General features: G+C 70.5%; 208 protein-coding genes, 7 tRNA genes and 4 pseudogenes (1 of these 219 running past the window's edge). 67 read left to right on the top strand and 152 right to left on the bottom strand.

Features of this window, described 5'->3' with window-relative positions; genetic code table 11:
- The 3 genes in view from AC068D_RS23520 to AC068D_RS23510 are tightly spaced (at most 5 nt apart) and all read right to left on the bottom strand, a layout consistent with a single transcriptional unit that may run on beyond the window.
- On the bottom strand, window positions 1-47 hold the beginning of the coding sequence (locus AC068D_RS23520; protein ID WP_478824995.1) for a DUF742 domain-containing protein. The gene continues 322 nt to the left of window position 1, outside the view; only the first 47 of its 369 coding nucleotides appear in the window; the start codon lies at window positions 45-47; its stop codon lies off the left edge, out of view.
- A 5-nt stretch (window positions 48-52) separates the two neighbouring features.
- Window positions 53-517, bottom strand: coding sequence for a roadblock/LC7 domain-containing protein (locus tag AC068D_RS23515; protein WP_478825069.1), 465 nt, complete (start codon window positions 515-517; stop codon window positions 53-55).
- On the bottom strand, window positions 510-3,479 hold the full coding sequence (locus AC068D_RS23510) for a sensor histidine kinase (RefSeq protein ID WP_478824994.1): 2,970 nt from the start codon (window positions 3,477-3,479) through the stop codon (window positions 510-512). Before AC068D_RS23510 ends, AC068D_RS23515 begins: the two co-directional genes overlap by 8 nt.
- 392 nt (window positions 3,480-3,871) lie before the next feature.
- Between AC068D_RS23510 and AC068D_RS23505 the strand changes: the two genes are divergently transcribed.
- Window positions 3,872-4,909 carry a GDSL-type esterase/lipase family protein gene (locus tag AC068D_RS23505; RefSeq protein ID WP_478824993.1) on the top strand — a complete coding sequence of 346 codons (1,038 nt, stop codon included), beginning with the start codon at window positions 3,872-3,874 and terminating at the stop codon, window positions 4,907-4,909.
- Here AC068D_RS23505 and AC068D_RS23500 read toward each other — a convergent pair.
- From AC068D_RS23500 to AC068D_RS23485, 4 genes are all read right to left on the bottom strand, one after another.
- Window positions 4,893-5,390, bottom strand: a complete 498-nt coding sequence (locus AC068D_RS23500; RefSeq protein ID WP_478824992.1) for a GNAT family N-acetyltransferase — start codon at window positions 5,388-5,390, stop codon at window positions 4,893-4,895. The two genes, AC068D_RS23505 and AC068D_RS23500, sit on opposite strands and share 17 nt — an antisense overlap.
- Before the next feature lie 103 nt (window positions 5,391-5,493).
- Window positions 5,494-6,960 (bottom strand): GuaB1 family IMP dehydrogenase-related protein, encoded by a 1,467-nt coding sequence (locus tag AC068D_RS23495; RefSeq protein ID WP_478824991.1) that lies wholly within the window; start codon window positions 6,958-6,960, stop codon window positions 5,494-5,496.
- Window positions 6,961-7,325: 365 nt separating this feature from the next.
- A complete protein-coding gene (locus AC068D_RS23490) occupies window positions 7,326-7,667 on the bottom strand; it encodes a barstar family protein (RefSeq protein WP_478824990.1) in 342 nt (113 codons plus the stop codon).
- Window positions 7,664-8,071 (bottom strand): guanyl-specific ribonuclease, encoded by a 408-nt coding sequence (locus AC068D_RS23485; protein WP_478824989.1) that lies wholly within the window; start codon window positions 8,069-8,071, stop codon window positions 7,664-7,666. The genes AC068D_RS23490 and AC068D_RS23485 overlap by 4 nt, the downstream gene beginning before the upstream one ends.
- A 156-nt stretch (window positions 8,072-8,227) precedes the next feature.
- Here AC068D_RS23485 and AC068D_RS23480 point away from each other — a divergent pair, with 156 nt between their 5' ends.
- Together AC068D_RS23480 and AC068D_RS23475 are read left to right on the top strand one after the other, a co-directional pair.
- Entirely contained in the window at window positions 8,228-9,532 is a 1,305-nt protein-coding gene (locus AC068D_RS23480; RefSeq protein WP_478825068.1) for a type I glutamate--ammonia ligase, read from the top strand.
- Entirely contained in the window at window positions 9,533-10,729 is a 1,197-nt protein-coding gene (locus tag AC068D_RS23475) for an amidohydrolase family protein (protein WP_478824988.1), read from the top strand. It begins immediately after the preceding gene.
- Here the strand turns inward: AC068D_RS23475 and AC068D_RS23470 are convergent.
- From AC068D_RS23470 to fmt, 4 genes are all read right to left on the bottom strand, one after another.
- Window positions 10,671-11,717 (bottom strand): sugar-binding transcriptional regulator, encoded by a 1,047-nt coding sequence (locus AC068D_RS23470; protein WP_478824987.1) that lies wholly within the window; start codon window positions 11,715-11,717, stop codon window positions 10,671-10,673. The genes AC068D_RS23475 and AC068D_RS23470 overlap by 59 nt on opposite strands.
- A gap of 75 nt (window positions 11,718-11,792) precedes the next feature.
- The gene (gene rpe / locus AC068D_RS23465) at window positions 11,793-12,476 is read right to left on the bottom strand and encodes a ribulose-phosphate 3-epimerase (protein WP_478824986.1); all 684 of its coding nucleotides are present in this window, start codon (window positions 12,474-12,476) and stop codon (window positions 11,793-11,795) included.
- Window positions 12,477-12,726: 250 nt separating this feature from the next.
- On the bottom strand, window positions 12,727-14,160 hold the full coding sequence (locus AC068D_RS23460; RefSeq protein ID WP_478824985.1) for an RsmB/NOP family class I SAM-dependent RNA methyltransferase: 1,434 nt from the start codon (window positions 14,158-14,160) through the stop codon (window positions 12,727-12,729).
- 34 nt (window positions 14,161-14,194) lie between these two features.
- Window positions 14,195-15,139 carry a methionyl-tRNA formyltransferase gene (gene fmt / locus AC068D_RS23455; protein ID WP_478824984.1) on the bottom strand — a complete coding sequence of 315 codons (945 nt, stop codon included), beginning with the start codon at window positions 15,137-15,139 and terminating at the stop codon, window positions 14,195-14,197.
- A gap of 222 nt (window positions 15,140-15,361) precedes the next feature.
- On the opposite strand from fmt, the gene AC068D_RS23450 reads away from it, so the two are divergent.
- The gene (locus AC068D_RS23450; RefSeq protein ID WP_478824983.1) at window positions 15,362-15,928 is read left to right on the top strand and encodes a hypothetical protein; all 567 of its coding nucleotides are present in this window, start codon (window positions 15,362-15,364) and stop codon (window positions 15,926-15,928) included.
- A 579-nt stretch (window positions 15,929-16,507) separates the two neighbouring features.
- Here AC068D_RS23450 and AC068D_RS23445 read toward each other — a convergent pair.
- The 14 genes from AC068D_RS23445 to pyrR form a co-directional block, all read right to left on the bottom strand.
- Complete coding sequence (locus AC068D_RS23445) at window positions 16,508-18,652, bottom strand: primosomal protein N' (RefSeq protein WP_478824982.1); 2,145 nt, start codon at window positions 18,650-18,652, stop codon at window positions 16,508-16,510.
- Window positions 18,653-18,819: 167 nt separating this feature from the next.
- On the bottom strand, window positions 18,820-20,028 hold the full coding sequence (gene metK / locus AC068D_RS23440) for a methionine adenosyltransferase (protein WP_478824981.1): 1,209 nt from the start codon (window positions 20,026-20,028) through the stop codon (window positions 18,820-18,822).
- A gap of 344 nt (window positions 20,029-20,372) precedes the next feature.
- The gene (coaBC, locus tag AC068D_RS23435; RefSeq protein ID WP_478824980.1) at window positions 20,373-21,587 is read right to left on the bottom strand and encodes a bifunctional phosphopantothenoylcysteine decarboxylase/phosphopantothenate--cysteine ligase CoaBC; all 1,215 of its coding nucleotides are present in this window, start codon (window positions 21,585-21,587) and stop codon (window positions 20,373-20,375) included.
- A 109-nt stretch (window positions 21,588-21,696) separates the two neighbouring features.
- Window positions 21,697-21,969 (bottom strand): DNA-directed RNA polymerase subunit omega, encoded by a 273-nt coding sequence (gene rpoZ, locus AC068D_RS23430; RefSeq protein ID WP_005319902.1) that lies wholly within the window; start codon window positions 21,967-21,969, stop codon window positions 21,697-21,699.
- A gap of 42 nt (window positions 21,970-22,011) precedes the next feature.
- Entirely contained in the window at window positions 22,012-22,575 is a 564-nt protein-coding gene (gmk, locus tag AC068D_RS23425; RefSeq protein ID WP_478824979.1) for a guanylate kinase, read from the bottom strand.
- A gap of 38 nt (window positions 22,576-22,613) precedes the next feature.
- Window positions 22,614-22,937 (bottom strand): integration host factor, encoded by a 324-nt coding sequence (locus AC068D_RS23420; protein ID WP_005319887.1) that lies wholly within the window; start codon window positions 22,935-22,937, stop codon window positions 22,614-22,616.
- Between the two features lie 265 nt (window positions 22,938-23,202).
- On the bottom strand, window positions 23,203-24,045 hold the full coding sequence (gene pyrF / locus AC068D_RS23415; RefSeq protein WP_478824978.1) for an orotidine-5'-phosphate decarboxylase: 843 nt from the start codon (window positions 24,043-24,045) through the stop codon (window positions 23,203-23,205).
- Window positions 24,042-25,154 (bottom strand): quinone-dependent dihydroorotate dehydrogenase, encoded by a 1,113-nt coding sequence (locus AC068D_RS23410; RefSeq protein ID WP_478824977.1) that lies wholly within the window; start codon window positions 25,152-25,154, stop codon window positions 24,042-24,044. The genes pyrF and AC068D_RS23410 overlap by 4 nt, the downstream gene beginning before the upstream one ends.
- A gap of 84 nt (window positions 25,155-25,238) precedes the next feature.
- Entirely contained in the window at window positions 25,239-28,550 is a 3,312-nt protein-coding gene (carB, locus tag AC068D_RS23405; protein ID WP_478824976.1) for a carbamoyl-phosphate synthase large subunit, read from the bottom strand.
- Entirely contained in the window at window positions 28,543-29,682 is a 1,140-nt protein-coding gene (carA, locus tag AC068D_RS23400) for a glutamine-hydrolyzing carbamoyl-phosphate synthase small subunit (protein ID WP_478824975.1), read from the bottom strand. Before carA ends, carB begins: the two co-directional genes overlap by 8 nt.
- Complete coding sequence (locus AC068D_RS23395) at window positions 29,679-30,260, bottom strand: PH-like domain-containing protein (RefSeq protein WP_478824974.1); 582 nt, start codon at window positions 30,258-30,260, stop codon at window positions 29,679-29,681. The genes carA and AC068D_RS23395 overlap by 4 nt, the downstream gene beginning before the upstream one ends.
- The gene (locus AC068D_RS23390; RefSeq protein WP_478824973.1) at window positions 30,257-31,543 is read right to left on the bottom strand and encodes a dihydroorotase; all 1,287 of its coding nucleotides are present in this window, start codon (window positions 31,541-31,543) and stop codon (window positions 30,257-30,259) included. The genes AC068D_RS23395 and AC068D_RS23390 overlap by 4 nt, the downstream gene beginning before the upstream one ends.
- 2 nt (window positions 31,544-31,545) lie before the next feature.
- On the bottom strand, window positions 31,546-32,532 hold the full coding sequence (locus tag AC068D_RS23385) for an aspartate carbamoyltransferase catalytic subunit (RefSeq protein WP_478824972.1): 987 nt from the start codon (window positions 32,530-32,532) through the stop codon (window positions 31,546-31,548).
- A gap of 87 nt (window positions 32,533-32,619) precedes the next feature.
- Window positions 32,620-33,234 (bottom strand): bifunctional pyr operon transcriptional regulator/uracil phosphoribosyltransferase PyrR, encoded by a 615-nt coding sequence (gene pyrR, locus AC068D_RS23380; protein ID WP_478824971.1) that lies wholly within the window; start codon window positions 33,232-33,234, stop codon window positions 32,620-32,622.
- Window positions 33,235-33,453: 219 nt separating this feature from the next.
- Between pyrR and bldD the strand changes: the two genes are divergently transcribed.
- Window positions 33,454-33,954, top strand: a complete 501-nt coding sequence (gene bldD / locus AC068D_RS23375; RefSeq protein WP_006379429.1) for a transcriptional regulator BldD — start codon at window positions 33,454-33,456, stop codon at window positions 33,952-33,954.
- 500 nt (window positions 33,955-34,454) lie between these two features.
- On the opposite strand, the gene nusB is transcribed toward bldD, so the two are convergent.
- The 8 genes from nusB to aroC all read right to left on the bottom strand — a co-directional run bounded on the left by nusB (window position 34,455) and on the right by aroC (window position 41,487).
- Entirely contained in the window at window positions 34,455-34,886 is a 432-nt protein-coding gene (gene nusB, locus AC068D_RS23370; protein WP_478824970.1) for a transcription antitermination factor NusB, read from the bottom strand.
- A 2-nt stretch (window positions 34,887-34,888) separates the two neighbouring features.
- Window positions 34,889-35,455, bottom strand: coding sequence for an elongation factor P (efp, locus tag AC068D_RS23365; RefSeq protein ID WP_478824969.1), 567 nt, complete (start codon window positions 35,453-35,455; stop codon window positions 34,889-34,891).
- A 71-nt stretch (window positions 35,456-35,526) separates the two neighbouring features.
- Window positions 35,527-36,642, bottom strand: a complete 1,116-nt coding sequence (locus AC068D_RS23360) for a M24 family metallopeptidase (RefSeq protein WP_478824968.1) — start codon at window positions 36,640-36,642, stop codon at window positions 35,527-35,529.
- Between the two features lie 519 nt (window positions 36,643-37,161).
- Window positions 37,162-37,977: a Pro-rich N-terminal domain-containing protein gene (locus AC068D_RS23355; RefSeq protein ID WP_478824967.1), complete on the bottom strand. Its 816-nt coding sequence runs from the start codon at window positions 37,975-37,977 to the stop codon at window positions 37,162-37,164.
- 132 nt (window positions 37,978-38,109) lie between these two features.
- Window positions 38,110-38,550, bottom strand: coding sequence for a type II 3-dehydroquinate dehydratase (gene aroQ, locus AC068D_RS23350; RefSeq protein WP_478824966.1), 441 nt, complete (start codon window positions 38,548-38,550; stop codon window positions 38,110-38,112).
- Window positions 38,547-39,665, bottom strand: coding sequence for a 3-dehydroquinate synthase (gene aroB / locus AC068D_RS23345; RefSeq protein WP_478824965.1), 1,119 nt, complete (start codon window positions 39,663-39,665; stop codon window positions 38,547-38,549). Before aroB ends, aroQ begins: the two co-directional genes overlap by 4 nt.
- The gene (locus AC068D_RS23340; RefSeq protein ID WP_478824964.1) at window positions 39,662-40,144 is read right to left on the bottom strand and encodes a shikimate kinase; all 483 of its coding nucleotides are present in this window, start codon (window positions 40,142-40,144) and stop codon (window positions 39,662-39,664) included. The genes aroB and AC068D_RS23340 overlap by 4 nt, the downstream gene beginning before the upstream one ends.
- A 158-nt stretch (window positions 40,145-40,302) precedes the next feature.
- Complete coding sequence (gene aroC, locus AC068D_RS23335) at window positions 40,303-41,487, bottom strand: chorismate synthase (RefSeq protein ID WP_478824963.1); 1,185 nt, start codon at window positions 41,485-41,487, stop codon at window positions 40,303-40,305.
- Between the two features lie 259 nt (window positions 41,488-41,746).
- Here aroC and AC068D_RS23330 point away from each other — a divergent pair, with 259 nt between their 5' ends.
- Window positions 41,747-42,193, top strand: coding sequence for a spore-associated protein A (locus AC068D_RS23330; RefSeq protein ID WP_478824962.1), 447 nt, complete (start codon window positions 41,747-41,749; stop codon window positions 42,191-42,193).
- 100 nt (window positions 42,194-42,293) lie between these two features.
- On the opposite strand, the gene AC068D_RS23325 is transcribed toward AC068D_RS23330, so the two are convergent.
- The 7 genes from AC068D_RS23325 to rpsD all read right to left on the bottom strand — a co-directional run bounded on the left by AC068D_RS23325 (window position 42,294) and on the right by rpsD (window position 49,816).
- Window positions 42,294-43,115: a shikimate dehydrogenase gene (locus tag AC068D_RS23325; protein WP_478824961.1), complete on the bottom strand. Its 822-nt coding sequence runs from the start codon at window positions 43,113-43,115 to the stop codon at window positions 42,294-42,296.
- Window positions 43,112-44,920, bottom strand: coding sequence for an endolytic transglycosylase MltG (mltG, locus tag AC068D_RS23320; protein WP_478824960.1), 1,809 nt, complete (start codon window positions 44,918-44,920; stop codon window positions 43,112-43,114). The genes AC068D_RS23325 and mltG overlap by 4 nt, the downstream gene beginning before the upstream one ends.
- 101 nt (window positions 44,921-45,021) lie before the next feature.
- A complete protein-coding gene (ruvX, locus tag AC068D_RS23315; RefSeq protein WP_478824959.1) occupies window positions 45,022-45,486 on the bottom strand; it encodes a Holliday junction resolvase RuvX in 465 nt (154 codons plus the stop codon).
- Window positions 45,487-45,494: 8 nt separating this feature from the next.
- Complete coding sequence (gene alaS / locus AC068D_RS23310) at window positions 45,495-48,164, bottom strand: alanine--tRNA ligase (RefSeq protein WP_478824958.1); 2,670 nt, start codon at window positions 48,162-48,164, stop codon at window positions 45,495-45,497.
- On the bottom strand, window positions 48,164-48,511 hold the full coding sequence (locus tag AC068D_RS23305) for a DUF6167 family protein (protein ID WP_478824957.1): 348 nt from the start codon (window positions 48,509-48,511) through the stop codon (window positions 48,164-48,166). Before AC068D_RS23305 ends, alaS begins: the two co-directional genes overlap by 1 nt.
- Window positions 48,512-48,516: 5 nt before the next feature.
- Window positions 48,517-48,948 carry a DUF948 domain-containing protein gene (locus AC068D_RS23300; protein ID WP_478824956.1) on the bottom strand — a complete coding sequence of 144 codons (432 nt, stop codon included), beginning with the start codon at window positions 48,946-48,948 and terminating at the stop codon, window positions 48,517-48,519.
- 256 nt (window positions 48,949-49,204) lie between these two features.
- Complete coding sequence (rpsD, locus tag AC068D_RS23295) at window positions 49,205-49,816, bottom strand: 30S ribosomal protein S4 (protein WP_453666812.1); 612 nt, start codon at window positions 49,814-49,816, stop codon at window positions 49,205-49,207.
- Between the two features lie 56 nt (window positions 49,817-49,872).
- Here rpsD and AC068D_RS23290 point away from each other — a divergent pair, with 56 nt between their 5' ends.
- Window positions 49,873-50,763: a DUF2470 domain-containing protein gene (locus AC068D_RS23290; RefSeq protein WP_478824955.1), complete on the top strand. Its 891-nt coding sequence runs from the start codon at window positions 49,873-49,875 to the stop codon at window positions 50,761-50,763.
- Window positions 50,764-51,015: 252 nt separating this feature from the next.
- Here the strand turns inward: AC068D_RS23290 and AC068D_RS23285 are convergent, their stop codons facing one another.
- Entirely contained in the window at window positions 51,016-52,365 is a 1,350-nt protein-coding gene (locus tag AC068D_RS23285; RefSeq protein WP_478824954.1) for a replication-associated recombination protein A, read from the bottom strand.
- A 45-nt stretch (window positions 52,366-52,410) separates the two neighbouring features.
- Window positions 52,411-53,058 carry a vitamin K epoxide reductase family protein gene (locus AC068D_RS23280; RefSeq protein ID WP_478824953.1) on the bottom strand — a complete coding sequence of 216 codons (648 nt, stop codon included), beginning with the start codon at window positions 53,056-53,058 and terminating at the stop codon, window positions 52,411-52,413.
- A 136-nt stretch (window positions 53,059-53,194) separates the two neighbouring features.
- On the opposite strand from AC068D_RS23280, the pseudogene AC068D_RS23275 reads away from it, so the two are divergent.
- The 4 genes and pseudogenes from AC068D_RS23275 to AC068D_RS23260 all read left to right on the top strand — a co-directional run.
- A pseudogene (locus AC068D_RS23275) lies at window positions 53,195-53,851 on the top strand (ABC transporter ATP-binding protein); the annotation flags it as partial.
- Between the two features lie 3 nt (window positions 53,852-53,854).
- Window positions 53,855-54,538 (top strand): annotated as a pseudogene (locus AC068D_RS23270) (ABC transporter permease); the annotation flags it as partial.
- On the top strand, window positions 54,496-55,737 hold the full coding sequence (locus AC068D_RS23265; RefSeq protein WP_478824952.1) for a sensor histidine kinase: 1,242 nt from the start codon (window positions 54,496-54,498) through the stop codon (window positions 55,735-55,737). The pseudogene AC068D_RS23270 and the gene AC068D_RS23265, both read left to right, overlap by 43 nt.
- The gene (locus tag AC068D_RS23260) at window positions 55,734-56,354 is read left to right on the top strand and encodes a response regulator (RefSeq protein WP_478824951.1); all 621 of its coding nucleotides are present in this window, start codon (window positions 55,734-55,736) and stop codon (window positions 56,352-56,354) included. The genes AC068D_RS23265 and AC068D_RS23260 overlap by 4 nt, the downstream gene beginning before the upstream one ends.
- Before the next feature lie 190 nt (window positions 56,355-56,544).
- Here the strand turns inward: AC068D_RS23260 and hisS are convergent, their stop codons facing one another.
- A complete protein-coding gene (gene hisS, locus AC068D_RS23255) occupies window positions 56,545-57,807 on the bottom strand; it encodes a histidine--tRNA ligase (protein ID WP_478824950.1) in 1,263 nt (420 codons plus the stop codon).
- A gap of 11 nt (window positions 57,808-57,818) precedes the next feature.
- Window positions 57,819-58,532 (bottom strand): MBL fold metallo-hydrolase, encoded by a 714-nt coding sequence (locus AC068D_RS23250; protein WP_478824949.1) that lies wholly within the window; start codon window positions 58,530-58,532, stop codon window positions 57,819-57,821.
- Window positions 58,533-58,681: 149 nt separating this feature from the next.
- Between AC068D_RS23250 and AC068D_RS23245 the strand changes: the two genes are divergently transcribed.
- Both AC068D_RS23245 and AC068D_RS23240 read left to right on the top strand, forming a co-directional pair.
- Complete coding sequence (locus AC068D_RS23245) at window positions 58,682-59,470, top strand: peptidylprolyl isomerase (RefSeq protein WP_478824948.1); 789 nt, start codon at window positions 58,682-58,684, stop codon at window positions 59,468-59,470.
- A 174-nt stretch (window positions 59,471-59,644) separates the two neighbouring features.
- On the top strand, window positions 59,645-60,874 hold the full coding sequence (locus AC068D_RS23240; RefSeq protein ID WP_478824947.1) for a DUF349 domain-containing protein: 1,230 nt from the start codon (window positions 59,645-59,647) through the stop codon (window positions 60,872-60,874).
- Window positions 60,875-61,043: 169 nt separating this feature from the next.
- Here AC068D_RS23240 and AC068D_RS23235 read toward each other — a convergent pair whose 3' ends face one another.
- The 15 genes from AC068D_RS23235 to pgsA form a co-directional block, all read right to left on the bottom strand.
- Window positions 61,044-63,596 (bottom strand): RelA/SpoT family protein, encoded by a 2,553-nt coding sequence (locus tag AC068D_RS23235; RefSeq protein ID WP_478824946.1) that lies wholly within the window; start codon window positions 63,594-63,596, stop codon window positions 61,044-61,046.
- 167 nt (window positions 63,597-63,763) lie between these two features.
- Window positions 63,764-64,306 carry an adenine phosphoribosyltransferase gene (locus tag AC068D_RS23230; protein WP_478824945.1) on the bottom strand — a complete coding sequence of 181 codons (543 nt, stop codon included), beginning with the start codon at window positions 64,304-64,306 and terminating at the stop codon, window positions 63,764-63,766.
- A complete protein-coding gene (gene secF / locus AC068D_RS23225; RefSeq protein ID WP_478824944.1) occupies window positions 64,303-65,421 on the bottom strand; it encodes a protein translocase subunit SecF in 1,119 nt (372 codons plus the stop codon). The genes AC068D_RS23230 and secF overlap by 4 nt, the downstream gene beginning before the upstream one ends.
- 1 nt (window position 65,422) lies before the next feature.
- Window positions 65,423-67,171: a protein translocase subunit SecD gene (secD, locus tag AC068D_RS23220; RefSeq protein WP_478824943.1), complete on the bottom strand. Its 1,749-nt coding sequence runs from the start codon at window positions 67,169-67,171 to the stop codon at window positions 65,423-65,425.
- A 147-nt stretch (window positions 67,172-67,318) separates the two neighbouring features.
- Window positions 67,319-67,792 carry a preprotein translocase subunit YajC gene (gene yajC / locus AC068D_RS23215; protein WP_478825067.1) on the bottom strand — a complete coding sequence of 158 codons (474 nt, stop codon included), beginning with the start codon at window positions 67,790-67,792 and terminating at the stop codon, window positions 67,319-67,321.
- Between the two features lie 181 nt (window positions 67,793-67,973).
- On the bottom strand, window positions 67,974-69,053 hold the full coding sequence (ruvB, locus tag AC068D_RS23210) for a Holliday junction branch migration DNA helicase RuvB (protein WP_478824942.1): 1,080 nt from the start codon (window positions 69,051-69,053) through the stop codon (window positions 67,974-67,976).
- 19 nt (window positions 69,054-69,072) lie between these two features.
- Window positions 69,073-69,684 carry a Holliday junction branch migration protein RuvA gene (gene ruvA / locus AC068D_RS23205; RefSeq protein ID WP_478824941.1) on the bottom strand — a complete coding sequence of 204 codons (612 nt, stop codon included), beginning with the start codon at window positions 69,682-69,684 and terminating at the stop codon, window positions 69,073-69,075.
- Window positions 69,681-70,214, bottom strand: coding sequence for a crossover junction endodeoxyribonuclease RuvC (gene ruvC / locus AC068D_RS23200; RefSeq protein ID WP_478824940.1), 534 nt, complete (start codon window positions 70,212-70,214; stop codon window positions 69,681-69,683). The genes ruvA and ruvC overlap by 4 nt, the downstream gene beginning before the upstream one ends.
- 152 nt (window positions 70,215-70,366) lie before the next feature.
- The gene (locus tag AC068D_RS23195) at window positions 70,367-71,119 is read right to left on the bottom strand and encodes a YebC/PmpR family DNA-binding transcriptional regulator (protein ID WP_478824939.1); all 753 of its coding nucleotides are present in this window, start codon (window positions 71,117-71,119) and stop codon (window positions 70,367-70,369) included.
- Window positions 71,120-71,182: 63 nt separating this feature from the next.
- Window positions 71,183-71,773 (bottom strand): pyridoxal 5'-phosphate synthase glutaminase subunit PdxT, encoded by a 591-nt coding sequence (gene pdxT, locus AC068D_RS23190; RefSeq protein ID WP_478824938.1) that lies wholly within the window; start codon window positions 71,771-71,773, stop codon window positions 71,183-71,185.
- 6 nt (window positions 71,774-71,779) lie between these two features.
- Window positions 71,780-72,706: a pyridoxal 5'-phosphate synthase lyase subunit PdxS gene (gene pdxS, locus AC068D_RS23185; RefSeq protein WP_478824937.1), complete on the bottom strand. Its 927-nt coding sequence runs from the start codon at window positions 72,704-72,706 to the stop codon at window positions 71,780-71,782.
- A gap of 105 nt (window positions 72,707-72,811) precedes the next feature.
- Window positions 72,812-73,354 carry a hypothetical protein gene (locus AC068D_RS23180; protein ID WP_478824936.1) on the bottom strand — a complete coding sequence of 181 codons (543 nt, stop codon included), beginning with the start codon at window positions 73,352-73,354 and terminating at the stop codon, window positions 72,812-72,814.
- A gap of 379 nt (window positions 73,355-73,733) precedes the next feature.
- On the bottom strand, window positions 73,734-74,894 hold the full coding sequence (locus tag AC068D_RS23175; RefSeq protein WP_478824935.1) for a glycosyltransferase family 4 protein: 1,161 nt from the start codon (window positions 74,892-74,894) through the stop codon (window positions 73,734-73,736).
- Entirely contained in the window at window positions 74,891-75,787 is an 897-nt protein-coding gene (locus tag AC068D_RS23170; protein ID WP_478824934.1) for a phosphatidylinositol mannoside acyltransferase, read from the bottom strand. The genes AC068D_RS23175 and AC068D_RS23170 overlap by 4 nt, the downstream gene beginning before the upstream one ends.
- On the bottom strand, window positions 75,784-76,449 hold the full coding sequence (gene pgsA, locus AC068D_RS23165; protein ID WP_478824933.1) for a phosphatidylinositol phosphate synthase: 666 nt from the start codon (window positions 76,447-76,449) through the stop codon (window positions 75,784-75,786). The genes AC068D_RS23170 and pgsA overlap by 4 nt, the downstream gene beginning before the upstream one ends.
- Before the next feature lie 256 nt (window positions 76,450-76,705).
- Between pgsA and AC068D_RS23160 the strand changes: the two genes are divergently transcribed.
- Together AC068D_RS23160 and AC068D_RS23155 are read left to right on the top strand one after the other, a co-directional pair.
- Complete coding sequence (locus tag AC068D_RS23160; protein ID WP_478824932.1) at window positions 76,706-78,910, top strand: elongation factor G-like protein EF-G2; 2,205 nt, start codon at window positions 76,706-76,708, stop codon at window positions 78,908-78,910.
- 171 nt (window positions 78,911-79,081) lie between these two features.
- The gene (locus tag AC068D_RS23155; protein ID WP_478824931.1) at window positions 79,082-80,740 is read left to right on the top strand and encodes a hypothetical protein; all 1,659 of its coding nucleotides are present in this window, start codon (window positions 79,082-79,084) and stop codon (window positions 80,738-80,740) included.
- 15 nt (window positions 80,741-80,755) lie between these two features.
- Here AC068D_RS23155 and AC068D_RS23150 read toward each other — a convergent pair whose 3' ends face one another.
- The gene (locus AC068D_RS23150; RefSeq protein WP_478824930.1) at window positions 80,756-81,316 is read right to left on the bottom strand and encodes an HIT family protein; all 561 of its coding nucleotides are present in this window, start codon (window positions 81,314-81,316) and stop codon (window positions 80,756-80,758) included.
- Window positions 81,317-81,383: 67 nt separating this feature from the next.
- On the opposite strand from AC068D_RS23150, the gene AC068D_RS23145 reads away from it, so the two are divergent.
- Complete coding sequence (locus AC068D_RS23145) at window positions 81,384-82,052, top strand: potassium channel family protein (protein WP_478824929.1); 669 nt, start codon at window positions 81,384-81,386, stop codon at window positions 82,050-82,052.
- A gap of 77 nt (window positions 82,053-82,129) precedes the next feature.
- On the opposite strand, the gene thrS is transcribed toward AC068D_RS23145, so the two are convergent.
- From thrS to AC068D_RS23130, 3 genes are all read right to left on the bottom strand, one after another.
- Window positions 82,130-84,106: a threonine--tRNA ligase gene (gene thrS / locus AC068D_RS23140; protein WP_478824928.1), complete on the bottom strand. Its 1,977-nt coding sequence runs from the start codon at window positions 84,104-84,106 to the stop codon at window positions 82,130-82,132.
- A 245-nt stretch (window positions 84,107-84,351) separates the two neighbouring features.
- A complete protein-coding gene (locus tag AC068D_RS23135) occupies window positions 84,352-85,620 on the bottom strand; it encodes a hypothetical protein (protein WP_478824927.1) in 1,269 nt (422 codons plus the stop codon).
- Window positions 85,620-86,183, bottom strand: a complete 564-nt coding sequence (locus tag AC068D_RS23130) for a DUF4365 domain-containing protein (protein WP_478824926.1) — start codon at window positions 86,181-86,183, stop codon at window positions 85,620-85,622. Before AC068D_RS23130 ends, AC068D_RS23135 begins: the two co-directional genes overlap by 1 nt.
- A 170-nt stretch (window positions 86,184-86,353) precedes the next feature.
- Here AC068D_RS23130 and AC068D_RS23125 point away from each other — a divergent pair, with 170 nt between their 5' ends.
- Window positions 86,354-87,082, top strand: a complete 729-nt coding sequence (locus AC068D_RS23125; RefSeq protein ID WP_478824925.1) for an exonuclease domain-containing protein — start codon at window positions 86,354-86,356, stop codon at window positions 87,080-87,082.
- 71 nt (window positions 87,083-87,153) lie between these two features.
- Here AC068D_RS23125 and AC068D_RS23120 read toward each other — a convergent pair.
- Window positions 87,154-87,225, bottom strand: a tRNA-Val gene (locus AC068D_RS23120).
- A gap of 39 nt (window positions 87,226-87,264) precedes the next feature.
- A complete protein-coding gene (locus tag AC068D_RS23115) occupies window positions 87,265-87,726 on the bottom strand; it encodes an SRPBCC family protein (protein ID WP_478824924.1) in 462 nt (153 codons plus the stop codon).
- A gap of 92 nt (window positions 87,727-87,818) precedes the next feature.
- Between AC068D_RS23115 and AC068D_RS23110 the strand changes: the two genes are divergently transcribed.
- Complete coding sequence (locus tag AC068D_RS23110; protein WP_478824923.1) at window positions 87,819-90,347, top strand: SCO7613 C-terminal domain-containing membrane protein; 2,529 nt, start codon at window positions 87,819-87,821, stop codon at window positions 90,345-90,347.
- A gap of 100 nt (window positions 90,348-90,447) precedes the next feature.
- Here AC068D_RS23110 and AC068D_RS23105 read toward each other — a convergent pair.
- Together AC068D_RS23105 and AC068D_RS23100 are read right to left on the bottom strand one after the other, a co-directional pair.
- Window positions 90,448-90,522 (bottom strand) — tRNA-Val (locus tag AC068D_RS23105).
- Between the two features lie 65 nt (window positions 90,523-90,587).
- Window positions 90,588-91,067, bottom strand: coding sequence for a TIGR02611 family protein (locus AC068D_RS23100; protein ID WP_478824922.1), 480 nt, complete (start codon window positions 91,065-91,067; stop codon window positions 90,588-90,590).
- A 189-nt stretch (window positions 91,068-91,256) separates the two neighbouring features.
- Here AC068D_RS23100 and AC068D_RS23095 point away from each other — a divergent pair, with 189 nt between their 5' ends.
- Window positions 91,257-91,670 carry an SsgA family sporulation/cell division regulator gene (locus tag AC068D_RS23095; RefSeq protein ID WP_003959770.1) on the top strand — a complete coding sequence of 138 codons (414 nt, stop codon included), beginning with the start codon at window positions 91,257-91,259 and terminating at the stop codon, window positions 91,668-91,670.
- Between the two features lie 196 nt (window positions 91,671-91,866).
- Entirely contained in the window at window positions 91,867-92,424 is a 558-nt protein-coding gene (locus AC068D_RS23090; protein WP_478824921.1) for a CGNR zinc finger domain-containing protein, read from the top strand.
- A gap of 12 nt (window positions 92,425-92,436) precedes the next feature.
- On the opposite strand, the gene AC068D_RS23085 is transcribed toward AC068D_RS23090, so the two are convergent.
- Window positions 92,437-92,613, bottom strand: a complete 177-nt coding sequence (locus AC068D_RS23085; protein ID WP_478825075.1) for a hypothetical protein — start codon at window positions 92,611-92,613, stop codon at window positions 92,437-92,439.
- Window positions 92,614-92,825: 212 nt separating this feature from the next.
- A complete protein-coding gene (locus AC068D_RS23080) occupies window positions 92,826-93,266 on the bottom strand; it encodes a hypothetical protein (RefSeq protein WP_478824920.1) in 441 nt (146 codons plus the stop codon).
- A gap of 200 nt (window positions 93,267-93,466) precedes the next feature.
- On the opposite strand from AC068D_RS23080, the gene AC068D_RS23075 reads away from it, so the two are divergent.
- Complete coding sequence (locus tag AC068D_RS23075; protein WP_478824919.1) at window positions 93,467-93,988, top strand: DsbA family protein; 522 nt, start codon at window positions 93,467-93,469, stop codon at window positions 93,986-93,988.
- Window positions 93,989-94,579: 591 nt separating this feature from the next.
- Here AC068D_RS23075 and AC068D_RS23070 read toward each other — a convergent pair.
- The 3 genes from AC068D_RS23070 to AC068D_RS23060 are packed head-to-tail and all read right to left on the bottom strand — an operon-like array spanning window position 94,580 to window position 97,361.
- Window positions 94,580-95,425: a GNAT family N-acetyltransferase gene (locus tag AC068D_RS23070; protein ID WP_478824918.1), complete on the bottom strand. Its 846-nt coding sequence runs from the start codon at window positions 95,423-95,425 to the stop codon at window positions 94,580-94,582.
- A 59-nt stretch (window positions 95,426-95,484) separates the two neighbouring features.
- Complete coding sequence (locus AC068D_RS23065) at window positions 95,485-96,315, bottom strand: aminotransferase class IV (RefSeq protein ID WP_478824917.1); 831 nt, start codon at window positions 96,313-96,315, stop codon at window positions 95,485-95,487.
- Window positions 96,315-97,361, bottom strand: a complete 1,047-nt coding sequence (locus AC068D_RS23060; protein WP_478824916.1) for a chorismate-binding protein — start codon at window positions 97,359-97,361, stop codon at window positions 96,315-96,317. Before AC068D_RS23060 ends, AC068D_RS23065 begins: the two co-directional genes overlap by 1 nt.
- 179 nt (window positions 97,362-97,540) lie before the next feature.
- Here AC068D_RS23060 and AC068D_RS23055 point away from each other — a divergent pair.
- The 5 genes from AC068D_RS23055 to AC068D_RS23035 all read left to right on the top strand — a co-directional run bounded on the left by AC068D_RS23055 (window position 97,541) and on the right by AC068D_RS23035 (window position 97,994).
- Window positions 97,541-97,613 (top strand) — tRNA-Gly (locus tag AC068D_RS23055).
- A gap of 35 nt (window positions 97,614-97,648) precedes the next feature.
- Window positions 97,649-97,722: transfer RNA gene (locus tag AC068D_RS23050), tRNA-Cys, on the top strand.
- Between the two features lies 1 nt (window position 97,723).
- Window positions 97,724-97,795 (top strand) — tRNA-Val (locus tag AC068D_RS23045).
- Window positions 97,796-97,816: 21 nt separating this feature from the next.
- Window positions 97,817-97,888: transfer RNA gene (locus tag AC068D_RS23040), tRNA-Val, on the top strand.
- 34 nt (window positions 97,889-97,922) lie between these two features.
- Window positions 97,923-97,994 (top strand) — tRNA-Val (locus AC068D_RS23035).
- Between the two features lie 55 nt (window positions 97,995-98,049).
- Here the strand turns inward: AC068D_RS23035 and AC068D_RS23030 are convergent.
- From AC068D_RS23030 to AC068D_RS23020, 3 genes are all read right to left on the bottom strand, one after another.
- Window positions 98,050-98,313: a TFIIB-type zinc ribbon-containing protein gene (locus AC068D_RS23030; RefSeq protein ID WP_478824915.1), complete on the bottom strand. Its 264-nt coding sequence runs from the start codon at window positions 98,311-98,313 to the stop codon at window positions 98,050-98,052.
- Between the two features lie 50 nt (window positions 98,314-98,363).
- Entirely contained in the window at window positions 98,364-99,317 is a 954-nt protein-coding gene (locus tag AC068D_RS23025) for a phosphotransferase family protein (protein ID WP_478824914.1), read from the bottom strand.
- 246 nt (window positions 99,318-99,563) lie between these two features.
- Window positions 99,564-99,770, bottom strand: coding sequence for a hypothetical protein (locus AC068D_RS23020; protein WP_478824913.1), 207 nt, complete (start codon window positions 99,768-99,770; stop codon window positions 99,564-99,566).
- Between the two features lie 629 nt (window positions 99,771-100,399).
- On the opposite strand from AC068D_RS23020, the gene AC068D_RS23015 reads away from it, so the two are divergent.
- Window positions 100,400-101,578 carry a serine/threonine-protein kinase gene (locus AC068D_RS23015; RefSeq protein WP_478825066.1) on the top strand — a complete coding sequence of 393 codons (1,179 nt, stop codon included), beginning with the start codon at window positions 100,400-100,402 and terminating at the stop codon, window positions 101,576-101,578.
- Window positions 101,579-101,673: 95 nt separating this feature from the next.
- Here the strand turns inward: AC068D_RS23015 and AC068D_RS23010 are convergent, their stop codons facing one another.
- Window positions 101,674-102,495 (bottom strand): TrmH family RNA methyltransferase, encoded by an 822-nt coding sequence (locus AC068D_RS23010; RefSeq protein ID WP_478824912.1) that lies wholly within the window; start codon window positions 102,493-102,495, stop codon window positions 101,674-101,676.
- Window positions 102,496-102,598: 103 nt separating this feature from the next.
- Window positions 102,599-103,831: a uroporphyrinogen-III C-methyltransferase gene (gene cobA / locus AC068D_RS23005; protein ID WP_478824911.1), complete on the bottom strand. Its 1,233-nt coding sequence runs from the start codon at window positions 103,829-103,831 to the stop codon at window positions 102,599-102,601.
- 415 nt (window positions 103,832-104,246) lie between these two features.
- Here cobA and AC068D_RS23000 point away from each other — a divergent pair, with 415 nt between their 5' ends.
- On the top strand, window positions 104,247-104,783 hold the full coding sequence (locus AC068D_RS23000; RefSeq protein WP_478824910.1) for a hypothetical protein: 537 nt from the start codon (window positions 104,247-104,249) through the stop codon (window positions 104,781-104,783).
- Between the two features lie 521 nt (window positions 104,784-105,304).
- Here the strand turns inward: AC068D_RS23000 and cobT are convergent.
- From cobT to AC068D_RS22970, 6 genes are all read right to left on the bottom strand, one after another.
- Complete coding sequence (gene cobT / locus AC068D_RS22995; protein ID WP_478824909.1) at window positions 105,305-108,802, bottom strand: nicotinate-nucleotide--dimethylbenzimidazole phosphoribosyltransferase; 3,498 nt, start codon at window positions 108,800-108,802, stop codon at window positions 105,305-105,307.
- Between the two features lie 552 nt (window positions 108,803-109,354).
- Window positions 109,355-110,590, bottom strand: a complete 1,236-nt coding sequence (gene cbiE / locus AC068D_RS22990; protein WP_478824908.1) for a precorrin-6y C5,15-methyltransferase (decarboxylating) subunit CbiE — start codon at window positions 110,588-110,590, stop codon at window positions 109,355-109,357.
- A gap of 74 nt (window positions 110,591-110,664) precedes the next feature.
- Window positions 110,665-111,309, bottom strand: coding sequence for a GNAT family N-acetyltransferase (locus AC068D_RS22985; protein WP_478824907.1), 645 nt, complete (start codon window positions 111,307-111,309; stop codon window positions 110,665-110,667).
- Window positions 111,310-111,476: 167 nt separating this feature from the next.
- Window positions 111,477-112,352, bottom strand: coding sequence for a MetQ/NlpA family ABC transporter substrate-binding protein (locus tag AC068D_RS22980; protein WP_478824906.1), 876 nt, complete (start codon window positions 112,350-112,352; stop codon window positions 111,477-111,479).
- An 87-nt stretch (window positions 112,353-112,439) separates the two neighbouring features.
- Window positions 112,440-113,108, bottom strand: a complete 669-nt coding sequence (locus AC068D_RS22975) for a methionine ABC transporter permease (RefSeq protein WP_478824905.1) — start codon at window positions 113,106-113,108, stop codon at window positions 112,440-112,442.
- On the bottom strand, window positions 113,105-114,163 hold the full coding sequence (locus AC068D_RS22970; protein ID WP_478824904.1) for a methionine ABC transporter ATP-binding protein: 1,059 nt from the start codon (window positions 114,161-114,163) through the stop codon (window positions 113,105-113,107). The genes AC068D_RS22975 and AC068D_RS22970 overlap by 4 nt, the downstream gene beginning before the upstream one ends.
- Window positions 114,164-114,814: 651 nt before the next feature.
- Here AC068D_RS22970 and AC068D_RS22965 point away from each other — a divergent pair.
- Together AC068D_RS22965 and AC068D_RS22960 are read left to right on the top strand one after the other, a co-directional pair.
- A complete protein-coding gene (locus tag AC068D_RS22965) occupies window positions 114,815-115,174 on the top strand; it encodes a hypothetical protein (RefSeq protein WP_478824903.1) in 360 nt (119 codons plus the stop codon).
- A gap of 2 nt (window positions 115,175-115,176) precedes the next feature.
- Window positions 115,177-115,620, top strand: a complete 444-nt coding sequence (locus AC068D_RS22960; RefSeq protein ID WP_478824902.1) for a hypothetical protein — start codon at window positions 115,177-115,179, stop codon at window positions 115,618-115,620.
- Between the two features lie 82 nt (window positions 115,621-115,702).
- On the opposite strand, the gene AC068D_RS22955 is transcribed toward AC068D_RS22960, so the two are convergent.
- From AC068D_RS22955 to AC068D_RS22945, 3 genes are all read right to left on the bottom strand, one after another.
- The gene (locus AC068D_RS22955) at window positions 115,703-116,242 is read right to left on the bottom strand and encodes a GNAT family N-acetyltransferase (protein ID WP_478824901.1); all 540 of its coding nucleotides are present in this window, start codon (window positions 116,240-116,242) and stop codon (window positions 115,703-115,705) included.
- A 35-nt stretch (window positions 116,243-116,277) separates the two neighbouring features.
- Window positions 116,278-116,862 carry a sigma-70 family RNA polymerase sigma factor gene (locus AC068D_RS22950; RefSeq protein ID WP_478824900.1) on the bottom strand — a complete coding sequence of 195 codons (585 nt, stop codon included), beginning with the start codon at window positions 116,860-116,862 and terminating at the stop codon, window positions 116,278-116,280.
- Between the two features lie 102 nt (window positions 116,863-116,964).
- On the bottom strand, window positions 116,965-118,122 hold the full coding sequence (locus AC068D_RS22945) for a glycerophosphodiester phosphodiesterase (RefSeq protein ID WP_478824899.1): 1,158 nt from the start codon (window positions 118,120-118,122) through the stop codon (window positions 116,965-116,967).
- 234 nt (window positions 118,123-118,356) lie between these two features.
- On the opposite strand from AC068D_RS22945, the gene AC068D_RS22940 reads away from it, so the two are divergent.
- A complete protein-coding gene (locus AC068D_RS22940; RefSeq protein ID WP_478824898.1) occupies window positions 118,357-119,046 on the top strand; it encodes a lysophospholipid acyltransferase family protein in 690 nt (229 codons plus the stop codon).
- 91 nt (window positions 119,047-119,137) lie between these two features.
- On the opposite strand, the gene AC068D_RS22935 is transcribed toward AC068D_RS22940, so the two are convergent.
- Together AC068D_RS22935 and AC068D_RS22930 are read right to left on the bottom strand one after the other, a co-directional pair.
- Window positions 119,138-120,685: an MFS transporter gene (locus AC068D_RS22935; protein ID WP_478824897.1), complete on the bottom strand. Its 1,548-nt coding sequence runs from the start codon at window positions 120,683-120,685 to the stop codon at window positions 119,138-119,140.
- On the bottom strand, window positions 120,682-121,233 hold the full coding sequence (locus AC068D_RS22930; protein WP_478824896.1) for a TetR/AcrR family transcriptional regulator: 552 nt from the start codon (window positions 121,231-121,233) through the stop codon (window positions 120,682-120,684). The genes AC068D_RS22935 and AC068D_RS22930 overlap by 4 nt, the downstream gene beginning before the upstream one ends.
- Before the next feature lie 84 nt (window positions 121,234-121,317).
- Between AC068D_RS22930 and AC068D_RS22925 the strand changes: the two genes are divergently transcribed.
- Complete coding sequence (locus AC068D_RS22925; RefSeq protein WP_478824895.1) at window positions 121,318-121,827, top strand: HAD domain-containing protein; 510 nt, start codon at window positions 121,318-121,320, stop codon at window positions 121,825-121,827.
- 93 nt (window positions 121,828-121,920) lie between these two features.
- On the opposite strand, the gene AC068D_RS22920 is transcribed toward AC068D_RS22925, so the two are convergent.
- The 3 genes from AC068D_RS22920 to AC068D_RS22910 form a co-directional block, all read right to left on the bottom strand.
- The gene (locus tag AC068D_RS22920; RefSeq protein WP_478824894.1) at window positions 121,921-124,140 is read right to left on the bottom strand and encodes an NADP-dependent isocitrate dehydrogenase; all 2,220 of its coding nucleotides are present in this window, start codon (window positions 124,138-124,140) and stop codon (window positions 121,921-121,923) included.
- A 205-nt stretch (window positions 124,141-124,345) separates the two neighbouring features.
- Window positions 124,346-125,773: an argininosuccinate lyase gene (gene argH / locus AC068D_RS22915; RefSeq protein ID WP_478824893.1), complete on the bottom strand. Its 1,428-nt coding sequence runs from the start codon at window positions 125,771-125,773 to the stop codon at window positions 124,346-124,348.
- A 132-nt stretch (window positions 125,774-125,905) separates the two neighbouring features.
- Complete coding sequence (locus AC068D_RS22910) at window positions 125,906-127,102, bottom strand: argininosuccinate synthase (RefSeq protein WP_478824892.1); 1,197 nt, start codon at window positions 127,100-127,102, stop codon at window positions 125,906-125,908.
- A gap of 116 nt (window positions 127,103-127,218) precedes the next feature.
- On the opposite strand from AC068D_RS22910, the gene AC068D_RS22905 reads away from it, so the two are divergent.
- From AC068D_RS22905 to AC068D_RS22885, 5 genes are all read left to right on the top strand, one after another.
- Window positions 127,219-128,490: a hypothetical protein gene (locus AC068D_RS22905; RefSeq protein WP_478824891.1), complete on the top strand. Its 1,272-nt coding sequence runs from the start codon at window positions 127,219-127,221 to the stop codon at window positions 128,488-128,490.
- Window positions 128,491-128,535: 45 nt separating this feature from the next.
- Entirely contained in the window at window positions 128,536-129,156 is a 621-nt protein-coding gene (locus AC068D_RS22900; protein WP_478824890.1) for a pyridoxamine 5'-phosphate oxidase family protein, read from the top strand.
- Window positions 129,157-129,518: 362 nt separating this feature from the next.
- Window positions 129,519-130,886, top strand: coding sequence for a ferredoxin reductase family protein (locus AC068D_RS22895; protein ID WP_478825065.1), 1,368 nt, complete (start codon window positions 129,519-129,521; stop codon window positions 130,884-130,886).
- Window positions 130,887-130,924: 38 nt separating this feature from the next.
- Complete coding sequence (locus AC068D_RS22890) at window positions 130,925-131,764, top strand: FMN-binding protein (RefSeq protein ID WP_478825064.1); 840 nt, start codon at window positions 130,925-130,927, stop codon at window positions 131,762-131,764.
- A gap of 38 nt (window positions 131,765-131,802) precedes the next feature.
- The gene (locus AC068D_RS22885) at window positions 131,803-132,570 is read left to right on the top strand and encodes an FAD:protein FMN transferase (protein ID WP_478825063.1); all 768 of its coding nucleotides are present in this window, start codon (window positions 131,803-131,805) and stop codon (window positions 132,568-132,570) included.
- An 82-nt stretch (window positions 132,571-132,652) separates the two neighbouring features.
- Here AC068D_RS22885 and AC068D_RS22880 read toward each other — a convergent pair whose 3' ends face one another.
- The 5 genes from AC068D_RS22880 to argC are packed head-to-tail and all read right to left on the bottom strand — an operon-like array spanning window position 132,653 to window position 137,517.
- The gene (locus tag AC068D_RS22880; protein WP_478824889.1) at window positions 132,653-133,192 is read right to left on the bottom strand and encodes an arginine repressor; all 540 of its coding nucleotides are present in this window, start codon (window positions 133,190-133,192) and stop codon (window positions 132,653-132,655) included.
- 7 nt (window positions 133,193-133,199) lie between these two features.
- Window positions 133,200-134,402: an acetylornithine transaminase gene (locus tag AC068D_RS22875; protein WP_478825062.1), complete on the bottom strand. Its 1,203-nt coding sequence runs from the start codon at window positions 134,400-134,402 to the stop codon at window positions 133,200-133,202.
- A gap of 8 nt (window positions 134,403-134,410) precedes the next feature.
- On the bottom strand, window positions 134,411-135,316 hold the full coding sequence (argB, locus tag AC068D_RS22870) for an acetylglutamate kinase (protein WP_478824888.1): 906 nt from the start codon (window positions 135,314-135,316) through the stop codon (window positions 134,411-134,413).
- Window positions 135,317-135,337: 21 nt separating this feature from the next.
- Complete coding sequence (gene argJ / locus AC068D_RS22865; protein WP_478824887.1) at window positions 135,338-136,492, bottom strand: bifunctional glutamate N-acetyltransferase/amino-acid acetyltransferase ArgJ; 1,155 nt, start codon at window positions 136,490-136,492, stop codon at window positions 135,338-135,340.
- Entirely contained in the window at window positions 136,489-137,517 is a 1,029-nt protein-coding gene (gene argC / locus AC068D_RS22860; RefSeq protein ID WP_478825061.1) for an N-acetyl-gamma-glutamyl-phosphate reductase, read from the bottom strand. Before argC ends, argJ begins: the two co-directional genes overlap by 4 nt.
- A gap of 261 nt (window positions 137,518-137,778) precedes the next feature.
- Between argC and AC068D_RS22855 the strand changes: the two genes are divergently transcribed.
- A complete protein-coding gene (locus tag AC068D_RS22855) occupies window positions 137,779-138,051 on the top strand; it encodes a hypothetical protein (protein WP_478824886.1) in 273 nt (90 codons plus the stop codon).
- A 51-nt stretch (window positions 138,052-138,102) separates the two neighbouring features.
- Window positions 138,103-138,471, top strand: a complete 369-nt coding sequence (locus AC068D_RS22850; RefSeq protein WP_478824885.1) for an ArsR/SmtB family transcription factor — start codon at window positions 138,103-138,105, stop codon at window positions 138,469-138,471.
- 219 nt (window positions 138,472-138,690) lie between these two features.
- On the opposite strand, the gene AC068D_RS22845 is transcribed toward AC068D_RS22850, so the two are convergent.
- The gene (locus AC068D_RS22845; RefSeq protein WP_478825074.1) at window positions 138,691-138,957 is read right to left on the bottom strand and encodes a hypothetical protein; all 267 of its coding nucleotides are present in this window, start codon (window positions 138,955-138,957) and stop codon (window positions 138,691-138,693) included.
- A gap of 103 nt (window positions 138,958-139,060) precedes the next feature.
- Window positions 139,061-139,255: pseudogene (locus tag AC068D_RS22840) on the bottom strand (ArsR/SmtB family transcription factor); the annotation flags it as partial.
- Window positions 139,256-139,347: 92 nt separating this feature from the next.
- Here AC068D_RS22840 and AC068D_RS22835 point away from each other — a divergent pair.
- Window positions 139,348-139,764 carry an arsenate reductase ArsC gene (locus tag AC068D_RS22835; protein ID WP_478824884.1) on the top strand — a complete coding sequence of 139 codons (417 nt, stop codon included), beginning with the start codon at window positions 139,348-139,350 and terminating at the stop codon, window positions 139,762-139,764.
- 187 nt (window positions 139,765-139,951) lie between these two features.
- Window positions 139,952-140,227, top strand: coding sequence for a hypothetical protein (locus tag AC068D_RS22830; RefSeq protein WP_478824883.1), 276 nt, complete (start codon window positions 139,952-139,954; stop codon window positions 140,225-140,227).
- Window positions 140,228-140,250: 23 nt separating this feature from the next.
- Here the strand turns inward: AC068D_RS22830 and AC068D_RS22825 are convergent, their stop codons facing one another.
- The 4 genes and pseudogenes from AC068D_RS22825 to AC068D_RS22810 all read right to left on the bottom strand — a co-directional run bounded on the left by AC068D_RS22825 (window position 140,251) and on the right by AC068D_RS22810 (window position 144,095).
- A complete protein-coding gene (locus AC068D_RS22825) occupies window positions 140,251-141,999 on the bottom strand; it encodes an MFS transporter (RefSeq protein ID WP_478824882.1) in 1,749 nt (582 codons plus the stop codon).
- A 221-nt stretch (window positions 142,000-142,220) separates the two neighbouring features.
- On the bottom strand, window positions 142,221-142,526 hold the full coding sequence (locus AC068D_RS22820) for an AraC family ligand binding domain-containing protein (protein WP_478824881.1): 306 nt from the start codon (window positions 142,524-142,526) through the stop codon (window positions 142,221-142,223).
- A 407-nt stretch (window positions 142,527-142,933) separates the two neighbouring features.
- Window positions 142,934-143,308, bottom strand: a pseudogene (locus AC068D_RS22815) (GntR family transcriptional regulator); the annotation flags it as partial.
- Window positions 143,301-144,095, bottom strand: a complete 795-nt coding sequence (locus AC068D_RS22810; RefSeq protein WP_478824880.1) for a hypothetical protein — start codon at window positions 144,093-144,095, stop codon at window positions 143,301-143,303. The gene AC068D_RS22810 and the pseudogene AC068D_RS22815, both read right to left, overlap by 8 nt.
- 729 nt (window positions 144,096-144,824) lie before the next feature.
- On the opposite strand from AC068D_RS22810, the gene AC068D_RS22805 reads away from it, so the two are divergent.
- Complete coding sequence (locus AC068D_RS22805) at window positions 144,825-145,454, top strand: hypothetical protein (RefSeq protein WP_478824879.1); 630 nt, start codon at window positions 144,825-144,827, stop codon at window positions 145,452-145,454.
- A gap of 271 nt (window positions 145,455-145,725) precedes the next feature.
- On the opposite strand, the gene AC068D_RS22800 is transcribed toward AC068D_RS22805, so the two are convergent.
- Entirely contained in the window at window positions 145,726-146,622 is an 897-nt protein-coding gene (locus AC068D_RS22800; protein ID WP_478825060.1) for an aminoglycoside phosphotransferase family protein, read from the bottom strand.
- Between the two features lie 144 nt (window positions 146,623-146,766).
- On the opposite strand from AC068D_RS22800, the gene AC068D_RS22795 reads away from it, so the two are divergent.
- The 6 genes from AC068D_RS22795 to AC068D_RS22770 all read left to right on the top strand — a co-directional run bounded on the left by AC068D_RS22795 (window position 146,767) and on the right by AC068D_RS22770 (window position 154,534).
- On the top strand, window positions 146,767-147,438 hold the full coding sequence (locus AC068D_RS22795; RefSeq protein WP_478824878.1) for a HEAT repeat domain-containing protein: 672 nt from the start codon (window positions 146,767-146,769) through the stop codon (window positions 147,436-147,438).
- Between the two features lie 5 nt (window positions 147,439-147,443).
- A complete protein-coding gene (locus AC068D_RS22790) occupies window positions 147,444-148,448 on the top strand; it encodes a MerR family transcriptional regulator (protein ID WP_478824877.1) in 1,005 nt (334 codons plus the stop codon).
- Window positions 148,449-148,591: 143 nt separating this feature from the next.
- The gene (locus tag AC068D_RS22785) at window positions 148,592-149,299 is read left to right on the top strand and encodes a DUF6215 domain-containing protein (protein ID WP_478824876.1); all 708 of its coding nucleotides are present in this window, start codon (window positions 148,592-148,594) and stop codon (window positions 149,297-149,299) included.
- A gap of 635 nt (window positions 149,300-149,934) precedes the next feature.
- Window positions 149,935-151,317, top strand: a complete 1,383-nt coding sequence (locus AC068D_RS22780; protein WP_478824875.1) for an SMI1/KNR4 family protein — start codon at window positions 149,935-149,937, stop codon at window positions 151,315-151,317.
- A 427-nt stretch (window positions 151,318-151,744) separates the two neighbouring features.
- The gene (locus tag AC068D_RS22775) at window positions 151,745-153,112 is read left to right on the top strand and encodes a pyridoxal phosphate-dependent decarboxylase family protein (protein WP_478824874.1); all 1,368 of its coding nucleotides are present in this window, start codon (window positions 151,745-151,747) and stop codon (window positions 153,110-153,112) included.
- A 426-nt stretch (window positions 153,113-153,538) separates the two neighbouring features.
- Window positions 153,539-154,534, top strand: coding sequence for a pyridoxal-phosphate dependent enzyme (locus AC068D_RS22770; RefSeq protein ID WP_478824873.1), 996 nt, complete (start codon window positions 153,539-153,541; stop codon window positions 154,532-154,534).
- Here AC068D_RS22770 and AC068D_RS22765 read toward each other — a convergent pair.
- The 3 genes from AC068D_RS22765 to AC068D_RS22755 form a co-directional block, all read right to left on the bottom strand.
- Window positions 154,511-155,086: a histidine phosphatase family protein gene (locus tag AC068D_RS22765; protein ID WP_478824872.1), complete on the bottom strand. Its 576-nt coding sequence runs from the start codon at window positions 155,084-155,086 to the stop codon at window positions 154,511-154,513. The genes AC068D_RS22770 and AC068D_RS22765 overlap by 24 nt on opposite strands.
- 62 nt (window positions 155,087-155,148) lie before the next feature.
- Window positions 155,149-155,589 (bottom strand): GNAT family N-acetyltransferase, encoded by a 441-nt coding sequence (locus AC068D_RS22760; protein ID WP_478824871.1) that lies wholly within the window; start codon window positions 155,587-155,589, stop codon window positions 155,149-155,151.
- Between the two features lie 56 nt (window positions 155,590-155,645).
- The gene (locus tag AC068D_RS22755; RefSeq protein WP_478824870.1) at window positions 155,646-157,079 is read right to left on the bottom strand and encodes an aminotransferase-like domain-containing protein; all 1,434 of its coding nucleotides are present in this window, start codon (window positions 157,077-157,079) and stop codon (window positions 155,646-155,648) included.
- Between AC068D_RS22755 and AC068D_RS22750 the strand changes: the two genes are divergently transcribed.
- Complete coding sequence (locus tag AC068D_RS22750) at window positions 157,078-158,070, top strand: DMT family transporter (RefSeq protein ID WP_478824869.1); 993 nt, start codon at window positions 157,078-157,080, stop codon at window positions 158,068-158,070. The two genes, AC068D_RS22755 and AC068D_RS22750, sit on opposite strands and share 2 nt — an antisense overlap.
- Window positions 158,071-158,200: 130 nt before the next feature.
- A complete protein-coding gene (locus tag AC068D_RS22745; RefSeq protein ID WP_478824868.1) occupies window positions 158,201-158,395 on the top strand; it encodes a DUF1918 domain-containing protein in 195 nt (64 codons plus the stop codon).
- Here the strand turns inward: AC068D_RS22745 and AC068D_RS22740 are convergent.
- Window positions 158,374-159,693, bottom strand: coding sequence for a glycoside hydrolase family 10-like protein (locus AC068D_RS22740; protein ID WP_478824867.1), 1,320 nt, complete (start codon window positions 159,691-159,693; stop codon window positions 158,374-158,376). The two genes, AC068D_RS22745 and AC068D_RS22740, sit on opposite strands and share 22 nt — an antisense overlap.
- Before the next feature lie 191 nt (window positions 159,694-159,884).
- On the opposite strand from AC068D_RS22740, the gene AC068D_RS22735 reads away from it, so the two are divergent.
- On the top strand, window positions 159,885-160,745 hold the full coding sequence (locus tag AC068D_RS22735; protein WP_478825059.1) for a 3-hydroxybutyryl-CoA dehydrogenase: 861 nt from the start codon (window positions 159,885-159,887) through the stop codon (window positions 160,743-160,745).
- A 149-nt stretch (window positions 160,746-160,894) separates the two neighbouring features.
- On the top strand, window positions 160,895-161,152 hold the full coding sequence (locus AC068D_RS22730) for a hypothetical protein (protein ID WP_478824866.1): 258 nt from the start codon (window positions 160,895-160,897) through the stop codon (window positions 161,150-161,152).
- 5 nt (window positions 161,153-161,157) lie between these two features.
- On the opposite strand, the gene AC068D_RS22725 is transcribed toward AC068D_RS22730, so the two are convergent.
- The 11 genes from AC068D_RS22725 to AC068D_RS22675 form a co-directional block, all read right to left on the bottom strand.
- Window positions 161,158-161,688 (bottom strand): NUDIX hydrolase, encoded by a 531-nt coding sequence (locus AC068D_RS22725; protein WP_478824865.1) that lies wholly within the window; start codon window positions 161,686-161,688, stop codon window positions 161,158-161,160.
- 51 nt (window positions 161,689-161,739) lie between these two features.
- A complete protein-coding gene (locus tag AC068D_RS22720) occupies window positions 161,740-163,080 on the bottom strand; it encodes a transcriptional regulator (RefSeq protein ID WP_478824864.1) in 1,341 nt (446 codons plus the stop codon).
- Between the two features lie 670 nt (window positions 163,081-163,750).
- Window positions 163,751-166,282, bottom strand: a complete 2,532-nt coding sequence (gene pheT / locus AC068D_RS22715; RefSeq protein ID WP_478824863.1) for a phenylalanine--tRNA ligase subunit beta — start codon at window positions 166,280-166,282, stop codon at window positions 163,751-163,753.
- Window positions 166,282-167,406 (bottom strand): phenylalanine--tRNA ligase subunit alpha, encoded by a 1,125-nt coding sequence (pheS, locus tag AC068D_RS22710; protein ID WP_478824862.1) that lies wholly within the window; start codon window positions 167,404-167,406, stop codon window positions 166,282-166,284. The genes pheT and pheS overlap by 1 nt, the downstream gene beginning before the upstream one ends.
- A gap of 134 nt (window positions 167,407-167,540) precedes the next feature.
- Window positions 167,541-168,686, bottom strand: a complete 1,146-nt coding sequence (locus tag AC068D_RS22705; RefSeq protein ID WP_478824861.1) for a sensor histidine kinase — start codon at window positions 168,684-168,686, stop codon at window positions 167,541-167,543.
- 103 nt (window positions 168,687-168,789) lie between these two features.
- Window positions 168,790-169,638 (bottom strand): TrmH family RNA methyltransferase, encoded by an 849-nt coding sequence (locus tag AC068D_RS22700; RefSeq protein ID WP_478824860.1) that lies wholly within the window; start codon window positions 169,636-169,638, stop codon window positions 168,790-168,792.
- A gap of 793 nt (window positions 169,639-170,431) precedes the next feature.
- Window positions 170,432-170,824, bottom strand: coding sequence for a 50S ribosomal protein L20 (rplT, locus tag AC068D_RS22695; RefSeq protein ID WP_478824859.1), 393 nt, complete (start codon window positions 170,822-170,824; stop codon window positions 170,432-170,434).
- Between the two features lie 113 nt (window positions 170,825-170,937).
- Window positions 170,938-171,132: a 50S ribosomal protein L35 gene (gene rpmI / locus AC068D_RS22690; RefSeq protein WP_019884943.1), complete on the bottom strand. Its 195-nt coding sequence runs from the start codon at window positions 171,130-171,132 to the stop codon at window positions 170,938-170,940.
- Between the two features lie 104 nt (window positions 171,133-171,236).
- Window positions 171,237-171,902 carry a translation initiation factor IF-3 gene (gene infC, locus AC068D_RS22685; protein ID WP_478824858.1) on the bottom strand — a complete coding sequence of 222 codons (666 nt, stop codon included), beginning with the start codon at window positions 171,900-171,902 and terminating at the stop codon, window positions 171,237-171,239.
- 408 nt (window positions 171,903-172,310) lie between these two features.
- Entirely contained in the window at window positions 172,311-172,688 is a 378-nt protein-coding gene (locus tag AC068D_RS22680; RefSeq protein ID WP_478824857.1) for a DUF1844 domain-containing protein, read from the bottom strand.
- A gap of 24 nt (window positions 172,689-172,712) precedes the next feature.
- Window positions 172,713-173,444 carry an SseB family protein gene (locus tag AC068D_RS22675; RefSeq protein WP_478824856.1) on the bottom strand — a complete coding sequence of 244 codons (732 nt, stop codon included), beginning with the start codon at window positions 173,442-173,444 and terminating at the stop codon, window positions 172,713-172,715.
- A gap of 316 nt (window positions 173,445-173,760) precedes the next feature.
- Here AC068D_RS22675 and AC068D_RS22670 point away from each other — a divergent pair, with 316 nt between their 5' ends.
- Entirely contained in the window at window positions 173,761-174,330 is a 570-nt protein-coding gene (locus AC068D_RS22670) for an ATP-binding protein (protein ID WP_478824855.1), read from the top strand.
- A gap of 611 nt (window positions 174,331-174,941) precedes the next feature.
- Here AC068D_RS22670 and mycP read toward each other — a convergent pair.
- Window positions 174,942-176,204, bottom strand: coding sequence for a type VII secretion-associated serine protease mycosin (gene mycP / locus AC068D_RS22665; RefSeq protein ID WP_478824854.1), 1,263 nt, complete (start codon window positions 176,202-176,204; stop codon window positions 174,942-174,944).
- Window positions 176,201-177,031 carry a hypothetical protein gene (locus tag AC068D_RS22660; RefSeq protein WP_478825058.1) on the bottom strand — a complete coding sequence of 277 codons (831 nt, stop codon included), beginning with the start codon at window positions 177,029-177,031 and terminating at the stop codon, window positions 176,201-176,203. The genes mycP and AC068D_RS22660 overlap by 4 nt, the downstream gene beginning before the upstream one ends.
- 693 nt (window positions 177,032-177,724) lie before the next feature.
- Between AC068D_RS22660 and AC068D_RS22655 the strand changes: the two genes are divergently transcribed.
- Entirely contained in the window at window positions 177,725-178,927 is a 1,203-nt protein-coding gene (locus tag AC068D_RS22655; RefSeq protein WP_478824853.1) for an amino acid deaminase/aldolase, read from the top strand.
- A gap of 102 nt (window positions 178,928-179,029) precedes the next feature.
- On the opposite strand, the gene AC068D_RS22650 is transcribed toward AC068D_RS22655, so the two are convergent.
- The 3 genes from AC068D_RS22650 to AC068D_RS22640 are packed head-to-tail and all read right to left on the bottom strand — an operon-like array spanning window position 179,030 to window position 182,573.
- On the bottom strand, window positions 179,030-179,815 hold the full coding sequence (locus AC068D_RS22650; RefSeq protein ID WP_478824852.1) for a 3-oxoacyl-ACP reductase: 786 nt from the start codon (window positions 179,813-179,815) through the stop codon (window positions 179,030-179,032).
- Window positions 179,816-179,820: 5 nt separating this feature from the next.
- The gene (locus AC068D_RS22645) at window positions 179,821-181,191 is read right to left on the bottom strand and encodes an aldehyde dehydrogenase family protein (protein WP_478824851.1); all 1,371 of its coding nucleotides are present in this window, start codon (window positions 181,189-181,191) and stop codon (window positions 179,821-179,823) included.
- An 8-nt stretch (window positions 181,192-181,199) separates the two neighbouring features.
- Window positions 181,200-182,573 carry a glutamine synthetase family protein gene (locus AC068D_RS22640; protein WP_478824850.1) on the bottom strand — a complete coding sequence of 458 codons (1,374 nt, stop codon included), beginning with the start codon at window positions 182,571-182,573 and terminating at the stop codon, window positions 181,200-181,202.
- A gap of 56 nt (window positions 182,574-182,629) precedes the next feature.
- Here AC068D_RS22640 and AC068D_RS22635 point away from each other — a divergent pair, with 56 nt between their 5' ends.
- From AC068D_RS22635 to AC068D_RS22625, 3 genes are all read left to right on the top strand, one after another.
- The gene (locus tag AC068D_RS22635; protein ID WP_478824849.1) at window positions 182,630-183,379 is read left to right on the top strand and encodes a FadR/GntR family transcriptional regulator; all 750 of its coding nucleotides are present in this window, start codon (window positions 182,630-182,632) and stop codon (window positions 183,377-183,379) included.
- Between the two features lie 293 nt (window positions 183,380-183,672).
- The gene (eat, locus tag AC068D_RS22630) at window positions 183,673-185,112 is read left to right on the top strand and encodes an ethanolamine permease (RefSeq protein ID WP_478824848.1); all 1,440 of its coding nucleotides are present in this window, start codon (window positions 183,673-183,675) and stop codon (window positions 185,110-185,112) included.
- Between the two features lie 14 nt (window positions 185,113-185,126).
- Window positions 185,127-185,804 (top strand): gamma-glutamyl-gamma-aminobutyrate hydrolase family protein, encoded by a 678-nt coding sequence (locus tag AC068D_RS22625; RefSeq protein ID WP_478824847.1) that lies wholly within the window; start codon window positions 185,127-185,129, stop codon window positions 185,802-185,804.
- 234 nt (window positions 185,805-186,038) lie between these two features.
- On the opposite strand, the gene AC068D_RS22620 is transcribed toward AC068D_RS22625, so the two are convergent.
- Together AC068D_RS22620 and AC068D_RS22615 are read right to left on the bottom strand one after the other, a co-directional pair.
- Window positions 186,039-186,740: a maltokinase N-terminal cap-like domain-containing protein gene (locus AC068D_RS22620; RefSeq protein WP_478824846.1), complete on the bottom strand. Its 702-nt coding sequence runs from the start codon at window positions 186,738-186,740 to the stop codon at window positions 186,039-186,041.
- A gap of 190 nt (window positions 186,741-186,930) precedes the next feature.
- A complete protein-coding gene (locus AC068D_RS22615) occupies window positions 186,931-187,857 on the bottom strand; it encodes a LysR family transcriptional regulator (RefSeq protein WP_478824845.1) in 927 nt (308 codons plus the stop codon).
- A gap of 70 nt (window positions 187,858-187,927) precedes the next feature.
- Here AC068D_RS22615 and AC068D_RS22610 point away from each other — a divergent pair, with 70 nt between their 5' ends.
- Window positions 187,928-189,028: a TDT family transporter gene (locus tag AC068D_RS22610; RefSeq protein ID WP_478824844.1), complete on the top strand. Its 1,101-nt coding sequence runs from the start codon at window positions 187,928-187,930 to the stop codon at window positions 189,026-189,028.
- On the opposite strand, the gene AC068D_RS22605 is transcribed toward AC068D_RS22610, so the two are convergent.
- The 4 genes from AC068D_RS22605 to AC068D_RS22590 all read right to left on the bottom strand — a co-directional run bounded on the left by AC068D_RS22605 (window position 188,967) and on the right by AC068D_RS22590 (window position 193,304).
- Window positions 188,967-189,671 (bottom strand): helical backbone metal receptor, encoded by a 705-nt coding sequence (locus AC068D_RS22605; RefSeq protein ID WP_478824843.1) that lies wholly within the window; start codon window positions 189,669-189,671, stop codon window positions 188,967-188,969. The genes AC068D_RS22610 and AC068D_RS22605 overlap by 62 nt on opposite strands.
- Before the next feature lie 28 nt (window positions 189,672-189,699).
- Entirely contained in the window at window positions 189,700-190,242 is a 543-nt protein-coding gene (locus tag AC068D_RS22600) for a helix-turn-helix domain-containing protein (protein ID WP_478824842.1), read from the bottom strand.
- A gap of 136 nt (window positions 190,243-190,378) precedes the next feature.
- Window positions 190,379-192,175 (bottom strand): ABC transporter permease/substrate binding protein, encoded by a 1,797-nt coding sequence (locus AC068D_RS22595; protein WP_478824841.1) that lies wholly within the window; start codon window positions 192,173-192,175, stop codon window positions 190,379-190,381.
- Window positions 192,168-193,304, bottom strand: a complete 1,137-nt coding sequence (locus AC068D_RS22590; RefSeq protein WP_478824840.1) for a quaternary amine ABC transporter ATP-binding protein — start codon at window positions 193,302-193,304, stop codon at window positions 192,168-192,170. Before AC068D_RS22590 ends, AC068D_RS22595 begins: the two co-directional genes overlap by 8 nt.
- A 329-nt stretch (window positions 193,305-193,633) precedes the next feature.
- Between AC068D_RS22590 and AC068D_RS22585 the strand changes: the two genes are divergently transcribed.
- The 5 genes from AC068D_RS22585 to AC068D_RS22565 all read left to right on the top strand — a co-directional run bounded on the left by AC068D_RS22585 (window position 193,634) and on the right by AC068D_RS22565 (window position 198,826).
- The gene (locus tag AC068D_RS22585; protein ID WP_478825057.1) at window positions 193,634-194,539 is read left to right on the top strand and encodes a 5'-3' exonuclease; all 906 of its coding nucleotides are present in this window, start codon (window positions 193,634-193,636) and stop codon (window positions 194,537-194,539) included.
- Window positions 194,540-194,651: 112 nt separating this feature from the next.
- On the top strand, window positions 194,652-195,500 hold the full coding sequence (locus AC068D_RS22580; protein ID WP_478824839.1) for a siderophore-interacting protein: 849 nt from the start codon (window positions 194,652-194,654) through the stop codon (window positions 195,498-195,500).
- Window positions 195,501-196,182: 682 nt separating this feature from the next.
- Entirely contained in the window at window positions 196,183-196,767 is a 585-nt protein-coding gene (locus AC068D_RS22575; protein WP_478824838.1) for a sigma-70 family RNA polymerase sigma factor, read from the top strand.
- Complete coding sequence (locus AC068D_RS22570) at window positions 196,764-197,585, top strand: anti-sigma factor (RefSeq protein ID WP_478824837.1); 822 nt, start codon at window positions 196,764-196,766, stop codon at window positions 197,583-197,585. Before AC068D_RS22575 ends, AC068D_RS22570 begins: the two co-directional genes overlap by 4 nt.
- Before the next feature lie 314 nt (window positions 197,586-197,899).
- A complete protein-coding gene (locus AC068D_RS22565) occupies window positions 197,900-198,826 on the top strand; it encodes an ADP-ribosylglycohydrolase family protein (RefSeq protein WP_478824836.1) in 927 nt (308 codons plus the stop codon).
- A 307-nt stretch (window positions 198,827-199,133) separates the two neighbouring features.
- On the opposite strand, the gene AC068D_RS22560 is transcribed toward AC068D_RS22565, so the two are convergent.
- From AC068D_RS22560 to AC068D_RS22510, 11 genes are all read right to left on the bottom strand, one after another.
- Entirely contained in the window at window positions 199,134-201,965 is a 2,832-nt protein-coding gene (locus tag AC068D_RS22560) for a DEAD/DEAH box helicase (protein WP_478824835.1), read from the bottom strand.
- Between the two features lie 143 nt (window positions 201,966-202,108).
- On the bottom strand, window positions 202,109-203,071 hold the full coding sequence (gene tatC, locus AC068D_RS22555; RefSeq protein WP_478824834.1) for a twin-arginine translocase subunit TatC: 963 nt from the start codon (window positions 203,069-203,071) through the stop codon (window positions 202,109-202,111).
- A gap of 42 nt (window positions 203,072-203,113) precedes the next feature.
- Window positions 203,114-203,392: a Sec-independent protein translocase subunit TatA gene (gene tatA, locus AC068D_RS22550; RefSeq protein WP_478824833.1), complete on the bottom strand. Its 279-nt coding sequence runs from the start codon at window positions 203,390-203,392 to the stop codon at window positions 203,114-203,116.
- A gap of 483 nt (window positions 203,393-203,875) precedes the next feature.
- On the bottom strand, window positions 203,876-204,073 hold the full coding sequence (locus AC068D_RS22545; protein WP_478824832.1) for a hypothetical protein: 198 nt from the start codon (window positions 204,071-204,073) through the stop codon (window positions 203,876-203,878).
- Window positions 204,074-204,283: 210 nt separating this feature from the next.
- A complete protein-coding gene (locus tag AC068D_RS22540; protein WP_478824831.1) occupies window positions 204,284-204,547 on the bottom strand; it encodes a hypothetical protein in 264 nt (87 codons plus the stop codon).
- A 21-nt stretch (window positions 204,548-204,568) separates the two neighbouring features.
- Complete coding sequence (locus AC068D_RS22535) at window positions 204,569-205,525, bottom strand: helix-turn-helix transcriptional regulator (protein WP_478824830.1); 957 nt, start codon at window positions 205,523-205,525, stop codon at window positions 204,569-204,571.
- Window positions 205,526-205,543: 18 nt separating this feature from the next.
- Complete coding sequence (locus tag AC068D_RS22530; RefSeq protein WP_478824829.1) at window positions 205,544-206,503, bottom strand: helix-turn-helix transcriptional regulator; 960 nt, start codon at window positions 206,501-206,503, stop codon at window positions 205,544-205,546.
- A gap of 153 nt (window positions 206,504-206,656) precedes the next feature.
- Complete coding sequence (locus tag AC068D_RS22525; RefSeq protein WP_478824828.1) at window positions 206,657-207,028, bottom strand: FKBP-type peptidyl-prolyl cis-trans isomerase; 372 nt, start codon at window positions 207,026-207,028, stop codon at window positions 206,657-206,659.
- A gap of 43 nt (window positions 207,029-207,071) precedes the next feature.
- Complete coding sequence (locus AC068D_RS22520) at window positions 207,072-208,001, bottom strand: FKBP-type peptidyl-prolyl cis-trans isomerase (protein WP_478824827.1); 930 nt, start codon at window positions 207,999-208,001, stop codon at window positions 207,072-207,074.
- A 114-nt stretch (window positions 208,002-208,115) separates the two neighbouring features.
- On the bottom strand, window positions 208,116-209,477 hold the full coding sequence (gene pafA, locus AC068D_RS22515) for a Pup--protein ligase (protein WP_478824826.1): 1,362 nt from the start codon (window positions 209,475-209,477) through the stop codon (window positions 208,116-208,118).
- 9 nt (window positions 209,478-209,486) lie between these two features.
- The gene (locus AC068D_RS22510) at window positions 209,487-210,758 is read right to left on the bottom strand and encodes an MFS transporter (protein WP_478824825.1); all 1,272 of its coding nucleotides are present in this window, start codon (window positions 210,756-210,758) and stop codon (window positions 209,487-209,489) included.
- Between the two features lie 128 nt (window positions 210,759-210,886).
- On the opposite strand from AC068D_RS22510, the gene AC068D_RS22505 reads away from it, so the two are divergent.
- Window positions 210,887-211,912 (top strand): LacI family DNA-binding transcriptional regulator, encoded by a 1,026-nt coding sequence (locus AC068D_RS22505; RefSeq protein ID WP_478824824.1) that lies wholly within the window; start codon window positions 210,887-210,889, stop codon window positions 211,910-211,912.
- 178 nt (window positions 211,913-212,090) lie between these two features.
- On the opposite strand, the gene prcA is transcribed toward AC068D_RS22505, so the two are convergent.
- The 5 genes from prcA to arc all read right to left on the bottom strand — a co-directional run bounded on the left by prcA (window position 212,091) and on the right by arc (window position 217,808).
- Window positions 212,091-212,852 (bottom strand): proteasome subunit alpha, encoded by a 762-nt coding sequence (gene prcA, locus AC068D_RS22500; protein ID WP_478824823.1) that lies wholly within the window; start codon window positions 212,850-212,852, stop codon window positions 212,091-212,093.
- A gap of 62 nt (window positions 212,853-212,914) precedes the next feature.
- On the bottom strand, window positions 212,915-213,760 hold the full coding sequence (gene prcB, locus AC068D_RS22495; protein WP_478824822.1) for a proteasome subunit beta: 846 nt from the start codon (window positions 213,758-213,760) through the stop codon (window positions 212,915-212,917).
- A gap of 168 nt (window positions 213,761-213,928) precedes the next feature.
- On the bottom strand, window positions 213,929-214,147 hold the full coding sequence (locus AC068D_RS22490) for a ubiquitin-like protein Pup (protein WP_093657191.1): 219 nt from the start codon (window positions 214,145-214,147) through the stop codon (window positions 213,929-213,931).
- A 135-nt stretch (window positions 214,148-214,282) separates the two neighbouring features.
- Window positions 214,283-215,794 carry a depupylase/deamidase Dop gene (gene dop / locus AC068D_RS22485; protein ID WP_478824821.1) on the bottom strand — a complete coding sequence of 504 codons (1,512 nt, stop codon included), beginning with the start codon at window positions 215,792-215,794 and terminating at the stop codon, window positions 214,283-214,285.
- Window positions 215,795-216,041: 247 nt separating this feature from the next.
- A complete protein-coding gene (gene arc, locus AC068D_RS22480; RefSeq protein ID WP_478824820.1) occupies window positions 216,042-217,808 on the bottom strand; it encodes a proteasome ATPase in 1,767 nt (588 codons plus the stop codon).
- A 242-nt stretch (window positions 217,809-218,050) separates the two neighbouring features.
- Here arc and AC068D_RS22475 point away from each other — a divergent pair, with 242 nt between their 5' ends.
- Window positions 218,051-218,326, top strand: coding sequence for a ferredoxin (locus tag AC068D_RS22475; RefSeq protein ID WP_478824819.1), 276 nt, complete (start codon window positions 218,051-218,053; stop codon window positions 218,324-218,326).
- A gap of 15 nt (window positions 218,327-218,341) precedes the next feature.
- On the opposite strand, the gene AC068D_RS22470 is transcribed toward AC068D_RS22475, so the two are convergent.
- The 3 genes from AC068D_RS22470 to AC068D_RS22460 all read right to left on the bottom strand — a co-directional run bounded on the left by AC068D_RS22470 (window position 218,342) and on the right by AC068D_RS22460 (window position 221,277).
- Window positions 218,342-218,917, bottom strand: a complete 576-nt coding sequence (locus AC068D_RS22470; RefSeq protein WP_478824818.1) for a hypothetical protein — start codon at window positions 218,915-218,917, stop codon at window positions 218,342-218,344.
- 206 nt (window positions 218,918-219,123) lie between these two features.
- On the bottom strand, window positions 219,124-220,011 hold the full coding sequence (locus AC068D_RS22465; protein WP_453667338.1) for a tRNA (adenine-N1)-methyltransferase: 888 nt from the start codon (window positions 220,009-220,011) through the stop codon (window positions 219,124-219,126).
- A gap of 18 nt (window positions 220,012-220,029) precedes the next feature.
- On the bottom strand, window positions 220,030-221,277 hold the full coding sequence (locus AC068D_RS22460; protein WP_478824817.1) for a site-2 protease family protein: 1,248 nt from the start codon (window positions 221,275-221,277) through the stop codon (window positions 220,030-220,032).
- A 107-nt stretch (window positions 221,278-221,384) separates the two neighbouring features.
- Between AC068D_RS22460 and AC068D_RS22455 the strand changes: the two genes are divergently transcribed.
- Both AC068D_RS22455 and AC068D_RS22450 read left to right on the top strand, forming a co-directional pair.
- Complete coding sequence (locus AC068D_RS22455; RefSeq protein WP_478824816.1) at window positions 221,385-222,401, top strand: RecB family exonuclease; 1,017 nt, start codon at window positions 221,385-221,387, stop codon at window positions 222,399-222,401.
- 13 nt (window positions 222,402-222,414) lie between these two features.
- Window positions 222,415-223,086 (top strand): response regulator, encoded by a 672-nt coding sequence (locus AC068D_RS22450; RefSeq protein ID WP_478824815.1) that lies wholly within the window; start codon window positions 222,415-222,417, stop codon window positions 223,084-223,086.
- Between the two features lie 81 nt (window positions 223,087-223,167).
- Here AC068D_RS22450 and AC068D_RS22445 read toward each other — a convergent pair whose 3' ends face one another.
- From AC068D_RS22445 to AC068D_RS22430, 4 genes are all read right to left on the bottom strand, one after another.
- The gene (locus AC068D_RS22445; protein ID WP_478824814.1) at window positions 223,168-224,757 is read right to left on the bottom strand and encodes an ABC transporter substrate-binding protein; all 1,590 of its coding nucleotides are present in this window, start codon (window positions 224,755-224,757) and stop codon (window positions 223,168-223,170) included.
- Window positions 224,758-224,821: 64 nt separating this feature from the next.
- Entirely contained in the window at window positions 224,822-226,423 is a 1,602-nt protein-coding gene (locus AC068D_RS22440; RefSeq protein WP_478824813.1) for an ABC transporter substrate-binding protein, read from the bottom strand.
- A gap of 473 nt (window positions 226,424-226,896) precedes the next feature.
- Window positions 226,897-227,628, bottom strand: a complete 732-nt coding sequence (locus AC068D_RS22435; RefSeq protein WP_478824812.1) for an HAD family hydrolase — start codon at window positions 227,626-227,628, stop codon at window positions 226,897-226,899.
- Between the two features lie 182 nt (window positions 227,629-227,810).
- Window positions 227,811-228,779: vitamin B12 dependent-methionine synthase activation domain-containing protein (locus tag AC068D_RS22430; RefSeq protein ID WP_478824811.1), on the bottom strand; the 969-nt coding region annotated here is incomplete at its 5' end.

Raw genomic sequence — 228,779 nt, 5'->3', positions numbered from 1 at the left:
GGCCGCACCATCGAGCCGGTCTCGTCCTCGTACCAGTGGTCACTCACGGGGATCAGGCGTCTGTGGCCTCGGGGGTGCGCGCCGGCACGGCCATATGCCGGCCGACCCGCCTGACCAGCAGCGTCATCTCGTGGGCGAGCTGTCCGACGTCGGTCTCGATGTCGGAGAGCACGGCGAGGCGGCTGCCGTCGCCCGCAGGCGTGATGAACAGGTAGGCGCCGTCGAGCATGACCATGGTCTGCCGCACCTTCCCGGCCTCGAAACGGGCTCCGGCCTCCTTGGCGAGGCTGTGGAAGCCTGCGCACACGGCGGACAGATGCTCGATGTCGCGTGCCGGCATCCCGCGGGAGGCACAGGTCACGAGTCCGTCCGCGGTCAGCAGCACTGCCTGGCGGACATGGTCGGTCCTGGCCACCAGCTCGTCGAGCAGCCAGCCGAGGTCGCCGGCAGCGGTCCGGCCTGCCGGCCCGGTCTGCTCCGTCTGCTCCGTCTGCTCGCGATCGCCCCGGTCATCCATCGCGGTCCGTCCCTTCATCGCTCATGCTCTCCCGCACCGACGGATCGCTCTTGCGCCCCCGGTCGACACCCCGCTGAAACGCCCCGAAGATGGCGCGCATCTCCTCCGCGCTGACCTCCCGGGTGGGCTCCGCCTCCCCGGTGCTCGCCCCCTGCGCGTCCCGCAGGGGAGCCGCCAGCGACGCCTGCCGCACGCGCCTGGGCAGCGTATGCGCACCGGCCCCGCCTTCGGGAGCCCGCGCAAGGGCCGCGTCCGTATCCCCGTCGACGACCACGCCGTCCGGCTCGCCGGTCCCGCGCCCCCGCGGATCCAAGGGCGCGCCGGGGCGGCCCTCGGCGGGACCCGTCCGCGCGGAGGAGTCCCAGGCGTGCGGAGCGGGCTCGGCGATGCCCACCGGGGAGGAGCCCGTCGGCAGCGACCGGGCACCGTCGGCGGGCCATGGGCCTCCGTCGGCGGGATGGCCGGCCGGCCGGGACTCCACCGAGCCGCCCCGTGGCTGCGCCTCAGGCAATGGGGGCCGCACACGTGTCGGCAGTGCCCGGGACGCGGGCCCGCTGTCGTCGGCCGCGTCCGCCGGGCTCCCTGGATCCACGACCGGCAAGGTGTGCTCCCTGCGGGCCCCGTCCTCGTTCCCGGTACCCGGGACGGGCTCGCCGCCCTCATGGCCGGGTCGTGCGGACGTCGGGGCTGTCGCGCCGTGCACACCGGGCCGCTGCCCGGATGCGCTCTCCCGCACGCCGGTGGGCGACGGGCGCCGCAGCCGCCGAGGCAGTACGCGCGGGTCGCGTACCCCATCGGCAGGTGGTGCCGACTCGTCCGCGTCCGCTCCGGCCGTGTGCGCCTCCTCCGCACCTGCCTCGACGGACCGAAGGGCCGAAGGGCCGGTACCGGCAGGGGCGGTGCCCGTCGCCTCGCCGTCGCCCTGCGGCAGCGCCTCGAGCGCCGACCGGTGGGCCCGTGTGGGCAGCGTGCGGACGACGGCCCCCGTGGGGGCCTCCGGTACGGGCTCCACCGACCGGGGCGCGGCGCCCTTCGGGGCCACCGGGGAGGTGATCGAGTTCGGGAGCAGGACGACCGCGGTGGTGCCCCCGTACGGGGACCTGGTGAGGGTGACCGTGATGCCGTGGCGGGCGGCGAGCGTCCCGACGATGTAGAGCCCCAGGCGCTCGTCCTGGACCGGGTCGAAGTCGCCGGGGCGGGCCAGGGTGTGGTGGGCCTGGGCGAGTTCGTCGCGGTCCATGCCGAGGCCGCGGTCGTCGATCTCGAGGACGAACCCGTTGCGGGCGGCGCCCGTACGCATCGTCACCTGGGTGTGCGGCGGCGAGAAGGCCGTCGCGTTCTCCACCAGCTCGGCGACGAGGTGCACCACGTCGGCGACGGCCTCAGCCCCCACGCCGATCGCCGGCATCGGCGGGACGACGACCCGCGTGTAGTCCTCGATCTCACCGACGGCCGCCGCCACGACGTCGACGAGCGGCACCGGCCTGCGCCATCTGCGCCCCGGTGCTGCGCCCGAGAGAATGATCAGACCCTCCGCATGACGCCGCATCCGGGTCGTCAGATGGTCGATGCGGAAGAGGTCCTCCAGTGTGTCCGGGTCGGTCGTACGGCGTTCCAGCGTGTCCACCAGCTTCGACTGGCGGTGCACCAGGGCCTGGTTGCGCCGTGCGATGTTCAGCAGCACCGCGAACACGCCGCGTCTGAGCATCGCCTGCTTGACGGCCGCCTCGACGGCCGCCCGCCGCGCCGCGTTGAGCGCACGCCCGACCTGGGCGATCTCGTCCGGCCCGCGCTGGTCGTCACCGAAGTCGAGTGGCGGGGCCACGGCGGCCGCGTCCACGTCCTCGCCCGCGGCGAGCCGTTCCATCACATCCGGCAGCTGACGTGCCGCCAGCAGGTCGGCCGCGTCCCGCAGTTCCTCGAGTCGCCGCGCGATGCGACGCCCTGCCGAGACCGAGAGCAGCACCGACACCACGACGGCGACGAGTCCCACGGCACCGACCACGGCGGCGCTGACCATCTCCCGGTAGGCGAAGGCACGTCCGCGGTCCGCCGCGTTGAGCGCGGACTCGGTGCACAGCAGCATGTAGCGCTTGACCGCCCGGTCGGTCGTCGTCCGCCAGGAGTCGGCGGCTATCGCCTCGCCCGCGCCGGACGCACCGGCCCGCAACAGCCTGTCCTCCCCCGCGGTCAGCGCCCGGTACTCCGCGCTCCGCTGGAAGTCCGTGAACAGCTTGCGGGAGTCGGCCGGGAGATCGGCGACGTAGGTACGGTGGAAGACCCGCCGGTCCTCGATCGTGGCGATGAGCATGTCGTACTGGCCGTCGCTGAGGCTGCCGGCGGCCCGGGCACCCGCGACCAGCGCGTCCTCGCGGGAGACGAACTCCCGCACCCGCACCATCTCGACCACGACCTGTGCCTCACGCGCAAGCTGTCCTGCCTGCAGTGCCGTGAGCGTGGACTGCACATCGAAGGTCGGCTCGACGATCGCGGTGTATGCGTCGACGGCCTGGTTCCAGGTGACCGACCTGTCGACGACCTGCTCCCGCAGGGTGTCGAGCCGTGTCGCGGCCCGGGCCATCTCGTCCAGCGATTCGCGCTGACGCGCGGCCAGATCACCGCGCCGCTCCTCGTCGCCGATCGCCTCGCGCATCGCCTGTACGGCACGATCCGTCCTGCGCTGCTGGGCCAGGAGCGCTGCGGTGTCGGCCGAACCGCCCTCCCGCTCGCCCGCGCCCAGATACGTGGCTGCCAGCCTGCGCTCGATCTGGATCTGCCCGACCGCCGTGTCGACCGGAGTGCCGAAGTTCTCGTAGACGCCCTGGAGCCTGATCAGCGCCCGCAGATCTCCCGTCACGGACACCATCGCGAAGCTCCAGAGCGCCAGCAGCGCGATGATCGGCAACACGGTGAGGGCCACGATCCGGCCGCGGATCGTGGGACGGCGCAGTCGCCGGCGCATGGACTCCCCAGAGCGGTAGGGACGGCTGACCAGCGGTGGTTACCGCTCGGTAGGGGCAGTCAACCTACGGTATCCGGCGAGTGCGGCGCAACGCTCCCCGCGGTAACAGCGGCCGGCCGTTCCGGTGCCCTCCATTGACACCGGGTCCGGCCTGCTGCACCGTGCCGCGAAACGACCCTCACCATGCGGGATCGGGCACTACCGGGCGCGATCGGGAGAAACCCGCATGGATACCGACGTGGTACGCGGGAACGATGTCCGGGTGCACAACCGGACCACGGCGCGCCGGACCGGCACCCCGTCCCCGGGGCCTCGTATCGGCGGCGCCGGTCGTCCGTCGCGGACCGCGGGGTAGGAGTCAGGTCTTCCCACCCGACGATCGGAGGCCCCACATGACGCCGGACACGACACGAGGCACGACCTGGCTCGACCCGGAACCGTTCCTTCGTGGCGTCGCCTGGCGGGACGGCGAGCGCGTGGTACGGGCCGATCCCACGGATCTGGCACGGCTGCCGTGGGACACCCGTGAGCGGGCCGCGCTGCCCATCGGCGTACGGCTGGAGTTCACCGTGCCCGGCGGGGCCCGCGCAGTCGAGGTGCGCTACCGGGCGCATGTACCCGGACCGACGGACGCACTGCGCGACCTCGCGCACTGCTTCTCGCTCTGGCGGGACGAGCGCTGTGTGCACGAGTCGTTCACCGAGCCCGCCGAAGAGGCGACGGTCACGATCGGACTCCCGCCCGGCGAGGGCCCGTTCACCATCCATCCGCCCGAGTCCCAGTCGCCCGTCGTCCTCGGGCTGCGCGGCGTGGGAGGGACGGTGGCGCCTGCTCCCGCCCGGCCCCGCTGGCTCGTCCACGGCGACTCCATCACGGAGGGCTGGTGGTCGACCCGCCCCGCGCGCTCCTGGCCCGCCACCGCCGGCCGTGCCCTCGGTGTGGACACCGTCAATCTCGGCTACGCGGGCGCGGCCTGTGGTGAGCTCCCCACGGCGCAGCAGCTCGCCACCCTGCCCGCCGGACTGCTGACCCTGGCCTTCGGCACGAACTGCTGGTCCCGGATCCCCTGCACCGCGCCCCTGCTGTACGAGACGGTCCGTACCTTCGTCACCCTGGTGCGCCAGGGCCATCCGCACACACCGCTGCTGCTGCTCTCCCCCGTGCTGCGCCCCGATGCGGAATCCACCGGCAACGCCGTCGGTGCCACCCTCGCCGAACTGCGTACGGCGATGGAGTCCGCGGCCCGGGACCTCGCCGCCGAGGGCGACGGCCGGTTGACGCTGCTGCCCGGCCTCGGACTGCTGGCGCCGGAGCACCTGGCGGACGGACTGCATCCGAACGACGCGGGCCACGCCCTGATCGCGGCGGCGGTCGCCGACACGTTGCGGAGCGCCGGCTTCGCCGGTCCCGCTCTCAGCCCAGCCGCTTGACGAGGAAGGTGCAGGGGTCTGCGCACTCGTGCCGGGTCCCGTCCTCGTCGAGGTACGCCCAGCGGTCGGTGTACGACACGGTGGGCTCGTATCCGAGACGTGCGTACAGCGCCGCCGCACGGGCGTTGTCGTGGTCGACGCCGAGGCCGAGCAGTTTTCTTCCGCGCCCGTGTGCGAGGGCCTCGGCGGCACGGATCAGGGCGGTGCCGATGCCCTGTCCCTGGAGTTCCTCGGGCCATACGGCAAGTCCGTTGAGCTCCGGACAGTCGCCGTGCGCAGCCTGCACCTCGGGCGCCGCGCAGCCCGTCCAGCGCAACTCTCCGCGGCCGACCGGCACTCCGTACCGCCAGGCGACCAGATAGGTGCTCGCGCCCGTCTCCTGGCGCAGAAACCGGGCGGTGTGGTGGGAATCCGCGCTGCTGGAGGGCATGTGCAGATCGAGCAGCGGCAGGTCTGCGTCTCGGCAGGGTGCGATCTCCATGCGCCGACGGTACGGGAACGACGGCGGCCCCCGGGGAAGATCCCGGGGGCCGCTGTCGGTGTGCGACCGGTGCGCGGGCGGGTCCGCTCCGGTCGGTCGTCGCTCAGTTCCAGCTGGCGTGCAGCGGCTTGCCCTCGGCGTAGCCTGCGGCGCTCTGGATGCCGACGACCGCCTTCTCCGCGAACTCGTCGAGCGAGCCGGCGCCCGCGTAGGTGCAGGAGGAGCGGACGCCCGCGATGATCGAGTCGATCAGGTCCTCGACGCCCGGACGGGCCGGGTCGAGGAACATCCGCGAGGTGGAGATGCCCTCCTCGAAGAGCGCCTTGCGGGCGCGGTCGTACGACGACTCGTCGCTCGTACGGTTACGCACGGCACGCGCGGACGCCATGCCGAACGACTCCTTGTACAGCCGACCGTCGGCGGTCTGCTGCAGATCGCCCGGGGACTCGTACGTGCCCGCGAACCAGGAGCCGACCATCACATTGGACGCACCGGCGGCGAGCGCCATGGCGACGTCGCGCGGGTGACGGACACCGCCGTCGGCCCAGACGTGCTTGCCGTACTTCCTGGCCTCCGCGGCGCACTCCAGCACGGCAGAGAACTGGGGTCGGCCCACTCCGGTCATCATGCGGGTGGTGCACATGGCGCCGGGGCCCACACCGACCTTGATGATGTCCGCGCCCGCCTCGATGAGGTCCTTGACGCCCTCGGCGGCCACGATGTTGCCCGCGACGATCGGGACATGGGGGTCGAGTCCGCGGACGGCCTTGATCGCCGAGATCATCGACTCCTGGTGGCCGTGCGCGGTGTCGACGACGAGCGTGTCGACGCCCGCGTCCAGAAGCTGCTTGGCCTTGCCCGCGACGTCGCCGTTGATGCCGACGGCGGCAGCGATCCGCAGCCTGCCCTTGTCGTCCGTGGCCGGCGTGTAGAGCGTGGCCCTCAGGGCCCCCTTGCGGGTGAGGACGCCCGCGAGCCTGCCGTCCTTGCCGACGGCGGGCGCAATCTTGCGGTTGGCGCTGTCGAGGGTCATGAACGCCTCGCGCGGATCGATGTCCGCATCGATCAGCAGCAGGTCCGTGGACATGACCTCGGACAGCTGCGTGAAGCGGTCCACACCGGACAGGTCGTGCTCGGTGACGACGCCGACGGGGCGGCTCTCCTCGTCGACGACGACGCCCGCGCCGTGCGCCCGCTTCGGAAGGAGGGACAGCGCATCGGCGACGGTCTGGTGCGGGGTGAGCACGATGGGTGTGTCGAGCACCAGGTGGCGCGTCTTCACCCAGGAGATGACCTCGGTGACGACCTCGATCGGGATGTCCTGCGGGATGACGACCAGGCCACCGCGGCGGGCCACGGTCTCTGCCATCCGGCGGCCGGCGATCGCGGTCATATTCGCGACGACCAGCGGAATCGTGGTTCCGGTGCCGTCGGGGGAGGCGAGGTCGACGCCCTGGCGAGAGCCCACGGCCGAGCGGCTCGGCACCATGAACACATCGTCGTACGTCAGGTCGTAGGGGACCGGAGACGATGTCACGGGCCGTCCGGTGCCAGGCTCAAGGAAACGCATAAGTCTCACATTTTCACGCGAAACGGCGCAGGTCACTCCCCCAAGGACACAGCAAAACGCCCCCGCGTTCATATGTTCCTCCAACGAGGTACGGGGGCTCACTGCGTCGGGCAGAAGTAGGGAACCTGCCTTACATCGAGAGATTACCCGAACATGAAACAGCCGGGCGAGCCGCGCCCGTCATGCGGAAGGATGGGAAGCCCGGAACGCGCCCGGAGCGGGCGCCGCGGTCGTTCCGTTCGGCCCGTGCGGGACACCGCGGCCGCCTGCGGGTACGGATCTCGTCGGCTTCCGCCGCAACCGCAGGCGCCCGCTCCCGTCACCCCAGGGACGCTCCCCTGGGGGCGCCGGGATCGCCGCAGTCCTCACCGCCACGACCCGCCCAGGGCGACCAGCACGGCGAGCTGCCCCGGCATGGTGTCGACCGCCTGGGCGAAGACCTCCTGGGCCGTCGCCCATTCGCGCGGGCGGGCCTCGGCGTACTCCTGCCAGCGGCAGACGAGGACGAGCGTGCCCTCGTCCCCGGGGAGGTCGGTGAGACAGTCGGCGAGGGCGTCCCAGTTGCGGCCGAACCAGGCCGGCAGTTCCAGATCGCTCGCGCAGCGCTCCATGAAGGCGGCCTTGTCCGTGACCCCGTGGAGGTCGAGCACGGTGATGTTCCGGCCCGCGGTGGCGCCGAACAGTGCCGCGAGGGGGCCGTTTCTCATGGGAGCACCTCCCTGAACGTCTCGTAGTGATCGTCGGTGTAGTAGATCTCGTCGCCCTGGCCGGTGACGATGCGGCGGGCTCCCCGGTCGCCCTCGCCAGGGGTGCGGACGGTGTACTCGTGGTAGTAGCCGCGGCGCCGCTCGGGCAGGATCCCCTCGAAATTGCCGAAGGTGGCTCCGTCCTTGGCATACGGGAAGGGCCCGCCCCGGTCGATCAGTCGCAGCGTCTCACGGGCTTCCTCGGGCAGGTCGGCGACGCGGACGGAGCGCAGCGAGGTCACGGCCGGTGCCGCTCCCGGCGTGTCGGAGACGGTGGAGCAACCGCTCAGCAGGAGCCCGACCAACAGCGTGCCGAGGAAGGTCGACAGCGCCACGGCAAGGCGGAAGTACGGCCGGTGCAGCATGCCGCCGATGCTGCCACGATCACATGGAGAACGCGGTGAAGCAGCGGCCGGGCGGGTAGGGAATGTCCCGTGCAGCACAGCGACCAGACACAGCAGGACCGCGAGCGTGCCCGCCGTCACGCCCGCCAGGCAGCTCGGCAGGAAGCCGCCCGGCTGATGGCCGAGAGCGTCCACGGTGTGGCCCTGACCTGGGTGGACAACGCCGGCCTCACCCGGGTCAAGGCCGTGCCCGTGGGCCGGCTCGCCCAGGCCGCGGCACGCGGCGTCGGCATGTCCCCCGTCTTCGACGTCTATCTGGTGGACGACTCGATCACGACGAGCCGCTGGATCGGGGGCCCTGACGGCGATCTGAGACTCGTACCGGACCTCGAACGGCTCACCGTGCTCGCCGGGCAGCCCGGCTGGGCCTGGGCTCCTGTCGACCGCTACGACCAGCAGGGGCGGCCCCATGCCGCATGCCAGCGGTTGTTCGCCCGGAGGATGGCCGAGCTGGCCGCGGAGCACGGCATCGAGCTGCGGATGGGCTTCGAGACCGAGTGGATCGTTCAACGGGACGGCGCGTATCCGTGCACCGGACCCGCGTACGGCATGGCCCGGGTGGTCGAACTCTCCGACTATCTGGAGGAGGTGCTCCGCGCACTGGTCTCCCAGGGTGTCGACGTCCTGCAGATCCATCCCGAGTACGCGGCAGGGCAGTTCGAGGTGTCGGTGGGTCCGTCCGATCCGGTGGGCGCCGCTGATCTGGCGGTGCTGGTGCGCGAGACGGTCAGGGCGGTGTCCCTGCGGCACGGGCTCACACCGTTGTTCGGCCCGGCGGTCGAAGCGGACGGCGTCGGCAACGGCGGCCATCTCCATCTGAGCCTGTGGAGGGACGGGCGGAACCTGTGCCGGGACGACCGGGGGCCGTTCGGCATGAGTGCCGACAGCGAGGCGTTCCTGGCCGGGGTCCTGGACGCCCTTCCGGCCCTTCTCGCGATCGGCGCCCCCTCCCCCGCGAGCTATCTCCGCCTCCAACCGTCCCGCTGGGCAGGCGTCTTCCAGTGCTGGGGGCTGGAGAACCGCGAAGCCGCTCTCCGCTTCATCACGGGTGCGCCGGACGATCCCGACGGGGCGAACGCCGAGGTGAAGTGCTTCGACCCGGCGGCCAATCCCTATCTGGTCGTGGGCGCGGTCATTGCCGCGGGTGTGGCGGGCCTGCAGGCCAAGTCCGCCCTTCCGCCTCCCCTGCAGGGCGATCCCGCGACCGGCCCGGACGTCGGCGCCGCAACCCCCGACGTACCGGAACGGCTGCCCCGGTCGCTGCCCGAGGCCCTGGAGCACTTCGGCCGCTCGGAGGTGCTGCGGGAGGCGCTCGGCGAGGCGCTGTTCGAGGCGATCGTCGCCGTGCGCCGGGCGGAGACCGAACTCTTCGACGGCAGGAGCCCGCAGCAGATCGCCGACGCCACGCGCGGGCGGTACTGAATGGCGCTCGCGCTGCCACCGCTCGTCGACCACCACTGCCACGGGGTTCTGCGCCAGGACCAGGACGCGGCCGGGTTCGCCTCGTACCTGACCGAGTCGGACGCTCCGGCCGCGCCCGGCACGAGCTTCTTCGACACCCAGCTGGGATTCGCGGTACGCCGTTGGTGTCCGCCGCTGCTCGGTCTCGAGGCGCACTGTCCGCCCGAGCGCTATCTGGAGCGCCGTCGCGAACTCGGCGCCGTGGAGGTGACGCGGCGGCTGCTGCGGGCGAGCGGAACGGGCACGTATCTGGTCGACACAGGGCTGCCCGGAAACCTCACCGGCCCCACCGAGCTGGCGGAGCTCGGCGGGGCCGAGGCGGGCACGATCGTGCGCCTGGAGTCACTGGCCGAGCGCACGGCGGACACGAGCAGCAACGCACACGCGTTCGCCGAGGTGTTCGAACATGCCGTTGTGGCGTCCGCGCGCTCCGCCGCCGGGTTCAAGTCGGTCGCCGCCTACCGCTACGGACTCGGTCTCGACCCCGACCCACCGGCCCCGGGAGAGGTGCACGAGGCCGCCTCGCGCTGGCTGGCGGACCGGCGTCCGGGCGGACGGCTCACCGACCCGGTGCTGCTGCGCCATCTGCTCTGGTCGGCGGTCCGCACCGGACTGCCGATCCAGCTCCACACCGGGTTCGGCGATCCGGATCTGCGTCTCGACCGCTGCGATCCGCTGCTGCTCACGGACTTCATCCGGGCCGTCGCCCCGTACGGCTGCCCGCTCGTGCTGCTCCACGGCTACCCGTACCACCGGCACGCGGCCTATCTCGCCCATGTGTTCCCCCATGTGTACGCGGATGTCGGCCTGGCCCTCTCCCACACAGGTGCCCGCGCCGGCGCCGTTCTCGCCGAGGCGCTGGAGCTCACCCCGTTCGGCAAGCTCCTCTACTCGAGCGACGCCTTCGGGCTCCCCGAGCTGTACGTGGTCGGCTCACGCGTCTTCGCGGAGGCCCTGGAGTGCCTCCTCGACACCTGGACGTCCTCCGGCGCATGGTCGGACGAGGACGCGGGGCGCGTGGCCGAACTGCTGGCCGCGGGGAACGCCCGCCGCCTCTACGGCCTGGGCCCTTCGCCGGTCCCGGACCGGGACCCGGGCATCAGTCGTCCGGGTCCGCCCGCTCCAGCGCCGGGCGCGGGCCCGGGAGGGACTCCGTGAGGAGGAAGTCCGCAGCGGCCGTGTCCGTCACCAGGCTCGTGACGAGACCCGATCTGAGCACCGCACCGATCGCCGCCGCCTTGCGCTGGCCACCGGCGATCGCGACGACCTCCGGAATGCGGCGCAGTCGGTCCGCCTCGACCGTGATGCAGCGCTCGCCGAGATCACGGCCGACCCGCCGGCCGTCCGCGTCGAAGAGATGCGCGGACATCTCCGCGGCGACACCGAGCGAGGCGTAATGTGCCCGCTCCTCGTCCGTGAGCATGTCGTGGACCGTCGAGATGCCCGGTTCCCAGGAGCCGATCGAGACACAGGCGACGGTCACCTTGTCGAAGTACTCGAAGGCACGCGCGATGCCCGTCTGGTTGCGCAGGGCGGCCGCCGTGGCCGAGTCCGGCAGCAGCATCGGTGCATAGATCGGGTGCGCCTCGCCACCGGAGACCTGTGCGGCGCGCCGTACCGCCTCCACCGACCCGCGCTCGGCGGTGCCTGCGTCGTACACACCGGTCAGCTGGACGACCGTGCACGGCGGCAGCCGGTCCAGCGCCGCCGCCATGTGGATCGTCGACCGCCCCCACGCCAGGCCCAGCACATCGCCCTCGGCCACGAGCTCCCCGAGCAGGTCCGCTGCGACCTCACCGAGGTTCTCGGGGTCGGGGGACTCGTCCTCGCCCTCCGCAGGGGACTCGACGACCACGGCGTGCCGCAGGCCGTAGCGGGCACGCAGCGCGTCCGAGCGCTCCGCGTCCAGCTCGGCAGGGACGCGGATCTCGATCCGCACGAGGTCGCGTTCGAGAGCGGTCTCCAGGACCCGGGCCACCTTGAAGCGGCTGACGCCGAATTCCTCCGCGATCTGGATCTTGGACTTGCCCTCGAGGTAGAAGCGGCGGGCCATGGCCGCCGCCTGCACCAGCTCCGCGGGTCCCATCCGCAGGGCTGGTCGTCCCGCCGACATTGCAGACACCGCGATCTCCTCACTGCTGTTCACTCTCCGGAACCGTCATCCTGTCAGATCCGGGGGTTGTCGATCAGCCCGGTCGGGCCCCGTTCATGCAAGCGTGGCTCAGTGGTCGCATGCCCAGGGTGCCGATGCGATCGTCCGGGCCGCCATGTCGCGCAGTGACCGCACCGCCGCGGCCGGGTCCTCGGCGCCGTACACCGCCGAACCGGCCACGAAGACGTCCGCACCCGCCTCCGCGCACTGCTCGATCGTCGCCTCCGAGACACCTCCGTCGACCTGGAGCCACAGCTCGAGTCCGTGCTTGCTGATCAGCTCCCGGGTGCGGCGGATCTTCGGGAGCATGATGTCCAGGAACGCCTGACCGCCGAAGCCCGGCTCCACGGTCATGATCAGCAGCATGTCGAGCTCGGGAAGCAGGTCCTCGAACGGCTCGATGGGCGTTGCGGGCTTGAGCGCCATCGAAGCGCGCGCGCCCTTGGCACGGATCTCACGGGCCAGCCGTACGGGTGCTGCCGCAGCCTCCACATGGAAGGTGACGGAACCGGCGCCTGCCTCGACGAACTGCGGGGCCCAGCGGTCCGGGTCCTCGATCATCAGATGGCAGTCCAGCGGGGTGTCGGCGGCGCGGCTGAGCGACTCGACCACCGGAACGCCCAGCGTCAGATTGGGCACGAAGTGGTTGTCCATGACATCGACGTGGAGCCAGTCGGCCCCCTCGACGGCCTTCGCCTCCTCGGCGAGGCGGGCGAAGTCGGCGGACAGGATGCTGGGGTTGATCTGGGCCATGTGCCAAGACTGCCATGTTCCCGGACGCTTCCCCTCCCCGGTACCTCACGAAAGCAATTCCGGTACCCACCGAAAGCCTCCGGCAGGAGAACTCGCCGGGGCGGCACGCCACGCCTGCGGTGCCCCGACCCGGACCACCGGACCGCCGTCCGCCCGACAGGCGCCTTTCCCGGCGGGGTGCGGGTGCCGATCCGGTAGCCCGGAGGGCACGCCCCGGGCGGCCCGTCGCCGCCGGCCGCCGAGGGCGACGTCACGCCGTGCGCCGCAGCAACGCCAGATACATCGCGTCGGTGCCGTGCAGGTGCGGCCACAGCTGTACGTCGGGCCCGTCGCCCAGCGCCGGGACTCCCGGCATCAGAGGGCGGGCGTCGATCCACTCCGCCTCCACGGGCGCCCCGCCACGGCCCTTGAGGACGTCCTCGACGACCACCCGGGTCTCGGCGAGATGCGGCGAGCACGTCGCGTACCCGACGACCCCGCCCACCCGCACCGCTCGCAGGGCTTCGCGGAGCAGTGCCCGCTGGAGCGGGGCGAATCCGTCGAAGTCCTCGGGGCGGCGGCGCCAGCGGGCCTCGGGACGCCGGCGCAGGGCCCCGAGGCCCGAGCAGGGGACGTCGACCAGGACACGGTCGAAGGAGGCGGACCGCCATGGCGGACGGGTGCCGTCGGCAGCGATGACCTGGTACGGACCGGGGTTGCCAGCGAGCGCCCGCTCGACGAGCCGGGCGCGGTGCGGCTGCTTCTCGGAGGCGAGCAGCGAGGCACCCCGCCCGGCGGCGAGCGCTCCCAGCAGGGCCGCCTTGCCGCCTGGGCCCGCGCAGCCGTCGAGCCAGCGCTCGTCCGGGCCGTCTAGCGGCGCGTCGGCCAGGGCGATCGCGACGAGCTGACTGCCCTCGTCCTGCACTCCGGCACGGCCTTCACGCACGGCGTCGAGCGCACCCGGCTCACCGCCCTCGGCGAGCCTCACGGCGTACGGCGACCAGCGGCCCGGCAGACCGGCCTCGTCGCCGAGCACGTCGAGCAGCTCTTCCGTGGTGGCCCGCCCGGGCCGGGCCACCAGCGTGACCTCGGGCCGCTCGTTGTCGGCCTGCAGCAGATCCTCGATCCCCGCGCGGCCACCGCCCAGCGCGTCCCACAGGGCCGAGACGACCCATCGCGGATGCGAGTGAACGACCGACAGATGATCCTCGGCGTCCTCGTCGTACGGCGGAGCCACCCGGTCCAGCCATCCGTCGAGATCGTGCTGCGAGATCTTCCGGAGCACGGCGTTGACGAACTTCGCCCGCCCGTCGCCGAGCACCACCCGCGCCAGCTCGACCGTCGCCGAGACCGCCGCGTGCGTCGGGATGCGTGTCCCCAGCAGCTGATGGGCACCGAGCGACAGCACATCGAGCACGGGCGGGTCGACCTCGCGGAGCGGCCGGTCGACGCAGGCGGCGATGATCGCGTCGTAGGTGCCCTGACGACGCAGCGTCCCGTACACCAGCTCCGTCGCGAGCGCCGCGTCCCTGCCGTCGAAATCCCCGTCCTCGCGGGCCTTCCGCAGCAGCGCAGGCAGTACGAGGTTGGCGTAGGCGTCCCGTTCGTCGACAGCCCTCACCACGTCGAAGGCGAGGATCCGCACGGGGTCCTTCTTCGGGCGACGGTACGGCTTGTGGGGACGGCGACGGCTCTGCTCGCTCAAAAGGTGCTCCGCATGGTGAAAGGGTCCAACCCACTCAGCCTACGTCGGCGGAGTCCAGTCGCTCACCGGGGGCGATCCGCACACCACGGGCCCAGTCGGCGGCACGCATCGGCTTCTTGCCCTGGGGCTGCACCCAGTGCAGCTCCACGGCATGCGAACCGGTGCCTGCGTACACATTGTTCTTCCCGGCCGCGAGCTCCCCCGGAGCGAGGTCGGTACGGTCCGGCAGGAGCTGGAGGTTGACCAGCTTCAGCCGCTCGCCGCGGAAGACGGTCCACGCGCCGGGCGCGGGAGTGCAGCCACGCACCACCCGGTCGACGCGGAGCGCGGGCGCGTGCCAGTCCACATGTGCGTCCTCCACGGTGATCTTCGGGGCGAGAGTGACGCCGTCGGCGGGCTGCCGGACCGCGTTGAGGGTGCCGTCCTCGATGCCGTCCATCGTCGCGGCGAGCAGCCCGGCGCCCGCGAAGGCGAGCCTGGTGAGCAGGTCGCCACTGGTGTCGGTCGAGCGCACGTTCTCGGTGATCACACCGTAGACGGGCCCGGAGTCGAGACCCTCCTCGATCTGGAACGTCGACGCGCCGGTCATCTCGTCCCCGGCCAGGATCGCGTGCTGTACGGGTGCGGCACCGCGCCACGCGGGCAGCAGCGAGAAGTGCAGATTGACCCAGCCGTTCGCGGGGACGTCGAGCGCCGCCTTGGGGAGGAGCGCACCGTACGCGACGACCGGGCAGCAGTCCGGCGCGATCTCGCGCAGCCGCGCGAGGAAGTCCTCGTCGCGCGGCTTCACGGGCTTGAGGACCTCGATCCCGGCCTCCTCGGCCCGCTGGGCGACGGGGCTCGCGACAAGTCTGCGGCCGCGGCCGGCGGGGGCGTCCGGGCGGGTGACGACCGCCGCCACCTCGTGACGGCCTGAGGCGATCAGAGCGTCCAGTGCGGGTACGGCGACCTCGGGGGTGCCTGCGAAGACTAGTTTCACTGGGATTACCTCGCTCTGTGTGCCGGATGGACGCGCGACGTACCAGTCTATTTGGCCTCGGCGGCAGGGGGCGCACGGAAGCCCACGCGCCCCGCGCATATGCCCTCACTCTCCCGCACCGTGACCACAACGCCCGGTGGCGCGTTGGTCAAGAGAGATTGACCGAAACGGGCCGCCCGGTGCGGCCCGGACCTTTTCAACGCCGGTTCGAGAGGCTTGTTCATGGCCGACCACGCAACCCACGACGCCCAAGCCCGGGCCAGCCTGCATCTGTTGGTGCGGGACATCGAGCGGGTCCGCCGGCAGGTGGACGCACTGCGCACGCTCACGGCCCAGTTGGGCAATGTCTACCGTCCGCGGCGCTCCGGCCCGTCCACGGGCTTCGTCGTCTACGGAAGGGCCCCGGCCCCGACCGTCCGCCTTGCGCAGGAACTTCGGGACAGTGTCGAGACCTTGGTGACCGCGGCGGTGGACTTCGACCGTTCGCTGGGCTTCTCGTGGGACGCGGTGGGCTCGGCGCTGGGCGTCACGAAGCAGGCCGTGCACCGTCGTTACGGCTCACGACGGTCGACGCCACAGCCCGCGGCGGCCGAGGCGGTCGCGGCGCCTGCGGTGCCCGCGGTACCGGCTGCGCGTGCGATGCCCCCGCAGCCGACCGTTGCCGCGCACTCACTGCCCCCGCACCCGACGGCTGCCGCGCACTCACTGCCGCCGCAGCCCACGGCTGCCACGCATTCGCTCCGCGAAGAGGTCCGCCCGAGCGCCTTTCCCGGCCCGCGCAACGGCTGACCCTCGCCTCCGGCGGGTCGTGGCCACCGGGTCGGCCGTCCGGAGTGTTCGCCCTCAGTCCTCCCGGACTTCGTCCGAAGGGATCCGAACGGGCTGAGCAGGGCGCAGGCCGCACTCGACTCCCCGGGAGCGGCGGACGTCCGATCTCCTGTGTTGTGAAGCCGGGACGTTCCGCCACGCACGCCCTGGGGGCCCCGTCCCGGGGGGCCCAAGCGGGGCGGGCCCGGCACGGTCCCGTCCGGTGCGCTGCCGTCCGCGGCCCGTGCCGGGAACGCGCCAGGGGACCTCGTCGCTGCCGGACCGTGCCGTCCCGGATGCGAGCCCCGGGGCGGCCCCGTGCGGCCGACCCGCCAACCCAATGCCGTCGGGGTTCCCGGACACCGCCAGGGGGCCGACGAGGGACAACCCGCCGCCCTGCCGGCACCCGCAACCGGCCGAAGGTGCCACGCCGTTCGAGGTGCCGGCTCGTCGCCCGCTCAGCCGGTCAGGCGCTCGAGGACGGACACCTCCCACCCCGCGAACACCGCACCGGGCGACACCGCACCCCTCACCGCAGGAGGACCTGCGCCGGGCAACCCGTCACCCGATGTCCGGCGGATCCACACGGACCCGTACCGGGTCGCCACCACCCCTGGCCAACCTCGCGGCCTGGGCCGCCTTCAGCGCGGCCGCCAGCGCGGCACCGCTTCCCGGAGGCACCCGCAGCAGCGCCCGCTCCCACCGTTCCCCCGGCGGAGGGTCACCGGGCCTTCTCGGCCGCCCCGGCGCCGCCGACGCCACCGGTACCGGCCCCAGCACCTCCGCACCGGCGGGGAGCTCCGCCGTCGCCAGGAACGCGGTCACCGCCTCGTCCCGCCCCGTCACCGACGCCATCCGGGACACCGGGGGGAAGCCCAGCTCGGCCCGCTCCGCCAGTTCGCGCTGGGCATGACCCACGGGATCCCAGCGCACCAGGGCCTGAACCGGCCGGAGCGTGGGTTCGGCGACCACCACGACCGTGCCGCCCTCGTCCTGGCCGCGCACCAGTGAGGCCGCGTCCATCCAGCGTCGCAACGCTTCCTCGCCCGACCTCAGATCGGGCCGTCCGAGCATCGCCCAGCCGTCCAGGAGCAGTGCCGCCGCATATCCGCCCTCGGCGACCGGCTCCGCTCCCGGCGTACTGACGACCAGCGCGGGCCGCCCGGGCACGGTGTCCAGAATGTGGTCCCGCCCCGACGTGCGTACCGGCACCGCCGGGAACGCCCGTCCCAGTTCCTCGGCGGTGCGTCTGGCGCCCACCACCTGGGCCCGCAGCCGGGTACTGCCGCAATGCCCGCAGTGCCACCCCGTGGCGTCCCGTCCGCACCACCCGCAGAGCAGGTCCCGCTCGCGCGGCGCCTCGAGCGGTCCGGAACAGTGGCCACAGCGCGCAGGCGTGCGGCAGCGTTCGCAGGCCAGCCTCGGCACATACCCGCGGCGGGGCACCTGGACCAGCACAGGGCCGGTCCTCAGCCCGTCCCGGACCGTCTGCCACGCCAGCGAGGGCAGCCTAGCGGCCCGCGCGGCCTCGTCCCGGGCGAGTTCGCCGTCCCCGACGGTACGCACCAGCGGTGCGGACCGCCGCACCTGTCCCCGGTCCCCGGCGAGCGGCAGCGCCCAGCCGGTCTCGACCAGCTGGGCCGCCTCGACCGTGCAGCTCACCGAGCCCAGGAGAAAGCCGCACTTGTCGTGCGCGGCTCGCAGCAGGAGCACCTCCCGCGCATGCGGCAGCGGCGCATGCGGCTCGCTGTGGCTGGCGTCGCCGTCGTCCCATATCGCGACGAGCCCGACGTCCTTCACGGGGGCGAACATGGCCGCCCGTGTGCCGACGACGGCCCGTACCGAGCCACGGCGCACCGCGAGCCACTGCCGGTATCGCTTCTCGGGTCCGGCCTCGGCCGTCAGCACGGCATGCCGTCCCTCGCCCAGGAGCCCGGTCAGCGCCGCGTCGACCCGTGACACGGCCCGTCCGTCGGGTACCACCACGAGCGCGCCCCGCCCGGACGCCAGGGTCGCCGTGACGGCCCTGGCCAGCTCATCCGCCCAGCGGGGGCCCGGAAGGGCGGTCCACACGGCCCGGGGCGCACCGCCGCCGGCCAGGGCATCCAGAAACGCGGGCCCTCGTGCGTACCGCTCCCACGTTCCCGCGTCGGGCGCCCGCGGCGGGGGCAGCGGCTCGGGCGAGGGCTTCCCCTCGGCCCGTGCGCTGCGCGGCGGCACGGCCAGCTGCAGCACATCGGCGAGGCTCCCCGCGTATCTGTCGGCAACCGATCGGGCCAGTGCGAGCAGCTCGGGGCTGAGCACCGGCTCGGGCGAGACGACGTCGGCGAGCGCCGCCAGCGGCCCCGAGTAGTCCGATTCGGCGCGCCGCTCGACGATGAACCCGTCGATCAGCCGGCCGCCCTCGCGCCGCCCGTCCCGCACCTGGTGCGCCCCGGCTCCGAACCGGACCCGGACCCGCACACCCGGCTGCGCCGTCGCGTCCAGTTCCTCGGGGACGGCGTAGTCGAAGTACTGGTCGAGATGGAGCACGCCCTTGTTCACCACGACCCGCGCGACCGGCAGCCGCTCGGCCAGCGAGGCTCCTCGCCACGTCCGTGGCTTGGCCCGGGGCACCTTCGCCTTCCGTACCGTCTCCCGGATGAGCGCAAGCTGCTCCGGCGGCCCCTCCCCGGGACGCTCGGAACCTTGGTCGTCGCTGCTCACACCCCATTTCCTATCAGACGCCGGTGACACCGGGCCTGCCGTCCGCAGCCATCCGCCCCGAGGTCGGGCGGACCGCACCCCGGTGGTTCCGGGGCCGTCCTCTGCGGATGCACGACGACGGCCCCGGACCTGTCGGTCCGGGGCCGTCGAGGAAAAGCTGTGCGGGACTACAGACCCGCCGCCGCGCGCAGCCCGTCCACCCGGTCGGTGCGCTCCCAGGTGAAGTCCGGCAGCTCACGGCCGAAGTGGCCGTACGCGGCCGTCTGCGCGTAGATCGGGCGGAGCAGGTCGAGGTCGCGGATGATCGCGGCCGGGCGCAGGTCGAAGACCTCGCCGATGGCGTGCTCGATCTTCTCGGTGTCGACCGCGGCGGTGCCGAAGGTCTCGACGAAGAGACCGACCGGCTCGGCCTTGCCGATCGCGTAGGCGACCTGGACCTCGCAGCGGGAGGCGAGGCCCGCCGCCACGACGTTCTTGGCGACCCAGCGCATCGCGTACGCGGCCGAGCGGTCGACCTTGGACGGGTCCTTGCCGGAGAAGGCGCCGCCGCCGTGGCGGGCCATGCCGCCGTACGTGTCGATGATGATCTTGCGGCCGGTCAGACCGGCGTCGCCCATCGGGCCGCCGATCTCGAAGCGGCCGGTCGGGTTGACCAGCAGCCGGTAGCCCTCGGTGTCCAGCTTGATGCCGTCCTCGATGAGCTGCTTCAGCACGTGCTCGACGACGAACTCACGGATGTCGGGCGCGAGCAGCGAGTCCAGGTCGATGTCGGACGCGTGCTGCGAGGACACGACGACCGTGTCGAGGCGGACGGCCTTGTCGCCGTCGTACTCGATGGTGACCTGGGTCTTGCCGTCGGGGCGCAGGTACGGGATGGTCCCGTTCTTGCGGACCTCGGAGAGGCGGCGGGAGAGCCGGTGCGCGAGGTAGATCGGTAGCGGCATCAGCTCGGGTGTCTCGTCGCAGGCGTAGCCGAACATCAGGCCCTGGTCGCCGGCACCCTGCTTGTCCAGCTCGTCGTCATCGCCTTCCACCCGCGACTCGTACGCCGTGTCGACACCCTGCGCGATGTCCGGCGACTGGGCGCCGATCGACACCGACACACCACAGGAGGCGCCGTCGAAACCCTTCTTCGAGGAGTCGTAACCGATCTCGAGGATCTTGTTGCGCACCAGAGTGGGGATGTCGGCGTAGGCCTTCGTCGTCACCTCACCGGCCACGTGCACCAGGCCGGTCGTGATGAGCGTCTCGACGGCGACCCGGGAGGTGGGGTCCTCCTGGAGCAGCGCGTCGAGGATGGTGTCGCTGATCTGGTCAGCGATCTTGTCGGGGTGGCCCTCGGTCACGGACTCCGAGGTGAACAGGCGACGGGACACAACGCTCCCTGGGGTTGCAGCGGCTGCTGGCTGATCATTGGTGGACCGGCCGGGGGGCTGCGCCCCGCGTCGTTCCGAGGACAGTTTATCGGGCGCCTTCGACCATTGGGCCACGTGTCTCGCTGAGTGGGAGTGGTACAGCCGCCGAATCCGCCGGTGACGGGCGGCACGGCCGACGCCCGTGAACGACCGTAACGCCCGCTTCTCCCCGCTTCCGGCGGCACCTCTGAGGCGAATGGGGGATTCATCCCGGATTCCCCGGGTGCCGTCCCGCACCGCCATGTGCGGCGTGCGTCACAGCGCGGCAGCTCATGCCTCGGGCGTGTCCCGGCGCCCGCCCCCGGTCACCGTGCGTGTCGGGCCAGGCGTGGAACGACGAGATCCCAGACGGTGTCCGCGAGCGACTCCTTGGGCCCGTACGGCACGGGCGTCTCGACGCCGTCCGTGGCCAGGACCACGGCCTCGTTCTCCTCCGAGCCGAAGGTCTTGCGCTCCCCCACCTCATTGACGACGAGCAGGTCGCACCCCTTGCGGCGGAGCTTGTCACGCCCATTGGCCAGTACGTCGTCGGTTTCGGCGGCAAAGCCGACGATCACCTGGCCCGCCCGAGCCCGGCCGGCGGAGATCTCGGCGAGGATGTCGGGGTTCCGCACCAGGGCGATCGGCGCCGGCTCCCGGCCCTCCTTCTTCTTGATCTTGCCCTCGGCATAGGCGGCCGGCCGGAAGTCGGCGACGGCCGCGGCCATCACCACCGCATCGGCGTCCGGAACCGCCTTGAGCACCGCCTCACGGAGCTGCACGGCGGTGCCGACATGGACGACGTCCACTCCTGCCGGGTCCGCGAAGCCCGTGTTGGCCTCGATCAGTGTCACCCGGGCACCGCGGGCCGCTGCCGTGCGCGCCAGGGCGTAGCCCTGCTTGCCGGAGGACCGGTTGCCCAGATACCTGACGGGATCGAGCGGTTCGCGGGTGCCGCCGGCGCTGATCACGACATGGCGTCCGGCGAGGTCCGGCACGGCCACGCCACGCGCCAGCACCCGGCGGCAGACCTCGAAGAGCTCACCGGGGTCCGGCAGCCGTCCCTTGCCGGTGTCGACGCCGGTGAGGCGGCCCACGGCGGGCTCGATGACGACCGCGCCGCGGCGGCGCAGCGTCGCCACGTTCTCCTGGGTGGCGGGGTGCTCCCACATCTCGGTGTGCATCGCGGGCGCGTAGACCACGGGACAGCGTGCCGTGAGCAGGGTGTTGGTCAGGAGGTCGTCGGCGAGGCCGTGGGCGGCCTTGGCGAGCATGTCGGCGGTGGCGGGGGCGACGACGACGAGATCGGCGGCCTGCCCGATTCGGACGTGCGGGACCTCGTGGACGTCCGACCAGACCTCGGTGGAGACCGGGTGCCCGGAGAGGGCCGACCAGGTCGCGGCGCCGACGAACTGCAGCGCCGACGAGGTCGGTACGACCCTGACGTCATGACCGGACTCGGTCAGTCGGCGCAGCAGCTCGCACGCCTTGTAGGCGGCGATCCCACCGCTGACTCCCAGGACGACCTTCGGCTTGTCCACTGCGTTCCCGCTCCCCACTCATGGCGACAGGTGTCGCCTCCAATGACACACCACAGGCCCGGCGGACGCGCCGCCGGGCCTGTGGTGAGGAGAATTGTGCGCCGTGCGCCTACTGAGCCGGGCCCTCGATGGCCTCGGAGGTCAGCAGACCCGCGTTGATCTCGCGAAGGGCGATCGAGAGCGGCTTCTCGTGGACGTGAGTGTCCACCAGCGGACCGACGTACTCGAGCAGACCCTCACCGAGCTGTGAGTAGTACGCGTTGATCTGACGCGCGCGCTTGGCCGCGTAGATCACGAGGCTGTACTTCGAGTCGGTGGCCTCGAGGAGCTCGTCGATCGGCGGGTTGATGATGCCCTCGGGCGCGGTGATGGAAGAGGACACGCTCTAGCCTTCCGAAGAAACTGCTGGGAAATCAAACAAAGATCAAACAACTGCCATCAAGGCTAGCAGCTCGCGCGCCACGTCCTCGACGGAGGTGTTGACCAGGGTGGTGTCGAACTCCGCCTCGGCGGCGAGTTCGATCTTCGCGGCTTGCAGGCGGCGCTCGATGACGTCGGGGGCCTCGGTTCCCCGGCCGGTGAGCCGGCGGACCAGCTCGTCCCAGCTCGGAGGAGCCAGGAACACCAGCTGGGAGTCGGCCATGGACTCCTTGACCTGCCGGGCGCCCTGGAGGTCGATCTCCAGCAGCACCGGCTCGCCGGCCTCGAGGCGTTCGAGAACCGCCTGGCGCGGTGTGCCGTAGCGATTGCCCGCGAATTCTGCCCATTCCAGGAGCTCACCGTTGGCGACCAGCTTGTCGAATTCGTCGTCGGTGACGAAGAAATACTGGACGCCGTGGCGCTCGCCGGGGCGCGGCTTTCGGGTGGTGGCCGACACCGAGAGCCAGACCTCGGGGTGGACCTTGCGCATATGGGCGACGACCGTGCTCTTGCCGACCCCGGAGGGGCCGGAGAGCACGGTCAGTCGCGGACGTACCTCTGCTGCCATGCAGCGATTATCCAGGTTCTCGGGAGTGCCCGGGAACGTCAGGCGGCGCCGCCGCCGAACTCGCGCTCGAGAGAGGCGATCTGGTTGGAGCCGAGTCCCCGCACACGGCGACTCTCGGAGATGCCCAGTCGCTCCATGATCTGCTTGGCGCGGACCTTGCCCACGCCGGGGAGGGACTCGAGCAGGGCGGAGACCTTCATCTTGCCGATGACGTCGTTCTCCTGGCCCTGCTTGATGACCTCATGGAGAGAGGCGCCGGAGTGCTTGAGTCGATTCTTGACCTCGGCCCGCTCCCGGCGAGCCGCGGCGGCCTTTTCGAGCGCGGCTGCGCGCTGTTCAGGGGTAAGGGGCGGAAGAGCCACGCCTACGTCACCTCGGATGTCGAACTGTCGGATACGGACCGGTGAGGAACCCAAATGGCCCCGCACCAGGCGAGCAACGCACACGCTGTGCACGTGGCTCTCGACGGAGACTAGCGGCCGAGACCGCTCCAGTCAGCGAGAACAGCGGAAAAGTCCTGGTCAGCATCGGCCGACCAGGACATTCCAGACATACCGACCGGGTTTCTGTCAAGAAAACGACGCTGAGAGATGCAGGTGGCGTCGCTGCGAACGGGCCGGGCCGCGCCTACGCGCCCCCGACCGCCGCCCGTACCTCGTCGGCGAACCGTGTCGCCGCTGCCCGCAGCGCCTCGATATCCGGACCGTGCCGCAGCACCCCGCGGCTCACGCTCGGTACGACGTTCCGGGCCGCCGCACCGAATACACCGGGAAGATCCGCCGGGGTCGCTCCCTGGGCGCCGATGCCGGGGGCGAGCAGCGGTCCGTTGATGTCGAGGTCGACGCCCGCGTCGCCGAGGGTGGCGCCCACGACCGCGCCGACCGAGCCCAGCGGCTCCGCGCCCGCGTTCTCGTCGGCCATGTGGTTCAGCATGAGCTGGGCGAGCGAGACCCCCCCGGCCGCGGTCGCCCGCTGGACCTCGGCGCCCTCCGGGTTGGAGGTCAGGGCCAGCACGAACACGCCCGCTCCGCTCTCACGGGCCAGATCCAGGGCCGGCCGCAGCGAGCCGAAACCGAGGTAGGGCGAAACCGTGACCGCGTCCGAGAACAGCGGCGAGTCCTTGCGCAGGTAGGTCTCGGCGTAGGCCCCCATCGTCGAGCCGATGTCGCCGCGCTTGGCGTCCATCAGCACCAGGGCCCCGGCTGCCCGGGCCTCCTCGACCGCCTTCTCCAGGACCGCGATGCCGCGGGAGCCGAAACGTTCGAAGAACGCCGACTGCGGCTTGAGGACGGCGACCCGGTCGGCGAGCGCCTCGACGACCGTGTGCGTGAACCGCTCCAGGCCCGTGACGTCGTCGTTCAGTCCCCAGCCGGTCAGCAGGGAGGAATGCGGGTCGATGCCGACGCAGAGCGGCCCGCGGGTGTCCATGGCATGGCGCAGACGGGCACCGAAGGGCTCCAGGGGGCTCATGCGGTCGCTGCCTTTCGGTTCTCGGCGCCGACGGCCTCGGCGAGGGTGGCGTACGGGCTGGCGGCCAGGCGCGCGGCGAGGCCCTTGTGGATGGCACGGGCGTAGAACGGACCCTCGTAGATGAAGGCGCTGTAGCCCTGGACGAGGGTGGCACCGGCGAGGATGCGCTGCCAGGCGTCCTCGGCGTTCTCGATGCCTCCCACCCCGACGAGGGTGATGCGGTCGCCGACGCGGGCGTACAGGCGGCGCAGCACCTCCAGCGAGCGCTGCTTGACGGGAGCTCCGGACAGACCGCCGGTCTGCCCGGTCAGCTCCGGTCCCGAGGTCAGACCGAGGCCGTCCCTGGCGATCGTGGTGTTGGTGGCGATTATCCCGTCGAGGCCGAGTTCGACGGCGAGGTCGGCGACGGCGTCGACGTCCTCGTCGGCCAGATCGGGGGCGATCTTGACGAGGAGGGGGACGCGCCGGCCGGAGACGCTGCGGTCGGCTGCCTCGCGCACGGCGCTGAGCAGCGGGCGCAGCGACTCGGTCGCCTGGAGGTTGCGCAGCCCCGGGGTGTTCGGGGAGCTGACGTTGACCACGAGGTAGTCGGCGTGCGCGGCCAGCCGCTCGGTCGATGTCACGTAGTCGCCGACGGCCTCCGCCTCCGGGACGACCTTGGTCTTGCCGATGTTGACGCCGACGGTGGTCCGGAAGATCTCCTTGCGGGCGGCGAGCCGCGCGGCCACCGCAGCGGAGCCCTCGTTGTTGAAACCCATGCGGTTGATCAGCGCACGGTCCGGCACCAGCCGGAAGAGGCGCTTCTTGGGATTACCGGGCTGCGCCTGCGCAGTGACCGTACCGATCTCGACGTGGTCGAAACCGAGCATGCTCATGCCGTCGATGGCGACGGCGTTCTTGTCGAAGCCGGCGGCCAGGCCGAAAGGGCCGTGCATGCGCAGGCCGAGCGCCTCGGTGCGCAGTTCCTTGTAGCGGGGGGCCAGGGCCGCGGCGACGAAGGTACGCAGCACCGGGATGCGGACCGCGAGCCGGATCCAGCGGAAGGCCAGGTGGTGGGCCTCTTCCGGGTCCATCCGCGCGAAGAACAGGTTGAAGAAGAAGGTGTACATCTCAGTCGTGTCCTGTGTGTCCTCATGAGGAGGGTGTCCTCATGAAGAGGGGGACACCGGATCCGGTGTCCCCCTCCTGGGCTGCTAGTCCTCGCGGGCCGCGATCAGGTGTTCCGCGTGTTCCTGGAGCGAACTGACGCCCACGTCGCCGTGGTTGAGCGCGTCGATGCCCTGGACGGCGGCGGCGAGCGCCTGGACCGTGGTCAGGCACGGTACGGAGCGGGCCACGGCCGCCGTGCGGATGTCGTAGCCGTCGAGGCGGCCTCCGGTGCCGTAAGGGGTGTTGACGATGAGGTCGACCTGGCCGTCGTGGATCAGCTGGACGATGGTCTTCTCACCGTTCGGGCCCTCGCCCTCGGACTGCTTGCGCACGACGGTGGCATGGATGCCGTTGCGCTTGAGCACCTCGGCCGTGCCGGAGGTGGCGAGCAGCTCGAAGCCGTGGGCGACCAGTTCACGCGCCGGGAAGATCATCGAGCGCTTGTCGCGGTTGGCGACGGAGATGAACGCCCGTCCCTTGGTGGGCAGCGGGCCGTAGGCGCCCGCCTGGGACTTGGCGTACGCCGTACCGAAGACGGAGTCGATACCCATGACCTCGCCGGTGGAGCGCATCTCGGGCCCGAGGATGGTGTCGACGCCGCGCCCGTGGATGTCGCGGAAACGGCTCCACGGCATCACGGCCTCCTTGACGGAGATCGGCGCGTCCATCGGCAGCGTGCCGCCGTCGCCGTTCCTGGGCAGCAGGCCCTCCTCGCGCAGTTGCGCGATGGTGGCGCCGAGCGAGATGCGTGCGGCGGCCTTGGCGAGCGGAACGGCGGTCGCCTTCGAGGTGAAGGGCACGGTCCGGGACGCGCGCGGATTGGCCTCGAGGACGTACAGGATGTCGCCGGCCATCGCGAACTGGATGTTGATCAGGCCACGTACGCCGACGCCCTTGGCGATGGCCTCCGTCGAGGCCCGCAGGCGCTTGATGTCGAAGCCGCCGAGGGTGATGGGGGGCAGGGCGCACGCGGAGTCACCGGAGTGGATGCCCGCCTCCTCGATGTGCTCCATGACCCCGCCGAGGTAGAGCTCGGTGCCGTCGTAGAGCGCGTCGACGTCGATCTCGATCGCGTCGTCGAGGAAGCGGTCGACCAGGACCGGCCGGTCGGGGCCGATCTCGGTGGACTCGGCGATGTACGACCCGAGGCGGGTCTCGTCGTAGACGATCTCCATGCCGCGGCCGCCGAGCACGTACGACGGACGGACGAGGACGGGGTAGCCGATCTCGTCCGCGATGCTCTTGGCCTCGGCGAACGTGGTCGCGGTGCCGTGCTTGGGTGCCGGGAGCCCGGCCTCGGCGAGGACGCGGCCGAACGCGCCGCGGTCCTCGGCGGCGTGGATCGCCTCGGGGGACGTGCCCACGACCGGGACGCCGTTGTCCTTCAGTGCCTGCGACAGGCCCAGCGGGGTCTGGCCGCCGAGCTGGACGACGACACCGGCGATCGGGCCCGCCTGCGATTCGGCGTGGACGATCTCGAGTACGTCCTCCAGGGTGAGCGGCTCGAAGTACAGCCGGTCGGAGGTGTCGTAGTCGGTGGAGACGGTCTCCGGGTTGCAGTTGACCATCACGGTCTCGTAGCCCGCGTCGCTCAGCGCGAAGGAGGCGTGGACACAGGAGTAGTCGAACTCGATGCCCTGACCGATCCGGTTGGGGCCGGAGCCGAGGATGATCACGGCGGGCTTCTCGCGCGGCGCGACCTCGCTCTCCTCGTCGTAGGACGAGTAGAAGTACGGTGTCCTGGCGGCGAACTCGGCGGCACAGGTGTCGACCGTCTTGTAGACGGGGCGGACGCCGAGGGCGTGCCTCACCTCCCGGACGACGTCCTCGCGCAGGCCTCGGATCGCGGCGATCTGCGCGTCCGAGAAACCGTGGCGCTTGGCCTCGGCGAGCAACCCGGGTTCGAGCTTCTCGGCTTCGGCCAGCTCGTCGGCGATCTCCTTGATGAGGAAGAGCTGGTCCACGAACCAGGGGTCGATCTTCGTTGCCTCGAAGACCTCCTCCTGCGTCGCTCCGGCGCGGATCGCCTGCATGACGGTGTTGATCCGGCCGTCGGTCGGACGGACGGCGAGTTCCAGCAGCTCGGCCTTGTCGCCGGTGGGGGCGGTGAAGTCGAACTGGGAGCCCTTCTTCTCCAGGGAGCGCAGGGCCTTCTGCAGCGCCTCGGTGAAGTTGCGGCCGATGGCCATCGCCTCGCCGACCGACTTCATGGTGGTGGTGAGGGTGGAGTCCGCGGACGGGAACTTCTCGAAGGCGAAGCGCGGTGCCTTGACGACCACGTAGTCGAGCGTCGGCTCGAAGGAGGCCGGAGTCTGCTCGGTGATGTCGTTGGGGATCTCGTCCAGCGTGTAGCCGACGGCGAGCCGGGCCGCGATCTTCGCGATCGGGAAGCCTGTGGCCTTGGACGCGAGCGCGGAGGAGCGCGAGACACGCGGGTTCATCTCGATGACGATGACCCGGCCGTCCTCCGGGTTCACCGCGAACTGGATGTTGCAGCCGCCCGTGTCCACGCCGACCTCGCGGATGACGGCGATGCCGACGTCCCGCAGGATCTGGTACTCGCGGTCGGTCAGGGTCATCGCCGGGGCGACGGTGATGGAGTCTCCGGTGTGCACGCCCATCGGGTCGAAGTTCTCGATGGAGCAGACGACCACGACGTTGTCGTTCTTGTCGCGCATCAGCTCCAGCTCGTACTCCTTCCAGCCGAGGATGGACTCCTCCAGGAGCACCTCGGTGGTCGGAGACAGGGTCAGGCCCTGGCCGGCGATGCGGCGCAGCTCGTCCTCGTCGTGCGCGAAGCCGGAGCCCGCGCCGCCCATGGTGAAGGAGGGACGGACGACGACCGGGTAGCCGCCGAGCGTCTCGACGCCCTCCAGGACGTCGTCCATGGAGTGGCAGATGACCGAGCTCGCGGACTCGCCGTGGCCGATCTTGCGGTTGACCTCCTCGACGACCTCCTTGAAGAGGTCGCGGTCCTCGCCCTTGTTGATGGCCTCGACATTGGCGCCGATGAGCTCGACGCCGTACTTCTCCAGCGTCCCGCCCTCGTGCAGGGAGATCGCCGTGTTGAGCGCGGTCTGGCCGCCGAGGGTGGGCAGGAGGGCGTCGGGACGCTCCTTGGCGATGATCTTCTCGACGAACTCGGGGGTGATCGGCTCGACGTACGTGGCGTCGGCGATCTCCGGGTCGGTCATGATCGTCGCGGGGTTGGAGTTCACCAGGATGACGCGCAGGCCCTCGGACTTGAGGACCCGGCAGGCCTGGGTGCCGGAGTAGTCGAACTCGGCGGCCTGGCCGATGACGATCGGGCCGGAGCCGATGACCAGGACGGACTGGATATCGGTGCGCTTAGGCACGCTGGCCCTCCATCAGGGAAACGAAGCGGTCGAACAGGTACGCGGCGTCGTGCGGGCCCGCGGCCGCTTCGGGGTGGTACTGGACGCTGAAGGCCGGCTGGTCGAGGAGCTGGAGGCCCTCCACCACGTTGTCGTTCAGACAGACGTGGGAGACCTCGGCGCGGCCGTAGGGGGTCTCGGAGACCTTGTCGAGCGGGGCGTCGACGGCGAAGCCGTGGTTGTGCGCGGTGACCTCGACCTTTCCGGTCGTACGGTCCTGCACGGGCTGGTTGATGCCGCGGTGGCCGTACTTGAGCTTGTACGTACCGAATCCGAGCGCCCGGCCCAGGATCTGGTTGCCGAAGCAGATGCCGAACAGCGGGGTGCCGCGCTCGAGGACGGCCCGCATCAGGGCGACGGGGCCGTCGGCGGTGGCGGGGTCTCCCGGACCGTTGGAGAAGAACACACCGTCGGGGGCCACGGCGTAGACGTCCTCGGCGGTCGCGGTGGCGGGCAGGACGTGCACCTCGATGCCCCGCTCGGCCATGCGGTGCGGGGTCATGCCCTTGATGCCGAGGTCGACTGCGGCGACGGTGAACCTCTTCTCGCCGATCGCGGGGACGACGTACGTCTCCGTGGTCGCGACCTCGGCCGACAGATCGGCGCCCTTCATCTCGGGTGCCTGGCGCACCTCGGCGAGCATCGTGCCCTCGTCGGGGAGCGCGTTGCCGGAGAAGATGCCGACGCGCATCGCGCCGCGCTCGCGGAGGTGGCGGGTGAGGGCACGGGTGTCGATGCCGCTGATGCCCACGACGCCCTGTTCGGCCAGTTCCTCGTCCAGGGAACGCTTGGCGCGCCAGTTGGAGGGGACCCGCGCGGGGTCGCGGACGACGTATCCGGACACCCAGATGCGTGAGGACTCCGGGTCCTCGTCGTTGACGCCGGTGTTGCCGACGTGCGGGGCCGTCATCACGACGACCTGGCGGTGGTACGACGGGTCGGTGAGCGTCTCCTGGTAGCCGGTCATCCCGGTGGAGAACACGGCCTCCCCGAAGGTCACCCCCACGGCCCCGTAGGCACGCCCGCGGAAGGTACGGCCGTCCTCCAGGACGAGTACGGCGGGAACCCTGGTTCCCCTGGTGGAGGTCGTCATCGTGCGGCGCCTTCCGTCGTTTCTGTCGTGTGCAGGGAGTTGATGGCCTCGACCCAGGTGGTGTGCTCGGCCGCGTGGTCGGAGCGGAAGCCGGAGTCGATCTGCTTGTCGCCGTGTTCCCAGGTGACGATCAGCAGCCCGCCCTCGGCGAGGACCTTTCCGGCGATGCCCTTGTCGAGACGGGCTCCGCGCAGAGCTGCCGCCGGGACGAAGAAGTCGGCGGCCCCGGGGCGTACGACGTCGATTCCGTCATCGGTGAGTGTCATCTCGACGCGGCTGCGGGTGCCCAGGCCGCGGGCGACGATCCGGTCGAGCCACTGCCCGGCGGTCGTCGAGCCGTGGTAGCGGCCGCTCAGCGTCAGCTTCGCCGGGCCGGGTTCCTCCGGCGCGACGGGCAGCTCGGGCAGTCCGGACTGGAGCTCGGCCCGCCACTTCCAGCCCTGGCGCATCAGCCAGTAGACGAGTGCGATGAAGAGCAGCAGCCCCGCCACCCAGCCGAGGCGGGCGGCCCAGTCGGTGACCTCTGCCGACTGCTTGTCGGCGGCTTCGGCGGCCAGATCGATCAGTGCAGGTGTCACGCCAGCTTCCCGTCCATGAGCGTCGCCCGGCCCCGCAGGAAGGTGTGGGTGACGCGCCCCGGCAGCTCGCGGCCCTCGTAGGGAGTGTTGCGGCTGCGGGAGGCGAAGCCCGCGGGGTCCACGGTTCCACGGTATGCCGGATCGACCAGGGTGAGGTTGGCGGGCTCACCAGCCGAGACGGGGCGGCCGTGGCCGTCGGCACGGCCGATCCGCGCGGGCGCGAAGGACATCCGGTCGGCGACACCCTCCCAGGTCAGCAGCCCGGTCTCGACCATCGTCCGCTGGACGACGGACAGGGCGGTCTCCAGGCCGACCATGCCCATGGCCGCCGCGGCCCACTCGCAGTCCTTGTCCTCGTGCGGGTGCGGGGCGTGGTCGGTGGCGACGATGTCGATCGTGCCGTCGGCGAGAGCCTCGCGCAGCGCCATGACGTCGCGCTCGGTGCGCAGCGGGGGATTCACCTTGTAGACCGGGTTGTACGTGCGCACCAGCTCGTCGGTGAGGAGCAGGTGGTGCGGGGTGACCTCGGCGGTGACGTCGATCCCGCGGGACTTGGCCCAGCGGACGATCTCGACGGAGCCGGCGGTCGAGAGGTGGCAGATGTGGACGCGGGAGCCCACGTGCTCGGCGAGCAGGACGTCGCGGGCGATGATCGACTCCTCCGCGACGGCCGGCCAGCCGCCCAGACCGAGCTCGGCGGAGACGATGCCCTCGTTCATCTGGGCGCCCTCGGTGAGACGCGGCTCCTGCGCGTGCTGGGCGACGACACCGCCGAAGGCCTTCACGTACTCCAGGGCACGGCGCATGATCACGGCGTCGTCCACGCACTTGCCGTCGTCGGAGAAGACCGTGACGCCGGCGGCGGACTCGTGCATGGCTCCCAGCTCGGCGAGCTTCTTGCCGTCGAGACCGACGGTGACGGCGCCGATCGGCTGGACGTCGCAGTAGCCGTGCTCCTTGCCGAGCCGCCAGACCTGCTCGACGACGCCGGCTGTGTCCGCGACGGGGAACGTGTTGGCCATGGCGAAGACGGCCGTGTAGCCGCCGGTGGCGGCCGCGCGGGTTCCGGTGAGTACCGTCTCGGAGTCCTCGCGCCCCGGCTCGCGCAGATGGGTGTGCAGATCGACGAGGCCGGGCAGCAGGATCCTGCCCTCCGCCTCGACCACGGTGGCGTCACCGGGCTCGACCGCGGCATCCACGCGAGTGATGGTCTCGCCTTCGATCAGGACGTCCTGCGCCTCGCCGCCCAGCACCTTCGCTCCGCGGATAAGGATCTTGCTCATGGTTACTTCGTCTCCTCGGTGCGGGCTGTGGCGACAGGGGTGGCGGGCTCGGAGCCGCCGAGCAGCAGATAGAGAACGGCCATACGGATCGACACCCCGTTGGCGACCTGCTCGACGGCGGTGCACCGGTCGGAGTCGGCGACTTCCGCGGTGATCTCCATTCCGCGGTTCATCGGGCCCGGGTGCATGACCACGGCGTGCTCGGGCATCCGGGCCATGCGATCGCCGTCCAGGCCGTAACGGCGCGAATACTCGCGCTCGGTCGGGAAGAAGGCGGCATTCATCCGTTCGCGCTGCACACGCAGCATCATCACGGCGTCCGACTTCGGCAGCACGTCGTCGAGGTTGTACGAGATCTCGCAGGGCCAGGTCTCGACGCCGACCGGCACCAGGGTGGGCGGGGCCACGAGGGTGACGTGGGCGCCGAGCGTGGTGAGCAGGTGGACGTTCGAGCGTGCGACCCGGCTGTGCAGGACGTCGCCGACGATCGTGATCCGGCGGCCCTCCAGGTCGCGCCCCATTCCGGCGTCCCGGCCGACGAGCCGGCGTCGCATGGTGAAGGCGTCGAGCAGAGCCTGGGTGGGGTGTTCGTGGGTGCCGTCGCCCGCGTTGACGACGGCCCCGTCGATCCAGCCCGAGTTCGCGAGGCGATAGGGAGCGCCGGAGGCGTGGTGGCGGATGACGACGGCATCCGCTCCCATGGCCTCCAGGGTCAGCGCGGTGTCCTTCAGGGACTCGCCCTTGGAGACCGAGGAACCCTTGGCGGAGAAGTTGATGACGTCGGCGGAGAGGCGCTTGGCCGCCGCCTCGAAGGAGATCCGGGTCCGCGTGGAGTCCTCGAAGAAGAGGTTGACGACGGTCCGTCCGCGCAGGGTGGGAAGTTTCTTGATCGGCCGGTCGGCGACCCGTGCCATCTCCTCGGCGGTGTCGAGGATGAGGACGGCGTCGTCACGAGTGAGGTCGGCGGCCGAGATGAGGTGATGCTTCATCTGGGTGTGCTCCGGTATGTGGAGGTTTGCGGGCATGCAGGCGCGCGGGCGCACGCCCGTAGGGCAGGCAGGAGCCCTACAGGGGCGCTACTGCTCGCCGGCCGGGGCGGTCTCGCTCCCCCGGCCCTCGGCCGGGGGGACCCCCATCTCGCTTCGCGAGCCGAGCAGCACGGTGTCGCGACCGTCCTCCTCGGCGAGTTGGACCTTGACCGTCTCCCGCAGCGACGTCGGGAGGTTCTTGCCGACGTAGTCGGCACGAATGGGCAGTTCGCGGTGGCCGCGGTCGACGAGGACCGCCAGCTGGACGGCGCGCGGGCGGCCGATGTCGTTCAGCGCGTCGAGAGCGGCGCGGATGGTGCGGCCGGAGAAGAGCACGTCGTCGACCAGGACGACCAGACGGCCGTCGATGCCGTCGGCGGGAATGTCCGTGCGTGCGAGTGCGCGCGCGGGACGGAGCCGCAGGTCGTCGCGGTACATCGTGATGTCCAGGGAGCCGACCGGGATCGTGCGGCCGGTGATCTCGGCGAGCTTGTCGGCGAGTCGGCGGGCAAGATGGGTCCCGCGCGTCGGGATGCCGAGGAGCACCACGTCTTCGGCGCCCTTGGCGCGTTCGACGATCTCGTGGGCGATGCGGGTCAGTACCCGCGCGATGTCGGGGCCCTCAAGCACGGGGCGCGCGACATCGGGGTTGTGCGTGTCCATACGAAACGGACCTCCTTCTCCGCCTCACGGGACGGACCTTAAAGGACGTCGGAATTTGCGCCGTCCACGCTACCAGGGACCGGCCCGGCCCTGGTCACACCCCCTCGGGAGGGTCGTACGGACCTTTCGGCTTGACGCAGCCAAGTAACGCTGCGTAACCTCACAGTGAGTGACCAGCCGCGCGGCGGAGCCGCGTCGTTACAGTGTCCGGGGAGCTATATGTCCAGCGAATACGCAAAACAGCTCGGGGCCAAGCTCCGCGCCATCCGCACCCAGCAGGGGCTCTCGCTCCACGGGGTGGAGGAGAAGTCCCAGGGCCGCTGGAAGGCCGTCGTCGTCGGGTCCTACGAGCGCGGGGACCGTGCCGTGACGGTGCAGCGTCTCGCCGAGCTGGCCGATTTCTACGGTGTCCCGGTGCAGGAGCTCCTTCCGGGCACCACGCCCGGCGGCGCGGCCGAGCCGCCGCCGAAGCTCGTCCTGGACCTGGAGCGCCTTGCCCACGTCCCCGCGGAGAAGGCCGGCCCGTTGCAGCGTTACGCCGCGACGATCCAGAGCCAGCGCGGCGACTACAACGGCAAGGTGCTGTCGATCCGCCAGGACGATCTGCGCACGCTCGCCGTCATCTACGACCAGTCGCCGTCGGTCCTCACCGAGCAGCTGATCAGCTGGGGTGTGCTGGACGCGGATGCGCGTCGGGCCGTCTCACACGAAGAGGGCTGACGCCGCAACAGCAGAAACGTGCCGCCGGGCCGGGGGAAGCAGGGCTTCCAACCCGGCCCGGCGCGTTTTTCGGTGCGCTGCGGCTCAGGCTCACGGCGCGGACCGCCGGGCCCTCTGTGCACGCCGCCCGCAGCGGTCCCCCCTGCACTGTGGTGCCCGCGCGCACCGGAGGGTCCGCCCCCCGCATGCCGGGCGCACCGGCCTTCCTCTCCGTGCCCACGCGCACCGGAGAGCTCCCGACCCCGCATGCCGCGGTTTCCGTCCCTGAGGACGGGCGCACCGGGCCGTCCGGCCCCGCCCACCGCCACGCGGCGGACCTTCGTTTGAGTGCCCTCACCCCGCGCCGTCCCGGGCACGGCGTGCACGCCCGGCGTGGCCGGCTCCGTTCGTCTCCGCGAAGGCCGAGGCGGTGTTTCCGCACGGTCCGGTGGGCGTGGACGCGCCGAAGGCCCGCAGCGCATCGCTGCGGGCCTTCGTGGCCGGGTGCGTGCCGGTGGGGCTCAGGCGTCCCGGCGAAGACTCGGCTTCAGGTCCTTGAAGCGGCCGAGGAGGCCGTTCACGAAGGACGGGGAGTCGTCCGTGGAGAACTCCTTGGCGAGCTGCACCGCCTCGTCGATCACCACCGCGTCCGGAGTGTCGTCCACCCACACCAGCTCGTACGTACCGAGCCGCAGGATGTTGCGGTCGACGACGGGCATGCGGTCGAGCGTCCAGCCGACCGCATAGGTGGCGATCAGCTCGTCGATCCGGGCCGCGTGCTCCGCGTACCCCTCGACCAGCTCCATCGTGTACTCCGTGACCGGCGGCTGACGGTCGTCGGTCCGCGCGTGCCGGATCCAGTCGGCGAGGACGGTCTGCACGGAGACTCCGCGCTGGTCGGCCTCGAAAAGGATCTGGAAGGCGCGCTTGCGGGCCTTGTTGCGAGCAGCCACGGTTAGCTGTTCACCCGGCCGAGGTAGTCGCCGGAACGGGTGTCGACCTTGATCTTCTCACCGGTGGTGATGAAGAGCGGGACCTGGATGGTGTAGCCGGTCTCCAGGGTGGCGGGCTTGGTGCCACCGGTGGAGCGGTCACCCTGGACGCCGGGCTCGGTCTCCTGGATCACCAGCTCGACGGCGGCCGGGAGCTCGACGTAGAGCACCTCGCCCTCGTGCGTGGCGACGGTGGCGGTGAAGCCCTCGATCAGGAAGTTGGCGGCGTCGCCGACAGCGGGGCGCGAGACATGCAGCTGGTCGTACGTCTGCATGTCCATGAAGACGAAGTAGTCGCCATCCATGTACGAGAACTGCATGTCGCGGCGGTCGACGGTGGCCGTCTCGACCTTGACGCCGGCGTTGAACGTCTTGTCGACGATCTTGCCGGACAGCACGTTCTTGAGCTTGGTGCGCACGAAGGCCGGGCCCTTGCCGGGCTTGACGTGCTGGAACTCGACGACGGACCAGAGCTGGTCGTTGTCGAGCTTGAGCACCATGCCGTTCTTGAGGTCGTTCGTGGTGGCCACGGTTGCGGAATCTCCTGGACTGACGCTGGTGGACGACCGCGGAACGCGAAGGTGCACGCTGCCGCTGCGCGCTAGAGCGCGAGCAGCTCCTTGGTCGTGATGGTGAGTAGCTCGGGTCCGCCGTCCGCCTCCTGGCGTACGACGAGCGTGTCATCGATCCGGACCCCGCCCCGGCCCGGGAGGTGGACTCCCGGTTCGACGGTGACCGGCACACAAGCGTCCAGTTTACCCATGGCCGCAGGTGCCAGCTGCGGGTCTTCGTCGATTTCGAGCCCGACGCCGTGGCCGGTCCAGGCCGTGAGGCTGTCGCCGTGGCCCGCGGCGTTGAGCACTTGGCGGGCCGCCCGGTCCACGTCGCGGTACTCCGCGCCGGGGGCCAGGGCCTCGCGACCTGCGCGCTGAGCGGCGAAGACGAGGTCGTACAGCTCGATCTGCCAGTCGGCGGGGGTGGTGCCGATGACGAACGTACGGCCGATCTCGCAACGGTAGCCGCGGTAGTTGGCGCCGAGGCAGACGGAGAGGAAATCTCCTTCTTCGACCCGGCGGTCGGAGGGGCGGTGACCGCCGAGCCCGGCGTTGGGGCCCGTGGACACGGAAGTGGGGAAGGCCGGGCCGTCGGCCCCGTGGTCCACCAGACGCCGCTCGAGCTCAAGGGCGAGATGGCGCTCGGTGCGGCCGACGAGGATGGATTCCAGCAGCTCGCCGAGGGCCTGGTCGGTGATCTCGGCGGCAATGCGGATACAGGCGATCTCGTCCTCGTCCTTGACCATCCGCTGCTGTTCGACACAGCCCCCGAGATCGGACAGACGCAGATGTGGGGCCACGGAGCAGAGGGCCCGATGGCGGGCGACGGTGAGGTGGTGCTCCTCGACGGCGAGGGAGTCGGCGCCCGCCGCGCCCGCATCCTGTGCGGCAGCGACGGCCGGGTCGCCTCCGTTGCCGGCCAGCACGGTCTGGCGCAGCTCCTCGTCGAGCCTGCCCTCCGCCGGGTCGCCGCTGGGGTTGCCCGGGCAGACCAGAACGTCCCCGGCGGGCCCGTCGGGGCCGAGCAACAGCACGGCACCGGGCGGCGCACCCCCGGCCAGGTACCGGACGTTGGCGGGCCGCGACACCAGGGCCGCGGCGCTCCCTGCGGCTGCGAATCTGTCCCGCAACCGTCCGCGGCGGGCAGCGAAGACCTCGGACATGACACGAGCCTAAGAGCGGCGGGACGATTCGGCCGGTCGAGCGCGTCCGTGCGGGGTGTGCGCCTCCTTCACCCGGGGTTGTTCCCCCTCCCCCGTGCACCGCAGAGGTGTACTGGTCCGAAGCCCCGCGGGCGGCCCCTTCACCCGTCCGGCCCATGCGCGGTGCCGGTGCCCGTCGGTCCCGCCCTTGCCGGACCGTCCGGCCCATGCGCGGTGCCGGTGCGGCCGTCGGCCCCGCCCGTGCCGGACCGTCCCGCCCATGCGGTGCCGGTGCCCGTCCGTCCCGCCCGTGCCGGTGCACCTGCTGTCGGGGCGTATGCGGTACGGGTTCCTCCGCCTCCGGGTGGTCGCCGGCAGGTCCGCCCCGGTCGGTCCCGGGCCCCACGAGGCTGCGGGTGCTCAGCCGACCCGTGCCGGAGCGGTTGCTTTCGGGTCCGCCGGCCCGGGTGTGGGGGCCGGCGCCACCGTCCGGGGAGGAGCGGCACTCACCGGCCGCGGCCTGCGGCGCGCGCCCGGGCGCTACCAGGCGGGAGGGCTCGCGATGGACCGTGCCAGAACGTCGTCGAGGATGCGGGCCGTGGTTTCGACGTCGCAGTGGGAGTTGTCGATGATCGGGAGACCGGAGCCGTACCAGCCGGCCATACGGCCGTGGATGCTCGCCACTTCCTCGTCGGAGAGCCTGCGGTTGCCGCTGCGCTCCGCGTTCCGCTCCAGGACGACCTCGAGGCCGGGGAGCATGACGACGGGGAGCAGACCGGGGCCCACATGGCGCTTCCACCCACCGAGGCCGACGACGGGACGGTCGGGGAAGACCGCGTCGTCGAGGATGCAGGAGATGCCGTTGGCCAGGAAGTTGCGTGCGGCGAAGCCGCAGGTGCGACGGGCGAGACGGTACTGCGCCTCGGACTGGTCGTTCCATCCGGACTGGGGGTCGGCGAAGCCGGAACACACCCATTCGCGGACGTCGTCGAGGCTGATGTGGGCCGTGGGGACACGGCGCCGGGAGGCCCAGTGGCGGGCCACGGTCGTCTTTCCCGCGCCGGCCGGGCCTATGAGGAGCACGGCGAGTGTGGCGGAGCCGGTGCCGTTGTCGGCGGGGGCCGCGGGCACGGGGACCGGTCCGCCCGGAGGCAGCTGCACGTGTCCCGTGGTCTCAGGGGACGGACGCATCCCGGCGGCGTGCGGAGCGGGGCCGTTCCAGCCCGGAGCGGGCGCGCTCTGGGGCGGCAGGGGCGGGCCGGGGTGCTGGGCCTGGTGTCCCCACCCGGCCGCCGGCCCGTGACCGGGCCGACCGGGACCATTGGGCGGCAGCGGAGCTCCCACTGCGTGCTGCATCCGGTGCCACTCCGTCTCGTACGACTTCACGCTGGTCGGGCGGCAGTTGACCGCCCGCCCCGAACGGTACCTTCCCCGGTCGGCACTGTGGGAACGGCCGGGGCCGGTACGAAGTGCCCCGACCGGCCGCGTTCAGTCGCCGAGTTCGTCGGCCAGCGCGCGCAGAGCCAGCCGGTACGAGCCGATCCCGAAACCCGCGACCGTGCCGGAGGCGACGGCCGCGACCACCGAAGTGTGGCGGAATTCCTCCCGTGCGTAGGGGTTCGAGATGTGGACCTCGATGAGCGGAGCGGTCCGCTGGGCCGCCGCGTCACGCATCCCGTAGGAGTAATGCGTGAACGCACCGGGGTTGAGAACGACCGGAATTGATCCGTCCGCCGCCTCGTGCAGCCAACGGATCATCTCGCCCTCGTCGTTCGTCTCGCGTACGTCGACCTCGAGGCCGAGCTCCTTGCCGAGTGCCCGGCAGGCGTCGACGAGGCCCGCGTACGACGTGGCGCCGTACACATCGGGCTCGCGGGAGCCGAGCCGCCCGAGGTTCGGCCCGTTGAGGACGAGAACGCGACGGCTCATGCGGAGACCTCGCCGAAAGCGGCCAGCAGGACCGCCGGGTCCGGGCCCTCCAGCACGGTCGGCTTGGCGAGACCGTCGAGCACGATGAAGCGCAGCAGGTCCCCGCGCGACTTCTTGTCGACCTTCATGGTCTCCAGCAGCTTGGGCCACTGGTCGCCGCGGTAGGTGAGGGGAAGCCCGACGGACTGCAGGACGGTGCGGTGCCGCTCGGCGGTCGCGTCGTCGAGCCGTCCGGCCAGCCGCCCGAGTTCGGCGGCGAAGACCATGCCGACGGAGACGGCGGCGCCGTGCCGCCACTTGTATCGCTCGTTCTTCTCGATCGCATGCGCCAGCGTGTGACCGTAGTTGAGGATCTCGCGGAGGCCCGACTCCTTGAGGTCGCTGGAGACGACCTCGGCCTTGACCCGGATGGAACGTTCGATGAGCTCCGCGGTGTGCGGGCCCGCCGGGGTGCGCGCACCCTCCGGGTCCGCCTCGACGAGGTCCAGGATGGCCGGGTCGGCGATGAAGCCGGCCTTGATGATCTCGGCCATGCCACTGACGTAGTCGTGGACGGGCAGCGAGTCGAGCGCGCCGAGGTCGCACAGCACTCCGGCCGGCGGGTGGAACGCACCGACGAGGTTCTTGCCCTCGGCGGTGTTGATGCCGGTCTTGCCGCCGACGGCAGCGTCGACCATCGCGAGCACCGTCGTCGGTACGGCGACCCAGCGCACTCCGCGCAGCCAGGTCGCCGCGACGAACCCGGCCAGGTCGGTGGTGGCGCCGCCCCCGACGCCGACGATGACGTCGGTGCGGGTGAATCCGGTCTGGCCGAGGGCTTTCCAGCAGTACGCCGCGACCTCGACGGTCTTGGCCTCCTCGGCGTTCGGCACCTGGATGGCGACGACCTCGTACCCCTGGTCGGCGAGGTCCTGCCGGACCGCGTCGCCGGTCTCGGCGAGCGCCTCCGGGTGGATGACGGCGACGCGCTTGGCCTTGGGGCCGATCAGCCCGGGAAGTTCGCCGAGCAGCTGTCGGCCGACGAGCACCTCGTACGGGTCGCTGCCCGCTCCGCCAGCCACCGCTGGGAGGTCCGAGCCGCCTACCTGGATGCGGGTCACAGCCTGGTCCGTCATACGTCCTTCAATTCGAGTGCGTCGAGGACCGCCTGGGCGACCTCTTCGGGGGTGCGGCCGTCGGTGGCGACGACGACACGCGCGACTTCCGTGTACAGATGACGGCGAGCCTCCATCAGCTCGCGCCACTGGCGGCGCGGGTTGACGGCGAGCAGCGGGCGGGCCGTGTTCAGACCGACACGGCGCACGGCTTCCTCGACGTCCATGGAGAGATAGACGACCGGCAGTCCGGCCAGCAGCTCCCGGGTTCCCTCGTCGAGGATGGCACCACCGCCGAGGGCGAGGACACCGGTGTGCTCGGCGACGGCGGTGCGTACGGCGGCGCGCTCCAGCTCCCGGAAGTGCGGCTCGCCCTCCTCGATGAAGATGTCCGAGATCTCCCGGCCCTCGGCGACGACGATGTCGGCGTCGGTGTCCCGGTAGCCGGTGCCGAGGTGCCCGGCCAGCAGGCTGCCGACCGTGGACTTGCCGACGCCCATCGGTCCGATCAGAACGACCCGCGGTCCGCGCTCCCCCGGAGCTGACGCCCGGGGCGGGGCACTCCCGGCGGAGTCAGGGGACGCGCCCCCGGATCCGCCCGTCCGGCGCCCGTGCGGCTCCTCGTTCGACCGCAGCCCGGAGGTCTCGCGTTCGTCGCTCACCGGATGGCCAGGTTCTCGAGGTAGGACTGCACATTGCGGCGGGTCTCGGGAACGCTGTCACCGCCGAACTTCTCGGCGACCGCATCTGCGAGGACCAGCGCGACCATGGCCTCGGCGACGATGCCGGCGGCCGGCACCGCGCAGACGTCGGAGCGCTGGTGGTGGGCGGCCGCCGCCTCGCCGGTGGAGACGTCGATGGTCTTCAGCGCGCGGGGCACGGTGGCGATCGGCTTCATCGCGGCACGGACGCGCAGCAGCTCACCGGTGGTGAGTCCGCCCTCGGTGCCGCCGGAGCGGCCGGTGGTGCGCCTGATTCCGTCCTCGGTGGCGACGATCTCGTCGTGCGCCTTGGAGCCGGGCACGCGGGCGAGCTCGAAGCCGTCGCCGACCTCGACGCCCTTGATGGCCTGGATACCCATGAGGGCGGCAGCCAGCCGGGCGTCCAGGCGCCGGTCCCAGTGGACGTGCGAGCCCAGGCCGACCGGTACCCCGTAGGCGAGGACCTCGACGACGCCTCCGAGTGTGTCACCGTCCTTGTGGGCCTGGTCGATCTCGGCGACCATCGCCTTCGACGCATCGGCGTCCAGGCAGCGGACGGGGTCGGCGTCGAGCCGCTCGACATCGGCGGGCGTCGGGTACACGCCGTACGGAGCCTTGGCAGCGGCCAACTCCACGACGTGCGAGACGATCTCGATGCCCGCGGCCTCCTTGAGGTACGACCGGGCGACCGCCCCGAGAGCGACGCGTGCGGCGGTCTCGCGGGCGCTGGCGCGCTCCAGAACCGGCCGGGCCTCGTCGAAGCCGTACTTCTGCATACCGGCGAGATCGGCATGGCCGGGCCGGGGCCGGGTCAGCGGGGCGTTCCGGGCCAGCTCGGCCAGTTCGGCCGGGTCGACCGGGTCGGCGGCCATGACCTTGTCCCACTTGGGCCACTCGGTGTTGCCCACCATGATCGCGACCGGCGAGCCCATGGTGAGGCCGTGGCGCACGCCGCCCAGGAAAGTGATCTCATCGCGCTCGAACTTCATCCGCGCACCGCGTCCATAGCCGAGGCGCCGCCGGGCCAGGTGGTCCGCCACCATCTCCGTGGTGATCGGGACACCGGCGGGAAGACCCTCCAGCGTCGCCACCAGTGCGGGGCCGTGCGACTCCCCCGCGGTCAGCCAGCGCAACCTGCTCAACGGTGCTCCTCCTGCTCACGCCCATCATGCGTACGGCGACGGCACGACCGCGTGCGCGGCCTGTCCGGCCACTTCCGATCCTCCCACGCCGGGAGGGCTCCCGGTTCCACTGTCCGCGTTGCGGACGCTGGGGTCCACGAGTTCAACCAATGACAAGAATCAGCCATTTCTTGATCATCGATTTCTCGAAGAGTTCTTCCATGACAGAAGAGTTGATCATTACTGTCCCAGACTCCCACCTCTTCTCCCTATTTGGACAGTGACGCGAAGACTCGCCCGTGGCCTGGCCACCGTGACCGCCGCCCTCGGCCTGACCCTGGGCCTGGCCACGTCCGCCCAGGCAGCCGGCAACCCCGTTTCGGTCTGCGGCTCGGGCTACTACGTCCAGTCGTCCCACAAGCTCGGGGCGTACATCGACGGTGGCGGCCCTCAGGCCGTCGTCCACCTGCTCTACAACGCCTCCAGCGGCTACAACTGCGTGGTGACCGTGGTCACCGGCGAGAAGAGCGGTCTTCCCGTCTCCGCCTCGGTCAGGGCGGAGGGCGGCGCCTGGGTGACGGACAGCGGGAAATACAACTCCTACGCCGGGCCGGTGCGGGTGAAGGCATCGGGCAAGTGTGTCCAGTACCAGGGGACGACCCGGTGGTGGACCGCTCACACGCCCAAGACGGACACGTACACGAGCCCCTTCGGCTGGTGCGGCTGAGCCGCGCACAGCGGCCCGGGCACTGATGTCCGTACGCCGCAGGGAAGGGGCCACCGGACGGAATCCGGTGGCCCCTTCCTTCATCCTGTGGCTCCGTCCGTCACGCCAGGGCCGCGCGCCCTGCCGCTCGCATCGCCGCCAGCGGAGACCGGATCTCGCCCGTGAACTGCGCGAACTGCAGGACCGCCTGGTGGACCAGCAGATCGAGGCCGCCGACGACGGTCCCTCCCTGCTCGGCCCAGGCAGCCGCGAGCGGGGTGGGCCAGGGGTCGTAGAGCACGTCGAAGAGGGTGCCGGGGCGGTCCGGGACATAGGGGACGAGGGCGTCCGCGGCACCGGCGGGGGTGGTGGCGATGACCAGCGGGGCATCGAAGGCGTGTCCCGCCTCCGCCCAGTCGGCGGTGTGGACCTCGACGCCGAGCCGCTCGCCCCAACGGCGCATCTCGTCGGCGCGGGCGTGGGTGCGCACATACGCGGTCACGGGGCCGGTGCAAACCCCCGCGAGCGCGGCGAGCGCGGAGGACGCGGTCGCGCCGGCGCCGAGCACGGCGGCGTACTCCACCTTTTCCACTCCGTGCTCACGCAGCGCCGAGACCATGCCGGGGACATCCGTGTTGTCTCCCTTACGGCGGCCGTCCTCGGTGAACACGACGGTGTTGACGGCCTCGACCGAGGCCGCGGTGTCGCTGATCTCGTCGAGCAGCGGGATGATCGCCCGCTTGAGCGGCATGGTCAGGGACAGCCCGGCCCAGGAGGCGTCGAGCCCCTCGACGAAGCCCGGCAGCTCCCCCTCGTTGACCTCGAAGCTGTCGTACGACCAGTCGGTGAGGCCGAGCTCCGCGTAGGCGGCGCGGTGCAGCACCGGTGAGAGGGAGTGGGCGATCGGCGATCCGAGCACCGCCGCCCGGCGTGGGCTACTCACTGTCCGGACTTCTTCCGTTCCTCGTTGTACCTCTGACGGTTGCGCTCGTGCTCCGCGTTGGTCTCGGCGAACAGCGTCTCGTCCTCGGTGACCGACACGAAGTAGTACCAGGGGCCCGGGGTCGGCTTGATGGCCGAATTGAGCGCGGACACTCCCGGATTCCCGATCGGCCCGGGCGGAAGGCCCTTGACGTAGTACGTGTTGTACGGGTCCTTGAACGTGCGGACCTTGTTCACCCCGCCGATGTCCAGGGTGCTCTTGCCCGTCGCATAGTTGACCGTGGAGTCGAAGTCGAGGAGGCCGAAGGTCTCCTTGTTGTCCGGCTTGAGCCGGTTGTAGACGACCCGCGAGACCTTGTCGAAGTCGTGCTTGTACTTTCCTTCGGCCTGGACGAGGCTCGCCACGGTGATCAGTTCGAGCGGCGACTTCAGCCCGAGTTTCGCGGCTTCGGCCTCGAGGTTCCTCTTGCCGTATTCCTCGTTCGCCCTAGCGACCATCTTCTTCAGGATGTCCTCGGGCTTGGCCCCATTCGAGATCGGATAGCTCGCAGGGAAGAGGAAACCTTCCAGCGGATCCTTGACATCGGGGCCGCCCTTCGCCCATTCCGGCAGGCCGAGGGTCTCCGCCTGCTTCTCGGCGACGGACTCCGTGGTTCCGGCCTTGATGCCGAGCCGCGTGTCGATCTGCTTGTAGACGTACGAGTTGCGCTTGCCCTCCGGAATGATCAAGGCATTGAGGCTGTCGAGTTTCAGCATGGCCTCGACGGCACTCGCTGCGGACATCTCCTTCTTGAGGAGGTACACGCCCGCCTGGATCTTGTTTCCGTCGGGGTTCTCGCCCTGCGCCGCGACGAAGGCATCGACGCTCTTCACGACGCCGGCGTCCTTCAGGGCATTGCCGATCGCAGCGCCGGTCGCCCCCTGCGGGATCTCGACCTCGACGCTGCCGGTACCGGTGCCCACGTAGTCGGGCGCCACGCCGAACTTGTTCTGCCAGAACTGGTAGCCGGCGTAGCCGAGGCCGCCGACACCGCCCACGAGCACCACTGCGACGACCAGGCAGGCGATGCCGCTGCGGCCCTTCTTCTGCTTCTTGGTCTTGCCACGGCGGTCGCTCCCGCCACCACGGCTCGACCCGCCGGGCTCGTCGCCGTCGTCGTCATCGCCCCCACCGGTGAAGAAGGGATGAGTCTCCTCCTCCGGCTCTTCCTGCCACTCCTGGTCCCGCTCGGCCTCCGGCCCGGGTTCGGGAGCCGTCGGGGTCCGGTGGCCCGGGGGCTGGGGCGGCGGATAGGCGTCGGGGGTGCTGTAGAGGTCGGGGCGTTCACCGCCGTAGGAGGCGCCCGCAGCCGGGTCGTACGGCATCGCGGTCTGCTGCCCGGTGTCCCAGGTTCCCGTGCCGTACTGCCGGCCCGAATAGTTCTGGTCCCCGTACTGACCGGGACTGCCGTACTGCTGCTGGGGATCGGCGTACTGCTGGGGCGGACCCGCGTACTGCTGCTGATCGCCGTAGCGCTGCTGGTACTGCTGTTGGTCGCCGTACTGCTGGGGTGGGCCCCCGTAGTACTGCCCGTCGCCGTACTGCTGCTGATCCCCGTACTGCTGCTGGTAGGCGTCCTGGTACCCGCCGCCGTACTCCTGCTGCGGCTGCTGCTGGTGGTGCTCCGGCCGGTACGGCTGCTGCGGGCCGTCGTACGGCGCGGCATGGCCGTCAGGACCCTGCTGACCTCTCCACCCCTGGTCCCCGTACAGCGGGTCCTCGGGGTGCCACGGTTCGGGGCCGGAGCCCCGTCCATATTCAGTCATCGATCCCCAAACAGCCGCGAGGGGTCCGGACGGTCCGCCTCTACGTAGTGCGGCAGCTGTTCGAACGCCGCCGCGTCGCGCGGAACGTTACCGTATCGCGATCAGATGACCACTTCGACGCTCTCTCCGGGAGGATTACCCGATACCCGTTCGGACTCAAGAGCGTTCTGAAGGATGATCACAGCGGCCGCCTGATCGATGACAGAACGGCCCTTTTTGGACGTGACGCCGGAAGCTCGAAGCCCCTGGCTGGCCGACACTGTGGTCATCCTCTCGTCCACGAGCCGCACGGGCACCGGTGCGATGCCGCGCGCGAGCTCCTGGGCGAAGCCACGGACCTTAACCGCCGCCGGACCTTCGCCGCCGCTGAGCGAGCGGGGCAGCCCGACGACGACCTCAAGGGGTTCGTACTCCTCGACGAGCTGCCGAAGGCGCCGGTGCGCGGCCGGGACATCACGTCCCGGAACGGTCTCCACCGGGGTGGCGAGGACCCCGTCGGGGTCGCACGAGGCGACCCCGATCCGGGCGTCCCCGACGTCGATCGCAAGCCGACGTCCTCTGCGCATGGCCGAGGTCACGCCGTCTCGGCGACGAGGCGCTCGACGGCGCCGATCGCATCGCCGATCGCGTCCGGGTTCTGCCCGCCGCCCTGGGCGACGTCCGGCTTGCCGCCACCGCCGCCGCCGAGGGTCTTGGCGGCCGCGCGGACCAGCTCGCCGGCCTTGAGGCCGCGCTCGCGGGCGGCCTCGTTGGTGGCGATGACGGTCAGCGGACGGCCGCCCGCCGTGGTGAACAGCGCCACGACGGCCGGGCGGTCACCGGGAATGCGGCCGCGCACGTCGAGGACCAGCTTGCGCAGATCGTCGGCGGACGTGCCGTCAGGGACCTGACCGGTGACCAGAGCGGTGCCGCGGACGTCCTTGGCGCCCTCGGCGAGCCCGGCAGCGGCCTGGAGCACCTTCTCCGCGCGGAACTTCTCGATCTCCTTCTCGGCGTCCTTCAGCTTGCCGAGCATGGCGGCGATCTTCTCGGGCAGCTCCTCCGAGCGGCCCTTGACGAGCTCCTGGAGCTGGGCGACGACCGTGTGCTCCTTGGCGAGGAAGTTGTACGCGTCGACGCCGACGAGGGCCTCGATACGGCGTACGCCCGAGCCGATGGACGATTCGCCGAGCAGCTTCACCAGACCCAGCTGGGCGGTGTTGTGCACATGGGTACCGCCGCAGAGCTCCTTGGAGAAGTCACCGATGGTGACGACACGGACCCGCTCACCGTACTTCTCGCCGAACTCGGCGATGGCGCCCTGCTTCTTGGCCTCGTCGATGCTCATGACCTCGGCCTGGACGTCGAGCTCCCGGGCGAGCACCTCGTTGATCTTCTGCTCGACATCGGTCAGGACCGTGCCGGGTACGGCGGCGGGCGAGCCGAAGTCGAAGCGGAAGCGTCCCGGGGAGTTCTCGGAGCCGGCCTGGGCGGCCGTCGGGCCGAGGGCGTCACGCAGCGCCTGGTGGGTGAGGTGCGTGGCGCTGTGGGCACGGGCGATCGCGCGGCGGCGCCTGACGTCGATGGCGGCGTAGGCGGAGGCGCCCACGGTCACCTCGCCGACCTGCACCGATCCCTTGTGCACGGAGACACCCGGGACCGGCTGCTGCACATCGCGGATCTCGATGACGGCACCGCTGCCGAGCTTGATCCGGCCCTGGTCGGCGAGCTGACCGCCGCCCTCGGCATAGAACGGGGTGCGGTCGAGGACGACCTCGACCTCGTCGCCCTCGGAGGCGGCGGGTGAGGGCACACCGTCGACGAGCAGACCGACGATGGTCGTCTCGCCCTCGGTGGAGCCGTAACCCGTGAACTCGGTGGACCCTGAGGTGTCGGCGACCTCGCGGTAGGCGGAGAGGTCGGCGTGGCCGGTCTTCTTGGCCTTGGCGTCGGCCTTGGCCTTGTCCCGCTGTTCCTTCATCAGACGGCGGAAGCCGTCCTCGTCCACGGACAGCCCCTGCTCGGCGGCCATCTCCAGGGTGAGGTCGATCGGGAAGCCCCAGGTGTCGTGGAGCAGGAACGCCTTGTCGCCGGAGAGGACCGTGCCACCGACGGCCTTGGTCTCGGTGACGGCGGTGTCGAGGATGTTGGTGCCGCTCTTGAGGGCCTTGAGGAAGGCGGCCTCCTCGGCGACAGCCACGGTCTCGATGCGCTTGCGGTCGGTCTCCAGCTCCGGGTACTGCTCGCCCATGGTCTTGATGACCACGTCGACGAGAGCGGCGGCGACCGGCTCGGTGGCGCCGAGCAGGCGCATGTTGCGGATGGCGCGGCGCATGATGCGGCGCAGCACATAGCCCCGGCCCTCGTTGCCCGGCGTGACACCGTCGCCGATGAGCATCACGGACGTACGGAGGTGATCGGCGACCACCCGAAGGGACACATCGCTGGCGGCGTCGGCACCGTAGCGGACACCGGTGAGCTCGGTGGCCTTGTCCATGACGACACGCAGGGTGTCGGTCTCGTACATGTTCTGCACGCCCTGCAGGATCATGGCGAGACGCTCGAGACCGAGACCTGTGTCGATGTTCTTGCTCGGAAGGTCACCGAGGATGTCGAAGTCCTCCTTGCCGGTGCCCTCCCCGCGTTCGTACTGCATGAAGACCAGATTCCAGATCTCCACGTAGCGCTCGTCGTTGACGGCCGGGCCGCCCTCGGGGCCGAACTCGGGACCCCGGTCGTAGTTGATCTCCGAGCAGGGACCACAGGGACCGGGGACGCCCATGGACCAGAAGTTGTCCTTCTTGCCGAGGCGCTGGATGCGCTCGGCGGGAACGCCGACGACATCGCGCCAGATGCGCTCGGCCTCGTCGTCGTCGAGGTAGACGGTGATCCAGAGCTTCTCCGGCTCCAGGCCGTAACCGCCGTCCGCCACGGAGCCGGTGAGCAGCTCCCAGGCGAGCTTGATGGCGCCTTCCTTGAAGTAGTCGCCGAAGGAGAAGTTGCCGCACATCTGGAAGAACGTGCCGTGGCGCGTGGTCTTGCCGACCTCTTCGATGTCGGGCGTGCGCACGCACTTCTGCACGCTGGTGGCGCGCGGGAACGGCGGCTTGACCTCGCCCAGGAAGTACGGCTTGAAGGGGACCATGCCCGCGGGGACCAGAAGCAGAGTCGGGTCGTCCGCGATGAGCGACGCCGAAGGCACGACGGTGTGCCCGCGCTCCTCGAAGAAGCTCAGCCAGCGGCGGCGGATTTCAGCCGACTCCATCAGTGGTCCTCATTCCGGTTGTACGAGCGCTTCTCGTCAAGCATCTCGTAGTGCTTCTTGTCCTGCTTCTGGTTTTCGAGGGCCGCGAGGCGGCGCTGCGCGGGCAGCGCCGCGTCGACAGGCGCCTCCAGCCCCAGGGCCTCGCCGAGCTCGGCCTCGCGCTGGACCATCCCGGCCCGTACGTCGAGGGCGAAGTCCTTGAGGCGGTGCCCGGTCCGGATCGCCTTGTTCGCGGCCTGTGCGGCCAGGCTCTCCGGAGTCAGCTGCCTGAGCTTGCGGTTGACCTTGGTGGTGGCCCACACGCCGGCGGCGGCGCCCGCGGTGAACCAGAACGCACGACGGAACATCGCGCTCAGCCCTTCTGCTTGCGGCGCCTCGCGGCCGGTACGGTGCGGCCGACGACGACCGTGCGACGGGTCTGCGCGGGCGGCGCTTCGGTCTTGTTGCGGCTCATCGCCCGGCGCACGCCGTAGCCGAACGCCGCGACCTTCACCAGCGGGCCGCCGAAGGTCGAGGCGACGGTGGTGGAGAGCGCCGACGCATTGGAGGTGACCTCCTGGACGTCGGAGGCGATGGCGTCGACCCGGTCCAGCTGGGTCTGCGCGGAGCGGACGGTCGCGGATGCGTCGGCCAGCAGCGGCACCGCCTGTTCCGTCACGTCCGCCACCAGCTTGGTGGTCGCCCTGAGCGTCTGGGCCAGCCTCACCAGCACCACGGCGAGGAAGGAGACCAGGATCGCCCAGAAGACGGCCACCAGGATCCCGGCAACCTCTCCACCGGTCACGCTGCACCGCTCTCTGCTTCTCGAGGGTCACTTCGAAAGTCGTGTCCGACCCTATCGCGCCGGAGGTCGCGCTCCGTACCGGATCAGTGGCCGCGGAACGGGAGTTGCGCGGGCCGATTTTACGGAATGCTCATCGCTGCGCACGCTCCGCCCACCGGGCGGAACGGCCGGACAACGCGAGAGCCCGCCGCTCCCCACCGGTGAGGGCGGGAGGCGGCGGGCTCGGGCGTGAAGCCGTGGTGCTACGTCCGCTGGATCAACGGGCGTAGTACTCGACGACGAGCTGCTCGTCGCAGATCACCGGGATCTCCTTGCGGTTCGGCTCCCGGTCCATGCGGAAGGCGAGCGCCTTGAGGTTGACCTGCAGGTAGCGCGGGGTCTCACCATCGGGCGCGTAGCCACCCTCACGGGCGACCTGGAACGGGTGCTTCTCGCGGGAGCGCTCGCGGACCGTGACGACGTCATCGGGGCGGACACGGAAGGAAGGCTTGTCGACCTTGCCGCCGTTCACCTCGATGTGGCCGTGGACGACCATCTGACGGGCCTGGTAGATCGTGCGGGCGATACCGGAGCGGAGCACCAGGGCGTCGAGACGGCGCTCGAGCTCGATGATCAGGGCCTCACCGGTCTTGCCCTGGACCTTGCTGGCGCGCTCGTAGGCGCGGACCAGCTGACGCTCGGAGACGTCGTACTGGGCGCGAAGACGCTGCTTCTCGAGCAGACGGACCTTGTAGTCCGAGTTCTGCTTGCGGCCACGGCCGTGCTCACCCGGCGGGTAGGGGCGAGCCTCGAAGTACTTGACGGCCTTCGGCGTCAGGGCGATGCCGAGTGCACGCGACTTCTTGACCTTGGGTCGCGACTGGTTCACGGGGAACCTACCTCCATGTAAGTTAGGTGAGCCTTACCTTATTCGAGGAGGACGTAATGTCTCGACCACATGGGATCTCCCTGCCCAGTGCGCATCGCAGTTCAGACGACTCGAGTGAATCGGTGTCTGCTTACGACGACGATGAACAAGGTCAGCCGCGTCCCAGGGAAGGCGCTCGGCAGCCCACCAAAGCCGAGCGCGTACGAACCCTCGTTGAGTACAACGCCTCAGTATCCCTCACGCTGCCGAGTGCTCGCGACCACGGGCCCGGATTCTGGGAACCCGCGGCGCGCACCGTCACACCTGAGGGAGACGTCGTTCTCCTTGTGCCCTGGGATTCTCCCACGGCCAGGGCCGCGGCCTACGCCCAGGACGACGACCTGCCCTGCGTGATGGAGATCACGGACGTCGCCCCCGTCGCAGTCCGCCAGCGGATCCGTGGCCGCGCCTGGGTGGCCGGTTGGCTCACCGCCGTCCGCAACGAGGACCGCGCCCGGTGCATCGAGCTCCTCGCCGAGCGGCACCCCGTGGGTGCGGTGCTGGAGAGCGACGGCGAGCGGCCCGCCTGGATGCCGGTGCGGCTGGAGGTCGGCGAGATCTCGGTCGACGACCTGTGGGGCGCGGGCTGTGTCGAGCCCGAGGACCTGGCCCGTGCGGAGGCGGATCCGATCGCGCGGCACGAGGCGGATCTGCTCCAGCATCTCCACTCGGCGCACGGCGACCAGGTGCGCGGGCTTGCCACGCTGCTCGGCGACCGGGTGGACGAGGTCCTGGTGGCGGTCCGGGACGTGACCCCGATGGCTCTGGACCGGTTCGGGCTGCGGGTGCGCTTCAGCGGGACGGACGACCGGATCTTCGACGCGCGCTTCGACTTCCCCGAGCCGGTCCGGGACACCGGCGATCTGCGGCAGGCGATGCACACCCTGTTCGCCGCGGCCATGGGGTGAGGCGGCCGGGCGGCCGCACCGCCGCTGCTGAGGGCTGTCCCGTAATCCCCGGTGGATCAGCGCGCGGCGTCGGATGCATGGGGTCTGCCCGGGCCCGCCAGGGCCGAGGGGAAGCATCGCAAGGCGGAGTCGCGTCCTCGTACTGGGCGTGTTCGAGCACTCCGACAACGCGGCCTGGGGGTGCCTCCCAGCGGTATCCGATGGAGCGCCGTGGCTGTCGTCGTGCGCCCTCCGGGGATCACGGGACAGCCCTCAATCGCCCCTGAGGCGCTCGCGGACCTTCTCCACCACGTCCGCGTAGCGCGCCTCCGCGCCGTACCGCGTCGGTTCGTAGTAGCGCTTGCCGTGGATCGCATCCGGGGCGTACTGCTGCGTGGCGATGGCGCCCGGGACGTCGTGCGGATACACATAGCCCTGGGCATGTCCGAGCTTGGCCGCGCCCTTGTAGTGGCCGTCGCGCAGATGGGCCGGGACGGCGCCCGCGAGTCCGTTCCGCACGTCCGCCAGGGCGGCCCCTATCGCGGTCGTCGCCGCATTGGACTTCGGCGCGAGGGCCAGGGCGATGGTGGCATGGCTGAGGGTGAGGGCCGCCTCGGGGAACCCGATCATGGCGACGGCCTGGGCAGCGGCCACGGCCGTGGGCAGGGCGGTCGGGTCGGCGAGGCCGATGTCCTCGCTGGCCGAGATCATCAGACGGCGGGCGATGAACCGGGGGTCCTCCCCCGCCTCGATCATCCGGGCCAGATAGTGCAGTGCCGCGTCCACGTCGGAGCCGCGGATGGACTTGATGAGCGCGCTGGCCACGTCGTAGTGCTGGTCGCCGTCGCGGTCGTACTTCACCGCGGCGCGGTCGACCGTCTCCTCGACGGTCCGCAGGAGGATCTCCTGCTCGCCGACCGCGAGCGCCGCACCCGCAGCGGCCTCCAGCGCCGTCAGTGCACGCCTGGCATCGCCCCCGGCGATGCGCAGCAGATGGGCCTCCGAGTCCTCCGCCAGCGTCACGGCGCCGTCGAGCCCGCGCTTCTCGGTCAGCGCCCGGCGCAGCAGCCCGCGCACATCGTCCTCGGCGAGCGGCTCCAGCGTGAGCAGCAGGGAGCGGGAGAGCAGCGGGGAGATCACCGAGAAATACGGATTCTCGGTGGTCGCCGCGATCAGCGTCACCCAGCGGTTCTCCACGGCCGGCAGCAGGGAGTCCTGCTGGGCCTTGCTGAAGCGGTGGATCTCGTCGAGGAAGAGGACGGTCTCCTTGCCGAAGCCGCCGGCAGCGCGGCGGGCGCCGTCGATGACCGCCCGCACCTCCTTGACGCCCGAGGTGATCGCGGAGAGCTCGACGAAGCGCTTGTTGGTGGCCTTCGAGACCACATAGGCGAGAGTCGTCTTGCCTGTTCCCGGCGGTCCCCAGAGAATCACCGACGAGGCGCCTGCCGGCCCTCCGCCGCCTTCGCCGACGAGCCGCCGCAGCGGAGACCCCGGCTTCAGCAGATGCTGCTGGCCGACGACCTCGTCCAGGGTGCGCGGGCGCATCCGGACGGCGAGGGGACTCGCGGTCGGGTCCTTCTCCTGGCGCTCCTCGGCGGCTGCGGTAAAGAGATCGGGCTCCACGGCATGAAGCCTAGGCGAGGGCACTGACAATGCCGTAGGGACCCGTCAGCCGGTCCAGAAGTCCCACCAGCGGGTCAGCACCAGCATGCCGATGATTCCGGTGTGCAGCACGGGCAGCACCCAGGTGAACTCGGCGAGGAAGTTCTTCGCCCAGGCCGGAGCCGGCAGCAGGCCCCTGCGGACGTTGTGCGAGGTCACGTACCAGAACATGACGATCGTGGCGACCCAGGCCAGGCAGCACCAGAGGCACAGCGCGTTGATGCTGTACAGCGACTGGTACTGCAGCCAGGTGCAGAACCCGATGCCGAAGAGCGTGCCGGCGTTGAGCGTCAGCCAGTACCAGCGGCGGAAGCGGGCCCCGGCGAAGAGACTCATGCCGACGCCGATCACGATCGCGTAGGCGGCGAGTCCGAGCATCGGGTTGGGGAAGCCGAAGGCGGACGCCTGTTCGCTCTCCATGACGCTGCCGCAGGAGACGATCGGGTTGAGGCTGCAGCCGGGGGTGAACGTCTTCCCCGCGATCTTGGCCTCGAGGATCTTGAACTTGTCGATCGTGATGACCCATGAGGCCAGCAGACCGGCAGCACCGGTGATCACGAGCAGCCACGCGAGGGCGCGGCTCCCTCCGACGGCGCCGCGCACGCCCTCCTCGTCCTGGCCGGAGGACACGCCGTCAACCGCTGCTGTCGTCATATCGCCGTTCCATCACTCGGGTCACTGCTGGGCATCGTCATTCTGCCGCACGCCTGCCCTTGTCCACCGTTCGATGGACATAAGGACCTACGCACGGGGGGACCGGCCGCCGGGATTCCGCCGGAGCCTGTGGAACATGACGACAACAGCGGTGGAGGTACGCGGGCTTCGCAAGCAGTACGGCGAGGTGACGGCGGTGGACGGGCTGGACCTGACGATCCGGCGGGGGGAGGTCTTCGGCCTCCTGGGGCCCAACGGGGCCGGCAAGAGCACGACGGTGGAGATCCTCCAGGGGCACCGTGACCGGGACGGCGGCGAGGTCTCCGTACTCGGAGCGGACCCGGCCAAGGGCGGGCGGGTCTGGCGCTCCAAGGTGGGGATCGTCTGGCAGGACGAGTCGGCGCCTGCGGAGCTGACCGTCCGCGAAAGCGTCGAGCACTTCGCCCGCTACTGTCCGGCGCCGCGCGATCCGGGCGAGGTCATCCGTCTCGTGGGTCTGGAGCAGAAGGCGGATCTGCGGGTGAAGGGCCTCTCGGGCGGCCAGCGGCGGCGGCTCGACGTGGCACTCGGTGTGATCGGCGGTCCGGAACTGCTGCTGCTCGACGAGCCGACGACCGGCTTCGACCCGGCGGCCCGCCGCCAGTTCTGGGACCTGATCCGGCTGCTCGCGGGCGAGGGCACCACCATCGTGCTCACGACGCACTACCTGGAGGAGGCCGAGGCGCTCGTCGATCGCCTCGCCGTCGTCGCACGCGGAAGGGTCGTCGCCGAGGGCGAGCCTGCCGAACTGCGCGGCCTCTTCGCCTCGATCTTCGACGACGACGTGGAGGGCTCCGGGGTCACCGCGGCCCAGCTCTACGCGGCCGGCATGGTGGCCGCGGGCATCATGTCCACCAGCTTCCAGTCGCTGGGCATCGCCATCGCGGTCGAACGGGACGAAAAGGTGCTGCGCCGGCTGCGCGGCACACCGATGCCGCCCGCCGCGTACTTCCTCGGCAAGGTCTGGATGGTGCTCGTGACCGGGCTGGCCGAGACCGCCGTCCTCCTGGTCGTGGGCTCGGCACTGTTCGGCCTGGACCTGCCGTCCACCGCGGCGAAGTGGCTCACCTTCGGCTGGGTCTTCGCACTCGGCATCACCGGTTGCGCGCTGCTGGGCATCGCCATCAGCAGCCTGCCGAAATCCGGCAGGAACGCGAGCTCCGTCGTCGTCCTGCCCTTCCTGATCCTCCAGTTCACCTCCGGGGTGTTCATCCCTGTCGGCACCCTCCCCTCCTGGCTCCTGGACATCAGCTCCTTCTTCCCCCTCAAGTGGATGTGCCAGGGCTTCCGCGGCATCTTCCTGCCGGAGTCGGCCGCCGTCCTCGAACCCGCAGGCAGCTGGGAGTTCGGCACGATCGCCCTGGTCCTCGGGGCCTGGTGCATCGGAGGATTGGTCCTGTGTCTGCTGACCTTCAGGTGGAAGAGCCGCCACGACGGCTGACGGAGTCCGCGAAGGCGGGCGGGATGCGCGACTCCCATGTCTGGGACCGCTCGTCCCGCCCGTGGGACATCTACTACTCCGTGGTGTGGCTGGCGACCGCGGCCTTCGTCCTGGGGGCCGATCACCCCGCACCGGGCTACCGGTTCACCGCCGTCGCACTGCTCACCCTGCTCATCCCCTGGTACGTCCTGGTCGGCCGGCCCCGGATGCTCGACGCCGGCGCCGACGACGCGCGGGCCTCCCTGGCGTACGTGGCCGGGGCGGTCCTGCTCTTCCTCCCGCCCGCGTTCCTGGTGGGCGAGACCCGGCTGATGACCTTTGCCCTCGCACCGCACTGCTTCATGCTGCTGCCCATGCGGCGGGCGCTGGTGTCGCTGGCCGTCGTGAGCCTCGTGCCGGTGGCCGGCTGGGCACTGGTCTGGCAACCGGAGGCCCATCAGGTCTTCTTCAACGCGGCGTCCTCGGCGATCACCCTTGCCTTCTCCGCCTTCTTCGGTGTCTGGATCGACCGGATCATCGAGCAGAGCAGGGACCGGGCCGTGCTCATCGCCGATCTGGAGGCCAGTCGCGAGGAGGTGGCCCGGCTCTCGGCGGAGCGCGGCGCCCTCACCGAACGGGAGCGGATGTCCCGGGAGATCCACGACACGCTGGCCCAGGGCTTCACCAGTCTGCTGATGCTCGTGCAGGCGGTGCAGTCGGAACTCGACACGGATCCCTCGCAGGCTCGGCGCCATCTCGACCTCATGGCAGTGACGGCACGTCAGAATCTGGCCGAGGCACGGGCGTTGGTCACCGGAGGTGCGCCGGCCGATCTCGACGGCGGCTCACTTCGGGAAGCCGTGTCCCGGCTGGCAGCCCGACACGATCCGCCGGCGACGGTCTCGGTGACCGGCCGGGCCGCGCCGCTGCCGGCCGCCCTGGAGGTGGTCGCCCTGCGCAGCTGCCAGGAAGCCCTGGCGAACGCCGCGAAGCACGCGGGCCCCGGGGCGGAGGTGGCACTGTCCCTGGCCTACGGTGATCATGAACTGACCGTGTCGGTCAGGGACACCGGCCGGGGTTTCGACCCGGCCGCGCCCAGCCGGGGCTACGGACTGCGCGGCCTGCGGGCACGCGCGGCCGAGGTCGGCGGCACCGCAGACGTCATCAGCACGCCCGGCGAGGGCACCACGGTCACCGTCGCCCTGAGGAGTCGTCCATGATCCGCGTCCTGCTCGCCGACGACCATCCCGTGGTACGGGAGGGGCTGCGCGGGATGCTCAGCGCCGAGTCCGATCTGGAGGTCGTCGGTGAGGCCGCGAACGGGCCGCAGGCCGAGGCCCTGGCCGTCGAACTGCGGCCGGACATCGTGCTGATGGATCTGCGGATGCCCGGCGGCGACGGCGTCGACTCGATCACCCGCATGACGGCTGCGGGGCTGTCCTGCCGCATCGTGGTCCTGACCACGTACGAGACGGACCGGGACATCCTGCGCGCGGTGGAGGCCGGTGCTGCGGGATACCTGCTGAAGGACATGGCTCGAGCGGAGCTCGCCGACGCCGTCCGTGCCGCCGTCCGCGGTGAGACGGTCCTGGCCCCCTCCGTGGCGGCCCGACTGGTCGACCAGCTCCGCACCAGGCCGGAGCGTCCGCGACTCTCGGACCGCGAGGTGGCGGTTCTGCGTCTCGTCGCGGACGGGGCGACGAACGCGGAGATCGGGCGGCGGCTGTATGTGGCCGAGTCCACGGTGAAGACTCATATGCTGCGCATCTTCAACAAGCTGGACGTCACCGACCGCACCGCGGCCGTGACGAGCGCGATGCGCCACGGGCTGCTGTAGTTCCCCGCCGGGCACCTCCCGGCCGGAACCCGTGCCCTGACCGGGGGTTCCGTGCCGGTCCCGCACCTCGCACGCCGGTCCGGGCCGACGGGGCCGGTCCCGGACCGGCCCCTGGGGCACGGCTCCGGGGCCGGAGCCTCCCGGTCGGGAAGGACGGGCGGTGCGAGCCCCGCAGGGCTCGCACCGCACATCACGACAGGCGCGAGCGGATCTCCGCCACGAGGCCGTCCAGTGGGACTGCGATCTGCTCACCGGACTCCATGTCCTTGAGCTGGACCGCGCCTTCGGCCAGATCGCGCTCACCGGCGACGATCGCGTACCGCGCACCACTGCGGTTGGCGTTCTTCATCGCGCCCTTGAGGCCCTTGCCGCCGTACGAGAAGTCGGCGGCGATTCCCGTCCTGCGCAGCTGGGTCACCACGCCGAAGAGGACGCGCCGCGCCTCTTCGCCGAGCGGGACCGCGAACACACTGGTGGTGGCGGGGAGCTCGAGCTCGATCCCCTCGGCCTCCAGTGCCAGGACCGTGCGGTCGACGCCGAGCGCCCAGCCCACCGACGGGAGCGCCGGGCCGCCGATCATCTCGGACAGACCGTCGTAGCGGCCGCCGCCGCCCACCGCGGACTGGGAGCCGAGACCGTCGTGGACGAACTCGAAGGTCGTGCGCGTGTAGTAGTCCAGGCCGCGCACCAGCTTCTCGTCGTCCTCGAACGCCACGCCGGCCGCAGTCAGCAGCTCGCGCACCTCTTCGTGGTACGCCTTGCACGCATCGCACAGATAGTCGCGCAGCAGCGGCACTCCCACGAGCTGCTTCTGCACCGCGTCCCGCTTGTCGTCGAGGACCCGCAGCGGGTTGATGTCGACGCGGCGCCGGGTGTCCTCGTCCAGGTCGAGGCCGCGCAGGAAGCCCTGGAGCGCATCGCGGTAGACGGGACGGCACTCCTTGTCACCCAGCGAGTTCAGCAGGATACGGAAGTTGCTGAGGCCCAGGGAGCGGTACGACTGGTCGGCCAGAATGATCAGCTCGGCGTCGAGCGCCGGGTCCTCGGCACCGATCGCCTCGGCACCGACCTGGGAGAAGTGCCTGTACCGGCCCTTCTGCGGGCGCTCGTAGCGGTAGTACGAACCCGAGTACCAGAGCTTGACCGGGAGGTTGCCCGTCTTGTGGAGGTTGGCCTCGAGTGCCGCGCGGAGCACGGACGCGGTGCCCTCGGGGCGCAGGGCGAGCCTGTCGCCGCCCTTGGTCTCGAAGGCGTACATCTCCTTGGTGACGATGTCGGTGGACTCGCCGACACCGCGCGCGAACAGCTCGACGTTCTCGAAACCGGGCGTCTCGATGTAGCCGTAGCCGGAGTTCCTCAGGGGCGTGGCGATCGCCTCGCGCACGGCCAGGTACTTCGCGGAGTCCGGCGGAATCAGGTCGTAGGTGCCCTTGGGGGCCTGGAAGGTACTCACGAAAGGTCTCGTCACATTCCTCGTCGGGGGGCGGCGGTCGGACCGTCTCCCCGGCCGGAGGCCACTTCCCTCAGATAGGGGTTGGCGGAACGCTCGCGGCCGATGGTCGTCTGGGGGCCGTGGCCGGACAGCACCACGGTCGAGTCGTCGAGCGGCAGGCACACACGCGCAAGCGAGTCGAGCATCTCGGCCATGTCACCGCCGGGCAGGTCGGTGCGTCCGATGGAGCCGGCGAAGAGCAGATCGCCCGAGAAGAAGACCGGCGGGATGTCCGCCGCCTCGGGCAGGCTGAAGGTCACCGACCCCTTGGTATGGCCGGGCGCGTGCGACACGGTCAGCTCCAGACCCGCCAGCTTCAGCGCGGCGCCGTCCGTCAGCTCGTGGACGTCGTCGGGCTCCCCCACGGTCAGCTCGCCCATGAGCGGCATCCCGATGGAGCGGCCGAGGGCCTTCTCCGGGTCGCTCATCATGTACCGGTCGGAAGGATGGATCCAGGCCGGTACGTCATGGGCACCGCACACCGGGACGACCGAGGCGACGTGGTCGATGTGGCCATGGGTGAGCACGACCGCCACGGGCTTGAGCCGATGCTTCTTCAGCGTCTCCTCGACTCCCTGGGCGGCCTGGTGGCCCGGGTCGATGATCACGCACTCCTCGCCTGCGGCGGGGGCGACCAGATAGCAATTGGTCCCCCAGGCCCCGGCGGGGAACCCGGCAATAAGCACGATCGTCCTCAGTGTGTTGTCCGACGGGATCGCTGTCGCGAAATGCAGCAGATCAGAGCCTACCGGCGCTGCTCGCCACACAGCCAACCCGTATACGGTACGGGCACACCCGGCCGGACGAGACCAGACGACTTTCAAGGAGTGGACCGGTGGTCAGCAACGATCAGCGGCGGCGCCAGCTCGCCAGGGAGAAGTTCGAGCGACAGCAGCGCCGTCGGCACGAGGCCCGGAAGAAGGCCAGACGCCGCAACACGATCATCGCATCGGTGCTCGCCGTGGTGCTCGCTGCGGGGGCGGCGGCCTATGCCTCGGTGGGTCTGACCGACGGCGGCTCCGGCAGCGACTCCGTGGCCGACTCCTCTCCTTCGCCGACGCCCGAGGAGAGCGAGAGCAGCGTTCCCGAGCCCGCGATGGCCATCGACAAGAACGCCACGTACAGGATGGCGCTGAAGACCAGCCAGGGCGACATCACCGTGACAACGGACGCCAAGAAGACCCCGCGCACGGTGAACTCGTTCAAGCACCTCGCGGACAAGGGCTTCTTCGACAACACGAAGTGCCACCGGCTCACCACGGGAGGCATCTTCGTGCTGCAGTGCGGCGACCCGAAGGGCGACGGCACCGGCGGCCCCGGCTACACGATCCCGGACGAGAACCTCGCGGGGCTCGGCAAGGCGGGCCAGGACGGCACCGTGACGTACAAGGCCGGCACGGTGGCGATGGCGAACACGGGGCAGCCGAACAGCGGCGGGAGCCAGTTCTTCCTCGTCTACAAGGACAGCAAACTGCCGCCCGGCTACACGGCGTTCGGCACCATGGACGAGACCGGCCTCAAGGCGGTCGAGGCCGTGGCTGCGGCAGGCGTCGCGGGCGGCGCAACCGACGGGGCACCGAAGAAGGCCGTCACCATCGAAAAGATGACGGTCAGCAAGGGGTGACCCGCCGAATTCGGCGGCGCCGAGTGCGGACAGCCGGGCGGCCGGTCGCCTAGATTGGCGTTGTGCAGCGCGGGCTGGGTCCGCGTTGTGGGAGGGCGGGCGAGGCCCGTCCAGGAAACTGTGGACGATGCCCGGGGGCCCGAGCCCTCGCAGGCATCATGTGGAGGAGGCGCTGTGAGCAGCGACCCGTGGGGCCGCGTCGACGAGACGGGCACCGTGTACGTGCGGACTTCCGAGGGCGAGCAGGTCGTCGGATCGTGGCAGGCCGGAACTCCCGAGGAGGCACTGGCCTACTTCGAGCGCAAGTACGAGGGCTTGGTTGTCGAGATCGGCCTCCTCGAGAAGCGGGTGAAGACCACCGATCTGTCGGCGAAGGACGCGACGGCGGCGATCGACCACATCCGTCAGCAGGTCGACGAGCATCACGCCGTCGGTGACCTCGACGCACTGCGCAAGCGGCTCGACGCGCTTGTCACGACGGTCGAGGCGCGCCGCGAGGAGCGCAAGGCACAGAAGGCGAAGCAGACCGACGAGGCCAGGCACTCCAAGGAGGCGCTGGTCACGGAGGCGGAGGAGCTTGCGCAGAGCGAGCAGTGGCGGGCCGCCGGTGAGCGGCTGCGCGCACTGGTCGACACCTGGAAGGGCCTCCCCCGGCTCGACCGGAAGTCCGACGACGAGCTGTGGCACAGGTTCTCGCACGCGCGCTCGGCGTTCTCCAAGCGCCGGAAGGCGCACTTCGCCTCGCTGGACGCGCAGCGCGAGGTGGCCCGGCAGACCAAGGAGCGACTGGTCGCGGAGGCCGAGTCGCTGTCCGGTTCGACCGACTGGGGCGTCACGGCCGCCCGCTACCGCGAACTGATGGCGGAGTGGAAGGCCGCGGGCCGCGCCCAGCGCGAGCACGAGGACGATCTGTGGAACCGTTTCCGCGGCGCCCAGGACATCTTCTTCGCGGCCCGCAGCGGGGTCTTCGCCGAGCGTGATGCGGAGCAGACCGAGAACCTCAAGCTGAAGGAAGAGCTTGCGGCCGAGGCCGAGAAGCTCATGCCCGTGACGGATCTGAAGGCCGCCCGTGGCGCCTTCCGGTCCATCAACGAGCGCTGGGAGGCCATCGGTCACGTCCCGCGTGACGCCCGCCCGAAGGTCGAGGGCCGGATGCACGCGGTGGAGCGGGCGATCCAGGAGGCCGAGGAGGCCGAGTGGCGCCGCACCAACCCCGAGGCACGGGCGCGTGCCGCAGGTCTGACGGGCCAGCTGCAGGCCGCGGTCGACAAGCTGCGTGAGCAGATCGACGCCGCGCGTGCCGCGGGCAACAACGCCAAGGCCGACAAGCTCGCGAAGGAGCTCGAGGGGCGGCAGGCGCTGCTGGACCAGGCTCTGAAGGGGCTGGAGGAGTTCGGCGGCTGACGGCCACCGGCCCACCGCACGGCGAAGGGCCCGGCAGCATGTGCTGCCGGGCCCTTCGCCGTGCGGTGGGCCGGGTGTCCGGTCACGGCCGACGGCCGGTCACGGGCGGGCGGCCGTGTCCCGCCCCGGCCCTTCGAGGGGCGGGGGGCGGGCGACGGAGCACCGTCGGCTACGGGCGCCGTGCCGAGGTCACCCGGTAGACGTCGTACACGCCCTCCACACCCCTGACTGCCTTCAGGACATGGCCCAGATGCTTGGGGTCGCCCATCTCGAAGGTGAAGCGGGAGGTGGCGACGCGGTCGCGGGAGGTCTGGACGGCCGCCGACAGGATGTTGACGTGCTGGTCGGACAGCACGCGGGTGACGTCGGACAGCAGTCTCGAACGGTCCAGGGCCTCGACCTGGATCGCGACCAGGAAGACCGAGGACTGGGTGGGCGCCCATTCGACCTCGAGGATCCGCTCGGGCTGCTGGGACAACGAGTCGACGTTGACACAGTCGGCACGGTGGACGGACACCCCGCTGCCCCGCGTGACGAAGCCGATGATGGGGTCGCCCGGCACGGGCGTGCAGCACCGGGCGAGCTTCACCCAGACGTCCTCGACGCCCTTGACGACGACACCCGGGTCGGCATTGGCCCGGCGCTTGCGGCCGCGGGTACGGGACGGCGGTACGGACTCGGCGATGTCCTCGGTGGCCGCCTCCTCGCCGCCTAGGGCCTGGACGAGCTTCTGGACGACACCCTGGGCGGCGACGTGACCCTCGCCGATCGCCGCGTAGAGCGAGGAGATGTCGGGGTAGCGCATCTCGTGCGCCAGCGTCACCAGAGAGTCGCCCGTGAGGATCCGCTGGATCGGCAGGTTCTGCTTGCGCATGGCGCGCGCGATCGCGTCCTTGCCCTGCTCGATCGCTTCGTCCCGGCGTTCCTTGGAGAACCAGCCGCGGATCTTGTTCCGGGCCCGCGGTGACTTGACGAAGCCGAGCCAGTCGCGGGAGGGACCCGCTCCCGTCGCCTTGGAGGTGAAGACCTCCACCAGGTCGCCGTTGTCGAGTGTGGACTCGAGCGGTACCAGACGTCCGTTCACCCGGGCGCCTATGGTCCGGTGACCGACCTCGGTGTGGACCGCGTAGGCGAAGTCGACGGGGGTGGCGCCGGCGGGAAGCGCTATGACATCGCCCTTGGGGGTGAAGACGAAGACCTCGTTGCGCGAGAGGTCGAAGCGCAGCGACTCCAGGAACTCGCCCGGGTCCTCGGTCTCCTTCTGCCAGTCCAGGAGCTGCCGCAGCCACGCCATGTCATTGATGGCGTCCTTGTCCTTGCCGGTGGCCTTGGGGACGTCCGTGCGGACCTTGGAGGCACCGGCGACGGCCTCCTGCTTGTACTTCCAGTGCGCGGCGATGCCGTACTCGGCACGGCGGTGCATGTCGAACGTACGGATCTGGAGTTCGACGGGCTTGCCGTTGGGTCCGATGACCGTCGTGTGCAGCGACTGGTACATGTTGAACTTCGGCATCGCGATGTAGTCCTTGAACCGCCCCGGAACCGGGTTCCAGCGGGCGTGAACGGTGCCGAGTGCCGCATAGCAGTCGCGGACGGTGTCGACGAGGACGCGGATGCCGACCAGGTCGTAGATCTCCGCGAAGTCACGGCCGCGGACGATCATCTTCTGGTACACGCTGTAGTAGTGCTTCGGCCTGCCGGTGACGGTGGCCTTGATACGGGCGGCACGCAGATCGGACTGGACCTCGTCCGTCACTATGGCGAGGTACTCGTCCCGCTTGGGCGCACGCTCGGCGACGAGCCGCACGATCTCGTCGTACATCTTCGGGTAGAGGATCGCGAACGCGAGGTCCTCCAGCTCCCACTTGATGGTGTTCATGCCCAGCCGGTGCGCCAGTGGGGCATAGATCTCGAGCGTTTCGCGGGCCTTCTTCTCCTGCTTCTCACGCTTGAGGTAGCGCATCGTGCGCATGTTGTGCAGACGGTCGGCGAGCTTGATGACCAGGACACGCGGGTCCTTGGCCATGGCGACGACCATCTTGCGCACGGTCTCGGCCTGGGCGGCCTCCCCGAACTTCACCTTGTCGAGCTTGGTGACGCCGTCGACGAGCAGCGCGACCTGGTCGCCGAAGTCGCGGCGCAGAGTGTCCAGCCCGTACTCGGTGTCCTCGACGGTGTCGTGCAGCAGACCCGCCATCAGCGTCGCGGGGTCCATGCCGAGCTCGGCGAGGATCGTGGTGACGGCGAGCGGATGCGTGATGTACGGGTCGCCGCTCTTGCGCTTCTGGCCGCGGTGCCAGCGCTCGGCGACCTGGTAGGCGCGCTCGACCTGGCGCAGGGTCGAGGTCTCGATCTTCGGGTCGTTGCTCCGCACGATCCGCAGCAGCGGTTCGAGGACCGGGTTGTACGGGCTGGAGCGCTGCACGCCGAGGCGGGCGAGCCGGGCGCGGACCCGGTTGGAGGAACCGCCGCCCGAGCGCACCGGGGGCGCGGGAGTGGGCTTGGGCGCGGACACCGGCGTGGGAGCCGGTGCGGGACCGGAGGCCGAGCCGTTCGCACTCCCCCTGCCCTCTGCCGCGGCGGCCCCCGTGGCACTCCGCTCCGGCGCCGCGGCGGCCTCCGGCCGCTCGGCGGACTTCTTCTCGGGCGTGCCTGGCACCGCGGCACCCTTTCGGGCCTGCTGGTCGGGCTGCGCGGTGGCGGGACGGGCCTCGTCTGGCAAGAGCGCTCCTCAGGCGGATCCGGGTCCCCCGGTCAGGCCCGGAAAGGCCATGGTATCGACCCTGGGCGTTCACCTCGCCCCGGGACCGGAACCGTCCACAACGCGAAACGGGCACCCGGTGTTCCCGAGTGCCCGTTCCATGGCCCAGTTGCGCGCTCCTGGTCCGCTCAGAGCGTGAGCAGAGCCTCCAGCGGAGCACCGTTCAGAGCGGGCTCCAGACGGGCACGCCCGCCCAGGAAGCTCAGCTCCATGAGGATCCCGATACACGCGATCTCGGCACCGGCCCGGCGGATCAGCTCCAGGGAGGCCTCCGCGGTGCCACCGGTGGCGAGGACATCGTCGATGACCATGACGCGGTCGTCCGCGCCGAGGTCCTCGGCGTGCACCTCGATCTCGGCGCTGCCGTACTCCAGCTCGTACGCCTGGGACAGGGTTGCTCCGGGGAGCTTGCCCGCCTTGCGTACGGGAATGAAGCCGACCCCTGCCTTGACGGCGACGGGCGCGGCCAGGATGAAGCCGCGTGCCTCCAGGCCGACGACCTTCGTCGCACCCTGGCGGACACAGAGCTCGGCGAGCGTCTCCGTGAGCGCCGTGAACGCGGCCGGGTCCGCTAGCAGCGGGGTGATGTCCTTGAACATCACACCCGGCTTGGGATAGTCCGGCACGTCACGGATGCGGCTCAGGAGCAGTTCCCGCGTGCTCGCGGTCATCGGCGCTTCCCCGACGAGGGGCGGCCCCGGCCGCGGCCCCGCTGGCCGACGACGGTGCCCGCGGCCGTGGCCGCGCCGGGAACCTCGTCGTACGGTGCGGCGCCCGGGCCCTCCCCATCGGCGTCCTCGGCCTGCTCACCCTTCGCCGCGGCGGCCGCGCGCTTGGCGAGCACCCGCTTCTTCAGGGCCTTCATCTGCGGCTCGCGCTCCTTCAGGTCGGCGACCAGCGGAGTGGCGATGAAGATCGACGAGTAGGCACCGGCGGCAAGACCGACGAACAGCGACAGCGAGATGTCGTTGAGCATGCCCGCGCCGAGGAAGCCGCCGCCGATGAAGAGCAGACCGGCGACCGGCAGCAGCGCCACGACCGTGGTGTTGATCGAGCGGACGAGGGTGCTGTTGATCGAGCGGTTGGCGACCTCGCTGTACGTCCAGCGGGTCTGCTTGGTGATGTCCTTCGACCCTTCCTTGAGGGAGTCGAAGACGACCACCGTGTCGTAGAGCGAGTAACCGAGGATGGTCAGCAGACCGATCACGGTGCCCGGGGTGACCTCGAAGCCGACCAGTGCGTACACACCGACGGTGATGGTGAGGTCGTGGATCAGGGCCACCAGGGCGGCGAGCGCCATTCTCCATTCGAAGGCGATCGCCAGATAGATCACCACGAGGATCATGAAGATCCCGAGGCCGGTCCATGCCTTGTTGGCGATCTGCTCACCCCAGCTGGGACCGACCAGCTCGGCGTTGATCTTGGATTCCGGGATGTTCAGCTCGCTGGAGAGCTGCTTGCTCACCTTGTCGGACTGAGCGGTGTCCAGCTCGCTGACCTGGATCCGCATGTCGCCGTTGCCCAGCTTCTGGACGATCGCGGGGTGTCCGGAGGCCTCCTGTGCCGCGTTCTGCGCCTGGGTGACGGAGACGGTCACCTTCTCCATGGTGAAGACGGCACCGCCCTTGAACTCGATGCCCATGTTCAGACCACGCACCGCCAGGGCGACGATGGCCGTGATGGTGATCAGGATCGAGATGCCGTACCAGATCTTCCGCTTGCCGACGAAGTCGTAACCGACCTCGCCGCGGTAGAGCCGGGCGCCGAGATTTCCGAGTCGGGACATCTCACGCCTCCTTGGGGTCGACGGGGGCGGAGACACGACGGGAGCGGCGCAGCGGGGGCTTGGCTCCGAGGCGCTTCGGGTCCAGTCCGGACCACGGGTGGCCGCTCGCGAAGAACTTCTTGCGGGCGAGGATCGTCATGATCGGCTTCGTGAAGAGGAACACCACGACCACGTCGAGCAGGGTCGTCAGGCCGAGGGTGAACGCGAAGCCCTGGACCTTGCCGACGGTGACGATGAAGAGCACCGCGGCGGCCAGGAACGACACGAAGTCGGAGACCAGGATCGTGCGCCGGGCACGCGGCCAGGCCCGCTCGACGGCCGGGCGGAGCGTACGGCCCTCGCGGATCTCGTCGCGGATGCGTTCGAAGTACACGATGAACGAGTCGGCGGTGATACCGATCGCGACGATCGCACCACAGACCGCCGGCAGATTCAGCGCGAAGCCGATGGCCGGGCCCAGGAGTGTCATCAGGGTGTACGTCAGGATCGCCGACACCAGCAGGCTGAGCAGGGCGACGACCGACAGACCGCGGTAGTAGACCACCAGGTAGATCACGACCAGCGCCAGACCGATGGCTCCCGCGATGAGGCCGGCCTTGAGCTGCTCGCCGCCGAGGGCGGCGGTGACGGTGGTGGTGCTCTGCTCCTTGAAGGTCAGCGGGAGGGCACCGTAGCTGAGGATGTTGCCCAGGTCCTGGGCGGACTGCTGGGTGAAGCTGCCGGAGATCTCGGCGCTGGCGCTCAGCGTCGTGCGGACCGACGGGGCCGAGACGACGTCGCCGTCGAGCACGATGGCGAACTGGTTCATCGGCGGCTGCTGCTGCGACAGCTTGCTGGTGATCTTGGAGAACTTCTTCGAGCCGGCGTCGGTGAAGTCCATCGTGACGATCCAGATGCCACGCTGCGGGTCGAGGACGCCCTTGGCGTCATCGACGTCCTTGCCGTCGACCTCGGCCGGGCCCAGCAGGTACTTCTCCCAGACGCCCCCGCTGTTCTTGCCACAGGCGACGATGGGGTCCTCGGGCTTGCTGCCCCTGGAGGCGGCGACGCGCTGCTTCTTGTCCAGGCAGTTCAGCTCGGTGAACTTCTTCTGGAGCGCGGCCTCGGCCGGGGTGGGCGGGGGCGGGGTGGGGCTCTTCGCAGCCTCCGGCTTGCCCGAAGCGGCACCGCTGGGCGTGGGCGAGGGCGCCTTGAGCGCATCGGTGACGGCGCGGCCCTGAGTGGTCGGGCTCGCGGAAGGCGCACCGGAAGGCGCGGTCGCCTCGTCCTTCCCGTCGCCCTTGCCCGAGGGCGAGGCGCTCGGGGCCGGGCTCTTGCCGGGCTCAGGGGTCACTGGGCCGGCGGCCGCCACGGCGAGGACCGGGCGGAAGTACAGCTGGGCCGTGGTGCCCACCTGGTCGCGCGCCTGCTGCGAGTTCGTGCCCTTGGGGATGTTGACGATGATGTTCTTCTCGCCCTGGGTCTGGACCTCGGACTCGGAGACACCCAGACCATTGACCCGGCGCTCGATGATGCCGACCGCGGTGTCCATGTTGGTCTTGTTGATCGCGCTTTCCTTGCCGGGATCAGCCACGGCCTCGAGCGTGATCGACGTGCCGCCCGCCAGGTCGATGCCCAGGCGGGGCGAGGTCTCCCCGGTCCAGAACATCCCGCCGAACAGCGCCGCCATGACGATCAGCATCAGGACCAGGGTGCGCCCTGGCCTGCCCTGACCCGCGGGCGCCCTTCGGCCCTTCTTCGGTGCTGCCACCTTCTCGATTCTCCCTGTCCAACCGCTCCGCGCCGGGTGTGCGACGGAGTGGCCACGAAGTGTTGTGGGGACCTGCCCCCGCAGTGGTCGGCACGAACGGGGGACCGCGGTCCTCGCCCCTGGGCGGTCCGCGGTCCCCGGTCGCTGTTACTTCGCGTCGGTGTCGCCGTCGGCCTTCTCGTCGCCCTTGGCCTTCTTGGCCTCGGGCGCGGCGCCGGCGTCGTCCGCCTTGTCGTTCTTGCCCAGGTCGATCTTGGCGTCCTCGGCCTCGGCGGTGTCGCCGGCGGTCTCGGTCAGCGAGGAGGCATCGTCCGGAACGATGGGGGTGTCGTTCTTGAGATCACCCTCACCGTCGCCGTGCACGATGCGGTTGTACTCCTCGTCGTCGAGGACGGCACCGATGGCGTTCTTGGCGAACGCGAGGTGGACGCCCGGCGCGGCCTCAAGGAGGACGGTGTCGTCGTTGACCTCCTTGACGGTGGCGTACAGGCCCCCGATGGTCCGCACCCCGGAGCCGGGCTGCATCTGATTGCGCATCGCGACCGCCTGCTGCTGCTTCTTCTTGGCAGAGCGGGTCATCAGGAACATGGCCCCGATGAGCACGATGAACGGGAGGAGCATGCCGATGTTATTCACGGGACGGAATTCCTTCGCACGACCGCGCTGCAGAGGCCGGCCGATCTTCGGGGGTGGGCACACCGACCGTGACAGGTCGGCACCGGCGGAGTCTAAGCGAGTCCGCATCGATGGAACAACGCCCAGCATGTCACCGTGGTTCCCGCCCGGGCGACCGTCCGCGCCGTCACGTCCCGAAGAGACCCTGTTGTCCGGCCGCCCCGGACACCTGCTGGGGCGGTACGAGGCCGAGATGCGCCCATGCCGCGGGGGTCGCGACTCGCCCGCGCGGGGTACGGGCGAGCAGGCCCTCCCTCACCAGGAACGGCTCGGCGACCTCCTCGACCGTCTCCCGCTCCTCACCCACGGCCACGGCCAGGGTGGACAGACCGACCGGACCACCGCCGAACAGCTTGAGGAGCGCCTGGAGCACGGCACGGTCGAGCCGGTCGAGACCACGCCCGTCGACCTCGTACACCGCGAGTGCCGCACCGGCGATCTCACGCGTGATCCGGCCGTCGGCCTTGACCTGGGCGTAGTCACGGACGCGGCGCAGCAGCCGGTTGGCGATACGGGGCGTGCCGCGGGACCGGCCCGCGATCTCGGCGGCGCCCTCGGTGTCGATCGCGACGTCGAGGAGCTGGGCGGAGCGGTGGACGACCCGCTCCAGCTCGGCGGGCTCGTAGAACTCCATGTGGGCGGTGAAGCCGAACCGGTCACGCAGTGGCGGGGGCAGCAGTCCGGCCCGTGTCGTGGCGCCGACCAGGGTGAACGGCGGCAGCTCGAGGGGGATGGCGGTGGCGCCGGGGCCTTTGCCGACGATGACGTCGACGCGGAAGTCCTCCATCGCCATGTAGAGCATCTCCTCGGCCGGCCGCGACATCCGGTGGATCTCGTCGAGGAAGAGGACCTCGCCCTCCTGGAGGGACGAGAGGATCGCGGCCAGGTCGCCGGCGTGCTGGATCGCCGGGCCGGAGGTGATGCGGATCGGGGCGCCCATCTCCGCGGCGATGATCATGGAGAGGGTCGTCTTGCCGAGACCGGGCGCACCGGAGAGCAGCACATGGTCGGCGGTGGCGCCGCGCGCGAGGGCAGCCTTCAGGACAAGGTCGAGCTGCTCCCGCACCCGCTCCTGGCCGACGAACTCGTCCAGCGACTTGGGCCGCAGGGCCGCCTCGACGGCCTGGTCCTCGCCGTCGGCTGATGCGCCGACGAGGCGGCCGTCGGCGGTGTCGTCGGTCGGGGGTGCGGTGTCGTCCCAGTTCACGGTGGATTGCCTCGCGGGGTCAGCGGGTGCGGTTCAGGGTCTGGAGAGCGGCCTTGAGCAGCCGGCCGATCTGCGGCTCGCCGGTCGCCGCCTCGGCCACGGGCGTCACGGCGGTGACTGCCTCGTCGGCCTCGCGGGTGGCATAGCCGAGGCCGATCAGCGCGGCGTGCAGCTGGTCGCGCCAGGACTGGGTGACGGGGGCTCCGACGGCCCCTCCCCCGGAGCCGATCGGCTCACCGAGGCGGTCCCTCAGCTCGAGGAGCAGCTTCTGGGCACCCTTCTTGCCGATGCCCGGGACGGCGGTCAAAGCCTTTTCGTCCTCCGTGGCCACAGCGCGGCGCAGTGCGTCCGGAGTGTGCACCGCGAGCATCGCCTGGGCGAGGCGCGGACCGACCCCGCTCGCGGTCTGGAGCAGCTCGAAGACCTGGCGCTCGTCGTCGTCGGCGAAACCGTACAACGTCAGCGAATCCTCGCGGACGACCAAGGACGTGGCGAGCCTGGCCTCCTGACCGATCCTCAGCTCCGACAGGGTGTTCGGCGTGCACTGCACGGCCATGCCGACGCCGCCGACCTCGATCACTGCGGTCGTCGGGGCGAGAGCGGCGACCGGGCCGCTCACGAAGGCGATCATGTGGTCCGGCCTTTCATCGCGTGGTGTGCGGCGACCGCCTGCTGGAGGCGGTTCTGCGCGGGGGCGCGCCAGATGTGGCAGATGGCGAGGGCGAGGGCGTCGGCGGCGTCGGCCGGCTTCGGCGGGGCGTCGAGCCGCAGCAGGCGGGTCACCATCGCACCGACCTGGGCCTTGTCGGCGCGGCCCGTACCGGTGACGGCGGCCTTGACCTCGCTCGGGGTGTGCAGTGCGACGGGCAGGCCGCGGCGGGCGGCGCACAGCATCGCGATTGCGCTGGCCTGCGCCGTGCCCATGACCGTGCGGACGTTGTGCTGACTGAACACCCGCTCCACCGCGACCACTTCGGGACTGTGCAGATCGAGCCATTCCTCGATGCCCCGCTCGATGGCGGCCAGCCGGTGGCCGATGTCCGCATCGGCGGGCGTCCGTACGACGCCGACGCCGACCATCGTCAGCGGACGGCCGGCGACACCCTCGACCACGCCGACGCCGCAACGGGTGAGTCCCGGGTCCACCCCCAGCACGCGCACGCCCGCCCCTCCTTCTGCTCTCACCCGGCTGTCGCCGGGTGGCACCCCCTGTTTGTGCAGGCTATCGGCTCCCACTGACAACGGCCCACAACGCGACGGGCCGACGGGGTGTGTCCCCGTCGGCCCGTCGTACCCAGCCCGATCCGGCCGGATCAGGCGTCGACCTTCTCCATGACCTCGTCCGAGACATCGAAGTTGGCGAAGACGTTCTGCACGTCGTCGCTGTCCTCCAGCGCGTCGATCAGCTTGAAGATCTTGCGCGCGCCCTCCTCGTCCAGTTCGACCTGCATGGTCGGGACGAAGTTGGCCTCGGCCGAGTCGTAGTCGATTCCGGCCTCCTGCAGCGCGGTGCGCACCGCGACCAGGTCGGTGGCCTCGCTGATGACCTCGAAGTTCTCGCCGAGGTCGTTGACCTCCTCGGCGCCGGCGTCGAGCACCGCACCGAGCACGTCGTCCTCGCTCAGCTCGCCCTTCGGCAGGACGACGACGCCCTTGCGGTTGAAGAGGTACGACACCGAGCCGGGGTCGGCCATGGAACCGCCGTTGCGGGTCATGGCGACACGGACGTCGGAGGCGGCGCGGTTGCGGTTGTCGGTGAGGCACTCGATGAGCACCGCGACACCGTTCGGGCCGTAACCCTCGTACATGATCGTCTCGTAGTCGGCGCCACCGGCCTCGAGGCCGGCGCCGCGCTTGACCGCGGAGTCGATGTTCTTGTTCGGTACCGAGCTCTTCTTGGCCTTCTGGATGGCGTCGAAGAGGGTGGGGTTGCCGTCGACGTCGGCGCCGCCCGTGCGGGCTGCGACCTCGATGTTCTTGATCAGCTTCGCGAAGAGCTTGCCGCGCTTGGCGTCGATCACGGCCTTCTTGTGCTTCGTCGTGGCCCATTTAGAGTGGCCGGACATCTGCCTGTCTCCTTCGCGTAACCGATCCCTGCTGCGTTCGCCTGTGATCCTACCGGGATCGGATCAGTGCAGGGCGCGCACCATGTCGACGAACAGGGCGTGCACGCGGTGGTCGCCGGTCAGTTCCGGGTGGAACGACGTGGCGAGTGCGTTGCCCTGGCGTACGGCGACGATGTGGCCCTCGTGCTCGGCGAGCACCTCGGCCTCGGCACCCACGGACTCGACCCACGGGGCACGGATGAAGACGCCCTCGACGGGATCGCCGTCGATGCCCGTGACCGCGACGGCGGACTCGAAGGACTCGTTCTGCCGCCCGAAGGCATTGCGGCGGACGATCATGTCGATGCCACCGATGGTCTCCTGCCCCGAGCGGGGGTCGAGGATCTTCTCGGCGAGCATGATCAGACCGGCGCAGGTGCCGTAGACCGGCATGCCCGCGCGGACGCGCTCACGCAGCGGCTCCATCATGCCGAAGAGATGGGCCAGCTTGGAGATGGTGGTGGACTCGCCGCCCGGTATGACGAGGCCGTCGACCTCGGCGAGCTCCTCGGGGCGCCGGATCGGCCTGGCCACGGCGTCGGCCGCGGCCAGGGCGATCAGGTGCTCCCGTACGTCGCCCTGGAGCGCCAGGACACCGATGACGGGTGTGCTCATGAGTGACTACCAGCCGCGGTTCGCGTAGCGCTCGCCCTCGGGGAGGGTGTCGCAGTTGATGCCCACCATGGCCTCGCCCAGGTTGCGGGAGGCGTCCGCGATGATCTTCGGGTCGTCGTAGAAGGTGGTGGCCTTCACGATGGCCGCGGCACGCTTGGCCGGGTCGCCGGACTTGAAGATGCCGGAACCGACGAAGACGCCCTCGGCACCGAGCTGGCGCATCAGCGCGGCGTCGGCGGGGGTGGCGACACCACCGGCGGAGAACAGCACGACCGGCAGCTTGCCGAGCCGGGCGACCTCCTGCACGAGCTCGTACGGGGCGCGCAGTTCCTTGGCGGCGGCGTACAGCTCGTTGTTGTCGAAGCCGCGCAGCTTGGCGATCTCGTTCTTGATCTGGCGCAGGTGGCGGACGGCCTCGACGACGTTGCCGGTGCCGGCCTCGCCCTTCGAGCGGATCATGGCCGCGCCCTCGGCGATACGGCGCAGGGCCTCGCCCAGGTTGGTGGCGCCGCACACGAACGGGGTCGTGAACGCCCACTTGTCCGAGTGGTTGACCTCGTCGGCCGGGGTCAGGACCTCGGACTCGTCGATGTAGTCGACACCGAGCGACTGCAGCACCTGGGCCTCGACGAAGTGGCCGATCCGGGACTTGGCCATGACCGGGATGGAGACCGCGTCGATGATCTCCTCGATCATGTTCGGGTCGGACATCCGGGCCACGCCGCCGTCCTTGCGGATGTCGGCGGGAACGCGCTCCAGGGCCATGACGGCGACGGCGCCCGCGTCCTCGGCGATCTTGGCCTGCTCGGCGTTGACCACGTCCATGATCACGCCGCCCTTGAGCTGCTCGGCCATACCGCGCTTGACGCGCGCGGTGCCGGTCTCGGGGGTCTCGGGAGTGGTGGGAAGCGTGGTGGACACGATCGACCTCATTCGGTGACGACTGTTTCGATGCTCCGTCGAGGAAACAGGGCCGCACCAGGCCACTGCAAGGGCCAATGATGAGGCAGTGGCTCGTTTTGCGGTCCCGGTGACGAGTCAGGCGGGCCGGTCCGCCAGCGCCGTCGGCGGCTCGTCGTCCATCTCGAACGCCAGGGGGAACGGAGCGTGTCCTGCCAGTCTGAACCAGCGGACCTTGCGGTGCCTGCGCAGCGCCCGCGCGGCACGTACGGCATCGTTGTGGAAGCGCCGGGCCATGGGTACCCGCCGCACCGCCGCCGCAAGCTCGTCGGCGGCGTCGTCGCCGCCGGGTGCGTCCCGTACGGCCTCGACCTGCTCCGGTTCCCCGAAGACGGCCCGCAGCGCCTGGCTCAGCTCGCTCTCGGCGACCTCGCGATGCTCCTCGTCCGCCTGGCGGGCGGCGTGCGCGGCCTCGTACAGCACGATCGATGCAGCAGGATCGAGCACCCCCGAGGTGGCGAGCTCCTGGGTGACCGAGGCCCTGCGCAGCAGCTGTGCGTCCAGCGCGGCACGGGCGGCGTCGATCCGGGCGTGCAGGCGGTCGAGACGGCCGGCCGTCCAGCTCAGATAGAGGCCGGTCAGGACCAGCGCGACGAGGATCCAGATCAAGGTTGCGGTCACGGGCGGCAAGGCTACCGGTGCGCCTGCCGGGTCCTGCGCGGCGCGGTTCCGCTGGGCGGTGCGAGGCGGCGCCGTGTGCGGTAGGGGGTGGTCCGGTACCGGGTGGGGCTGCCGGGCTGACCGTCCTCAATCGCCGGACGGGCTCGGGGTGGTGGGGCGGGGCCCCGGGCTCGACTCCTCGGTGACCGGGGCCCTGTACCGCCTGGTGGGCGGCTCTGATTGCGCCGAAGTCCTGCGGGGTCGACCCTGCACGGCCCCGCCCCGGTGCGTGTCCGTACGCGGGCCGGTGGGTGTGATGCCCACAGGCGTCCGGCCCCCACCCCCGACTCGGGAGGGGGCGCGGAGCCGCGCATCGGACCCCGGACCGCCGCGCGACGGGTCAGTCGCGGGCCAGGCCGAAGCGTGCCATCAGGCCCGGCCTCTCCTCCGCCGCCACCGACGCCGCGCCGTCCGTCACCGTCTCGTACACGGCGAGAATGTCCGCGCCCACCGTCGACCAGTCGAAGCGCCGCACATGGGCGCTGCCCTTCGTCCGCAGCTCCTCGCGGCGCGCCGGGTCGCCCAGCAGCCGGATGGCCGCGTCGGACAGCGCGTCGGCGTCCTCGTTGGCGAAGAGTTCGCCGGCCGTGCCCTGGTCCAGCACCTGGGCGAATGCGTCCAGGTCGGAGGCCAGCACCGGTGCGCCCGCCGACAGTGCCTCGACCAGGATGATCCCGAAGCTCTCGCCACCGGTGTTGGGAGCGACGTAGACATCGACGCTGCGCAGCAGCCGTGCCTTGTCCTCGTCGCTCACCATGCCGAGGAACTCCACGCGCGACCGGAGCTCCGCGGGGAGCGAGGCAACGGCCTCCTCCTCGTCACCGCGGCCCGCGACCAGCAGGCGCGTGCCGGGCCGCTCCGCGAAGATCTTCGGCAGCGCCTTCATCAGCACCGGCAGGCCCTTGCGTGGCTCGTCGATGCGTCCGATGAACCCGATCGTCCCGTTCTGCCACTCGGGGCGCGGCTCGGCATCGGCGAAGAAGTCCACGTCGACGCCGTTCGGGATGACGACAGCGTCGCCTCCCAGGTGCTCGACGAGGGTCCGGCGTGCGTACTCGCTGACCGCGATGCGCGCGCTGATCTTCTCCAGTGCCGGCTGGAGGATCGGATACGCGGCGATCATGGCCCGCGACCGCGGATTGGACGTGTGGAAAGTGGCCACGATCGGCCCCTGGGCCGCCCAGCAGGACAGCAGTCCGAGGGAGGGCGATGTGGGTTCGTGGATGTGGATGACGTCGAACGTGCCGTCGTGCAGCCAGCGCCGTACCCGCGCCGCGGACAGAAAGCCGAAATTGAGCCGGGCGACCGAGCCGTTGTAGGGCACGGGCACGGCACGGCCGGCAGAGACGACGTACGGCGGCAGCGGTGTGTCGTCGTCCGCGGGGGCCAGCACCGACACCTGGTGGCCCAGCCGGATCAGATGCTCGGCCAGGTCCCTGATGTGGAACTGGACGCCGCCGGGGACGTCCCAGGAGTACGGGCAGACGATGCCGATCCTCACGTCTGCCGCTCCTCGAGGTCTGCGAGCCACAACCGCTGCAGCATGTGCCAGTCCTCCGGGTGGTCGGCGATTCCTGTGGCGAAGGCGTCCGCCAGCGTCTGTGTCATCACGGACGTCTTCTCTGCCCGGGTACCCGTTTCGGGTATGTCCACGGGCGGGTGGATGCGGCCCTTCATCACGGCGGTCTCGTCGTACCACAGCGTCACCGGGAACAGCAGCGCGCCGGTCTGCTGGGCGAGCAGTGCCGGGCCCGGGGGCATCCGGGCCGTCTCACCGAAGAACTTCACCTCGACGCCCGACTCGGACAGGTCACGGTCGGCGACCAGGCAGACCAGACCGCCGTCACGCAGCCGTCTGGCCAGCGTGCCGAACGCGGAACCACCGCTGTGCGGAAGTACCTCCATGCCGAGTGACTCGCGGTAGGCGACGAAGCGGTCGAACAGGGTCTCCGGCTTGAGGCGTTCGGCGACCGTGGTGAAGGGGATGCCCAGCGCGCGGGTGACCCAGACACCGGCGAGGTCGTAGTTGGCGAGGTGGGGCAGTGCGACTACGACTCCCCTGCCCGCGGCGACGCCCTCGGTGAGGCGGTGGACGTCCTCGATGACGACGCTCCGCCTCGCGCGCTCCTGGTCCCAGGCCGGCAGTCTGAAGGACTCCATCCAGTACCGCATGTACGAGCGCATACCGGCCCTGGACAGCTCGGCGAGGCGCTCGGGCCCGGCGTCGGGGACCACCCGGGCAAGATTGGACTCGAGGCGCAGCACACCCTTGCCGCGCCGCCTCCAGGCCGCGTCGGCAATGGTCCGGCCCAGCCGGGCCGCGACCGGCTCGGGGAGCTTCTTGACCGTGGACCAGCCGAGTCCGAACAGCGCGTCCGTCAGCCGTTCCTTCATGACGCCGCCCCGCTCCCGCCCGAGGACGCCGCGGCGTCCGCCTCGGCCGCCTCACGGCGTACCGTCACCACTCGCTGTCCCAGGGTCACCATGGACCCGACCGCCACGATCCAGAGCGCGATCGGCAGCAGGACCTGGACGCCGGGAACACCGAAGGTGTGGAGCCCGGCGAGGCCCGCGGCGACCAGGGAGATGACGAGCCGCTCGGCCCGTTCCACCAGCCCGTTCACCGCGACCGGCAGTCCGATCGACTCACCGCGCGCCTTCGTGTACGAAACGACCTGGCCGCTGGCCAGGCAGAAGATGGCCACGGCGCAGAGCACATTGTCGTCGCCCTTGCCCGCGTACCAGAGGGCGAACCCGCCGAAGATCGCCCCGTCCGCGACCCGGTCCAGCGTCGAGTCGAGGAAGGCTCCCCACCGGCTGGAGCTCCCCGCCTGCCGCGCCATGTTCCCGTCGACGAGGTCCGAGAAGACGAACAGCGTGATGACGATGGTCCCCCAAAAGAACTCTCCGCGGGGGAAGAAGACCAGTGCGCCGACCATGACTCCGGCCGTGCCCACGAGCGTGACCGCGTCGGGGCTCACCCCGCGGCGAAGCAGAAACGCGGCGAACGGTGTGAGGACACGCGTGAAAAACGCACGCGCGTACTTGTTCAGCATGGCCTTCCCGAGGGTTCGGTGGGCCGCGTGGCCCCTACGGCCACCGGCTGGCCCATCGTAGCCACGCCGGTCCTGCACCAGCGGACTCCCCCGGTCGCGTACGACGTATGGACGCACCATGACGGGAGTGGAAAGCTCGAAAGACCACCGCGGGCATTCGCCGGAGCAACCTCAGCCTCCGGCCGGGGGTCTCCCCATCACGGCCCCCGGGTCCGCGCCCTCACCTCACCGTGCAATCAGTCGGGAGGAACGAATCATGGGCGACAAGGCGAACGCACACCCCGGAGCCGCCGGCAGGGCTACGACGGCCGACCGGCCGACATCCGTACGGAATGTGGTGCTGGTCGGCCACAGTGGATCGGGCAAGACGACGTTGGTCGAGGCTCTCGCACTGGCCTCCGGAGCGGTCAACAGGGCCGGCCGGGTCGAGGACGGCGGCACGGTCTCTGACTACGACGAGATCGAGCACCGCCAGCAACGCTCCGTACAGCTCAGCCTCGTCCCGGTCGAATGGGGCGGCTACAAGATCAATCTGCTGGACACCCCCGGATACGCCGACTTCGTCGGGGAACTCAGGGCCGGTCTGCGAGCCGCGGACGCGGCCCTTTTCGTTGTCTCCGCGGCCCAGGAGGCCGACGCCGTCGCGGCGTCGACACGCACGGTGTGGGAGGAATGCGCCGCCGTCGGAATGCCCCGGGCGATCGTGGTCACACATCTGGAGACGGCACGTACGGGCTACGAGGAGCTGACCCGGGTCTGCGGGCAGATCTTCGGCGGCGACGACCCGGACGCCGTCCTGCCGCTCTATCTGCCGTTGCACGGCCCCGAGGCCGCCGACGGGCATGCGCCGGTGACCGGTCTGATGGGGCTGCTGTCGCAGAAGCTGTTCGACTACTCCGACGGCGAGCGCACGGAACAGGCCCCTGGCCCGGACCAGCTGCCGCTGATCGAGGAGGCACGGAACCGGCTCATCGAGGGGATCATCGCCGAGAGCGAGGACGAGACCCTCATGGACCGCTATCTGGGCGGCGAGGAGATCGACCTCAAGACGCTGATCGACGACCTGGAGAAGGCCGTCGCCCGCGGGGCCTTCCACCCCGTGCTGGCCGCGGCGCCCCCGACGAACGGTGGGAAGCAGGGGCTCGGCACCGTCGAGCTGCTGGAGCTGATCACCGGCGGGTTCCCGACCCCGCTGGAGCGGGAGGCACCCGCGGTGACCACACCCGACGGCAGGGCCCGTCCCGCGATCAGCTGCGACCCGGGCGGCCCGCTGGTGGCCGAGGTGGTGAGGACCGCGTCCGACCCCTACGTCGGACGCCTGTCGCTGGTCCGGGTGTTCTCGGGGACGCTGCGCCCCGACGAGACGGTGCATGTGTCCGGGCACGGTCTGGCGGACCGGGGTCACGAGGACCATGACGTCGACGAGCGCATCGGTGCGGTGACGTCCCCCTTCGGCAAGCAGCAGCGTACGGTCGCGGAGTGCATCGCGGGCGATCTCGCCTGTGTCGCAAAGCTGGCACGCGCCGAGACCGGGGACACGCTGTCCTCGAAGGACGATCCCCTGCTGATGGAGCCGTGGGCGATGCCGGACCCGCTGCTTCCGCTGGCCATCCAGGCGCACAGCAAGGCGGACGAGGACCGGCTCTCGCAAGGCCTCGCGCGGCTGGTCGCCGAGGACCCGACCATGCGTCTCGAGCAGAACCAGGACACCCATCAGGTGGTCCTGTGGTGCCTGGGCGAGGCCCATATGGACGTGGCGCTGGAGCGACTGCGCAGCCGGTACGGCGTCCAGGTCGACGTGGTCCCGCACAAGGTGTCGCTGCGGGAGACGTTCGGTGAGCGCTCGGCGGGCCGCGGGCGCCATGTGAAGCAGTCCGGCGGCCACGGCCAGTACGCGATCTGCGAGATCGAGGTCGAGCCGCTGCCGCCCGGCTCCGGTGTCGAGTTCGTCGACAAGGTCGTCGGAGGTGCGGTGCCGCGGCAGTTCATCCCGTCCGTCGAGAAGGGGATCAGGGCGCAGGCGGCGAAGGGCGTCGCGGCGGGCCACCCCCTGGTCGACATCCGGGTGACGCTGCTGGACGGCAAGGCGCACTCGGTGGACTCGTCCGACGCCGCGTTCCAGACAGCGGGTGCACTGGCGCTGCGCGAGGCGGCGGCCGACGTCCGGATCCATCTGCTGGAGCCGGTGGCAGAGGTACAGGTGATGGTGCCCGACGAGTACGTGGGACCGGTCATGAGCGATCTGTCCGGACGGCGCGGCCGGGTGATCGGAACCGAACAGGCGGGCCCCGGAAGGACGTTGGTGCGGGCCGAGGTACCGGAGATCGAGATCGGGCGGTACGCGGTCGATCTGCGGTCGATCTCCCACGGCACGGGCCGGTTCGACCGCTCCTACGCCCGTCATGAGGCGATGCCTCCACAGCTGGCCGACAAGATCCGCGAACAGGCGGAAGCCGGCTAGGAGTTGTGCGTGCCGCCCGCCGTACCCCCTTGCGGCGGGCGGCATTTCATGGTGATGAGGCGGACACGGCGCGTCCTCGATACGCTGGGGTGCCCAGCTCAGAAGGTGTGCGGGGCGCGGCAGTCGGGAACAGGTCGCAGAGCGGACGATTGCGGCGATGGGGGCGGTGCGGTGGCGGACCAGGCATTCGATTTCTCACCCGGGGCACAGATCCCGCTGCAGGGGGCGGCCGGTCAGACGGCGGCCACGCATGCGCTCGCCTCGGCCGCGTACCGGGACGGCAAGCTGGAGGACATCCTCAAGGCCAACAGCGAGTGGCACGAGTCCAAGGTGACCAAGCCCAAGATTTCGCTGTTCGAGCCGAATCTGGGTGAGGCGTTCTCGCGGGCGGTCCAGGTGCGCATGCTCGGCGGCGGCCGCAAGCCGCTGATCCAGTCGTTCGGCACCGAGCCGCAGGCCGTAGTCGAGCACGCGCTCGCGGCGACCCGGATCCGCAAGGAGCGGGACGCGAAGCTCACCGCGATCATGGCGGTGTTCGGGCTGCTCTTCCTGCCCGGGATGCTGCTCTGGATCGGTGTGTTCCAGCTGCGCCGGATGATCGCAGGGGCGAAAGACAAGAGGGTGGGCGCGCTCGGCGGGGCGCTGATGGCGGCGGTGGGCCTGCTGGCGGTGATCTTCCTGCTGAAGCTGCCGTTCAGCGGCTTCTGGGGGTACTACCTGCGCGGCATGATCGTCGCGCCGGTCATCGGGTGGCTGCTCGCCAAGCGGATCTGCGAGTCCACGGCCAAGGACATGCGCGAGCGCTGGGACAGCCTGCTGTCCGGTGGCGGCATCGGCGCGAAGGTTCCGGAGGCCGTGCCCGGCAATCCGAACGAGACCGCTGCGGAGCAGCTGCGCCAGGGGCTGGAACTGCTCACCGCGGAGCAGCACGCCAATTCGGTCTTCTACGCGGGCCCCAAGGGGATACTCGGCATGGGCACCCGCTGGGGAAGCTGGCAGCTCGCCGAGGAGCTGGTGGCGAAGGCACCCCACAAGGAGTTCCACCAGTTCCGCAGCTGGGACGTCATCAAGGTCATCCACGACCAGCTGACGCTGCTGCAGCGCGGGCCGCTGCACACGGGAGGTTTTCCGCCGCCCTCCGTGAAGCACTGGGTCGTGGTGCCGGTCGGTGAGAACGCGGCGGAGGTGGCCAGGCCGGAGGGCCAGGACGTGGACAACAAGTTCCAGGTCAGGCGCCATGAGATACAGCGCATCTGCGACCACCAGCAGTTCGGCAGCGGAAACCGCCACTATCTGGGCGTTCAGTTCACTCTGTGGGACGGCCAGCTGGTGATCACCATGATGATCACGGTCACGGTGCTCTTCGAGACGCTGCGCATCGAGGTGACCGGGCATGCGCTCGGCCCGGTCCACTCCCTCTTCACCACCAAGCCCGCGCCCAAGACGGTCGAGGTCGCCAAGACCGTCAGGTTCTGGGAGACCACCACCAGGCAACTGCCGCTGGTGGAGACTCCCGAGGTGGTGCGGCTGATGGTCCGGGCGCCGTTCACCTGGTATCCGCCGCTGCTGGACTTCCTGGGCGGAAAGCTGGTCCTGCCGGAGCCCTTCGGGCTGCGGCACGCGTGGGCGGACAAGCCCTGGCGGCATCGCTTCATGGCGGACGACGCCATGCGCGCGGCGACTCCCGTGCTGCGGGTGACGCATGCGGCCGCGATGAGGGTGCTTGAGGAGAACGGCGTGGACACCGAGCGCTTCAGCAACCGCTCCATGATCGTCAGCGGGTTGGTGCAGGACCCGTCGCCGCGCAAGGCCGATGTGTACGACGCGTGACCGCGCCGGCCGCACCTACGCGGCCGGCCAGGCGTCCGCGAGCATCTTCCGTGTGTCGGCGAGGAGTTGGGGCAGCACCTTGGTGTGGCCGACGACCGGCATGAAGTTGGTGTCGCCACCCCAGCGCGGCACGAGGTGCTGGTGCAGATGGGCGGCGATACCGGCCCCCGCGACCGAGCCCTGGTTCATTCCGATGTTGAAGCCGTGCGCACCGGAAGCCGTGCGCAGAGCCGTCATCGCCCGCTTGGTGAACGCGGCGAGCTCCGCCGTCTCAGCCTCGTCGAGGTCCGTGTAGTCGGCGACGTGCCGGTACGGCACCACCATCAGGTGCCCGCCGTTGTACGGATACAGATTGAGCACCGCGTAGACGCTCTCGCCACGCGCGATGACGAGTCCGTCCTCGTCGGACTTCGAGGGAATGGCGCAGAACGGGCAGCCGTCCTCGGCTCCCGGCCCGGTCGGCTTGTTCTCGCCCTGGATGTAGGCCATCCGGTGGGGCGTCCACAGACGCTGGAAGGCGTCCTGGATACCGACTCCGATCTGCTGCTCCGGCTCACTCGTCATGTGGTGCAGCATATGACTTCGCCCGTACGAAGCGTGTCGCCGGGGGCGGACCCGCCCGCCCCACGGCGATGCTGGGCCGATGGACGTCGACGACGCGGAAACCCCGCTCCAGCGCTGGGAGCAGCGCGTCGAGCTGCCCCTGTTCTGGGCCTCGCTGATCTTCCTGGCCGCGTATTCGGTACGAGTTCTGGCCGAGGACGTGGACCTGATCTGGCGGAATCTCGCGGCTGTGCTGCTGCTGGCGATGTGGCTGGTCTTCGCGGCCGACTACTGGGTGCGGCTGCGGTTGAGCGGTCAGCGGTTGCACCGGTTCCTGCGGACGCACTGGCTGGACACCGTGGTGCTGATCCTTCCTCTGCTGCGCCCGCTGCGGTTGCTCAAGGTCTACACGGCGGTGCAACGACGGCGGGCCCACCCACGGCTGAGCCTCTACACGCGGGTGATCGCGTACGCGGGCATGACGGCGGTTCTGCTGGGCTACTCCGGGGCTCTCACCGTCTACCAGGCGGAGCACTCGGCGCCGGGGGCGTCGATCCGTACCTTCGGCGACGCCGTGTGGTGGGCATGCGAGACGCTGACCACCGTCGGCTACGGGGACGTGACACCGGTGACCAGGCTGGGGCGGTTCATCGCGGTGGGGATGATGATGTGCGGGCTCGCCCTGCTGGGCGCGGTGACGGGGTCGTTCTCGTCCTGGCTGCTGCAGGTCTTCAGGCGCGAGGACGAGAAAGGGCCCCCGGGAGGATGATCCTCCCGGGGGCCCGGTACCCGGCGGGGACCACGGACCGTGTGTCCATGGGCCCGCCCGCGTCTGCGGGGACCGCGTCACACCTGTACGCGGCGCTCCACCACGTCGACGAGCTTGGCCAGCGCCTGGTCCCGCGGAACGCCGTTCTCCTGCGCACCGTCGCGGTACCGGAACGACACCGTGCCCGCGGCCATGTCCTCGTCACCGACGATGATCATGAATGGCACCTTCAGCTTCTGGTGGTTCCTGATCTTCTTCTGCATACGGTCGGACGAGGCGTCCACCTCGACCCGCAGCCCCTTCTTCTTCGCCTCGTCGGCGAACTCCTGCAGGTACGGCACATGGGCCTCGCCGACCGGGATGCCGACCGCCTGCACCGGGGCGAGCCACGCCGGGAACGCGCCCGCGTAGTGCTCGAGCAGCACCGCGAAGAACCGCTCGATGGAGCCGAACAGTGCGCGGTGGATCATGACCGGACGCTGCTTGGTGCCGTCGGGCGCGGTGTACTCGAGATCGAAGCGCTCCGGGAGGTTGAAGTCGACCTGGATGGTCGACATCTGCCAGGTGCGGCCGATGGCGTCCTTCGCCTGGACGGAGATCTTCGGGCCGTAGAACGCCGCACCGCCCGGGTCGGGGGTCAGCGGCAGCCCCTGCTTCTCGGCGGCCTTCCGCAGCACCTCGGTGGCTTCTTCCCAGACCTCGTCCGAGCCGACGAACTTCTCCGGGTCCTTGGTGGACAGCTCCAGATAGAAGTCGGTCAGACCGTAGTCACGCAGCAGGTCCAGCACGAAGGTCAGCAGCGAGTCGAGCTCGTCCGCCATCTGCTCCTTCGTGCAGTAGATGTGCGCGTCGTCCTGGGTGAAGCCGCGGGCCCGGGTGAGGCCGTGCACGACGCCGGACTTCTCGTACCGGTACACGGTCCCGAACTCGAAGAGTCGCAGCGGCAGTTCACGGTAGGAACGCCCGCGCGCATCGAAGATCAGGTTGTGCATCGGGCAGTTCATGGGCTTGAGGTAGTAGTCCACGCCCTCGTCGAGCTGCATGGGGGGGTACATGCCCTCGGCGTACCAGTCCAGGTGGCCGCTCTTCTCGAAGAGCTTCCCCTTGGTGGCGTGCGGGGTGTAGACGAACTCGTAGCCCGCCTCCTCGTGTCGGCGCCGGGAGTAGTCCTCCATGGCCCGGCGGATGATTCCACCCCTGGGGTGGAAGACGGCGAGGCCGGAGCCGATCTCGTCCGGGATGGAGAACAGGTCCAGTTCGGAGCCGAGCTTGCGGTGGTCACGCTTCTCGGCCTCGGCCAGGAAGTCGAGATGCGCCTTGAGCTCGTCCTTGGACGGCCAGGCGGTGCCGTAGATCCGCTGCAGCATCGGGTTCTTCTCACTGCCGCGCCAGTAGGCGGCGGCGTTGCGCATGAGCTTGAACGCAGGGATGTTGCGGGTGGTGGGCAGGTGGGGACCCCGGCAGAGGTCCTTCCAGCAGAGCTCGCCGGTCTTCGCGTCGAGGTTGTCGTAGATGGTCAGCTCGCCGCCGCCGACCTCGACGTTCGCGCCGTCGTCGGTCGACGCCGACCCCTTGATGCCGATGAGCTCCAGCTTGTACGGCTCGGCGGCGAGCTCCTCGCGGGCGGCCTCGTCGGTGACGACGCGCCGGGAGAAGCGCTGACCGCGCTTCTGGATCTCCTGCATCTTCTTCTCGATGGTCTTGAGATCCTCGGGGGTGAACGGCTTCTCGACGTCGAAGTCGTAGTAGAAGCCGTCCTTGACCGGCGGGCCGATGCCGAGCTTGGCCTCCGGGAACAGTTCCTGCACTGCCTGCGCCATGACGTGCGCGGTGGAGTGCCGCAGGATGTTGAGACCGTCCTGGGAGGAGATCTCGACCGGCTCGACCTCCTCGCCGTCCTTCACCTCGTGGGCGAGGTCCCTGAGCTCCCCGGCGACGCGCGCTGCGATGACGGTGCGCTCTCCGGCGAAGAGCTCCGCCGCCGTAGTGCCCGTGGTCACCACGCGCTCTTCCCGCTCGGAATCGCGTTGGATGATCACACGGACGTCTGACACCGGTCTCTCCTGCCTGATGGGGAAACGCACGCCGACAAGGTGCGCACGCAATAGGCCATGCTACCGAGCCGGAGAGCCCGGCTGCGAAACGGTTTGCACGCACTCCCCGGGTCACGCGCACCGGATCGGCCCTTCCGGCGGACGAGGCCGCCCGGGCCGGATCGCCGCCCGGCCGGACAGCCCGGCGTGAACGCCGTGCGCGTGCCCCGGCGGTGGCGGCAGCAGCACCGTGCGGACGGGCCCCGTCAGTCCTCCCCGCCCCAGGCGTCCTCGAAGAAGTCGAGGTTCTCGTGCAGCGCCTTCATCAGCCGGTCGCGTTCCGTGTCGTCGACCTGGACCGGCACCACACCCGTCGCGTCGCTGAGGCGGCGGAAGCCGCCGCGGCTCTCCAGGCGGCCTATCACGCGGATGGGGAGACCGACCAGGTGGGCATGGCCGGCGGTGCGGTAGGACTCCTCGTCGAGGACCGCGCGGACATGGGGTACCTCCGCCCCCGCCAGGACGCGCAGCCGTACGGTGCCCTGACCCCGCGTACCCGAACGCCGCATCCGCACCACCGCGCCGGTGATACGGACAGGGACCGAGGGTTCCTCGCGCAGATAGCGGGCGCCCGCCTCGCGAAGGGCCGGCAGATCGCCCGGGGAGAACTCGACGGGCTCCGGTCGGGCTGCACAGCCTTCGGGAACCCCGGCCGACGGTGACCAGGCCAGGGCGACACGGGCACCCTCGGTACCACGCACCAGCGCCACGACCGCCTCGGTCAGCTCACGGCTCACCCCTGCCCCGACGGCCGTGTCGAAGGCCTCCATCCCTCCGGTGGTCCGCTGGTAGTCGACCGCCTCGCGGGTGGCGTGCAGTGCGTGGTGCAGTCTGACCGCGACGGACCTGCCCGTCTCCACCGGCACGAATGCGGTGAGCCCGCGCCCGCCCGGTGCCGGACCGACCAGAATGCCGTCGAGGGCCGCGAGCGCCTGCCGCCGGTGCCGGGCCCCGTAGTAGCCGGCGCGACCGCGCGCCGCGAGGGCGCCGGCGAGCAGCAGCTGCCGGGCCGCCGACCGCAGCTGTTCCTGCACGGTCCAGGCGGCCGCGCCCGACGGCCCCTGCGGCACGTCCCGCCACCAGCGGATCTCGTCGCTGGGGACGGCGAGCCCGACCAGCACCTCGCGGGCCGAGGGCACGGCCGACCGGGCGAGTGCCGTGAGTGCCTCGCCGAGCAGGTCCTCGCAGTCCGGGAACGCCCGGCTCTCGGGTACGAGCAGACTCGTGCCCCCGGCGGCCGGCCCCGGCGGGGTCCAGCGTGTGTATCTCCCCGCCGCGCCGCCGCGCCTGCGCCATCCGTGCCGGTCGAGGAGTGCGCCCAGCACGACGGGATCGACGTGCGCCGGGTCCGGCCCCTCGTTTCCGTGCCAGGGCGCCGGCGCATCGGCCGGGAAGGGCAGGGGGACCGGCTGCGGGTGCACAGGCGGGTGCGAACCGGCGCCCGGCTGCAGGGGTTCGTCGATGGGGCGGTGCATCACGGTCTCCCTCCCACCCCGACCCGGGTCATGATCTCGCAGAGCGCCCGGTCGTCGAAGATGCGCGAGGTCGGGATGCGAACGGTGGTCCTGCGCCGGCCCGTCACCGGGTGGCCCGCCAGGTTGGTCCAGTAGCAGCAGTGCCGCAGGTCCAGTCGGTCGTGGCCGGCCCGCAGCCACTCCTCCCTCGTCCTCGGCACGATCATCACGACGAGGATCTTGTGCACCGACACCGGTGTCCGGGCCAGCTTCACCAGATGCTCGTTGTCGAGCGTGAAGGAGAACGCGGGCCCCGGCGGGTGCGGCGGGATCTGATAGGTCGCCTTCAGCTGCACCTTGATGGTGACTTCGTCGTCGACGGTGTGTCCGGGTGCGCTGTGGCTGACGTGCCAGTCGATCCCGTTGTCCGGGAACGGCTGGGACAGCGAGCAGCCCGCGGCGGCCGCGACCGCGTGCAGATACCCCACCTGGAGTGTCTCCATGCAGGCGGTGGTGGCGAGTGCTCCGCGCAGCGGTACGGTCCGCTCGGGCAGCGCACCCGGTTCGGGCTGCGCGAGCGCCATGGCTCCGTCTGCCTTCCGGGCTATGCCGATGATTTCCCGTGACGAGCCGTCAATCCCGCGCCCCGTCATCTCTGTTGTCACCCGGTTGCGTACCGCGCAAACAGGGCGGGTATCACCGATTCGGGCAGGGGGATCACACCATCTGCCAGGCATGGGCGAGGAGTTCGGGGATGACGCACTGGTATGAGGGGCCCCTGGCCGCATTTGACACCGAGACAACGGGAGTGGACGTCGAGGAGGACCGGATCGTCTCCGCGGCGCTGGTCGTCCAGGATTCGGCGGGAGGCCGTGCACGTGTCACCGCCTGGCTGGTCAATCCGGGCATCCCGGTGCCCGCCGAGGCCACGGCCGTGCACGGACTGACGGATGAGCATCTGCAGCACAACGGTCGCTGGCCCGCCCCGGTGATGGAGGAGATAGGCCGGGCGCTCGCCGAGCAGTGCGCCGCGGGCAGGCCGCTCGTGGTGATGAACGCGCCGTTCGACCTGACGCTGCTCGACCGCGAACTGCGCCGCCACCGGGCCTCGTCGCTGGCGCACTATCTGGAGAACGTGCCGATCTGCGTCCTGGACCCGCGGGTTCTCGACAAGCATCTGGACCGCTACCGCAAGGGCAGGCGCACGCTCACGGACCTCTGCGCGCAGTACGGGGTCACCTTGGACGGGGCTCATGACGCGGCGTCCGATGCGCAGGCGGCGCTCGAGGTGGTACGTGCGGTGGGGAGGCGTTTCACCTCTCGGCTCGAGCGGCTCTCACCACCGGAGCTGCACACCCTTCAGGCGGTGTGGCACGCAGCGCAGGCCCGGGGCCTGCAGGCGTGGTTCGCGCGCAACGGCTCAGACGAGTCGGTGGACCCGGCGTGGCCGCTGCGACCGGAACTCCCCGCCCAGGCGGCCTGATCGGCTGTCTCATCGACGACGCCAGGGAACAAGCAAGGCCGGTCCGTCGATGACGGACCGGCCTCTCCCGGTGGGCGATACTGGGTTCGAACCAGTGACCTCTTCGGTGTGAACGAAGCGCTCTCCCACTGAGCTAATCGCCCGGGAACGCACTGAACCATACAGGTACCGCCGGGTTTCCTTCAAACTCCCTTCGGGCCCCCCGCCAGATAGGCCCCGAGCCCGCGTCGCCCCGCCCGCATCATCAGGGCGTGGTTCGCGAGGAAGACGGGACGCCCGGGCAGGGCCAGCCGCCGCATCAGCGGGCGGAGCACCTCCACTTCCTGGTCGTAGCGGACCCGGGTACCGCCGCCTGCCGTCGGGGTCACGGTCCAGCGTGCCCAGCCGGCGAGATCACCCGCCAGCTCCACCTCCAGCACCCGGGATTCGGGGTCCCTGAAGCGTTCCCGCGCGCTGACGACGAGGTCGTACGGGAGGATCGAGCGGAAGCGGGCGACTCCGCTGCCGTCGGGGAGGACGGTCACCTGGCGGACCTGGGGCCACCAGCGCGGGTAGAGCTCGGGGCGTTCCAGCACGGCGAACACGACGGAGGGCGGGGAGGGCAGTTCCCAGACGCTCCGGAAGCGGTAGTGGTGCCAGTCCATGCTCCGAGTCTGGGCCCGCCGGGGAGTACTCATGCAGGATCTGAGTACGTGCGCGCATATCGAACCGATGTGTCGCGCACCACACTGCTCGCATGGACAACGTACTGCCGCCCGGCGAGGAACTGCGGATCCTCGACGGTGAGCTGGCTCAACTCGATGCACGGCGAGCCCAGTTGATGGCCCGCAGGGCCTGGCTGGTGCAGACGCTGGGAGCTCTGCATGCGCAGGCCGCGGGAGTCACGGGCCCCATGGGTCCCGGCCGTGCCCCGGGCGTCGCATGGCCTTCCCGTCCCGCCCCCGAGACCTCGCCGCCGAGCGCGCAGAATGTGCTGCTCAGCCTGGGCGGCATCCTGCTGGCGATCGCCGCCGTCGCCTTCACCCTGGTCAGCTGGGGTCATATGGGCATCGGTGGGCGGTCCCTGGTGCTCGGTGCGGTGACTGTGGCGGCTCTGGCGACGCCGGTCCTGCTGCTGCGGCGCAAACTGACGTCGACCGCCGAGTCGGTGGCGGCGCTCGGTCTGGTCCTCATGGTCCTCGACGCATACGCCCTGCGTCGCGCGGTGCTGCCGGACACCCATGCCGTGGGATACGCGGCCGCCGCGTCCGGCGTACTCGCCGCGCTCTGGGCGGCGTACGGCACGGCGCTCGGCAGGCTGCGCATCCCCCTTCCGGTCGCCGTGGTCACCGCGCAACTCCCGCTGCCGCTCTGGGCACTGGCGTCGGATGCGAGTGCCTGGGTCATCGCCTGGGCGACGCTGCTGACCGCCGCGGGTGATGTCGCGATCGCGATCGCCGCGAGGACGGCGGGGGTGCGGGCACTCGCCGCCGCGGGGGCGGTCGTGACCGGCGGCTGGTCCCTGCTGGCGGGCCTCTGGCTCTCGGTCACGGCGGGCACCACGGCCGGTGCGTTCGAGCCGGCCCTGCTGCTCCTGGCCGCGGCGACCCTGGCCCTGTGTGCCGCGTGGCGTGTGCCGTCTGCCGCGCCAGTAACAGCCGCGGTGGCGGGTCTGGCCGCGATCGCGGCCATCGGCGGAGTGGTCCGCGCATCGGTGCCCGCGGACTGGGCGGTGCCCGGCTATCTGCTCTGCGCACTCGCACTGTTCCCGGTCGTACGGATGCCGGCGCCGCGAGGGATCGTGATCGGCCTGGCCACGGCATCGGGGCTGGTCCACGCTGCGGCGACCGTCTGGGCCCTGCCGCTGGTCGCCGCCACGCTCCTGTACCCGGCGGCCTTCGCCGACGGCGTCTGGTCGGGCGTGGCAGACACGGCAGGGGTCCTGCCGGGCATGTCCGCCTCACCGCTGGTCCTGACCGTCGTTGCCGCTGCGCTGTGGACTGCACCTCGCGCCGTCCCGGCCGTCACGCTTCCCCGTGAGGCCATGACCTGCGCGGCGGTCGGCCTCGCTTGGTGCGCGGCGTTCACGGCACCCACGGCCCTGGCCCTGCCCTACGCGGCCACGCTCACGGTCCAGCTGGTGGTGGTGACGGCTGCCCTGGCGGTCCCGGTCCTGACCGGCCGCACCGCACCGGCCGCCGGGACCGGCACGGGCCCGGGCACGGGAGCCGAGGCCAGCAAGGACACAGGCACGGACGGGGCGTCCACCGCCCGCGTCGGCGGCCCCGGAGTCGCCACGGACGGCCGGGGTAGCGGCATACGGAGTGCCGTCGCCGTCACGGCTCTCGGCTGCGGACTGGCCGGCGCGCTGAGCGTCGTCCTGCTGGGGCTGGCCGTCCGGCCTGCCACGTTCACCGTGCTCGGCGTACTGGCGGCCGCATGCGCCGCCGCATCGCTCGCGGGAAGGGGAGTCGTCCAGGCCGTGCAGGCGTGCGCCACCGCCGTGTGGACCGCGGGGCTGACCGGGGCGACCGCGGCGGCCGCCGGGCTGACCGCACCCCAGGCGGGGCTCGCGCTCCTGACCGTGCCTGCCGCCACCGCGCTGCTCGCGGCACGGCTGAGGAGTCATCCAGTCGCCCTCCCGGTCGAGCTCACGGGCGCGGCGGCCGCATGCGTCGCGGTCGCCCTGGCGCTGCCGGACGCTCCCACCCTCGCCCTGGTGCTGGCTCTCGCGGGCGTCGTCGCCGCGGGCACCGCGGTGCGGCCCGAACGGCGCCCCGTCGCGGGGTGTGCGGCCGCCGTGCTGTTCGTGGCCGCCACCTGGGTGCGGCTCATCGCCTCGGACGTGTCGGTGCCCGAGGCGTACACCCTGCCGGTGACCATTCCGGCGCTGGCCGTCGGACTGCTGCGCCGCCGCCGCGACGCGGAGGCCTCCTCCTGGACGGCCTACGGACCCGGCCTGGCCGCGACCCTGGTACCGAGCCTCTTCACCGCCTGGGGCGACGCTCACTGGCTGCGCCCGCTGCTCCTGGGCGTGGCCGCGCTCGCGATCACCCTCGTGGGCTCCCGGCTGCGCCTTCAGGCGCTGCTCGTCCTCGGCGGACTGGTCCTCGCACTGGACGCACTGCACGAGCTGGCCCCGTATGTCGTCCAGGTCGTCGGCGCCCTTCCCCGCTGGCTGCCGCCCGCCCTCGCCGGCCTGCTTCTCCTGGCGGTCGGGGCGACGTACGAACAGCGTCTGCGCGATGCCCGCAGACTGCGGGACACGCTGAGCCGGATGCGCTGAGGTGGCTTGAGGCGTCGCGCCGGACGGCATGAGCCGATGCGCCGAACGGGTGAAATTCCGAAGGCCCCGGAGACTCGGTCTCCGGGGCCTTCGGTCCGGGTGGTGGGCGATACTGGGTTCGAACCAGTGACCTCTTCGGTGTGAACGAAGCGCTCTCCCACTGAGCTAATCGCCCGGGCGCACCGCACACATTACCCCATGTCAGCGGTGCTTCTTGACCATGCGGTCGTCACCCCGGAGTCACTCGTCGATCTTCCAGGGCATCACGATTCCGAACTTCCAGACGTAGATCCCGAGCAGCACTCCGATGATCACCAGGCCGGTCGCGGTGAGGATCATGTTCCGTCTGCGAACCCTGGGGTCGAGCGCCCGCTGAGCAGCCTCGGTCACCTTCCGCTTCGTCCAGCGCAGGACGAGCTGCGCCCAGACGAACTCGGTGGCCCAGATCGCCATTCCACCGAAGATCACCAGCCATCCGGGCCCGGGCAGGGGCAGCATCACGATGCCCGCCCCGACCACGGCGAGACCGACGATGAACACGCCGACCTGCCAGCTCAGATGAAGTGTCCTGCGCGCCTTCACGAACTCGGGCGCCCGGGACCCGAGCGGCCGGTCACGCGTCACCTCGTCCACGATCTCGCCGACCGTCACGTCCCCCGTGGCGGGCGCAGCGGCCGCCGGCGCAGCCACCTTCTCCCGCTCGTCACTCTCCGCATTCATATTGCCCAAAGTACCTGACCGGAGGTGCCTCCGGAATGACCGCACAGTCGTACCTGTGGATCCTCCGAACGGGGTACCTCAAGGATCACAAAACAGACAGAGGGGTTTACAACGGCACCGTAGGTGGCATGTCGATTTCGCCGACGTGCGAATCCCCGAGCGCACACTGAGCGAAAGGCCCTGGCGCTTATGAACACCACGGTCAGCTGCGAGCTGCACCTGCGCCTCGTTGTATCGAGCGAGTCCTCACTGCCTGTACCCGCGGGCCTGCGGTATGACACGGCCGATCCCTACGCCGTGCACGCCACCTTCCACACCGGAGCCGAGGAGACGGTCGAATGGGTGTTCGCCCGCGATCTCCTCGCCGAGGGTCTGCACCGGCCCACCGGCACCGGCGACGTCAGAGTCTGGCCGTCTCGAAGCCATGGCCAGGGCGTCGTCTGCATCGCTCTGAGCTCCCCGGAGGGCGAAGCCCTGCTCGAGGCCCCGGCCCGGGCCCTGGAGTCGTTCCTGAAGCGGACCGACGCCGCGGTACCGCCGGGCACCGAGCATCGTCACTTCGACCTCGATACGGAGCTCTCGCACATCCTGGCCGAAAGCTGAGCCAGGCCGAGGGCTGCTCGGCGCCGTCCGACTCGGGGAGACGGCGCCGTGCGGAGAACGACCGACAGCATGCAGCAGGTGACGGCGCCGTCACCGCGGATCACCCGCGGTGACGGCGCCTTCGCGTTCTTCCGCGAGACGCTAGAGTCAGCGCAATTCGGCGGGCACCGGCCCGCAGCAGGCCAGGGAGCCAATCGTGCTGATCCCCCACGACACCCGCATCGCCCTCGACACCGTCGTCGATCTGGTGAACACCGCGCCGGAGAGCGCGGAGGGCGATGAGCTCAACGACATCCCGTCGCTGTACGCATTCGTGCGGGGCCACAATGTCAGCGACGTCGGCGAGCTGGGCCAGGCCGACCTCGATGCCGTACGGGCCGTGCGCAGCCGGTTCGCCGAGGTGTTCGCGGCACGGGACTCCCGGACCGCCGCCGCGCTGATCAACCAGCTGGTCGCCGCGGCCGGCACCACCCCGCAGCTGACCGACCACGACGGCTACGACTGGCACGTCCACTACTTCGCGCCCGGTGCATCGGTCGCCGACCACCTCGCCGCCGACTGCGGCATGGCGCTGGCCTTCATCGTCGTCGCGGGCGAACACGAGCGGCTGCGACGCTGCGAGGCGCCGGACTGCGGGCGCGCCTTCGTCGATCTCTCCCGCAACCGCTCCCGCCGCTACTGCGACAGCCGCACCTGTGGCAACCGGCTGCACGTGGCCGCGTACCGTGCGCGCCGCAAGGAAGCCGCCGGCTGACGATCACCGCGCTCACAGCAGGAACAGATCATGGACGGCAGCCATGAGAAGAAGGCAGCCGATCACGGCAAGGAAGATCATCAGCGGCGGCTGAGAGAGCGCGAAGAGGCAACCACGCGGCTCGTCGGCGGGGGCGGGGCTCTCGCCCCGGGAGGTATCCAGCATCTCGGGGTGATGATGACGCAGCATGCCCCACGATGATCGGGCAACACGCGTTGCGACAGGGGGAGTTCACCGTCCCGTGGACTCCGACGACTCCTGACCCCTGACAGCGGTTGACGTCCACGCCTTCCTGACCTGCGATTTCACCGCGAGATCGGGCATATGGGACCGCGTGGCGTCAACTCGCCGCCACGGCACGGATGTTGACCTGACGGGCCGCGACCGTCCTGTTTCGGGATTCAGATGCCGTGCTTCTTGAGAATCGCTTCGATGTCACTGAAGTCCTCACCCTGGTCCGCGGCACGCTGCTTGCCCGTGGACCGTCCGGCCTGCCCGGCCGGGCCGGACGCCTTGCCGAGGGCCGGGTCCGACGACGAAGGGGCCACCGCCCTGGGCCGGCCGGTGTCCTGGGACGCCTTGGCCAGAGCACGGCGCTCCGCCGCGCGGCTCGTCATGAACAGCACCCAGGCGAGTCCCAGCACACCGACACCCGCCCACGCCACCGGGCTGAAGGCCGTGCCGGCAATCCACTCGACGGCACCTGTCATCACCAGGCCGAGCGGCACCAGCGCATAGGCGGCGATGCGGGTCGCAGTCAGGAAGCGCCTCCGGTACGCGGCGACCGCGGCGATGCCCAGCCCGGCCGCGGACACCGCGGAACAAATGGTCTCGGCAAGCATCCGGTCCTCCAGGGCGAGCGAAGCGAATGGGGGTCGCCCCCAGCGAAAGGTCTGGGGGAGGGCGGGTTCGTCCCTTCCATCCTGCACCGCTCCGGCCCTGGCGGGCCACGATCGGGCCGTACCTCAGGGAGATCTCCGGGAGGAATCTCCTCCCCAGGTCCCGGTTGGGGCGGGCCGCCCGCTGCTGGAAGACTGGTCCCATGAGCGACACCTCCCCCGCCGTACCCCTCGTCCTGGACGTCTGGTGCGAGTTGCAGTGCACCGACTGCCGCGCCGCACTCACCGATCTCCGAGCGCTGCGCGAGCGCTACGGCGACCGGCTGGAGCTGCGGCTGCGCCACTTCCCGCTGGAGAAGCACAAGCACTCCTTCGCCGCCGCTCAGGCCGCCGAGGAGGCTGCGGTCCAGGGCCGGGGCTGGGCGTACGTGGAGGCCGTTCTCGACCGGGTCGAGGAGCTGGACCGCAAGGGCGAACCGCTCCTCCTGGAGATCGCGCGTGAACTCGACCTGGATGCCGAGGAGTTCGACACCGCTCTGATCGACGGCCGGCACATCCTGATCGTCGACGCCGACCAGGCCGAGGGCAAGGCGATCGGCGTGACCGGCACCCCGACCTATGTCATCGGCGGCGAGCGGCTCGACGGGGGCAAGAGCCAGGAGGGCCTGCGCAAGCGGATCGAGGAGATCGCCGACGGGCTGCTCACCGACGGGCGCGGCGTCTGAGCCATGGCCACGCCCAGGGCCGGCCGCCCGCCGGACCACGCCCCGGCTCCTTCCGGGGCGGCGGCCGCGCCGGGGCCCCGGCGCGGTGACGAGAAGGGTTCACCGGCTCACGTCAGCCCTGCACGGCACTCCCCTGCCACCGCTGGGAGACCCCCAGGCCGCATTGCCGAAGTCATCCGGGTACTCCCGCGCAGCTGCGCCTGTGGAGGCACCCCAGCCCTGGAGGGCGGCCCGCCCCGGCCTCGGACCGGGTGGGACGCCCCCGGCGGAGCCGGCGGGAGTGCCCCACCGCCGGGCATGGGGAGACCGTGAGATCCCATGCACCGGACACCGCGAGCCAGCCGGAAACCCCTTCACGGTCGCCGCACGCCAAGGGCTGTCCCGTGATCCCCGGCGGGCGCACGACGACAGCCACGGCGCTCCACCGGCCACCGCTGGGAGGCACCCCCACCGCGTTGTCGGAGTGCCCGAACACGCCCAGCACGAGGACACCCCTCCGCCTTGCGATGCTTCCCCTCGGCCCTGGCGGGCCCCGGACAGACCCACGCATCCGGACAGCGCGCCGGTCCACCGGGAATTGCGGGACAGCCCTCAGAGCAGCTGCTTGTAGAAGTTGACGTGGGTCGTCCGGTAGCCGAGCGAATCGTAGAGACCACGCGCCGGGGTGTTGCCCGCAAAGACGTGCAGTCCGAGCACCGACGCCCCGGCCTGCGCCCGGGCGACCCGCTCGGCGAGAAGCATCAGGGCCCGTCCGTGCCCACGGCCGCGGTGCTCCTCCGCGACCTCGATGTCGTACACGTACGCGCCGCGCTCCCCCGGAAGCACTTCTCTTCCGGAGACCCACAGATGCCCCACCACGGTGCCGCCGACGACCAGGACGCTGATCCAAACATTGGGGCTGGCCAGACCATCGGGAATCAGACCGTGATGGTCCGCCTCGGACTTGGCGCGGGCCTCCTCGGGCGGTACCCCGCGCTTGACCCATTCCCTTGCATAGCTCTCGATCGCGGCGCCGAGCCAGACCTGGAACTCGTCCTCGGTCATGGGCCGTCCCTCGGCGTCCGCCGGCAGCTCCGGCTGCGGACCGTCCGGCAGCTCCTTGAGCATGTTGCGGCCGCGTTCCGTGTACCCGAGCACGGTGGCCATGCGCAGCGCCGCTGTCGCATCCGCCGGCACGGAGGCGAGGACCTGCGTGCAGCCCCAGCCGCGAAGCACCTCCTCCGCGGCGAGCGCGGCGACGGTGCCGCGGCCGCGCCGCCGGTCGCCCTCCTCGATGCGCAGCGACTCGATGACGCCCGCGGTCGGGCCGAGGCCGGCACTGGTCGTGAGCTCGATCGCGCCGACGGGCCTGCTGTTCACGCACACGTCGTACGCGCGCGACCGGGCACCGCCGTCACCGTGCTGAAGCGGCCCGGACGGCCGCAGAGTGGTGGTCATCAGCGTCGTTTCTACCTGTCCCACGGCCGTCCGTCACCACGTTTTGCAGCGTTGCCCGGCTACGGGACCTGCGGATCCGGGTCGGCTGCGGCGCGCTCCTCGAACATGCGCATGGCCTTCGCGGTCACCGGTCCTGGAGCACCGGGGAGCTCACGTCCGTCGATCCGGTGGACGGCCTGGACGTCCCGGAGGGTGGAGGTCAGGAAGATCTCCTCGGCCCGGTCCAGGACGTCCAGCGGCAGATCGGTCTCCAGCGCACCGGTCCACTCCACGATCAGCGCCCGGGTGATGCCGGCGAGACAGCCCGAGGACACCGGCGGGGTGTGCAGCCTGCCGTCGACGACGACGAACACATTGGACCCGGTGCCCTCGCAGAGCTGTCCCACCGTGTTGGCGAAGAGCGCCTCGGACGCGCCCTGCTCATGGGCACGGGCGAGGGCGACGACGTTCTCGGCGTACGAGGTGCTCTTCACCCCGGCCAGCGCCCCGCGCTCGTTGCGGGTCCACGGGACGGTGATCGCAGCAGTGCTGTCGGGGCGGCGCGTGGTCTCGCCGACCGCCACCACGAGCGTCGGGCCCGCGTCCCCCCGGTCCGAGCCGAGCGGGGAGAGCCCGCCGGTGTAGGTGATCCGCAACCTGCCCAGCGCCATCGGGTTGGCCTCCAGCACGGCCTCGCAGGCGCGGCGGACCTCGTCGAGGTCCGGATCGGGCAGGCCCAGGCCGCGCGCCGAGCGGGTGAGCCGGTCGAGGTGCCGGGTGAGGGCGAAGGTCCGTCCCCCGGTCGCCTTGACGGTCTCGAAGATGCCGTCGCCCACCGTCAGTCCGTGGTCCAGCACGGACACCAGGGCTGTGTCGACGTCCCGCAGTCCGCCATTGACCCAGATCTTCATCACGCGGTCCTTCCACTCTGCGCGTATGCGCCCGACGCTACCGCGAGCAGCCGCGACGCCTTCAGCTCGGTCTCGTCCCACTCCCGCTCGGGATCCGAGCCCCAGGTGATCCCGGCACCGGTACCGAAGCGCAGCAGACCCGCGGCCCGGTCGATCCAGAAGGTGCGTATGCCGACGGCCAGCCCAGCCGTGCACCGGTCGGCGTCGACCCAGCCGATTCCGCCGCAGTACGGGCCGCGCGGTGCGGGCTCCAGTTCCTCGATGATCCGCAGAGCGCTCGACTTGGGGGCCCCGGTCACCGAGCCGGGCGGGAAGGTGGCGTCCAGGAGTGCGCGCCAGCCCGCGCCGGGGGCCAGCTCACCCCGCACCGTGGAGACGAGATGGACGAGGCCGGGATGCGGCTCGACTGCGCAGAGAGCGGGGACGGTCACGGTTCCGGTGGCACAGACGCGGCCCAGGTCGTTGCGGACCAGGTCGACGATCATCACGTTCTCCGCGTGGTCCTTCTCCAGCAGGTCCGCGGCGGTGCGACCGGTGCCCTTGATCGGCCCGGACTCCACCGTGCGGCCCTCGCGGCGCAGATAGAGCTCGGGCGACGCGGTGGCGATCTCCACGCCGTGCGCGGGCAGCCGGATCGTTCCTGCGTACGGGGCCGGGTTGCCTCGCGCCAGCAGCGCGGTCAGGGCGTCGACGTCGGCGGCGTCCGGATCCGGCAAGGGGGCGGACAGGACCCGGCAGAGGTTCGCCTGGTAGACGTCGCCGGCGGCGATGTACTCACGGATCCGGCGTACGCCCGCGGTGTAGCCCTCCCGGTCCAGCGACGACGTCCAGTCCTCCCGAGCCGGCCCGCGCCAGTGCCCGGGCTCCGGTGCCGGCACCGGTTCATGGCGTACGTCACCGAAGCGAGCACAGGTGAGACGGCCCTCGAAGTCGGCGGCGACGGCCCAGAAGCCGGAGGACTCCAGGGCCTCGGGGTCACTGGTGACGTCCCTGAGGTCGGTGGCGACGAGGCTGCCGAAGCGGGCCAGAGGAAAGAGGTCGTGCACGGCTGTGAGTCTATGGCGGCGGCCCGGACTGCGCTCCGGCCCGGTCCCGGACCGCACCGGGCGGTGGACCCGCCGTGAACACAGCTCAGCACGCTGCGGAAACGCGTTTTTGTGCTGGCCCAGGAATCCGCTAGAGTTCAACACGTCGCCGGGACGCGAAAGCGAATCGGAAACGACAGGCGGACGTGGCTCAGTTGGTAGAGCATCACCTTGCCAAGGTGAGGGTCGCGAGTTCGAATCTCGTCGTCCGCTCGAAGTGGGGGATCTTCCCGACCCCCTGCACTCCTGGTGGAGTGGCCGAGAGGCGAGGCAACGGCCTGCAAAGCCGTCTACACGGGTTCAAATCCCGTCTCCACCTCCAAGGACGATTAGCTCAGCGGGAGAGCGCTTCCCTGACACGGAAGAGGTCACTGGTTCAATCCCAGTATCGTCCACTGGACCTGCAAGGGTCCCCCGCGCGATTAGCTCAGCGGGAGAGCGCTTCCCTGACACGGAAGAGGTCACTGGTTCAATCCCAGTATCGCGCACGCAGTGCCCATGGCCCCCGGGTCGTGGTCCCGAGGACGATTAGCTCAGCGGGAGAGCGCTTCCCTGACACGGAAGAGGTCACTGGTTCAATCCCAGTATCGTCCACAGCCCGGAGCCCCCGGCCGCCTGACGCGGCCGGGGGCTCCGTCGTTCCCCCTCGTCAGGAGGAGAAGAGCATCCGGCCGAAGCTGCGGTGGCCGTGGTGGCCGCCGTGGTGCGGGGCGCCCCAGGCGGGGGCGGCAGGGTAGCCCTGCGGGGCCGGCGGTGCGGGCGGTGCCTGCTGCACCCACTGGGACTCCAGGCGGGTCAGCGACTCCAGCTCGCCGTAGTCGAGGAATATCCCCCGGCAGCCGCTGCACTGCTCGATCTGGACACCATTGCGGTTGTACGTGTGCATGGGCGCATGGCACTTGGGACACTGCATCTCGGCTCAGCTCCTCACCGATCGGTTGGTGCGCTCACCATACGACGTGATCATGCCGCCAACTCGGGCGGGAGAGTAGCAATTCGGGCACAGGCGTCGACCATCAACTGCTCCACGTCGTCGAGATCGCGGCCCGCCGCGGCACTCTTCGCGAGCGCCAGCGCAGCGGTCTGGACGGTCAGGGCCCGGGCGGGTATGTCGAGTTGGGGCCAGGGGTCGTCGGGAGCGGGCGGTACACCCGGCCCGCCGGCCGTACGGTACGCGGCGAGGAAACGGCTCCAGACATCCGGCGGCAACAGCCCCGCCGCGTACCAGGCCGCAGGACGGGCGAGATCCCAGGCAGGGTCCCCGAGACCGAGATCGTCGATGTCGATGAGCAGCCAGGGGCCTTGGTGCGCGGGGTGCCTGACCAGCTGGCCGAGGTGCAGATCTCCGTGGCAGAGCCGGGGCGGCCGGGGTGCGGGGGCCTCACCGCGGGCCCAGTCCGGCAGCCGCGCCCAGGCGTCGAGCACGGGCCGGGTGGCGGGATGGTGGGCGGGAATCCGTGCAACCGCCGAAGCCGCCTTCGCCGGCCCGCGCATGGCGGGCAACGGGCCGGGCAGTCCGTCGGCCGGCACCGAATGCAGCCGGGCGAGGAGCACCGCGGCCTCCTCCCAGGGAGCGGCATCCGGGTCCGTGGGGTCCACGGGGCTGCCGAAGGGCCACGCGGTGACGGGGCGCCCCTCGATTGCGTCGGCGAGGTGCGGGATCGGCGGCAGCAGAATGCCCTCGAGCAACGGGCTGGCCGCCACGGCGACGCGTACCCGGTGCCCGTCCGGATCGGTGCCGCGCGCGTGCGCCTTCGCGACAGCCGGCCCGTGCCGCACGACAACCCCGTCATCGCGCCGGGCCAGCACCTGGCCGTCCCGGCCGCAGGCGTGGCACGCCGTCCGGTCCGGAGTGTGCGCGGCGGCGGCCGCGGCCTCCGAGAGCGCCCGCACGAGCCTGCTGTTCCCCTGATCCACGCGGCGAGCCTACGGCGTGCGTGCGTCCGGCGGTGCGGGTGCGGTCGGACTGCCGCTGCCCCGGGGCCGCTCCGCGGTGCGGGTGCGGTTGTCGGGGGCCGAGGCCGACCGGGGCAGAGAATGGCGTTGGCCGGTCAGCTCCCCAGCTGACCGGCCGAACGCTGTCGTCCGCCGCACCCCCGTCCCCACGGGGTATCGGGTGGGATGTCCTCGACCCGGACCGCTCTTCCGGGTCGGGGGCGCCGCTCAGCGCCCCAGCATCACGCCCACGGACGACGCCTGTGTGACCACCGCTTCCCAGCCGCCGAAGACGACAACGAGCAGGGTCGCGAGAGGGAGGACCATCGCCGTCGCCACCAGCGGGTGACGCCGACCGGACCGGCGGCCGCCGAACGCGGCGAACGCCTTGTGTCCCTGCGTGCGGATCACGGCCCGCGATGCAGTGTCCGCCATGGGTCCTCTCCTGTCGTGTCTGGCAGCGGCGGATGTCTCCGACCTCGGGGGACGAGTGGTGCACCCGCCGCTTGACCTCAACAGTAGGGACGCCGGCGCACCCACGCGTCATGCCCGCGTACCTAATCCCGGGCCTCCAGGAGGATGAGCCGACCACCGTCGACGTACTCCCCAGGGTGGAGACGCGCACCCGATCGTGGGGGTCCACCCGGAGGGGTCCCCGTCGGGCACCCACCGCCGAGCCGCACTTTGGCACCGGTCGGCCACCGCGGCGGGGCGGTCCGGAGTGACTTCGATCACTTCCCTCCCGCCCGGCACACCGTGACCTGCGCCCCGGCGCTCACCCGGCTCGCTGTCCCTTCGAACACCCCGTCGCATCCCGCGGGTCGGCGGCCGCCTTCACCCCGTCGCCGTTGATCGACCCAACCCCCTTTGTCCGGCGGACGATTGGGCTGACTCGAGAGTCAGCAGCCCTGGAAACCGGGGCTTCCTGACCACTCCTCACATTTCACGACCAGCACTGACAATCGATCTGCCGACGAGGGCGCGGCCTATGAGCACACCGGGCTACGGATACGTAAGCTGTGCCACGTCAAACGGACAACGGACACCGGCCGGCGGGGATGGACATGGCGATGATGCGGCTCCGGCGCGAGGACCCGCGTGTTGTCGGCTCGTTCAGGCTTCACCGGCGCCTCGGCGCGGGCGGGATGGGGGTCGTGTACCTCGGTTCCGACCGCCGCGGGCAGCGTGTCGCGCTGAAGGTGATCCGTCCGGATCTGGCGGAGGATCAGGAGTTCCGTTCGCGGTTCGCCCGTGAGGTGTCCGCCGCACGCCGCATCCGCGGCGGCTGTACGGCCCGGCTCGTTGCCGCGGATCTCGAGGCCGACAGGCCCTGGTTCGCCACGCAGTACGTCCCCGGACCCTCGCTGCACGACAAGGTGGTCGAGGGCGGCTCGCTGTCGGCGGCCGAGACCGCGGCGATCGGGGCAGCCCTCTCGGAGGGACTGGTGGCCGTCCATGAGGCCGGGGTCGTCCACCGTGATCTGAAGCCGTCGAACATCCTGCTGTCGCCCAAGGGGCCGAGGATCATCGACTTCGGCATCGCCTGGGCGACCGGGGCGTCCACGCTGACCCATGTCGGTACGGCGGTGGGCTCGCCCGGCTTCCTCGCACCCGAGCAGGTGCGCGGTGCGGTGGTCACACCGGCCACCGACGTCTTCTCGCTGGGGGCGACCCTTGCGTACGCCGCGACCGGCGACTCGCCCTTCGGACACGGCAGTTCCGAGGTCATGCTCTACCGGGTGGTGCACGAGGAGCCGCAGCTGTACGGCGTCCCCGACGCGCTGGCTCCGCTGCTGCGGGCGTGCCTGGCCAAGGACCCGGACCAGCGTCCGAGCACGCTGCAGTTGTCGATGCGGCTGAAGGAGATCGCGGCCCGCGAGGCCCAGGGGCTCCCGGAGGCCCGCCCGCCGGCGCAGCGGGACCGGAAGGAGCAGGACCTGTCCGCGGGGCGGCCCACCGCGCGGTACACGGAGCGGAACACCCAGGGACATGGAACCGGTGCACCCGTGCCCAGGGACCGGGTGTCGCGCCCGTCGGCTCCGCGTACGGGCGGCTCGCGACCGTCACCGTCCCGGGGAGGCTCGGGTACGGGGCGGAGGCCTTCACGCCCGGGGGTGCGGACGACATCCACCGGGCGCAGGCCCGCCAACCCCCGGCTGCTCCGTCAGCGGATCTTCGTGTTCGTCGTCGTGACGCTCGTCGTCGCCCTGGGGATCACCGTGGCACAGGGGCTGCGCGGTTAGAGCGGCGAACGCAGCCCTGTGCCGGCCGGTCCGCTGCTCCGGTGGCACGGGGTCTCCCCGCGCCACCGCCGGCCGGTGAACCCTTCCGGGTCACCTCACCGGCTTTCCGGACGGCCCGTCGCGACGGCGTAGAACGCAACGGCGGCCGCCGCGCCCACGTTCAGCGAGTCCACGCCGTGCGCCATGGGGATGCGTACCCACTCGTCGGCGGCCATCAGGGCCTGCCGGGACAGCCCGTCGCCCTCCGCTCCCAGCATGAGTGCAACCCGGTCCATGCGGTGCGGGGCAGCCTCGTCGATGGCCGACGCCTTCTCGTCCGGGGTCAGGGCAAGGAGCTTGAAGCCCGCCTCCCGCACCGCCTCCAGGCCCTTGGGCCAGGCTCCGATCCTGGCGTACGGGACGGAGAAGACCGCGCCCATCGACACCTTCACCGAGCGGCGGTAGAGCGGGTCCGCGCAGTCCGGCGAGAGCAGCACTGCGTCCATGCCGAGCGCGGCGGCGCTGCGGAAGATGGCGCCGATGTTGGTGTGGTCGTTGACCGACTCCATGATCACGACGCGGCGGGCGTTCCGGAGCAGGTCATCGGCCTCCGGCAGTGGCTTGCGCTGCATGGAGGCGAGCGCACCGCGGTGCACGTGGTAGCCGGTGACGCGTTCGGCGAGCTCCGGGCTCACGGCGTACACGGGGGCCGGTAGTTCGTCGATGACGTCGCGCATGACGTCGACCCACTTGGCCGAGAGCAGCATCGAGCGCATCTCGTAACCGGCGTCCTTGGCCCGTCTGATGACTTTCTCGCCCTCGGCGATGAAGAGGCCCTCGGCGGGCTCGCGCCTGCGCCGCAGTTCGACGTCGGTCAGGCCCGTGTAGTCGCGCAGGCGCGGATCGTCGGGGTCGTCGACGGTGATGAGATCAGCCACAGGGTGATACTGCCTTGTCCGGGGAGTGGTGCCAACGGCTCGGGCATGGATGGGTTACCGCTGGTTACGACTGGGGGCCGCCTTCAGGACCGGCGCCCGCTGGTCACGACTGCGGGGCGGCCGGGCCGACGGCGACGACTTCGCCGATGACGATGACCGCCGGCGGCCGTACCTCATGGGCCCGGACGGTTTCCGCGACCGTCGCGAGTGTGGCGTCGACCCGGCGCTGGGCAGCGGTGGTGCCCTCCTGGATCAGGGCCAACGGGGTGTCGGGGGACTTGCCGTGGGCGATGAGCGCCTCGGCGATCGCGCCGATCTTGTCGACACCCATGAGGATGACGAGGGTGCCACGCAGTCTCGCGAGGGACTGCCAGTCGACGAGGGACCGCTCGTCGTCCGGCGCGACATGGCCGCTGACGACCGTGAACTCGTGCGCCACGCCCCGGTGGGTGACCGGGATGCCTGCGGCGCCGGGGACGGAGATGGAGCTGGAGATACCGGGGACGACCGTGCAGGCGATCCCCGCCTCGGCCAGGGCCTGGGCCTCCTCCATGCCGCGGCCGAAGACGAACGGGTCACCGCCCTTCAGCCTGACGACCGACTTCCCCGCCTGCGCGTGCTCGATGAGCGCATTGTTGATGGCCTCCTGGGCCATGAAGCGGCCGTACGGGATCTTCGCGGCGTCGATCACCTCGACGTGCGGGGGGAGTTCGTCGAGCAGGTCGCGCGGGCCGAGCCGGTCGGCGATGACGACATCGGCCTCGGCGAGCAGCCTGCGCCCGCGGACCGTGATCAGGTCCGGGTCGCCCGGCCCGCCGCCGACCAGCGCCACGAACGGGGCACGGCTGCGGTGGTGGGGGGCGACGAGCGAGCCGTCGCGCAGCCCCTCCACGATGGCGTCGCGTACGGCGGCGGAACGGCGTGGGTCCTTGCCGGTGAGAACGGCGACGGTCACGCCCTCGCTGCGGCCGGTGGCCGGGGTCCAGGCAGTGGCTGCGTCGGCGTCGTCGGCACGTACGCACCAGATCCTGCCGCGCTCGGCCTCGGCCGATGCCGCCTCGTTGGCGACGGGGTCGCTGGTGGCGACGAGCGCATACCAGGCGTCGGTGAGATCCCCGGCCTCGTAGCGGCGCTTCGTCCAGGCGATCTCGCCGGCCTCCGCCATGGCCTCGACGGAGGGGGTCGCGGAGGGGGAGATCAGAGTGACGTCGGCACCGGCCGCGATCAGCGCCGGGAGACGGCGCTGGGCGACCTGGCCGCCGCCGATCACGACGGCGCGGCGCCCGGAGAGGCGGAGTCCTACGGGGTAGGCGGGGTGCTCGGCGTGCTCAGCCATGGCAGTGCGGCTCCTCGGGGCGGCGGTGCGTGGCCGCTGCGACGGTGAAGCGGCTGGTGGGGACGGGGATTACTTTACGGGGGCTTCGCCCCCGTGCCCCCTTGCCCCCGGGCCCCGGCCGGGTCTCCCGGCCCGGGACTCACGGCGGGACGCCGCCTTGCCCCCTGCGGGGTGCGGTGCCCGGACGGGTGCGGGGTACCACCGGTGGGTGTGGGGTGTCCGGTTCCGGGCGGGCTTCCGGTGGGTCCGTCCTCCGTCTCCCCCGGACTGGTGAGAACTCTTGCACCGGCCCTGACCGGAGTTCCTGAATGATCTTGACAGGGCCGCAGAGCGGCGGCCATGCGCTGCCCAGTGCCGACCTCCTGGCGGCGCTCTGTTTCCGCAGCTCAGAGTGTCTGCTGCCATAATCCTCACCATGACTGCGACCCGCATATTGGCAGAGTTCGGCCTGACGGCAAGGATCGGGCCGGTCGGCTGCAATGCGTCGCTGCCCGAGCTGGCGGAGACGTGGGGGCCGCCCTTCATCGGTGACCCCGTGTACCAGAAGCGTCCCTGGCCGCGCTGGTTCGGCTACGGCAGTCTGCAGCTGGTCGTCTGCAGCTGTCAGCTGGTGGTCCAGGTGATCGTCCCGGTGTGGCATGGGCAGATCGCGGTTCCCGACGGTCAGGCGAGAACGATGGTCAGCCATCCGTCGGAAGTGACGTACTCCCGGTTCACGGCCGCGTTGGACGCCGTGGGTTGCGACTGGAGCCGAGGGCAGGATCTCACTGGGCAGTGCACCGTGGAGACCGAGGTGGACGGGATCCGGACTGGATTCGTGTTCGTCACCGTCGACGGCTACGACGGGCCTCCGCTCGCGGACCCGGTGCTGAACAAGGCCGTCTCTTCCGCATTCCACGACTGCCCGCCCATGCCGCACGGCCAGGAGGGCGAAGGCTTCCGCACGGACTGAGCGACCTCGGTCCGTCCAACATCCCTGTACAGGAACGAGATTCCCAGGGCTGTTCGTGCTCCGCACTCCGTTGCGCGTTCAACGGGTCGTGGGGTGAGCCTCACCAGGATTTCGTCCGCGGACCGCGAAGGGGCCGGGTGGGTGGTGCTTGGGTGGGTGGTGCTGCGGGGCCCCTCCGGGCTCGGCTCCTCGGGAGCGGCGGCTTGTGACCCGGCCCAGGGGCCACCGGTGCTCCCGCCGGCCCTGCCCCCGGGACATCGCCCTGAGGGAGCGCCGCGAGGGCCGGCCAAGCAGTGCCGTTGCGGTGGGGCCTGCGCCCCGCCGCCCGTCGGGCCGTCCCGGACAGACGAGTCCCGGAGCGGCCCCAAGGCAACTGACCGGCACGGGCCGACCCCGACCACCCGGCCGGACGACCCACGCACAGGGCCCACCCGGCGCTCGAGGACGGACGCACCGGCCCCGTAACCGGTACCGGGCCGTACGACAACCGGCTCCGGCACCGCGCAGCGGACCCGCCGCTACTACTTCTCCGTGACGCCCGCGGAGTCGAAGGTCGCCACCTCGTGCATCGCACGGGCCGCGCTCTGCACCAATGGGAGCGCCAGCAGTGCGCCCGTGCCCTCGCCGAGGCGGAGGTCGAGGTCGACCAGCGGACGCAGCCCCAGCTTGTTGAGGGCCGCCACATGACCCGGCTCCGCGCTGCGGTGCCCGGCGATGCAGGCGGCGAGGGCCTCCGGCGCGACCGCCCGGGCGACCAGCGCCGCGGCGCCCGCCGAGACGCCGTCGAGGACGACCGGCGTACGCAGCGACGCGCCGCCGAGGATGAAACCGACCAGCGCGGCATGCTCCAGGCCGCCCACCGCCGCGAGGACGCCGACCGGGTCGGCCGGGTCGGGCTGGTGGAGCTCCAGCGCACGCCGGACGACGTCCACCTTCCGGGCGTGCATCTCGTCGTTGATGCCGGTGCCGCGCCCGGTGACCTCCGTCGGGTCGACCCCCGTGTACACGGAGATCAGTGCCGCCGACGCCGTGGTGTTGGCGATGCCCATCTCACCGGTGAGCAGTGCCTTGTTGCCGGCGGCCACGAGATCACGTGCGGTTTCGATGCCCACTTCGATCGCCGAGTGGACCTCCTCGCGACTGAGCGCGGGACCCGTCGTGAAGTCGGAGGTACCGGGGCGGACCTTGCGCGGCAGCAGTCCGGGCGTGGCCGGCAGGTCGGAGGCGACGCCGACGTCGATGACGCAGACCTCCGCGCCGACCTGGTTGGCGAAGGCGTTGCAGACCGCTCCCCCGCCGAGGAAGTTGGCGACCATCTGGCCGGTCACCTCCTGGGGCCATGCGGTGACGCCCTGGGCGTGCACCCCGTGGTCACCCGCGAAGATCGCGACCGCCGCGGGCTCCGGGATCGGCGGCGGGCACATCCGGGACAGTCCGGCCAGCTGCGCCGAGATGATCTCCAGCATGCCGAGCGCCCCCGCGGGCTTCGTCATCCGCTTCTGCCGCTCCCACGCCTCACCGAGCGCCTTGGCGTCCAGCGGACGGATGTTGGAGACGGTCTCCTGGAGCAGGTCGTGCGGCTCCTCGCCGGGCAACGCACGGCGTCCGTACGTCTCCTCGTGGACGACCCAGGACAGCGGGCGGCGCTTGGACCAGCCCGCCTGCATCAGCTCGGGCTCCGCGGGGAACTCGTCGACATATCCGACGCAGAGGTATGCGACGACCTCGAGGTGCTCGGGAAGGCCGAGAGCGCGGACCATCTCGCGCTCGTCGAAGAAGCTGACCCAGCCGACGCCGAGGCCCTCGGCCCGCGCGGCGAGCCACAGGTTCTCGACGGCGAGTGCGGAGGAGTACGGGGCCATCTGCGGCTGGGTGTGCCGGCCGAGCGTGTGGCGGCCGCCGCGGGTCGAGTCGGCGGTGACGACGATGTTCACCGGCGTGTCGAGGATGGCCTCGATCTTGAGTTCCTTGAACTGCTTCGCGCGGCCCTTGGGCAGCGATTTGGCGTACGCGTCGCGCTGGCGCTGGGCGAGTTCGTGCATCGTGCGACGGGTCTCCGCTGAGCGGATGACCACGAAGTCCCACGGCTGGGAGTGCCCCACGCTGGGCGCGGTGTGCGCGGCTTCGAGGACCCGCAGCAGTACCTCGTGCGGGATGGGGTCCCCGCGGAAGCCGTTGCGGATGTCGCGGCGCTCGTGCATGACCCGGAGAACCGCCTCGCGCTCGGCGTCGTCGTAGCCGGGGGCGCGGGCGCCGGTGGTCGCGGGCGCCTCCTCGACGGCGACGGACTCCGCCGGCTGCTGGGACGCGGGCTCCTCGGCCATCTGCGGTTCCACCGTTTCATCGAGCAGTTCGGGCTCACCCGCAGGCGTTCCCATGGCCTCGGCGGCCGGATTGTCGTTGTCACCGCCATTGCGCGGAGCGGGTACGACGGCGACCGGCACAGGATGCGCGTCGGCGTCGGCCATGGACGCGGGTGCTTCGGACGCGGGCTCCGCGACCTCCGCGACAGCGGCCTGATCCGAAGGCACCGCTTCCTCGACGGGGGCGGTCTCCGCCTCCACTGCCGGATGGACCACCGGCTCGAGTGCCACCGGCTCGGGTGCCATCGGCTCGGGTGCCATCGGCTCGGGTGCCACAGCCACCGGCTCGGGTGCCACCGACTCGGGTGCCGCGGCCGCCTGCACGGGGACGGCGGTCTCCTGCATGGGGACGGCGGCTTCCTGCGTGTGTGCGTCGGACTCGGCGACCGCGGCCACCGGCGCGGTGTCCGGGTGCACGGTGCCGGCGAGGGAGCCGTCGGTGGTCGGAGGCTCGCCGGCGACGGGCTCGGCAGGCGCGACGGGGATCTCGGCGGAGGCGTCGGCCACTACCGCGGCGGTCGTGTCGGCAACGGCGGAGACTTCCGGGCCGACCGTTTCTGCCGGCGCGGCGCCTGCGGACGGCACGGGCACGGGGGTCCAGGGTGCGGCCCCCTGCGGCGGGGTCTCGCCCCTCTGTGGCGCGGCGGCGACCGCCGGCTCCTCACGCGGTACGTCGAGGTACTCGGGGCCCGTCGTGGGCGGGCCCGGGTGGCGGACCGGCATGGGGTGCGGCGGCGTATGACCGGATCCGTTGCCGGGCCGTCCGGCGGGACCGCGGTCGGCCAGCGAACGCACGACTCCGCCGGTGGCATCGGGCATGGGCGGGCCCATGTGGAGCGGACGGCGCCCCGGGGGCGGCGTGTGGGTGGCCGCGGGCACGGCGGCGGCCGGGACACGTGTGCCGCCGAGGTCGAGCGAGCCCGAGTCCCGGCCGCCGGCCTCGTGAGCCCCTGTCTCGTGCGCCGTCTCGTACGCCCCGTTCTCGTGGGCCCCCGCCTCGTGCACCGCGGCCTGGTGCGGCACGCCTTCGTGCCCGAGGGCCGGGTACGACGCGGCCTCCTGCACCGGCGGCTCCGCAGCCGCCTGCTGCGGCACGGCAGGTGTGTGCAGGCCCTGTTCCGGCGCGAACGCCACGGGCTCAGGTGCCTCTGTGGCCGCCGGGACCTCCTGGGCCGCCGGCACGGCGGACTCGGGAACCACCGCCTCCGGGGCGACCGTTCCGGGGGCGGGCACCGTCGGCGCACCCGCTGCCGGAGTGACCGACTGCGGCGCCGCGTGCTGCACCGCCGCCTGAACAGCGGCCGTCGCAGCGCCGGGAGCCACACCGTCCATGACCGAACGCGCAGGTGGAGCCTGCGGCGCCACGGGGGCGGCGGGAGCAGCAGGAGCGGTCACGGAGGTGGCGACCTGTGCGAGGGGAGCGACCGGTGCGGCGGGCTGCGCCGGCAGGACCGTGGGCGTCACCGGCTGCGGCTCGCTCCACGCGCCCTGCGCGCCGGGCATGAGCAGAAGATCGTCGTCGTCGCCGACGGATTCGGCAGCGCTTCCGGAGGGGTCGAGGAAGGTGTACGCGCCAGGAGCGGGGATGCCCGGCTGCTCCACCATGCCTGCGTTCTCCGGCAGCCCCTCGCCCGGGATCTGGCCGGTGTCAGTCATGCGTACCCCTCGCCCATCGGTTGTGTTCCTTCAGACCTTCGCCCGGGGCGCCCGATCGCGGCACACACGCGGCGCCCGTCACTACAAGAACGAGCGTGTGCGCCGCGCGGCACGAAAGCCCATGGACACCCAGCATTGTCGTGGCGTTTCGCGTCCATGGCAGCTGGATTCGCCTCGGTTTGCTGTGGACTGCGCCACGTTGCGCACCCCCCGGTCGCGCCGTACCACAGCGGGACCCCAAGATGGTCCCCAATTCCGGATATTGACGAACGAATCGACGATCGACCGGCAGCGGTACAACGGTCGGCCAGCCTACCTCGCCACGCCACAGCGCCTGGGTCAGGGGGCGGGATCCGGCCGCCCTGTCCACCCTCCCGCGGAACGTCCCTCGCGCCGTCCGCCCGCCGCCCGTCACGGGCCGCGTCGGACATCGGCGCTGGGGTCTTTCGTCTGGATCGGGCTGGATCGGTGAGCGGGGTCCGGTCCGTGCGATCGCAAGGCGGCGAGCGCGCCGCCGGGCGCGCGAGCCCGGCAAGATCCAAACGAGGGGCCCTAGGCCCTCGAACTGCCCCCGTCGCGCCGTTCCAACTGTCCGGACAGCAGGAAGACGACCGAGCGCTCCCGCTCGGACCAGTCGCCGGGGTCGAGCTCCACGGACTGCAGCAGAGCACATTCGACCGCATAGCCGCCCTCGACGAGTGCGGAGCCAATGGCCTCGGCCTCGTCCCGGGTGGAGGCATGGGTGACGATGCATTCGGGGCGACGGTCGGCACAGGCGGTGACCACGGGCACTCCCCCACCGCCGATGCGTACGACGTCCGGTTCGGGAAGCCGCTCGAGCACGTGCGGCGCCCGGCCACGGATTGTCTGCAGCTGGACGCCGTGGCGGCGCGCGGTGGCGTCGGTGCGGATGCAGGCGGCGGGGTCGTCGTCGACCGCGATCACCGCGGCACCGAAGCGTGCCGCGTCGGCGGCGAGCTCCCCACTGCCGCAGCCGATGTCCCAGACGAGATCGCCCAGACGGGGCCCGAGGCGGGCGAGCTGGGCCGCGCGCAGCTGCACCGACTCGCCCTCGGCCACGGAGGTCCGGCCCGGCTCCGGTGCCAGCGCCCAGCCCCGGACCGCCGGCGGATAGCGGGGGTCACGGCCCGCCACCCAGCCTCCCCCCGGCACGGCGACGGATGCCGAGCCACCGATGACGATCACGACGTTGGGGTCACGCCAGGTGTGGTCGGCGACCTTGTCGGAGGTGAGGACGGTGACCTGTTCGCGTTCGGTGCCGAGCTCCTCGCAGATCACGAAGGTGCGGTGGACGCCGTCGAGGAGGAGGGCGAGCTCGACGGGCCCGGCGCCCGGGGAGGTGAGGACGGCAACCTTGGGGTGCGCACGGCACACATTGACGGCCCGCCGGAGCGTCCGGCGCTGGGCCACGACGATCTGGGCGTCGTCCCAGGGCATTCCGGCGCGGGCGAACGCGGCGGCGACGGAGGAGACCGCCGGAACGACCTCGACCTCGAGGCCGTGCTGGGGCGCGCGCAGGGTGCGTACCACTCCGAAGAAGCCGGGGTCACCGTCCGCCAGCACGACGGGGCTGCCGCGGTGTCCCGCGATCCTGCGGGCGGCGAGGTCGACGCTGCCGAGCCGTATGCGCTCGGCGTTCGCGGGCACCTCGGGAAGGGCAAGGTGATGGGCGGCGCCCGCGACGAGCGTGGCGGCGGACAGCGCGGACCTGGCGGCCGAGGTCAGGGGGGAACCGTCCCAGCCGATCACCGTGACCCGGTCGGCCATCGTCGTCTGTCTCCTGGAATTCGCTGAGTCGCTGAGGTCGCTTGCGTTGCCGCAGGTCGTGAGCGTACCTGGTATCAGTTCCAGTCGGCGAAAGAGGAATATCCGGTATCGGCCATCTGGTCGGCGACACCGTCCAGGTCCTCGGGGAGCAGGCTCCAGACGATCAGGTCGGTTCTGATGTCGGTCCAGCCGGTCCCGGTGCGGGTGCGCGCTATCCAGGCGTTGCGCAGGACGCCCTCGCTGATGCAGCCGATCTTCTGGGCGACCTGCTGGGAGGCGGTGTTGTCGGCGGCGGTGCGGACCTCGATGCGTTCGAACTTCTGGTCGCGGAACAGCCACTGCGCGACGGCCAGCATCGATTCGGTGGCGTAGCCCTCGCCGCGCGCCCATGGCGCCGTCGCATAAGCGGCCTCGGTGGCACGGACACGCCAGTCGGTGTTCTGCAGATGCACGACGCCGACGAGCCGCTGGGTGAGGAATTCGGTGACGGCGAAGACTATGCCCCGGCCCTCCACACGTTCAGCAGGAGCGATCCTGCGCACCCAGGCTTCGGAGTCCCGCTCGGTGTAGGGGTGGGGGACCGAGGTCCAGGTGGTCACCATCTCGTCGTTCATCATCTCGGTGTGGGCCGGGATGTCGGCGTCCTCGTACGCGCGCAGCACCAACCGCTCCGTGCTGATGGAGACGTCCGGGAAGGTGGTAGTCATGCGCAGCTCCATGCCGAGGACCGTTGTGAGGGCCGTAGTCGTAAGGGCCGTAAAGGCACAGCATGCAGCATCGGGTGAGGGATGTGCATGGCCGGGTCGGTCCGCCGGGGACACGCCGAAGGCCCCGGGCACCGACGGGGTGCGCGGGGCCTTCGTTCACAAGGTCCTTGCCAAGGGCGTCACTTGGCGGGGGCGCCGAAGGCGGGCACGACCGAACCGGTGTAGGTGTCCTCGATGTACTTCTTCACCTCGGGGGAACTGAGGAGCTCGGCGAGGGTCTTGACCCGGGGGTCGTTCTCGTTGCCCTTCCTGACCGCCAGGAAGTTGGCGTAGGGGTTGCCCTCCGCCTTCTCCAGAGCCAGGGCGTCCTTGGCGGGCTCGAGGTCGGCCTCGATGGCGTAGTTGCCGTTGATGACGGCGGCATCGACGTCGTTCAGGGCGCGGGGCACGGTGGCGGCCTCCAGCTCCTTGAACTCCAGGCCCTTCTTGTCCGTGATGTCGGAGAGCTTGGCGTTGGTGCCGACGCCGTCCTTGAGGGTGATCAGACCGTTCGCGGCCAGCAGCTGGAGCGCTCGGCCCTCGTTGGTGGTGTCGTTGGGGACGGCGATGGTCTGGCCGGCCTTGATGTCCTCGAGGGACTTGACGGTCCTGGAGTAGAGGCCGAGCGGCTCGAGGTGGACGTTGACGACCGGCACGATGGTGGTCTTGTTCTTCTGGTTGAAGTCGTCCAGGTAGGGCTTGTGCTGGAAGAAGTTGGCGCCGACCTGGCCCTGCTGGGTGGCGGTGTTCGGCAGGACGTAGTCCGTGAACTCCTTCACCTCCAGCTTGAGTCCGGCCTTGTCGGCGAGGTTCTTCTTGACGAAGTTCAGGATGTCCGCGTGCGGGGTCGGGGACGCCGCGACGACGAGCGGCTCGCCGGCGGCCGCGGCCTTGTCGCCGGACGCGGCCTTGGCGCCCGGGTCGGAGGCGGTGCCGCAGGCGGTGAGGCCGAGGGCGAGGGCGGCGGTGGCAGCTGCGGCCGCGGTGAGCTTGACGTTCCTACGGTGGTTACGCACGAAAAGTGCCTCTTTCTGAATTGCGGTACTGACGCCCGGACAAGGAGTTCGGGCTTGTGGTGGAGCCGGTGAAGCGGAAGGGGGTGCTCAGGCGGTGCGGCCACGGCGGGCCAGCAGCCGTACGACTCCGTCGCCGATCAGCTGTACGACGGTGACGACGACGATCAGGATGACGACGGTGATGAGCATGAACTGGGTCTCGAACCGCTGGAAGCCATAGGTGACTGCCTTGGATCCGAGCCCCTCGCCGCCGACCGCGCCCGCCATAGCCGAATAGCCGACGAGGACGATCACGGTGGTGGTGACGGCGGCGACGATCGAGGGCAGGGCCTGCGGGAGCAGCACCTTGCGGACGATCGTCGGGATGGAGCCGCCCATGGACTGGACCGCTTCGACCAGTCCGTGGTCGACCTCGCGGATCGCCGTCTCGACGAGCCGCGCGAAGAAGGGGATGGCGCCGACGGCAAGCGGCACGATCATGGCCGTGGGGCCGATGAAGGTGCCGACCACCGCGGTGGTGAAGGGGATCAGCGCGATCAGCAGGATGATGAACGGCAGCGAGCGGCCGATGTTCACGATCGCGCCGACGGCCTTGTTCACGGGGAGGTTCTGCAGCAGTCCGCCCTTGTCGGTGAGGACCAGCAGAATGCCCAGCGGAAGTCCGCCGATGACGGTGACGACCGTGGACCACAGGACCATGTAGAGGGTGTCGACGGTGCCCTGGGTGAGCAGCGGCTGCATCTCCGACCACGTCACTTGGCGGTCTCCTTCACCAGTTCCGGTCGCGGCGCGGGGACGTCCCCGGCCGCGTTCTCGACGACCTCGACCTGCAGGCCCTGCTCGCGCAGGAAGCCGACGGGCACCACGTTGTCCGCGTAGCGGCCGGGCAGTTCGATGCGCATCCGGCCGATCTGCTTGCCTGCGACGGTGTCCATCGCGGCGCCCAGGATCGAGATGTCGATGTTGTAGGTGCGCGAGAGCTGGGAGATCACCGGCTGGGTGGCTGTCTCGCCGTGGAAGGTGACGTCGACGACCGTTCGGTCCGGCCCCGAGGCGTCCCCGGTGACAGGGAACAGCTCCTGGGCGAGTTCCGAGCCTGGTGTGGCGAGCAGCTCGCTCACCGTTCCGGACTCGACGATCCTGCCCTTCCTCATCAGGGCGGCCGAGTCGCAGACGGTCTTGACGACGTCCATCTCATGGGTGATGAGCAGCACGGTCAGTCCCAGCCGGCGGTTGAGGTCGCGGAGCAGCTGGAGGATCGAGCGGGTGGTCTCGGGGTCGAGGGCGCTGGTGGCCTCGTCGGAGAGGAGCACCTTCGGATTCCCCGCCAGCGCCCGTGCGATGCCGACGCGCTGCTTCTGCCCGCCGGAGAGCTGCGCCGGGTACGCCTTCGCCTTGTCGGCGAGGCCGACGAGGTCCAGCAGTTCCAGGGCGCGGCGGGAGCGCTCGGCGCCGGAGACGCCGAGGATCTCCAGGGGGAGCTCGACGTTGTCCTTGACGCTTCGCGACGACAGCAGGTTGAAGTGCTGGAAGACCATGCCGATGCGACTGCGGGCCTGGCGCAGTTCCCTGCCGGCGCGGTTGCCACGCCCTGCGAGGGCGGTGAGGTCGATGCCGTCGACGGTCACCGTGCCGGATGTGGGGCGCTCCAGCAGATTGACGCAGCGGATGAGGGAGGACTTTCCGGCTCCGCTCCGGCCTATGACGCCGAAGACTTCACCTTCGCGGACATGGAGGTCGACGCCGTCCAGAGCGGTGACGTCGCGGCCTCGCGACTGATAGACCTTCGTGAGGCCAGTAGTGGTGATCACAGGGATTTCCGTCACTGTCGAGTGCACGGCGTGGGGTTTCGCCGCGCACGGGTGTGTCGTGTCGGGGGCAGCAGGGCGTGCACGGACGAGCAGGTGGGCTGCGGGTGCGCGCGGCAGGCTCGGTCCGGCGGATGTCCGGCGGACACGGCGTGGCTGTCGGGTCTCGCTTCGGGGCGCGAGGCTCAGGCAGGGGCCCTCAGAAGGCGCACATTCGACACATACAACGAGCACCGGGCGTCGTGTTCGCCTCGGTCGCAAGGGTGCGGCTGCTCGTCCTGGTCATGCGGGCAAGTAAAGCAGACACGCAGACGGGTGGATCAAAACCGTCCGCATAGCGGAACACTTTCGTCCGTTCTGCGGACAAGAGGTCGCCTGCACCTCACCACCCCTACCCGTCTGACCTGTACGGATGTCAAACAGCGATCGTGGGGCGACAGCCGCGCGCCGATCGTTCACTCTCGTCCATGTGGTCAAGACCACGACCTCGTTCCGCCACCCTCGGGAACGCGGTGCGGCGTCGGCGCGAACTGTTCGGACGTACAGGCACCGGACCGGGCGCCCCCTCGGGTCGCCGGGACGGCGGACGTGCAGGCGCCGGGGCTGCCGGGGGCGAGCGCATCGGGCCTTTCGGCCCGTAATACGCTCGGCGTCATGCTCGACGCCCTGACGGTCGCCCTCTCCGCGGCCGCGCTCGCCCTCGCCGCCTGGTGCGGTTTCGCCGCGTTCCGGGACCAGCCGACGAAGGACTGGCACTTCATCGGCATGGCGGTCGTGACGGTGCTCGCCCTGGCACAGCTGGCGACCGGGGTTGTGCAGCTGGCGCGCGGCGAGAAGGCCGAAGAGGGCTCGGTGATCTTCGTCTCGTATCTGATCGGCGCACTCGCGGCGGTACCGGCGGCCGGCTTTCTGTCCCTGGCCGAGCGGACCCGCTGGGGTTCCGTGACAGTAGCGGCGGGTGCCGTGGTGCTCGCTGTGCTGGAAGTGCGTCTCTACGACATCTGGAAGGCCTGAGGATGACGGACTCGACCACCGACGTCACGGGGGTCACCGAGCAGCGTCCGGGCGGCTCGCGGACCCGGCTGGTCCGGGGACCCGGGCTGCTGCTGGTCTGGCTGTACGGCGTGATGTCGGTGGGTGCGGTGTCGCGCTCGGTCTACCAGATCGCCACCGAGTACGAGCGCGCCCCGCTGGCCTACTCCCTCTCCGCGATCGCTGCGGTGGTGTACGCGTTCATCACCTACACCCTGGTGCGCGGGGGTGAGACGGCCCGCAGGGCGGCACTGGTGTCCTGCGCCGCAGAGCTGTTGGGCGTGCTGGTGGTGGGCTCGTGGACGCTCGCGGACCCGTCCGCCTTCCCGGATGCCACGGTGTGGACCGAGTACGGGATGGGCTACCTCTTCATCCCGGTCCTGCTTCCGGTCACCGGCATCCTGTGGCTGCGCCGGTCACGGAACTGAGCGCCTCGGCCCGGGCCGGCCCTGGGAGACCTCAAGCACCGGACCCCGCGCGCTGGTCCACCAGGAAGTGCGGGACAGTCCTTCAGGCGCTGGCCGCGTACTCCCCCCGGCTCTGACCGGGCAGCGGCCCCGGCGCGCCGACGGCCTTCACCAGCGTGATCACCGTCAGCTTCGAGCCGGTCTCCTCCGCAGAGACGGGCGTGTACCCGTGGCTGCGGTAGAGGCGCAGGTTGCGTTCGCTTCGGTGACCGGTGAAGAGCTGGAAGCACTTGGCGGCGGGCAGTTGGGAGCCGCCCGCGAAGTGCGCCTCGATCGCGTCGAGGAGCCGCCCGCCGAGGCCGTGGCGCTGCATCCGCGGGTGGACGATGAGCTTGGCGATCCTCGCGGTGCCGCTCGTGTCGATCTCCCCGCGAACGGACGCGATCACCTCGTCGCCGAGACGGGCCACGAGGGCGTGTCCGCGGGCGAGCTCGGCCTTCAGGTCCTCGAGGGTCTGGACGAGCGGTTCGATGCCGTAGTCGCCGTAGAGCTCGGCCTCGCTCTGGTAGCACAGGTACTGCAGCTTGAGGATGTGCTCGGCGTCCTGCGCCGATGCCGCTGAGATGCTCACGCTCATGCCCATGTGGCATGCCTCCCGCTCATCCGTCGCCCGGTTGTCTACCGCTCCTTTCCCCGGAGTTCAGGAGCGGCAACCTCTGCCGCCAGCATTCTGCGCAGACATCCCAGGCAACGGGAACGCATGGGCCCCAGACTTCCTTGTGACATACCCAACTGTCCTGCGATTTCCCGGTAGGTGGGGTCTGTCGGGGAGAGCATCGCCGTCAGCAGCCGCGGACAGGAACCGGGGGTTCGGGCCACCGCGGCCCGTAGTGCCAGGCGCCGCTCGGCGACGAGGGCGGCCCGTTCCGGGCACACCGCAGGGCCGGCCGGCGGTTCGTCGGTACAGGGCCGCTCCCGCAGGGCCCGCTGCCGGGCGCGGTGGGCCTCGTCGCGTACGGCACTGCGTACCCAGCCCGCCGCGTCGGCCGGCGGCCCCTGGGCTTCGAGCCGTTCCAGCAGACGAACCCACACATCCTGTTCGATGTCCTCGCGGTCCAGGACACCGTCGTGCGCCTCGGCACCGGCCTCCGCCGCCACGAGCGGCCGCAGCACCCGTACGAGCGCGCCCACGCCTGCGGGCACGGGCGGCGCCGGGCCCGTGAGGGCGGAGGGGCGGAGGAAGGGCTCCGACTGCGAGGTCATGACCGGCGGGACGTCGCCACCGCGTTCCGCGGTTTCGACGAACCCGCACTGTCACCCGACCGTATGGTGACCGGCCTTCGGCTGACCGGTGGAGCGGGCCGGTCAGCGGTCGACGAAGTCGGCGCGGGCCAGCAGACCCGTGTCCGGGTTGTCGGTGAATATTCCGTCGATGCCCTGCTCGAAGTAGACCTTGAAGGCTCCGAACGCATCGCCGTACGCGTTCGGGTCGGTGCCGTGCCGGAAGTCGGCGGGCAGGAAGGAGTTCTCGTTCCGCATGGTGTACGGGTGCAGGACCAGGGCCTGCGCATGCGCGTCCCGGACCAGGGTGGTGGGCGTTCCGAGCCTGCCGTTCGCGTCTCTCGGGATGATGAGGTCCAGGGTCGGGCCGATGCCCTGCGCGTACGAGGCGATCCACCTCAGGCCCTCCGGCCTGATGAGGTCGGCGACCGTGCGCGGGTCACCCGCCTGTTCGAAGTCCCAGGGACGGGTGGCGGCGCCGGAGAGCAGCACCACACGCGGCGAGGACACGAGCTTCGCGAGCCGCTGGATGCTGCTCGGCTCGAACGACTGAAGGAAGACGGGCGAGTTCGCGCGATGGCGCCCGTACCGGCGCAGCAGCTTCGCGAGCGGCTCCTCGAGACCGAGGCCGATGCCGCGGAAGTACGAGGGGTGCTTGGTCTCGACATGCAGCCAGACGGGACGTCCGCGCCGGCGTCCTTCGCTCTCCGCCCAGCGCAGCACCTCCTCGAAGGCCGGGATCCCCCAGCGGCCGTCGTAGAGGGTGTTCTCCTGGCGGGTGCCGGGGATCCGCTCCTTGGCGCGCAGCGTCTTCAGCTCCGCGAGGGTGAAGTCCTCGGTGAACCAGCCCGTGATGCTCGTGCCGTCGATGGTCTTGGTGGTCTTGCGGGAGGCGAACTCGGGGCGTACGGAAACGTCCGTGGTGCCCGTGATGTCGTTCTCGTGACGACAGACCAGATGTCCGTCCTTGGTCGGCACGAGGTCCTGCTCGATGACGTGTGCGCCCATGTCCAGGGCGAGCTGGTACGAGCCGAGGGTGTGCTCCGGGCGGTATCCGCTGGCGCCGCGGTGCGCGATGACCGTGGGGACGGGCAGGCCCCGGTACGAGTGCCCGGCGCCGTGCCGCTCGCCGGCCGCCGCGGGCGTCGCCGTACCCGCGCCGATGCCGATGGCCGCCGAACCGAGAACCGCCGCGCCCAGGACGGTCCGCCGTCCGGGGGTTGTGTCCGCACCCTGTGCCATGAGCGTTCCTCCGAGGGGTCCAAGGGAATGGTGGCGTCCCGCACCCGACCGTGTGGCCTGCGCGGCGCTCCACGTTAGGCGGCGACGCGTTACGCGCGGGAGACCCAGGGCAAACGCGTGCCAAACTCAGGTCAACACTGCGTATCTGGTGTGTGAACCCGATGTGCGTCCGGCCAGGACCCGCGAGTATCGTCCTCACCTGCAGAGATTTCGCCGGCCGTACCTCGACCGCCCATGACTTCGGAGGACCCGTTGTCCCGCTTGTCGCTCATCAAGGCAGTGCTCGGACCGATCCTGCGCCTGATGTTCCGCCCCCGGGTGGAAGGCGTCCAGCACATCCCTGGGGACGGCCCCGTCATCCTCGCCGGCAACCACCTCACCTTCATCGACTCGATGGTGCTGCCGCTGGTCTGCGACCGGCCGGTCTTCTTCATCGGCAAGGACGAGTACGTGACGGGCAAGGGCGTCAAAGGCCGCCTGATGGCCTGGTTCTTCACCGGTGTCGGAATGATCCCGGTCGACCGGGACGGCGCGAACGGCGGAGTCGCGGCGCTGATGACCGGGCGCCGGGTGCTGGAGGAGGGCAGGGTCTTCGGCATCTATCCGGAAGGCACCCGCTCCCCCGACGGCCGCCTCTACCGGGGCCGAACGGGCATCGCCCGGCTGACCCTGATGACGGGCGCGCCGGTCGTCCCGTTCGCGATGATCGGCACGGACAAACTCCAGCCGGGTGGCGCGGGCATGCCGCGCCCGGGCAGGGTGACGATCCGCTTCGGCAAGCCGATGGAGTTCTCGCGTTACGAGGGCATGGACCGCGACCGCTATGTGCTGCGGGCGGTCACGGACTCGGTGATGGCCGAGGTGATGCGGCTGTCCGGCCAGGAGTACGTGGACATGTACGCCACCAAGGCGAAGGCGGCCTGAGGCCGCGAGCACGGAACGCGATGCGGGCCGCCGGCGCCAGAAGCGCCGGAGGCCCGCATCGTCTCGGGAACCGGGGACGCCGAACCGGGCGTCAGTGCTCGATCCCTTCCGCCAGTTTCTGGCCGCGCAGCAGGAACCACGCCGCGACCGCCGTGGCCAGGAGCACCGCCGCGCCTACGCCCGACGCGAACCTCAGTCCGTCGACGAAGGCGTCCTGGGCGGCGGTGATGAGCGCCGTTCCCTGCTCGGGCGGCAGTGCGGCCGCCGCATCGACGGCCCCGCCCAGCGATTCATGTGCCGCGGAGGCCACGCCCGACGGCACCCCGGCCGGGGTCGCGAAGTCCCGGTAGACACCCGTGACGATGGAGCCGAGCACGGCGATGCCGAGCGCCGCGCCGAGTTCGTACGCCGTCTCGGACACCGCGGAGGCCGCGCCCGCCTGCTCCTTCGGCACGCTCGACAGGATCACGTCGGCGGTGACGGTGAAGGAGAAACCCGCCCCGACACCGACGACGAGCAGGGCGGCGCCGAGCAGCGGATAGCCGGTGGACTGACCGATCACGGTCAGCACGGCGAGGGCGACGCCGACTGCCGCGAGGCCGCCGGCCACCACGGACCGTACCGAGTAGCGCCGGGCGAACCTGCCGGCGACCAGACCGGTGGCCACCGCACCGATCGCGGCCGGGAGCTCCGCCAGCCCGGCCTCGAACGGGGGCCTGCCCTGGACCAGTTGCAGGAACTGGGAGAGGAAGAAGACCAGGCCCGACAGTCCGAGGATGGTCAGCAGGTCGGCGAGGACCGCACCCGAGAAGCCCCGGTTCCGGAACAGCCGCATGTCGAGCAGTGGCTCGGGCAGGGCCAGCTGGCGGCGGACGAAACCGTGGAGCGCGCCCGCACCGATGAGCAGGGCGGCGCCGGCCTCCCAGTTCAGCCCGTGGCTCGCGGCCTCCTTGACGGCGTACACGACGCCGATGATGCCGATGAGGGACAGCACGACACTGATCAGGTCCCACGGTCCGGCGACCGGGTTCCTGGACTCCGGCAGCAGCTTGATGCCGACCAGCACCAGGACGGCCATGACGGGGAGGTTGATGAGGAAGACCGAACCCCACCAGAAGTGCTCGAGCAGGAAACCGCCGACGACAGGTCCCACGGCGGCGCCCGCCGACGCCATGGCACCCCAGACACCGATGGCGATGCTGCGCTCCCTGGGATCGTGGAAGATGTTCCGGATCAGGGCCAGCGTGGACGGCATCAGCGTGGCACCGGCGACACCGAGCAGAGCCCGGGCGAGGATCATCATCTCGGGCGTGGTGGCGTACGCGTTGAGCACGGACACCGCGCCGAAGGCGACGGCGCCGCTCAGCAGCAGCTTCTTGCGGCCTATTCGGTCGCCGAGGCTGCCCATCGAAACGAGCAGACCCGCGATGACGAACGAGTAGACGTCACCGATCCACAGAAGTTGCGTCCCTGACGGCTTGAGGTCCTCGCTGAGGAAGGGCGTCGCGAGACCGAGTACGGTCGCGTCGACGGCCACCAGCAGAACGGCCAGGACCAGCACCGCCAGCGCAAGCCAGCGCCCGGGGCGGTACACGGTGTCGTCCGTCCCGCTCGTGCGCCGGGCGGTACTGGTGGTCATTTCTCCACACTCCGTCGTGCTCCGCCGAGCAACAGCTCGGCGATCATGAATTGAAAGTCGTTCTTGGCGACCCGGCCGTCCACGACGGCCCAGGCGCAGCTGCCGAGGAGCCCGTACAGAGCCTCGGTGAGCCATACGGCCGGCAGGTCGATCCGGAATTCGCCCTCCTCCTGGCCCCGGCGGAAGAAGGCGGACACCCGGGCATCGAGCCGGGCCCAGCCTTCGTTGACCTGGTCCCCCTCGAACAGCTGGTTCTCGGTGACGAGGAAAGCGAGCAGCTCCGCGACCGGCTCCATCTCCGCGATCAGCCGGCGCAGTGCGCCGACCGCCTCACCGCGGTCGAGGGCGGCTCGGTCGAGGGCCGACTCGAACTCCTGGATGCCGAAGTCCTCGAGCGCCCTGACCAGCGCATCCCGCCCGGCGAAGTGCCGGTGCAGGGTGGCGCGCCCGATGCCCGCCGCGCGTGCGACCTCGTCCATGGTGGCGGTCGACTTGCGGGCAAGGAGGGCGGCGGCGGCGCGCAGCACCTGTTCACGATCCATGGCCATGAGACAAGCATACACCGTATGAGACATAGATGTCTCATACGATATTTCGATGCCTCATGAGAGGCCGGAGAGGATCATGAAGGAATGAAGCCGCTGCTGTTGATGGACATCGACGGTCCGCTCAATCCGTACGGCGCGAAGCCTCAGCGCCGGCCCGAGGGCTATACGACGCACCGGATGAAGCCGAACGGCTGGACGGAGCAGAAGCCGCTTCGCGTGTGGCTGCATCACGGGCACGGCGAGGAACTGCTGGCGCTCGCGCGGTGGTACGAGCTGGTGTGGGCGACGACCTGGAAGGACGAGGCGAACGCCTGGGTGGGCCCGCATCTGGGGCTGCCCGAGCTGCCGTTCATCGACTGGCCCGCGATGCACGGGGCCTCGCCGCGCGGGACGTTCTGGAAGACGCAGTACGTGCTCGCATACGCGGCCGGACGGCCCTTCGCCTGGTTCGACGACGAGATCACGCGACTGGACCGTGAGTTCGTGGAGCAGAGGCACCTCACCGCCGCCCTGCTGCTGCATGTCGACCACCGGGTCGGACTGACGAGGCCCGACTTCGACTCGCTCGCGGACTGGGCGAAGGCCCTGCCGTGAGGGGACCGCTTCCGGCCGTGAGATCGGGTCCGCCCCGGCCGGGCGTGAAGCCGGCCGGGGCGGTACGGGCTTGGACGTCCGCGGTCTTCGGGGTCAGCCGAGGATCGCGAGCGCCTGGTTGAGCGTTGCCGACGGACGCATGACGGCCGAGGCCTTGGCGACGTCGGGCTGGTAGTAGCCGCCGATGTCGACCGGCGAGCCCTGCACGGCGATCAGCTCGTCGACGATGGTCTGCTCCTGCTCGGTCAGCGTCTGGGCGAGCGGGGCGAACGCCTTCGCGAGCTCGGCGTCGTCGGTCTGCCTGGCCAGCTCCTGCGCCCAGTAGAGGGCGAGGTAGAAGTGGCTGCCGCGGTTGTCGATGCCGCCCAGCTTGCGGCTCGGCGACTTGTCCTCGTTGAGGAAGGTGCCGGTCGCACGGTCGAGCGTGTCCGCCAGGACCTGGGCGCGCGCATTGCCCTTGGTCTGCGCGAGGTGCTCGAAGCTCACCGCCAGCGCCAGGAACTCGCCGAGGCTGTCCCAGCGCAGGTAGTTCTCCTTGACCAGCTGCTGGACGTGCTTGGGCGCGGAGCCACCGGCGCCGGTCTCGAAGAGGCCACCGCCGTTCATCAGCGGGACGACCGAGAGCATCTTCGCGCTGGTGCCGAGCTCGAGGATCGGGAAGAGGTCGGTCAGGTAGTCACGCAGCACATTGCCGGTGACCGAGATCGTGTCCTCGCCGCGGCGGATGCGCTCCAGGGAGAACTTGATCGCGTCGACCGGCGACATGATCTCGATCTGGAGACCCGTGGTGTCGTGCTCGGTGAGGTACGCCTTGACCTTCTCGATCAGCTGCGCGTCGTGCGCGCGGCCCTCGTCGAGCCAGAAGACGGCCGGGTTGCCGGTGGCGCGGGCGCGGGTGACGGCGAGCTTGACCCAGTCCCTGATCGGCAGGTCCTTGGTCTGGCACATGCGGAAGATGTCGCCGGCGCTGACGGTCTGCTCGATCACGGCGTTGCCGTTCGAGTCGAGGACCCGCACGGTGCCCGTGGTGCCGATCTCGAAGGTCTTGTCGTGGCTGCCGTACTCCTCGGCCTTCTGCGCCATCAGACCGACGTTCGGCACCGAGCCCATCGTCGACGGGTCGTACGCGCCGTTCGCGCGGCAGTCGTCGATGACGGCCTGGTAGATGCCCGCGTAGCTGCTGTCGGGGATGACGGCGAGGGTGTCGGCCTCGTTGCCGTCCGGGCCCCACATGTGGCCGGAGGTGCGGATCATGGCCGGCATGGACGCGTCGACGATGACGTCGCTCGGCACGTGCAGGTTGGTGATGCCGCGGTCGGAGTCGACCATGGCCAGGGCGGGGCCCTCGGAGAGCTCGGCCTCGAAGGACGCCTTGATCGCAGCGCCCTCGGGCAGGGACTCCAGGCCCTTGAGGATGCCGCCGAGGCCGTCGTTCGGGGTCAGGCCGGCCGTGGCGAGCGCCTCGCCGTGCTCCGCGAACGTCTTCGGGAAGAACGCGCGCACCACATGTCCGAAGATGATCGGGTCGGAGACCTTCATCATCGTGGCCTTGAGGTGCACGGAGAACAGCACGCCCTCCGCCTTGGCACGGGCGACCTGTGCGGCCAGGAACTCACGGAGCACGGCCACGCGCATGACGGAGGCGTCCACGACCTCGCCCGCGAGCACAGGAACCGACTCGCGCAGCACGGTGTGGCTGCCGTCGTCACCGGCGAGCTCGATGCGAAGCGTGCCGGCCTCGGCGATGACCGCGGACTTCTCGGTGGAACGGAAGTCGTCGGCGGTCATGTGCGCGACGTTGGTCTTCGAGTCGGCCGACCAGGCGCCCATGCGGTGCGGGTGGGCCTTGGCGTAGTTCTTGACCGAGGCGGGCGCGCGGCGGTCGGAGTTGCCCTCGCGCAGCACGGGGTTGACGGCGCTGCCCTTGACCTTGTCGTAGCGGGCGCGGATGTCGCGCTCCTCGTCGGTCTTGGGGTCGTCGGGGTAGTCCGGCAGCGCGTAGCCCTGCTGCTGCAGCTCGGCGACCGCGGCCTTCAGCTGCGGGATCGAGGCCGAGATGTTCGGCAGCTTGATGATGTTGGCGTCGGGCGTCTTGGCCAGCTCGCCGAGCTCGGCGAGCGCATCGTCGATGCGCTGGCCCTCCTCGAGGTACTCGGGGAAGCCGGCGATGATCCGGCCGGCCAGCGAGATGTCACGGGTCTCCACACGGACCCCGGCCGTCGAGGCATAGGCCTGGATCACGGGCAGGAACGAATGGGTCGCCAGGGCCGGCGCCTCATCAGTGTGTGTGTAGATGATGGTCGAGTCGCTCACCGGGTGCTCCGCTCTCCACGTCTGCAACATTGCTCGACATCAAGATATCTCGTGACCGACCCCCTCCCTACAGGGCCCTGCCCCCACAGACGAGGATCACAAAAGCGGTCCGGTCCGGCACCTCGTGCCGGACCGGACCGCTTCCACGCCTGCTGGTCCCGCAGCCCACGCCCGGTATCGCCACGGACGGACGGCTGCGGGGACGTCAGCGTCCGGCGGCGGCCCAGGCGTGCTGGGCGGCCAGGTCGGCCTTCACCTCTGCGAGCTGGACGGCGACGGCCGACGGTGCCGTACCGCCGCGCCCGCTGCGGGAGGCGAGGGCCCCGTGGACGTTCAGGACCGTGCGGACCTCGGGGGTCAGATGCGGGGAGATCTTCGCGAACTGGTCGTCGGTGAGCTGGTCCAGCTCGATGCCGTGCGCCTCGCACTCCTTGACGCACTCGCCCGCGACCTCGTGCGCGACGCGGAACGGCACACCCTGCTTGACCAGCCATTCGGCGATGTCCGTGGCGAGGGAGAATCCGGCCGGGGCCAGCTCCTCCATGCGCTCACGGTTGACGGTCAGCGTGGCCATCATCCCGGTGAAGGCGGGGAGCAGAACCTCCAGCTGGTCGCAGGAGTCGAAGACCGGCTCCTTGTCCTCCTGGAGATCGCGGTTGTACGCGAGCGGCAGCGCCTTGAGGGTGGCCAGCAGGCCGGTGAGATTGCCGATGAGCCGGCCGGACTTGCCGCGCGCCAGCTCGGCGATGTCGGGGTTCTTCTTCTGCGGCATGATCGACGAGCCGGTCGAGAAGGCGTCATGGAGGGTCACGAAGGAGAACTCCTTCGTGTTCCAGATGATGATCTCCTCGGCGATCCGGGAGAGATTCACGCCGATCATCGCGGTGATGAACGCGAACTCGGCAACGAAGTCGCGCGAGGCCGTGCCGTCGATGGAGTTCGCGGCGCTGCCGTGCTCGAAGCCGAGGTCCTTCGCCACCGCCTGCGGGTCCAGACCCAGCGAGGAGCCGGCGAGCGCTCCTGAGCCGTACGGGGAGACGGCTGTGCGCCCGTCCCACTGCCGCAGCCGCTCGGCGTCCCTGGACAGGGACTGGACATGGGCCAGGACATGATGGGCGAAGAGGACCGGCTGGGCGTGCTGAAGGTGTGTGCGGCCCGGCATGGCGACGTCCGGGTGGGCTTCGGCGAGGCCGACGAGAGCGTCCTGGAGCTCGGCGATCAGGCCGCCGATGATCCGGGCGTGGTCGCGCAGATACATGCGGAACAGCGTGGCGACCTGGTCGTTGCGGGACCGGCCGGCGCGCAGCTTGCCGCCGAGGTCGGGGCCGAGCCGCTCCAGCAGGCCGCGCTCCAGGGCGGTGTGGACGTCCTCGTCGGCGATCGTGCCGGTGAAACTGCCGTCGGCGACGTCCGCCTCGAGCCGGTCGAGCCCCGCGATCATGCGCTCGAGCTCGTCGGCCGTGAGCAGACCCGCCTTGTGGAGCACACGGGCGTGGGCGCGTGATCCGGCGATGTCGTAAGGCGCCAGTCGCCAGTCGAAGTGGACGGACGCGGACAGCTTGGCCAGGGCCTCGGCGGGGCCGTCGGCGAACCGGCCGCCCCAGAGCCGGACGTCACCGTTGTTGCTGCTCACAGCTCGAGCTCCTCAGGGGGTGGATGTGCCACCGCCTCCCCTCCCCGGGCCCGGGCGGGCCTTGGGCCCCCGGGCGGGGGAAACGGGGAGGCGGCCGTCGTGCGCGTTTCGGGTCGGCGGACGGGCGACAGGCTATGCCTGCAGATCCCGCTTGGCGGCGATCTTCGACGAAAGACCGAAGATGTCGATGAAGCCCTGTGCCTTCGACTGGTCGAAGGTGTCCCCGGAGTCGTAGGTGGCGAGGTTGAAGTCGTACAGCGACTCGTCCGATTTCCGGCCGGTGACCACGGCGCGGCCGCCGTGCAGGGTCATCCGGATGTCGCCGGTGACGTGCTGGTTGGCCTCGTTGATAAAGCCCTCCAGGGCGCGCTTGAGCGGGGAGAACCACAGGCCGTCGTAGACGAGCTCGCCCCAGCGCTGCTCGACCTGCCGCTTGTAGCGGGCGAGCTCCCGCTCGACGGTGACGTTCTCCAGCTCCTGGTGGGCCGTGATCAGGGCGATGGCGCCCGGCGCCTCGTACACCTCACGCGACTTGATGCCGACGAGCCGGTCCTCGACCATGTCGATCCGGCCGATGCCCTGGGCACCGGCCCGCTCGTTGAGCTGCTGAATGGCCTGCAGAACGGTGACGGGCCTCCCGTCGATGGCGACCGGCACGCCCTCCTTGAAGGAGATGACGACCTCGTCGGCCTCACGCAGCTCCGCGGGGTTCGAGGTGTACTCGTAGATGTCCTCGATCGGCGCGTTCCAGATGTCCTCGAGGAAGCCCGTCTCGACCGCACGCCCGAAGACGTTCTGGTCGATGGAGTACGGCGACTTCTTCGTGGTCGCGATCGGGAGCTGCTTCTCCTCACAGAATGCGATCGCCTTGTCCCGGGTCATGGCGTAGTCACGGACCGGGGCGATGCACTTCAGGCCGGGCGCGAGGGAGGCGATACCGGCCTCGAACCGCACCTGGTCGTTGCCCTTGCCGGTGCAGCCGTGGGCCACGATCGAGGCGTTGTGCTTGTTCGCGGCGGCGACGAGGTGCTTGACAATGGTCGGCCGGGAAAGCGCGGAGACCAGCGGATACCGGTCCATGTAGAGGGCGTTGGCCTTGATCGCCGGGAGGCAGTACTCCTCGGCGAACTCGTCCTTGGCGTCCGCGACCTCGGCCTCGACGGCACCGCAGGCGAGCGCGCGCTTGCGGATGACGTCCAGGTCCTCGCCGCCCTGGCCGACGTCCACGGCAACGGCGATGACCTCGGCGCCCGTCTCCTCGGCGATCCAGCCGATGGCGACGGAGGTGTCCAGACCGCCTGAGTAGGCGAGTACGACGCGCTCGGTCACGGGTTTCTCCTCACGGTGCATTCGGTGTTGGGTATAACTATGCAGAGCTCCGTATGTTTTGTCAATCGAGTCGATAACCCCTGGAGACCGCCCCCCGGATTCCCTACGCTCTGCCCATGCTGACCAGGCAATACGCGGCCGCGGAGCGGGTCGCACGAGGGACACCCGTCCAGGAGGCGATGGATACGACAGATCCGGCCTCATGGCTGGAACTGGACACCACGATCCGTCTGCTGACGCGCTACGACACGAACGGAGCAGCCCGGTCGCCGGCGGATGCGCGGGTACCGGCGATCGACCTCTGCCACCCCGACGGCCGGATCCGTGCGGCGGCACTGGAGCGGGCCGGCGCCATGCCCGAGCTGCTGCCGCTGATCGTGATCCGCGCCGCGGACTGGGCCGCCCCGGTGCGCGAACGGGCCAGGGAGCTGCTCCCGGCGATGTTCGAGAAGGTGGAGTCCGATGCGTCGGCGCGGCTCACCGCCCTGGTCCTGCGGGTGGCCCGCCGGCCGCGCGGTGTCTTCGCCCGCGACCTCCTCGGCGAGAGGTTGCGCACGCTCCCGCTCGCGGCTCTCGAACCGCTGCTGGCCGCCACGGATCGCGCCACCCGTCGCTTCGCACACGACATCGCCGTGGAACGCCGGCTGCTGTCCGCCGTGCGCCTCGCCCGTACGGCCGCGGCTGACACCGACACCATCGTCCGGCAGCTGTGCGCGGAAGCCGCCGTCGCCGACCCGACCCGCGACGAGGACGTGATCAGCCTGCTGCTCGGTGCCCGGCATCCAGGAGTCCGGTCCGCCGGAGTCACGGCGCTGCGCAGGGCCGGACGCCACGCGGAGGCGGAGGCGCATCTGACCGACCGCACAGGTCTCGTCCGGGCCTGCGCCCGCTATGTGTTGCGTCAGGCGGGCGTCGCACCACTGCCGCTGTACCGGGCCATGTGTGACGCCTCGGCCACTTCCGCCGTCCCGGGCTGGGCTCCGCTCGGGCTCGCCGAGTGCGGTGAGCGGTCGGACGCGGCGCTGCTGTGGCCCCTGGTCACGCATCCGGTCGCGGCGGTCCGGGCCCGGGCGGTCGCCGGGCTGCGGCTGCTGGGAGCGGTGGACCCGGAACGGCTGCGCCGGCTCATCGACGACGACGGGCCCGCCGTGGTCCGTGAGACGGTCACCGCGCTCATCCCTCATGCCGGGCGGCTGCCGACGCCGTGGCTGGCCGTGCGCATCGGCGAGGACCGGCCCGCCCATGTCCGGATCGGGGCGTTCCGGCTGTTGCGGGCCCACGGCGGCATGGTGTTCGTGTCGGCCGTTCGTGCGCTCGTCACCGACCCGGATCCGAGACTGCGGGCCCGTGCCCAGCAGGCCGAAAGGCAACTGTGGCCTGCATGTTGAGATCCAGCGCCGGCATCCCGAGGGGGCGCACCGATAATCGCATGCATGGGACAGACCTACGCACGCATAGAAGGCCGGATCCGCTCGTTCATCGAGGAACAGCCCGTCTTCTTCACCGCCACCGCTCCGCTCGCGGGCGACGGCCATGTCAATCTCTCACCCAAGGGCCGCAAGGGCACCCTCGTCCTCATCGACGAACTGACCCTCGCCTACCTCGACTTCGGCGGCAGCGGCGCCGAGACCATCGCCCATGTGCGTGAGAACGGGCGCATCACGGTGATGTGGTGCGCCTTCAGCGGGCCGCCCAAGATCCTGCGGGTGCACGGTCATGGGGAGGCCGTCTTCCGGGACGATCCGCGTTGGGCCGGACTCATCGAGCACTTCAAGGACGTCGACGGAGCCGCCGCCCGCGCGATCGTCGTCGTGCGTGCGGCCCGTATCAGCGATGCCTGCGGGTTCGCCGTCCCGTTCATGGACTACCGGGAGGAGCGCACGCAGCATGCCGAGCACTTCGGGCGCAAGACGGACGAGGAGTTCGCCGCGTACTGCGAGAAGAAGGAACACATCGGCGTGAGTCTGGACGGGCTGCCCGCGCTGCCGCTCCCCCTGCCGCCCCGGACCGACCGGGGCCCCCTGCCTGCCCCGCCTCCGGCCCAGCTCGACTGACCTGCGGCGTCGTTCACGCGGCGACGGCACGGACCTGCTCCCGGCGGCGCCGACGCCGCCGTCCTCCAGATGCCGTGGTCGGCCTGCTCCGCATCCTCTCCCGGGAGAGCCGCCCGTCCCGGTCATCGGTGGCTGTCCGCCGGGTTCGGAGCGGGACCACTGACGGTGACAGGTGTCGGGGCCGTCTGCCGGGGCCGTGGCTTCGCCAGTCGTTGCCGTGCAGAACTCGGGGCCGTGCGTCGAGCACTGCAGCGCCAAAAGCCCGCCGCCGACACTTGCGCCCGGCGGATTGAACTCCCCGGCCCTCGTCTGCGTATTCAGGTGAGCGATACGCAGACGAGGGCCGGGGAGCAGCCGTGGCGATGATTCAGAGCGGTCGGGCCGCCAGGCGCCAGACCATGCGCGCGATCCGGCCGCGCCGCAATCCGGCAGCAGTGCTGCTGGCCGTGGCGTGGGCAGGAGCAACAGCAGTCCTGTGGCTGTGGTGGGACAACACTGCGGTCGTCCAGATGGACACCGCCCAGTGGTTGATCGGAGGAGGCCGGATCACCGGTTTGCTCGGTGGCTACATGATCGCGCTCGTGGTGCTGCAGATGGCACGGGTACCGGCGCTGGAACGGCGCGTCGGTTCCGACCGGGCGACCCGCTGGCACGCGATGAGCGGCCGGTATGCGATCAGCCTGGTGATCGCCCATGTCGTACTGACCGTATGGGGGTACGCCGTTCAGGCCCGTACCGGCGTCGTCGAACAGACCGTCACCGTCGTCGTCGACTTCCCCGAGATGGTCAAGGCGGCGATCGGCACCGGGCTGCTGCTGGTGATCGGCTTCGTCTCGGCCGGCGCGGTGCGCCGCCGTATGAGCTACGAGGCCTGGTACTACCTGCATCTCCTCACCTACGTCGCGGTGTACCTGACCTTCTGGCACCAGCTGGCCACCGGCGCCGAGTTCGTGGCCAACCCGGCCGCCCGCACCGTCTGGTACCTGATGTACGGCGCGGTCGGGGCGCTTCTGCTCTGGTTCCGCGTTCTGTCGCCGGTCCGGCTCAATCTCTGGCACCGGATGCGGGTCGAGGAGGTCGTGGACGAGGCGCCCGGCGTGGTCTCCGTGCTGATCACCGGAAGGCGACTGCACCGGCTGGGCGCGGAGGCGGGTCACTTCTTCCGCTGGCGGTTCCTCGCCAAGGGCCTGCGCTGGAGCGCCAATCCCTACTCGCTCTCCGCTCCGCCACGGCCGGATCTGCTCCGCATCACCGTCAAGGCAGCGGGCAACCACAGCACCGCGCTGTCCCGGCTGGAGCCCGGTACCCGAGTCTGGGCGGAGGGCCCGTACGGGGCCATGACCGCCGCCAGGCGCAGCCGGACCAAGGTGCTCCTGATCGCCGGCGGCGCCGGCATCACCCCCCTGCGTGCCCTGTTCGAGACGCTGCCCGGCGGTCCCGGGGATCTGACCCTGCTCTACCGCGCCGGCCGGGCCGAGGACCTGGCGCTGTGGAGTGAGCTGCAGCAGATCGCCGAGGTGCGGGGCGCAAAGCTGATGTACGCCGTGAACGGCCCGGACGGGGCACGGCCCGAGATCACGACCGAGCGCCTCAAGCAAGTACTGCCGGACATCGACCAGCACGACGTCTATCTCTGCGGGCCGCCCGGCCTCGCCGAGGAGTCGTACAACGCACTGCGTGCGGCGGGAGTGCCGTCCCGTCGCATCCATCACGAGTCGTTCGAGATGTGAGGCTGTCCGTGAAGAGGAAACATCCACTGCGCCGGATCATGATCGCCGTCGCCGGCACCACGTCGGCCGTCGTGCTGCTCCTGGCGATGAAGCAGCCGGGCACCCCGGGGGCAGGAGCGGCGCAGGCCGGCGGTGTCGTGCCGCCCGCCGCGGCCGCATCCGCCGGTGGCGGTCTCGAGCCCGCCGGCGGCCAGACGGTGCTCGGGGACGTGGCGAACACCCAGTTCGGCGACGTCCAGGTGCAGCTCACACTCAGCGACGGAAAGATCACCGCCGCCAATGCCGTCAAGACACCCAGCGCCGACCCCAACAGCCGCAAGATCGCCGCCGACGCCGTACCCAAACTCAACCAGGCAGCCGTCTCGGCACAGAGCGCAGGGATCGACGCCGTCTCCGGCGCCACCTACACCAGCCAGGGCTACATCAAGTCCCTCCAGAGCGCCATCGACAAGGCGGGCGCCGCGGGAGCAGGGGCAGGAGCCGATGCCGGGGCAGGAGCCGCGTCGGGCTCCACGCCGGGCGGGGACGCGGGAACCGGCGGGGCCGGCTCGGACCCGGGCGCCGCCACCGGCGGGGCCGGCTCGGGCTCCGGCTCCGTGACGCCCAGGACCGTGCTCGGGGACGTGGCGAACACCCAGTACGGCGACGTCCAGGTGCAGCTCACACTCAGCGACGGAAAGATCACCGCCGCCAACGCCGTCAAGACACCCAGCGCCGACCCCAACAGCCGCAAGATCGCCGCCGACGCCGTACCCAAACTCAACCAGGCAGCCGTCTCGGCACAGAGCGCAGGGATCGACGCCGTCTCCGGCGCCACCTACACCAGCCAGGGCTACATCAAGTCCCTCCAGAGCGCCATCGACAAGGCGGGCCTGTGATGGCGGACGACGCGCGCCTGCGACACGTCGAACACTCGATGGGCACCGTCTTCTCGTTCGACATCCGGATGGCCGCGGACTGCGACGTCGAGCGCGTACGGGCCGGGCTCGCTGCCGCCGTCGCCGCCGTCCACCATGCGGACGAGGTCTTCTCGACCTACCGTCCGGACAGCCAGGTCAGCCGGCTTGCAAGGGGTGAACTCGCCCTGGCGGACTGCGATGCCGATGTGGCCGAGGTGCTCGGGCTCTGTGAGACCGAGGAGCGCCTGAGCGACGGCTGGTTCTCCGCGCGGTACGCCGGCCGGCTCGACCCCACCGGCCTGGTCAAGGGGTGGGCGGTGGAGCGCGCGGCAGGCATGCTCGTCTCGTCCGGTGCCACGGCGGTCTGTCTGGGCGGCGGCGGCGACATCCAGCTGCACGGCGGACCGTGGCGCGTCGGCATCTCCGACCCGCTGCACCCCGGCGGGCTGGTCGCCGTGGTCGAGGCCGACGAGGACCTCGCCGTCGCGACATCGGGACCGGCCGAGCGCGGCTGCCACATCGTCGACCCCCACACCGGCCTCCCCCCTGCCGAGGGCCTCGCCTCCCTGACGGTGGTGAGCCCGGGCCTGACCCAGGCGGACGCCCGGGCAACAGCCGCATACGCCATGGGCGCACCCGCCCGGGACTGGCTCGAACAGCTCCCCGACACGGAGGGCTTCGCCGTCACCGTGGACGGCAGGACCTGGCAGACCAGCGGGTTCGCCCGCCATCTGGCGACGGTGCCCCCGCAGGCACGACAGCACCAGGGGCCCGCCGCCGCCTGACAGCAGGACGCCGCCACCCGACGGCTTCACGGCTACGGCCGCCACCCGATCGCCGGGTGGCGGCCGCAGCCGTGAAGCAGGGTCAGCGTTCCTTCTGGGCCAGCCGCAGCAGGTGCTCGGCCAGCGCCTGACCTCCGGCCGGGTCACGGGAGATAAGGAGCAGCGTGTCGTCGCCTGCGATCGTGCCGAGAATCGCGTGCAGTTCGGCCTGATCGATGGCCGAGGCGAGGAACTGCGCCGCACCGGGCGGCGTACGCAGGACGACGAGATTGGCCGAGGCCTCTGCGGAGATCAGCAGTTCCCCGGAGAGGCGACGCATCCGCTCCTCCTTCGCGGACTCGCCGAGCGGCGCCTGCGGAGTGCGGAAACCGCCCTCGCTGGGCACGGCGTAGATCAGCTCGCCGCCGGTGTTGCGGATCTTCACCGCCCCGAGCTCGTCCAGGTCCCGGGAGAGGGTGGCCTGGGTGACGCTCAGTCCGTCATCGGCGAGGAGCTTCGCCAACTGGCTCTGCGAGCGGACCGGCTGCCGGTTGAGGATGTCCACGATCCGGCGGTGGCGTGCCGTACGGGTCTGCGGCACGGCCGGCCCGCCGTTCTCGGTGTCCTGCGTGGCCTCGGTCATACGCGTCTCATTCTCCGGATCTTCCGTCCCCGTGCTGTGCCTCGTCGAGGATGCCGGGGAGCGCCCTGAGGAACGCGTCCACCTCCGCGTCGCCGATGATCAACGGCGGCATGATCCTTACGACATCGGGGGCGGGCGCGTTGACCAGGAGGCCGGCACCCTGAGCCGCCTGCTGCACCTGTGGCGCGAGGGGCTCGTTGAGCACGATACCCAGGAGCAGGCCCGCGCCGCGGACATGCGAGACCAGAGGGTGGCTCTGGCCTCCGGCCGGATTCTCGATTCCGTCCCTGAGACGCTCGCCGGTCCGCTTCACCTCGTCGAGCATGCCTTCAAGGGTCCTGAGCACGGCGAGTCCGGCCGCACACGCGACGGGGTTGCCACCGAACGTCGTGCCGTGCTGCCCCGGCCGGAACAGGTCGGCCGCGGCTCCGAAGGCGACGGTCGCGCCCAGCGGCAACCCGCCGCCCAGTCCCTTGGCGAGGGTGACGATGTCCGGCTCGACGCCGTGTGCCTGGTGTGCAAACCAGTGACCGGTCCGTCCGACACCGGTCTGCACCTCGTCCAGGACGAGCAGGGTGCCGGTGGCCCGGGTGATCTCACGCGCGGCCTTGAGGTAACCGGCGGGAGGCACGACCACACCGTTCTCGCCCTGGACCGGCTCGATGATCACCAGGGCGGTGTCGGTCGTGACGGCCGCGCGCAGCGCCTCCACGTCCCCGTAGGGAACATGCGTGACATCGCCGGGCAGCGGGAGGAACGGCTGCTGCTTCGCCGGCTGACCGGTGAGGGAGAGCGCCCCCATGGTCCTGCCGTGGAAGCCGCCCTCCGTGGCGACCATGTGCCTACGGCCGGTGAGCCTGCCGAGTTTGAAGGCGGCCTCGTTCGCCTCGGCGCCGGAGTTGCAGAACAGCACCCGTCCGGGGCGCCCGAAGAGTTGGAGCAGCCGCTCCGCGAGAGCGACCGGAGGTTCGGCGACGTACAGATTGGAAACGTGGCCGAGGGAGGCGATCTGCCGGGACACCGCCTCGACGATCGCGGGGTGGGCGTGGCCGAGTGCGTTCACCGCGATGCCGCCGACGAAGTCGAGATACTCGGTGCCGTCCGCGTCCCAGACCTTTGCGCCTTCGCCTCGGACCAGGGACAGCTGCGGCGTGCCGTAGTTGTCCATCATCGAGCCCTGCCATCGCTCCGAAAGCCTCTGATTGCCCATGTCCTCGGTCACCTGGCTCCCCCTTCGGTTCCGTCGGGCACGACCATCGTGCCGATGCCCTCGTCGGTGAAGATCTCCAGCAGGATGGAGTGCTGCACCCTGCCGTCGATGACCCGGGCGGTGTTGACGCCGTTGCGCACGGCGTGCAGGCACCCTTCCATCTTGGGGACCATTCCACTGGAGAGCTCGGGCAGCAGCTTCTCCAGCTCGCTCGCGGTGAGACGGCTGATCACCTCGTCGCTGTCGGGCCAGTCCTCGTAGAGGCCCTCGACGTCCGTGAGGACCATCAAGGTCTCGGCACCGAGCGCGGCGGCGAGGGCGGCGGCCGCCGTGTCGGCGTTGACGTTGTAGACATGTCCGTCGTCGGCGGAGCGGGCGATGGAGGAGACGACCGGGATGCGGCCGTCGTCCAGCAGTGCCTGGATGGCACCGGTGTCGATCGAGGTGATCTCCCCCACGCGGCCGATGTCGACGAGTTCGCCGTCGATCGTGGGCCGGTGCTTGGTGGCCGTGATGGTGTGGGCGTCCTCGCCGGTGAGGCCGATGGCGAGCGGGCCGTGCTGGTTGAGCAGCCCGACGAGTTCGCGCTGGACCTGTCCGGCGAGCACCATCCGCACGACGTCCATCGCTTCGGGCGTGGTCACCCGGAGCCCGGCCTTGAACTCGCTGACCAGCCCGTGCCTGTCGAGCTGTGCGCTGATCTGCGGTCCGCCGCCGTGCACGACGACGGGCTTGATGCCCGCCTGCCGCAGGAAGACGACATCCTGCGCGAAGGCGGCCTTCAGCTCCTCGTCCACCATGGCGTTTCCGCCGAACTTGATCACGACCGTCCTGCCGTGGTGGCGGGTGAGCCACGGCAGCGCCTCGATCAAGATCTGCGCCTTGGGGAGTGCAGTGTGCTTACGAGTGCTCATCTGTCCCTTGTCCCTGGATTCTCAGGTTGAGTAGGCGCTGTTCTCGTGGACGTAGTCGGCGGTGAGGTCATTGGCCCAGATGACGGCCGACGCGCTGCCGGCCGCGAGGTCCGCGGTGATCCTCACCTCGCGGAAGCGCATGTCGACGAGATCCCGGTCCTCGCCGACGGAACCGTTCCTGCACACCCAGACGCGGTTGATGGCGACGTTGAGCCTGTCGGGTTCGAAGACGGCGCCGGTCGTGCCGATCGCGGACAGCACCCGACCCCAGTTGGGGTCCTCACCGTGGATGGCGCACTTCAGCAGATTGTTGCGGGCGATCGAGCGGCCCACCTCGACGGCGTCGTCCTCGCTCGCGGCGTTGATCACCTCGATGCGGATGTCCTTGGACGCACCCTCGGCGTCGCCGATGAGCTGCCGTGCGAGTCCGTCGCACACGGCCCGTACGCCCTCGGCGAAGTCGTCGTACCCCGGGGTGATCCCTGCGGCGCCCGAGGCGAGCAGGAGCACGGTGTCGTTGGTCGACATGCAGCCGTCGGAGTCGACCCGGTCGAACGTGACGCGGGTGGCGGCACGCAGCGCCTTGTCGAGGGTCGCGCTGTCCAGGTCGGCGTCGGTGGTGAGGACGACGAGCATGGTGGCGAGGCCGGGGGCGAGCATGCCGGCGCCCTTCGCCATTCCGCCGACGGTCCAGCCGTCGCCCTGGTGGACGGCCGTCTTGTGCACCGAGTCGGTCGTCTTGATGGCTATGGCGGCTTTCTCACCTGCGTGCACGCTCAGCTCTGTGGCGGCCTTCTCGATGCCCGGCAGCAGCTTGTCCATCGGCAGCAGGACGCCGATCAGCCCGGTGGACGCGACCGCGATCTCACCGGCGCTGTGGCCCTCCAGGACCTCGGCGGCCTTCTCGGCGGTGGCGTGGGTGTCCTGGAAGCCCTTGGGACCGGTGCAGGCGTTGGCGCCGCCCGAGTTGAGGACGACCGCGGAGACGGCTCCGCCCTTGAGGACCTGCTCGGACCAGAGGACGGGGGCGGCCTTGACCCGGTTGGCGGTGAAGACGCCCGCGGCGGCGTGGCGGGGCCCGTTGTTGACGACGAGGGCGAGGTCCGGGCTTCCGTTCGCCTTGATCCCGGCGGCGATACCGGCCGCCGTGAATCCCTGTGCTGCCGTCACCGTCATGGCGCGACTCCGATCGTGGAAAGTCCTGTGGTCTGATCGAGACCCAGGGCGATGTTCATGCTCTGGACCGCACCGCCCGCCGTGCCCTTGGTGAGGTTGTCGATGGCGCTGATCGCGATGATCCGGCCTGCCGCTTCGTCGTGGGCCACCTGGACCTGAACGGCGTTGGAGCCGTGGACGGACGACGTGGCGGGCCACTGTCCCTCGGGGAGGAGGCGGACGAAGGGCTCGTCCGCGTACGCCTTCTCGTAGGCCGCCCGCACGGCCTCGGCCGTGGTGCCGGGCCTGGCCTTGGCGCTGCAGCTGGCGAGAATGCCACGAGGCATCGGCGCGAGGGTGGGTGTGAACGACACGGTGACCGGCTCCCCCGCCACCGCGCTCAGGTTCTGGATCATTTCCGGCGTGTGCCGGTGTCCGCCTCCGACGCCGTAAGGACTCATGGACCCCATGACCTCGGATCCCAGCAGGTGCGGCTTCAGTGCCTTGCCGGCTCCCGAGGTGCCACTGGCGGCGGTGATCACGGCCTCGGGCTCGGCGAGACCGCCCGCGTAGGCGGGGAACAGCGCGAGCGAGACCGCGGTCGGGTAGCAACCGGGCACCGCGATGCGCTTGGACCCCTCCAGCGCGGCGCGGGCACCCGGCAGTTCCGGAAGGCCGTAGGGCCAGGTCCCGGCGTGCGGGGAACCGTAGAACCTCTCCCAGTCGGCGGAGTCCTTCAGCCGGAAGTCGGCGCCCATGTCCACGACGAGGACATCGGAACCGAGTTGCTCGGCGACGGTGGCGGACTGCCCGTGAGGCAGGGCGAGGAAGACGACGTCGTGACCGGAGAGGGCCTCGGCCGTGGTGGGCTCCAGGACACGGCCGGCCAGCGGCAGCAGATGCGGCTGGAGGGACCCGAGCCTCTGACCTGCGTTGGAGTGACCGGTCAGGGCACCGATCTCGACTTCCGGGTGCGCGAGGAGCAGACGGAGCAGTTCTCCGCCCGCGTATCCACTTGCACCCGCCACCGCTGCACGTACGACCATCGGACCCTCCGTCTTCGATGGCATGACTATACGGAAGAGCACAGATTTATGCAAAGCGACGGCTCACGCGACGGGAAGTCTGCGTGTGCAGGGGGGTGCTGTGCTGAAGGCGGCGAAGCCTTTGCCGCTGTGGACAGGGCAGCCAGGGCGAGGAAGAGGCGGGACAGCCGCCCAGTGGTCCTGCGAGTGCGGCGCCGGCGAAGGGTGCGAGCGCTGCGGCGGTGGCGCCTGAGGCTGCGAGGATGCCGGGGAGGCGGCCGTATGGCGACGTGGCCGGACAGGGGAACGGAGGTGGTGGACACGATCGTGCTCGCCACCGGCTACCGCCTCGACCTGCCCTACCTCGCCGGCCTGGGCGCCCTGGACGGCGCGGGGCGACCCCGGCACCGCGACGGCGCCTCTCTCATCCACCCCGGCCTGGCATACGTGGGACTGGAATGGCAGCGCGCACTGTCCTCCAACTCGCTGCGCGGCGTCGGCCGCGACGCAGCCCGAGCCGCCTGCCGCCTGGCCACCGAGCTGGTGCGCCGGTGAGACGAGAGGCGGCTCTGGCCCCATTGGTTCGACGCATGTCAACATAGACGCATGTCGAACGCCAAGGTGCTGCCGCTGCTGGAGCCCGCCGAGTCCGTGGCGCCGTGCTGCCCGCCGCTGACCGAGCGCCCCATGAACGCCGAGGAAGCCGAGGCAGCCGCGAAGATGTTCAAGGCCCTCGGCGACCCGGTACGGCTGCGCCTGTTCTCCGCCGTCGCCTCCCACGAGGGCGGTGAAGCATGCGTGTGCGACATCTCCGACGTCGGCGTCTCCCAGCCCACCGTCTCCCACCACCTGAAAAAGCTCAAAGAGGCCGGGCTGCTGACCTCCGAGCGCCGGGGCACCTGGGTCTACTACCGCGTCGAGCCGACCGTGCTCGCCGCCATGGGCAAGCTGCTCACTGCCGCCGGGACCCCCTGACGCAGTCGATCCTGTCGACCGTCTGGGCCAAGCGCCGTGTCACAGAGCCGGGTTCGGGAGGCACCTGTGCCGGCGGGAGGAATCGAACAGGCAAAACCTCGATCGCAGAGCCGGACGTTTGGGTCCCGTCGCGTCAGCGCGCCTTCCTCGCCCCCTCGCAGAAGTGTTCAGGCCTCGCTTTCCGTCGGGGCCAGAACCCCTCACGCGCCAGTGCTTTGCTCAGACGATGCGGCCGAAGTAGGCGGCGAGCCGGTCGAGCGCGGGGGCGGGCTTGGACGGGCCGGCCATGCCGATGCGGGGGCGGATGCCGTCGGGGGCGTTGCCATGCCAGGTCTGGAAGACCGCCTCGACGGAGTCGGGGTCGCCTGCGCGGTCCTGACGAGTGGCGTCGAGGATGACGAACTCGACGCCCGCTCGGCGCAGGTGGTACCCGGCGGCCAGCCCGGCCTGACCGGCGTCGATCACCATCTGCGTCGTCAGCGTCATACGGCAGGCTCACCGGCCCGTGCCCGCCCGGGCAGGAAGATGACCGCCACCAGCGCCAGGCCGACGACGGCCCCAGCGAGCTGGGCGGCGACGAACGCCGGGTCCCGCACGGCTCGGTCTCCACGACCCCGGCTTCGCGCAGCACCTTCAGGTGGTTGGAGAGATTGGTCTGCTTGGCACCCGTCTCCTCCACGAGGTGGGTGGTGCAGAGCGTCTCCCTGGCGAGGAGGGTCACGATCTGGAGCCTGAGCGGGTCGGCCAGAACCCGAATCAGATCAGTGTCGACTGACGTCATCATGTACTGATACTTCACATCAGCAGCCACTGACACCAGCTCGTGCTGATGCTCTCTGTCGCTGTGTGCTCACCGCTGCCTGAGAAGAGGCTCCCATGACCGTCGCCAAGCCGTCCGTGCTGTTCGTCTGCGTCCACAACGCCGGCCGCTCCCAGATGGCCGCCGCCTGGCTGACTCACCTCGCCGGAGACCGCGTCGAGGTCCGTTCCGCCGGCTCCGCCCCGGCCGACCAGGTCAACCCGGCCGCGGTCGAGGCCATGCACGAAGTCGGCATCGACATGTCCACGGAGACCCCGAAGATCCTCACCGCCGAGGCCGTCCAGGCCTCCGACGTGTGCATCACCATGGGCTGCGGCGACACCTGCCCCGTCTTCCCCGGCAAGCGCTACCTCGACTGGAAGCTCGAGGACCCCGCAGGGCAGGGCGTCGAGGCCGTACGTCCCATCCGCGACGAGATCAAGAAGCTCATCGAGGGCCTGATCGCCGAGATCGCCCCGGAGCCTGCGGCATGAGCGAGATCCGCGACGTCGTCATCATCGGCCCCGGCCCCGCCGGACACACCGCCGCCCTCCACACCGCACGCGCCCAACTCAGGCGCTGGGTCGGCGTCGTGCGGTCCGGATCGTAGGCAGACCGGGGCTCACCCGGCAGGACCCGCGCCTGGTGGCCCTCCCGGAACCTCGTCTCAGCCTCCAGCACATGCGCAGCCCGCAGCCGGGCCCGCTCAAGCTGGTCCTCGGTCAGGTCGACGACCACTGTGACGACGATCTGCAGTCGACCCCTCGGATCCCTTGTTGGCCCCGCCGTGACACGGGCAAGCGGCCGTTCGCCGAAATCGACACCGGTCAGCCCGGCATCGCTGCCGAGCTCGTGCGGGAGGCACTTCTCGCGATCGCAGACGCTTGGCGAGATGCGCCCAATGTGCCCCCTGAGCTGCGGAAGCTGGTATTCGATGCTGCCCTGCGGCGGGCCTGAGCCCGGGTTCTGCCATCACACTCTCAGACGGAGCTGCGGGCCTCTTCGTAGTTCGGCTCCGGTATCGGATCCTTCTTCTTCTCGACAGCAGGCAAGGCAATCAGCAGCACAGCTGCTCCGAGGAGTGCGATGACCGCGATCCAGCCCGCGCCGACGTGCATGGCATCGATAAACGCATCGTCAGCAGCCTGAGCAAGAGTGGGCCGGTGGACAGCGGTGGCGACGTGGCGGGCCTGTTCGGCGGAGACTCGCGCCTGATCCTGCACCGGACCGGGTGCACCCTCCAGCGAAGGTTCGATCGCACGTCGGTACATGATCGACATGATCGTGCCGCCTACTGCGATTCCGATCACACTGCCGGTTTGTCGCACGGTGTTGGTGACGGCCGATCCTGCACCGGCCTGTTCCAGCGGCAGGTTGCTGAGCAATGCGGCCGTAACGGGGCCGATCACCATGCCGATCGAGAGACCCTGCATCAACAACAGGATCTCGATCCAGACGAGTGGAGTGTGGAGTCCGAGGAACCCGTACCCGCCCATGGTCAGCGCGGCCACGGTTAGCGCCGGCACGGTGACGAGACGTAGCGACAGGCGGCGAACCAGGCGCGAGGCAAGGGGCGCCCCCGCGAGCGCGCCGAATGCGGTCGGGATATTGGCCAAACCCGCCTTCATCGGCGGAAATCCGAGCGCGCCTTGCAGGTAGAACGCATTATAGAAGGTGATGGCGGCCACACCGAAGAGCAGCAATCCGAGCGCCACATTGCCGCCACCGAATGTGCGTTGCGCGAGCAGTCGTGGATCAAAGCTGGGCACCTTGACACGCAGTTCGACGAGTACGAAAACGACCAGCAGAACCAGACCGACAACGATCGGCGCCCAGACGTCGGTACGACTCCACACCGCCACCTGCCCCGCCCGGATCAGCCCGTAGGCCAACGCCACGAGCCCACTGATCGACAGCAGCATTCCAGCGGGGTCCAGTGGCCGCAGAGTGGGGCTGCGGAAATTCGGAACCAGCACGGCGAGCCCGACCAACGTCAATGCCGCGACCGGGACATTGATCAGAAAGACCGAGCCCCACCAGAAATGATCGAGCAGGAATCCGGCCAGCACCGGGCCGACAGCCATTCCGACCCCGGCCGACGTCGAGAAAATGCCGATCGCGGCAGCCCGCGCGGAGCCAGTAAAGGTCCACATAAGGATGGCCATCATGGCGGGCGTGATCAGCGCGCTGCCCACCCCCATCGCAGCTCGAGCTGCAATCAGCTGACCCACGTCGCTTGCGTACGCCGCCCACAGCGATGACCCGGCGAAGATCACCAGCCCACTGGAAAACACGGTCCGGTGGCCGAACCGATCGCCCAATGCGCCTGCCGTGAACATCAATGTGGCGAAGGCCAGAGTGTACGAACCGGTCGCCCATTGCAGCTGACCGGGATTGGCCCCCAGTCCACGGACCGGGTCCGCAAGTGTCTCCAGCGCAGCACTCAGGACGGTATTTTCCAGCCAAATCAGCAGCGAACACAACATAAGAACGGCAAGAATCAACTGCTGCCTGGACTTCGGCAAGGTTGGAGGCGCGCTCATGAACACCTTCGGATATCGATCGGCGGGAACCTGAACGACTGGACCATAAGTAAACTCCACGACGCCGTCAAGCTTGGAGTTTCTTGTCGATACCGTTGCGGTCGAACGGACTGTATGCCCTCTGCCGGATTTGCGGACTGAACAATTTTGTGCCCTCTGGCGGATTTGCGAGTTGAAGAATTTCATGACTTCCGGAGGGTTGCGACTGAGCGGATTTCATGCCCTCCAGTGAGCTGTCGCACCGCGTCCTGCGACCCCAGCTCTGTGCCCACGCCAAACCGCAGCTCCTGCCCGCCCAGAACTGCCCGAACACTGGCACTTACCTGACGCTTTACCGCACCATTCCTGCGTCACCCACCATGACCTTCAGAACTCGGTCCCGGCGGATCGGGTTCGGCTGCGCGAGGTCACTTGATGACCAATCGGAGTGCGTTCTTGGCGACGGCGACATCGAGCCGGACCACGGCTCGGGCCAGGGCCGAGCCGGCCCGGCCGCGCTGACGGGCCCTTCTCCCCTGCACAAGAAAGGACTGCTGCACACGAGAGGACTGCGCTCCGTCGTCGGTGACGCCGACGGAGTATGTGTCATGGACGTGCAGCGGATACGCGTACTGCTCGAAGCGGGCGGCCATGACCTCCAGCGCGAGCCCGGGAACCGCCAGTAGGTGGCGCGTTCTCCGGGAGACGCCATGTCCCAATGCCGCACGAGCCATCAAGCCCCCTGGCCTCCCTCAAGGCGCACCCTGGACACCATCGCCTCAACCAGCGAAGGAACCACAGGGGTGACCGAGAACGCCTCAGCAGCACCGACGGACCTTCCCGGGACGGAGCGGGTCCGCCTGGCTGTCTACAGCGGATTCGTGCGCGTGTTCCGGTGCCGTGGCCAGTCTTGCTGGATGGCCCAGCTGCTCGGCTTCGCTGGGGCGAGGCGCGAACGGGTGGTCACCACGCGTGACGAAAGGGCCAACTCGGCCGCTCAGTCCCAACCGCTGTGACCTGCGTCTGTGGCTTGGGCCTGCTCCTCAAGTCTGTTCCTGACGCCTGTGGCCTGCGCCGACACCTCGGCCGTCCTGGGGCCATCCGCTCCGCTGTCGGCCGCGGCCGAAGAGGAGGCGGGCCCCGGGTCCAGGGCGTCACGGAGGGCGGCCAGGATGTCGTCCGTGCCAGCGCCGAGCGATCGGGCGGCGGAGGTGAAGTTCCGCGCCAGAGTGGCGAGTTGGTCGGCATCGTGCGCGTGCGGCCCGGACGGGAGCGCCGCGACCCGGGTGCCCGCGCCACGGCGGGTGCGGATCAGCGCGGCGGCCTCCAGCTCGCGGTACGCGCGAGCCACGGTGCCCGGCGCGAGACCGAGGTCGGCGGCGAGCTGACGCACAGTCGGCAGGCGCTCACCCTCGGCCAGTCGGCCAATGCGGATCAGCGCGGCCAGCTGCGCGCGGATCTGCTCGTACGGCGGTACCTGGCTGGTGGTGTCGACGCGGACGGCGGCGTCACTCATCGTCGAAAGTCCCATCGTCGACTGCCTCGTCGTCGACCGCCCTGGGTGCCACCACGGTGACCAGGGACCATCCGAAGGTGAACAGGCTCAGCAGGCCCAGGGGGCAGATCACCACGATGGTGGCGGCACCCAGCGGGCCGGCGCAGTCCTTCTCCGTGAGCGCGACAAGGGTCATCAGAACGACGAGCAGCACCTGGCTCGACACCACCAGCCCCCAGGCTCCGGTGATCGCCCACGCGCGGTTGTGGCGCTGCTGGTCGTCGCCCGGGCCATGGGCGATACGGCGCAGGGCCCAGATGCAGGCGGGAGTTGCGACCGCGAGGGCGGCGAACATCGGGCCGCTGTAGTACAGGCCCGGCCAGGGACCGGCGGAAGCGCGCAGCCCTTCGCAGGTGACGGTCATGACCCGCCCCGCTCCGCCTATCCGGTCGGGGTCGGAGGAAGCGGTGACCGCACCGATCACCAGCAGGGTGACGAGGGACACCGCCTGCAGAAGAAGCAGGGGCGCCATACGGGGCGGCACTTGGTTGCGGACCAGGCGCGGGGCGAGACTCGCGGTGCGTACCGCTTCCTGGGGACGCAGGGTCAGGGCGTCACCGAGCAGGACACCGCCCACCGCACACAGGCCGAAAGCGGTGATGGCAAAGACGAGGGGCATCGTGATGTCGTCGCTCTCCATCGTGACCAACTGCTGTGCGGCCACGATGCCGATGCCCAGACCGGACCAGCGGGCGTAGTAGTCGGCGTGGTCGAGGAACCGGGACTGGAGCGGGACGGTATCGAGCATATGGAGATCCCCCCAGATCATCTTGTATCAAGCGATGGGTACAAGATGCCTCGGTCGGGATCTTGTGTCAAATGCTCGACACAAGGCGATGCGATCATCGGCCAGGGTCACGGAATCCGGGAGATCGCCCGCTGGTTGCACATGGGTGGGCCCACGGTCGGCCGGTGCCCCGTGCGGCAACCCCGGAGAGTTGCTCGGCGGCCGGCGGCAACCACCGCCCAGCCAGCTGGATCACCACAAGACCTACCTGGACAGCCGATGGGCCCAGAGCCACACCCATGCGGTTCACCTGCAAGCCGAGCTCAAAGAGCTTGGCTACCAGGGCAGCTATCAGATCATCAGTGACTACCTTCGCGGCCGCAGCGCCGACGCCGTGTCCGCGTTGTCGGGCCCTCGCTCGCCAGGGGTCCGGCAGGTGACCGGGGGGATCATGAGTCACCCCGGCCGGCTCTCGGAAAGTGAGGCTTACAGCCGGCCGAACTCCTCAACATGGGGCGGCGCAAAGGAGATCCAGTCACCTGGAGGACCGGAGAGGCAACAAGTGCACAGACGGTCACGGCGAGCCGGACTGTCCGGAGCCTGACCACGCTGTCCGTCCTCACGGCTCCAGCCTGCTTGTCGTGTCTCACTGAAGTTCGGTCACGTCTCATCGAAGTTTGAGCGAGTACCCCCCTGCACGTGAGTACGCGTACTCACGTGCAGGGGGCGGCTTGATCACAGACTTGGCGCATGAGACGAACCCCGGCCCTGACCAGTACGGTTGCCCGCTCCCCGCGCCGCCCACGGCACACGCTCGCGATAACAGCTCTTGCCGCTCTGGCGCTCGCCGCCTGCGGCACCGAGAAGACGAGCACCGGCGGACGGCAAAGCAAGCCCGCTGACACCGCCGAGGCCCGGCCCAGCCTCACGGAGATACTGGACGAGGTCGAGCAGTCGTGTCCTCCGAGCGCCCCGCCAGAGGCGCCGCCGACCGGTCCGGCGGTGACGCTGCCGCCCGGTGTGACACCGCCGAGCAACCCGATCGAGCCCGTCGCCCCCACGGCGGGACCGGAAGTGGAGTTGAACGCTCGCGACTGGTGCGCGAGCAACCTCCATGAGGAGCGCATCGTCCAGGCGCTCTGGGATCTGGTGGATCCCACCCCCGCCAAGGTCAGGACGATCCTGAACGACCTCGGCTACGTCGACGAACGCATCCACGACCTGAAGCAGTCGGGTGCGACCACACGGTTCTTCCTCGACCTGCGCGACAAGGGCGGACGGCTCTGTCTGGAGGGCTCGGCGGCCGGCGAGAAGACCGTCGTCGACAAATGTGCAGCCCCCGTGTCCGGCCCGTTCACGCCAGGAAAGCGGAATCAGTGACCACCAGCTTGGCGTGATCGAGCCCGGCGCCACAGTCACTCCACCTTCGGTGAGACGGATCTCCTGGTCATCAGTCTTCGGTGACAACGATCAATGTCCCGTCTCCGAGGATCCGGTCCCCGTCTCAGGTGATCTGGTCCGATTCGCTCGCGGTCTCGGGTGACCTGGGTGTCCGTTGGCAACGAACCTCGAGCGGGGCCGTTGAGGACTGAGCAACGTGAAAGGTCTGCCGGCCTCCTGAGGGCTGTCCCGTAATCCCCGGCGGGCGCCCTCAGAGTGATGCCAGAACACGGTCAAGCGCCGCCCGGCCCGCGGGTCCCCATGTCGGCTTGCCGCCTGGCAGGCCCCGCTCCCCGGCCCTGCCCACGAGGATGAGGAAAAGGCTCTTCGCGGCAGCCAACCCTCGTGCGCGCCGGATCATCGCCTTGTCCGCGTGTGCGTACGCGTCGAAGAACCGTGCAGCCGTCCCCGCGGGAAGGAGCACCCAGGCAGCCGCGAGATCGACCGCCGGGTCGCCGGCGCACATGTCACCGAAGTCGATCACGCCCGAGAGCGTCCTGTCCGAGACGACGACATTGGCTGGATGAAGGTCGCCGTGCAGCCATACGGGCGGGCCCTCCCAATCGGGAGCCGCAACGGCCTCGTCCCAGACGTCCCGGACATTCTGGAGGTCAGTGGCATCGCCTCCGGAGGCGACTTCTTCGAGTCCCTTTTCGAAACCGTCCGAGAGCGTTCTGAGGGGAACGCCGCGATCCTGACTGACCGGTGCATCTGCGGGCGCCTCCACATGGAGTGCCTTGAGGAAGCCCGCCAAAGTGTCGGCCGCGCTGTCGTGGCCGATGGGGTCACGGTCGGCTGGTTCGCCGGGAACCCATGTCGCAATGGTCCATGGCCGCGGGAAGCGTGTGGACGGTTCACCGATCCGCATGGGGGTCGGGACCGGAAGTGGCAGACGCGGGGCCAGGGCGGGCAGCCACCTGTGCTCGTTGCGCAGGAGGGACGGCGCACGCTCCGTGCGTGGCATGCGCACGGCCAACTCGTCTCCGAGACGCCACAGTTGGTTGTCCCAACCGCCGACCACCTCACGCAGGGCCAGCCCTGCAAGGTCCGGATGCTGCTCACGCACCAGAGAGCGCACCAAGTTCTCATTGATCTCGAAGCTGTCCATGATCTCACTCAACCATCGATGGCACGGGGCCGACTGTCGATGGCACAGGACGCAGCAGCAGGTGACTGGTGATCGCTGAGCAGGGCCCTGTTTGACCTTGACACGGTGACAGGGCTTTCACTGCTCGCCGAGGAGGTGGTCTCGATGACGATCACAACACAGGACACGGATGCGGTACGGGTGCTCCAGGCTCTGGAGGACGGCCGTCCGTCCGTGCGACTGCGGGCTGCTCTGGCGGTCGGCACGATGCCTGACCCGCGCTTCGTCGACAAGCTCGTCGAGCGATGCGCGATCGAGCCCGAGTTCTTCGTCCGCGACATGCTGACCTGGGCGCTCACCCGCCACCCGGCGTCCCTGACGCTTCCCGAACTGCTCCGCGAAGTCTGCTCGGAGCGTGCGCAGGGACGGAGCCAGGCGCTGCACACGCTGTCCAAGATCGGGGACCGGCAGGCGTGGCCGGCGATCACACGGGCGCTGCTGTCCGACGCCGACGACGAGGTGGCGCGGAGCGCCTGGCGGGCCGCGGTCGTGCTCGTGCCGGAAGGTGAGGAGTCAGCGTTGGCGACAGTGCTGGCGACGCAGCTCGGGCGCGGTGGGCGCCGGACGCAGCTGAGTCTCAGCCGGGCGCTGGTCGCGCTGGGTGAGGTGAGTGTGCCGGCTCTGCGTGCTGCGACGACGGCCTCCGACCCGCGCGTGTGCGCGCACGCGCTCGCCACACAACGGCTGCTGCGGGAGCCGGATGCCGGATTCGAGTTCGCGATCGAGGAGGCCAACCGCATCGTGGTTCTCGGCGGGTCCGGCCAGGAGGGACGATAGGACACGTGTTGATCGGTGAGGTGGCGCGACGGTCCGGGGTCAGCGCCCGCATGCTCCGGCACTACGAGTCGCTCGGTCTGGTGCGGCCTTCGGGTCGTACGGGCTCTGGATATCGGGAGTACGCCGAGGAGGACATCCGGCGCATCTTCCATATCGAGAGCCTGCGGTCGCTGGGGCTGTCGCTGCGTGAGATCGGGCGCGCGCTCGACGATCCCGGCTTCACGCCCTCGGCGCTCGTCGGCGACCTCATCCGTCAGACACGCGAACGCATCGCGGCCGAGACCGAGTTGCTCACGCGGCTGCGCCGAATCGATGCTTCGGACCCTGCCTGCTGGGAGGACGTCCTCCAGGTCGTTGCGCTCCTCCAGGCACTGGGGTCGAAGAGCGCCGACGCGCGCCAGCGCGCGGCTCTTTCCTCGGTCGACGAGGTTCCCGTGCCGGTGGAGGCCCTGGTCGAGGCGGTGTTGAGCGAGACGGAGCCGAACGTCGCCGGAGCCCTTCGATGGGCGCTGGCGCGATCGGGCGACGGCGGCCCGGCGCTGCTGGCGGAGGGCCTCGCCTCACCGGAGGCGGCGGTGCGGGAACGTGCCGTACGATCCCTCGCCGAGTTGCCCGGTGATGAGGCCGACGCGCAGCTGTGGGAGGCTCTCGCGAACCCCGACGTCGTCGTCCGCGGGTATGCGGCTCTGACGCTCGGGACACGTGGAGTGGCCGATGCGGTCCCGACGCTCATCGAGATGATCGTGGAGGGGAAGAACGACACCGATGCAGCCGATGCACTGAGCGTACTGGCGAGCGACGATGCGACGGCGGACCAGATCGCGACCGGACTCGTCGACCGCCTCGCCCACGACACCACTCAAGCTCCTGCACGCGGACGGCTGACCCAGGCGTTGGCGGGCATCCCGGGGACGACGGCCTCACGTGCCCTCGTGGAGCTGTCGCACGACGAGGACCGCGCCGTTGCGCTGACAGCGGCGTACCTGCTTCAGCTGCGCGACACGCGGTGACGGATCTCCCCCGGTGTGCCGCGTACGCGGCCCGCGCGGGGCGGAGGGGTCCCGGCGCGGTGACAATCAATCTCCTTGTCCGCCTGATGATCACGGGTTAAGGTCCCCGGGCACGTATCGGGGGATCACGGCAGGCGGGGGACATGGCAGACGATATCGACGCGCGCACGAAGGGCCCGAGCGCGTGGGGGCAGGCCGTCGCGGCCCTGGCAGTGGTGACGGCACTCGGTGCCGGTCTGTGGGCGCTCGGGGAGACGTCGTCCTCGCCCAGCGAACCGCGGCCTGCCACCTGCTCGGACGGGGAGCCCGAGAAGAAGCCGGGGAAGTCCGGAAAGGCCCCCCGGCAGGTCTCCGGGGCGCAGCTGTGCGAGGCGCTGCACCGTCCCGACCTCGCTGAGCTGCTGGGCACGCCGGAGGAGACTGCGAAGTCCGCCGTCGGCAGCGACGGCTCCTTCGAGCTTGCCAAGGGCAAGGAGATCGCCACTCCCTCGGCCCAGGTCGAGTTCGGGACCTACACCGTGACGCTGGCGGCCACCTACGACCGCAGCCCGGTGGCCGGCTTCTCCGGACCCATGGGCGACGGCGTGCAGCGGACGGTTCTGGGCCGCCCGGCGGCCCTCTACTCGGACCGCACCATCAGCATCAGCTTCCGCATCGACGGCAGCGACGCCAACAGTGGCCCCGGCGTCCCGGCCCGCGCCCTCACCATTGCCCAGGACACCAAGGACAGCGGCGGCTCCTTCGAGGTGACCCTGTGGCGCGCGGACGGCGTGGTGCCGGACGACACGGTGCTGCTCCGTGTCGCCGAGAAGGTGCTGCCCACGGTCCCGGGGTGGGCTGCCGGCAGGTGACCGCCTCCGGCATGCCGCCGGCATCCCGGCGCTCCATCGGGGTCGGACCGCCGAGGAGTCCGGCATGCCGCAGCCGGTCACTCCCCCGTGCCCCGGCGGAGGTCGACCGCCGTCCTCGGCCGGTCGGGCCGACCGGAGCGCCCCGTCACGGCGCTCGTGCCCGGGCGCCCCGGTCGGCGGGTCGGCCTCGGGGCCTCCGGAGGGATGAGGCAGCACACGACCACCGGTGTCAGCCGGCGCGACGGCAGCAGGCGCAGCCAGGCGCACGTTCCTTCTTGTGCGCTCGGCGGTGGGACTGTCAGTCGTGCCCGGCACGATGTGTCCATGAGCGACGACTTGGCCGTTCGCGAGGCACCGCGCCCCGCGCTCGCTCGGCCTCATCTGCTCCGCCCCGCAGGAGAGGCGGCTCGTCGACCGACCGTGTCCTCTGGCTCGCCACTGGCCCTCGGATCGTCACCGGAGCTTGCGGCGTTCATTCCCGGCGTGTTCGACCGGGCCGGCCCGGAGCGTCCGGGATGAGCGCTTCGGTCCCGGGGAGCGCGTGAAGTCGGCCCTCCCGGTGACCTTCCGTCATATCCCCCGTAACGACACCCCACTCCCCCCTGCTTCTCTCCGAAAACGCCTGGAGGCCGTCCTTGCCCTCGATGCACGACTTCGCGACCTGGGAGCCCGTGCTGCGGCTCCTGCGGGCCGCCAACGCGGAGAGCCTCGCCGCTCCGGGCCGCCACGTGGCAGGGCGCATCGGCCTGCACGGATGGAGTCTGCCCCTGCGGCGACGGCTGCCGTCACCCGGACGAGCCGCCCGGATCGAGGACATGCAGGACGAGTTCGACGCGGTGGAACGGGTGCGGAGCGCGCTCGCGGACACCGGCGCCGACGACATCTCGTTCACGGCGGAGATCTCACCGAGCGGGAGGACCGTGCTCCATCTGATCGGTCCCAGCCCCGCCGTGGAGCCCGGCATCGGCAATCCGTACCCGGGTTCGCTCATCCTGGTCGAGGACTCCGTCCCCGAACCTTGGCGCCGCGTTCCCCTTCCGATGCCCGGGGCGGCGCCGGCCCCGACGGCGGATCCGGCGCTGCTGGAACGGAGGCTCCGGAAGCGGCTCCCCGATGCCATCGGCGCCACCGAGGCGGAGATCACCGCCACGGAGGAGCGCCTCGGCGTCGCACTGCCCGAAGAACTCAAGGTGCTCTACCGGGTGACGCGGGCGCGGTGGCAGGACTGGGGCGACGACCACGAGCGAGCGGAGCGCGTCTTCGGAGCGGTCGGCTGCGAGCTCTTCCCCCTGGACGGCCTGTACATCGCCGACGCGCCGTCCCGCCCGTCCCGATGGGAGTTCGCGGCGATGGCCGCGGTCGTCACCCCGCCCGACGCCGCGGTGCAGGGGCTGGTCGGCTCACCCGGCTGGATCGCCTTCGGCGACAACGGCGGCGGCGACCGGATCGCGGTCGACCTGACACCCGGCCCGCGGGGGCACACCGGGCAGATCATCATCCTCAGCCATGAGGAGGGCATCGGCGCCGATCTGGTCGCCGACTCCCTCACCGATCTGGTGATGAACCGACGCAGCCGAGGACGTGGCGTCCGTCGTGAGGACGAGCCGCCGGTCGTGGCCAGGGTCAACATCCGGAGCCTGAGCAGTGTCCAGGCCGCCGCCCACCCCGCGCTGGAGGTCCTGTCCATCGGCGTGTGGGAGGGTGCGCCGCTCAGCCTCGCTCCCGTCATCGGTCTGCCCCTCCTGCGGACCCTCACCGCCTACCCCGGTACCCTCGCCGACCCGCTGGAGATCGCCGAGCTGACCGGGCTGGAATTCCTGGAACTCGGCACCGAGGACTGGCGCGTCCTCCTCGACGCCGGTGCCGTACCGCGCAGCCTGTCGGCGGCCTCCATCGAGGTGCGCGGCAACCCGCACCCGCTCCGGATCGTGGCGCTCGCCGACGAACTCCTCGCGCTCCGGGGCCGCCCCCCGATCCCCCGGACCGTCCTGGAGGGCGGGCTCGGCCCCCTGCCGTAGTCGGGCGATGGTGACCCACGGATTCGCAGCCTTGACCGGGTCCGCATCGACGAAGCCGTCGCGGTCTGCGACATGCCTCCCGGAACCGGGCAGGTCCGCCTCCTGGGCGCCGGGGTCGGCCGGACGGACCGGCGCGGTGCCCGGCCACAGCCGTGTGGGGCCGAGCGCTGTGGTCGGCGGGCTTCGCCGACCACAGCGACGCCCGGAGCCTGACCCGCGGCTCTGCGGCAGTTGCGTGGCGGGGCCGAAAGCCGACTGCTTGGGAGTCGCCTTCACCGCGGCGATCCGGTGTCGGGGGCGGACGGCACGCAGGGGCCCACCCCGGATCCGTGACCCGTCCCTCACTCATCGCTTGGGCCGCCGGGTGGAGAGCGCATGGAAGTGACCGTGTTTGCGTGGCGGCGGTGACTGCCCCATAGTCCGAGGTATGGACGCGCGCGAGACGGCGCTCCGAGAGGCATACGCCCATGCCGTCCGCTGGCTGGCGAGTCTGTCGGAACGCCGGGTTCCCGCCCGCGCTTCGGTCGACGAGATCGTGCGCGCGCTCGGTGTCGAACTGCCCGACGGTCCGAGCCCTCCCGCCGAGGTCGTCGACCTGCTGGTCACGGCCTGTGAACCGGGGCTCACCGCGTTTCCCAGCGGCCGCTTCTACGGGTTCGTGGTCGGTGGCACCGAACCGGCTGCGCTGGCCACGGACTGGCTGGTCAGCGCCTGGGACCAGAACTGCGTGATGCGCGCGGCCTCGCCCGCGTACACGGCCGTGGAAGACATCGCGAGCGGGTGGCTGCTCGATCTGCTCGGGCTGCCGAGCGACTGTGCCGTCGGCTTCACCACAGGCGCGACGATGGCGAACTTCACCTGTCTCGCCGCCGGGCGCGACGAGGTGCTGCGGCGCGCAGGCTGGGACGTCGCCCGCGACGGACTCGCAGGTGGCCCGGCTGTGCGCGTCATCTGCGGCGAGGACCGCCACATGGCCATTGACCTCGCGCTTCGCTACCTCGGGCTGGGCGGACCCGAACCGGTGAAGGCGGATGACCAGGGACGTATCGAGCCCGCGGCCCTGCGGCGCGCCCTGGCGACCGGTGGGCAGAGCCCCACGATCGTGATCCTCCAGGCCGGAGACATCCACTCCGGCGCCTTCGATCCCTTCGCCGAGACGGTCCGCGCCGCTCGCGAGGCAGACGCCTGGGTGCACATCGACGGCGCCTTCGGACTGTGGGCGGCGGCCTCCCCGGCGTACGCACATCTGACGGCGGGCAGCTCGGATGCCGACTCATGGGCAACGGATGCCCACAAGACCCTGAACGTCCCCTACGACTGCGGCCTCGCCATCGTGCGCGACCCGTTCGCGGTCCGGGCAGCGATGGGCCTGCGCGGCGACTACCTCATCCAGGACGAACAGGGCGACCCCGTCGACAAGGTCCCCGAGCTCTCGCGGCGCGGCAGAGCCTTCACCGTGTGGGCGGCACTCAGGTCCCTCGGCCGATCGGGTGTGGCCGGCCTCGTCGAGCGGTTGTGCCGGCACGCCTCGGCGTTCGCCGCCGGCATAGCCCGGATCGACGGCGCGACAGTCCTCAACGAGGTGGTGTTCACCCAGGTCTGCGCCGAGTTCGGCGACGACGAACGCACGGAACGAGTACTCACACGGCTGCTCGACGACGGCACGGCGTGGATCAGCGGCTCCACCTGGCGCGGCCGTCGCGTCATGCGGATCTCGGTGAGCAACTGGTCGACGACCGACGACGATGTGACGCGCGCGCTCGACGCGATCCGGCGCGCATCCGTCGGCGCCTGACCAGAGCCGAACAGGCGGGCGCACGGCGACATCGAACAGGGCGCACAGACCTACGACCGTATGACCGAGCCCGCCGACTTGGACGTCCACACCGGCTCGGCACGGACGGGGACCCCTCGGCTGACGCACCCTCGCCCCTACGGGCGGCACACACCGGGGGGCGCCGCCCGTCGCTCACACGGCAGCGGTGCCGTCGACCGGCCCGCCCGTCGACGGCACCAGAGGTCCGGCACCGCCCGGCGGTCGCCCTGTGGGGTCGACCGCGAGTGCCGTGGGGCCGTCACCCTGCATCCGGCCGAACCGCCGCCCCCGGCCGTGCCCCGGGCGGGATGTCACCCCGCGCGGTGTCCGCCGAGCCGGGGTGTCCTCCGTGTCGCGCGCCCCGTCTGCCCGGGCTGCCAGGTGCCCGGCGGGATCATGGGTCGCATGGTGCGGGTGGACAGCGGCGACTGGGCAGCGGAAGCGGTACGAGAACTGTGCGCGGACGCGCGCCCGACACCGCTGCTCCTGCAGCCCGGGGCGGCCGGACGGTTCGGAGAGCTCTGGATCAAGGATGAGTCCGCGCACCCGTCGGGCACGCTCAAGCATCGCCTCGTCCGGGCGTTGCTGTGCGAGGCGGTCCTGGACGGTGCGGTGCGCGAGGGCATGCCGGTGGTGATGGGGACGGGCGGGCCCGCGGCCGTTGCGGGTGCGTACTGCGCGCGTCGCGCCGGGGTGCCGTTCATCGCGCTCGTACCGGCCAAGACTCCCCCGGCGGTCAGGGATTCGGTGGAGCGGCACGGCGGGCGATGGCGCATCGCCTCGGTCCCCGCGGACATCCAGGACGAGGCACGCGGGCTGGCGGCGCGAGTCGGCGGGCACTTCCTCGACCACTTCACCGACTCGGAGCGCGCGATCGGGCGCTGCCCGCTGCCCGATCTCGCGGAGGAGCTGTACGGGCAGCTGGCGGCGGCGAGGGCATCGGATCCGGCGTGGCTGGTGGCGGGGCTGGGAACAGGCACGACGACGGCGACGCTCGGGCGGCATGCGCGCGGACGGGGTGGCCCGGGTGCGCGGGTGGCGGGCGTGGACGCCGAGAACTCCGCGTACTTCCCGGCCTGGGCGAGTGGCTGCGACACCTACACGACCGGGCTGCCCTCCCCCATCCCCGGCATCGGGCGGCCGCGTACCGAGGCGGCCTTCCGGCCCGAACTGCTGGACCTCGTCATTCCCGTGACCGAGGACGCGGCCGCGGACGGGCTGCGCTGGCTGCGCACGGAGGCGGCGTACGCGAACGGGCCGGGGCTGGCGACGGGCGCCGTCGGCTGGGCCGTACGCCATCTGATGACGCGGATGAGAGAGTCGGGGACGTCGGGGAGCGTGGTGATGGTGATCGGGGAACGCGCCGGCCGCCGCTGCTCAGCCGCCGGTTTCCAGGCGTAGGCTCCAGCAGCCCGACCTGCCGGTCAGCACCACGGTGGACAGCGGACGAACGTCGACATTCCAGTACGTCGACGGCGGGGCCTTCAGCGCATAGACGAGCGCGGCCCGTACGACCGCGGGTTCGGCGACGGCAAGGACCGAACTGCCGTCGTCCGCCGGGCGGGTGTCGAGCCAGCCGCCTATCCGCGAGATGAACCCCAGCAGCGGCTCCCCGCCATGCGGCGCGGAGCGGGGATCGGCGAGCCATGCGTCGACCGCGGCCGGCTCCACGGCCGCCACCTCGGCCAGGGTGTGACCACGCCACCGGCCCATGTCGCAGTCGCTCAGCGCAGGCTGGGCCATCGGAGCGAAGCCGAGCGCATCGGCTGTGGCCCGGCTGCGGGCGGTCGGCGAGCAGTAGCGCAGCTCGGCCGCGCCCAGGGGTACGAGCGCGTGCGCGGCGAGCTGCACCTCGTGCCAGCCGGCCTGGTCCAGCGGCCGGTCGTCGTCGAAGCGCTCGGCCAGCCGGGAGGCGCAGCGCGCCGCGGTGACGAGGGTGACCCGAACACTCATGGCGGGATCGTGGTGCCGTGGGCGCCCCAGGTCAAGAGGGGTTACTGACCGTTAACGGGAGTTCACTCAAGACCGAGGCTCATCCATTTCCCCGGCTCCCTGAGCGGCATGAATCCGGCCTTCTCGTAGACGCCGTGGGCACCCTCGGTGGCCAGCAGGATCCGGCGGAGCCCGAGCGGAGCCAGCTGGTCCCGGACGGCTTCGACCAGGGCGGTGCCCACACCGTTGCCGCGGGCAGACTTGTCGACATAGACGTCGCACAGCCACGCGAACGTACAGTGATCGGTGACAACCCGGGCGTAGGCGACCAGCTCACCCGAAACCCTGTCGTAGGCCCCGAAGTTGAGCGAGCCCGCGATAGCCCGGTCCTGTTTCTCGCGGCTGCGGCCGAGGGCCCAGTACGCATCGGTGGAGAGCCAGTGGTGGATCCGGGCAAGGTCGAGGCGCGCCGGGTCGGCGGAGATCTCGTACGCACCGGAGGTGATCGTCGCGTCATCGTTCATCAGCGCACTTTCGCAGCAACGGAGCGGACTGTCAGCGACGTGCGCCACGCACGGCGTCATGGGATTTCGTCGCAGGCGGTGCGCAGGCGACGGACGCCTTCCGCGATCTCCCCCGTTCCCGCGACGCCGGCGAAGCTCAACCGGACGTGCCCGGCGGGGGGTTCGGCACTGAAGTAGGGGCGGCCGGGTGCGACGGCCACGCCCGCACGGAGGGCGGCGGAGACGAGGGCGGACTCGTCGGTGCCGTCGGGGAGGCGCAGCCAGAGGTGGTAGCCGCCGGACGGGACGTGGGCCAGGGCGAGTTGGGGGAGGACACCTTGCACGGCTGCGACCATGGCGTTGCGACGGTCCTTCAACTCCCCCGCGACTGCACGCAGGTGACGACTCCAGGCCGGAGCACCGACCAGCTCCAGGGCAGCCTCCTGAAGGGGGCGCGGCACGAAGAAGTTGTCCACGACATGGATGGCACGCAGTCGCTCCAGGACGGGTCCGCGTGCGATGAGCGCGCCCACGCGCAGGCTCGGCGAAGTGACCTTCGTCAGCGAGCAGACGTGCACCACGACCCCGTCGGGGTCCTCCGCTGCGAGCGGGGGCGGCAGCGGGCCGGCGCCGTCGTGGACGAGCCGGCGGGCGAAGTCGTCCTCGACGACGAACGCACCGGCGGTGTGGGCGATGCGCAGCACTTCGGCGCGGCGGGCGGGGGCGAGCACGGCGCCGGTGGGGTTCTGGAAGAGCGGCTGGGTGACGAAGACCCGGGCGCCGGTGGCGGCGAAGGCGGCGGCGAGGAGGTCGGGGCGTACGCCCTGCGGGTCGGCGGGCACCGGGACCGGTCGCAGCCCCGATGCACGGGCGATGGCCAGCATGCCCGGATACGTGGGTGATTCGACGAGCACGGGTGCGCCGGGCGGGGCGAGCGCACGCAGTGCGGTGGTGAGGGCGGACTGACCGCCCGCGGTGACCAGCACATCGGCCGCCGTGACACCGGCACCGATGCCGCGGGCGAACCACTCGCGCAGTTCGGGCAGTCCGTCCACGGGGGGCCGGCCCCATGCGCCGGGACGACGGCCCGCCCTGGCCAGCGCGGCGGCCAGGGCCTGCTCGGGCTGGAGTGACGGGTGCAGATAGCCGCCGTTGAACTCGACGACACCGGGCGGCGGCGCGGCGAGGGTGACGAGCACGCCCGACGCATCCACCGCCCTCGGCACCAGCTCGGTCGCCGCGTCCGCACTGAGGGCGACCTCCTGCCATGAGGTGTCGCCCGGAGGGGGTGCGGCCGCACGGGGCCGGGCTCGGAATGCACCGGAGCCGGGCCGGGTGACGACGAGCCCCTCGGCGACGAGCTGGGCAAGGGCACGGGACACGGTGACCGGAGAGACGCGATAGCGATCGACGATGGCGCGGCTCGACGGCAGCTTCTCACCTACTGAGTAGCGGTCAAGCTCCTGTTTGAGCTTTCTTGCCAGTTCACCGACGCTGCTACGCTCTTGCATGACGGAACAGAATAGCGCTATTCCTTCCCCTCCGATAGCGGTGGGTGGCAGCGCCCCGACACCGGCCGGTGGCTCCGCCGCGACCGGTGCCCCCATCCCCGCCGGGCACGGGGCAGCGACCCACGGCCCGGCCGCAGCGCGCGGCGGCACACTGCTCGCCTCACTCGGAGTCGTCGCCTTCTCGCTCACGTTCCCCTCCACCGTCTGGGGTCTGGAATCCTTTGGCCCCTGGTCGCTCGTGTGTCTGCGGAGCGTTCTCGCGTCCGTCGTCGCCGGCGGTTTCCTTCTCGTCCTCCGCGTGCCGTTCCCGGATCGGCGGCACCGGCTCTCCCTGGCGGTCGTCGCCGGAGGCGTGGTCGTGGGTTTCCCCCTGCTGACGACCCTGGCGCTGCAGTCCACGACCTCCTCGCACGCCGCCGTGGTCGTCGGCCTGCTCCCGCTCACCACCGCCGTCTTCGCGGCCGTGCGCACGGGACGGCGCCCCTCCCGGACCTTCTGGGCCTCCGCCCTCACCGGTGCAGCGGTGGTCATCGCCTTCACGCTGGGGCAGAGCGGTGGTGCGCTCTCCACCGGGGACTTCTATCTGTTCGGTGCCCTGTTGGTGTGCGCTGCGGGCTACACGGAGGGTGGGCGGCTGGCCCGGCTGATGCCGGGCTGGCAGGTGGTCGGCTGGGCGCTGGTCCTGTGTCTGCCGTTCGCCCTGGCGGGCTCCGTGGTCACGCTGATGGCCGAACCCGTACGGCTGACCGTCCACGGCATTGCGGGCCTGGTCTGGGTGGCCGCCGGATCGACGTTCTTCGGGCTGTACGTCTGGTACCGCGGCATGGCGTCGATCGGTATCGCCAAGGCCAGTCAGCTCCAGCTCGCCCAGCCGCTGCTGACCCTGGTCTGGTCGGTTCTCCTGCTCTCCGAACAGCTCTCCCCGGCGGCCCCGGCCGCCGCCGTCGCCGTACTCGTCTGCATCGCCGTCACCCAGCGGGCGAGCGCCTGAGCGCCCGCCCGCGATCCGGCCGGGCACACCGTCGCCCGCGCCCGGCACCCGTCCGGAGAGTGATGCACATCACGCCCCGGGACGTAGACTCAGGGGTACCGACCGCGCCCCTTCAAGGAGGTCACTCCCGATGCAAGCGAGTGTGGGCGACCAGCTGCTCGTGCACGGCCGGATCGTCGGTCAGCACGACCGTGTCGCCGAAGTCGTCGAGGTACTGGGCGACAACGGCACACCCCCGTACCGCGTCCGCTTCCAGGACGGCCACGAGTGCCTGATGTCGCCAGGCCCTGACTCCGTCGTACGTCACCCCCAGGAAAACGCCTGAACCAGGCGCTCACGCGGTGACCGGACCCGGGTCGGGTAGTGATCGGCCACCACGGTGTCCATCGCCCCGATCCGGTCCACGACGACCTCCTTCGCCGAGAAGAAGCAGTGCCCGCGCACGTTCGGGTACCTCCCCGCCAGCGTGAGGTGCCGCGACAGCTCGTCCGGGTCCTGCCAGGCCCGTGGCTGGGCAGGGTCTCCCGCCTTGTAGAGCGCTTCGCCGATGTAGAGGTCGACGCCGGTTCCCTGCACCACCCGGTCCCACCACGGCACCAGCCGGGCGTAGTCCGCCGCGGCCATGCCGATGTGCCAGTAGAGCTGCGGCACGATGTAGTCGATCCAGCCCTCGCGCACCCACGTGCGCGTGTCGGCGTACAGATCGTCGTAGGTCTCCACTCCCGCTGCCGTGTCGGAGCCGCGCGGGTCGGTGGCGCGGTTGCGCCAGACTCCGAAGGGGCTGATGCCGAAGCGCACTCCGGCGCGGGTTCTCCTGATCCGCTCCGCCGTCTCGCGCACGAGCCGGTCGATGTTGTCACGGCGCCAGGCCGCCCTGCTGGGGAAGGCCGCGCCGTATCTCCGGTACGCGTCTGTGTCGTCGAACGTCTCCCCGCTCACGGGGTACGGATAGAAGTAGTCGTCCCAGTGGACGGCATCGACGTCGTAGCGTGCGACCGCGTCGAGCATCGCGTCCTGGACGAAGGCCCTGACCTCCGGCAGCCCCGGGTTGTAGTAGAGCTTTCCGCCGTACGCGACCACCCATGCGGGGTTCCGTCGCGCCGGGTGGTTCCTCGACAGCCGCGTCGGGTCGGTGTGGGTGGCGACGCGATACGGATTGAACCAGGCGTGCAGCTCCAGTCCCCGGGCGTGGGCCTCCCGCACGGCGGTGCCCAGCGGGTCCCAGCCCGGGTCACGCCCCTGCACGCCGGTGAGCCACTGCGACCAGGGCTCGTACGGTGAGGGCCACAGGGCGTCGGCGGCCGGACGGACCTGGAAGACGACGGTGTTGAGCCGCCGGGCGACTGCCGTGTCGAGGTGGGCCAGAAGTTCGGCTCGCTGCCTGTCCGCACCGAGCCCGGCCCTCGATGGCCAGTCGCGATTGGTCACCGTGGCCAGCCACATTCCGCGGAAGCCCCGGGTGTTCCGCCGAAGGACCGTACCTGCCGGGCGTGCCGAGGCCTCTTCCGCCGGCCCGTCCCCGACAGCCGTGGCGGCCACGGCGGTGGCCGTGTCCCCCGCCATGCCCAGCGCGGTGAGCGCACCGGCCCTGGTGACGAACCCTCTCCGGGTGAACTGCCTCATGAACCGACCCTTCGCTGCACCGTGTCCACGTCTTCACTCACTGTCATCACACAGCATGCAGCCCCGGCCCTCCGAGCACACGTACCGGCGGAGTAACGTCGTGGGGTCGAGGCGGGCGCCGGAACCATACGGGGGACCTGCCGCACTGAAGACCAGTGAAGATCAGCGAAAGGCACGATGTGACCGAGACTGTGGCCGACGTATCCCGTGTCGGAGTGGTGGGCTGTGGCCAGATGGGTGCCGGTATCGCCGAGGTCTGCGCCCGCAGCGGACTCGAGGTCAAGGTCGCCGAGACCACCGGTGAGGCCTTGGAGATCGGCCGTACGCGTCTGTACAACTCCCTCGCCAAGGCCGCCGAACGCGGCAAGATCACCGAGGAGGAGCGGGACGCGACGCTGGACCGGCTGAGCTTCACGACGGATCTCGGGGAGTTCGCCGACCGGGATCTCGTCATCGAGGCCGTCGTCGAGAACGAGCAGGTGAAGACCGAGATCTTCCAGGTGCTCGACCAGGTGGTGACCCGCCCGGACGCGATCCTCGCATCGAACACGTCCTCCATCCCGCTGGTGAAGCTGGCGGTCGCGACCTCCCGTCCCGATCAGGTCATCGGCGTCCACTTCTTCAATCCCGCTCCTGTGCAGAAGCTCGTCGAGCTGATCCCGGCCCTGACGACGTCCGAGGAGACGATCAAGCGCTCGGAGGCCGTGGTCCAGCAGGTGCTGGACAAGCACGCGATCCGGGCCCAGGACCGCTCGGGCTTCGTGGTGAACGCGCTCCTCATCCCGTATCTGCTGTCAGCGATCCGGATGTTCGAGTCGGGCATCGCGAGCCGCGAGGACATCGACAACGGCATGGAGCTGGGCTGTGCCCACCCCATGGGCCCGCTGAAGCTGTCGGACCTGATCGGTCTGGACACGGTCGCGTCGGTCGCCGACTCGATGTACACCGAGTTCAAGGAGCCGCTGTACGCCGCGCCGCCGCTGCTGCAGCGCATGGTCGACGCGGGGCGGCTGGGACGCAAGACGGGGTCGGGCTTCTACCCGTACTCCTGAGCCCCCATGGGCGCGGGTGTTTCGCACGGGGTGTGCGGAGCGTGTCCGCATATGCCGTGCGCACACGCTCCCCTGCTTCGACCAGGGCGGGTTGACTCGGGACCGCGAGTTCGAGGGACAAGCGGACAACCGCCCGGGAGGAGCAATCCGTGAGGACCGACCCCGATCACTTAGCCGCCGTCGAGGAGTTCGCCGAGCTGCGCCGCTCTCTCGACGTCGGCCTGGCCCGGATCGACGGGCATCTCGCCCTGCTCGCCCAGCGCCATGACCGGATCGACCGGGATCTCGATGATCTCTCCGCACGGGTCGTGGCGCTCGAGCACACCAAATGGCCGCTGCCCGCCGTCGCCGCGCTCACCGCGCTGGGTGCCCTGGTGGTGGCGGTCTGGCAGGCGGTCGGCGGCTGACCGGCTCAGCCGAGCCGCAGATGGTGCAGCATCAGCAGCCCGGCCGCCATGCCGGCGGCCGGGACCTCGCCGCGGGCGATCATGTCGGGAACCAGCTTCAGGGGTATCCACTCGCGGCGCGAGGACTCGAAGTCGTCCTGGGGATGGCCCGTGTACGTCGCCCCCTGGGACCAGTAGAGATGGTGACGGGCGTCGGTGAGCCCGTTGGACGGCTCGACGGTCAGCAGATGCCGGAGGGGGCCCGGCCGCCAGCCGGTCTCCTCCTCCATCTCCCGGGCCGCGGCCGTCTCGATGTCCTCGCCGTCCTCGACGACGCCGGCAGCGAGCTCCCAGCCCCAGCTGTCGGTGATGAAGCGGTGCCGCCAGAGCATCAGCACCTCGTTGGCCTCGTTCACGGCGGTCGCGACGGCAACCGGGCGGAGACGGATGAGGAAATGGTCCAGATGCCGGCCGTCGGGCAGTTCCACGTCCGCGAGGTTGACCTTGAACCAACGGTTTTCATAGACGCTTTGTTCGCTTAATTTCATCCACTGCACTCTTCTGCCACCTTCCGACAAGTAGATGGCAATATCGCAGCAGGAGCATGCTCACAGGGGAACGCGCAGGGCTCCATCGATGAGTTCGGCCGCCTCGGCGGCACCCGGAGAGCCGCTCGCCACGAGGTGCCGGCGCACCTCCCGAAGCCGGTCCCTCAGCCGCTGGGACTCCATGCCCCGTGCCCACTCGGCCATCTCCGTCGCGGTCCGCGCTGCCAGGTCGGCCTCGCCCTGACGGAGCTCGATCCGGCTGAGCACGGCCAGTCGGTGGACGCGGCCCCGGTCGTGCGCCGGTGTCGCGGCGGCCGCAGCGGCGTGCTCATGGGCCGCGGTCAGATCACCGAGGCTCAGCAGTGCCTCCGCGACCTGCACGTTCACCAGACCCGGCTGCACATAGCCCGTCTCGTCCGGCTCGTGGCCCGGGTGGATCCGCTCCGCCTCCGCCTCGGCGCGCCGGATGCAGCCGAGCGCACCGCTGCCGTCGCCGAGATGGGCGTACGCCTTCGCCTGCATCGCATGCAGATCGGCCGCCAGCGCCGGGGTGATCTGCCGCCCGGCGGTCCGCAGTGCCGCTTCCGCGAAGGCCACCGCCTGCCGGTACTCCCCCATGAACAACGACTGGTTGACCAACAGCGCGATCACATAGGCACCGAGGCCCCGGTCACCACTGGCCTTGGCCAGACGCAACCCCTGGTGGAAGTAGCGCTGGGCCAGTCCGTGCGCGTCCGAGTCGTAGGCGCAGATGCCCGCGACAGCCACAAGTCCACCGGTGGCCCGGTGCAATTGGCGGCCGAGGGCATCGCTGTAGGCACCCCGGAGCAGTGGAGCGGTCCCGGAGTTGAGGAAGCCGACGATGCGGGAGCGGGTGGCGATGCCGCCGGCCTTCCGGTACATGAGCTCGTAGTGGGCACGGGCGGCGCGGAGCATCACGATGTCGGCCATGCCGACCCGGGTCCGGCCGTTGCGGGAGACGTCCGCGTCCTCGGGTGGGTTCTCCCACTCCCAGACGGGCATCACCGCCGGAGTGCCGGTGACCGCCTGCGCACCGATGATGTGGGGGCGTTGCTGCTCGTCGGAGCGCCACAGGGCGGTGGCGCGCTCGACGAATCCGGAGAGCGGCGAGCCGTGCTGGGCTGCGGCCTCCCCAGGGACGCCGAGGCCGATGTCGTCGAGGGTGACCGCCCGGCGAAGCCGGGCCGCAAGCACCTCGCAGATCAGATCGGGCACCTGGCCGCGTGGTCGCTGGCCCTTCAACCAGCGGGCCACGGCGGTGTGTTCGTATCTGAGGGCCAGACCTCTCACGCGGCCCGCCTGATTCACATGGGCGGCGAGGCCGGCATGGGAGATGCCCGCCTCATCGAGCAGGGCGTCGAGCAGGGTATTGGGCTGCATACGGCCCTCCGTTGGCTCGGTGCGGCCCAGCGTAGTGGAGCGGGCTTCGCACGGGGTGTGAAACGAGTGCATATATCCGTGCCGCACACGCTCTGCCGCCGTGCCTTCTGTCCCTGTTGACTGAATTGCCTCTCAAGGAGGCGGCCGGGCCGTCGGCTCCCCCTCATACAGTGCGGCGGCCCGCACCCGCGTCGCCCGTCCTGCTGATCTGCCCGACACTCCGCGGCAGGACGGGCGGCGCCGGCCGCGAACAGCCCTTGCCGAACGCGATGGGAGGGTTCGGAGCGGGTTCGGCGCAGCCCTGTGCTGCGGACTGCGCCGGAACCCGTACGCCCCTCGTGGGAGGCGCCCCTCAGTGTCCTTCCCGCGGCGTCGCACGGGACGGAATCGCACCTCCACCAACGGCCCCGGACCGGCACGGTCTTCCTCGATCACCGGACGTGCCGGAACATGGCAGCGCCCACCACGTCCCGGCAAGGCACGCAGGCACGCAGGCACGCAGGCACGCAGGCACGCAGGCACGCAGGCACGCAGGCACGCAGGCACGCAGGCACGCAGGCACAGGAGACTCCCGTGCGTCCACCCGGAGTTCCCTGCATCCTGCACGGAGTGCGCGAAGGGGGCGCACCCGGAATCCTCCGGGTGCGCCCCCTTAGTAACGCCGCGGCGGTCAGGCGCCGCGCAGCACCGCGCCCACCCGCTCCGCGGCGAGTGCGATCGCGGCGTCGCGGGCAGCCGATGCCTCGTCGACGGTCAGCGTGCGGTCGGCGGCGCGGAAGCGCAGCGCGTACGCCAGTGACTTCTTGCCCTCGCCGATCTGCTCGCCGGTGAAGACGTCGAACAGCCGGATGGACTCCAGCAGCTCGCCCGCGCCGTCCCGCAGCACCTGCTCGACCTCGGCGGAGGCGACGTCCGCCGGGACGACGAGCGCGACGTCCTGCGTGGCCACGGGGAAGGTGGAGATCCTGGGCGCCCGGAGGGTGCCCAGGCCGGCCTGCTCCAGCAGGTCCAGCTCGATCTCCATGGCGCAGGTGCGCTCCGGCAGCCCGAGCGCCTTGATGACGCGAGGATGCAGCTCACCGGCGTGGCCGACGAGGGTCTCCTCGCCGTCGACGGTGGCATGGAGCGCAGCACATCGGCCGGGATGCCACGGCGCATGCTGGTCGGCGCGGACAACGAGCTCGACACCGGCCTCACGGGCGACCGTGCGGGCTGACTCGATCGCGTCGGCCCAGTCGGCCGGACGACCCTCGCCCCACCAGCCGGCCACTTCCCGGGCACCTGCCATGACGGTCGCGGCTCGGCGCGGCTGGCGCGGCAGCACACCGTTCAGCAGGGCGATCTCCTCGTCCGTGGGACGGCGGTCCACGGACAGCCCCTCCGGGAGGGCCGTCTCCTCGCCGGTCGGCCGGAAGACCAGTCCGGTCTCGAAGAGGGCGAGATCGTGTGCGCCGCGGCCGACGTTGCGGCGCAGGGCGGCGAGCAGACCGGGCAGCAGCGTGGTGCGCAGCGCCGGCTCCTCGTCCGAGATCGGGTTGACCAGCTTGACGACGACACGCCTCGGGTCCCCGGCCTCCAGGCCGAGCTGGTCGAACACACCCTCGCCGATGAACGGGTAGTTCAGCGCCTCGACGAAGCCGGCACCGGCCAGCGCCCGGCCGACACGGCGATGCAGCCGCTGGCGATGGGTGAGTCCGCGGCCGGACGGCGGTGTGGGCAGCGAGGACGGGAGCTCCTCGTAGCCCTCGAGCCTGATGACCTCTTCCGCCAGGTCGTTCGGCTCGTGCAGGTCGGGACGCCACGACGGGACGGTGACCACCAGCTCGTCCTGTCCGTAGACGTCGCAGCCGACCTCCTGAAGGCGGCGGACCACGATCTCACGGCCGTACTCGACGCCGGCGACCCGGTCGGGGTGGTCGGCACGCATCGTGATCGTGCGCGGCGCGGACGGCGCGACGACCTCGGTGACGCCGGCCTCCGCCGTCCCGCCCGCGAGCAGTACCAGCAGGTCCACCGTGCGCTGCGCGGCAGCGGCGGCGGCCTGCGGGTCAACACCGCGCTCGAAGCGCCTGGACGCCTCGGAGGACAGCTTGTGCCGACGTGCGGTGCGGGCGATGGAGACGGGATCGAAGTGCGCGGCCTCGATGACGACCTCGGTGGTGCCACGGACCTCGCCGGTCTCCGGGTCGGTGACCGCATCGGCGATCTCGGTGTTGGCACCGCCCATCACACCTGCGAGACCGATCGGCCCGCGGTCGTCGGTGATGACCAGGTCCTCGGCGTCGAGAACGCGCTTGGCCCCGTCGAGCGTCGTGAACTTCTCGCCCGGCTCGGCACGGCGCACTCCGATCGGCCCGTCGAGACGGGTCCGGTCGTAGGCGTGGAGCGGCTGGCCGAGCTCCAGCATCACGTAGTTGGTGATGTCGACGGCGAGCGAGATCGGGCGCATCCCGGCCTTCTGCAGCCGACGCTGCATCCAGATCGGCGAGCGGGCCTCGGGGTCGAGGCCGACGACGGTGCGCGCGGTGAACCGGTCACAGCCGTCCGGGTCGGCGACCTGGACGCCGTATCCGAACGAGTTCGGCGCGGGAACGTCGAGCAGCGCGGGATCGCGCAGCGGCAGGCCGTAGGCGGTGGCCGTCTCGCGGGCGACTCCGCGCATCGACAGGCAGTAGCCGCGGTCGGGAGTGACGGCGATGTCCAGGACCTCGTCGAACAGCTCCAGCAACTCGGTGGCGTCGACGCCGACCTCGATCTCCGGCGGAAGCACGATGATGCCGTGCGAGCCGTCGTCGCCCAGGCCGAGCTCGTCACCCGAGCAGATCATGCCGCGGGACACCCGGCCGTAGGTCTTGCGCTCGGCGATCCGGAAGTCTCCGGGCAGCACCGCGCCGGGCAGCGCCACGACGACCTTGTCGCCCACGGCGAAGTTCCGGGCGCCACAGATGATCTCCTGGGGCTCACCGGTGCTGTTGGCCTGGCCGACGTCGACGGTGCAGAAGCGGATCGGCTTCTTGAACTCGGTCAGTTCCTCGATGGTGAGCACCTGGCCCACGACGAGGGGGCCGGTGAGGCCGGCGCCGAGCTGCTCGACGGTCTCGACCTCGAGACCGGCGGCGATGAGCTTGGTCTGTACGTCACGGCCGGTCTCCGTCGCCGGCAGGTCGACGTACTCCCGCAGCCATGAAAGCGGGACCCGCATCAGATCTCCATCCCGAAGGGCCGGGTGAACCGGACGTCACCCTCGACCATGTCTCGCATGTCTTCGACGTTGTGGCGGAACATCAGCATTCGTTCGATGCCGAACCCGAAGGCGAATCCGCTGTACTTCTCCGGGTCGACTCCGCAGGCGACGAGCACCTTCGGGTTGACCATTCCGCAGCCGCCGAGCTCGATCCAGCCCTCGCTGGAGCAGGTGCGGCAGGGCCGGTCCGGGTTGCCGACGGACTCCCCGCGGCACACGTAGCAGACCATGTCCATCTCGGCCGAAGGCTCGGTGAACGGGAAGAAGTTCGGCCGGAGCCTGGTCTTCATGCCCTCGCCACCGAAGAGCGCCTGGACCATGTGGTCGAGGGTGCCCTTGAGGTCGGCCATGGTCAGGCCCTCGTCGACGGCGAGCAGCTCGACCTGGTGGAACACCGGGGTGTGCGTGGCGTCGAGATCGTCCGTGCGGTAGACGCGGCCGGGACAGATCACATACAGGGGCGGCTCGCGGTCCAGCATCGAGCGGACCTGCACGGGCGAGGTGTGCGTGCGCAGCACGACTCCGGAGCTCTGGCCTCCTCCGGGGGCCTGCACGAAGAAGGTGTCGTGCTCCCCCCGGGCGGGGTGGTCCGCCGCGATGTTCAGCGCGTCGAAGTTCAGCCATTCGGACTCGACCTCGGGGCCTTCGGCGACTTCGTACCCCATCGCCGTGAAGATGTCCTCGATGCGCTCCGAGAGCGTGGTCAGCGGGTGCCGGGCACCCGCCGGGGTGCGGTCGTGGGGCAGCGTGACGTCCACCGCCTCCTCGACCAGCACACGGGCGTCGCGCTCCGCCTCGAGTTCGGCCTGGCGCGCGGCCAGGGCCTTGTTCACCGCGCCCCGGGCCTGCCCGACACGCTTGCCGGCCTCGGCCTTGGCGTGCGGCGGCAGTGCGCCGATCTCACGGTTGGCGAGGGCGAGCGGCGAGGCGGGACCGGTCTGGGCGATCTTCGCCTCATGGAGCGCGTCGAGGTCACCTGCGGCGGCGAAGGCGGCGAGCGCCTCGTCCCGCATGCGCTCGATCTCTTCCGGTTTCAGTGCCTCGACCTCGACAGGGTCGTACGACTTATTGGGTGCCGACATGTCTTCCCGTGCTTCCGATGGGGTGGCTGGAGCCCCCGCTCGACGACCGAGGACGCAAAGGTGCCAAAGGTCGAGTCTAACGGGGCGAGGTATACGAGAGAGCCCGTGGTCCGCGAGGCGGGACTCAGCAAGTGTCAGCTGAGATACGCCGGGGCACCGACGGGCAGAATAAATCGGAACTCGGCGCCGCCCCGGGGTCCGCGGCCGACGGTGATCGTCCCGCCGTGCGCCTCGACGATTCCCTTGACGATGTAGAGACCGAGACCGGTGCCACCACGCTTGCTTCCCCGCCAGAAGCGGGTGAAGACACGGCCCATCGACTCCTCGGGGATGCCGGGGCCTTCGTCGCTCACGGTGACGGCCGTTCCCTTCTCGTCGTTCTTTCCGGGCTTTCCGGGCGCTGGTGCCACCTCGATGGTGACGGTTCCCTCGCCGTGGCGCACCGCATTTTCCAGCAGATTGCCGAGGACCTGGTCGATCTTGTCGGGGTCCGCCCACAGATCGGGGAGCCGGCGCTCGACGCGCACGAAGAACCGGTCGGGGGACTGGCCGCGCGCCGTGTGCGCCTGGATGTGCCGGCCGACGGCCGCGGCTATGTCCACGGGCTGGCGACGGACCTCGAGACGTCCGGAGTCGATCCGGGAGATGTCGAGGAGTTCGGCGATCAGTCGGGTGACACGGTCGGCGTCGGCATCGACGGTCTCCAGCATGAGGCGCTTCTGGTCGTCGGTGAAGCGCTCCCATTTGGCGAGCAGGGTGGCGGTGAAGCCCTTGACGGACGTCAGCGGGGAACGCAGCTCATGGGCGACCGTGGCGATGAGCTCGGCATGGCTGCGCTCCGTGCGCCGCCGGGCCTCTGTTCCGCGGAGGCTGACCACGACGCGGCGCACCGGTCCGGTGGGGGTGTCGCGGACGTAGCGGGCGGAGACCAGCACTTCACGGCCGCCGGGCAGCAGGAGGTTGCGCTCGGGCTGGCCGACCCGGGTGGCGAGGCCGCCGTACGGGTCGGTGAGGGTCCACCAGCGCCGCCCCTTGAGGTCCTCCAGGGGCAGGACGCGGTCGAGCGGCCGGCCCACGGCGTCTGCGCTCCGGGTCGCGGTGATGCGTGCGGCCGCGGCGTTGAAGCAGATCACACGGCCTGTCTCGTCGGCGACGACGATTCCGTCGGGGAGGTCGTCCGGGTCTATCCCGAGGTCGCCCAGACCAGGGACAGGACACGCGAGGGCGAACCGCGCCGCCGGCGCATCGCCCTGCGACGGCCTGCTCGTGCCGACAGCCATCCCCGTACCCCACCTCTCGAACCGGTGCAGTGGGCCCCGAACCCGTCACCCTACTAGTGGTCGGTGACGGAGCGACACCCTGCGGGCACCCACGGCCCCCGCCTCACCGTGTCCGGCAGCCTCCGGGGGTGCGCTGGGCGCGGGCGGAGGCGTAGAGGCACACGGCCGCGGCCGTCGCGAGGTTGAGGCTCTCGGCCTTTCCGTGGATGGGCACGCGGACGACGGCGTCCGCCAGTGCGCGCGTCTCCTCGGGCAGGCCCCAGGCCTCGTTGCCGAAGACCCACGCGGTGGGCCCGCTCATGGTCCCGGCGTCGAGCTCGTCGTCCAGGTCGTCGTCGCCGGCCCCGTCGGCTGCCAGGATGCGCACTCCCGCGCCCTTCAGCCCGCTGACGGCCTGTTCCACGGGGACGCCCACCGCGACCGGCAGATGGAACAGCGAACCGACGGACGCCCGCACCGACTTGGGGTTGTACAGGTCCACGGACGCGTCGGTGAGCACGACGGCGTCGGCGCCGGCGGCGTCCGCGCAGCGCAGGACGGTTCCGGCGTTCCCCGGGTCACGGACGTGTGCAAGGACGGCGACGAGCCTGGGCCGGGCGGCGAGGATCTCCTCGAACGGCGAGTCGAGGAAGCGGCAGACGCCGACGAGCCCCTGGGGCGTGACGGTCTGCGACACCTCGGCCAGCACGGTGTCGGCGGCGTAGTGGATACGGGCGCCGGTGGCGCGGGCGGCGGCGACGATGTCCGCGTGGCGCTCCGCCGCTTCGAGGGTGGTGAACAGTTCGACGAGCGTCGGCCCGCCGTCCCCGCCCCGGTGCTCGACGGCCTCCCGCACGGCCTGCGGCCCCTCGGCGATGAACCGCCTGTCCTTGGACCGGAAGTTGCGCCTGGCGAGCCGTCGCGCGGCGAGGACACGAGGGGATCGCGGAGAGATCAACTCGGGGGTGCCCATGGGGTGCACTCACTTCTCTTGTGGCGCGCGGGGCGCACGGTGTGCGGTGGTACGAACATCGGGGCCATGCCGCCCGTGTGGGCGGCCCGCCTTCCTGCCCGCCCGGGTCGGCGGGGAAGCCACCGGCTCGCGGGTCGCGGTGGCCCGGGCCCACGGCGGACACGGTACGTCCGAGCGGCCGGACGGACGCCCCGGCCGGGACCGGGTCGGCGCGACCCCGGGACGGGCGAGCCGCTCGACGGCGGTCGTGGCGCTGTCGAGTCCGTCCTGCAGCCGTGAGGACCGTGCACCGAGACCTCGGGCCGACGGCTGCGCCTGCGGCGGCTCCGTACCGGGCGCTCACTCCCACCGGCCTTCGCCGGCCGAGGGCGCGTCCCACGGCCACCACCGCCGCCACGGGACCGGGATCGCGGAAGGGGGCCGTCACGGCTGCGGTCCGTGCGGAGGGCCCGGGTCCCACCGGGACGGTCCACCGTGTGCCAGGGCGTGCCCTCGTACGGTGCTCGCGCGGACCGGTCGTCGTTCTCCGTCCGGATCCGGCAACCGGCCGGGGTCCGTGCCGCGGACATGCACCGTCCCGGGCGAACCCGCCTCCCGCGTCGGCCCGCACGCCTTCGGCACCGGCACGCAGTCGCGGGCGGCCGGCCGCCGGGGCGCGGGTGCCCGGGCGGAACGGGGCTCGCGTCCTGGCCGGAGGACCGGGTGGCGTCGGGCCACCTGCCGGACGCACACGGACCCGCAGGCCAGAGGCCTGCGGGTCCGGGGCAGTCCGGCTGGACCGAGCGGTCGGCCGTCAGGCCGCCGACGCGGCCTTCGGGGCGTTGACGTCGCTCGGGAGCGCCTTCTGGGCGACCTCGACGAGCGCCGCGAACGCGCCGGCGTCGTTGACCGCGAGCTCGGCGAGGATCTTGCGGTCCACCTCGACGTTGGCGGCCTTCAGACCCTGGATGAAGCGGTTGTAGGTGATGCCGTTGGCGCGGGCAGCGGCGTTGATGCGCTGGATCCACAGCTGACGGAAGTCGCCCTTGCGCTTCTTGCGGTCGTTGTAGTTGTAGACGAGTGAGTGGGTGACCTGCTCCTTCGCCTTGCGGTACAGGCGGGAACGCTGGCCGCGGTAACCGCTGGCCTGCTCGAGGATCGCCCGACGCTTCTTGTGGGCGTTGACTGCCCGCTTGACGCGTGCCACTTGTTAACTCCTTGTAGCGGGGCTGGGATTTACGGGTTCACTCACCCAGCCCGGAAACGAATGGGTCCCGGTCTTGCCGGATGCCCTCGGTCACCGAGGGCGCGGAATCAAGGTCAGATGCCCAGCATCTTCTTGATCTTGGCGGCGTCACCCGGGGCCATCTCGGCGTTGCCGGTGAGGCGACGCGTCAGCTTGGACGACTTGTGCTCGAGCAGGTGGCGCTTGCCGGCGCGCTCACGGAGCACCTTGCCGGAGCCGGTGATCTTGAAGCGCTTCTTGGCACCGCTGTGCGTCTTGTTCTTCGGCATCGCGCCGTTCTCTCCTCGTCAGTGGCGCTCCCGTCGCCGATCCGTAAACCGGCAGGCGAAAGCGTCAGATGTATGGGTTGATGTCCAGGACGGTTGTCCCGGAATCAGGCCTCGGCGGGCTCCTCGGCGGGGTCCGCGTCCTGGGCGGACTGACCCTGGCGCTCCGCCTTGCGGGCGGCCTGCGCCTCGCGGGCCTCGGCCATCGCCTCGGTCTTCTTCTTGTGCGGACCGAGAACCATGATCATGTTCCGGCCGTCCTGCTTCGGGTTCGACTCGACGAACCCGAGGTCCTGGACGTCCTCCGCGAGCCGCTGCAGCAGCCGGTAGCCGAGCTCCGGCCGGGACTGCTCGCGCCCACGGAACATGATCGTGATCTTGACCTTGTCGCCCTGCTTGAGGAACCGGACGACGTGACCCTTCTTGGTGTCATAGTCGTGCGGGTCGATCTTCGGCCGGAGCTTCATCTCCTTGATGACCGTGTGCGCCTGGTTCTTGCGCGCCTCACGGGCCTTCATGGCCGACTCGTACTTGAACTTCCCGTAGTCCATGAGCTTGCAGACGGGCGGACGGGCGTTCGCCGCCACCTCGACAAGGTCGAGGTCGTACTCCTGCGCAAGCTCCAGGGCCTTGGCAAGCGGAACAATCCCGACCTGCTCGCCGCTGGGACCGACAAGTCGCACCTCGGGAACGCGAATCCGGTCGTTGATGCGGGGCTCGGCGCTGATGGATCCTCCTCGGTAGCACCACGCGGCGGTCTGGCGGACAGCCACGTAACGTCTGTTTCTTTGGACCTACCGCGCCGGTGCATGAAAAATGCCCCGACGGGACACAGGCGGGGCTCCTGGACTACCGGAGCACCGCCGCGATCAACCGCGGGGCGCTGTTCGGACGGTTCCATCGTCCGTACGGAACGATGGCAACCGTCTGACCGGTGACCCGCCGCCCTGCAGGGCGGTCAGGTGGGAGATCGGAGCCTCCACTTGTGGGTCGAGCACATACGTGTCCGACCGGTCGTTACACAAGGTTAGCAGCTCCGGGAGGAAGGAGCGAACCGGCGGGAGGGAGGCAGCTTCCGCGGCGGCCGCGCGACGGGGATCCGCACCTCACCGGGCGGCCGCACTGCTCCGGACGGACCGTGCCGCCCGCCCGGAGCGCGCGGACGGAGGACGGCCCCGGTCTCAGCCGAAGACCGGGCCCGTGTACTTCTCGCCCGGGCCCTGGCCCGGCTCGTCAGGTACGAGGGACGCCTCGCGGAACGCCAACTGCAGCGACTTCAGCCCGTCCCTCAGCGGAGCCGCATGGAACGAGCTGATCTCCGTGGCCCCCGCGTCGAGCAGCCCGGCCAGCGCGTGGACCAGCTTGCGGGCCTCGTCCAGGTCCTTGTGCTCGTCGCCGTCCTCGGTCAGACCGAGCTTCACCGCCGCCGCGCTCATCAGGTTCACCGCGACCGTGACGATCACCTCGACCGCGGGGACCTCCGCGATGTCGCGGGTCATGGCGTCGAAGTCGGGCGACTCGTCGCTCGGGGTCTCATTGCTGGGGGTCGCGTCACTCATGCGCCACACGATATGCGGTGGCTCCTACGGCCGTACGTACAGGGGCTCACCCGGAGGCACGGCCCCGGCCGGCAGCAGGGCCAGATCGAGACCGCGTACGAGACGGGCGCGCAGGATCCCGTCCGCCGCGAGCGCACCGGCCACACGCTGCGCCGCCTCACCGGGCACCGCATCGGGCGCCAGGACCAGCGCCAGGGTGCCGTCGGCGCGGCCGGGTCCGAGATGGGCGCGGACCACCGCGGGTTCGGCGGACACCGCGGCCCGCACCGCCTCCCTCACCGCCGGATCGGCCAGCGGGTCGGTGCTCGTGCGCCCCTCGGCGAGGGCGAGCAGCGCATGACCCGTGAGCTGGTAGGGCACAGGGCCCGCGAGGTCGAGCACGATCGTGTCCGCCTTCTCGTGCGCGGCGGCCTGGAGCGCCTGGTGCAGCGGCACGGCGACGGGTCGCGCCTGCGGGTCCCAGAGCGCCAGCGACTCGGTCGAGGTGAACGCGGGCAGAGCCCGCCGGGCACCGGCGGTCAGCGTGGGTACGGCCATGTCGCTGGTCTTCTCGCGCCGCAGCCCGTTCTCGTCCTCCTCGACCTCGCCCAGGACGGCGACGACGGGAACGAGGAGCCGGGCACTCCTGAGCGCTTCCAGCACCGGCTGCTCCGCGGTCCTGTCCTCGGCCCAGGCTGCGAGTGCCGCGGTCAGAGCGGGGTCGGCAGTGCCGTCGTCGTCGGAGAAACCCGGGTCGGGAATGTTCTTGAGCGCCACGCCAAGAGCCTAGTTCGTCGGCGAGGGCACCGATGACGCCAGGTGGTGTGCGGGCCGTCCGTTGCGGTGCCCGGGGGTGACAAGAGGCAGGCGAGCCAGGGCATAAGCATCGAACCGGCCCTTGTCGACCCAACGAAAGCCCACTATGGTTCGGCAATGTCGAACTACGGTCGGCAGAAGCACCTTCTCCGCCCCGGCGGACCGGCCGTGGCAGCGGTGGATGCAGCGTGGCCCGCCGTTGGTCGGACAACGCGCCTGCACGGCGCGGTCGAACAGCCGCCGGTACCCGTACCGAGGCAAACCCCCGGGAATCGTCATGCGAACCACCCTCACGAATCCGCCGACGACATCGCCCGTCACCGGCACACCGTGCGCCCCCGCCGCTCGTAGCGGGCCGGGCAATGCGGTGTCCGTCCACGCCTTCACCGTGCACGCGGTGGCCGCAGGGGTGCCCGTGGCCCGGAGGAGGACGGCCCACGTCCTGCGGGACTGGGGGCTGCACGAAGACGGTCTGCACACGGCTTCCCTGGTGATCTCCGAGCTTGTCGGCAATGCCGCACGCCACGCCGCGCCGTATTCACCCCGGGCAACGATCACCATCACCAGAAGCGGCACGACGCTGGCGCTTGCCGTGCACGACGCGCACCCCTTCCTGCCACGGCCGGTGACGGCCGGTCCCGGACAGGACCACGGGCGGGGACTGATGATCGTCGACAGCCTCGCCCGGGAAGCGGGCGGCGCGCTGCAGGTGCGCCGGCTGTCTGCGTACGGCAAGGAGGTCCGGGCGGTGTTCCGCGCCGCCGACTCCGCGGACGGCGAGGACCTCGCGGCCTGTCTGGCCGACGGCTGCCCCGTGATGCACTTCCGGGCGGTGCGGTCCGGCTGACCTCCGGACCGCGGGCGCCCGGCCCGGCCCGTCGGCGCGTCCGTACCTCGGCCGCCGTGCTCGATCCGCACACCGGTCGCAGCGTGGCGCACGACAAGGAGCACTCGTAGGTCTCCGCCGGCATCGTGAAGGTCTCGTCCTCGCGGTGGTGACGTTGCGCGCGGGATTCGGCCGCTCGGCGCGTGGGAGCGGGCGCACGCGGAGGCGATGTTCGGGCGGCGACAACGACACGACGACAGCGCTGTGGGACACGATCGGCGGACCGGACGGGCCGGACGCCGTCCGTGGCCAGTCCGGAAGCGGGCGGACCCGCCGAGGGTCCGACGAGGACGGCCGTCCGGGACCGGCTCGTGCTGATGCGGGGCGGTGCTCGACGGCGCGTTCCCCCAACGTCGGGCGGCTCATGGGCCGTGTGGTCCCGGGCCGGGGTGTCGGCGCCGGCGGCACCGGGCGTGAAGAACGGCCGGCCGCCGGACCGGAGCAGTGGTCCGTGGGCCGTGGGCCGTGAACCCGGTGCGGCGGGCCGGGGCTGCTGCCGGTCGTGCTGTCCTACGGGCAAACGGCGGCCGGACGCGGGCGCGCGGGTGGAGGCGGAAGCGCTCCGGGCGGCCTCAGATGCGGCGGCGGCCGCGCCACAGAACGACCGCGCCGACGAGCAGCAGTGCGCCGAGCCCGCCGGCGACGGGTACGAGCAGGCCGCCCCGCTCGCCCGCGGACGATGCGGCGACGGGGCCGCCGCCGAAGTAGCGGCCGCGGTACCCGGTCGCGGCCGCGGTGTCCGCGGCGCCGGGGCGCAGCTTGCCGCCCTCCTCGATGGCGGCGGCCGGATCGACGATCCCGTATCCCTTGGCGTCGTCGCGGCCGCCCTTGGGCCCGTTGCGGGCGGTGTCCGCGAGGAGCTTCTTGATCTGGGCGGGGGTCAGCCCGGGATGGGCCGACCGTACGAGGGCGACGGCGCCGGAGACGAACGCCGAGGCGGCGCTGGTACCCCAGCCCTCGTAGTACTTGCGGTCGGGGTCGGCGATGACGACATCGACGCCGGGGGCACTGACGGTGGCGTACCAGCGGCGGGTCGAGAAGGCGGCGTGGGTGCCGTAGCGGTCGACGGCGGCCACGGCGACGACACCGGGATAGGCGGCCGGGTAGGAGATGTGGTCGCCCTTCTCGCCGCCGTTGCCGGCCGATGCGACGACGACGGCGCCCTTCGCGAGCGCGTACTGGACGGCGGCGTCCTCGCTCTTCTCCGGGTGCGCGGACTCGCTGTCGTCGCCGAGGGAGAGGTTGATGACGTCGGCGCCGTTGTCGGCGGCCCAGCGGATGCCGTCGGCGAGCGCGGACCCGCGGGACTTGCGGGCCCTCGTCCGCGCCGGGTCGCCGCCTTCGAGGATCACCCGGACCGGGAGGATCTTCGCCTCCGGCGCGATGCCGAGCACGCCCTCCTCACGGCCCGGGCCATGGCCGCGGCCGGCGATGATCCCGGCCATGGCGGTCCCGTGGCGGGCCCAGGCGCGGTCACCGCGCTCGGCTCCGAAGCCGATGAGGTCCTTGGTCCGGAGCACCTGGCCCGCGAGATCGGGATGGCTGTCGTCGACGCCGGTGTCGAGCACCGCGACGGTGATGCCCTTTCCCTTGGTGGTCCGCCATGCCTCCTCGGTGTGCATCGCATCCAGGGCCCACTGGCGGGCGCGGATGCTGTCGGCGTGGGCGGGGGTGACGGCCACGAGGGTGAATGCGAGGGCGCCGGCGAGGCTGCCGAGCAGCCGGTGGCGGACCCACCGGCGACCCGGGACCGTGGCACGGTCACAGCCGGGCGCGGAGCCGGGCCGGGCATGCAGGGCCGGGCGGGGGTCGGGGATCGGGAGGTGCGCGGTCATTCGGAGGGCTCCGGGGGCGACGTGGCGATCTTGCGGAGGGCGCGTTCGACACGGTCCGCGACGCCCTTGGCCTCATGGCCGAGGCCCGCCTGGGCGGGTGCGGAGGTGGCTCCGGCGACCATCGCCTCGCTCGCCGGCTGGGGGTCGGTGACGGTTCGTCCGTCGGCGAAACCGGAGACGGCGTACACGACGACCGGCACGTCGCTCAGAACGCTGACGGTCCAGCTGGCGCGCTGTGCGTCACCGAAGCCCGCGGCGGGGGTGCCGGGAACCGTGTAGGCCCTCGGCATGAGGTCGGCGCGCTCGTCCAGGCCCTCGCCCGAGAACCTGCTGCGCAAGGCGGCCATGGCGGTGCGGTCCGCGCGGGTGAAGATCATGCCGACGGTCGTGACACTGCTGGAGGTGGCGTCGACGTAGGTCGCCCGCAGCACATGCAGGCAGCCGACCGGCCGCAACGTCCTTGCCAGCAGCGGGTCCAGTGCGCCCGCACAGGGCCCGTCGGGCGCAACGGCGACCCGGGTCCAGACCCGGTCCGCGCCTCCGGGGCCGGCGCCGGTGCCCTTGAGCGCGCGCGGGAAGAGGTTGTCGACAGGAACGCTGTGCCAGAGCGTGCGCACCTCGGCGTAGGTGCGGGCGGGACGCGCGGAGGGCGCCGCGGCTGTGTCCCGGGCCAGCCAGCTTCCGGCGACTGCGCCCCCGACCAGGCCGAGTCCGAGCACGACACACGTGAGGGCTGCGGCGGTCCGCACGGGGTGCCTCGTGCGGATGGGCCGCAGCCGCGTGGTGATTTCGCCGGGCGTCTCGGCGGGAGCACCGGCGTGGGGCAGCGGCGATGCTCCGAAGTACGCGGGGGCAACGGCCGGAGCGCCGGTGGCAGGCGCCCACGGGTGCGCGGGAGGTCGTGACGGCTGCGGCGGCGCGGACGGCCGGGGCGGCACAACACCGGCAGCGGGCGACGAGGACGGCACGGCAGCGGACGGCCGCGCGGACGGCCGGGGCGGCACAACACCGGCAGCGGGCGACGAGGACGGCTGCGGCGGCACGGCGGCGGACGGCGGGGACGGAGGGCGGGGTGACGCAGGCTCAGGTCTCGCGGTCACCGGGGGCCGCGTCTGCCCGCCGTCCCCCGCGGCGCCCACGGGCGGGGGTCCGGACCGGCTGTGCGGTGTCGTGTTCGCCGGCCCGGCGGCGGTCCGGGGCGGAGCCGTGGCGTCCGTGATCGGCCGAAGCCGGGTGGTGGTTTCGTTCGGGGTGGGCGCGGGCGCTGTGCCGGAGTCGGGCTGTACGGGGAGGAAGGCGTCCGTGATGCGGGAAGAGCGTGGTGCTTCGGTGCTCATCCGCCCCCCGTTCCCTCGTGTTGTGGCGCCGCCGGATCGCCTTGCGGGGCAGACCCGTTCGTCACTGTGTGTGCGTCACTCTACGGGCTGAAGGACGCCTCGCGGGAACAGGACCGCAGGCCCGGGGCATCTGCCCAGAACGTCCCCCTACCCTCCGGTAATCCGGTCTGGCAAGCTCGGGCCATGACTCCCCGTACCGCAGACAGGACCCGGTACGACCGGGCCACTGCCCATCTCGACGCACCGCTCGCGCTCGTCGATCTCGATGCGTTCGACGCCAATGCGGCGGATCTGGTCCGCCGGGCGGGCGGGAAGCCGGTCAGGGTGGCGAGCAAGTCGGTCCGGTGCCGGGCACTGCTGGAACGCGTCCTGGCCATGGACGGCTTCGAAGGGATCATGTCGTTCACGCTGGACGAGTCGATCTGGCTGGCCCGGGCCGGGTTCGACGACGTACTCCTCGCCTATCCGTCCGCCGACCGGGCCGCCTTCGCGGAGCTGGCCGGTGACGCCAAACTCGCCGCCGCCGTCACCGTGATGGTCGACGATCCGGCGCAGCTGGAGCTGATCGACCGTGCGCGGGAGGGCGGCACGGAGGAGATCCGGGTCTGTCTGGAGATGGACACGGCGCTGCACCTGCTGGCCGGACGGATGAGGGTCGGGGCGCGCCGCTCTCCTCTGCGCACACCGGACCAGCTGGCCGGACTGGCCGGGGCGGTCGCCCGGCGGCCGGGCTTCCGGCTGGTGGGGCTGATGGCGTACGAAGGCCATGTCGCAGGTGTGGGCGACGCGGTGGCGGGCAGCCCGCTGCGCTCGCGGATGGTACGGCTGATGCAGTCCGCCGCCCGCCGCGAGCTGGCGCAGCGCAGGGCGGCCGTCGTACGCGCGGTCCGGGCCGTGGTGCCGGACCTGGAGTTCGTGAACGGCGGCGGCACGGGCAGCGTGCAGCACACCGCGGCGGAGGATGCCGTCACCGAGATCGCGGCAGGGTCCGGGCTCTATGTGCCGCGGCTGTTCGACAACTACACGTCGTTCAGCGGGCGGCCCGCGGCGCTCTTCGCCCAGCCGGTGGTGCGCCGCCCTGGCGTGGGGGTGGTGACGGTGCTCGGCGGCGGCTACCCGGCGTCCGGGGCCGCGGGGAAGGACCGGCTGCCGGTTCCGTATCTGCCGGAGGGGCTGCAGTACGACCCGCTGGAGGGGCCGGGCGAGGTGCAGACGCCTCTGCTGGGCGCGCCCGCAGACGATCTCCTCATCGGCGACAAGGTGTGGTTCCGCCATGCGAAGGCCGGGGAACTGTGCGAGAGGTTCGACGAGCTGCAGCTGGTCGAGGGCGACCGGGTGGTGGCGTCCGTGCCGACCTACCGGGGCGAGGGCCGTACGTTCCTCTGAGAGCCCCGGCCCTGGGCGCCGCCGTGCCGGGCAGCCCGACCATCGGAATCCGATGGACGGCTCTGCCCGGCCGGGCAGGGGCGTCACCCGCGGGAGCGCGGCCTACAGGGGTGTGACGTACGCCCCCGAGATACCGCCGTCGACCAGGAAGTCCGTCGCGTTCACGAACGACGAGTCGTCGCTCGCGAGGAACGCCACGGCCGCCGCGATCTCGTCCGCGTCGGCGAAGCGGCCGACGGGGATGTGCACGAGGCGCCGTGCGGCCCGCTCCGGGTCCTTGGCGAACAACTCCTGGAGCAGCGGGGTGTTGACCGGCCCCGGGCAGAGCGCGTTGACCCGGATGCCCTCGCGGGCGAACTGGACGCCCAGCTCGCGGGACATGGCCAGGACACCGCCCTTGGAGGCCGTGTAGGAGATCTGGGAGGTCGCCGCGCCCATCCGCGCCACGAACGAGGCGGTGTTGATGATCGAGCCCCTGCCCTGTCGCTGCATATAGGGGATGGCCGCCTTGCAGCACAGGTACACGGAGGTGAGGTTGACCTCCTGGACACGCTTCCAGGCGTCCAGGCCCGTCTCCAGGATGGAGTCGTCGTCCGGCGGGGAGATTCCCGCGTTGTTGAAGGCGATGTCGACGGACCCGTAGGTGTCGAACGCGGTCCTGAACAGCGCCTCGACCTGCTCGGCGTCGGTGACGTCCACCTTCACGAACGTCCCGCCGACCTCCTCGGCCGCGGCCTTGCCCGCGGTCTCGTCGATGTCGCCGCACACGACGTTGGCGCCTTCGGAGGCGAGACGGCGCGCGGTGGCGAGGCCGATGCCGCTGCCCGCACCGGTGATGACGGCGGTACGGCCGACGAGTCGGCGGCACACAGGGGATTCGGTGGTCATGTGGTTCAGGCCTCCGTACTGATGAAGACGTTCTTGGTTTCGGTGAAAGCGGTCAGTGCGTCGGGGCCGAGTTCACGGCCGAGGCCGGACTGCTTGTAGCCGCCGAACGGGGTCCAGTAGCGGACACTGGAGTGGGAGTTGACGGACAGATTGCCCGCGGCGACCGCGCCGGAGACGCGCAGGGCACGGCCGACGTCGCGGGTCCAGATGGACCCCGAGAGTCCGTAGTCCGTCGCATTGGCAAGCCGTACGGCCTCGTCCTCGTCCTCGAAGGGGAGTACGACCGCGACCGGGCCGAACACCTCCGCCACGGCGGCGGGAGCATCGGGGGCGAGTCCGGTCAGGACGGTCGGCGGGAACCAGAAGCCGGGGCCCGTGGGTGCGGTCCCCCGGATGCCGGGAACGTCGTCGGGGACGTACGAACGCACCCTTTCCAGCTGGGCCTTGGAGATCAGCGGACCCATCTGGGTCCGCTCGTCCGAGGGATCGCCGACGACGACCGACTCGATCGCCGGAGTCAGCAGCTCCATGAAGCGGTCGTAGACGGAGGACTGGACGAGGATGCGGGTGCGGGCGCAGCAGTCCTGGCCGCTGTTGTCGAGGAACGACATGGGGGCGGCTGCCGCCGCTGCCTCGACGTCGCCGTCGGCGAAGACGATGTTGGGGCTCTTGCCGCCGAGTTCGAGCGTCACACGCTTCACACGGTCGGCGCAGAGCGACATGATCTGCTTGCCGATCCGCGTCGAGCCGGTGAACACGATTTTGGCAACCTGGGGGTGGCGCACCAACGCGTCACCCGCGATGTCGCCGCGACCCGGCAGCACCTGGAACAGGTGCTCGGGCAGCCCTGCTTCCAGGGCGAGGTCGGCGAGCCTCAGGGCGGTCAGCGGCGTCGTCTCCGCCGGCTTGAGGATCACGGCGTTCCCCGCGGCCAGAGCCGGAGCCGTGCCCCAGGCGGCGATCGGCATGGGGAAGTTCCACGGGGCGATCACACCGATGACACCGAGCGGTTCGAGGATCGTGAGGTCGATCCCGCCGGGGACGGGGATCTGCCGGCCGGTGAGCCGTTCCACTCCCCCGGCCGCGTAGTCGAGCAGATCACGGACGTTGCCGGCTTCCCAGCGTGCGTTGCCGATGGTGTGGCCGGCCTCGGCGACCTCCAGCCGCGCCAGTTCCTCGATGTGGTCGTCGACGACGGAGGCGAAGCGGCGCAGCAGCCGGGCGCGGTCCGCGGGTGCGGCGGCCGCCCATGCACGCTGTGCGGCCGCGGCCCGCACGACGGCGGCGTCGATGTCCTGCTCGACGGCGCCCGGGACGGTGGCGATGACTTCCTCGGTGGCCGGGTTCAGCACATCGAGCTCGTACGGTTGCGACAAGTGATGCCTCACATGCGTTCGAAGGAGCGGCGGAGCTCCCAGTCGGTCACCGCGGCGTCGAAGGCTTCGAGCTCGACCCGCGCCATGTTGCGGTAGTGGGCGACGACCTCGTCGCCGAAGGCGGCCTTGGCGATGGGACTGGTCTCCCAGAGCTCCGCGGCCTCGCGGAGCGTGCTCGGGACGTGTGCGTACGCCCCGGTGTAGGCATTGCCTTCGCAGACTTCGGGAAGCTCCAGCTGCTGCTCGATGCCGTACAGCCCCGCCGCGACCAGTCCGGCGACGGCGAGATGCGGATTGACGTCACCGCCGGGGAGGCGGTTCTCGAAACGCATCGAGCGGCCGTGGCCCACGACACGCAAGGAGCAGGTCCGGTTGTCGTGTCCCCAGGCGACGGCCGTGGGGGCGAACGAGCCGGGCTGGAAGCGCTTGTAGGAGTTGATGTTCGGGGCGTACAGCAGGGAGAAGTCACGCAGCGCGGCCAGCTGCCCGGCCAGGAAGTGCCGCATGACCTGCGACATGCCGTGTTCCCCGACGTTCCCGTCCCCCGCCATCACATTGCGTCCGTCCGCGTCCTGCAAGGACAGATGGATGTGGCAGGAGTTGCCCTCGCGCTCGTTGTACTTCGCCATGAACGTCAGGGAGACGCCCTCCTGCGCGGCGATCTCCTTGGCGCCCGTCTTGTAGACGGCGTGCTGGTCGCAGGTGACGAGGGCCTCGTCGTAGCGGAAGGCGATCTCGTGCTGGCCCGGGTTGCACTCGCCCTTGGCCGACTCGACGGTCAGTCCTGCCGCGGCCATCTCGTTGCGGATGCGGCGCAGCAGGGGCTCGATGCGGCCGGTGCCGAGCACCGAATAGTCGATGTTGTACTGGTTGGCCGGGGTCAGGCCGCGGTAGTTCGCGTCCCAGGCCTGCTCGTAGGAGTCCTTGAAGACGATGAACTCCAGCTCGGTGCCCACATGCGCGGTGAAGCCGTGCTCGGCCAGTCGCTCCAGCTGGCGGCGCAGGATCTGGCGGGGCGCGGCGACTACGGGGGTGCCGTCGTTCCAGGCGAGGTCGGCGATCAGCATGGCCGTGCCCTCGTTCCAGGGGACGCGGCGCAGGGTGGCGAGATCGGGGTGCATGGCGAAATCGCCGTAGCCACGCTCCCAGGAGGACATCTCGTAGCCGTCCACCGTGTTCATCTCGGTGTCGACGGCCAGGAGATAGTTGCAGCCCTCGGTGCCGTGCTCCAGTACCTCGTCGAGGAAGAAAGGCGCGGCGAACCGCTTGCCCTGGAGCCGACCCTGCATGTCGGGGAAGGCCAGGACGACGGTGTCGATCTCACCGCTCGCCACGAGCTCTCTGAGCTCGTCGACGGTCAGCGGGGGTGTGCGGTCTGCCACGGGACTACGCTCCTTCGGTCAGCCGGGAGCCATAAGGTATTACCGAAGACCTTTGAATGGGAAGGGGAAACCGCGAGGTGACGAGGAAGAGCGAGCCGGCGGACCGGCTGACGCATGTGCTGCGGCCGGTGCGGGCGGGCAACGGCTTCGAGGAGGCCCTCGAACAGATCCTGCAGGTGGTACGCCTCGGACTGGTGCCGGGCGGGGAGCGACTGCCCGCCGAGCGCGAGCTGGCGGACCGGATGGGGATAAGCCGGGTCACGCTCCGTGAAGTCCTCAAGGTCCTCCAGGAGCAGGGCCTGGTCGAGAGCAGGCGCGGACGCTACGGAGGGACGTTCGTGCTGCACCGCGACCGCACTCCGGGCGAGGAGGAGCTGCGGCGCCGCATCGCCGCGGTCGACGTGGAGGACACCCTGCGCTTCCGCGAGGTGCTCGAGGTCGGCGCGGCCGGGCTGTGCGCGGCGCACGGCCTCACCGACGAGGGAGCGGAGCGGCTGCGTACCGCGCTCGCGGCGACCCACGACGCGCCGCTGGACGACTACCGTCGCCGCGACACGCTGCTCCATCTCACGCTGGCGGAACTTTCCGGCTCCCCCACGCTGACCGCCCAGTACGCGGCGGTGCGGGCGACCGTGAACGATCTGCTCGACTGCATTCCGTTGCTCGTGCGCAACCTGGAGCACTCCCAGCAGCAGCACTCCGCGCTGGTGGAAGCGGTGCTGGAAGGCGACGCGGATGCGGCCCGCGAGGTGATGCGGGAGCACTGCGGGGGCACGGCGGCGCTGCTCCGCGGTTTCCTCACCTGAGGGCGGCCAGGCAATCCCCGGCAGGCGCACGGCGACGGCCACGGCACTCCCCCGGCCGCGTCGGGACGCGCCTTCGCGCCGCGCTCGCTGCCGCAACGCCCGAACACATCCGGTGTCCGAATGCTCCTCCGCCTTCCGGTGCATCACCTACGACGCGGCCCGCCGCTCCACCCGGGGCCACGGGGCCCCGACCGGCGGCGTAACCCGAAAGTAACGCAGGGGTCTTGCATTTTCCCTGCCACCCCCGCAAAGGTATGGCTCCATTCCATTGGCCCCGACGCGGGAGCTCTGCCATGAGTGTGGAAGACACCACCGACACCAGCGCACCACCACAGGACGACTATCTCGAGCGCCGCACCCTGCGGCGCGGCAGCGCGGGCTGGCTGCTGCTGACCGGACTCGGTGTCGCCTATGTCGTCTCCGGAGACTTCTCCGGCTGGAACATCGGTCTGTCCAAGGGCGGATTCGGCGGACTCGCGGCGGCCACGGTGCTGATGGGGCTGATGTACGCGTGCCTCGTCTTCGCGCTCGCCGAACTCTCCGCGATCCTGCCGACGGCGGGCGGCGGCTACGGCTTCGCGCGCCGGGCTCTCGGCACCTGGGGCGGCTTCCTCACCGGTACGGCGATCCTCATCGAGTACATCCTCGCCCCCGCCGCCATCTCCATCTTCATAGGCGACTACGTCGAATCGCTGGGACTGTTCGGCCTCACATCCGGCTGGCCGGTGTACCTCGCCTGTTTCGTGATCTTCATAGGGATCCACCTCTGGGGTGTCGGCGAAGCACTGCGCTTCAGTCTCATCGTGACGGCGGTCGCGGTCGCCGCCCTGCTGATCTTCGCGATGGGCGCGTTCACGGACTTCCACGTCAGCGGGCTGGACGACATTCCCGTCGACAAGCAGGCGGTCGGCTCCAGCTCCTGGCTGCCGTTCGGACTGCTGGGCATCTGGGCAGCCTTCCCCTTCGGGATGTGGTTCTTCCTCGGGGTCGAGGGTGTGCCGCTCGCCGCGGAGGAGGCCAAGGACCCGGTCCGCTCCATGCCGAGGGCGCTCGCGCTCTCGATGTCGATCCTCGTGCTGCTCGCCGTGATCACCTTCTTCGCGGCCACCGGAGCGCGTGGCTCGGCGGCGATCCAGGAGGCGGGCAACCCGCTCGTGGTCGCCCTCCAGGGCGACGGCGACCCGACCGCGCTGAGCCGCTTCGTCAACTACGCGGGCCTCGCCGGCCTCGTGGCCTCCTTCTTCTCGCTCATCTACGCCGGATCGCGGCAGCTCTTCGCCCTCTCCCGGGCCGGATACCTGCCCCGGTTCCTGTCGCTCACCAGCCGTCGCAAGTCCCCCTACCTCGGTCTGCTGATTCCCGGCGCGATCGGCTTCGCCCTCGCGGCAGGCACCGGCGACGGGGCGCGGATGCTCAACATCGCGGTCTTCGGTGCCACGATCTCCTACGCCCTGATGGCCCTGTCGCACATCGTGCTGCGCCGCCGCGAGCCCGAACTGCCGCGGCCGTACCGCACCCCGGGCGGTGTCCTGACCTCTTCGGTCGCCTTCGTACTCGCACTCTCCGCACTGGTGGCCACATTCCTGGTCGACAAGGACGCCGCGCTCATCGCGCTCGTGGTGTACGGAATCGCCCTTGCCTACTTCGCCTTCTACAGTCGGAACCGGCTGGTGGCACGGGCGCCGGAGGAGGAGTTCGCGGCGCTCGCCGCGGCCGAGGCCGAACTCAAGTGACCGGAGGAATGCAGGTGACCCAGCCGCTCATCGGCGTCAGCACCTACCTGGACAAGGCGGCCTGGGGCGTGTGGGAACTCCCCGCCGCGCTGTTGCCCGAGGGGTATCCACGGCTCGTTCAGTCGGCGGGCGGCATCGCCGCGATGCTGCCGCCGGACGACCCCCGGCGAGCGGCATCCGCGGTGGCCCGGCTCGACGGGCTGGTGGTGTCGGGCGGCCCGGACGTCGAACCCGTGCGGTACGGGGCCGAGCGCGACGCCCGTACGGGGCCGCCGGCCAGAGAACGCGACGCCTGGGAGCTCGCACTGATCGAGGCGGCACTGGAGTCGGGCACACCGCTGCTGGGCATCTGCCGCGGCATGCAGCTCCTGAACGTTGCACTGGGCGGGACGCTCGTCCAGCACATGGAGGGACATGTGAAGGAGGTCGGTGTGTTCGGCCATCACCCGGTGACGCCCGTGCCGGGTACCCGCTATGCCTCGCTCGTGCCGGAGCAGGCGTCGGTGCCGACCTACCACCACCAGTCGGTCGACCGCCTGGGCACCGGGCTCCAGGTCTCCGCCCACGCCGAGGACGGCACGGTGGAGGCGATCGAGCTCCCCGACCCGTCGTGGGTCCTGGGCGTCCAGTGGCACCCGGAGATGGGCGAGGACACGCGGGTGATGGGGGGCCTGGTCGGGGCGGCCTCCTGAGCACGGGCGGCGGACGCCTCCGGCGGTACGGGATCGCACGATGCGCCCCTGCCGCCGGAGGCGTCCGGTGTGTCCGGGGCTCAGGCACCGACCGGGGCGCGGCCCCGGCACGGGTGGCGTCTCCGGGCCACGTATCCGGCATGGAGGCGTGGGCCGTGGACGGTTGTCGACCGGTTCCGGGCGCGTCAGGCGTCTGCGGACGGGCACCGGGGCGGCTTCCCCCGACCCGGCCCCTCAGACCCGCCCGGCGCCGGACCCGTCCACGAAGCGCAGGACGGCGAAGGGGCCCCGCGTTTCGCCGCCGCCCGGCAGTGTCCAGCCCGCGGTGACATGTCCTCGGACACCGTCCGCGCCGGTGAGCGAATCCGGCGACTGACCGAGGACGCGCACAACGCCGAGGGTCACCGTTCCCGCGGGCTCGCCGTCGCCGGCGGTCCCCACCACGACGTCGGTACCGTGCGGCCCGTCCGTGACCGTAACCGAAGCGACCAGGGGTGCGAACGCTTCTCCGGTGTAGTGACCGGTGACCGTGGGGTCCGGAGTGTCCGTCGCGCTCTGCGCCTGCGGTTCGGCCCGGCCCTGGAGGAGCGCGAGCAGCTGCCCGACCACCACCGGGTCGTACGCCCCGTCGTACACCCACCGTCGCCCGAGCACCCCGTGCTCGGCAGTGCCGATGAGGGCCCGTTCGGAGCCCCCGAGCGGAGCCCCGCGGTAGCCGAGCGGGACCTGGTAGGAGACCGGCCGTTCCCCGGACACATCCGTGACGACCATGAACTCGATCCCCACCTCGCCTTCCGGATCGTCGAGCCGGAAGCCCCCGGCCCTGGTCAGTTCCGGCTCGGGCGCCGTGCCCGCGTACCACGGCTGCGCCGGAAGCCATGCCGCCAGCAGCTCCAGCTTGCCGGGGGTCATCGTCGTGCGGTGGATCAGAGCCATACCCCGTCAACTCGCCTGACCGGCGGCCGGTTCCCGGGTTCCGCACATGGACCACGCCAGGCCATGACCATCTGCCGATCATGACCACCTGCCGAGCACGGCCACCACCGGCCCTGACCACCACAGCCACGGCCACCACCGGCAACGCCCAGCAGTGACCCGTGCGGTGCCGCGTCGGATGCGTGCGGCGTCAGCCCAGCGGGCCCCGGGTCAGTGAGAGCAGATCCCTCGCCGGACCCGCGGGCCGGTGCCCGGCCCGCCATACCGCGCGCAGATCCCGGCGCAGCCGGACGTCCTGGACCGGCACCCGGACCAGACGCCGGGACGCCAGTTCCTCCGACACCGCCAGCTCACTGAGGACCGCCGGCCCCGCGCCGCTCACCGCCGCGGCCTTCACGGCCGTGGTGGAGGCGAGTTCCAGCAGCGGCTCGGCCAGGCCGCCGTACCGCGCGAGCGCCGAGTCCAGGACCTGCCGTGTGCCGGAGCCCTGTTCGCGCAGGACCAGCGGGGCCGACGCCAGCTCGTCCGGCGGCAGTGCAACCCGCCGCCGCGCCCATGCGTGCCCGGGCGCAGCCACCACGACGAGGCAGTCATGGCCGATGACCGCGCCGTCGAGTCCGGCCGGCACCGCGAGCCCCTCGACGAAGCCCAGGTCCGCCTCGTCGCGCAGAAGCGTTTCGGCAACCGCCGCCGAGTTGCCCGCGAGCAAGGAGACAGCGGTGCCGGGGCGCTCCTGGCGCAGCGCGATGAGCCACCTGGGCAGCAGATACTCCGCGATGGTCATGCTCGCCGCCACCCTCAGCCGCGAGTCCCGCCGGTCACGCAGCGCCTGCGCACCCACGTCGAACGCCTCCGCCGCCTCCACGATCCGCCGCGCCCAGTCGGTGACGAGCGCACCCGCATCGGTGAGCCGGGAGCCGCGGGGCGAGCGATCGAGCAGCGCGACGCCCAGCTGCCGCTCCATCGAGCGCATGCGGCTGCTCGCGGCCGGCTGTGTGATGCCCACTTCGCGCGCCGCGCGCCCCAGGCTGCCGTGCCGCGCAACGGCCAGCAGGAGTTCCAGCGCCCCGAGGTCGGGTACCCGGTGGGCCAGCATGCGGGGTTGCTCGTCGCTCATCAATCCAGCTTATGAGGCCATAGGGAAATGATCCCTGGTGGGGGCGGGTGCGGGGCCGGAGAGTGGCTCCATGGTCCTCCCCTCCCTCCGCGATCTCGGGCCGAACTGGTACGCCACCGTCATGGGCACCGCGATCGTGGCCAACGCCGGGGCGGCCCTGCCCTGGCAGCCAACGGGCCTGCGGGCGGCGTGCGCCGCCGTGTGGGCCCTGTCCGCGCTGATGCTCGCGGCCCTCCTCGCCGCTCGCAGCGCTCACTGGGTGTGCCACCGGGACCGGGCCCGCGCCCATCTGCTCGATCCCACGGTCGCCCCGTTCTACGGATGTGCGGCCATGGCACTGCTCGCGGTCGGCATCGGCACCCTGTCGGTCGGTTCCGACGTCATCGGGGAGGAGGCGGCCGCAGAGGCGGGCGCCGCTCTGTTCGCCGTGGGCACGGTCCTCGCACTCGCCGTCGCCGTGGCGATCCCGTATCTGATGATCACGCGGCATGGACTCGCGCCCGGGACCGCTTCCCCGGTGTGGCTGCTGCCGGTGGTGGCCCCGATGGTCTCCGCCGCATTCGGACCGATGCTGGTGGACCGGCTACCGGCAGGTCAGTGGCGTGAGGGAATGCTGCTCGCCTGCTACGCGATGTTCGGGCTGAGCCTGCTGGCGGTTCTGGTGATGCTGCCCGTGGTGTTCGCCCGGCTGGTCCACCACGGCCCGCTGCCGCTCGCCCTGACTCCCACGCTGTTCCTGGTCCTCGGCCCGCTCGGCCAGTCCACCACCGCGTTGACGAAACTCGCGGATGTCGCACCGACGGCGGGCCAGGGGCGGTACGCGAGCGGGCTGGAGGTCTTCGCCGTGGTGTACGGGGTCCCGGTGACCGGTTTCGCACTGCTCTGGCTGGCACTGGCCGGGGCTCTGGTGCTGCGGGCGTTCCGTAGGGGCATGCCGTTCACGATGACGTGGTGGGCCTTCACGTTCCCGGTCGGGACCTGTGTCACCGGCGCGGCGGGACTGGCCGCTCACACAGGGCTGACGGCCATGGCGTGGCTGGCCGCCGGACTGTACGCCGTGCTCGTCACGGCCTGGGTGGTGGCCGGTGCCCGTACGCTGCGGGGCCTGATCAGCGGAGCGCTGCTCGCAGCGCCGCGGGCGCCGCTGCCAGCGACGGCCCGTACCACGTGAGCATGCGCCCGTCGACGAGGGCGGCGGGCAGTCCGGGGAAGGCCTCGGGCCCGTCGTCCGAGGTGAACCGATAGGGCTCGTCGGGCAGCACGACGAGATCGGCGCCGGCCGCGTTGAGCTCGTCCAGCGGGATACGGGGGTACCGGTCAGGGTGCGTGCGGTAGACGTTCTCGACACCGAGGCGGGCGAGGAGGTCACCGGCGAAAGTATCGCTGCCGAGCACCATCCAGGGGCGGCGCCAGACGGGCACCACGGCACGCCTCGGTTCGCCCGGCTCGGCCGATGCCCAGGCGGCCTGCGCCTCGTCGAGCCAGCGGGGCCGGCCCACACCGCAGGCACGCAGCACGCGCTCCAGTTCGGTGAAGGCCTGGGGCAGCGTGCGCACCTCCGTGACCAGGACGTCGAGCCCGGCGTCCCGCAGCGCTGCGATGTCGGGGGCCCGGTTCTCCTCCTCGTTGGCGATGACCAGGTCGGGAGCGAGGGCCGTGATCGCCGCGACATCCGGGTTCTTGGTGCCGCCGATCCGGGCGGCGTCGAGGTCCACCGGGTGACTGCACCAGTCGGTGATCCCGGCCAGCAGTCCGGGCGCGCTGACGGCGACCGCCTCGGTGAGCGAGGGGACGAGCGACACCACCCGCCTCATCGACGGGGCCCGGTGTGTCCGCCCGCGGTCACTGTCCGGCCTTGGTCTGCTGGGTGACGGTGACGACGAGGAGGCGGGTACCGGGCAGGGTGGCACGCCAGCGATGGCGCACCCCGCCGGACAGGAACAGGGTGTCGCCCTTCTCCAGACGGTACGCACGGCCTTCGGCCTCGACGTCGACAGCTCCGTCGGCGACGTACATCAGCTCGTCGTTGCGATGCTGGTACTCGCGGTCCGCGTCCTGCTCCCCGGTGAACTCGACCGCGCGCAACTGGTGATGACCTCGCACGAGGGACCGTGTGCCGGAGGGATCGGCCCTGTCGTCGGCGCGCACCACATCGACGACGCGCGCGGAGTCCGCCGCGGCCAGCAGCTCCTCGGCGGTCGTCTCCAGGGCCTCGGCGACCCGGTGGACAGAACGCATGCTGGGGTGTGCCCGCTCGTTCTCGATCTGGCTGAGGAAGGGCACCGAAAGGCCGCTGCGCTCGGCCACGGCGGCGAGTGTGAGGTCGAGGGCTCTGCGCCGTCTTCGGACGGCGGAGCCCACTCGGAGCGTTTCCTTGTCTGCCATCGCGTCGTTCCCTCCCTCCTCACTCAGTACCTTACGCAGATTCCCGGCTCGGAATCGCACAGTTGTCACTCGCACAACGGTGAGGCCCCGCCACTGTATGTGACGGGGCCCCGACCTGTGGGGGGAGGAGGATGGTCTAGTGGGGCGCGAGCCGGTTCTCGATGCCCGGGTTCTCCTCGAGCCAGGCGCGAACGGCTTCCTGCTCCTTGCCCTTGCCGGTCTCCTGGATCTTGGCCTCGAGGCCGGTGAGCTGCTCCTCGGTCATCCTGAAGTCCTTGAGCCACTTGCCGACCTGCGGGTTGTCCTCGGAGAACCCCTTCCGCGCGAGGGTGTGCACACCATCGCCCTTGCCCCAAGTGCCCTTGGGGTCCTCGAGCTTCTTCAGGTCGTACGTGCTGTAGGCCCAGTGCGGCGACCACAGGGTGGTGACGACGGGCTCCTTCTTGTCGTACGCGCGCTTCAGCTCGGCGAGCATTCCGGGCGTGGAGCCGTCGACGACCTCGTACTCACCCTCGAGGCCGTACTCCTTGAGGACCTTGTCCTTGAGGATGCCCATCATTCCGGCGCTGGGCTCGATACCGACGATACGGCCCTTGAAGCGGCCCGACTTGCCCTTCAGGTCCTCGAGGGAGTCGACGCCCTTCACATAGGCCGGAACGGACAGCTCCAGCGACGTGGGCCCGTACCAGGAGCCCAGGTCCTCCAGCTTGTTCGCGTACTTGTCCCAGTACTGGGCGTGGGTGACGGGCAGCCAGGAGTCGGTCTGGAAGTCGATCTGACCGCCGGCGAGGCCGGTGTAGAGGGCTCCGGCCTCCAGCTGCTTGGCATCGACCTCGAAGCCGCGCTTCTCCAGCAGCTCCTTCCAGAGGAAGGTGGAGGCGATGCCCTCGTCCCAGGGGATGTAGCCCAGGGAGATCTTCTTGCCCCGGCCCACATCGCCGGCGCCGGAGGCTCCGACCGGCTTGTTGCCGCCGAAGACGCCCATGCCACCCGCGACGAGCGCGAGGATCACGACACCGACGAGGGCGACCACGGGCTGCGGCCGGTGGTTCCAGATCCTCGGCCCGCCGGCCAGGCTCTTCGCCCTGGCGAGGGCGCGGCGGCCGAGCGGCGACACCTGGTGGCCCAGCGCGCCGGTGATCCGGTCCAGGTACATGGCCAGGATGACGATGGAGACACCGGCCTCGAAGCCGAGGCCGATGTCGACATTGCCGATGGCGCGGTACACGGCACCGCCCAGGCCACCGCCGCCGACCATGCCCGCGATCACGACCATGGACAGGCCCAGCATGATCACCTGGTTGACCCCGGCCATGATCGTGGGCAGTGCGAGGGGCAGCTGGACGCGCAGCAGGGTGTTGCGCGGGGAGGTGCCGAACGCCTCGGCGGCCTCGACGAGTTCCTCGTCGACCTGGCGGATGCCGAGCTCGGTCATCCGTACGCCGGGCGGCAGGGCGAAGACGATCGTGGCGATGATTCCCGGCACCACTCCGACACCGAAGAAGATGATGCCCGGGATGAGATAGACCATCGCCGGCATGGTCTGCATGAAGTCCAGGACGGGCCGGATCACGGCGCTGACGGTCTTCGACCGCGACGCCCAGATGCCCAGCGGTACCGCGATCACGAGCGTGACGATCGTGGCGACGAGAACGAGCGACAGGGTCGACATGGCGTCGTCCCACAGCTCGACGGAGTCGATCAGGGCGAAGCCGGCGAAGGCAAGGCCGCCCGCGAGCAGACCGCGCAGCCACCAGGCGACGACGGCGAGGACGCCGGCGAAGAGCAGCGGCTCGGGCGCGGAGAGCGCGGCGTCGATTCCGTCGTACATACCGGTCACGACCGAGCTGACGGCGTCGAACAGCCAGGAGAAATGGGACTGCAGCCAGTCGACACCGCCGTCGACCCACTGACCGAGAGGGAGCTCAGGCATGGGACACCGCCTTTGCGACGGCTGCGGTGTCCTCGGCGGCGCCCTGTGCCGGGACCTCCGGTCTCATCGGCTCGCCGAGGACGGCGAGCAGCCGGGCACGCGGGACGACACCGATGAGCCTGCCGTCGTCGTCGGTGACGGCGACCGCCGCTCCGCTCCGGGAGCAGGGCATGAACAGCTCGATGATCGGCGTGTCCGCGGAGACGGTGGCGGGCGCGGCGTCGAGCACGTCCTGCGCGGTACGGAGCTCCTCGCCGCTGTCCGTCCTCGTCCCGAGGGCGGTCCCGGGATCGGCCATGATCGCGCCGGCGGTGAGCACACGCGAGCGGTCGACGTCCTGGGTGAAGGAGGCGACGTAGTCGTTGGCCGGGGTGACGAGGATGTCCTCGGCGGTGCCGAGCTGGACGATCCGGCCGTCACGCATCACGGCGATCCGGTCGCCGAGGCGCATGGCCTCGTTGAGGTCGTGGGTGATGAAGACGATCGTCTTCTTGAGCCGCTTCTGCAGTTCCAGCAGCTGGTCCTGCATGTCCCGCCGGATCAGTGGATCCAGGGCACTGAAGGACTCGTCCATCAGCAGCAGGTCCGCGTCGGTGGCGAGCGCGCGGGCGAGACCGACACGCTGCTGCATACCGCCGGAGAGCTCGTCGGGCCAGGACGTCTCCCAGCCTGCGAGACCGGCCAGCTCCAGGGCCTCGGCGGCCCGGCGCTCGCGTTCCGCGCGCGGAACGCCCTGCACCTCGAGGCCGTAGCCGGCGTTCTCCAGCACGCTGCGGTGCGGGAACAGCGCGAAGTGCTGGAAGACCATGCTGATCCTGCTGGAGCGCACGGCGCGCAGCTCACGGGCGCCCATGGTGGTCAGGTCCTGGCCGTCGAAGAGGACGCGTCCGGCCGTCGGTTCCAGCAGTCCGTTCAGCATGCGCAGCAGCGTGGACTTGCCGGATCCGGAAAGACCCATGACGACGAAGATCTGACCCGGCTCGACGGCGAAGGAGGCGTCGATCACCGCTGCGGTCGTTCCGCCGGCGCGGAGCTCGTCACGGCCTGCGCCGGCTTCGAGCTTCCGCACTGCCTCGTCGGGTCGTTTACCGAACACCTTGTACAGGTGTTCGGCCTGCAGCCTGGACACATATACCTCTCGCGTTGAACCGAAAAACGGCCCGCATCCCCCTCGGCGGGCCGCGGAGCAGGCGGGTTCGGCCCGCATCCCCCGATGGCGACGGACACAGCCGTCACGGCTGGTCGACGGCGCAATGGGGTCAGCTCCGGCGTCCCGCCTGCCCGGGCCCCGAGGAGGCAAACGCGGGAGTGGTCCAGTTCACGCGGCTGTGCCGCGGGGCACCGGGGCCGTTCCGACGGCTGCTCGTGACCGAGCCGGCCGTATTCAGCGATGGCCGCGGCGCTGCTGTGGCACTGTCGGCGGGGTGCGGCATCATCGGGGCTGTGACGCGACGCCTGATGCTCCTCGACACCGCTTCCCTCTACTTCCGCGCCTACTTCGGGGTCCCTGACTCCGTGCGCGCGCCCGACGGCACTCCGGTCAACGCGGTGCGCGGGCTGATCGAATTCATCACCAGGCTGGTCCAGGACCACCACCCGGACGAGCTGGTGGCGTGCATGGACGCCGACTGGCGCCCGCACTGGCGGGTGGAGCTGATCCCGTCGTACAAGGCGCACCGGGTGGCGGTGGAGACCGCGACGGGTCCGGACGAGGAAGAGATCCCGGACACGCTGTCCCCCCAGGTGCCCATCATCGAGGAGGTGCTCGACGCGCTCGGCATCGCACGCGTCGGTGTGGCCGGGTACGAGGCGGACGACGTCATCGGCACACTCACCGGCCACGCCGCAGGGCCGGTGGACATCGTGACCGGTGACCGGGATCTGTACCAGCTGGTGGACGACGCGCGGGGTGTGCGCGTGCTGTATCCGCTCAAGGGCGTCGGGATGATGCAGGCGACGGACGAGGCGGTGCTGCGGGAGAAGTACGGCGTGGACGGGCCCGGGTACGCAGATCTGGCGCTGCTGCGCGGGGACCCGAGCGACGGGCTGCCGGGCGTGCCCGGGATCGGTGAGAAGACGGCGGCGAAGCTGCTGGCGGCGTTCGGGGACCTCGCGGGGATCATGGCGGCCGTCGACGACCCCGCGTCGAGGCTGACGCCGTCCCAGCGGAAGCGGCTGGACGAGTCACGGGCCTATGTGGCCGTCGCACCGAAGGTGGTGCGCGTGGCCGGGGACGTGCCGCTGCCCGCGTTCGATCCGGTGCTGCCGAAGGAGCCCCGCGATCCGCAGCGGCTCGAGGAGCTTGCGGCGCAGTGGGGGCTGGGGCGGGTGGTGCACCGGCTGCTGGTGGAGCTGGGGGCATGAAACCGCCTATGCCGCGGCGGACGACACCCAGGCCATGAGCAACGAAGCAGCGTCCGACACGGGGTGATAACTTAGGCTAACCTAACCATAGTTGCGCGCGAGGGAGACCACCGTGGCAGAGACACCCGCCCGTAAGGCACCGCAGACCCATGAGGCGCGGGTGTTGCGTACGGAACGGATCACCCCGCACATGGTGCGTGTCGTCCTCGGAGGGGAAGGGCTGGCCGCGTTCGACACGGACGGTTCGACGGATGCGTACGTCAAGCTGCTCTTCCCGGTCCCGGGCGTGACCTACCCCGAGCCCTTCGACATGGCGCGGATCCGGGAGGAGTTCCCCCGCGACCAGTGGCCGAGCAACCGGACGTACACGGTGCGTGCCTGGGACCCGGCCCATCGCGAGCTGACGATCGACTTCGTGGTCCACGGCGACGAGGGCCTGGCCGGCCCCTGGGCCGCACGGGTGCAGCCGGGCGAAACGATGCGTCTGCTGGGTCCCGGCGGGGGTTACGCACCCGACGTCGCGGCCGACTGGCATCTGCTGGCCGGTGACGAGAGCGCGCTGCCGGCCATCTCGGCTGCACTGGAGCAGATGCCCGCCGGTGCCGTCGTCCACGCGTTCGTGGAGGTCTCCGGCCCGCAGGACGAGCAGAAGATCGCCACGCCGGACGGAGTCACGGTCACCTGGCTGCACCGGGGCGACCGTGCGGTGGGCGAGGCCATGATCACGGCCGTGCGCCGGCTGGACTTCCCGGACGGCGACGTCCACGCCTTCGTCCATGGCGAGGCGGGCGCGGTGAAGGAACTCCGCCGCCACCTCCGTATGGAGCGGGGCATCTCCGCGGCCCGTCTCTCCATCTCGGGCTACTGGCGGCTCGGCAAGTCCGACGAGGCTTGGCGCGCGATCAAGCGCGACTGGAACGCCCAGGTGGAGCGCGAGCAGGAGGATCAGCCGGCTGCTTAGCGCGTACTCGCCCCTCCCGTAGCGGGCGGCACCCGTCCGCCGTGCTCCTGGGGCGCGGCCGATCGCGGCGCCCTCCCGGTGGGAACCCGCTCACGATTGCGGCGCCGCGCGGAATGACGCCACGTCGGGCACCGGCCCGGGCGGGCCGGCCCCTTCGACGAAGGAACAGATTTCTTCGCCCTGTCGTGCGGTGGCCGGTCCACCGGATCACCCCGCCGCTGCCTCTCCCCGGCGCCCGGGCCCTGTCGTATGCCATCCGGTGGGTTACGGAAGGGCCGGCCGGACGCCCACGGCGTCCGGCACCGTGCCGTGCCCGGGCTCTGCCCATGCCGCCAGGGCCGAGGCACGAGGCGGGGCAGCGAGGCGGAGGGCTCTCCTCCTGGCTCCCCGGGGGTGCCCGCACCGTTGCGGAGGCGGGGGGCGAGCGCCGCGTTCGGATCGGGGCACCTCCCCGACGTGGTTCCGGAAGGCACTCGGCCGGCTCCCCCGACGCGGCGAGGCGGTGCGCAGGTGAACCCGTCCGGACGCCGCGGCGGCGGCCCCGCGGTATCCCGCAGTCGTCCAGCAGACATCGCTCCTGCAACGGTGATGTATCGCCTGGGAAAAAGTCCGGCCGAAAGGCAGTCAAGCGGCGCCTCGGCTCCGTATATGAGACGTGGAAGTCAGTGCGAGGGGAGAGCGCGTGAAGGAAGCCGTACGCATCACAGGGGCACCACCGGCCGGACCGGGGCTCGATGCGCTGCTCGTACGGGTGGCGCGCGGCGACCAGGAGGCCTTCGCCCAGGTGTATGACGCGGTCTGCGGGCCCGTGCTCGGCATCGTCCGCAGCGTGCTGCGCGATCCGGCGCAGTCGGAGGAGGTGACGCAGGAGGTGCTGGTCGAACTGTGGCGCACGGCCGCGCGTTACCAGCCGTCGCGGGGCTCGGCGCTGACCTGGACGCTCACTCTCGCCCACCGCCGCGCGGTCGACCGGGTGCGGTCGGTCCATGCCGCGGCGGAGCGGGAACAGAAGGCAGCGAGGCTCGGCGGGACACCCGCCTTCGACGACGTCGTCGAGCAGGTCGAGGCCAGGCTGGAACGGGAGCAGGTACGTCGCTGTCTGCGCACCCTGACCGAACTGCAGCGCCAGTCCGTGACCCTCGCCTACTACAGAGGACTCGCCTATCGCGAGGTGGCGGAGCTGCTGGCCGTGCCGCTCGGCACGGTGAAGACTCGTATGCGCGACGGGCTGATCCGGCTGCGCGACTGTCTGGGGGTGAACGCATGAGCGCGGTGGGACGAGGTTCGGGGCGGGATGCCGAACTGCACACGCTGACCGGGGCGTACGCCCTGCACGCGCTCGGCGACCGCGAGCGCGCGCGGTTCGAGCGGCATCTGGACGCATGCGCGGCCTGCACTCAGGAGGTGCGTGAACTCAGTGCGACGGTCGGGCGGTTGGGGCTGGCCGTCACGGAGACACCACCGTTCGCGATGAAGGCCCAGGTGCTGGGGCGGATCGCGACGGTGCGTCAGGATCCGCCCATGGTCGGAGGGCCCGGTGCGGGTCACGACGGCGCGCGGGTCCCCGTGCGGCGGGTCCGGCCGAGCGGCAGACGCAGGCTGTCCCGCCTCGTGCTCGCGGCGTGCATGGCGGGCGTTGCCGCGTTCGGCGGCTACGCGGTGTGGCAGCAGCGCGCGGCCGAGGATGCGCTGGTCGACGCCCGGGACACGGCGCGTCAGGCACGGCAGCAGGCCGAGGCGCTGACCCAGGTGCTGACGGCTCCGGACGTACGGACCAGCACGGCGGCGCTCGGCCACGGCGGCGCGACCGGCACGGTGGCCGTCTCACGGGAGCGCGACCGTGCCGTGTTCCTCGCAGCCGGGCTACCACGGCCGGGCTCGGGCAAGGTGTACCAGCTGTGGTTCGCCGACGGCGGCACGATGCGTCCGGCCGGTCTCCTGGCCTCGTCGGGGTCACCGGAGTCCCTGCTCATGGACGGGCCGGTGGGAAGGGCCACGGGGATGGGTGTCACGGTGGAGCCGGCGGGCGGCTCGCCCGCGCCGACGTCCCAGCCGCTCGCCCTGCTGAACTTCCCGGTGGTGTAGACGGCGTCGCTGCAGCGAGGCGAGGTGGGGCCGTGAGGAGTTCGGCCCCACCTCGGCAGCGAGCGGTGCAGCTGCTCACTGGTCTTCGGCCGGCGCGCGGGATCCCTCGAGGCGGCCCGCCGCGCCGCCGGGCAGGGCCGGGTCGCGACTCACGGCTGCCCGGCCATGACCGTGAACCGCTGCCTGCCGCGCCGGGCTTCACGACCCGACGGGCGGTCACTGGTACGTCCCGTGGTTCAGGCTGCTGTTCGTGGGTGGCTCCGCGTCATCCGGGGCGGCGTACTGGCTCCTGGCCGCGCCGATAGCCTGACCGGATGGAAACGATGAACCGGGTGACGGGCGCGGTGATCGGCTCAGCCGTCGGCGACGCGCTCGGCGCGCCCTTCGAGTTCGGCCCCGCAGGCGTCTACTCGGCTCGTTTCCCCGACCGCGTGGGCGAGATGTGCGGGGGCGGTGGCTGGGATCCCGGTGAGGCCACCGACGACACCCAGATGGCCGTTCTCGTGGGCGAATCCCTGCTGGAGCGAGGCGGATTCGATCCGGCGGACATGTTCGACCGCTTCCGGCGCTGGGCCGCGGGCGAACCGAAGGACATCGGTCTCCAGACCGAGCAGGTGCTCGGCAGCGGCGACCCGTGGGATCACGCTGCGGCAGTGCACTTCCAGGTCAACGGCCGTGCTGCGGGCAACGGTTCGCTGATGCGGGCGGCAACACCGGCCGTGTACTTCGCGCATGAGGGGCGTACGGCCACCATGGCCGCCGCCCGCCGCATCGCGGCCCTCACGCACGGCGACCGCGCCGCGTGGGAGGGCACCGCGGTGCTGCACGAGCTGATCCGTGTCGCCCTCGAGGGTGGTGACCCGCTGGACGCGGTGCCCGAGGCGCTGGCCGAGATCCACGAGGACCACAGGGAGCGCTGGGCGAAGGTGCTGGCGCCGGGGTGGCACCCGGACGACGCGACCGAGTTCAACGGCGCGGTGTGGCCGTGCCTGGGTTCGGCCCTGTGGGCACTGCGCACGACGACTTCGTTCGAGGAGTCGCTGGGCGCCGCGATCGATCTGGGCGGCGACACCGACACGGTTGCGGCGGTCACCGGCGCACTGGCGGGCGCCCTGTACGGGGCGTCCGCGATCCCTTTGCGCTGGACGGACCCGCTGCACGTCCCGCTGCCGGGCTTCGGCGACCGCGTGCTGCGCGCCCCGGACCTCACGGCCCTGGCCGAGGCCCTGGCCCGAGGGTGATCCCGCGCGGTGCGGGGCGGCTCCGGTGGAGTTCGGCTGTTGTGCCCGGCGCGGGGCCGCCGAACGTGCCAGGGTGTGGTTGCCGGGCCTGCCCCCGGCCGTGAGGGCGGCCCGTGCGCCCGTCCTCGAACAGCCGGACGGGCTCGAGTTGGACGGGGCACCACCGGGTGCGGAGCCGGCCGCCGGTACCGGTGCACGGGCCCGTGCCACGCGCGGCACGGCCACCGCCGCGGCCCCCCGGGGGGACAGGACGCACAGGCAGGGGCCCCGCACCGCCATGCGGTACAGGGCCCCTGCCCACCGTCCGCTAACCGACCGAGCTGTACGCCACGACGCCGCGCAGCAGTGCGTCGACCGCCTTGCGGGCGTTGCGCGCCACCGTCGTACCGTCGCCCGGCGCCGCCGCCGCGATCTGGCCCAGCACATCAATGACCTGCTTGCACCAGCGGACGAAGTCGCCGGCCGGCATCTCCGCCTCGCGCAGCACCTCGTCGAGGCTCTTGTCGGAAGCCCACTGGTACGCCGCCCAGGCAAAGCCCAGGTCGGGCTCGCGCTGTCCGACGCCCTCCGCCTGGTTGATCTTGAACTCCTCCTCGAGCGCGTCGAGTCGGCCCCAGATCCGCACCATGTCCCCGAGCGCGGCCTTTGCCTTCCCCGAGGGAAGCTTCGGCGCCACCGCGTCGTCGGCCTGTCGTGCCTCGTAGACCAGGGCCGAGACACACGCAGCGAGTTCGGCGGGACTCAGTCCTTCCCACACACGCTCACGCAGGCACTCGCTGGCCAGCAGATCCAGCTCGCCGTAGAGCCGGGCGAGGCGCTTTCCGTGTTCCGTGACCTCGTCGCCGCGCAGATAGTCCATCTCGGTCAGCAGACCGACGATGCGGTCGAAGGTGCGGGCGATCGTGTTCGTCCGCCCCTCGATACGGCGCTCCAGCTGCCGGGTGTCCCGCTGCAGCCGGTGATACCGCTCCGCCCACCGGGCGTGATCCTCGCGTTCGTCACAGCCGTGGCAGGGATGGGCCCGGAGGTCCTTGCGAAGGCGGGCGATCTCACGGTCGTCGGCCGCCTCGGACCGCGGCCTGCGGTGCCGGTCGGGGACGATGTGCCCGGCCTTGGTCCGCAGCGCGGACGCCAGATCACGCCGCGACTGCGGTGAGCGCGGGTTGAAGGACCGGGGAATCCGCATCCGCTCGAGCGGCTCCACGGGGACCGGGAAGTCGATCGAGGCGAGGCGCTTGACCTGCCGCTCCGCGGTGAGCACCAGAGGTCGGGGGCCGTCGTGGTACTCGAAACCGCCGCGGTGGCCGTTGCTGCGGCCCGCCGGCAGGCCCGGGTCGAGGACGAGGGCGAGGCCGGCGAACTTTCCGGTCGGGACATGGATGACGTCGCCCGGCTTGAGCTTCTCCAGGGAGGACGCAGCGGCCGCCCGGCGCTGCGCCGCGCCCTGCTTGGCCAGCTCCGTCTCGCGGTCCTTGAGCTCACGGCGCAGCTGCGCGTACTCCTCGAAGTCCCCGAGGTGGCAGGTCATGCCCTCCCGGTAACCCTCGAGTCCCTCCTCGTTCCGCTGGACCTGTCGCGAGATGCCGACGACCGACTTGTCCGCCTGGAACTGCGCGAAGGAGGTTTCCAGCAGCTCGCGCGACCGATGGCGACCGAACTGCTGCACCAGGTTCACGGCCATGTTGTACGACGGCCTGAAGCTGGAGCGCAGCGGATACGTGCGCGTACCGGCGAGGCCGGCCAGCGCACCGGGGTCCATGCCGCGCTGCCACAGGACCACGGCGTGGCCCTCGACGTCGATTCCGCGGCGGCCCGCACGACCCGTCAACTGGGTGTATTCACCAGGGGTGATGTCGGCATGCTGCTCACCGTTCCACTTGACGAGCTTCTCCAGCACCACCGAGCGCGCGGGCATGTTGATGCCCAGGGCCAGGGTCTCGGTGGCGAACACGGCCTTGACCAGGCCCCGGACGAAGAGCTCCTCGACAACTTCCTTGAATGTGGGGAGCATTCCGGCGTGATGCGCGGCTATGCCCCGCTCCAGCCCCTCGAGCCACTCGTAGTAGCCGAGCACATGGAGGTCCTCGCCGGGGATGGTGGCCGTGCGCTCCTCGACGATCTCGCGCACCTTGTGGCGCGCCTCCTCGTCGTTGAGGCGCAGTCCCGCGTACAGGCACTGCTGGACGGCGGCCTCGCATGCGGCGCGGCTGAAGATGAAGGTGATCGCGGGCAGCAGCCCTTCGGCGTCGAGCCGCTCGATGACCTCGGGCCGGGAGGGGGTCCAGATCCGGCTGCGCTGTCTGCGCTCGCGCTCGCGGTCGGCCTCGCGGACCATCTTGCCGCGTCGGCGGTCGCGAGGGTTGTACGTCCGCGAGTTCTCCATGCGGGCCATGCGGACCAGGTCGGGGTTGACCTCGCGGCGTGCGGCCCCCCGGCCGCCGTGGTCGGTCTCCTCCTCGAAGAGGTCGTACATCCGCCGCCCGGCCAGCACGTGCTGCCACAGCGGCACGGGCCTGGACTCGGAAACGATCACCTCGGTGTCACCACGGACCGTGTCCAGCCAGTCACCGAACTCCTCCGCGTTGGACACGGTGGCGGAGAGCGACACCAGGGTCACGGACTCGGGAAGGTGGATGATCACTTCTTCCCAGACGGCACCGCGGAAGCGGTCCGAGAGGTAGTGCACCTCGTCCATGACGACATAGCCGAGTCCGAGAAGCGACTGGGAACCCGCGTACAGCATGTTGCGCAGGACCTCGGTGGTCATGACGACCACGGGTGCCTCGGAATTGACGCTGTTGTCGCCCGTGAGCAGTCCGACCTTCTCGGGGCCGTACCGCTTGACGAGGTCCGAGTACTTCTGGTTGGACAGCGCCTTGATCGGGGTGGTGTAGAAGCACTTGCGCCCCTGGGCCAGTGCGAGGTGCACGGCGAACTCGCCCACGATGGTCTTGCCCGACCCGGTGGGCGCCGCGACCAGTACGCCCTTGCCTGCCTCCAGGGCCTGGCAGGCCTCGATCTGGAAGGGGTCCAGACCGAATTCGTACAAGTCGCGGAAAGGAGCGAGCGCCGTGGACTGCTCGGCGGCGCGGAGCCGGGCGGCCGCGTATCGCTCAGCTGGTGAGAGGTCCTCTGTCATCTTGCTGTCGAGACTACCCGCCACCTCTGACAGCAGGCGCGATCTTTACTGGACGGGGGAAGGACCGCCGCAGAGCACGCGCGGCCGGTCGCGCGGTGTGCGCGCCCCGGCCGTGTCGTGCGGTGGGAAGGACGAAACGGGGGTCAGGTGATGTCGTCGTACCCGTTGATCCTCGGCGACCTGCCGCCGTCGGCTTCTCCGCTCGCCTGCTCGGGCAGGGCCCGAGCGGCGGGCACGGGCTCGACGGCTCCGACCTCCTCGGGACTGAGGTCCAGCTGGGAGGCCTCGTCATCGCTCAGCTCCGCGTCGGGGTTCCGGCGCCGACGGCGGGCGTCATTGACGAACGAGAACGCCACGGCGAAGAAGTAGAGCACCGCGAGCGGACCGGCCAGCAGCAGCATGGAGATCGGCTCACCACCGGGGGTGGCGATGGCCGCGAAGGCTGTGAGACCGATGATCATGCCGCGCCACCAGCCGAGCATCCGCCTGGCGCTGAGCACCCCGGTGAGATTGAGCAGGATGAGCAGCAGCGGCAGTTCGAACGCGGCGCCGAAGACGATCACCATGCGGGTGATCAGATCCAGGTAGTCGTCCAGCGGCAGCAGGGGCCTGGCGCCGGACGGCACGAAGCCGAGCATGATCGCCGCGGTCTGCGGAAGGATCGAGTACGCCAGGTACGCGCCGCCCAGGAAGAGCGGCACACCGGCGGCCACGAAGGTCACCGCGTACCGCTTCTCGTGCGTGTGCAGCCCCGGGGCGACGAAGGCCCACAGCTGGTAGAGCCAAATCGGAGTGGCTGCCAGCACACCCGACATCAGGGCGACCTTGAGCGCGATGGTGAACGGTGACAGCAGGCCCTGAGTGGTCATCTCGGCGCAGGGATCGCCGTTGCTCATGGTGAGCGCGCCGTCCGAACACCCCACCGACTCCAGGATCGGCCGCATGAGGAATTCGAAGATCTCTTTCTGGAAGAAGGCCGCGACGATCGTGACCACGGCGATCGCCAGGACCGACTTCATCAGCCGGTTGCGCAGCTCACGCAGGTGCTCTCCGAGGGACATCCGCCCCTCGGCGTCCTTCTCCTGCTTGCGGGCAGACTTGAGCAACCCACTTCCTCGTCTCGTGCGAAAAACCGTCGGGGAACCGGATCAGCTCTGCGTCGTACGGTTCGGCTCCGAGACCGGACGGCTGCTGTGCACATCTCCGGGAGCGGCCTGGATCGTCCGCGGCGCGTCCTGCGGCTGCGCGGTCTGCTCGGCCGTGCCCGCCGGCTCGTCGTCCTTCTTCATCGCCTTGGCCTCGCTCTTGAGGATGCGAGCGGACTTGCCGAGGGAACGAGCCATGTCAGGCAGTTTCTTGGCGCCGAACAGCAGCAGGATGACGACGACGATCAGAAGGATCTCAAGGGGCTTCAGATTGCCGATCATGTGCGACTTCCTTCTCACTGAGGCGGCTGAGGGGGCGGGCTGCCCGTTTGGCCGGACATTCGTCCGATCACCATGAATGACAGCGATCGTAACCCGCCCGGGTAAACGCTGAGCAATGGCTGCACGTACCGTCGGTTGCGCCCAGCACCCGTACCGGCAGGACGCCATTGGCAGCGTACCTCGCAGGCCTGTCCGGCAGGAGACCTCGCCCTGCCCGTGCGGTGGCCGGAACGACGGCGGGAAGGGCGGTGGCCGAAAGGCCCACCGGCTCGCGAGGAACTGCACGGCAATCCCCGGCCACCGCGGGGGACGTACCTCCACGCCGCACTGGCGCCGTCACCCGAGCCCCGGAACCCGGAACCAAGGGTTTCCGGTGGGGCGGCGCCGCCACCGCCCGGTGATCGTTTCCCTCGGCCCCGGCCGGCCGGGAACCTCGCGCACCGGATACCACGCGCTCCCCGGCAACCACTTCTGGCCACCGCGCTAGCGCCAGGTTTCGCCGCTCTTCGCCAGTCGCGTCGCCGACCGGTCCAGCTCCTGCACGGCCCGGTCGATCAGATCCGTGGCCGTGGCCACTTGGCGGCCGAGGCGCTGGGCCTCCAGGAAGACCCTGATGCCGAGGACACCGAGGACGGCGATCCCGAGGAATCCGAGGGCGATGGCGAGCATGGGCCAGAACATGGTGGAGAGCCTAGGGCCTTTCCTTCGGTCGGGCTGGTCGGTGAGCGGGGTCCGGTGCCGTGCATCGCAAGGCGTAGGAGGGAGTCCCACGACGCGGAGCGTCGACGACCGGCGACAACGCAGCGTGGGGACAGCTCCCAACGGCAGCCGGGGGATGCGGCGCCGGGGCGCGCGAGCCCGGCAGGATCCGGAAGAGCCGGGCCCCCGGGGTCAGACGGTGGAGTGGAGGCGCAGCGTCCGCACACCGCCGCCGGTGAGGAGCTCGACGATCCGCTCCCCCGCGGGCTTGCGCACCGCCACACCGCACTCGGGGCAGGTGAAGGAGTAGAAGGTCGTCCTGCGACTGGCACCGATGGCGAGCCTCAGCGCACCCGCCGAGAGTTCGATGCGGGCACGGCAGTCCGGGCAGGCGGCCTTGAAGAGGACCGGGACCCTGGACACCGATACTGCGGACAGAACAGACATATCCCTCATATCTCCCATCGGTGGCGGCGATCAGTCCTGGGCGTCGTACGCAGCCAGCGCCTCACTCGCTGCACGCCGTGCACTGTCGGCCAGCTCCTGCGGTGAGACGATCCGGCCGTCCCGCCCCAGCCGAAGCGCGAGCCGGCGCAGCGAAGCCGGGTCGGGGGTGCGCAGGGTGATCCGCAGACCGCCCCCGGGCAGCTCCTCCGCGCTGTCGTGCGGGTAGTACTCGGCGACCCAGCGGCCGCCGGGACCCACCTCCACCACGACCTCGGGGTCTTCTGCCGACGGCTGGACAAGCCCCTCGGACAGGTCGCGGAGCTCGACCTCGGGCGGCGCCGACGGCTCGTCCAGCAGCCGGATCTCCGCGACCCGGTCGAGGCGGAAGGTTCGGCGCGCCTCGGAGAGGTAGCACCAGGCCTCCACGTACGTGTGCCCCACGGCGAACAGCCGGATCGGGTCAACCTCGCGCTCGGTGAGCTCGTCACGCGCCGGTGAGTAGTAGCGCAGCCACAGTCTGCGGCGCTCGGAGATGGCCCGGTCGACATCGGCGAAGACACCACCCTCGGACTCGAAGGTGACCGACAGTCGCGAGCTGGCTCCGGCCGCCTCGCCGGCGGCGGCCTCCAGCTTCGCGGTGGCGCGCAGCAGCGCTTCCCGGTCGCTCTCGCGAAGCCCCGGCAGCGTGGCGACGGCGCGCGCGGCGACCAGCAGGGCGGTGGCCTCGTCCGCGGCGAGCCGCAGCGGTTCGGCGACGTCGTCGGGGTTGTGCCACCAGATCCGGTCGCCGTCCGTGTCGATGTCGAGCAGATCCCCGCCGCGGAAGCTCGTTCCGCACATCGGCAGTACGTCGAGGTCCGAGATCAGCTCGTCCTCGGTGATCCCGAAGGCCCGGGCGACGTCCCCGACACGGGCGCCGGGGCGCTCGCGCAGATAGGTCACCAGCGAGAGCATCCGCCGGGTCTGGTCAATCGCGTTCGCGGCCATGGTTGTTACGAGTCCCCCTCAGCCCTTGGCCACGGCACGCAGCCGGTCCACCACATCGGCCCGCAGATCCGCGGGCTCCAGTACGACGACGTCCGGGCCGAACTCGACGAGCCAGGCGTCCAGGCCGTGCCCGTACGGAATCTCCAACTCATCCCAGCCGTCGCCCAGTTCCCTCACGGCCGTGGCGCGGGCGCGCAGCGGATATCCGGCCTCCGCCCGCAACCTGATCCGTGCGGAGCGGGTCGCGGTCTCCCCCGCCCAGCTCTCGACGGTCTCCCGCACGGTGACCACGTCCGGGACGGGCGCGGTGAACGTGCCGGCCCTGGAACGGACCCGTCCGGTGATCCGGGAGAGCCGGAAGACCCGCTCCGCGCCACGGTCCCGGTCCCAGCCCGCGAGATACCAGTGGCCGCGCCAGCACTCCAGCGTCCATGGCTCGACATGACGGGTCTCGGGACGTACGGAGTTGGATTTGCGGTAGTCGAAGACGACGGGCCGACGGTCGCGGCAGGCGAGCATCAGCGGCTCGAAGGCGGCCTCGTGAACCGGGATACGGGGCTCGAGGGCGCTGTGCTGGGTGGCGTCGTACGAATCCTCGGCCTCGGGCATGCCGGCCGCGCGCAGCTTCTGCAGTGCACCGCTTGCCGCACCGGCGAGACGGGCCTGCTGCCAGACCTTGGCGGCGAGACCGAGCGCGGCGGCCTCCTCGGCGTCGAGCGTGATGGGCGGGAGACGGTTGGAGTCCCGGCGGGCGAGATAGCCGATCTCCCCGTCGAGGTTGTCCACCGTGGCGATGATCAGGCCGAGTTCACGCAGATCGTCCTTGTCCCGCTCGAACATGCGGTTGAAGGAGTCGTCATTCCCCGCTTCGAGGTAGGCCTCGATCGAGCCGCGCAGTTCACGCTTGCTGAGCGGCCGTCGCGTCCCGAGCAGACACAGCGCCAGGTTCATGAGCCGCTCGGCCTTGGCAATCGCCATCGACGCCCTTCCCGCCCTTCCTCGCAGTCCTTCTGATCGTTGAACCTACCGCTACGGGCTGTCATGGCAAAAGCGCGGGGCCCATGCCCCCGGGTTCCGGGTGTCCCAGGACCAAGTCCTGGGAGGCATGGGCCCCGCTGTGACCGGATGCGATCAGATCGCGACCAGGTCGCAGACGAAGATCAGTGTCTCGCCGGGGGCGATGCGGCCACCGGCGCCACGGTCGCCGTAGGCGAGGTGCGCGGGGATGACCAGCTGGCGGCGTCCGCCGACCTTCATGCCCTGAACACCCTGGTCCCAGCCCTTGATGACCTGGCCGACACCGAGCTGGAACTGCAGCGGAGTACCGCGGTTCCAGGACGCGTCGAACTCCTCACCGGTTGAGAAGGCCACTCCCACGTAGTGGACGGAAACGGTGTCTCCGGCCTTGGCCACCGGACCGTCGCCCTCCCAGATGTCCTTGATCTCCAGGTCGGCCGGCGGCTCGCCACCCGGGAAGTCGATCTCGGGCTTCTCGATGTTCACGTGGTGCTCCTTGTGTTCTCTGTACAAGTCAACCGGGACAGTCTTACAGAACCGCGAGGATGTCGACGGAGAAGACCAGCGTGGACTTGGGCGGGATCGGGCCCTGGCCCTGGTCCCCGTAGCCCATGTCCGGCGGTACGACGAGGAGGACACGGCTGCCGACCTTCTTGCCCTCCAGGCCCTTCGACCAGCCCGGGATGACGTTGGCGAGCGGGAAGCTCACCGGCGCGCCCTTGGAGTAGCTGCTGTCGAACTCCTTGCCGTCCTTCCACAGGACGCCCTTGTACTGCACGGACACCGTGTCACCGGACTTCACCGCGGGACCGCTGCCCTCGATGATGTAGTTGGACACCAGCTTGGTCGGTGCGGGCTTCTTGGGCACGTCGATGGACGGGGCCTTGCCGTCGGTGTTGGTGCCCACCTTCGGCAGGTCGATGTTGTCCTGCGCGACCTCGGTGCCCTTCGCCGACACCGGGACGCTGACACCCTTGACGATGTCCATGACGAACACCAGCGTGGCGTTCGGCGGAATGTCGCCCTGGCCCTGGGCACCGTAGCCGAGCGCCGGCGGGATCGACACCTCGAGGCGGCTGCCCACCTTCTGACCGTCGAGGGCCTTCTGCCAGCCCTCGATGACACCGCCGCCGCCGATCGTCACCGAGAACGGCTCACCCCGGTCGAAGCTGTTGTCGAAGGGCTTGTTCCCGTCCCAGACCTGGCCGAGGTAGTTCACCTGGGCCAGGTCGCCCTTCTTGAGCTTCTCCCCCTTGCCCTCGCTGATCACTTCGACCTTGAGGTCCTTGGGCGGTTCGCCCTCGCCCTTGGCGAGGGTCGGCTTCTCCCCGAACTTCGCTCCCGCGGTGATCGCGGGGAGTCCGTTCGTCGAAACGGCATCGGAGGCCTTGTCGTCACCGCACGCCGCGGTGGAAAGCAGCAGCAGGGGGACAACGAGAAGGCCGGCAAGTCGGCGCACGTGTTCCTCAGATCTCAGACGGCACATCGGTCGCTCGACACTCTAGGGCGTGCCACGGGCCCCGCACGAGAACGTGCGGAGCCCGTCCTGCTTCCCCGGCGACCGCCCGGATCACTACATTCCGGCGATGAGCTTCTCCACCCGGTCGTCGACGGACCGGAAGGGGTCCTTGCACAACACGGTGCGCTGCGCCTGGTCATTGAGCTTCAGATGGACCCAGTCGACGGTGAAGTCCCGCCGCTGTTCCTGGGCCCGGCGGATGAAGTCGCCGCGCAGCCGCGCCCTGGTGGTCTGCGGGGGCACGGACTTGCCCTCGAAGATCTTGAGGTCGTTGCAGATCCGGGCGGCCTGGCCCTTCTTCTCCAGGAGGTAGTAGAGCCCGCGGCGCCGGTGGATGTCGTGGTACGCGAGGTCTATCTGGGCGACCCTCGGGTGCGACATCGTCATGTTGTGCTTGGCCCGGTACCGCTCGATGAGTTTGTACTTGATCACCCAGTCGATCTCGGTGCCGATCCGGTCGAGGTCCTCCTCCTCGATCGCGTCGAGTGTCCGTCCCCAGAGTTCGAGGACCTGTTCGACCGTGCCGGTGCGGATGCCCCGCCGGTCGACGAAGTCCACCGCCTTCTCGTAGTACTCGCGCTGAACCTCCAGGGCGGAGGCCTCGCGGCCGCTGGCCAGCCGGACCTTGCGCCGGCCGGTGATGTCGTGGCTGACCTCGCGGATGGCCCGGATGGGGTTCTCCAGCGTCAGATCACGCATCACCGTGCCGGCTTCGATCATCCGCAGAACGAGGTCGGTCGCGCCGACCTTGAGCAGCATGGTCGTCTCGGACATGTTCGAGTCGCCCACGATGACGTGCAGCCGTCGGTAGCGCTCGGCGTCCGCGTGCGGCTCGTCACGGGTGTTGATGATGGGTCGGGAACGGGTGGTGGCGGAGCTGACGCCCTCCCAGATGTGCTCGGCACGCTGGCTGACGCAGTAGACGGCCCCGCGCGGGGTCTGCAGCACCTTTCCGGCGCCGCAGAGCAGCTGCCGGGTGACGAGGAACGGAATCAGGATGTCCGCGAGCCGGGAGAACTCTCCGTGGCGGGCGACGAGGTAGTTCTCGTGGCACCCGTAGGAGTTTCCCGCCGAATCGGTGTTGTTCTTGAACAGATAGACGTCGCCTGCGATTCCCTCCTCGTGCAGGCGGCGTTCGGCGTCGACGAGCAGGCCTTCGAGGATGCGCTCGCCCGCCTTGTCGTGGGTGACCAGTTCGGTCACGTTGTCGCATTCGGGAGTTGCGTATTCAGGATGCGAACCCACGTCGAGGTAGAGGCGGGCCCCATTGCGCAGGAAGACATTGCTGCTGCGGCCCCATGACACGACACGGCGGAAGAGGTATCGCGCCACTTCGTCAGGAGACAGTCGGCGCTGTCCCCTGAACGTGCACGTGACGCCGTACTCGTTCTCCAGCCCGAAAATGCGGCGGTCCATGACTGAACATTACGCCTGACGGCCTGAGCTGAAACCGGGTTCGACAGCACCGCTTCGATCATTTTCGTCCGCGGCCGCGATGTGCCCGCCCTCGCCGGGAACCGCGAGGGCCTTTCCGGTGGCCAGCAGCACCAGCAGCGCGGCGGCTCCCCCGACGCCCGCGACGGCGAAGCCGACCGCGGTCCCGCCGAGTTCCACGGCCGGTCCCGCGGCGGCCGTTCCTACGGCCGCACCGACGCCGAACGTCGTCACCAGCCAGGAGAACGCCTCGGTGACGGTGCCACGGGGGGCGTGCCGGTCGACGACGATGAAGGCACAGGCGATGGCCGGCGCGAGGAACACGCCCGCGACAACGCCGAACACGGTCATCAGCGGTACACCAGGGGTGAACATCAGCGGCAGATAGCCGAGTGCGAGCAGACCGATGATCACGCGCAGCCGCCGTTCGGGGGCCCCGCTCCACTGACGGGCGCCGTAGGCGACGCCACCGATGAGCGCTCCGAGGCCCAGGGCCGCCATCAGCCAGCCGTACACCGACTCCCGTCCGTGGTCGTCGGCGTACGCCAGACCGGCGACGGTGATGGACCCCAGGGCCAGGCCCACGAAGAAGAACGAGCCGAGCAGTGCGAGCAGCCCGGGAGAGCGCAGGGCGCCCAGCCAGTGGGCCTCACGAGGTGCGGACCGCCAGACCCTGGACGGCTCGGAGACCACGACGGAGAGCGCGCCCACAAGCCCCAGGGCATTGATGACCAGCAGGGCCGCGGCGGGCGAGAAGAGCCAGACGAGCAGCGTCACCAGCAAGGGACCGACCGTGAACATGATTTCCTGGGCGACCGCGTCCATGGCGTAGGCGCGGTGGACCCGGTCCTCGCGGTGGCCGAGGACACCCGGCCACAGCGCACGGAGCCCGCCTTCGAGGGGCGGGGTGAAGAATCCGGCCACGACGACGGCCGCGTAGGCCACCGGCAGCGGGTCGGTGCCGACGACGGCGAGCAGCACCATGCCGAGTGCGGAGACGACCGCGGCGGGGAGCTGGACACGGGGCTGTCCGTGGAGGTCGACGAGTCGGCCGAGCAGCGGCTGTCCCGCGGCCGTGGCGAGCCCGTACACGGCCGCCAGGGCGCCCGCGAGGGTGTAGCTGCCGCCCTCGGAGCGGGCGAACAGCACGATCGCGACATGCGCGGTGGCGTTCGGCAGGCGGCCGACGAGGGTGCCCGCGAGAAGCCGGGCGGCATGCGGCGCCTTGAGGATGTCTGCGTATCCGGACGCTCCCGCGACCATGTCCCGCCTCTTCGGTAGACCCCCGTTTCCGGGGAAGTTTTACGTATAACTCAACAGGTCATACGTATCATGTCCGCAGGTCGCGGGTCCACCCCTCGCGACGGACGACATGGCGCGCGGAGGCGAGTGTGCAGACCCGGGAGCCCGCCGGTGGCGGGCGGCCGACCAGCAAGGACGTGGCGCGGGCGGCAGGGGTCTCACAGGCCACTGTGTCACTGGTGCTGGGCGAGAAGTGGCGTGGCCGGGTCTCGGAGCGCACCGCGGGCCTGGTCCGCCAGGCGGCCCTGGACCTCGACTACCGGCCGAACCTCGCGGCCCGCAATCTACGGCTGGGCAGAACCCGGACGGCTCTCCTCGTGGTGCCCGCCCTCACCAATGAGTTCTTCGCACGTGTGTATGCCGGGGCGGCGGCCGTCGCCTCGGAGCACGACTTCGGCGTCGTGCTCTACCCCTCGCCCGAGGGGATCGGCCCCGCGAAGGACCCCTTCGCATCGGCGCGCGCCGCGCTGGACGGTGTGATCGCCTCGTCGATGGCGGCGGAGGCCCTGAACGCGATCCGCGGCAGCGACCTGCCGCTGGTGATGCTCGACAGCGACCCCGCGGATCCGGCCGCCGCTGCGCAGGTGAACCTCGACATCGCGGACGGCATGCGGCAGGTGACGGACCATCTGCTCGGCCTGGGCCACCGGCACTTCGTCCATCTGGCGTCGGCAGTGCCCTCGTGGACCTTCGAGGTACGGGCCCGGGCACTGGGTGCGGCTCTGCGTGCAGCCCCGGGCACACGGCTGCGCACGGTACCGGCACCGCTCGACGTGAGCGGCGCGCGTCAGGCCGCCGAGCGGGCGCTCACCGCCCCCGGCCCGCGCCCCACCGCCCTGGTCTGCGACGACGACATCGTCGCCGCCGGTGCCTGCAAGGCCGTGCACCGTCTCGGTCTGCGGGTCCCGCAGGACGTGTCGGTGACGGGCTTCGACGACCTGGCCCTCGCGACCGCCCTGGAGCCCGAGCTCACGACGGTGAGCCTGCCGGCGCAGCGTGTGGGCGAGGCGGGCATGTCGGCGCTGCTTGCGGTGCTGGAGGGCCGGGCACCGGAGGCGGGCGATCTGCCGGTCGCACTGGTCCCCCGCGGCTCCACGGGCCCGGCGCCCGGCTGAACGGCGCCACCGGGTGCGGGCCGTCGCTCATTGCGAGCACCCGGCACCCCGTACGCGCACCACAGCACGGCCCGCAGCGCCGGAGGCACCCGCGCCACCCCGCACAGGGGCACAGCACCGGTGAAACACCACCGCCCCGGGCTCGTCGCGGCCCAGGGCGGGTGTGAGGAGGACACGGCTACGCGTCCCCGTCGGGCTCCTCCGCGTCGGATGGGACCTCCGTCGGCGTCGACGCCGCGTCGTCCGCCTGCAGCAGACGCGACAGCTGCCGCCCCACGATGCGCTTGAACTTCCGCTGCTGCGGTCGGGTGCGGTCCAGGATCGCCACCTCCAGCCGCTCTGCGGGGATCTCCCGCTCCGAGCCGTTGGTGTCCCGGGACAGCGCCTGCACGGCGAGCTTCAGGGCCTCGGCGAGCGACATCCCGTCCCGGTGCCGCTGGTCGAGGAAGTTGCTGATCTGTTCCGCGTTGCCGCCGACCGCGACCGAGCCGTGCTCGTCCACGATCGAACCGTCGTGCGGCAGCCGGTAGATCTGGTCGCCCTCGGGGGCGCTGCCCACCTCGGCGACGACCAACTCCACCTCGTACGGCTTCTCGCCCGCACTGGAGAAGATCGTGCCCAGCGTCTGCGCGTAGACGTTGGCGAGGCCACGGGCGGTCACGTCGTCCCGGTCGTAGGTGTATCCACGCAGATCCGCGTAGCGCACCCCGCCGATCCGCAGGTTCTCGTACTCGTTGTACTTGCCGGCCGCGGCGAAGCCGATCCTGTCGTAGATCTCGCTGAACTTGTGCAGCGCACGGGACGGGTTCTCACCGACGAAGACGATGCCGTCGGTGTACTGAAGGACAACCAGGCTGCGGCCCCGGGCGATGCCCTTGCGGGCATACTCCGCCCGGTCGGCCATGGCCTGCTGGGGTGAGACATAGAACGGCGTCGACACCGGCTATCCGTCCCTTTCTGTCAGTGGCGAGGGGGCACCGCCCAGCGGTGACTGGGGGATCATCAGAGCAGCGAGGCACGCGGGCCGTCGGGCTGTTCGAGTCGGCGCTCCAGGACCGAGCGGGCGATCTCGGAGGTTTCGTCCTCGGTCAGCCTGCGGTAGCCCTCGTCGGTGATCACCGTGACGATCGGGTAGATCCGGCGGGCCACGTCCGGGCCTCCCGTCGCGGAGTCGTCGTCCGCCGCGTCGTACAGCGCCTGCACGACGAGGGTGGTGGCCTGCTGCTCCGTCAGGTCCTCGCGGTAGAGCTTCTTCATCGCACCGCGCGCGAAGATCGAACCGGAGCCGGTGGCGGCGTAGCCGTGCTCCTCCGAGCGGCCGCCCGTGACGTCGTACGAGAAGATGCGGCCCTTCTCGCGGTCGATGTCCCAGCCGGCGAAGAGCGGAACGACGGCGAGACCCTGCATGGCCATGCCGAGGTTGCTCCGGATCATCGTGGAGAGACGGTTCGCCTTGCCCTCCAGGGAGAGCTGGGCGCCTTCGACCTTCTCGAAGTGCTCGAGCTCCAGCTGGAAGAGCTTCACCATCTCGACCGCGAGGCCGGCGGTGCCTGCGATGCCCACCGCCGAGTACTCGTCGGCGGGAAACACCTTTTCGATGTCGCGCTGGGCGATCATGTTGCCCATGGTCGCCCGGCGGTCACCGGCGAGCACGACGCCGCCGGGGAAGGACGTGGCGACGATCGTCGTGCCGTGGGGTGCTTCGATGGCGCCCTGGACGGGCGGCAGGACGCGCTTGCCCGGAAGGAGCTCCGGGGAGTGCTCGCCCAGGAAGTCCATGAACGAGGACGAGCCGGGCGTCAGGAAGGCTGCCGGCAGACGCCCGGTGCTACGAGGGTTGGCTTCCACGCGATTCCTTCCGAATTGGCGGCGGCCCGCCGCTGGGGCCGGGCCGATCTTGCATGCACTGCACGGAGATTACCCGTGCCGTCGCCGGTCATCCGTCCCGGTGCGGCCTGCCTGCGACCTGGAGCACCGGGACGGACAACTGAGGGTGTCCCCAACGCAGTTAGGGAGTCACTCTCCGCCCTTCTGGACGAAGGACCTCACGAAGTCCTCGGCGTTCTCCTCGAGAACGTCGTCGATCTCGTCGAGCACGGAGTCGACGTCGTCCGACAGCTTCTCCTGACGCTCCTTGAGGTCCTCGGAGGCCTGCGCGTCCTGCGCCTGCTCCTCGACCTCCTCGGTGGACCGTGTGGCCCGCTGCTGCCCGCCGCCGGTGTCCTTGGTCGCCATATCCCTCACCCCGCTCGGATTGCCCGTTTGGTTCGGCTCACTCAAGATCAGACCCTACAAGCAGGGTCTGACATCGGCCCCGCACTTTCCTCAACGTCCGGGGGTTACCGCAATGATTCCCGGACGCGGACCATTTCAGCCGCCGGACAGGACCCGGACCAGGTCCTCGGCCGTGCGGCACCGGTCCAGCAGCTCCTTGACGTGGTTGCGTGTGCCCCGCAGCGGCTCCAGCGTGGGCACTCGTTGCAGAGAGTCACGACCCGGCAGATCGAAGATGACCGAGTCCCAGGAGGCCGCGGCGACGTCGTCGGCGTACTGCTCCAGGCACCGGCCGCGGAAGTAGGCCCTGGTGTCCTCTGGAGGCTTGCTCTCGGCCCGTTCGACGGCGGACTCGTCCAGCAGCCGCTTCATCTTGCCGCGGGCCACCAGACGGTTGTACAGGCCCTTCTCGGGACGCACGTCGGCGTACTGCAGGTCCACGAGGTGCAGCCGGGCCGCGTCCCAGTCGAGACCGTCCCGGCGCCGGTAGCCCTCGAGGATCTCCCGCTTGGCGATCCAGTCGAGCTCGCCGGACAGGCTCATCGGGTCGTTCTCGAGCCGGTTGAGGGTGTCCTCCCAGCGGATCAGGACGTCCTTGGTCTGTTCGTCGGCATCGGCGCCGAACCGCTCCTCGACGTGCTTCCGGGCCAGCTCGAAGTACTCCATCTGCAGCTGGACCGCGGTGAGTGTCCGTCCGCTGCGCAGCGTGATCAGTCGCTGCAGGTCCGGGTCGTGGGAGACCTGGTGCAAAGTGCGTACCGGCTGGTCGACCGCGAGGTCCACATTGATGAAGCCGTCCTCGATCATGGACAGCACCAGTGCGGTCGTGCCGAGCTTGAGGTACGTCGAGATCTCCGAGAGGTTGGCGTCACCGATGATCACATGGAGCCGACGGTACTTCTCGGCGTCGGCGTGAGGCTCGTCCCTGGTGTTGATGATGGGCCGCTTGAGCGTGGTCTCCAGGCCGACCTCGACCTCGAAGTAGTCGGCCCGCTGACTGATCTGGAAACCGTGCTCGTGGCCGTCCTGGCCGATTCCCACGCGGCCCGCCCCGGTCACGACCTGCCGGGACACGAAGAACGGCGTCAGGTGGCGCACGATGTCCGAGAACGGCGTCTCCCGCTTCATCAGGTAGTTCTCGTGCGTGCCGTAGGACGCGCCCTTGTTGTCGGTGTTGTTCTTGTACAGGTGGATCGGCTGGGCACCGGGAAGCTGCGCCGCCCGCTCGGCCGCCTCCGCCATGATCCGCTCGCCGGCCTTGTCCCAGAGAACGGCGTCCCGCGGGTTGGTGACCTCCGGGGCGCTGTACTCGGGGTGGGCGTGGTCGACGTAGAGCCTGGCCCCGTTGGTGAGGATCACATTGGCCAGGCCGATGTCCTCGTCCGTCAGCTGGCTCGAGTCGGCTGCTTCACGGGCGAGGTCGAATCCGCGGGCGTCCCGCAGCGGATTCTCCTCCTCGAAGTCCCAGCGCGCTCGTCGTGCCCGGTGCATCGCCGCCGCGTAGGCGTTGACGATCTGGGACGAGGTGAGCATGGCATTGGCGTTCGGGTGGCCGGGGACGGAGATCCCGTACTCCGTCTCGATGCCCATTACTCGCCGTACGGTCATGCGGCCCTCCTTGCCCGGCGGCGCTCCCGTCTGGGGGCGGCGCTCAAGTACCGCTCGGTCTCCGATGCGTGTGCGGTGCCCGTCCCCGCACTGCGCGACTCGGCGGCACCGACGAGCCTAGAACGCCTCTGCGCTGGTGGGGAGATCAATTCGGTCATTGCTCCGTGTCGTCGGGTTACCCACCCGGGGCCCTTGGAAAGCAGGCGGCTGCGGACGCCCTTCCGGACATCCGCAGCCGGTCTGCGATCTACAGGTATTGACCGGTGTTCGCCACCGTGTCGATGGAGCGTCCGGTGTCCGCGCCCTGCTTTCCGGTGACGAGAGTGCGGATGAATACGATCCGCTCGCCCTTCTTTCCGGAGATCCTGGCCCAGTCGTCCGGGTTCGTGGTGTTCGGCAGGTCCTCGTTCTCCTTGAACTCGTCCACGCACGCCTGGAGGAGGTGGGAGACCCTGAGACCCTTCTGGTTGTGGTCGAGGAAGGCCTTGATGGCCATTTTCTTGGCCCGGTCCACAATGTTCTGGATCATGGCGCCGGAATTGAAGTCCTTGAAGTACAGGACTTCCTTGTCGCCGTTCGCGTAGGTGACCTCGAGGAAGCGGTTCTCCTCGGATTCGGCGTACATCTGCTCCACGACCGACTGGATCATGCCGTGGACCGCCGCCTCCTTGGAGCCGGTGTGCTCGGAGAGATCGTCCGCGTGCAGTGGCAGCGAAGGCGTGAGGTACTTCGCGAAGATGTCCTTCGCGGCCTCCGCGTCCGGACGCTCGATCTTGATCTTGACGTCGAGCCGACCGGGCCGCAGGATCGCGGGGTCGATCATGTCCTCCCGGTTGGAGGCACCGATCACGATGACGTTCTCGAGACCCTCCACACCGTCGATCTCGGCGAGCAGCTGGGGGACGATGGTGTTCTCCACGTCCGAGCTGACGCCGGAGCCACGCGTGCGGAAGAGGGACTCCATCTCGTCGAAGAAGACGATGACGGGAGTGCCCTCGCTCGCCTTCTCGCGGGCACGCTGGAAGACGAGGCGGATGTGCCGCTCGGTCTCACCGACGTACTTGTTGAGGAGCTCGGGGCCCTTGATGTTGAGGAAGTAGCTCTTCCCCGCGGGCCGGCCGGTCACCTCGGCGACCTTCTTGGCAAGGGAGTTGGCTACCGCCTTGGCGATCAGTGTCTTGCCGCAGCCGGGCGGGCCGTACAGCAGGATGCCCTTCGGCGGCCGCAGTTCGTGCTCCCGGAAGAGGTCCGGGTGGAGGTACGGAAGCTCGACCGCGTCGCGGATCATCTCGATCTGGTTCCCCAGACCGCCGATCTTGTTGTAGTCGACGTCCGGGACCTCTTCGAGGACCAGCTCCTCGACCTCGCTCTTGGGCACGACCTCGTAGACGTACCCGGACCTGGGCTCGAGCAGCAGGGCGTCGCCGGGACGGATGGTGGCGTCCAGCAGCGGCTCGGCGAGCCGCACCACCCGTTCCTCGTCGGTGTGCCCGATCACCAGGGCGCGCTCGCCGTCCTCGAGGATCTCCTTGAGGGTGACGATGTCCCCGGTGCGCTCGTATGCCATGGCCTCGACCACGTTGAGCGCCTCGTTGAGCATGACTTCCTGGCCGCGCCTGAGCTCGTCGAGCTCGACGCCGGGGCTGACGTTCACCCGGAGCTTACGGCCCCCGGTGAAGATGTCGGCGGTGCCGTCCTCGTTCGACTGCAGGAAGACACCGAAGCCGGCCGGCGGCTGTGCGAGCCGGTCGACCTCCTCCTTGAGGGCCACGATCTGGTCGCGGGCCTCACGGAGCGTGTTCGCCAGTCGTTCGTTCTGAGCGGACACGCCGGCCAGGTTTGTCTGCAGCTCGACGATCCGCTCTTCGAGAATCCTCGTATGACGCGGAGAGTCGGCGAGCTTGCGGCGCAGGACGGCGATCTCCTGCTCAAGATAGGCAACCTGGCCGGCTGGGTCTTCAGACCCCCGTCCCGGCCGGAAGCCGCGGTTGTTGTCGTCGTCGTGGGCTGCCACGGTCCTCACCTCCTCCAAGGGGAGCTGGACGCTTCCTGACCCTACCTGGGTGGGTGGTGATTGAAACCCCTAGATCACAAAGACGGAAGGGGTGTGTCCGATCTTCACCCTTGCGCTCTCCCTCACGCCAGGTGAATACCCACCCATCAACATCGGAAAGCGGGCGGTTGTATCGTCGGAACGGTCAACACCCGTCAGGGCTGGCACCTATTGATGCACACCGCGCAGGAACGGCAGGCGACATGAACGAGGCTCTCGAGGTCTGGATCGACCAGGACCTGTGCACCGGCGACGGGATCTGTGCACAGTACGCCCCCGAGGTCTTCGAGCTGGACATCGACGGTCTCGCCTATGTGAAGAGCGACGACGAGCTGTTGCAGCAGCCCGGGGCCACAACGCCCGTACCGCTGCCGCTGCTGACCGATGTCATCGACTCGGCCAAGGAATGCCCCGGCGACTGCATCCACGTACGCCGCATGTCGGACAAGGTCGAGGTCTACGGACCCGACGCCGAGTAGACGCAGAGTGAGCGGTCAGTCACCGCTCGTGGCCGAAACCGAGTGGCGGGACTCGACGAACTTCCCGCCGCGCCACTGCCACTTGGCCGTCTCCCGCACATCCGGGCAGCAGCGCGGCACCTCGAGCGAGGAGTAGCCGAGGAGCGTCGCCGTGACGGCTCCGTCACGGACGGCGAAAGCGCCCACGCTGAGCCGCTCGGACGGTTCGACGAGGGTTGCCACGACGCGCGGGGCACCGGCCCTGGAACGTGCGACGACATAGACGCCGCTCGGCGGGGTGCCGGACCCGGCCTCGCAGCGGGCAACGACGGCCGTCTCGGCAGCGCCGTCGCCGTCCAGGTCCCCCGACGCCTTCTTCACGACTGTCGTACCGGCTCCGCCGCACTCCATGGGCAGTTCCACGGCACCCACGTCCGGGGCGGGCGCTGCGGCCGCCGCCAGTTCGGGACCCGGAGGGCCGGCCTTCGCGGCATCCGGCTGGAGCAGGCCGGCGCCCGCGACGACAGCGGCCATCGCCGTCGCGGTGGCGAGCCAGTGCACCGGGCGGGCCTGGGTGTGCGCGAGGTCCGGAAGGGTCTCGGAGGTCTGCACGCGGAGCGTCTCCTGTGAGGGCTGCGCCGGCAGGCAAACCGGCGGTGGGAGGAGTACGCATCGTGCCACACGTCACACGGAGCGGGAACAGGGGGGTGGGTAAAGGCCAACGTAAAGCCGCCGCCGTCGAGTTCCCTTTTGTCCCCGGGAACTCGACGGCGGCGGTATGCCGTTGTGCGGGACCCGAGGACGCTCGGGACGTGGCCTCAGCCCTTGTTCGGGCCCTCGTAGTCCTCGCCGTAGGCGCCCTTGGCGGGGCGGCGGCGGCGCATCGGCGGCTCGACACCGTCCGCGAGACGGCGGGCGGTGACGAGGAAGCCGGTGTGTCCGATCATGCGGTGGTCCGGGCGGACGGCCAGGCCTTCCACATGCCAGTTGCGGATCATGGACTCCCACGGCTGCGGCTCGGCGTAGCAGCCGAACTCGCGGATGGACTCGACGGTCCGGGCGAGCTGGGTGGTGGTCGCCACGTAGCAGCACAGGATGCCGCCGGGAACGAGCGCCTTGGAGACCGCCTCCAGGCACTCCCAGGGAGCGAGCATGTCCAGGATGACGCGGTCGACGTCCGTGTCGGAGAGGTTGTCCTGAAGGTCACCGACGGTGAGCGTCCAGGCGGGGTGCGGTCCGCCGAAGTACCGCTCGACGTTGCCCTTGGCGATCTCCGCGAAGTCCTCCCGGCGCTCGTACGAGTGCAGCATGCCCTCGTCGCCGATGGCCCGGAGCAGGAAGCTGCTCAGCGAGCCGGATCCGACACCGGCCTCGACGACGCGCGCGCCGGGGAAGATGTCGGCGAACGCCAGGATCTGCCCCGCGTCCTTGGGGTAGACCACGGCGGCGCCGCGGGGCATGGACAGGACATAGTCGGGGAGCAGGGGGCGCAGCGCGAGGTAGGCGACGTTTCCCGTGGTACGGACAACACTGCCCTCGGGAGCACCGATCAGCTCGTCGTGGGGGAAGGAACCCTTGTGGGTGTGAAAATTCTTCCCGGCCTCGAGCGTGAACGTGTAGTGGCGTCCCTTGGGGTCGGTGAGCTGGACCTGGTCCCCGACCTTGAAGGGCCCGCGACGGCGGGCGGCACCGGTCGGTTCGGACATGTGACCAGAGTACCGGGGTTACGAGGACGGTCTCGCCATGGCCTTGACGAAGGCCCGCTCCACATCCGCCGTGGACAGGACGCCGTAGATCTCACCGGTCTCCTCGACGACGAGGTACTCGGTCGCGGGCGCGGCCCTGAGCCGCTCGAGAAGTGCTTCACCGGCGAGTTCGGCGGGAACCCGCATCCCGTCCGTGAGTTCCTGGGCGAGCCCGCTGACGGCGACCCAGGGACGGCGGTGTTCGGGGACGCCGACGATCGCGGACTCGCGGACGAGCGCGGTCGGCTCGCCGTGGCCGTCGACGACGACGAGGGCGCGGGCTCCGGCCTCGTTGGCGCGGCGCAGGGCCTCGGACAGGGGGGTGCCGGATTCGACGGGGACGGCGCGGCGGGTGAGGGTGCGGGCGCGCAGTTCGGGGAGGTGCTCGCGGAGGCGGGCCATGCGCAGGCTGTTGCCGGCGCCGGTCCAGATGATGGCCGCGAGGATCGCGGCGAGCAGGGCGTCGGTGACGGTCTCCATGCCGCCGATGTCCTCGGTGGCATTGCCGAGCGCACCGGTGTGGGTGAGCAGGGGCAGACCGATCAGGACGGCGACAGCGAGCGCGCGGCCGACCCAGGCCGCGGCAACGGTCCCGCTCATGGGCTTTCCGGTGATCTTCCACACCACCGCGCGGAGCATCCGGCCGCCGTCCAGCGGGAGTCCGGGCAGCAGATTGAAGGCGGCGACGATCAGGTTGGAGATCATCAGTCCGGCGAGCAGTACGCCCGGCACAGTCCCGGGCTCGACGGTGCGCATGCCCGCGTAGAAGACGCCGGCGAGCACGAGCGAGAGCAGCGGACCGACGAAGGCGAGGACGAATTCACGGCCGGGCGTCTCGGACTCCTTCTCGATCTCCGAGACGCCGCCGAAGAACTGGAGCTGGATCCGGCGCACCGGCAGCTTGTAGCGCAGCGCGACCACGGTGTGTGCGAGCTCGTGGACGAGTACCGATGCGTAGAAGGCGACCGCGAAGAACAGCGAGACGAGATAGCGGGCGCCGCCGAGTTGGGGCAGGACCCGGTCGAGCTGTCCGCCGAACACCCAGGTGATGAGGGCGGCGACCAGGAACCAGCTGGGGGCGACGTACACGGGCACTCCGAAGGGGCGGCCCATGAGGATGCCGCCGCCGGGCTCGTCGGAGTGCTGCTGCTTGCCGCTGACGGGGTCCGCTCCCCCCGTGCCGGACCGTGGCCGCGTGTGCTCGCCGCTCTCCTCGTCCTTCTTCACGGGTTCCCTTCGGTGCGAAGCGTCGCTCGCTCGATCATGCAGTGCGAGAGGGTCTGCCGTCGATGGTATTCCGCTCGCTGTCAGTGGCGGGCCGTAGGGTCTGAGTCATGAGTACGAGTCAGCCGCCCGCTTCGGAAGGCCACCCGCCCGCTTCCCCGGGCCGGCCGCCGCTCCCGGACGAACCGTCGGCCCTGGACGGACACCCCTCACCGCCGGAGACTCGGCCGTCCGTGCCGGAGAGCCGGCCTCCTGTGTCGCTGTCGCCCTCACGGGCCGGCGACTTCATGCAGTGCCCGTTGCTGTACCGCTTCCGGGTGATCGACAAGCTGCCGGAGAAACCGAGCGAGGCCGCGACCCGGGGCACGCTCGTGCACGCCGTACTGGAGCGGCTGTTCGACGCACCGGCCGTGGAGCGCACACCTCCACGGGCGAAGGCCTTGATTCCCGGCCAGTGGGACCGGCTGCTGGAGTCACGGCCGGAGCTGGGCGAGCTGTTCGCCGGGGATCCGGAAGGCGAGCGGCTGGCGCGCTGGATGGCGGAGGCCGAGGAGCTGGTGGAGCGGTGGTTCTCGCTCGAGGACCCGACGCGGCTGGAGCCGGCCGAGCGTGAGCTGTTCGTGGAGACGGAGCTGGAATCGGGTCTCCGGCTGCGCGGGGTGATCGACCGCGTCGATGTGGCGCCCACGGGAGAGGTGCGGATCGTCGACTACAAGACGGGCAAGGCACCCCGGCCCGAGTACAGCGAGGGCGCGCTGTTCCAGATGAAGTTCTACGCGCTCGTGGTGTGGCGGCTCAAAGGGGTGGTGCCGCGGCGTCTGCAGCTGGTGTACCTGGGCAGCGGCGAGGTGCTGACGTACGACCCCGTCGCGGCGGATCTGGAGCGGGTGGAGCGCAAGCTGCTGGCCCTGTGGGACGCGATCATGCGGGCCACCGAGACGGGCGACTGGCGGCCTCGCCCGACGAAGCTCTGCGGCTGGTGCGACCACCAGTCGGTCTGCCCCGAGTTCGGGGGCACACCTCCGCCGTACCCGTTGCCTCTGGTGCGGCCCCGGGACGGCGAGCCGGACGCCGGGCGCCCGGCGGAGTCCCCGGAGGGGCCTCAGGGCAGAATGGGGCGGGTCTAGCGAAGGAGATCCCGTGGCTATCCGCGTCCTACTGGTCGATGATCAACCGCTGCTGCGCACCGGCTTCCGGATGATCCTGGAGGCGGAGCAGGACATCGCAGTCGTCGGTGAGGCCGGTGACGGCCTCCAGGCTCTGGACCAGGTGAGGGCGCTGCAGCCCGATGTGGTGCTGATGGACATCCGGATGCCCCGGATGGACGGCGTGGAGGCGACCCGTCAGATCACCGGGCCCGGGAAGGACGGCCCGGCGAAGGTGCTGGTGCTGACCACGTTCGATCTCGACGAGTACGTCGTGGAGGCCCTGAAGGCGGGGGCGAGCGGCTTTCTGCTGAAGGACGCCCCCGCGAACGAGCTGGTTCAGGCGATCCGGGTGGTCGCGGCCGGTGAGGCAATGCTTGCGCCGAGCATCACGCGCCGCCTGCTGGACAAGTACGCCGACCATCTGCCGTCCGGCGACGAGCCGGTCCCGAGCACGCTGCACACGCTGACCGATCGCGAGGTCGAGGTGCTCAAGCTCGTCGCCCGGGGTCTGTCGAACGCGGAGATCGCCGCGGATCTGTTCGTCAGCGAGACGACGGTCAAGACGCATGTGGGCCATGTGCTGACGAAGCTCGGCCTGCGCGACCGGGTGCAGGCGGCGGTCTATGCGTACGAGAGCGGACTGGTCCGTCCCGGAGCCCAGTGAGACCTGCCCGAAGCGGGCGAGGGGCCCGGTCCGCACCGCGGACCGGGCCCCTCGCTGATCTGCTCGGCTCGTCGGAGCCGGTCAGCCCTTCTTGATCTCCCAGAAACGGAAGACGGTCGAGGCGTCGAGCGTCCACTCGAGGCCGGTGATGTTGCCGTGCGCCACGGCGTACTGCTTGCCCTGCCACAGCGGGAGGAACGGGACCTCCTCGGCGACCATGTTCTGAAGCTCCTCGAACTTCTCACCGGTGGACGCGCGGTCGGCTATGGCCGCGGTGTCCGGGATGATCTTGTCGGAGATCTTCTTGTTCTCGTAGTTGTTGCCGAGGACGTTGTCCTCCCCGAAGAACGGAGCCGTGAAGTTGTCCGGGTCCGGGTAGTCGGGCACCCAGCCCTTCACGTACACGCCGTACTTTCCGGCCTTGATGTCCTTCTCGTACTGACCGATCTCGACGGACTTGACGTTCGCCTCGAACAGCCCGCTCGCGTTGAGCTGCTTGGCAATGGCGCCCAGTTCCTGGTCGGTGGCGGGGCCGTAGCGGCTCGGCGTGGACCAGAGGGTCAGCTTCACCTTCTCGGTGATGCCCGAGGAGCGCAGTGCCTTACGGGCCTTGTCCGGGTCGGGCTTGGACCCGTAGCGGTCGAAGAAGGCCGTGTTGTGGCCCGCGATACCGGCCGGGACGATCGAGTACAGCGGCTCGGCGGTGGCGTCGTAGACGTCCCTGACGAGCGCGTCGCGGTCGACGAGGTACGCGAAGGCCCTGCGCACGGCAAGCTTGCCGGCGACCGGGTCCTTGACGTTGAAGACCAGGTGCTGGACCTCGGCGCTGTCGCCCTCGACGACCGCGATCTGCTCGTCGTCGGCGGACAGGGAGCTCTGGAGCTCCGTGACGTCCTTGGCGGTGAGTCCTCGGTAGGCGACGTCGACCTGCCCCTGCTTGAGGGCGGAGCCGAGACCCTTCTGGTCGCCGTGGAAGAACTTGAGCGTGACACCGCCGTTCTTCACCTCTGCGGTGCCCTTGTACTCGGGGTTGACCGAGAAGACCGCTTCGTTCTCGCCGTACGAGTCGAGCTTGTAGGGGCCCGAGCCGACCGCGCTGCCGTCGGTGCGCAGCGCACCGGCGTCGTACTCGCGGTGGTCGACGATGGAGCCGGCACCCGAGGCGATCTTGCTGGGGAAGGTAGCGTCGGGCACCTTCAGCCGGAAGACGACGGTGCGGTCGTCGGGGGTGTCGATGCGGTCGATGGTGGTGAGGAGCGGCACCGGACCGGTGTCGCTGTCGATCTTCATCGCGCGCTCGAAGGAGAACTTGACGTCCTCCGAGGTCAGCGGGTTGCCGTTGCTGAACTTGAGCCCGTCCCGCAGCGTGCACTGGTAGACGGTGCTGCCACCGCCGTCGAAGGCGCACTTCTCGGCGGCTTCCGGCTGAGGCGTCGAGCTGCCCTTGGGGAAGCTCATCAGGGACTGGAAGACGTTGTTGAAGAGCAGCCACGAGCCGGGGTCGTAACCGTCCGCGGGATCGGTGGCCAGGACCTCGTCGGACATGCCGACGACGATTCTGCTCTCATCGCCCGCCGGGCCGTCGCCCGTGTCAGCGCCGCAGCCCGCCAGCAGAACGGCGGAGAGCCCCACGGCGATCGGGGCCGTCCTTCTCTTGAATCGTGCCTTCACAGAACCTTGCCTCTTGCTTGCTGCTGGTGAACCGGCCGCGACGTCCGCGGCCGGGTACTGAAGATCAGGCGGTGCCGCGCGCGAGCTCCCACAGCTGGAGATCGGACGAGGAGTTCAGCGTCCACTCGACGCCGGTGATGTCCGACCGCGCGGCCACGTACTGCTTGCCCTGCCACAGCGGCAGCACCGGCACATCGGTCGCGACGATGTCCTGCAGCCTGTCGAAGGGCTCGGAGGCGGCGCTGCGGTCGGCGTGGCGGCGCGACTCGGGGATGAGCTCCTTGCGGGCGACAGTGCTCACATAGGGGGTGTTGAGGAAGTTGTCCTTGTCCAGGAACGGAGCGATGTAGTTGTCCGGGTCCGGGAAGTCGGGGAACCAGCCGAGGCCGTAGACGGCGTAGTCGCCGCGCTTCTGGGCGGGCCGGAACTTGGACCACTCGGTGCCCTGGACCGTCACGTCGAAGAGACCGCCGGCGTTGAGCTGGTCCCGCAGCGCGGCGAACTCCTTGGCCGTTCCTGAGCCGTAGTGGTCGGTGGTGTAGTGCAGGGTGAGCTTCACCGGAGTGCTGATCCCGGCTTCGCGGAGGATGCCTGCGGCCTTGCCCCGGTTCGGCTCGCCGTACTTGTTGAAGAACGAGTTGGTGTGTCCGGCGATGCTGGACGGGATCAGCGAGTAGAGCGGCTCGGCGGTGGCGCCGTACACCTTGCCCGCGATCTGGCCGCGGTCGACGATCGACGCCATGGCCTGGCGGACCGCCTTGTCCTTCACGGACGGGTCCTTGGTGTTGAAGCCCAGGTAGCGGATCTCGAGGCCCGGCATCTCGCTGAGCGAGATGCCCTCCTTGGGGCTCTCCGTGAGCTCCTCGATCTGCTCCGGCGACATGGCGCGGGCCATCATGTCGATTCCGCCGGACTCCAGGGCACTGCCCATGGCCTCGGCATCGGGGAAGGACCGCAGCTCGACCTTGTCGTTGCGGAGCTTCAGGTCGCCCTTGTAGTGGGGGTTCTTGGTGAAGACCGCACTGACCAGTGTGCCGCCCTCGGTCTCGGTGTCGAGGACGTACGGGCCCGAGCCGTCGATGTCGAAGCCGTCGCGAAGCTTCTTGCCGTCGTACGCGTCACGGCTGAGGATGCCGGCGACCGGCGTCGAGAGCTTGTACGGGAACGTGGCGTCGGGAGTGCTGAGGTGGAAGACGAGCTCCTTGTCGTCCTTCACCTCGATGGTGTCGATGTTGGCCAGCAGACCGGCGGCACCGTTGTCGGAGTTGATGGCGAGGACACGCTCGATGGAGAACTTCACGTCCTCCGCGGTGACGGGCTTGCCGTTGGCGAACGTGAGGCCCTCACGGAGCGTGCAGCGGTAGCTCTCGCTCTCGGTGTCGGTGAAGGAGCAGCGGGACGCCGCCTCCGGTACGGGCTCACCACCGCCGCGCGGCACGTGCATCAGCGTCTGCACGGTCTGCCGGAGCACGTTCCAGGCACCGGTGTCATAGGCGTACGCCGGGTCGAACGGCGCCGGCGCCTCGCTGGTGGCCACGAACTGGTCCGTGGTCCCCACGACAATGGCGTCACCACTGCCGGACCCACTGCCTGATGTGCCACAGGCGGCGAGTACGGGAGCGAGCAGGCCCACCACGGCCGGCAGCACCAGAGTCTTGCGGTTCATCCTGGACGTTTCTCCCTCATCCCACACTGGGATACAGCGACATACGGGATACTCCGCCGCGGCCGCCCGGTCGGGGGCGGTGCGATCGGGCCGGGATACGGAGTGATCGGTCCTGTGCGCACGAGGACTCGGGTGGTGCGCGTGGCTCAGGTTGATGCGGCGAAGTTCTCGCGTCCGAGATTAATGGGAGACGCCAGGAACGCTGGACCGGGCGAGAGTTGGGGTTCGATCGCCCGGTGATGAGTAATGGCGGCGCATCGATATCCATGCAGCTGGATTAATCGCACAGACCGATAGCAATCAGGACATAAGAGCACCCCCGAGGAGCATGGGGCACCCCCTGTCACGCATGGTCAGCACACCCCGGCGTCACTTCGAGTGACGAACCTCACGCCAGGAGGGGGGTTACGGAAAATACACGGCCCGATGCCCAGAGTTTCCACAGGATTTGAAGGACACACTGGGTGTACGCCTTAGTTCATTCGGGTTACCAGGGTGCGGAGGAAGGACAGGTCGACTTCCTCCAGCGAGCCGACGACCACCCTGCCGTCGGCGGGCGCGATGGGCGCGACGGAGGGCACCGCGACGACCCGGCAGCCGGCCGCCTCGGCCGCGGCGACACCGGTGGCGGTGTCCTCGATGACCGCGCATCTCCCGGGCTCGGCGCCCAGGCCGCGGGCGGCGAGGAGATACGGGTCGGGGTGCGGCTTGGTACGGGGGACCTCGTCGCCCGCGACAGTGAGCGCGAAGCGGTCACGCCCCAGGGAGGCCAGGACGCGGTCGATGATGCGGCGGTGCGAGGCGGAGACCAGGGCGGTGGGGACGTTGTGCGCGGCGAGCTCCGCGAGCAGCCGCTCGGCCCCGGGCATCAGCGGCACCCCGCGGGCGATCCGGCCCTCGAAGCGCTCGTTGAGCAGCACGGTGAGCTCCGGGAGGGTGATGTCCGCGCCGGTCGCCTCGATGAGATAGCCCGCGCTCCGGGTCATCGGGCCGCCGACCACCACGTCCCGCCATGCCTCGTCCAGCTCATGGCCCAGGTCCGCGAAGACATCCACCTCGGCGTCCCACCAGAAACCCTCGGTGTCCACCAGGGTTCCGTCCATGTCGAGGAAGACGGCTTGCAGGCTGGGCGCACCCGCCCGGTGGAGCGCGGCGGGAGCGCCGTCTGCCGTGCGGGGCGAGGACGCGGGGACCGTGCTGGTCATCGGCACACCTCCGAGAGGGACGAGAAGGCCGGCCGCCTTCCCGGTGAGGGAGGGCGACCGGCCTGCACTGGACCGACCAGTGTACGTCCAACCCGCGCGGCGTGCGCTGTCGGATCGCCGGGGGACGATGCCCCGGTTGCTCCGGGGCCCGGGACAGCGGGCCGACGGGACCGCAGTCCCCGCTATCGCGCGTTGAAGTACTTCGCCTCGGGGTGGTGGATGACGATCGCGTCGGTGGACTGTTCGGGGTGGAGCTGGAACTCCTCGGACAGCTGCACGCCGATCCGCTCGGGCTCGAGCAGGTCGGCGATCTTCGCGCGGTCCTCCAGGTCCGGGCACGCTCCGTAACCGAGGGAGAAGCGGGCACCTCGGTACTTCAGCGCGAACATGTCCTCGACATCCACCGGGTCCTCGCCGCCGAAGCCGAGCTCGGCGCGCACCCGGGCGTGCCAGTACTCGGCCAGCGCCTCGGCCAGCTGGACAGAGAGTCCGTGCAGCTCGAGGTAGTCGCGGTAGGAGTCGGAGGCGAACAGCCTGGCGGTCGCCTCGCCGATCCTGGAGCCGACGGTGACGACCTGCAGACCGACCACATCGGTCTCACCGGACTCCTCCGGGCGGAAGAAGTCGGCCAGGCACAGCCGCCGGCCGCGGCGCTGGCGCGGGAAGGTGAACCGCGTACGTTCGGAGCCGTCCTCGTTGAGCAGAATCAGGTCGTCGCCCTTGGACACACAGGGGAAGTAGCCGTGCACGACGGCCGCCTCCAGCAAGTTCTCGGTGTGCAGCTGGTCCAGCCAGCCGCGCAGCCTCGGCCGGCCCTCGGTCTCCACCAGCTCCTCGTACGTCGGCCCGCCGCCCGTGCGCGCCTCCTTGAGGCCCCACTGGCCCTTGAACAGGGCGGCCTCGTCGAGCCAGGAGGCGTACTCCTTCAGCTGGATGCCCTTGACCACGCGGGTGCCCCAGAAGGGCGGCTCGGGGACCCGGTTGTCGGTCGCGACGTCGGAGCGCACGGCTCCTTCCTCGGGGCGCTCCTCGACGACCGCCGTGGCGGTGGCCCGTACCCGGCGTTGCTTGAGTTCGGGGAGGGTGGCGCCGGGGACGCCGCGTTTGACGGCGATCAGGGCGTCCATCAGGCGCAGGCCCTCGAAGGCGTC

Source organism: Streptomyces sp. NPDC043861 (assembly GCF_056435905.1).
This window is presented reverse-complemented; position numbering and strand designations above follow the sequence as displayed.

Coding starts and splice junctions, on each gene's coding strand:
- AC068D_RS23515 (WP_478825069.1), bottom strand. CDS start 517: ATGGATGACCGGGGCGATCGCGAGCAGACGGAGCAGACGGAGCAGACC.
- AC068D_RS23510 (WP_478824994.1), bottom strand. CDS start 3,479: ATGCGCCGGCGACTGCGCCGTCCCACGATCCGCGGCCGGATCGTGGCC.
- AC068D_RS23505 (WP_478824993.1), top strand. CDS start 3,872: ATGACGCCGGACACGACACGAGGCACGACCTGGCTCGACCCGGAACCG.
- AC068D_RS23500 (WP_478824992.1), bottom strand. CDS start 5,390: ATGGAGATCGCACCCTGCCGAGACGCAGACCTGCCGCTGCTCGATCTG.
- AC068D_RS23495 (WP_478824991.1), bottom strand. CDS start 6,960: ATGCGTTTCCTTGAGCCTGGCACCGGACGGCCCGTGACATCGTCTCCG.
- AC068D_RS23490 (WP_478824990.1), bottom strand. CDS start 7,667: ATGAGAAACGGCCCCCTCGCGGCACTGTTCGGCGCCACCGCGGGCCGG.
- AC068D_RS23485 (WP_478824989.1), bottom strand. CDS start 8,071: ATGCTGCACCGGCCGTACTTCCGCCTTGCCGTGGCGCTGTCGACCTTC.
- AC068D_RS23480 (WP_478825068.1), top strand. CDS start 8,228: ATGGCCGAGAGCGTCCACGGTGTGGCCCTGACCTGGGTGGACAACGCC.
- AC068D_RS23475 (WP_478824988.1), top strand. CDS start 9,533: ATGGCGCTCGCGCTGCCACCGCTCGTCGACCACCACTGCCACGGGGTT.
- rpe (WP_478824986.1), bottom strand. CDS start 12,476: ATGGCCCAGATCAACCCCAGCATCCTGTCCGCCGACTTCGCCCGCCTC.
- AC068D_RS23450 (WP_478824983.1), top strand. CDS start 15,362: ATGGCCGACCACGCAACCCACGACGCCCAAGCCCGGGCCAGCCTGCAT.
- gmk (WP_478824979.1), bottom strand. CDS start 22,575: ATGGCAGCAGAGGTACGTCCGCGACTGACCGTGCTCTCCGGCCCCTCC.
- pyrF (WP_478824978.1), bottom strand. CDS start 24,045: ATGAGCCCCCTGGAGCCCTTCGGTGCCCGTCTGCGCCATGCCATGGAC.
- AC068D_RS23410 (WP_478824977.1), bottom strand. CDS start 25,154: ATGTACACCTTCTTCTTCAACCTGTTCTTCGCGCGGATGGACCCGGAA.
- carA (WP_478824975.1), bottom strand. CDS start 29,682: ATGACGACCTCCACCAGGGGAACCAGGGTTCCCGCCGTACTCGTCCTG.
- AC068D_RS23390 (WP_478824973.1), bottom strand. CDS start 31,543: ATGAGCAAGATCCTTATCCGCGGAGCGAAGGTGCTGGGCGGCGAGGCG.
- AC068D_RS23385 (WP_478824972.1), bottom strand. CDS start 32,532: ATGAAGCATCACCTCATCTCGGCCGCCGACCTCACTCGTGACGACGCC.
- pyrR (WP_478824971.1), bottom strand. CDS start 33,234: ATGGACACGCACAACCCCGATGTCGCGCGCCCCGTGCTTGAGGGCCCC.
- bldD (WP_006379429.1), top strand. CDS start 33,454: ATGTCCAGCGAATACGCAAAACAGCTCGGGGCCAAGCTCCGCGCCATC.
- AC068D_RS23360 (WP_478824968.1), bottom strand. CDS start 36,642: ATGTCCGAGGTCTTCGCTGCCCGCCGCGGACGGTTGCGGGACAGATTC.
- AC068D_RS23355 (WP_478824967.1), bottom strand. CDS start 37,977: ATGCAGCACGCAGTGGGAGCTCCGCTGCCGCCCAATGGTCCCGGTCGG.
- aroQ (WP_478824966.1), bottom strand. CDS start 38,550: ATGAGCCGTCGCGTTCTCGTCCTCAACGGGCCGAACCTCGGGCGGCTC.
- aroB (WP_478824965.1), bottom strand. CDS start 39,665: ATGACGGACCAGGCTGTGACCCGCATCCAGGTAGGCGGCTCGGACCTC.
- AC068D_RS23340 (WP_478824964.1), bottom strand. CDS start 40,144: ATGGGCGTCGGCAAGTCCACGGTCGGCAGCCTGCTGGCCGGGCACCTC.
- mltG (WP_478824960.1), bottom strand. CDS start 44,920: ATGACTGAATATGGACGGGGCTCCGGCCCCGAACCGTGGCACCCCGAG.
- ruvX (WP_478824959.1), bottom strand. CDS start 45,486: ATGCGCAGAGGACGTCGGCTTGCGATCGACGTCGGGGACGCCCGGATC.
- alaS (WP_478824958.1), bottom strand. CDS start 48,164: ATGGAGTCGGCTGAAATCCGCCGCCGCTGGCTGAGCTTCTTCGAGGAG.
- AC068D_RS23305 (WP_478824957.1), bottom strand. CDS start 48,511: ATGTTCCGTCGTGCGTTCTGGTTCACCGCGGGCGCCGCCGCCGGCGTG.
- AC068D_RS23290 (WP_478824955.1), top strand. CDS start 49,873: ATGTCTCGACCACATGGGATCTCCCTGCCCAGTGCGCATCGCAGTTCA.
- AC068D_RS23280 (WP_478824953.1), bottom strand. CDS start 53,058: ATGACGACAGCAGCGGTTGACGGCGTGTCCTCCGGCCAGGACGAGGAG.
- AC068D_RS23260 (WP_478824951.1), top strand. CDS start 55,734: ATGATCCGCGTCCTGCTCGCCGACGACCATCCCGTGGTACGGGAGGGG.
- AC068D_RS23230 (WP_478824945.1), bottom strand. CDS start 64,306: ATGACCGCGAGCACGCGGGAACTGCTCCTGAGCCGCATCCGTGACGTG.
- secF (WP_478824944.1), bottom strand. CDS start 65,421: ATGTCCCGACTCGGAAATCTCGGCGCCCGGCTCTACCGCGGCGAGGTC.
- yajC (WP_478825067.1), bottom strand. CDS start 67,792: ATGCTCCTCCCGTTCATCGTGCTCATCGGGGCCATGTTCCTGATGACC.
- ruvA (WP_478824941.1), bottom strand. CDS start 69,684: ATGATCGCCTTCGTGAGCGGCCCGGTCGCCGCTCTCGCCCCGACGACC.
- AC068D_RS23195 (WP_478824939.1), bottom strand. CDS start 71,119: ATGTCCGGCCACTCTAAATGGGCCACGACGAAGCACAAGAAGGCCGTG.
- pdxT (WP_478824938.1), bottom strand. CDS start 71,773: ATGAGCACACCCGTCATCGGTGTCCTGGCGCTCCAGGGCGACGTACGG.
- pdxS (WP_478824937.1), bottom strand. CDS start 72,706: ATGAGGTCGATCGTGTCCACCACGCTTCCCACCACTCCCGAGACCCCC.
- AC068D_RS23170 (WP_478824934.1), bottom strand. CDS start 75,787: ATGAAGGAACGGCTGACGGACGCGCTGTTCGGACTCGGCTGGTCCACG.
- pgsA (WP_478824933.1), bottom strand. CDS start 76,449: ATGCTGAACAAGTACGCGCGTGCGTTTTTCACGCGTGTCCTCACACCG.
- AC068D_RS23160 (WP_478824932.1), top strand. CDS start 76,706: ATGGGCGACAAGGCGAACGCACACCCCGGAGCCGCCGGCAGGGCTACG.
- AC068D_RS23150 (WP_478824930.1), bottom strand. CDS start 81,316: ATGCTGCACCACATGACGAGTGAGCCGGAGCAGCAGATCGGAGTCGGT.
- AC068D_RS23145 (WP_478824929.1), top strand. CDS start 81,384: ATGGACGTCGACGACGCGGAAACCCCGCTCCAGCGCTGGGAGCAGCGC.
- AC068D_RS23135 (WP_478824927.1), bottom strand. CDS start 85,620: ATGCACCGCCCCATCGACGAACCCCTGCAGCCGGGCGCCGGTTCGCAC.
- AC068D_RS23130 (WP_478824926.1), bottom strand. CDS start 86,183: ATGGCGCTCGCGCAGCCCGAACCGGGTGCGCTGCCCGAGCGGACCGTA.
- AC068D_RS23125 (WP_478824925.1), top strand. CDS start 86,354: ATGACGCACTGGTATGAGGGGCCCCTGGCCGCATTTGACACCGAGACA.
- AC068D_RS23115 (WP_478824924.1), bottom strand. CDS start 87,726: ATGGACTGGCACCACTACCGCTTCCGGAGCGTCTGGGAACTGCCCTCC.
- AC068D_RS23110 (WP_478824923.1), top strand. CDS start 87,819: ATGGACAACGTACTGCCGCCCGGCGAGGAACTGCGGATCCTCGACGGT.
- AC068D_RS23100 (WP_478824922.1), bottom strand. CDS start 91,067: ATGAATGCGGAGAGTGACGAGCGGGAGAAGGTGGCTGCGCCGGCGGCC.
- AC068D_RS23095 (WP_003959770.1), top strand. CDS start 91,257: ATGAACACCACGGTCAGCTGCGAGCTGCACCTGCGCCTCGTTGTATCG.
- AC068D_RS23085 (WP_478825075.1), bottom strand. CDS start 92,613: ATGCTGCGTCATCATCACCCCGAGATGCTGGATACCTCCCGGGGCGAG.
- AC068D_RS23080 (WP_478824920.1), bottom strand. CDS start 93,266: ATGCTTGCCGAGACCATTTGTTCCGCGGTGTCCGCGGCCGGGCTGGGC.
- AC068D_RS23075 (WP_478824919.1), top strand. CDS start 93,467: ATGAGCGACACCTCCCCCGCCGTACCCCTCGTCCTGGACGTCTGGTGC.
- AC068D_RS23070 (WP_478824918.1), bottom strand. CDS start 95,425: ATGACCACCACTCTGCGGCCGTCCGGGCCGCTTCAGCACGGTGACGGC.
- AC068D_RS23065 (WP_478824917.1), bottom strand. CDS start 96,315: ATGAAGATCTGGGTCAATGGCGGACTGCGGGACGTCGACACAGCCCTG.
- AC068D_RS23030 (WP_478824915.1), bottom strand. CDS start 98,313: ATGCAGTGTCCCAAGTGCCATGCGCCCATGCACACGTACAACCGCAAT.
- AC068D_RS23020 (WP_478824913.1), bottom strand. CDS start 99,770: ATGGCGGACACTGCATCGCGGGCCGTGATCCGCACGCAGGGACACAAG.
- AC068D_RS23015 (WP_478825066.1), top strand. CDS start 100,400: ATGGCGATGATGCGGCTCCGGCGCGAGGACCCGCGTGTTGTCGGCTCG.
- cobA (WP_478824911.1), bottom strand. CDS start 103,831: ATGGCTGAGCACGCCGAGCACCCCGCCTACCCCGTAGGACTCCGCCTC.
- AC068D_RS23000 (WP_478824910.1), top strand. CDS start 104,247: ATGACTGCGACCCGCATATTGGCAGAGTTCGGCCTGACGGCAAGGATC.
- cobT (WP_478824909.1), bottom strand. CDS start 108,802: ATGACTGACACCGGCCAGATCCCGGGCGAGGGGCTGCCGGAGAACGCA.
- cbiE (WP_478824908.1), bottom strand. CDS start 110,590: ATGGCCGACCGGGTCACGGTGATCGGCTGGGACGGTTCCCCCCTGACC.
- AC068D_RS22985 (WP_478824907.1), bottom strand. CDS start 111,309: ATGGAGCTGCGCATGACTACCACCTTCCCGGACGTCTCCATCAGCACG.
- AC068D_RS22965 (WP_478824903.1), top strand. CDS start 114,815: ATGCTCGACGCCCTGACGGTCGCCCTCTCCGCGGCCGCGCTCGCCCTC.
- AC068D_RS22960 (WP_478824902.1), top strand. CDS start 115,177: ATGACGGACTCGACCACCGACGTCACGGGGGTCACCGAGCAGCGTCCG.
- AC068D_RS22955 (WP_478824901.1), bottom strand. CDS start 116,242: ATGGGCATGAGCGTGAGCATCTCAGCGGCATCGGCGCAGGACGCCGAG.
- AC068D_RS22950 (WP_478824900.1), bottom strand. CDS start 116,862: ATGACCTCGCAGTCGGAGCCCTTCCTCCGCCCCTCCGCCCTCACGGGC.
- AC068D_RS22945 (WP_478824899.1), bottom strand. CDS start 118,122: ATGGCACAGGGTGCGGACACAACCCCCGGACGGCGGACCGTCCTGGGC.
- AC068D_RS22940 (WP_478824898.1), top strand. CDS start 118,357: ATGACTTCGGAGGACCCGTTGTCCCGCTTGTCGCTCATCAAGGCAGTG.
- AC068D_RS22935 (WP_478824897.1), bottom strand. CDS start 120,685: ATGACCACCAGTACCGCCCGGCGCACGAGCGGGACGGACGACACCGTG.
- AC068D_RS22930 (WP_478824896.1), bottom strand. CDS start 121,233: ATGGCCATGGATCGTGAACAGGTGCTGCGCGCCGCCGCCGCCCTCCTT.
- AC068D_RS22925 (WP_478824895.1), top strand. CDS start 121,318: ATGAAGCCGCTGCTGTTGATGGACATCGACGGTCCGCTCAATCCGTAC.
- AC068D_RS22905 (WP_478824891.1), top strand. CDS start 127,219: ATGCTGACCAGGCAATACGCGGCCGCGGAGCGGGTCGCACGAGGGACA.
- AC068D_RS22900 (WP_478824890.1), top strand. CDS start 128,536: ATGGGACAGACCTACGCACGCATAGAAGGCCGGATCCGCTCGTTCATC.
- AC068D_RS22895 (WP_478825065.1), top strand. CDS start 129,519: ATGATTCAGAGCGGTCGGGCCGCCAGGCGCCAGACCATGCGCGCGATC.
- AC068D_RS22890 (WP_478825064.1), top strand. CDS start 130,925: ATGATCGCCGTCGCCGGCACCACGTCGGCCGTCGTGCTGCTCCTGGCG.
- AC068D_RS22885 (WP_478825063.1), top strand. CDS start 131,803: ATGGGCACCGTCTTCTCGTTCGACATCCGGATGGCCGCGGACTGCGAC.
- AC068D_RS22880 (WP_478824889.1), bottom strand. CDS start 133,192: ATGACCGAGGCCACGCAGGACACCGAGAACGGCGGGCCGGCCGTGCCG.
- AC068D_RS22875 (WP_478825062.1), bottom strand. CDS start 134,402: ATGGGCAATCAGAGGCTTTCGGAGCGATGGCAGGGCTCGATGATGGAC.
- argB (WP_478824888.1), bottom strand. CDS start 135,316: ATGAGCACTCGTAAGCACACTGCACTCCCCAAGGCGCAGATCTTGATC.
- argJ (WP_478824887.1), bottom strand. CDS start 136,492: ATGACGGTGACGGCAGCACAGGGATTCACGGCGGCCGGTATCGCCGCC.
- argC (WP_478825061.1), bottom strand. CDS start 137,517: ATGGTCGTACGTGCAGCGGTGGCGGGTGCAAGTGGATACGCGGGCGGA.
- AC068D_RS22855 (WP_478824886.1), top strand. CDS start 137,779: ATGGCGACGTGGCCGGACAGGGGAACGGAGGTGGTGGACACGATCGTG.
- AC068D_RS22850 (WP_478824885.1), top strand. CDS start 138,103: ATGTCGAACGCCAAGGTGCTGCCGCTGCTGGAGCCCGCCGAGTCCGTG.
- AC068D_RS22845 (WP_478825074.1), bottom strand. CDS start 138,957: ATGACGCTGACGACGCAGATGGTGATCGACGCCGGTCAGGCCGGGCTG.
- AC068D_RS22835 (WP_478824884.1), top strand. CDS start 139,348: ATGACCGTCGCCAAGCCGTCCGTGCTGTTCGTCTGCGTCCACAACGCC.
- AC068D_RS22830 (WP_478824883.1), top strand. CDS start 139,952: ATGCGCAGCCCGCAGCCGGGCCCGCTCAAGCTGGTCCTCGGTCAGGTC.
- AC068D_RS22825 (WP_478824882.1), bottom strand. CDS start 141,999: ATGAAATTCTTCAACTCGCAAATCCGCCAGAGGGCACAAAATTGTTCA.
- AC068D_RS22820 (WP_478824881.1), bottom strand. CDS start 142,526: ATGGCTCGTGCGGCATTGGGACATGGCGTCTCCCGGAGAACGCGCCAC.
- AC068D_RS22810 (WP_478824880.1), bottom strand. CDS start 144,095: ATGCTCGATACCGTCCCGCTCCAGTCCCGGTTCCTCGACCACGCCGAC.
- AC068D_RS22805 (WP_478824879.1), top strand. CDS start 144,825: ATGAGACGAACCCCGGCCCTGACCAGTACGGTTGCCCGCTCCCCGCGC.
- AC068D_RS22800 (WP_478825060.1), bottom strand. CDS start 146,622: ATGGACAGCTTCGAGATCAATGAGAACTTGGTGCGCTCTCTGGTGCGT.
- AC068D_RS22795 (WP_478824878.1), top strand. CDS start 146,767: ATGACGATCACAACACAGGACACGGATGCGGTACGGGTGCTCCAGGCT.
- AC068D_RS22785 (WP_478824876.1), top strand. CDS start 148,592: ATGGCAGACGATATCGACGCGCGCACGAAGGGCCCGAGCGCGTGGGGG.
- AC068D_RS22775 (WP_478824874.1), top strand. CDS start 151,745: ATGGACGCGCGCGAGACGGCGCTCCGAGAGGCATACGCCCATGCCGTC.
- AC068D_RS22770 (WP_478824873.1), top strand. CDS start 153,539: ATGGTGCGGGTGGACAGCGGCGACTGGGCAGCGGAAGCGGTACGAGAA.
- AC068D_RS22765 (WP_478824872.1), bottom strand. CDS start 155,086: ATGAGTGTTCGGGTCACCCTCGTCACCGCGGCGCGCTGCGCCTCCCGG.
- AC068D_RS22760 (WP_478824871.1), bottom strand. CDS start 155,589: ATGAACGATGACGCGACGATCACCTCCGGTGCGTACGAGATCTCCGCC.
- AC068D_RS22750 (WP_478824869.1), top strand. CDS start 157,078: ATGACGGAACAGAATAGCGCTATTCCTTCCCCTCCGATAGCGGTGGGT.
- AC068D_RS22755 (WP_478824870.1), bottom strand. CDS start 157,079: ATGCAAGAGCGTAGCAGCGTCGGTGAACTGGCAAGAAAGCTCAAACAG.
- AC068D_RS22745 (WP_478824868.1), top strand. CDS start 158,201: ATGCAAGCGAGTGTGGGCGACCAGCTGCTCGTGCACGGCCGGATCGTC.
- AC068D_RS22740 (WP_478824867.1), bottom strand. CDS start 159,693: ATGAGGCAGTTCACCCGGAGAGGGTTCGTCACCAGGGCCGGTGCGCTC.
- AC068D_RS22720 (WP_478824864.1), bottom strand. CDS start 163,080: ATGCAGCCCAATACCCTGCTCGACGCCCTGCTCGATGAGGCGGGCATC.
- pheT (WP_478824863.1), bottom strand. CDS start 166,282: ATGCGGGTCCCGCTTTCATGGCTGCGGGAGTACGTCGACCTGCCGGCG.
- pheS (WP_478824862.1), bottom strand. CDS start 167,406: ATGTCGGCACCCAATAAGTCGTACGACCCTGTCGAGGTCGAGGCACTG.
- AC068D_RS22705 (WP_478824861.1), bottom strand. CDS start 168,686: ATGGCTGTCGGCACGAGCAGGCCGTCGCAGGGCGATGCGCCGGCGGCG.
- AC068D_RS22700 (WP_478824860.1), bottom strand. CDS start 169,638: ATGGGCACCCCCGAGTTGATCTCTCCGCGATCCCCTCGTGTCCTCGCC.
- rpmI (WP_019884943.1), bottom strand. CDS start 171,132: ATGCCGAAGAACAAGACGCACAGCGGTGCCAAGAAGCGCTTCAAGATC.
- AC068D_RS22680 (WP_478824857.1), bottom strand. CDS start 172,688: ATGAGTGACGCGACCCCCAGCAATGAGACCCCGAGCGACGAGTCGCCC.
- AC068D_RS22670 (WP_478824855.1), top strand. CDS start 173,761: ATGCGAACCACCCTCACGAATCCGCCGACGACATCGCCCGTCACCGGC.
- mycP (WP_478824854.1), bottom strand. CDS start 176,204: ATGACCGCGCACCTCCCGATCCCCGACCCCCGCCCGGCCCTGCATGCC.
- AC068D_RS22655 (WP_478824853.1), top strand. CDS start 177,725: ATGACTCCCCGTACCGCAGACAGGACCCGGTACGACCGGGCCACTGCC.
- AC068D_RS22650 (WP_478824852.1), bottom strand. CDS start 179,815: ATGACCACCGAATCCCCTGTGTGCCGCCGACTCGTCGGCCGTACCGCC.
- AC068D_RS22635 (WP_478824849.1), top strand. CDS start 182,630: ATGGGAAGGGGAAACCGCGAGGTGACGAGGAAGAGCGAGCCGGCGGAC.
- eat (WP_478824848.1), top strand. CDS start 183,673: ATGAGTGTGGAAGACACCACCGACACCAGCGCACCACCACAGGACGAC.
- AC068D_RS22620 (WP_478824846.1), bottom strand. CDS start 186,740: ATGGCTCTGATCCACCGCACGACGATGACCCCCGGCAAGCTGGAGCTG.
- AC068D_RS22615 (WP_478824845.1), bottom strand. CDS start 187,857: ATGAGCGACGAGCAACCCCGCATGCTGGCCCACCGGGTACCCGACCTC.
- AC068D_RS22610 (WP_478824844.1), top strand. CDS start 187,928: ATGGTCCTCCCCTCCCTCCGCGATCTCGGGCCGAACTGGTACGCCACC.
- AC068D_RS22605 (WP_478824843.1), bottom strand. CDS start 189,671: ATGAGGCGGGTGGTGTCGCTCGTCCCCTCGCTCACCGAGGCGGTCGCC.
- AC068D_RS22600 (WP_478824842.1), bottom strand. CDS start 190,242: ATGGCAGACAAGGAAACGCTCCGAGTGGGCTCCGCCGTCCGAAGACGG.
- AC068D_RS22595 (WP_478824841.1), bottom strand. CDS start 192,175: ATGCCTGAGCTCCCTCTCGGTCAGTGGGTCGACGGCGGTGTCGACTGG.
- AC068D_RS22585 (WP_478825057.1), top strand. CDS start 193,634: ATGCTCCTCGACACCGCTTCCCTCTACTTCCGCGCCTACTTCGGGGTC.
- AC068D_RS22570 (WP_478824837.1), top strand. CDS start 196,764: ATGAGCGCGGTGGGACGAGGTTCGGGGCGGGATGCCGAACTGCACACG.
- AC068D_RS22565 (WP_478824836.1), top strand. CDS start 197,900: ATGGAAACGATGAACCGGGTGACGGGCGCGGTGATCGGCTCAGCCGTC.
- AC068D_RS22560 (WP_478824835.1), bottom strand. CDS start 201,965: ATGACAGAGGACCTCTCACCAGCTGAGCGATACGCGGCCGCCCGGCTC.
- tatA (WP_478824833.1), bottom strand. CDS start 203,392: ATGATCGGCAATCTGAAGCCCCTTGAGATCCTTCTGATCGTCGTCGTC.
- AC068D_RS22545 (WP_478824832.1), bottom strand. CDS start 204,073: ATGTTCTGGCCCATGCTCGCCATCGCCCTCGGATTCCTCGGGATCGCC.
- AC068D_RS22540 (WP_478824831.1), bottom strand. CDS start 204,547: ATGAGGGATATGTCTGTTCTGTCCGCAGTATCGGTGTCCAGGGTCCCG.
- AC068D_RS22535 (WP_478824830.1), bottom strand. CDS start 205,525: ATGGCCGCGAACGCGATTGACCAGACCCGGCGGATGCTCTCGCTGGTG.
- AC068D_RS22530 (WP_478824829.1), bottom strand. CDS start 206,503: ATGGCGATTGCCAAGGCCGAGCGGCTCATGAACCTGGCGCTGTGTCTG.
- pafA (WP_478824826.1), bottom strand. CDS start 209,477: ATGGACCGCCGCATTTTCGGGCTGGAGAACGAGTACGGCGTCACGTGC.
- AC068D_RS22510 (WP_478824825.1), bottom strand. CDS start 210,758: ATGGTCGCGGGAGCGTCCGGATACGCAGACATCCTCAAGGCGCCGCAT.
- AC068D_RS22490 (WP_093657191.1), bottom strand. CDS start 214,147: ATGGCGACCAAGGACACCGGCGGCGGGCAGCAGCGGGCCACACGGTCC.
- dop (WP_478824821.1), bottom strand. CDS start 215,794: ATGACCGTACGGCGAGTAATGGGCATCGAGACGGAGTACGGGATCTCC.
- AC068D_RS22475 (WP_478824819.1), top strand. CDS start 218,051: ATGAACGAGGCTCTCGAGGTCTGGATCGACCAGGACCTGTGCACCGGC.
- AC068D_RS22465 (WP_453667338.1), bottom strand. CDS start 220,011: ATGTCCGAACCGACCGGTGCCGCCCGCCGTCGCGGGCCCTTCAAGGTC.
- AC068D_RS22455 (WP_478824816.1), top strand. CDS start 221,385: ATGAGTACGAGTCAGCCGCCCGCTTCGGAAGGCCACCCGCCCGCTTCC.
- AC068D_RS22440 (WP_478824813.1), bottom strand. CDS start 226,423: ATGAACCGCAAGACTCTGGTGCTGCCGGCCGTGGTGGGCCTGCTCGCT.
- AC068D_RS22435 (WP_478824812.1), bottom strand. CDS start 227,628: ATGACCAGCACGGTCCCCGCGTCCTCGCCCCGCACGGCAGACGGCGCT.